Below are 230,686 nucleotides of genomic sequence, written 5' to 3' on the forward strand. Positions count from 1 at the left end.
AACAGTACTATTCTGTGCGCTTTATGTCGGACGAACAGAAATGTGGTTATATACGTGATTTTAGGGGTTCTTGTCGGACGAACACGTCGTGGGCGGTGGTTATTGCTGTTGTTTTGTCATAACGCATTTTCTGGTGGGGGTGTTCGTCGGAGATTCGGGTCAAATGCCAAATTAAGCGCAGAGAGGTAGGGAGCAAGTATTTATTAAGTAGTTATTAGGGGTGGCTAATGGGGTTAATGATTAGTTGTCCGGTCGGCCTTGACGCTGACCGTTTAAAACGAAAAAACCGCCACTTGAGCGGTTGGCCTAAGTGGCGGTCTGAGGGCTCCTAACCTGGAGCCGTATGTCTTCTTGGAGCTGGGACTGGCCCGGCCTGTTTACTCGAGGTAGAGAGAGCGGAGCTTGGCCAGTTTGTTTTGGTCGAGCTGCAGGGCTTCTTCGAAATAAGCGTCGTAAGAGCCGTACTTTGACTTGATGGCGTTGAAGGCGGACTGCATCCAGCTGATGCGGGTGCCCATGAATTGTTTCATGACGATGGGGTCGACGCCGTAGTGAGCCGCGTATTGTTCCACCACGGAGTCTGGCATGGTCCAAACTTTCCCGGAGATCATGTAGTCCTCGAGGATGGTTGCCTCATCTACTCCCAGGGCGAGCAGGATCAGGGCGGAACCGACTCCCGCTCTATCTTTGCCGGCTTGGCAATGGAAGACGAGGGCGTGCTCGTCGTCTAGGAGCTGGGCGAAGATTTTGGCGTAGAGGGGAGCTGCATAGAGGGCAAAGCCAGCATAGGCATTCTCCATGAGCTCGTTGCCGAGGACTTCAATCTCTTCGTTGGATTTGCCTTGGAGGGCGAGCATGGCGCTCTCGTCGATTTTCTTGCCGGTTGCTTTTGCGAGGGCTTCCTGGATGTTGAGGTTTATGTAATCGATGTCGGAATCCTCAGGGAGGCGGTCTGGACTCTTGGCGAGCTCCTTCTCGTCGCGGAGGTCGCAAACGGTACCGATGTTCAATTCCTTGAGAAGCTCTTGATCGGAATCGGTGAGCTTATCCAAGGCGTTGGAGCGATAGATTTTTCCCCATTTAACGGTCTTGCCTTCTTGAGTGGTGTAACCACCCAGGTCGCGGAAGTTTTGGGCTCCCTCCATGCCTGGGAAACGGTCGTGTTCGCTGGAGGCGAAAACCGTGGCGCTTGCTATTGTAAGGCTGGCGATGGTGGCTGCGGTGCGTATCCAATTTTTCATAGTCTTACTTGTTTAAGGATTAGAATTGTGTGCGAAGGCCGAGAAGGTATCTGCGTCCGAAGCCTTCGACTTCGATTGGCTGGTCGGATGTGGCTTGGTAGCGTACTCCGCGTTCGTCAGTGAGGTTGTTTGCGTCTAGGAACAGTGAGAGATTTTCGGTCAGCTGGTAGCGTCCGGAAAAATCGACGCGCTCGGTCGCGGCCCAGTAGATGTCGCCGCTGTCTTCGAAGCCGACGTCGTCGAGCCAGTCGTCGCGCCACTGGTAGCTTAGGCGCAGCGAGAGGCCGTGCTTTTCGTAGAAGAGCGAGGAATTGACGATGGTGTCGGAGGTGCCTGGGAAATTGGCCGTGCGTCCGTCTGGCGTGTCGAACGAGCCGTCCAGGAAGGAGAGGTTAAACTGTACGCCAAGACCGTCGAGAGCCGCGGGCATGTTGTCGGGGCGGTGCAGGAGGTTGAACTCCAGTCCCGATAGGGAGCCGCTTCCGCCGTTGAGGGTGGTGGTGTATTCGTAGCCGGAGCGGTCGATATCGTCGGAGTTGTAGCGGTCGTCCCCCACGGTGGTGGTGAAGTCGAAAATCACGTCTTCAACTTCGCGGTGAAAGACGCCTGCAGAGAGAAGTGAGGAGGTGGAGAAATACCACTCCACGCTCGCGTCTAGGCCGTAGGTCTGTTCCGGATCGAGGTAAGGGTTTCCGCCGCTAACGCTTTCATCGGTATCGCTAATGCTGGCACTGTAGCGAAGCTCGCCGAAGTCAGGTCTGCCGATACCGGTAACCGCTGCAAGGCGGAGTTTGGTATTGTCGTTCAGGTCGAGGTTGTAGTGAACGCTTGGGAAAATGTCCGAGTAGTCGTTTGAGATTTCCTGATGGATCGGAGTCTCGTCTACGATGAGATAGCCGCCGCTGTTGATATCCACAGATTCGATACGGAAGCCGGCGATGAGCTCGCTATCCTGATGCTTCCAGGTGAGCATTCCGTAAGCGGAAAGGATGTTTTCCTCGATTTCGAAAATCCCGTCGGCTGCGATGTTGGCGGTCGGGTCGTAAAGTCCCGCAGCCTGCAAAGTAGCAAGAGCTCCGTCGAGCGACTCGCGTAGGCCGATGTTGTCAACGTAGTCCACTTGGAAGCCGAGCGGGAAGTCGGAGTCCCAGTTTTGCGAGGTGATGTATGGGCTCGTGTCCCAGTCGGCTCCAATCGCAGCGAGGTAAGGCGAGAGGTAAACGGTGTTGTAGCTGGTGAGGGTGTTTCCGTCAGCCGAGCGGTCGTCGTATTGAAGTCCGAACTTCGCGATCAAATCGTGCTCGCCGTGGACGAACTCCCTTTGGGCATCGACGCCGAAGGTATTGGAGTCCGAAACGGTGGACGATTCGATCGGCAGGAGCAGGTCCATGCCGAAAGCAGTCTGGTCGAGGCTAGCGAGTGAGTCGCCCCTCGCAATGACTCCTTCCTCCGGACGGTAGTCGGTAGAATAAAGGTCGATGATAGGAGTCCCGGAGGTGAGGCCCGAGTAGGACAAGCTGTAGAAGAGAGAAGGATCCGTCTGCAGCTGCATGAGGATCGGGAGGTCGGTGGAGAAGTCGGTCTCGGTGTAGTTGAGTTTCCAATTCAGATTCCACTCGCCGAGCTTGTGCTCGTAGCCGAGGTTGTTGGTCCAAGTGGAGTTCTTGTAGTTTCCGTACTCCAACATGCCGCGAACGGGGACGCCAACCAAGTCGCATGAGTCCGCCAAGGCAGTGCCGGAAATGGCGTCGTCGAGGAGGAATATATATTGGTTGCGTTGCTCGTCGTCATTGAATTCCGAGTACACGGTAGAGATCGTGATCTTCGAATCTTCGGTCGGCGTGAAATCGAACTTAAGGCTGCCAGCATTGTTTTGGCGGCTGAGCTTGTAGCTGCGGAAGTCGATGTCTTCCGGGACGCCGTCCGACCAGCCGAATTCGCGGTTGTCGGTCGTCTGGTCCATGCGGAAATGGGAGGCCGAGGCGGCGATACCCCAATTGCTGCCACCCGCCAGGTATTTGACGGAAGCGCGTCGTTGCATGCCGTCTCCGAGCTCAAGGGTTCCGTATCCAAATTCTGCGGATGCTTTAGGAGAGATCAAACCGAGTCCGGAGCTGGTTTTGATATTTACGCGCCCAGCGATCGACTCGGCTGGCATGTCCGGAGTCATGGTCTTGTGAACTTCGAGCGTATCGATGATGGAAGAGGGGACGGAGTCGAAACGGAAAACTCGCTCCTCCGCTCCGATAACATTTACGCCATCGAAAGCGACGGTCGTCCAGCGGGCAGGAGCTCCGCGAACTTGGATGAAACGTTCCTGTCCTTGGTCGCGTTGGACCGCTACGGCAGGAAGGCGCGCGAGGGCGGCGGCCGCATTTTGGTCGGGGAAATTTCCGATCGCGTCGGAGGCGACCACGTTGACCACTGTGTCGGATCGCCTTTGCAGGCTGATCGATTCCTGCTGGCTATGGTAGATCGGAGCTGACTTGACGAAGATCTCATCGAGCTCGGTTACGTTGGTGTCGCTGAATTGGGTATCCGCGATTTCCGCGGCGTAGAGAACGCCGGACAATGCCGAGAGGAAAAGGACGGCACCGGTTTTTGCTAGTTTGGCCTGTTGTTTCATTTCTGTAGGAAGTTTAAGCGCTAGGATGAATAACGTACGTTATCGCTTACACTAGGAGAAATGAGGAATGGCAGGTGAAGATTGGGATTCAGGAGGGTAACAGGGGTGTTACATGAAAAGATAAGGTAACAAGCGTTACGCTTTGACATGGAAAAGCTGCTAAATCACTTACTGGTTCATGGTATCGGATACAGTAAATGTGGAGGGCGAGGCTTTGGATCTCGGCTGCCTCGGTTTGGAAGAGTTGGGGCTCGGTCAGCCTGCGGACCTTATGCAGCGCGAAAGCGAAGTTCGCCGACGGATTCTGGGAGCCGCTCTGCCCTTGTTCGCCAATCAAGGCTTCGATTCGACACCGGTGGACCAAATCATTTCCGATTCCGAAGCCTCACCCAGTACCTTGTATCGCCAGTTCGAGAACAAGGAAGGATTGCTCAACTGCCTCTACTCCATCGCTCACGCGGAGTTCGCCGAATATGTCTCAGTGGAAGCGGGAGAAATCTGGAGAGATATCAGTTTCTACGAAGTATTGAGGCGCGGCGTTGCTTATGGGATGTATCGGCCAAATCGCTACAAGATACTTTTTGTGAGGAATTTCACCGGTATCCTGCGGGAAGAGAATTTGAAGGTGAGCGAACTCTTCCGGCAAGGGAGCTTGGAAATCCTGAAACTCGGACAAGAGAAGCGATTCATTCGGGAGGGGGATGTGCAGATGCTCGATTCGGTGATCCGCGGTGGCATCAATAACACCCTTCAGCAGTTCGCCGAAAATCGGATCGAGCTGACTCGCACGAACTTCGATTTCCTAGTCCGCATGATTTGGGACGCGATCCGGTTTTAAGAGACCGCGTTCCTGAAAACCTGTAGTGAGTTTACCGCTACAGGGCTTGGTAAGTGAAGTCGCTAAGCGTGACGCTTCCTTCGCCGAGGCTGCAGATGCCGACTTTTAGGCTTAGGAATCCACCGAAGACATTGTGGTTTAAGCCGGATACTTCCATACGGGTGGGGTGGAGGCGCCACGTTTGGCCGCCGTCTACGGAGTAGTGGTAGGTGATGACATTGCGATCGTTGGTGATGCGTCCACGGACCTTTTTGCCCTCGAGAGGAACGCTGGCCCACTCTTCGGTCGTGGCGTACTGGTAGGTCTTCGCTTTCTCTCCGGTGAAGCCGATGCCTACGAGAGCTTTCGGGTTGTAATAGAGCAAGAATGCACCTTCCGCATCGCCCTCGATTTCGAAGTTCATTTCCACCTGGTAAGCTTGATCCATGGCGATGCAGGTGAGGGGCGAGCTATTGGCAGGCGAGTCGCCCGAGGCGGCAAGGGTGAGGGAATTCTCGCCGTAGGAGACACGATCCATCTCGTCCGGTCTTGGGTCGTGGAAGGCCCATTGCACGCCGAATTTGTTACTGGTGGGATCTCGACCTTTTTTCTAGATCGGGCAGGCAGCAAAGATCGAATCCCGCGGCAGCCGGGGAGGAGTCTGCTGCGTTTTTGCTACTCCTTCATTTTAGGCCCAGCGATGAGGCTGAGAGATGCCCACGCTAGGCCGACTATCATCAATCCGCTTCCGGCCAGCAGGGAGGCATTCACTTGGCCAGGCGTTTGCATGTCGAAGGTGAAGACCGTCTTTCCGAAAGCGTCGGTACCCACTTCGATATCGGAAGCTTCCTCCGGGAAACTAATGGTAAAGACTTGTTGGATACTGCCTCCAAATTCCTGGGGGTTGTCCACGTACATAAACTTAGCGTCTCCCAATTCGGTGATGTCTGCGTTTCTGACTCCTGTCTCGAAAATCCAATTACCGCGCTTGTCTACTTTGCACATGCCTAGGGCGGTGAACTTCAGTTCGAAACTCCGCTCCATGTCGTTTCGCTTGAGATCGAAGTCTCTCAAGACGTAGGCCGGCATGCTCCTTTGGGTTTCGCGTTTGAGGGCGGCCGGGTTGTTCCCCACGGTTTCCTGCCAAAGATCCCATTGCGAGGCGGGCATGGTCATGGAGGTGACGACTTCGACGTTGCCCACCTTGTCCATGTTCATGGCGATCTTCTGCTTGCTTTGAGCGAAGGCAGCGGTGGCGAGTATCAGGCTGGCAAGAGCTAGGATGGGAGTTCTCATTGGATGGTATTGAAAAGTTGGAGGATGGTCTGGGAATTTGCTTGGTAGTACTGGATGGGCGATCCGATCGAGACGATGCGAATGCCGTTGTTGTAGGGAAGGGCTTTGCCGATCCAATTGAGAGTCATTCCGTAGCCGTGGGTTTGGCCCATGATCTGGTTCCCTTGTTCGAATTGGTACACAATGTTCATCCCCTGATAAGCCAGCTGTTGCTGGATCTGGCCCATGGCCATGGCTGGATCGTTGGTGGGTACATCGAAAACAGAGGCGGCGATAGTCATGTCTGGCGAAGAGATTTGGGCCGTCAATATGGGTAGGTTCGCTTCCGGGTGCTGGGCGGTTATCCAGCCGTTGGGTATTGCGATCGACAATGGGGGGCCGGTGACGGCGGGCGTGAAGTTGGGCTGCGGTGGATTTGGACCATTGACGACTGGCCAAGTTTCGCTGGGCCCCGGTTGCGGAGCTGGAGTCAACGGTTTGTTGTCGAAGTTCTTGGCCAGTTCGTCGATCTTTCCGCGAAGATAGGAGTCGTCCTTCAAGCTCATGGGGATAGCGCCTTCCCCGTTCAGTTGATGTACGTCGATGATCGTATATCTGGGGTCGCCTTGCTGAGCGGCGGTTATGAACTTATCGAGAGACTTCATTCCAGTCTCGTAGGCCTCGTCCGCGGTAGCGCTGCCGCCAATGCCTTCCCCGCCAATCCCTGTGGCTTCGATGGCGAAGTATTGGTCGTTGATTTTGACTCCCGGATACATGTGCCCAGGTACGATATACAGCACGGGATCGAGGCCCGCCGCAGAGCAGACGCTAGCGTAAAGCATGCTGAGCTCGGCGCATTGGCCCGTGTTTCCAGTGATCACTTCTCGCGGCAGGCGGAACTCTTGGGAGTTGCTCGATACATCGTCGTACTCCTTGGGTATGCCGCCCGAGCCGCCGTAGACCATGCTCGTCATCAAGGTCGCTTCATAGAGTTTCTTCAGGAAGCGAACGGCTTCTTTGGGACGGTCTACTACTCCCGCGTCGTCTCCCTTCATAACCTTTTGCTGAACCACCTGAGTGTAGTAGCGGATGAGCGGATCGTTGGGGGTGACGAAGCAGGGAAAGAGGACCGCATTTGAGCGGATGTCTGCCCAGCCGCTGATTTCGTCCGGAGTAATGTTCGTGTAAACGAAGTTGTTCCGGCCGGCGATGCGGAAGCCAAACTCGGACTCTATTACGTCTTTTTCGGCAACGTCTTCCCAGGTAATCTCGATTTCGGCTTTCTCTTGGGATTCGGTCATCTTGTCGGTGATCGAATCCGCAAACTTCGGGTAGCAGGTCGCTACGGTGGTTTGTCCCGGATGTAGCTCGCCCGTAAGCGATAGCTCAGTCCATTCCGATATGTATCCAGGTATCCGGTACTTTATGGAAACGTCCTTGTAGACTTTCGGGGAGTCGTTTCGAAGGATGGCCTTGAACAAATAGAACCGGCCGTCAAGGGCTTCCGGGTTGGCATAGACCTTGTGGGCCGCCGGCATGACGTAGGCTATCTTTTCGATTTCAAGGTCTAGGTTGCCGGAGTCGTCTGATCCGAGAAAACCAAATAATATTAGCGCTAAACCGACGACCGCTGTGCAAAGCGGTAAGAGGAGACGTTTCATAGCTGAGTAAGCAAATGGTGTTGGACCGAAACCGTTGTGAGCTGCGGTTTCATTCAGGTAGGCGAACGTCCGGATTCTAGTCTTAGAGTGGGTAGTTTCGCCATACGCTAAAGCGCGTACGCGGCCAAAAGTTTCTTTCGGCCCAAACGGAGATGGGTAGAGTCGCCACGTTCCTTAGCTCTAATCTCAAAACCAAATAGTGATATTATGAATACGTTCCTGGCTTTGTTTTGTACTTTGATGATGGTCCTCCCCGGGGAAGCGAAAAGCGACGGTGAATTCGGCTCCTTGACGAATGTAATCTCGGTGGGAGAATCGGGGGCCTGGTCAGGAACTTGGGACGCGGGGTCCTACTGGATGCGGAATGCTTCAGATGCGGGGGCGATCCGTTATTTCTTCTCCAATGAGTCCAATGACTTCGGAGCTCGTCGCATCAGTGTCGAAGTCAACGTGGACGATGCTCCGGCTGATGGGCGAGCTGGTTTGCTCTACGCTTACCACGATTCGCCCAAGGTCTACTACATGCTCTTGGTCGGAAACGACGGCATGTTTGAGATCTATAAACGGGACGAGGGCGGGGTGCGAATGATGACTGGTAGCTCCTTTGATTTTTCGGAAAGTGGTTACCAGCGGATAGAGATTCGCGAGAAGGGCAAGGAGGTCAGCTTCTACGTCAATGGTCGAAACCTAGGCTCTATCGAGTCGGATGCGACGGGCAGCGGAGCTGTGGGAATTGTGGCTATGAACCTCGGCAATTTCGGATTTCGCGGCTACGAAGATTGAGTCGGGCAAAAGGGGGCCCTGAGTCGCAATGCTCTCGATGTGCGGCCCTTTAGGCCACGATTTCGCGGCAGGTATTTATGGCGGCGAGTCGCGTTTCCACGCCCAGCTGTTTGTAGATGTTTTCGACGTGCTTCTGCACCGTTCGGTAGCTGATACTCAAGATGACTGCGATTTCCGGATTGGTCTTGCCCTGGGCCATCCACTGGATGACCTCGATTTGCCGACCGGTGAAGCCGTAGCGAGACAAGGCTTCGGAGGAAAGAAATTCGTTTTCGTCCCAGATGAGGAGGGACCAGCTGTCGTTTTCCCGTTTGCTTCGGGAAAGGAGCCGAGCGCCTTTCTCCAAGGCTTTTGGCACTTCGCGAGTGGTCCCGATCGGTGCCTCTAAGCTGTATGAGAACTGGTCTGGTATTTGGTGCAGCGAGTCCGGTTGAAGGTACTTTTTTATCAAAGCGTTGGCACGTTGGTCCATGGTATGGATGAACCGCCCGGTACCGTGGATGACGCCGGCGTGTTTCGAGCTGCTGACACTGCCGGCCAGACTTTCCTGCAATAAGCGCTGCTGGATGATGCTGGAAACGAGAGGCTGAAGGATCTCCAAGCGCTCTACGTCGCGCTCCGAGAAGTCGCCCGAGCCCCGGGAGAGCACAAAACTGGTGCTGAGTCCGGAAGGGGCCTGAATCCCGAAGGTCAGCATGCTGTGAGTATACCCGCGGTAGCATTCGCGGTAGATGGGGCTTTCCTCGAATTGCCGGCGCGAGGAGAAATCCGTAAAGCGCAAGGGCGGGCTGGTGCCGTGCTTGCGAGTGTACTCGATCATGGGGTTCTGATGCTTAAAGAGCGGAAGCAAATTGCGTCGCTCCTCCGGCATGAGAAATCCGTCCAAGGAAAAGTGAAAAGCGTTTTCCGTATCGAGGTCTACGGTCCCAAAATTGATGGTATCGTAATCAACCGCCTCCTTCAGATAGAGCATGATTCGGCGAATCATATCCGCAAAGGAGAGTTGCTCGAGGGGTAGGGCGGATATGGATCGGCTGACCCTGGCGAGGTTGGCTGAGTTCATCTTGGGTTGGAAAGGCGTAGGTAACGTTAAACCGCATCGAAAATTAGGGGCCGATCTTGCTTTGGTAAAGTTCCGATTGCAGAACGATGCAGATATTTGAGGGAGAGCGTTGGTGGCTGTTGGTAGCGTTTCTCTCGAGGGAGGACGGGTGCAACTCAACGCTTCAGTAGTTTAATCGTAGGTTAGAGGGCTGGTTGAGGTTGAGTTTTGTGCGGAGTCGTTGTGGACTTTTGCCGCATGTTCGAAACGCGTATGCGTTTCGCAGATACGTGCCATGGTTATGGATCACGCCCCCACGCCGGTCCTGGCCTGCCATACCTCGCTAACCAGTAACTCCCATACTATGAAATTGATTAACGCGCTCGCTCCGGCAATCGCACTCGCAGCTACCCTTTCAGCTGAGCCGGTTCACCAGATGACAGTGAATCCGGAGGAATCAAATGGCACGATCAGCAGCCATCTCTACGGCCATTTCGCCGAACACCTTGGCCGCGGCATCTACGACGGCTTTTGGAAGAAGGATGCCGCCGGTGACTACATCATTCGCGACGACGTGGTCGCAGCCATGAAGGAGCTCGGAGTTCCCAATCTACGTTGGCCAGGCGGATGTTTCGCCGACTATTATTTCTGGGAACATGGCATCGGTCCCAAGGAAGATCGCCCCTCGGTGGTAAACAATCTTTGGGGTGGCGTGACAGAGGATAACTCTGTTGGCACGCACGAGTTTATGGATTTGGTAGCTGAGTTGGAAACGGAGCCCATCGTGGTGGGTAACGTGGGCAGCGGCACCGTCGAAGACATGGCTAACTGGTGGCAGTATCTCAACCACCCCGGTGAGAGCCCGATGTCCAAGTTGCGTGCCGAGAACGGCCGCGAAGAGCCTTGGAACGTACATTTCTTCGGTGTGGGCAACGAGAGCTGGGGCTGCGGAGGAAGCATGCGTCCAGAATATTACGCCGACCTCTACCGTCGCTTTTCGACCTTTTTGCACGCTTACGGCGATGTGAAGCCCTTCCGTATCGCTACGGGACCGGCGGAAGATGATTACAATTGGACCGAAGTCGTGATGGAGCGTGCCGGCGATATGATCGACGGTATCGATCTGCACTACTACACGCTGGATGGCTCTTGGTCGACCCACAAGGGGCAGGCTGTGAACTTCGATGAAGGCGGCTGGTTCCGCCTCATGAAGCGTGCCATGTTTATGGACGAGCTTCTCACCAACCACTCTGCCATCATGGACGAGTACGATCCGGAGAAACGCGTTTGGTTGATCGTCGGTGAATGGGGTACTTGGCATGAGCAGGAAGAAGGGTCGCACCCAGGTTTCCTCTACCAGCAAAACACGCTGCGCGACGCACTGACTGCATCCGTTACGCTCGATATCTTCCATCAGCACTTGGATCGCGTGAAGATGGCCAATATCGCCCAGACCATCAACGTGCTGCAGGCCATGATCCTGACCGATGGCGAGCGCATGCTTCGCACGCCGACCTATCACACTTTCGACCTCTACAAGCCGCACCGCGAAGCGACTGCTTTGGCATTTGAGCTAGAAGCAGGCGAGTATGCAGGAGAAGGCGAAACCCTACCAGCGGTGAGCGCTACGGTTTCCAAGAATGAGGAAGGACGTATCCACGTGAGCCTGACGAATATTGATCCAAACGAAGCTCGCACCGTCGAAGTTTCGTTCGATGGAATCAAGAAGCTCAAGATCAAGTCCGCTCGAATCCTCACAGCAGAGGAGATGAATGCTCGCAATACTTTCGATGCTCCGGACGCTCTCGTTCCTACCGAGTTCGAAGGGGCTAAGTTTGCCAAGGGCAAGCTCGTCGTTTCGCTCCCTGCCAAATCGCTTGTAACGATCGGCTTGGAGTAGCGTATCCGGTTTCTAATACCTTTATTTTTAAGGCCTCGGTTTTGTGCCGAGGCCTTTTTTTGTGTTCGTAGCCGAGTAGGGGCGGCGCTCCTGTCTGGGCCTTAGTCTGCGGGAGCGAGCTCTACGATCACAAGGGAGTAGGGCGGGAGCTCAAGTGGTAGCGACGCCTTTTTCAGCTTTTGCGTCTGGGTAGACGGGAGAACGGTTCCAGGCTTCTCCGCTGTGTTGGTATCGTCGAGTTCGCCTGCGAGGGTGGTGACCTTTACCTGTTTCGCCAGTTTCGAATCGGATGCGAAGTTTAGTGTCACCGGAATGGGATTGTCCGCTCCATTGACCAGTTTGACGAAGGCGTTTCCAGATTCGCTATTGCGAACGGCGGAGGCGGCAAAGCGTTGTTCGAGCGTAGGGATTTCCGCCTGGAGGTATTCGTCGCCACGCGTTTCGCCGAAGAGTTTTTGCACTTCGTAGCTAATGGTTGGATACACGGTCTGATTGTCGAAGTAGATCAAGTCAGGGTTCCACTGGGTACGACCGATCTTGGCGAGCAGTGGGGCGTAGGATGCCATGATGACCACGTCGCCATTTCGTTCCAAGGACGTCATGAAAGCGGCTTCGGCGAGAGCAGAGCGAAGGGTGAGCCGTCGTCCTTCATCATGGGCGGCGTATTCGCCAAGGTATACTTTTGACTCGGAGCGATCGTAGGAGTCGTAGCGATCTAGGTTGTCCCAAAACCAATCAGGGTCGCGGTAGTAGTGCTCGTCGACGACTTCGAGCTGCAGTTCGTTGGCTATGCTCCAGCCTATTTCGAAGTCCTCTCCATCGGGGAAGGGGCCGACGGTACCGATGACGGTGATTTCCGGATGCGCATTCTGGATGGCATCGTTGATCAGCTTGAAGCGCTCCTCGAACTCGGGGGTCATTTTATCCTCGTTTCCGACTCCGACGTATTTAAGTCCAAACGGTTCTGGGTGGCCGGCGGCCGCTCGAAGGGATCCCCATTTGCTGTCGGCCGGTCCGTTGGCCCACTCGATCAGGTCGAGTGTGTCTTGGATGTAGCGTTCCATTTCTTCGATGGGCAGGCAGCTTTGGCCGATGTCGAAGGTTTGACCAGTGTGCTGGCAACTTACCGCAGCAGCAACTACCGGAACTGGGATTGCTCCGATGTCCTCGCAAAACTGGAAGTACTCGAAGTAGCCAAGTCCGACGCTTTGGTGGTAGCCCCAGAGGTTGGGCTGGCCCTTGCGCGTTTCCAGGGGACCGACGGAATCTTTCCAATCATAGAAGTTCTCCACGCCATTTCCATGCACGAGACAGCCGCCTGGGAAACGGATGAAGCGAGGGTGCAGGTCCGCAATGGTTTGGGCGATGTCTTTGCGCAGCCCATTTTCGCGGCCGCGGAAGGTATCGGCTGGAAAAAGAGAGACGATGTCTAAGGCGATTCCGCCCGCTTCGGTGGCCACTAGCTCGAAGCTCGCATGTGTATCCGTTTTCTGGGCAACAAGGCTCGTTTTGAGTTTTGACCAATCCGTGGTGAGCGGAGGGAGTTTACTCTCGGCGATGATGTCTCCGTTTTGAGCTACGATGCGGGCAATCAACTCGGGCGCCTTTTCCTCGGGCTTGGCGGGCGTCCAGCGAGGTCCAATATGCAGAAGTCGGGCGAAGGCGGAGACGTTGTAGGATTTGCCTTCCTCGACGGATATTCCGTCGAAACCAGGATTGCGGATGGCGGCTTTGCCCGAGGCGTTGTCGACCTTGAAGACGCCGTAGGTTGGGTTGTTTCTATGTAGCGGCCGGCCGGCATCGACGATCAAGCGAGCGGAGGCGTCGCCTTCGAGTGAAACTTCCCAGAAGGAAAGGGCGTTCCAGTCCGGTTGCTCCAAAGCTGAAAAGTCGAAGGAGCGGTTCTGGATCATCTCGGCGTAAAGTCCGCCGTCGGCGGCGTAGTTTAGGTCCTCGTAGAAGATGCCCCACAAGTTAGAGCTGATCGGCTTGGCCGGCTGGTCGAGGTGGACGGTGAGGTCGTTGGTTTCAGGAGAGCTGGCGGAGAAGCCGTTGTTTAAAGCCATGGATGCCATAAGGAGAGTAGATGAGAGTTTCATGGGGTAGTATGGGTGCTGCTAGAGGTGGTTGTTTTTTAGACCCTGTGAAGGTCTATCTCTGGAATGGGTCAGGTCGGGGAAACGCTTTCCCGCCAGTTTTTCGGCGCGGCCCCGGTACGCTTCTTGAACCAATTGGAAAAATGGAAGGGGCTGTCGAAGTTTAGGTGGGATGCGATTTCGCCCACGGTTTGGTCGCTCTCCCGCAAGAGTCGCTTGGCTCGCTCCAATCGTAGCTGGGTATGATAGAGTTTGGGGCTCAAGCCGGTGTATCGCTTGAACATACGTCGGAAGTAGGTGTAGCCGACATTTAGCTCTGCGGCCAACTCCTCTGCAGATATTGCTTCGTTGGTGCGTTCTCGGATAAGAAAGCAGGCCTTTCGGATGGAGGCACGGACCGCTTGCTGTTCTTCTTTTTGGCGACTTGGTAGGCTCGTGGATAGTGCCAGTATCTGAATGATCGCGGAAGCCACGATGCGGCGAAAGCCCAGAGATTCCGCTTTTGCTTCGTCGTGGACGATTTGGAATTGGGTCAAAATCATGTCGGCGTGGCCCACCTCAAAAATCGGCTGTTGGCGGTTTACAATTCCCTGTTCGTGCAAGGATCGAATGTAAGATCCATCGAAGGCGATCCAGTGCTCTTCCCATCCTCTGACCGGATCGGGACGATAGCGATGCCACACTCCCGGAAAAAGAAGGAAAACAAAGGGTGCTTCCAGACTGACGGGCCCTGTTTCCTCCGTTTCCAGGATACCGCTACCACGAGATACGAAGAGGATTTGATATTCATCCAAAACTCTGCCACGTTCCCACTCGAAAAGATGATCTTCGGGGTGGTTACTGGGAGGGTAGCTTTCGCCCGGCTCGGTTTTAGAGTAACCGGCTCCCAAGGTGTCGACCTGCCAAGGCGACTTGGTTTCGGAGGCAGGCAGGTAGGTGGCATGAAATTCTGGCATGTGTCAGAAGTTGTATGCAAAAGATCATTCTGTCTATGGAGAAACGTCTTCGAATGAGCTAATATTCGCCCCTGCCTCACGAACCCCGATTAAATATTTCAATGAGTAATTCCGTACTATCTTCTCTCGACGCTCTCAAAATTGAACTGCCTTCATGGGGCTTTGCGGACACTGGCACTCGCTTCGGAAAGTTCTTCCAAGCCGCCTCTGCTATCGACACGGCCGACAAGTTTGCCGATGCGGGGATGGTAAACAAGATCACAGGCTGTTGCCCAACAGTAGCGGTACACGTGCTGTGGGATTTCCAGAAAGGGCAGGACCCGAAGGAAGTCGCTGCTGCAGCGGAAAAGCACGGGCTGAAAATCGGCTCAATCAACCCGAATCTCTTCCAAGACCAGCTTTACAAAACTGGCTCTTTTGGAAGTGCCGACCCAGCGGCTCGCTCCGCAGCAGTTCAGCATGGCGTTGAGTGCACTGAGCTCGGTAAGGTCGTTGAGAGCAACACTATCACCTACTGGTTTGCCGATGGTACCAACTACCCAGGCCAAGATGATATCCGTGCTCGCAAGCGCCGTTTCGAAGCATGCTTGAAAAGTTGCTACGAAGCTCTCTCCCCCAGCCAGAAAATGCTGGTGGAGTACAAGCCTTTTGAACCGGCCTTCTATCAGACCGACATCGCAGATTGGGGTATGTCTTACGTGATGTGCAAGAAGCTTGGTCCACAGGCCAAGGTTCTGGTCGATACAGGGCATCACTACCAGTCCCAGAACATCGAGCAGATCGTCGCTTGGTTGTTGGACGAAGAGATGCTTGGCGGGTTCCACTTTAATGATCGTCGTTACGCCGATGATGATTTGACCCTCGGTTCTATCGATCCGTACCAGATCTTCCGTATCTTCTCCGAGATTCACGGCTATGCTGCAGAGACCGGAGAGTACCCAGAGATCGACTACATGATCGACCAGTCTCACAACCTGAAGCCAAAGATCGAAGCGATGATTCAGACTGTGACTACCGCTCAAGAACTTTGGCTTAAGGCGGCTTTGGTTGACCGTGAGGCACTTCATAAGGCTCAGATCTCTGGCAACATCGTAGACGCCGAAGCCGTTTTGAAGAAGGCTTTCAATACAGACGTGACTGCGATGCTTGCTGAATGGCGTGAGTCCAAGGGCGTCGCAGCTGATCCATTGGCTGCGTATCGTGAGTCCGGATACGCTGAAGAGATCGAAGCTGACCGTACTCGCCGCCGCAAGGAAGCAGGCATCACGCAAGAAAGCAGCTACGCTTAATCAACTTTTGTTTAGATATTGTATATTGTCGTAGTGTGATTTGGTCACCGCCTTTGGGGGGCGGTGACCTTTCTTTTGCATACTTTTAACTCAGAGAGGTTGAATGTAGCGAAATTTACATTACGGATAAATCTAGTTCAGAAAAGACGGGGCAACCTTCGGGAACTGACCTTGGTAGCCTTGTTTTTTCGGAGAGTATATTCGAAAAATGGATGCTTCAAAAATAGCTGAAATCGTTAGGGAAACCCTAAGAAACCAGAAGTTGCTGGAAGAAGAGTCGGAGGCTGCGAGTTCTCCCTCCACCAGCGTTTCCTCGCCCGTGTCTAGCGGTGCCAAGTCCGGCAGGGCGGCAGTGCTCGTGGAGCCGCGTCGCTTGGAAATCCGGGAGTTTCCGCTGAGGGCAATCGGGCCTGATGAGATCTTGGTCAAGGTGGAGGCTTGTGGCGTTTGCGGCACGGATGTCCACTGCTATAAGTCGGATCCTTTTGGACTCGCTCCTAACGTGCTCGGTCACGAAGGCACAGGCGAAGTGATTGAAATCGGAGCGGATGTAGCGATGGATAGCGTCGGAAAACCGGTTAAGGTGGGCGATAAAATCGTTACCAGTCTGCTTGAAGTTTCGCCAGATTGCTTGATTGCCAAGTACAACCCGGCCAAGTCGAACTTGAGCGACGATCTCAAGGTTTATGGACTGCTGCCCGACGAGCCGAACAACCATTTCAACGGTTACTTCGCCGAGTATCTAATCATTCGTCCCGGCTCCTCGTTTTTCGTGGTTAACGATATGAGCGTGGATCTGCGTTGCTTGATCGAGCCGGCAGCGGTGGTTTGTCACGCTTTGGAACGAGCTAAGAGCTGCGGTGGAAACCGTCTTAACTTCAGATCTCGTATCGTGGTGCAAGGCTGTGGGCCTATCGGATTACTGATGATCGCGGTACTGCGCACTCATGGTGTTAACAACATCATCGCTTTGGACGGAAATCCTAATCGCCTCGAGATGGCTCGTTCGTTGGGTGCCGATGAGACGATCAACTACAAGGAGTACGCTGGGGTCGACGAGATCGCGGAAAAGGTGAAGTCGCTCACCAAGGGGCTGGGCGCTCATTGGGGGTTCCAGGTGACAGGCGTTCCCGTGGCTCACGCCAATCTGTATAAGATGATTCGCCGCGGCGGAGGTATTTGTGAAGTCGGCCACTTCGTAGATGGAGGGGAGTGCGCGATCAATCCTCACCGTGATATTTGCTCCAAGGAAATTACCTTGGTTGGCAGCTGGGTGTATAATAGTTTTGAATACCCGAACGCTTACCACTTCTTGCAGCGTGCGGAGCGGATCGGTCTGCCTGTATCCTCAATCATTACCCACAAGTTTCCGCTCGATCAGATCGACGAAGCTTTCCAGGTGAATTTGCGCCAAGAGGGTGTGAAGGTCGTGGTGGAAGCGTAGGCTTGCCGCTGATTCGATTCCCGCTCTCTTCGTTTTCTGGTGCGTTTGCTGCGTTTTCGCGGCGGACGCATTTTTTGTATCAGGACCAAGAATCGCAAAAAAAGACGACGGCCGGAATGGCTCGTCGTCTTTGCGAACTGGTTTGGAAGCTGCGTGCTTACGCTTTCGCTTCTTTGGCGATGGCCACCGCTTTGGCGGCTGCCGCTTCGATGCCGTCCCAATCCTTGGCGGCGATCTTGTCTGTCTTGGCGAGCCAGGATCCGCCAATTGCGGATACGAGCGGGGAAGTGAGGTAGGAGGCCATGTTTCCTTCGTTGAGTCCTCCTAGTGGGATGAAGCTGATGCCGAGGTGCTTGTAGGGAGCGGCCATGGTGGAGAGCGTTTTCATTCCGCCAACCGATTCGGATGGGAAGAATTTCATGGTCTTGCAACCCAGCTCCAAGGCTCTCTCGATATCGCTGGGAGTCATGACGCCCGGAGCGAAGGGGAGGCCAACCTTGTCAGCGTATTCGATGATACGGCTGTTCAAGCCAGGAGCTACACCGAATGAGGCGCCCGCTTCCTTAGCGGCATCGACCTGCTCGGTGGTGAGGATGGTTCCGGCTCCCAAGAGGATTTCGGGGACTTCTTTGCTGATGGCGCGGATAGAGTCGAGGGCAGCTGGGGTGCGGAGGGTTAGTTCGATCGCGGTGATGCCTCCCTTTTGCAGGGCCTTGGCCATGGGTACGGCGTCGGCGGCATCTTCGATGGCGATTACTGCTATGATGCCGCTCGCGCGGATCTGATCTTCAATTTCTTTTGACAGCATAGTGGACAATATTGTTTGAAATGCGGTCAAATATGGTCTTTGGCAGGGGGCGTGTCAAAAGAAACTCGCCAACTTGCCACCTCTCTTTTCAAGGCTCTTGACTTGCTGACGGCAATTGCCTCGCGCGGCAATGGAATCAGTATTCAAGAACTGGTTTCCATCATGTCTTTGCCCCGGACGAGCCTGCTGAGATTGCTCGACAGTCTTGCCCACTATGGCTTGGTGGAGCGAGACGATCAGCGGCAGTACTACGTGACGGATGCGTTCCACGAATGGCGCCGTCGCGATCCCGACCAGCATTTGCGGGACCGTTTTGCTCCCATGATGAGGCGGGTGACGGATGAGCTTGGCGAGATGACAACGCTCGGACGCTTGGCTGGAAGGGTCATCAAGCATGTTCACTGCGAGGAGCCGGATCGGCGGGTTCGGGTTACCAATCCGATGGGGCGCCGATTTCGTATCGAAACCTTGGCAATGGGTAAACTCGTCTTGACGGTGCGTCCTGATCTGATTCCGGGGGATGCCAGCCAAAAGTTTCTGGGTGAGTTGGAGGAGATCCGGGAGCGAGGTTTTGCCATGAACTTTGCGGAGTCCGAAGAGGCGATCGTGGCCTGGGGGATCTGGCTTGGCGAGCCGTCGCCCTTGACTCCCTTGATGGCGATCACCTGGCCGGACTTTCGTTTTTCTCAGGAGTCCTTGGATCAGGCAAGGGAGCTCTTGCGGAAGGAGAGCTCGGATCTAGGGCCTTTTCCTCTGTTCGCTTAGACTTATTGCAAGCCACTTGCTGTACGGGTTTGCAAGTTGTTGGCGTTAAGCGAAATAAATGGCTTTTATTGCGAAAAAACTTGAGTCTGACTCAATCTTTGACTCCACATCGTCGTTCTTGGAGCGACCGATGAAATCCCTTGCTAGCATACTTTGTCTCTTTGCGACTGTCCTGAACGTGGCGGTTGCGTACTCGGGCGGTATGTTGTTTTGCGAGCATGATGAGGGATCTTCGCATTTGGTAAGCGCCGCGGTTCATGCCAGTAATCATCACGTAGATGACTGCCATCAAGTTGCTGAATTAGCGGATTGCGTGGGGCATGAATTGGGAGACTGTGATTCCTGTACGGATACAAATTTCGCTCAGGATGGTGCCCGAGAGTTGCTGCGAAACGCTGATCAAGCGAGGTTGGCACCTCCTCTGTTTGTCTATCTCGAAGCGTTTTGGATTGTAGATGACCATGCGTTCGAATTGGTCACTGAGAACGGGTTTTCTTCCCGGTCCCATCGTGTGCCCCCGGCTCGCTACAATTGTCTGCTAGCGAGAGAGACTGTATTGAGAATCTGATACAGACCTTCGTTTAGTCGGGCCACTTGCTTGATGTCAGGTGGCTAGTTGTCGCTTTGTGGCGGCTTCTCTTCGTCTTAGCCAAGGGATATCCATGTTCAGATTTTCATACCTTACTCAACTTACTGCGTTTACGCTTTTTGCTTTTTCAGTCCGTACCTACTCACAACCGCTCTCAAAGATTCAGGTTTTCGAGCTCGCCCTCGCTCACAATCCCGAGTTGCAGGCAGCTCGAAGTCTCGTCGAGGAGGCTATCGCTAGGAGCTCATATGCAGGACGACTCTCCAATCCTGAATTGAGCATCGAATACGCTGCGGACTGGGTTTTTAACAATGAAGGGGAGGCAACTTTCGGAGTCGGGATTTCCCAATCGTTTCCGCTGACCAAGCGACTTTCCGTACTCAAAAACATATCTGCTCAGGAGATAGAGCTCGCTAAGGCCGAACTGGAAAATCGAGAGCGTCTGCTGATGCTCGACGTCGCTTTAGCGTGCAATGAATTGTCGTACATAGAAGCGGAGTTGGCTTTGAGGCATTCTTTGGTCGAGATCGATGAGAAATTCGCTGAGTTTGTGGATGATCGAATCGCCGCAGCCGAAGCCTCTAGTCTCGACGCGAACCAAATCCGTATAGAGCTTCTTGCTCTGAAGCAGGAGATAAGTCGCTTAGAGGTAAATCGCCTCAGACTCCTGGGAGAACTTAGCGGCTTACTTGGCTCGGATCAATTAGTGGAGGTAGAGCTTCTGGAGCAAAGCGTTGTGCTTTCTTCAGGTTTAGATTTGCCGGAGTACAGTCGCGACGATCTGGATACGCATCCGGAATATCAATTGAGACGTAGGTTGTTTGAAATCGCGGATTCTAGAAAATCGCTCGTTTTGGCCGAGAGGTGGGAAGATATCACGGTGGGGCTCATGCTGGAAGACGAGAGGTCTGTCGATGAGCCTTTGGGAATAGGAAACGATCGGTTTCTAGGCGTCTCGGTATCGATACCATTGCCCATTCGTAAGGGTAACAAGGCTCTCTATTCGGAGGCTTTTGCAGCGAGTCGCAGACAGGAGCAGGCCCTTGAAAATATAGAGGATGAGCTTTTGAAGAACGCGGAAGTTCTGAGGCGAGAAGTCCTTAGCCTGTATGAACAAACACGATACTTTAACGAAAACGTAAGTGCACTTTTGGAAAGTAACATTGCTGAAATGAGCGAAGCTTACGGTTCCGGTCTCGTAAGTTTGGGAGAGCTGTTTCGCTCCCAGAGTCAGGCCCTTAATTTGAGATCTCGCCAACTTGAAATGGTGCGAGATTACGAGAGGGCTCTTATCCAGTGGCGTAGCGCTACAGCCAAAACACTTTAATTCCTTTTAGAAATGAAAATGAAACAAGTAGCCGTACCTTTTTTGGTCGCCGGACTTTGTATTTCCCTAAACGTTCGAGGAGCCGATAGGGTGATTCTTGACGAGATCGGGGTTAGAAATTTGAGAATCGAGACCGTGGAGGCTGATCTCAGAGATTTTGAGGAAACTGTCTTTGCGATTGGTAGAATTGAAGAGATTCCATCTAGCCGTTCCGTTCTCTCCTCCCGGATTGCAGGTCGTGTGATAAGCTTGGAGGCATTCGAAGGGGACACTGTATCCGAAGGGCAATTACTCGCTCGGGTAGAAAGCCGACAGCCCGGGAATCCTCCTCCGACGATCGATCTTTTAGCTCCGCAGCAGGGCTTGATAGTGGATTCGCATATCCGTCTCGGTCAACCGGTCGAACCTGACAATGAGTTGCTGGATATATCCGATCGCACTAAGGTCTGGGCGGTTGCGAAGATTCCTGAACAAGATGCTGCTGAGGTGCGGATCGGTACTCGCGCCCACATCCGAATTCCGGCTCTGGGAGAATCGTCCGTTGATGCGACCCTTTTTCGGTTTAGTGTGGAAGCTGACCGGACATCGGGAGCGGTCGAAGGGATCTTCCTCTTAGACAATCCAGACGGACGCCTGAGTCCTGGTATGAGGGCGGAATTTTCCATTGTTCTGGGGCAGCGATCGGACGTGCTCGCCATACCGAGAGAAGCTGTTCAAGGCGATCCCGCTCAGCGGGTAGTATTCGCAAGGGACTTTGATTTGCCCAACGCGTTCGTTAAATTGCCGGTCGTTCTCGGCGAGAAGAACAACGAATATGTCGAGGTTGTGGCGGGTTTATTTCCTGGTGATGAGGTGGTGACCCGTGGTTCCTACTCGCTTTCGTTCACGGGTTCTGGCGGAGGCCTTTCTTTAAAGGAAGCCTTGGATGCGGCGCATGGACACGCCCACAATGAAGATGGATCTGAAATCACCGACGACCATGATCACGAGTCGGAGCATGATGACGAATCGGAGCATGATCACGAAGATGAGGGTGTTCATGAGGAAACGCACGATCACACTTCAAGCAAGGCTCTCTGGGTGTATTCAGTTCTGGTGACAGTTCTTTGTCTGTGGATGGCCCAAAGGGTCTTTTTTGGAAAGAAGGCGAGGGAGGAATAGATACTATGCTCAATGCATTGATACGTTTTTCGCTCTCTCAAAGAGCCTTGGTTATAGTTTTTTCCGCGGTGGTTTTGGTGTGGGGGGTAAAGACAGCTCTAGAGTTGCCGGTGGAGGTTCTACCGGATTTAACCAAACCCACCGTCACGCTGCTAACCGAAGCAGGTGGTTTCGCTCCAGAGGAAGTGGAGACTTTGGTAACCATCCCGCTCGAGAACGCCTTGATGGGGGCCTCGGGTGTGACACGATTGCGTTCCGTTAACGACGTGGGCTTGTCGCTTATCTTTGTAGAATTCGAATGGGGGACGGATATCTATCGGGCTCGGCAGTTCGTGCAGGAACGAATTGGCGGGGTAGCGGAACAGTTGCCTGAAGGCGTTTCGCCTTATATGACTCCGGTCGCTTCATTGATGGGAAATATTTTGCTGGTAGGGCTTTTTGATCCCACCGGAGATATGGAACCTAGGGAGTTGAGGGCCCTTGCTGATTGGACGGTTGCAAGGCGTCTGCAGTCTATTCCCGGGGTTGCTGAGGTTTTGGCTATGGGAGGTGGCGTGAAGCAGGTGCAGGTCCAGCCTTTGCCTGATCGCATGTTGGCGCTCGGTGTGAGTTACGAGGAAATTCATCGGGCGGCGGCGAATGCGGTTCGCAATACGACGGGAGGTTTTTTGACCGAGTCCGCCCAAGAGATTATGGTTCGAAATTTGGCTATGACCACGGATCTGAATGAGATTTCGGATACGGTGGTAAGCTACGACCAAGATCGTCCCATCCGGATCAGGGATGTGGCGAATGTGGTGTGGGGGGTAGAGCCGATGCGAGGCGACGCGGGACTCGGAACCAAGCTATCTGGTATGGGCGACTTCGACGCGGCCGAGGCCAAGGGATACCCGGGGGTGATTTTGAGCATTACCAAATCTCCCGGTTTCGACACCTTGGATCTTACGGGAAAAGTGGAAGCTGTTTTAGAAGAACTCAGGCCAAGCCTTCCGGAGGGGGTACGTTTAGTCACTGTGTATCGTCAGTCTGACTTTATTGATTTATCAATCGGTAATCTAAAGGAGGCTTTGCTCGACGGCTCTATTATGGTCGCGATCGTGCTATTTCTTTTTCTGCTAAATTTCAGAATTACGCTTATCACGCTTACCGCTATTCCACTTTCATTGGGGATAACTGTAATCGTATTCGATTTTTGGGGGCTAAGCGTAAACTCGATGACGCTGGGAGGCTTGGCGGTGGCGATCGGTATGGTGGTGGACGATGCGATCGTCGATGTGGAAAACGTGTTCCGGCGGCTTCGTGAGAATGTCGCTCAAAAACACCCTAAGCCGAATCTTGAGGTGATCGCGTCAGCATCCCGCGAGGTACGCTCCTCAATTCTTTATGCCACGGTGCTAATTATTTTAGTCTTTCTGCCTCTGATGGCCCTGAGCGGTGTCGAAGGAAGGCTCTTTTCGCCCATTGCAGTGGCAACCATAGTTAGCATGGCTGCGTCTTTTGTTGTATCCTTAACGGTGATACCTGTGCTCAGTAGTTACTTGCTGAAGCCAAAGGCTGGTGTGGAGCATAAGGACGGTTTTGTTGTGCGAGCCTTGAAGTGGTTCTTCGAGAAGACGTGGTTGCGACTTTCGCTCGCGCAGCCTTTGCTGGTGCTGGGGATTACTGGAGTCCTTCTCTTTTTTGCCTACTCCTCCTACGTGCGAATGGGAGGTAACTTTCTGCCAGCTTTTCGTGAGCCCACGCTGCTTGTTGCGATGACCTCTGCTCCCGGAACTTCGCTCAAGCAAACTACCGAGTTGGCTATGGTTGCTCAAGATTTGCTACTGGAAGTCCCAGAGGTCGAGACCCTCGGCTTCAGGGCGGGGCGTGCGGAGAGAGGCGACCATGTGGTCCCGGTTTCCACAGTAGAGTTTGATGTCGAATTCAAGAAAGATTTCGAGCGCTCGCCGAAAGAGGTGGTTGAGGATATCCGTAATCGCATGAGGAGTATACCTGGAACCTTTAGCGCAATGAGTGGGCCTTTGGCTGATCGCGTGGGACATATGTTGAGCGGCGTATCGGCCAAGGTAGCAGTAAAAGTATTTGGTCCTGACCTAGAAGAATTGAGGACGATCGGTAGTCAAATTGTGGATATCGCTCGCTCGATACCAGGATTGGAGGAGGCTCGCATGGAGCAACAGGCTCCGATTCCCCAACTGCGAATCGAAGTGGATCGAAAGCGAGCCTTGGCTTACGGGGTGACTCCCGGGGAGCTTAACGATCAACTCGCTGCACTCATGGGAGGAGATGCGGTGGCTGAAGTTTACGAGGGACAGAGGGTTTATGATCTGGTGGTTCGGCTGCCCTTGGAGTGGCGGGAGTCGCCAGATCGATTGGCGGAGATGTACATTGATACCATGAGTGGGCAGCGTATCCCGCTGAGCTATGTCGCCGATATCAGACAGGCGAACGGACCGAACACGATTCTGCGAGAAAACACTCTTAGGCGTTTCGTCGTATCCATAAACCCGACGGTGGATGACTTGAATACAGTAGTAGAAACGCTGCAAAGGGAAGTGACAGAGCAGATTAAATTGCCGGTCGGTTATTCGATATCCTACGAAGGGGAATATCAGGCTCAGATGGAGGCACGAAGGATGATCGCAATTGTATCCACAATTGTGTTGCTTGTGATCGTTTTTCTTCTGTTCAGCTACTTTAAGGGGTTCGGCTTTGTGCTGCTGGTTTTGACGATCGTGCCAATCTCCTTGATCGGGAGCGTATTTTACACGCGTATCACTTTGGATACTGTGAGTATCGCGACTTTGGTTGGCTTCATAGCGGTGGCAGGTATCGCGGCTCGCAACAATATCATGCTCATCTCCCACTATCTACGCTTGATGCGGTTCGAAGGAGAACCGTTTGGTCGGGCCATGGTGGTGCGCGGGACACTGGAACGCCTGGTGCCGATATTGATGACGGCGATCTCCGCCGGACTTGCTTTGATCCCGCTGGTCATCGCAGCGGAAGAACCAGGGAAAGAAATCCTAAGCCCTGTGGCAGTCGTCATCATCGGAGGCCTTGTTAGCTCCACCTTGCTTGGACTTGGAGTGACGCCGGCCCTATTTCTCAGTTTCTGCCGAAAGTCGGCTCTCAAATCGATACGCCTCAAGTCTGCCGCTTCCGAATGATGCTGGAGCCATGCATTTAACACCCAACCCGAATACCAGTTATGATTAACAGAATGAATACTCTCACCTTGCAGAGCGCGTTGCTCGCGATTGCACTCGCCTTTTCAGGCTTTGCCAGTGCCGAACCGCATCATGAGATTGAAACTCCAAATGGCGGCAGGCTTGTGACTAGCGTAGAGCCGCACTGCGAGGTCTTGGTCGCTGAGGATGGCCAAGTGAAGATCACCTTCCTTGATGATTCTGGGGCGATGGTGCCGCACTCTAGTCAGGAAGTTTCGCTGACGGCTGGAGATCGCATGAATCCAGTTAAGCTAAGTTTCGAAGAGCGCGATGGGGTTTTAGTCTCGGATGGAAAACTGGCGATGGGAAAAACAATTCCGGTTATCCTGCAAATCAAGTCTGCCGAGCTCTCCAACAGCGCTAGGGAGCGATTCAATCTGAACATGAGCGAGTGTCCGACTTGCGATAACAAGGAGTACGCTTGCTCCTGCCATGACTGAATCACCCGTCGCCAACGAGCTTGCCTGGTCGGCTCACCGTTTCTGTCCGTTCTGGATTCGTCGCCAAATCCAGTAGAGGGCGAGCCCCAGCCAGATCCACCATGCTCGTAAGGCATTTTGCAAAAGGGCTCGAAAGATCGGAAATACGATGACGAGAGTGATCCCGGTCGCGATGCCGATCCAGAGAGTCTTGTTACGAAATATGGAAATCGCCTTTCCGCTTTTCGCTTTTGGTCTCTTTTCGCCGGGGAGTTCGTCGACCACTTCCCACTCTGGATCATTACGCCTAGACATTGGTCTGGATTTGCGGGCAAAGGCGGGGCTTCGTCAACGTTTAGCTGCTGGCTGTTCAATGTGTCTCTTATAGAAGACGCTTGGCTTAGGAGGACGAGACTCTAGGTTTGATGCTCCAACCCTCTTGTTACCCCATGCTGAAAAATCCCCGAACCCAATCCGTGGAGGAATTCCACGGGCCATATGGACCCTACCAAGTCAGCGAGCTCGTACTGCAAAAGATCTGGCTCGAGCAGGCTTTCGACACGGAGCGTTTGACCGACGATCGCGGTCGTTCAATTCGCGTTGTCCATCCGGGAACTTGGAATCGCCTTGAGGGGCCTGACTTCAAAGGGGCGATTCTGGAAGTGGAAGGCGAGGAGCAGCGGGGCGACGTGGAAGTTCATTTTTCCCAATCCGATTGGAAAGCCCACGGACATCACGAGGATGGCGCGTACGAAGACGTGATTCTGCATATCTTGTATCATAATCCTCCTAATTCGAGTTCGGTAGCTGAGGACCGCCTCGGGCGTCGGCTACCTTTTGTCTGTTTGCTGCCTCTGCTCTGGTACTCGCTCGAAGAGTACGCCGGGGAAGATTCCTTGATCGCCTCAACGGGCGTGGATTTGCGACCCGAGGTTGAGAGCCTTTTGCGTTTTGATTTGGAGATTCGAAAACAAAGGCTGGTCGAGTTCGCTCGCAGGCGGTGGGAGATGAAATGCCATTACGCGGCGCTTCGCATTGAACAGCTCGGCTGGGTATCAGCCTGCCATCAAACTGCCTTGGAGGTAATGGGCTACGCTCGAAATCGCGCTCCGATGCTGCGGATCGCCGAGCGGTACCCCTTGCGGCGTTTCATAGGCGAATCGCCCTCGGTGGAGGATCTGCTATTGGCCGGAGGGGAGGGGTGGCGTTTGGGAGGTTGTCGCCCGGCGAACCAGCCGCGTCTCCGCCTCAAGCAATATTCGGACATGGTGACTGCGAGGGGATGTTGGCCGGCCTTGCTGCGAGAAGAATTCGATTTCGGTGAACTCAGCACAGCATCGCCTTTGAAAGAGGATTGGGGCACTGCAGTCGCTAGGTCTGACTTGGGTGTGGCTGAGATGCGGAATCGTTTCAAAGGGGACGTTTTTGGTAAGCGTCTAGTGGGGGCCAAGGCTGACACCTTGGTTTGCGATGGGCTTTTGCCGCTTCTTTCAGCTGGCAGGGGGCTTAAGCTATTTCCGCTCTGGTTTCATTGGAACGCCGGAAATGGTCCGGCTTCGACCTCGGAAGCCCTGCGTGTCCTGCAAGTGCTAGAGCCGCGCCGCGTTCCCATGAGCAATGGATGGCTGCAAGGGATATTAGGGATGAAAAACGAGGAATTCAGGGGAGCTTCAGGCTCCGGCCGCTTCCAAGCACACGCTTGACTTTCTGCAGGACGGGAAATTTAGTTCCCGCTTCACAATTTCAATTATCTTTTGAAAGTGGGTCGTCGACCCGCTTTTTTTTTCAAATACGCACCAACTTCTAAGATGAGCAGCGAAATTCTTTCAGTCCTTGAGTACATGGAAAAGGAGAAGGGGATCGGTCGTGAAGACATGATCTCCGCCATTATTACGGCCATTAAAAATGCCGCAGCCAAGGGCGTGAACGCTGGTCAAGAGCTCAAGATCACCATCGACCCAAGACACGGTCGCATGAATGCGTGGGCTCTCTTGGATGTCGTTGACTCCGTGAGTGATCCGAAGACTGAGATCTCCCTCGAAAAGGCCCGCCAGATCGACGACGAGCTCAACATCGGTGACGTGTACGAAAAGGAAATCGATCCTGCCTATCTGGGTCGTATCGCAGCCCAGACCGCCCGTCAGGCGATCATGCAGCGCCTTCGCCAGTTCGAGAAGGAGCGTATCTACGACGACTTCAAGGATCAGGTTGGCGACATTGTAAGTGGTATCGTGCGCCGCCGCGAACGTGGCGACCTGGTGGTCGACCTCGGCAAGGCGGAAGCCATCATGCCATCCCGCGATCAGGTTCCTGGCGAGGACTATTCTCCGGGAGAGCGTATCCGCTGCTTCTTGCTCAAGATCGAAGCCACCAACCGTGGCCCAGAGCTCATCTTAACCCGCTCCAACCCGAAATTCGTTCTTCGTCTCTTCGACTTGGAAGTGACGGAAATCGCCGACGGTACTGTTAAGATCGAAGCCTTTTCTCGCGAGCCAGGCTACCGCACCAAGATCGCAGTGAGCTCGACCGACCCGAAGGTCGATCCAGTGGGCGCTTGCGTGGGAGCTCGTGGAGCTCGAGTCAAGAGCATCGTTCGCGAGCTTGGCGGCGAGAAGATCGATATCATTCGCTACTTCGAAGATCCCAAGGAAATGGCTCTTGAAGCTCTCAAGCCAGCGGTTCCTCGCAACGTCTACATGGACGAGCGTAACCGCCGTATTTCTATCGAGGTATCAGAAGACGACCTAGCGATCGCTATCGGACGCAAGGGCCAGAACGCCCGCCTCACCTCAAAACTTGTCGGTTGGAAGATCGACATCATGAAACAAGAGATCAAGGAAGTGAGCATGGAGACCAAGCAAGCGGAAGCTGCCCAAGGTCTCAACCAGATCGAAGGTATCGATGCTGCTACTGCCGAACGTCTCGTAAACAACGGTTTGATCAGTCCGGAGCTCTTCCTAGATGTCGAGGAAGAAGACTTGGCGGAAATGGGATTCAGCTCTGAAGAAGCTGCGGACATTCTCGCTAAAGTTAAACAGTTCCTCCAGTCGCAGGGCATTTCCTCTTAATCAGCGTCTAACCGATCAATACCCATTTTTCCCACAGCTAAAAGCGACACAAACTTTCCTGCATGAGCGTTAGAATCTACCAGTTGTCCAAAGAAATCGGTCTGGAAAACGGCGAACTAATCGAGTTGCTGCGCGAGCGCGGCTTCGAGGTTAAGAGCGCGTCCAGCACGGTCGACAACATATCGGCCGAATCCCTACGAGAGGAGTTCGCCAACAATTCCTCTGCAAGCGAGAGCGAATCGACTGAGTCAGCCGCCTCCGACGAGGCGAAAGAAGAGGCAGCCCCACCGCCACCTCCATCCGCGCCGGACGTAGCTTCTTTTGTCCGTAGCCCAGACGACATCGCGAAAGAGAAGGAAGAGGCCCGCAAAGCCGCAGCCGCAGCTGCTGCCGCTCCAAAACCTGTAGCACCTCCTCCTCCGCCAGTGGCAGCTCCAAAGCCTGCCGCTCCGGCCCCCGCAGCACCTCCTCCTATGGCTCCACCGAGCGGCCCGGGTCGTATAGGTCCGCCTCCAGTGCGACCTGCTCCGGCTTCGGCGCCGAAGCCAATGGCTCCGCCGCCAGTTAATCCAGGTGTGCGTCCACCTCCGGGCATTCCACCCGTCAAGCCGGCCGCGTCTGCGCCAGCACCGAAGCCAGCTTCTCCTGCTCCCGCAGCCCCATCTCCTGCAGGACCGCCACCACCTCCGGCTCCAAGGCCAATGGGGGCTCCCAAGGCGCCTGCTGGACCAGGAACCGTTGCTCCACCTTCCGCCGGCAAGGCAGCCGGCGCTCCTGCCGATTCGGACGAGATCAAGCAGATCACTCTCAAGCCTCCAATCGTTGTTCGCGATTTCGCCATCGAGCTCGGCGTAAAGCCTTTCAAGCTGATTTCCGAGCTGATGGAGATGGGCATTTTCGCTTCCATCAACCAAAGCCTGGAAGAGGAAGTAGCTAGCAACCTAGCGGCCAAGCACGGCTTCCTTCTCGAGATCCGTCACCGCGGCGAGGGGAACAAGGCTAAGAAAAAGAAAAAGGCCGAACCCGTCGACGAAGAGGCCCTCATGGAACACCGTCCGCCGGTGGTCTGTATCATGGGACACGTTGACCACGGAAAGACTTCCTTGCTGGACTACATCCGCAAAGCGAATGTCACCAAGGGCGAAGCGGGTGGTATCACTCAGCACATCGGCGCTTACCAGATCACCCACAACGACGAGAAAATCACCTTCCTCGACACGCCGGGTCACGAAGCTTTCAACTCCATGCGCGCTCGCGGAGCGGACGTCACTGATATCGCTATCCTAGTGGTTGCGGCTGACGACGGTTTCAAACCGCAGACGGATGAAGCTTTGAAGTTTATCCAGAAGTCTGGCGTGCAGCCGATTGTGGCGATCAATAAGATCGACACCAAGGGTGCCAACGTGGATCGCGTGAAGCAGCAAATGCAAGAACGCGGAATCGCCTCCGAAGATTGGGGCGGTCAGACGATTTGCGTGGAAGTTTCCGCTTTGCAAGGGACTGGCGTCGAAGATCTGTTGGACATGGTTCTGCTCCAAGCGGAAGTCCTCGAGCTCAAGGCCAACCCAAAGAAGCAATCTTCCGGTGTTGTCATCGAAGCCTCGGTGGAAATCGGCCGTGGCCCAACCGCGACCGTTATCGTACAATCCGGTACTCTCAAGGTAGGCGACGCTCTCGTGTGCGGCGCTAGCTCCACCAAGGTGAAGGCCATGCTAAACGAGGATGGAAAGCAAGTGAAGGTGGCTCCTCCTGCCACTCCAGTGCGTGTCATTGGCTGGTCTAGCACTCCGGATTGCGGTAGCATTTACGAAACCGTCAAGAACGAGAAAGTTGCCAAGTCCAAGGCGGCTGAGAATGAGATCGAAATCAAAGCCGAGCTTGCTGCTTTGGAAGAAGAGGCGACTGCTGGCATGACTCCTCAGGAGAAACTGTTCGCAGCGATTGCCAAGACTCAGAAGAAAACACTTCGACTCATCGTCAAGGCAGACGCATTCGGTTCTCTGGAAGCTATTTGCCAAGCCCTTACTTCTATTACCAGCGAGAAGGTTGCCCTCGAAATCATCGGCAAAGGCGTCGGTGTCATCAACAAGAGCGACGTCGAAAAGGCAGCTGCCGGCGATGCGGAAATCATTGGTTTCAACGTTCGCTCGGACAATGGAGTTGCTGCGGTTGCGAAGCACAAGACCGTTAAGATCTCGACCTTCCAAATCATTTACGAGCTAGTCGATCGAGTTCGCGAGGACATGATCGAGATGCTCGACCCAGAGTTCCGCGAGAACAAGATCGGTGCCGCGGAAGTTCGTGCGGTTTTCCCAATCGCCAAGGGATTCGTGGCCGGCTGTTTGGTTACCGAAGGTCGTGTGTCGCATGGAGCGAACGCTCGCGTTCTTCGTCGCAACGCTGTCAAGCACGACAGCAAGGTTCTCACGCTTCGCCGCGTAAAGGACGATGTGAAGGAAGTGCGTGCCGGTACGGAGTGTGGTATTCAGATCGAGAAGTTCAACGACTACAAGCCGGGCGACGTTATCGAAATCTACGAAGTTCACGAAGTACGAGCAGCTCTCTAGCTTTAACCCTCTCCCAATCTTAACGGAGCGATCTCGGTCGCGAAGACTCTTTATCTTAAAAGCTGATTCGCGACCGAGGTCGCTCCTACTTTTTTAGTCCCATGAGCAAGCGAAAAGTCAGAGTCGGAGAATTGGTAAAACGCGAGATCAGCGATATCCTTCATACCCGTTTCAAAAACGAAGCGGTCACGATTACGATTACTGAAGTAGACGTGTCTCCTGACAATAAGAACGCTTTGGTTTTGTATTCAGTATTTGAAACCAAGACTTACGACCGCCGCAAGGCGCAGCAGTTCTTTCGGAAAAATGGATACATGTTTGGACGCGAATTGAGCAAGCGGATCATCCTCAAGAATTTGCCGGTGCTGACGTTCGCCTTCGATGAGAAGAATCAGGCTGCGACCAAGGTGAACGAGTTGATCGACGAATTGCAGATCCCTGAAGGAGGGGCTGCCGATTCCACGAGTCCGGAAGGGAAGTAAGGATGAGTTACTATCCGAAGTTGGCTGAAAGCTTTAGCGAATTGTTCGCGAGCGTGGCCAATGATCGCGTTCTTGTCCTTGGCCATGCACGCCCCGATGGGGACTGTATTGGCTCACAACTAGCCCTTACCCGTTTGCTCAGAGCGGAAGGCGTTGATGCGGTAGCTTACAATGCCGATCCGGTGCCAGAGGCTCTCTCGTTTCTTCTGGGCGACGTTGGTATCGAAAAATTCTCTCGCGAAGCTTTGGATGGGAGTTCGCTAATCTTTGTCGACTGTGCGGATGAAGCTCGGATAGGGCCGAAGTCGAGTAAGCTCATTTGCGGAGAGAATTTTTTGGGCAATATTGATCACCATATTTCGAATACGAATTACGCGCACTTCAACTTGGTTGAATCTGATAGCGCAGCGACCTGCGAAATTTTGGCTGGGCTCGCCTTTGATTTTGGTTGGGAAGTCGACCCTGTCACCGCCCAATGCCTTTTGACAGGTATCATGACGGATACGGGCCGCTACTCTTATGCGGCCACATCGAGTCGCGTTTTTGATCTTAGCGCGCGGCTTGTGGAATGTGGCGCGAGGCCGGTAAATACCGCCCAAGCCCTATACGAAAATGAACCGCTTTGTCGGCTCGAACTCCTGCAACGGTTTTTGGCTACCCTGCGTACAGAGAGTGATGGAAAGGTTGGTACTGGGAAATTGTTGCACAAGGACTTTCTGGATACGGGTGCCAAGTACGAGCACACGGAAGGTTTTGTCGACTACACTCGTTCGCTTCGCGGTGTGAAGGTAGGAGTCTATTTCGAAGAGCGAGAATCAACCGTGAAAGGTAGTTTTCGGGCTGAAACCGCGGACTATCGGGTCGATACCTTGGCCCGCGAATTTGGAGGCGGTGGGCATGCTTGCGCGGCAGCCTTTAGCACTGACGAATCGATAGAAGACATAGAGCCGCGAGTATTGGCTGCAGTGGCAGAACGTATCGGAAAAGTGGAGTCCGATCCAGGCGAATAATTTTAGAACGATGGAACAGAAAAGAGATCTTGAAGGCGTATTGCTAATCGACAAGCCGAAGGGGATGACTTCCCACGACGTAGTGGACCAAGTGCGTCGGAAACTTCGTATGAAGCGTATCGGGCATGCCGGTACACTTGATCCCATGGCGACAGGCTTGCTTATCATTCTAGTCGGAAAAGCTACCAAGTTGTCCCAGTTTCTAACCAGCTTGGATAAGACCTATTCTGGCACGATCAAGTTGGGGGAATCCACCAACACGCAAGATGCGGATGGTGAGATCACCACGACTAAGCCTGTTCCGGAGCTAACGCAATTGCAGGCCCAGTTTGCGATGAGTGATTTCGTGGGCGATCAGTATCAGACGCCACCTATGTTTTCTGCAGTTAAGATAAAGGGTCAACGCCTCTACAAGCTAGCCCGCAAGGGGCAGGAAGTTGAGCGTGAACCCCGTTTTATCCGTGTATCCAAATTCGAGATCACGCGCTTCGATTTGCCGGAAATCGATTTCACACTGGACTGCTCGAAGGGAACCTATGTTCGGACGCTAGCCAACGACTTCGGTGAGAAGCTCGGGTGCGGAGCCCACCTCACGGCGTTACGACGCGATGCCTCTAACGAGTTTGATACTTCTCGCGCCATCCCTCTCGACGAGTTTAAGGAAATCGAGATTTCCGAAATCGAGAAGCGACTGATTCCTGCCCACGAGGCGATGCCAAACAACCAGCTGTAGAGCGTACTGTCGAGATGAGCGAAACGCGCCAGTTCGAGAGTCTTGCTTCGGTCGATTTTGAAAAAGATCGGCCAATACATATTGCAGTTGGTATGTTTGATGGCCTGCACTTAGGTCATCAGAAGGTTATACAATCTGCTTTGGAAGCGGCTCGGGCAAGCGGCGGTGTTTGTGGAGCTCTCACTTTTTGGCCGCATCCAAGCCGATTGTTTCGGCCTTCCGATCCGGCCCGCATGATTCTCAGCCCAGAACTGAAGCGGATCGAACTCGCTAAGCTCGGACTTGATTTCATCGTTGAGGAGCCATTTACGCGAGAATTTGCCGGCATTGAGGCAGAGCGTTTTCTCGCGCATTTGAAGAGTGAGGTGCCCAACCTCGCGTCCGTGCACGCTGGTGAGAACTGGCGATTTGGAAAAGGACGAAAAGGAGATATGGATGAGCTGGTTCGGCAGGGGATCGAATTAGGCGTATCTGTCGATTCGGTGGATTGTCTCGAGTCTGGATCGGAGCGGGTGAGCAGTACACGTATCCGAAATCTGCTCACGGAGGGAGCGTTTGAGCACGCAAGTGAACTCTTGGGTTACGACTACTACAGTATCGGAACGGTGACCCAGGGAAAGCGTATGGGGCGAACCATAGACGCCCCGACTTTGAACCTCCCATTCGAGGGGGACCTGAAGCCGGCATACGGAGTTTATGCCGTTAGCGTATCGGATGTGGCTTTGGGCAAGCAGTATCCAGCGGTGGCAAACTTTGGACTGCGCCCAACAGTTGAAATGACCAAGAAGCCTTTGTTGGAGGCGTTTTTGCTAGCTGAGTGTCCCTTCGATTACGGTCATCGACTCAAGGTTGTCTGGCACAAGTTTCTCCGGCAGGAGCAAAAGTTCAACGGTGTGGCGGAGCTTAAAGAGCAGATCGCCAAAGACGTGAAAGCGGCAAAAGAGTTTTTTCAGCTAAGAGAAAGCAAGTAGCGCCCGGATCCCTCAAATTTCGAACCGATATGGCCAAGAAAAAGAGACTCGACGAGATTGTTTTGGAGCGCGGCTTTGCCAGCTCGCGAAGCGAGGCGAAGGCTTTGATCATGACTGGAAAGGTTCGACTGGGAACGGAGCGATTGACCAAGGCTGGGACCAAGTACGAGGAGGACCTTGCTATCGAAGTCGAGGCGGGCCAGCGATTTGTGGGTCGTGGCGGTGAAAAGCTTCTGGGTTGGATTGAGCAATTCGGGCTCGCGTTTGAAGGGAGCCACGTGCTTGACGTGGGCGCTTGCACTGGAGGCTTTACAGACTGCGCTCTGCAGCACGGAGCGGAGAGCGCTACCTGTGTGGATGTAGGCTACGGCCAACTACACATGAAGCTGCGCAATGATGAGCGGGTAACGAATCTCGAAAAAACGAACGCCCGCTACCTAACGGCCGAGCTTTTGCCACGTCCCGACTATGACCGTATGGTTATGGATCTCTCCTTTATTTCGCTCAAAACGGTATTGCCCTGCGTTTGGCCTTTTCTGAGTTCGGGTGGGACTTTGGTGGCTCTCGTCAAACCTCAGTTTGAAGTTGGTAAGGAGATCGCGGACAAGTTTAGAGGCGTGATTCGCGACGAAAAGGCCCGTGAGAAGGCCATGGAGGATGTGAAGTCCTTCGCTTTAGAAAACCTTGAGGGGGCGGAGTACGTGGGAGAAATGGTATCGCCAATCAAGGGTGGTGACGGAAACGTGGAGTTCCTTCTGGGGCTGCGAAAGGCCGATTAGGCTTTCGCAATTGAAAAACAGCGGCTTGTCCCTTTGACTCTTCAAAATTCTCTGATGGCGGAAATCAAGCAGCTAGCGTTTGTCATAAATGGATCCAAAAACGGATCCCGTGAGTTGGTTGAGGTATTGGCCGAAATCGCGGAGGTAAACGGCGTCAAAACGAAGTCGATCACTGGTTTTCCCGTACCCCATGGAGCGTTTTCCGATATGGATGCCTGCTGTGTGGTGGGCGGGGATGGAACGTTTCTGAGTGCGGCGGCGGAGGCTACTCGCTGCCAGATTCCGGTGATTGGGGTAAATCGAGGAACCTTAGGTTTCCTGACCACCTATACTTCGGAAGAGGTAGCAGGCCTTTTCCCTTCGGTTTTGAAGGGGGAGTTCAAGGCTCAGGAGAGAACTTTGCTCGAGTGCTCCGCTCAAGACAGCCATACCGACCTCGCCCTCAACGACGTGGTGATCAAAGCGGCCGACTCTAGCCAGATCATCCACATCAACGTATTCGCGGATGACGAATTCGTGACGACGTATGTGTGCGATGGGCTCATCTTCGCGACTCCTACCGGATCAACCGCTTATACACTCTCTGCAGGTGGGCCACTGATGCATCCTGCGGCGGAAGCCATTTCACTGACGCCGATTTGTCCGCATACTCTGAGCAATCGATCCATCATTTTCCCGAGTGACAAGAAGCTGCGTATTGAAAACGCCAAGCCGGGTCAGCGATTGTTGGTCGCGCTGGATGGACAAAGAAATCTGAATATCTTGGAAGGAAGCTCGCTGTGCGTTTCCGTGTCCGAACATCGGCTCAAGATCGCTCAGAAACTTGACTACTCCCACTTCAATGTTGTGCGCCATAAGTTGAAGTGGAGCGGCGGATACGCGGGAGAGATTTAGGCTAAAGATTAAGGTCGTTATGTCCAAGTTGTCTGATGCCCGTTTGGCCGATTGGTTGGATCAAGTTGGTCAAGGCTTGGAATCGGGCTTGGACGCGAGCGCGTCAGTTTCATTCGCAAACGACTTGCCGAAAGGCGGAAGCTCGAAACTGCAAAACCTTCTCGAAAGCGGGGAAGGTTGGGTAGACTCCTTAGAAAAAGCGGGCGTTCCCCTTCGCTTCTCGGAGTTCGCTATCCTGGAAGCTTCGGCTCAAGCGGGCCGCTTGCCCTCAGCGATGAAGAAGATTGCGGACGGGCGAAGAGAGCTGAGGAAGGTGAAGATCAGAATTCGGCTCGCGCTCGCTTATCCCATTTTTCTCGTTCATTTCGCAGCTCTTGTTTTTTCCCTTTCGTATCTGCTCGATGGCGACACGAGGGGGTTCGTCTTTTCGGTGGGAGTGGTGGTCGTGCCGGTTTGGTTTCTGTTTTCTTTAGGATGGACGGTAGCGACTTATTGGCCTCAGAAATTGAAAGCTCTGGGACGCAAGCTACCTTTATTTTCCTCCTATCGGGTGAATTGGGATGCCGGCACGCTTTGCGATGTTTTGAGCTCCTGTTTGGCCGCAGGTATGGAGATCAGTAAAGCGTGGGAGATAGCGCTTGTTGCCGCCGATAGCCCCAAGCTGCATCGCATGGGTGATGCGGTTCTTCGCTCGATTGCTTCAGGGCAAAAGGCCAGCCTTGGTATCAAGGAAACCTCGCAATGCGCTCCCAAGGGCTTCCCTCAACTCTACATAGGAGGAGAAGAGACAGGCCAACTTGAACAGAATCTCAAAAAGGCGGCGGAGCGTTATTTTTCCGCTGCCAAAGGAAAACTGCTGTTGGCCAGTATCTTTTATCCGAAAATTCTTTTGTTAGGAATTTTCGGATACGTCGCCTACAAGATCATTCTGTTCTTTAGCGACTATTTTCAGCAGTTGATGGATATCAACGCTTAGGGTTAAAAGAAAGCGGACTCCCAACTCTAGCAGACATCAACTTGCTCTTCTCAGTGTTTATTCCGAGTGGTGTTCGTATAGTTTGAGTTTCGCGACCTCTGTTTGAAACAAGGTGGCCTCGTGCTGGTAGAAATCTTTGAAGGCGGCTTGAGAAGCCTCTGGGGAGCCGAGGTAAGGGGTGTGAGGGCCTTCCCAATCAGCGTTTATCCAAGTCAGCACCCACGCTATTCGGCTGGCCTTTTCACTTGCAAGGATTGGCTCTAAAACGGATTCCATCCACCAATTGGGTTGCTCCGAATGGTAGTCGACAAAACCGGTGGTACTGTAACCAGTTTCTGTAAAAGCTGCGACCTTTCCGTGTTGTTCTGCGAAGTCTACAACCTCTTCGAGTGTAGAAACCATTTGCTCCACCGAAAACCAACCCACAGTTGGGTTGCCTTGTCCGTAACCGTCGAAACCGATCACGTCCACGTATTCATCCCCTGGATAATAGTCGAGAGCCAGCGACTTGTCTGGAGACCAGCAAAAGAGCATGTAATCCGTACGCTCGGAGAGGTATTCGACGAGGATCCGGTAGGCCGCGCGATAGGTCTCCGGTCCGCCTTTTAGCTTACTGCCCCACCAGAACCAGTTCCCGTTCATTTCATGGAAAGGGCGGAATACGATGGGGAACTTGAGCTCCTCGTTCACCACTCGTAGCACTTCATCGAGGCTTTCGTAGAACCAAGTGACATCTCCGTCGGAATCGTCGTTGTGGACAACGTTGTAGAGAATTTCCGCGTCCTTTTCGTGCCAGTTGTGGGAAATGCCATACTTGCCTCGCCAATGGTAATCGAAGGTAACCATCGCTCCTGATTCATAGGCTGTTCTGGCAGCAATCTTGTGGGCCACGCGTTCGTGCGGATCCTTGTCTATCAGGAAGTGAAAATCGCTCCCATGTACGCCTGGATGATCTCCGACTACGTCTTTAACATCGGAAGTAGTGGAATCATTGATACCCTTCATCGCCCGCATGTAGCTCAATGGGAATTCCTGACCGAACATGATTTTATCCGTTTCCCAACCGAGATGATGAAGGTTTGCCAGAAGGTTTTTTGTTTCAGGAGTCACGGTAGAGTCGACTGGCTCGGGCTGGTTTTTGCCTTGGCAGGCTGTGAGCAGCGGTAAGCTTAGTATGGACAGTGATAGAAGTTTTTTGAACGTCATGAATCTTTCGGTCAGTCTTCGGGCGGTGATGAATATACGTTTAGATTGGATACATCGGCTTGAAAGAGAGTCTCTTCAGCCTCGTAGAATTTGATGAAGTCGTCTTTGGCAGCTTGCGGTGAATCGGAGTTTGGGATGTAGGGGCCTGACCATTGGGCGTTAATCCAAGTCAGAACCCAGGCAATTTTCCCAGCTTCCGGATCCTCTGCGATTGGATCGAGGATATGGGTTGTCCACCAGTCTGGATCTGCTGTTTCAAATGAGCCTCCCAAGGTGTAGCCGGTTTCGGTGAGGGCAGCCACCTTGCCTCGCTCTTCGGCGAAAGCGATGATCTCGGTCAATTTGCTAATCGGGCGACCAGATTCCGTCATATTGTAGATATCGCGGCCGATCATGTCGACGTAGTCGTCACCTGGATAAAATTGTTCGAAATCTTGCAAAGCAACGTCGGGGCTCCAGCAAAACAAGACATAGTCGGTCCGCTCCCGCATGTATTCGACCAAGAGGCGGTAAGCGGCTCGGTAAGTTTCGGCGCCCCCTTGCATCTGGCTACCCCACCAGAACCAAGCCCCATCCATTTCGTGAAAAGGGCGAAACACGATCGGGAAGCGTAAGTCCTCGTTTATTATGGCGAGAATCCGGTCCAGACTTTCATAAAACCAAGTCACGTCGCCCCGCGAATCATCGCCTCGCACCACGTAGTCTAAAAGCGTGTCGTCCTCTTCGTGGGCTTGATAGCTGCCTCCGTATTTGCCGGGCCAGTGATAGTCAAAGGTAACGATTGCTCCCGATTCATAAGCTCGCACCGCGGCGGCTTTGTGCAGATCTTCGTGCCAGGGTTGATCGATCATGTAGAGAAAGTCGCTGCCATGAACTCCCGGGTGGTCGCCCACCACATCCTTGCTTTCTGATTGGTCGATGTCGTCGCTGCCAATGTTGTCGGTGGAATTGAAGGAAAGGGGAAACTCTTGACCGAAGGCGTATCGGTTCGGATCCCACCCGATGCGATGCAGGTTTTTGAGTAGGTTGGCAGTTTCCTCGGTGACCGAAGGATCAGCAGAGAAAGGACCCTCCAGTCGAACAAGGCGAAGGAAGTTCGATCCGGACAAGATCAGCTCGCAGACGAATTCCCAGTTACCGTTGCTAAGGGCATTTTCCTCAACGACGGAGAGGGGGGCGTCCGTCGCGAAGAACCAATTTTGGCCGTCGCTATCAAAATCGAGAATGTAGTCCTGCCATGACTCTAGGTCAGTGGAGAGTTGCAGGCCGAATTTCGAATTGGCGGTGTTGCTGCCAACTTCGAACTGGGTCCGAAGGGCAGTCGCTTCGAGGGTGTTTTCTAGTTCAGTTGATTGGGTAGAAGCGGCGACAGCGATTCCCGCCGCGATCGTAAAAGAGAGAGTGCGGAGCATATGGGGTTTTGAGATTAGGTACCCCAGAAAATAGCCTGTTCCTCCGCTAAATAACAGGCGAAGGAGCGTACGGAAATGGAGTCTGATTTATACCGTCTCCGTGACCCAACTCCGGCTCGTGACACCACTAAAATAGTCCCAACTGATTGTCGTCGGTTTCCACCTTGATCTTCTTACGAGGCTTGGCGACTGGGGTAGGGCTCGAAACGGTTACGCTCGCGTCGTCGGATTCGAGCCGCTCCAAGATCTCCTTCGCCCGATCGATCACGGGTGTTGGCAAGCCTGCGAGGCGGGCGACCTGGATTCCGTAGCTGCGGTCGGCAGCTCCCTTAACGACTTGGCGTACGAAGACGATATCGTCGTTCCATTCCTTTACAGCGACGCTGTAGTTTTCGAGGCGGTTTAGGTGCTTGTCGAGCTGAGTAAGCTCTTGGTAGTGGGTAGCAAAAAGTGTCTTGGGTCCCGCGTTCGAATCGCGATGCAAGTGCTCGATAACGGACCAGGCGATGGAAAGTCCGTCGTAGGTCGAAGTGCCACGGCCGATCTCGTCGAGGATAATGAGCGAACGTTCGGTGGCGTTGTTGAGGATGTTGGCCGTTTCGTTCATCTCCACCATAAAGGTCGAGTTACCTCGGGCTAAATCGTCGCTTGCTCCCACGCGAGAGAAGATACGGTCGACCACTCCGATTTTGGCCGAGGCGGCAGGTACCCAGCACCCTACTTGAGCCATTAATGTGATCAAGGCGACCTGACGAATGAAGGTCGATTTACCTGCCATATTCGGCCCAGTGATGAGGTGTATTTGATTTTCGGAGGCGCTGATATCTATACCGTTTGGCACGAAGGCGTGAGTCCCAGCCAGACCCTGATTATCTTTGCGCAGCATCTGCTCCACAACCGGGTGGCGACCTTGGTCGATCTCAATTTTATCTGAGTCGTCGAGCTCGGGCTTGGCGTAATCCCAGCGGCGAGCGATTTCCGACCAACCGCAAAATACGTCTAGCTCCGCGAGGGCGGAAGCGGTTTCCTTCAGAGCGACCGATTCCTCGAGAACCGCTTCTATGAGGCCTTGGAATAGCTCCTCTTCGCGACGCTTGGAATTTTCTTCCGCGTGGAAGATCTCCTTCTCTTTGATTTTCAGATCATCGGTGATGAAGCGTTCCGCGTTTACGGTCGTTTGCTTGCGTATGTAGTTTTCCGGTACGTTGGCTAGATTTGATTTGGTAACCTCGATGAAATAACCGAAGGCTCCGTTATATTTGACCTTCAGGTTTTTGATACCGGTGCGTTCACGTTCCGTTGATTCAAGATCGGCTAGCCAAACCTTGTTGTCTGTAGTGAGGGAGAGCATACGATCCAGCTCCGGATCGTAGCCGGTGGCGATGTAGCCTCCGTCGTCTAGCTTGCTTGGAAGCTCCTCCTTCAAGGCCCTGTCGAGAAGTTCCGTCAGAGCGGGTAAAGTGTGAAGCCTTTGGCTGAGTTCTTCCAAGGCGTTGCCCTCGACTTCTTGCAGGGTCGCTCGAATCTCGGGAATCTGGGCCAACGTATCGCGGACACCACCCAATTCGCGCGGATTGCGAAGGCGGTTCTGCATGCGGGAGAGAATACGCTGAATATCCCGAACCGACTTTAGCGTGCTTTGCAGTTCGGTGGCCGCCATCGGGTTCTTGTAAAATTGCTCAACGGAGTCGAGTCGCCGGTTGAGCTCGGGGATGTTTCGTTCCGGGGCGATGAGCCACTGTTCCAGCAGTCGAGCCCCAGCCGCGGTTTTGCAGCCGTTGATCGCTTCGATTAGGGAGCCTTCGCGTAGTCCGCGAGTTGACTTAAATATCTCAAGGTTTCTGAGCGTAGCTGGATCTATCAGCAAGGATGCCTTGGAACTGTATTCGCGGATAGACGACAGGTTTTCCGGCTTAGAGCATAAGGTTTCGTTGGCGTAGTGGAGTAGGGCGCCTGCGCAACCTAAGGCATCGTGTGTCTTGTCCAGACCGAAGCCTTCAAGGTTGATGACGCCCAGCGTTTCCATCACCGCTTGGGCGCCCGCGTCGCAGTCAAACTGGAATCCCGGCAGCTCCGAGGTGGAGCGAGAATTCGCGAAATGTATCAGCTCCTCGTATACGGTGTTATGATGGGAGTTGTTTCTCCAAGATTCTTGTGTTCCCTCGATGAGTAGCAGTTCGGCAGGGTCGATGGAAACGAGGGCAGGTAGCAGGTCATCTGGATTCGGATCATGGGCGATACGGAATTCTCCAGTTGAAAGGTCAATCCAGGCCAAGGAGAAGCCGGATTTGTCAAATTCGATGGCTGCCAAGTAGTGGTTGCGCTGGGAGTCGAGTTGATTGTCCTCGATGGTTGTCCCCGGAGTCAGAATTCGGGTCAATGCGCGTTTGACCAATTTGCCCGCTTGAGGCGTTTCTACCTGTTCGCAGATGGCGACCTTCATTCCGACCTTGAGGACCTTGCCGATATACTGTTCTGCCGCGTGGAAGGGGATGCCCGCCATTTGGTAGTCGCTTCGCTTGGTAAGCGTGATCCCGAGCACCTGTGCTCCTACGACCGCGTCCTCGTGAAACATTTCGTAGAAGTCACCCAATCTAAAAAGCAGCAATGTATTGGCAGGGAGGGTCTTACGAACCTCGAAGTATTGCTGCATCATGGGGGTGAGTTTCTTCTCGCGGGCCATTGGGTACGGGTTTTGTCGAATCAGTAGCGTGGATCTTGTCTAGGCGAAGGCAGGAAATTTGGGAATAGGCGGCAGGAGGTAAAGGGAGAAGTTTTTGGATCCACAGAATTGCTAGGCGGGGCAGGGCATATTCGCCCAACTTAGGTGGCAGCGGCTTCCACGGCATGGCAAATGCATGGCGGCTGGCTTTTCAAAAATGAGCAAAGGCATCCTATACGCGTCCGGCACCTATTTCTTCTTCGGGATTCTTCCCTTGTACTGGAAGATGCTTGGCTCTGTGCCGGCAGGTGAGATTCTGGCCCATCGCATTTCTTGGTCCTTCCTCTGCCTTGCACTCTATTTTGCAGTGAAGCGGAATTTCGGCTGGCTGAAAGTTTTTGCGGGGAATGGGCGCCTGCTTTTGTTCGCTTTTGCGACAACGCTCCTCGTGACGGCGAACTGGGGGATTTATATCTGGGCGGTGAATGCGGGGCGCGTCATCGAGTCGAGCCTAGGCTATTTCATGAATCCGTTGGTAAGCGTCTTGATCGGTGTGGTCGTATTGGGTGAGCGACTACGAGCCTGGCAATGGCTCTCGGTGGCCATCGCCTTTGCGGGCGTGCTTTATCTTTCTGTAAACCTCGGGACCGTCCCTTGGGTCGCCCTCGGTCTGGCTGGATCATTTTCACTCTATGGAATGCTCAAAAAGAAGAGCAGCCTAACCACGATGCAGGGCATGTTTGCTGAGACAGCCGGGGCGTTTTTACCTGCAGCAGGCTATATCGTCTGGCAAGAATTTCAGGGACAGGGGGCTCTTGGAAATGGGGATCCGAAGATCGTTAGCCTCTTGGCCGTAAGCGGCATCCTCACCGCAATCCCTCTTATTCTTTTCGCCAAGGCGGCGAAACTGATTCCGCTGTCACTGTTAGGGATTCTTCAATACATGACGCCGACTCTTCAGTTTTTGCTCGGGGTGTTCGTATTCAAGGAAGCGATGAGCAGCGATCGTTTGATCGGGTTCGCGTTCATTTGGTTCGCTCTCCTAATCTACACTTCCGAAGGATTGCTCAAACGGCGATCGGCGACCCGAGCTCTAGCGGCACGGGCCGGAACGGCGTAAACCAAAGATCGGCTTAAGAATTCATGGCCGCGAAGGCTTGGGAGAGATCGGCAATCAAATCCTGCGGGTTTTCCAGTCCGACTGAGAGGCGAATGGTACCGAGCTCGATACCAAGATCGCAGAATCGTTCTGGTGGAATCTCTTTGGCCAAGCTGATGGCGGGGGCGTAAATCAAGCTTTCGTGGCCTCCCCAGCTTACGCCGATCTGGAATAGCGAGCAGGCGTTGACGAAGGCTTTGATTTTAGGGAGTTCGGTTTCCTTCAGGTTAAAGGCGAACAGGCCGGAACCGCCGGTCATCTGCTTTTTGTAGAGCTCATGCTGACTGCTCGAGGGTAGAGCTGGGTGCATGACCAGACCAACCTGCGGGTGAGCTTCCAGCCACTCGGCGACTGCCATGGCATTGGACTGATGTTTCTCCATGCGGAGGGTCAGTGTGCGTAGACTGCGGATAAGCAACCAAGCCTCGTAAGGGGCCATCTTTGCCCCGAGCAGAGCATGCTCGGTGAGGATGATGGAGCGGATGTCTTCTGCCTTGCCAATAATGACGCCCGATACGATGTCACTGTGGCCTCCCAAGTATTTGGATACGGAGTGGACTTCCAGATCGATGCCCAGTTCGAGGGGACGCTGAAATATCGGCGTGGCCCAGGTATTGTCGATCACGGTGTGGATGCCTTTGCTTTTTGCTAGGCTCGTAACCGCTTGGATGTCTTGCAAACTGAATACGACGGAGGACGGACTTTCTAAATAGATAAGCTTGGTCTTCTCCGTGATGGCCTGCTCGAAGTCTTCGATTGAATTTCCCTCCACAAAGGTGGTCGTAATGCCGCATTTTTCCGGAAGGTACTTGCCCAGAAAATTGCTCGTGGGGCCGTAGACATTTTTAACGGTTACGATGTGGTCGCCCTGTTTCACATAGTGCAGGATGGCGCTGCTGATGGCCCCCATTCCCGAAGCGAAAAGGCGTGCCCGTTCGCCTCCTGCGAGTTGGGCGATCTTGCGCTCCGCTATCTCGACCGTCGGATTGATGCCCCGAGAATAGATGTAGCTGTCGGCGGGCTTTTGGAAGGCCTCGTCGATCGCATCCCAGGACTCGAAGGTGAAGAGGCTGTTTTGTGAAATGGGAGGGACCACGGCGCCTTTTTGGCCCGCTGGATCCTCCGCGAAGTGCATCAGGTCAGTATCGTAGTTCATGTGGAAAGGGGCTTCGAGCTAGCGGTTTTCTTGTAGAAGCAAGCGAAGCCGGTGAAAGCGAAAATAAAGGCGAGGGCGTAGTTGAACCAGGCGAGCAGTTGCCATGGGGCGTAGTCGAGTGGCGAGACGCCGAGCGCGGTGGTCATATAAACTCCGGTCGCAGTCCAGGGCAGCAAGTTCTCCATCATGGTTCCGCCGTCTTCCAGGCAACGGGAGAGCACTCGCCGAGGAATTCCCAGTTCGTCGAAGCGTTTGCCGAAGGCGGTGCCGACCAGGAAGCTGGTTGCGAATTGGTTGGAGGTTAGTGCGTTGGTCGCAGTGGAGGAAAGAAGGGCGGTCACGATGGTGATGGGACGTTTTACTGCGAAAACCAGTACCCGCTGCGTCACTGCTTCGAGGGCGTGAACGACTTCCAATGTGCCCACGAAGGCGAAGACGAGAATCGCGACTACGATGCCAGAAATGAGATTGTAGAGCCCGCCGCGATCCAGAAGCGTCACCACGCTGGGCGGAAGAGGTTCGCTGCGACCGCCGATCATATCGGGATCGAATCCGGAGATTAGGGATTCCAGAATAGCTCCGCTCGGAAAAGGCTGGTAAATCAAAGCGATGCCGACGGCGAGGATCGCCGAAACGATCAAGGTGGGAGCAGTTGGTTTCCGTTTGATCGAACCCCAGAGCACAACCCCGATGGGTAGGAGAAGCACGGGCGAAAACGTGAAGGAGTCAGCGAGAGCGGTTAAGGTCGCATCGACGGATTCGGAATTGATTTCGTTGGCACTTGGGTCACTGGCGAAGCCGATGATCGTGTAGGCGATGCAGGCGAGAGCCGAGGCCGGCAGGGTGGTCCACATCTGAGAGCGAACGTGGTCGAAGAGATCCACCTCGGTGGCGAGAGCGGCGATATTGGTCGTGTCGGATAGAGGTGAAAGCTTGTCGCCGAAATAGGAACCACCGACCACGGCTCCGGCGGTCAAGGCGAGGTCCGCTCCGAGAACTTGGGCAATACCCAGAATGACCACCCCGATGGTGCCAGCGGAACCCCAAGAAGTGCCGGTCAAAGTCGAGAATATGGCCGGAATGATAAAGGCACACAGGTAGAGGTACTGCGGATCGATCATGTTCACGCCGTGATAGACCAGCATCGGTATGATGCCTGCGGTGACCCAACTGCCGATCAGCACCCCGATGGCGAAAAGGATGAAGATCGCGGGGAGGGCTTGGGTGACGCGGGTGACCATGGCGTTCTGGATGGTTTCCCATTCGTATCCCAGAAAAGATAGGTTCGCGATGGAAACCGCGAGAGCCAAAAGGAAAACGAGCTCCAGAGTCGAAGAGGGCTGTCCGAGGACCAAGGGCTGTACTATGAGACCGAATACGAGGATTCCCAGCAGGGCGAGAATGGGCAGAATCTGACGAGCGAAAGGCACAGGCGGACCGTCGCTCACTTTTGGAGTGGCGTTACTAGACATCGGCCTCGCCGCTAGCAAGTGATGCGCCACGGAATCAGGCGTTTAGGGGTAGGCTCGAATTGTCCGAATGAGGCAGGTTGGGCCGTTTTTGCATTGTGAAATGAGTCTGCCGGACCGTGAATGAACGGGTCGTATGGATTTGCACTTTAGAGAATTCGGAGAAGAAGGCAGTCCAGTGGTCGTGGTTTTGCACGGATTGCTGGGGTCTTCGCGAAATTGGCAGGCGGCCGCTCAAATGATGGCCAGTAAGTACCATGTTTATTGCTTGGATTTGAGGAATCATGGGTCTTCACCGTGGGAAAGTCCGCACACTTACGAGGCCATGGTTGAGGACGTGTTGCAGTGGATGGATGAATATTTGGACGCGGCCCCTGTTTTGGTCGGACACTCCATGGGAGGGAAGCTGGCGATGCGGCTTTCTTGTCAATTTCCGAAAGCCATACGAAAGCTGGTGGTCGTAGATATTTTTCCTCACCTGTATCCGAAGCATCACGACAATGATTTTGCCGGAATGAAGGCGGTTGATCTCGATAGCCTCAAGTCCCGCACGGACGCGGAGGCACAGCTGGAGCCGCATGTGGCTAGCTGGTCGATGAGGAAATTTCTTCTTACCAACTTAATTAAGGACGAGGAAACGGGAGCCTTTCGTTGGCAGGTGAATATCGACGCTATCATCGAGGATCGTCGCATTATTGAGGATACACCGCTGGAGGAGGGTGATCGCTACGATGGTGACGCTTTGTTTATCATGGGTGGAAAAAGCCGCTACTTCGTGCGGGATGAGATTCCCAACCTTAGAAACTACTTTCCCGCCAGCGCCATCGAGGTGCTGCCCAACAGCGGGCACAATCCGCATTTCGAGTGCCGAGAGGAATTTGTGGCGTTGCTGACTGAGTTTGTAGGGGATTAAATTCCGAAATGATCCCCTTGGCCGCCAAATTTCTATTTCTGATCCTGTGCTACGCCCTGGGAATCGTAGGAGGCGTTTTTTTGCACGAGCTGGGCCACGCCCTTGTCGCTCTGTGCGTTACGCGTCAGCCCATCGAAATGGAGATCGGAAAAGGGCCTAAGTGCGTTTCATTCGGTGTGGGGCGTTTGCGGATACGGCTCTCGCTGAGGGGACTTCGCTACGGCCTCACGCGGTACGATCGCGGGCGGGAAACGCGTGGGCGGCAGGCTCTGGTTGCTTTGGGTGGGCCAATGGCGAGCCTGGCGGCGTTAATCGGATTCGGGGCGCTGACCGTTAATTCCCAGGTTGGGGAATGGGTATGGATCTTTGGCCTCGCGGCTACGATCGCCAATTTCCGGATATTTATCGTAGCAATTTGGCCGATCGAATACCGGCCAGAGGGCGAAGGAGGACAGGTCTGGCTCAGCGATGGCTTGGATCTGTGGCACTTGCTAAGGTCCAAGCAGTGAGAATACGGGAATGAAATTTGCTAACTAGGGATCTAATGGGTTGCGCTCCTTAGGGAGTTTCCCAGAGAAACATCCTTGAATGTCCGCTGAAGCAACGATGAGCACCATTTTGATAGTCGATGACGACGAAGAGATCCGCTACTCGCTAAGCCGTGTGCTTGGCAGTCGCGGCTACCAAATCGAGACCGCTGCGAGCGGCGAGGAGGGGATCGAGAAGATCAAGTCGGGTTTGAAGCCGGACCTCATCATGTGCGACGTGCGAATGGGCGGCATTTCCGGGATCGAGACTTTGCAGCACATGCGGTCCGCGAGTTCCAGTTTGCAAATCGTGCTCATGACCGCGTTTGGCACCGCTCAGACGGCGATCGAAGCGATGAAGTTTGGCGCTTACGACTACATCATGAAGCCCTTCGATGTAGACAGGGTTATCGAGATCGCGGAAAAGGCCATCAGCTCTTCGCAAGACATGAAGTCCGCGAAGCAGTACGAGAAGAAGGTCAATTACGAAGACTACAAGGAAGGTATCGTTGGCAGCTCGCCCGCGATGCAGGAAGTTTTCAAGGTTATCGGACAAGTGGCCGCCAGCGACGCAACCGTTTTGGTAACCGGCGAAAGCGGTACCGGTAAGGAGCTAATCGCCAAAAGCATTTATCAGCACAGTCTCCGCTCTGGAGGTCCCTTCGTGGCCGTAAATTGCGCTGCGATTCCGGATAACCTGATCGAAAGCGAGCTTTTCGGTCATGAGAAAGGATCATTCACGGGGGCGACGAACCAGCGAATCGGACGTTTCGAGCAATGCGATCGTGGTACGATCTTTTTGGACGAAATCGGGGATATGGCTTTGGCGACCCAGACCAAGATTCTTCGCGTGCTGCAAGAAGGGGAAATCCAGAGAGTCGGAAGCACCGAAACGATCAAGGTCGACGTCCGCGTGATCGCTGCGACCAACAAGGATCTGGAAACCATGGTTGAAGAGAAAGAGTTTCGCGAGGACCTCTACTATCGACTCAACGTATTCCGGATTCGTGTTCCCTCGCTCAAGGAACGCAAAGGCGATATCCCGGACATCGTGGATTTCATGCTGCAAAACTTGGTCAAAGAGCGGAAGGCCCGCGTGACTCGCGTTTCGGCGGACGCTCTCAATGCCCTTACCGCCTACAATTGGCCTGGCAATGTTCGCGAGCTCGGAAACGTGGTCTACCGCAGCGCCGTGGTTGCCCAAGGGGACGCGATTTTGCTGAAAGACTTGCCAGACACGATTCGCGGCTCGCGAGTCGCTTCGCCTGCGCCGGCGGCGAGCCAAGCCGTGGCGGATCCTGCCACACAGGCTGCGCCCGCTCCTGCAGCAGCGTCCTCGGTAGCTCCGACTGAATCGGCTCCTATGCCGCAGGAGGCTCCACCAGCTCCGGCACCCGTTTTGCCAGTTCCCGAGGCGATGCCGATCTCGCTGCCAGCGATTTACGACAAGCTATACCACGAATTGCGGGAACGGCAGGAGCTTCGTATCTTGTCCCTGATCGAGCGACAAATGATCGAGCGAGCAATCGATGAAACGGGTGGAAACCAAGCCCGAGCGGCGGAGATTCTGGGTATCACCCGCAATACGCTGAAGAAGCGCTTGGACGAGTACTCCTCGCGATAGGAACGCAAGTTTGCCCTAAGCCGTTCCTGCCAAAGGGATTGGTCGCGGTTTTTCGCTAAATTTCAATCCGAGCCCGGATTCGGACGGTGGCTCGGTTTTTTTGGTTGTCAGTGGGAGGGAAATAGATTGGCAAGTTTGCCCTTATGACTACCGCGTTAATGTTTTCCGGACAAGGAGCCCAGAAGGTGGGCATGGGAAAAGATCTCTATGAGAACAGCGAAATCGCTCGCTCTCTCTATGACAAGGCCGACGAGATTCTCGGCTGGAAGCTGACCGAAGTTTCCTTTGAAGGTCCGCAGGAGGCATTGACGGAAACGAAGGTCTGCCAAGTCGCTCTCTTCGTGCACGGCTATGCCGTCTACGAAATCATGAAGTCTCAAGGCAAATTGGACGACGTGAAGATCGCCATGGGGCTGAGCTTGGGTGAAGTCACTGCCATGACTGCAGCGGGCGTCTTCGATTTCGAAACTGGGCTTAAGGTCGTGGCCGAACGCGGTCGCCTCATGCAAGAAGCCTGTGAAGCGACAGATGGGTCGATGGCGGCGGTCATCGGTGTAGAACGCGACGCGGTAGCGGCATTTTGCGAGGAAATGGACGTGGAGATGGCCAACCTCAATTGTCCCGGACAGATCGTAATCTCTGGCGAAAGTGGAAAAATCGCGGCCGCGGTCGAAGCCGGCAAAGAGCGCGGTTTCCGCCGAATCATGGAGCTAGACGTGGCCGGCGCGTACCACAGCCGCCTGATGGAGCCAGCTCGAGCTGATTTTGCAGCCTTCCTAGCTGGGATTGAATTCAAAGCTCCTCAGCTGACCGTTTTGACCAATACCACGGGCAAGGTAATCTCCGAGCCGGATGCCATTCGCGAAGCCCTCGTGAAGCAAGTCGTCTCCTCTGTACTATGGGAGGACTGCATCGTTAGCGCTGCTGGCGAGGGAGCGGATTTGTTCTGGGAACTAGGAGTTGGCGGCGTATTGAAGGGTCAGGTCAAGCGGACTAATCGCGCTTGGGCGAATGCCTCCTTCGAGACTTGGGCGGATTTGCGGGCCTAAGCGAAGCTGCTCGTTTCGAGTAATCTGGGCGGGTCGATTTCCCGCTCATCCAATCCAGCAGGGTCTTGTTGCCCTGCTTTTTTGTGCTCGAGTGGATTGGCGTTTCGTGGACTTTGTATTCCTTGGGAAGCGAGACGTTTGCCGAAACCGCTAGAACTCTGAGAAGGTGAAGTCATGATTATTCTCCTCATTCCCCCTCGAATTGGCAAACTCCCGACTTGTCAGTCAATCGGGTAGCTATCAACTTCTACCGTTTTTTGGTATGGAGACGGTCAACAAGCGCAACTTTAGTATCATCGCCCACGTGGATCATGGGAAGACGACCTTGTCGGATCGTCTGCTCGAATACACGAACACGGTCGCTCAGCGCGTCTTGGAGGCTCAGCACCTGGATTCCATGGACCTCGAGAGGGAACGGGGTATCACCATCAAGAGCCACCCAGTCACCTTAACCTATCCTGCCAAGGATGGAACGACCTATCAGCTCAATTTGGCGGACACGCCGGGTCACGTGGACTTTTCCTATGAGGTATCTCGTAGCTTGGCAGCGTGTGAAGGCGCCTTGCTTTTGATCGATGCGGCTCAAGGGGTGGAAGCCCAAACGGTCGCCAATGCCCACCTAGCGGAGGAGCAGGGGCTGACTATTATTCCAGTCATCAACAAGATCGATTTGCCCAGCGCGGACTTGGATCTTTGCTTGCAGCAGCTCGAGGACTTGTTGGCGATTCCTGCGGAGGATGCCATTTTGGCTAGCGGCAAGACTGGTATCGGCATCGAGGATATTCTGGAAGCAGTGGTGACCCGCATCCCGCCGCCTCGTTGGACCGACTACGAAGCGACGCGTTGCCTCGTTTTCGACTCCCTCTACGACGCTTACCGAGGCGCGATCGCATTTGTGCGCGTCTTTTCGGGATCGATCAAACCGCGGGATCAGGTCCTGATGATGAGCGACCATACCCGCGCGGAAGTGAAGGAAGTCGGCGTTTTTACTCCGGCCCAGAAGAAGGTGGATTCTTTGGAAGCGGGTGATGTTGGCTACATGGTTTGTAACATCAAGAATCCGGCAGATATCAAAGTTGGCGATACCATCACGCAAAATGCGAATCCTGCCGCGGAGATGCTTCCGGGCTATAAAGAAGTTCGCCCCATGGTCTTTAGCGGAATCTATCCGGTGGAAACCAACGATTTCGAGAAATTGAAAGCCAGTATGGCGAAGCTTCAGCTCAATGATGCCGCTTTCAGTTTCCAGGCGGAGAGCTCCGTGGCTCTTGGTTTTGGTTTCCGCTGCGGTTTCCTCGGCCTGCTGCACATGGAGATCATTCAGGAGCGAATCCGTCGTGAATACGGAGTCGATATCATCTCCACCTACCCAAGCGTGGTGTACAAGGTGCAGAAGCAAAATGGGGAAGAGATCGAAGTGGATAACCCGATCAATCTCCCCGATCCCTCGCACATCGAAACGATCTTCGAACCAACCATCGTAGCTCACATTCACGTGCCCAACGACAGCGTGGGCGATATTTTGGCCTTGGTGATGGAAAAACGTGGTTCCTGCGAACGTACCGATACGCTCGATGGCACGCGACTGATTTTGGAGTGTATTCTCCCGCTCAACGAGATCTTGGTGGATTTCAACGACCGTCTGAAGAGCATCACTCGCGGCTACGGATCCATGGAATACGAGCTCGGCGACTACCGTCCGGCGAAACTTGTGAAGATGGATATTTTGGTCAATGGGGAGCCGGTAGACGCGTTTTCCTCCATCGTCCACACGGACAAGGCCCACACCAAGGGAGGAGAGCTTTGCACGAAATTGGCAGACATCATTCCACCGCACCTTTTCAAGATCGCGGTTCAAGCCGCGATTGGCGGAAAGATCGTAGCTCGCGACAATGTTCGCACCATGCGAAAAGACGTCACTGCGAAGTGTTACGGCGGCGATATATCCCGTAAGCGCAAGCTCCTCGACAAGCAGAAGGAAGGTAAGCGCAAGATGAAGAATATCGGCAACGTATCGATCCCTCCCGACGCCTTCATCAAGGTGCTTAAGAATGATTAGTCAGGCCGCATAAGCCTCCAACCGCGATCCTGCATGAGCGTCCTATTTTTCTCTCGCGGGATCTTCGGCCCACGCCCACTGTCTGGCACCTTCAAAGCCTTTTCTTATGTTCTCCGTTTTCAAATCTGAATCTTCCAAGTTGAGGGAAGCCGCCAAAAACTGGCTCTACCATGCAGGTAAGGTTTACCATTTCCGCAAGGATCGGCTGAGCGAATCGGAATTGGCCACACTGCTGAGCCTGAGTGAAGAGGTTAAGGCGGGGATTAAAAACAAGTCGGCCGATAGCCGCCTCCGCAATTCGATCGAGTCTCTCAAGGCTCATATGGAACTCGTGGGCGGAAACTACTATCCTCGCGGGTCGCTGGCGGAAAACGTAGAGTTCTTCTTCGCCGCTTTGATCATCTACGTCGGGTTCACGACCTTTTTCATCAAGCCATTTAAGATTCCGACCAATTCGATGTGGCCGACTTACTACGGCATGACGGGCGAGGTCTACAAGGACGAGGCGGAAAAGCCGTCCGCGCTTACGAGAGCGTTCCGGTTTGTGACATTCGGGGCGAGCCATTACGAGGTGAAAGCTCCGGCGTCCGGAGAATTGCTCGTGCCCATGCTCCAGGTTGGCAACGGAATTTATGAGCTCTTCCAAAAGCCTGCCAATGTGAAGCGCTACTTCGTCATCAATTCGCCTGGGATCGAGAGGTCGTTTTACGTCAATGGCGAACGGGTTTCGTTTAAGTACCCTGCAGATTTCGTATTCGATCGCGAGGTCGTGCAACGTTTGCAGGAAAAGGGTGGCGAAACTCCTTACGATCGCGTTCCAAGCCGTATCCGAGCAAACTCCAATTCGTTTGCGGGCACCGCTACGGAAACAGTCTATGATTCGCGTTCAGGGAAAAACGTGCAGGTGACCCTGCATCTGTTGCGCACAGGCCGGCAAGTTGAGGAAGGGGAGAGTCTACTGAGTTTCGATCTGATGACGGGTGACCAGCTTTTTGTGGATCGGATGTCCTACCACTTTGTGTCACCGAAAGTTGGAGACGGATTCGTTTTCAAGACTGATTTGATTCCAGCTGTTGCGGAAGATAAGTTCTATATCAAACGCTTGGTTGGCACCGAGGGAGACAAGGTGCGAATCGATGGCAGCACTTTGATGGTGAACGGCGAACCTGCGGAAGGTTCGGTCGCCTTTGAGAAGAACGCCAAGCAGGAAGGGCTTTACCGCGGCTACACCACGATGGAGGGGAATCGGATCTCTGTAGACTTATCCACCGACCAGACTGTTCCTGAAGGACACTTTTTTGCGATAGGTGACAACAGCTACAACAGCTCGGACGGACGCGTTTGGGGCTATGTACCTCAGGACGCAGTGGTTGGCCGACCTGTTATGATTTATTACCCGATTACCAAGCGATTTGGCTTGGCCAAGTAGTAAGCGATCGGCTACTGAAGGATTTTGCTGCTACCGGCTTGGGTCGAGTATCCATTTTTTGAGCACTTCGCTCAAAACGTTTACTCGAAGGGGTTTCGTAATGAAGTCCTGCATGCCGACCGAATGGCATTGGTGCCTTACCTCCTTAAACGCATTGGCGGTCAAGGCGATGATGGTCACATCCTTATGGGGGCTTTTGCTGGCTCGGATTTTCTGGGTAGCCTCGAAGCCATCTAGCTCTGGCATTTGAAGATCCATGAGCACTAGATCGTATTCGTTTTCGACTACCTTTTCGTAAGCCTCCAGACCATTGGTGGCCAGTTCGACTTCGATATTCATCTGCTTGAGAAACTTGGAACCGAGTTTTCGGTTGATCGCATTGTCGTCAACGAGGAGCACCTTCTTGCTTTCGAAGTCCATATGGACTGCCTTGCGCACGCTCTCTGTTTCTTGCTCCGGGCTATTCGATTTCTCGATCTCGACCGGTTTTGTGGATTCCTCGGGAATCATGAGGTCGAGCGTGAAGGCGAAATTCGTGCCTGCTCCTAGTTTGCTATCGACCTCGATAGTGGCGTTCATCGCGTCGGCAAGAAGTTTACAAATCGCTAAGCCCAGCCCAGTGCCTCCGTATTCGCGGGTGGTCGAGGAGTCCGCTTGCATAAATGCGGAGAACAGTCGGTCCACCGTGCTTTGAGACATGCCGATTCCTCTGTCCTTAATGCTTATGCGGAGCTTCAGTTTGCCTGTGCTCCGCTCTTCAACTGCAAGCGCCATGGTCACGATGCCGTCTCGGCCGAACTTGATGGCGTTGTTCAGTAAATTGAGAACAACCTGCCTTATGCGTGCCGGGTCTCCCTCTACCAACTCTGGCAGGTTTGGATCGTAGTCCAGTTCCAGTGAAATGTTGTGCTTGGTGATGGAGCTATCCATCAGGTTAACGCATTCGCGAGCGAGATCGCGCAGGGAGAACGGGATTTTCTCGAGTTCAAGTTGCCCGCTCTCGTATTTGGAGTAGTCCAAAATGTCGTTGATGATGACCATTAAGGCATCGCCGCTGGTCTGTATAATGGAGGCGAATTCCCGATCCTCGCCGGCGAGGTTCTCGCTGTGGTTGAGCATATGCGAAGCCCCGATAATGCCATTCAATGTAGTGCGTATTTCATGGCTCATGGTAGCGAGAAATCTACCCTTGGCTCGCTCCGCTGCGCGGGCTTCGTCCGCGGCGATTTGAAGTTCGGAATTCAGGCGATTGAGCTTCTCGTTCGCTTCGGTGAGCTGCTCGGTGCGGCGTTCGACCTGGGCTTCGAGTTTGTTGAGCAACAGTCGATTGGCGCTCTCTGCCTGCCATTTTTCGCTTAAGGCTACTGCTAGCTGATATACCTCTGCCTGATCGAAAGGCTTTTTCAGAATGAGCAAACGATCGGTTTGACCAACTTTTTCGGTGATGCTTCGCCAGGAGTAGTCGCTGTAGGCGCTGCAAATTACCAATTGGATGTTCGGGTCTTTGGCGGAAATTTCTTCAACGGTTTTCAGCCCATCCCAGCCGGGAGGCATGCGCATGTCCACAAAGGCCACGGCGTAGGGCGATCCTTCTTCCATAGCCTTGCCAACCATCTCGAAACCATCTTGACCTTGCAGGGCGTGATCTACTTGGAAGTCGAATCGTGGCTCTTTTGAACTCTCGGCCTCCTTCTCCTCTGCAAAGATCATTCGGTCCAGAGCTTCCAAGGCTAGTTCGTTTTCGCTAGCCGGAGTTCTTGAAAGGACCTTCTCGAAATCGGTGTGAATTAGCTCGGTATCGTCGATTACCAATATGCGCCGAGGCATGTTCTCTGGGCTCGGCTTGTTCATGGTATTTTCGACTCTATTGGATAGCTTTGGCATAGGTAGCTTGCCTTAGGGTGTGCCCTCGCTGCTTGAACGCAATTATCTCTTCGGGTTTAGAGAAACGGTACCAAGGTATCGTAAGTGAGGATTTCGCGAGGTTCTGGACAGGTTTTGAAACATGTTTTACTACGCAAATTTACGAGTGTTGCAAATGATTCACACAATGGACTCTTGAGGCTCTCTAATTTTGCTTTGGAGCAGTTCACAAAGGATCTAATTTGATGGCCTATCCCTTTAGATCTCAAGGCCTTTTGCCTTGACATCAACCATGAGTGAAAGGGTATTAGCCGAGTTCTGCCAGCGGTTTCTTGAGCTTCGTAACGCCTAGCTGTGTCGAGACGAGGGCAGGGCACTTCAACCTCTAACTGCAGTACTGACGCGCATCCGAAGGCCGTCACCCATGTTTCATGAAATTTGATCTATCGCACCTCCCCAAGTCAGTTCTCCGTATTGGCCTAGCTGGCGCCATTGCAAGTTTGTTCGTCGCGACCTCGAGCGCTCAGGACGAGCGTGGTAAGCAGTTGTACGCAAATTGCGTCGCTTGTCATCAGGCGGACGGTTCCGGTATGAAGCTTCTCAACGCGCCAGCGATTTCGGGTCTGTCGGAGAAGTACATCGCGGCTCAGATAAACAAGTTTAAGGCGGGACATCGCGGCGGCGATCCAGCCGACGCAACCGGTATGCAGATGCGTCCTATGTCGATGCTCCTCACCTCTGAAGAAGACATCGCAGCGGTCGCAAAGTATGTTGCTTCCCTCCCTAGCAAACCCGTTGAAGCCACACTAACGGGTGGCAACGCCGAAACGGGTAAAGCTTTGTACGCCACTTGCCAAGCATGTCACGGTGTCGATGGAGCGGGTAACGATTTGCTGAACGCACCTTCTTTGCTGAACCAGTACGACTGGTACCTCGAAGCGCAGATCCACAAGTTTAAGGATGGCGTTCGCGGAGGTAATCCCGAAGACATCACTGGTTCGCAAATGCGACCAATGGCGATGGTTTTGGCCAACGACCAAGCGATCAAAGATGTTATTGCCTACATCGAAACGCTTGGGAAGTAAGCCAAATCCAACGCCTGCCTAATTCAACAACAGCTTACTTTTCCACAGACCTGACAGAATGAGCGAAGAGATAATCCCTCCGGATCCAGAACAAGAGCAGTATGCGTACGCTTTGACGCGTAGGCTCTTCAAGTATACCCTAGTGGGAACAATTTTGTTCTCCGCTACCATTATTTCGTTCTGGTACTTCTTTGTGTAGGCGCCTGACAGCTTAAGCCTACTTTCTCAAAACCTAATCCATCCATGCTAGAGTATTTTCTTCCTAGAGCGTCATCGTTCGCCGGAAGCATCGACCAGCTATTTGATATCATCACGTATCTGGTCATGTTTTGGTTTACGCTGACACTTGCCTTCTTCCTGTACGTGGTTTTCCGCTTCCGACACAAGCCGGGGCAAAAAGCGCAATACATCACGGGCGAGACGCATCGCCAAAAAATGGCGGTCGAAGTGCCTCACTACCTTATCCTTTTGTGTGACCTCGTCATTTTAGGTTACACCTTCGTCGTTTGGCATGAGGTGAAGATTGATATGCCCGAGCCGGACGCTGAAGTCAGAGTGGTGTCACAGCAATGGGCTTGGACTTTCTATCATGCAGGGATGGATGGAGAGCTCGGTACCGAGGATGATATCGCCACGATCAATGAGTTACACCTCAAGAAGGACGCCCAGTACACTTACCACCTGGAATCGCTCGATGTGATGCATAGCTTTTCGATTCCGGTGTTCCGTCTCAAGCAGGATGCGGTACCGGGTCGAATCATCCGCGGCCACTTCCAGCCGATTCTCGAAGGAGAGTGGGATATCCAGTGTGCTGAAATGTGCGGATATGGCCATGGGTTCATGCCTGCGCGTGTCATCATTTCTTCGGCTGAGGAATACGATGCTTGGGTAGCCGAAAACACTCCCGACCATTTGAAGCCCGACACTGCTTACGCTCAAAACGAATCCGAAAAGAAGGAGGCCTCCAACAATGGCTAATACCGCATCCGCAACGGCTTCCGTGGGCCACGATGAAGAACACGGGCATTCTGAATCATTCTGGAGCAAGTACTGCTTCTCCACCGACCATAAGATCATTGGCTTCCAGTACTTGTTTACTGGTATGGCTATGGGAGTCATCGGAGGCTTTTTCTCCTACGTATTCCGCATGCACCTCGCATTCCCGGGATCCTCAGTTCCATTTTTTGGAGTCGTTTCTCCTGCGGCTTACAACTCCTTGGTTACAAATCACGGAACGATCATGATCTTCTGGGTAGCGATGCCTGTATTGGTCGCTGCCCTTGGCAACTTTCTCATCCCGCTGATGATCGGTTGCGACGATATGGTCTTTCCGAAAATCAATCGATTATCCTACCAGGTTTTCCTAATCAGTGCGATCGTTCTCATTTGCTCATTTTTCGTGCCGCAAGGTGGTTTCGGAGGGGCATGGACCTCGTATCCGCCACTCTCATCAAACCCTCAGTACAACGGTACTCCGTTCGGAGCTCCAATGTGGCTAATTGCGGTGACCTTGGAGATTATCGCGTTCCTCCTCGGAGGTATTAATTTTATCACTACGCTGATGAATGCGAGAGCCAAGGGGATGCGTCTCTATGACATCCCTATGGTGGTTTGGATGATTGTCATCGCCTCGATTCTTTTCATGGCGTCGGTTGGACCGCTCGTAGCAGGCTCGGTGATGTTGCTTTTCGACCAGACTTTGGGGACTACCTTTTTTGATCCGGCAGCGGGAGGCGACCCAGTTCTCTGGCAGCACTTGTTCTGGTTCTTCGGACACCCGGAAGTTTACGTTGTTCTTCTTCCGGCCATGGGGGTTGTTGCTGAGATTATCTGTACCTTCTCTCGCAAGAAGCTCTTCGGTTATAAGATGATTCTCTACAGCTCTATCGGATTGGGCATCTTGAGTTTCTTCGTTTGGGCTCACCACCAATTCATTTCTGGCGTGGACCCAAGAGCCACTTATCTCTTTACCACCACCACGCTCCTGATTTCCATCCCGGTAGCGATCATGCTTTTTGCCTTCATTGGCACACTGTGGGGTGGTTCGATCCGCTTCACGACGCCCATGCTGTTCGCTCTCGCGTTCATCGCCGAATTCTTGATCGGCGGCGTGACAGGTATTTGGCTCGGCTCAAGTGGTACTGACATCTACTTGCACGATACTTATTTCGTACTGGCTCACTTCCACTACACCTTCGTACCGATCGCGATCATCGGAACCTTTGCGGCGATCTATTACTGGTTTCCGAAGATGTTTGGAAAGATGCTCAGCGAACGTTGGGGCAAGATCCATTTCTGGGGTACTGTAATCCCGTTTAATGGCATCTTCCTTCCATTGTTCATTTTGGGAGCAGCCGGCCAGCACCGCCGTATTGCTGGATATACAGCGTATCCAGACCTCTACACCGAGAACTTCCAGGACTTGCGCGTTTTTGCCACCAGTTCTCTGATTGTCCTGATTCTCTTCCAGATTCCGTTCTTCGTGAATTTCATCGTTAGCCTCAAGCGCGGTAAAAAAGCCGGAAACAATCCTTGGAAGGCGAACACCTTGGAGTGGGTGGCAACTTCACCAGCTCCGCACGGAAACTTTGGCGGCAACCTTCCTGAGGTTTATCGCGGACCCTACGAGTACTCTGTCGAAGGCAGGGAAGAGGATTACTGGCCTCAAAACGAACCTTCTAAGTAAGAACCAAATTTTACACTAAGCACAATGGGTCACAAAATTGTCGCAACAGGCAGAAGCGCAACAGGTATCCCCACAGGACGTCTTGCCGTCTGGTGGATCATCGCTTCCGAAATCGTTATCTTTGGCGGTCTCATCGCTGCCTACCTCATCAACCGCTTCCTACACGGGTCGTGGGCGCAGTCCGCTGCTCACACCAACACCTTCATTGGGGGCGCAAACACGTTCTGGCTGCTGACGTCGAGTTACTTCGTCGTTTTGGCTCACGCTGCTTCCGAGAGGCGTGATGCCAAAGAGACTCGTAAATACATCTGGCTGACGATTGCCTTGGGTGGATGTTTCATGGCATTCAAATCTTACGAGTACGCCACTGAGATCTCACACGGATACACGATCCTAACCAGCAACTTTTGGAGTTTCTACTACACAGCCACGGCGCTTCATGGATTTCACGTCGTTTGCGGTATGGTCATCATGGCCATTATCGCCGAGAAAGATATCAAGAATGAACAGAATTGGCACCGCGTGGAAAACATCGGCCTTTACTGGCACTTTGTGGATATCGTTTGGATCTTCCTGTTCCCGCTTCTCTACATCGCGAAGTAATTCGGAAAGCCTCAACCTAGGAAATATTTATTATGTCAGCACATAATCATCCAAGTTACTTTAAGATCTACATCATGCTGCTAGTGCTCTTCGTGATTTCTGTCGCGGGACCGGAGGTAGCTGAATTGATGGGGCTTGAAGGCGTTACGCGACTGATTGTTATCCTCGTAACTGCATTCGGTATTGCTCTCGTTAAAGCTTATTACGTTCTCGCTTACTTCATGCACCTGAAGTTCGAGAAGATCTATGCTCCCTACATTTTGCTATCAATGGTGGCGCTTCTGTTTGTCTTCTTCTTTGGCTCTGCCACGGACTCTATGATGTCCGAAGGGCACAATTGGGAGAAGACCTACGTCGAGCCAGAAGTGGCTGCGGGTGAAGGCGGCCATGGTGAGCACGATTCCGAAGGCCACTCCGAAGAGAGCCACGAAGAACACGCGGATTCTCCAGAACACTAGTTTCGATTCCACTAACCAAGAAGCTCTGAATCATGAGATACGCAGCAGGATTACCTGACGAAGGAGGGGCAGTACGAGCTCCTGCCATCCCTAATAGCGTGCTAGGCGTCATTGTCTTCATCATGGCGGAGATGATGTTTTTCCTAGGATTGATTAGCGCTTTCATGATCTCCAAGGCGAATGCGATCGAGTGGCCTCCTATCGATCAACCTCGCTTGCCGATTGGAGCGACTGCCTTCAATTCCTTAGTATTGTTGGCCAGTGGCGTTACCATGTATCTCGCTGGTCGGGCCTTCAGCAGGGAGGGCTTTGGAGACAAGAGCAGAAGCCTGTTTTTGCTCACCGTAGGACTAGGGACGTTTTTTGTACTTTTCCAAGGCTTCGAGTGGATACGAATTCTTGGCCAGGGACTGACAGTGCAGTCAGGAAACTACGGAGCCTTTTTCTATCTCATCATAGGGGCTCACGCAGCGCACGCGGTGGGAGCGATTATTGCTCAAATTCGATTATTCCTGAAATTTAGAAAAGGGACTCTTCGCCTCGAAAGCTTCCGTGCTGGGCAGACCTTCTGGTACTTCGTTGTCGGTGTATGGCCGGTGCTCTATTATCTCGTTTACCTTGATTAATATGAAAACGAATTCGTTCACACGCCTTCTTCAGAAGTTCGTATTTTCTGCGACCTTGTTCTCGCTGTGGACTGCTACAGCTCAAGCTTGCTCGGTTTGCGTTGTGAGCAACGATGAGTCGCGAGCAGCCTACTACGCGACTACTGCTTTTTTGAGTTTCTTGCCTCTCATGATGATAGGCGGTGTGGTTTACTACATCTTCAAAAAGTATCGCTAGGGACTTCGTTCCGCTTTGGGTGGGTACAGCGAACGGGTTCAATTTCTTTTTTGCCGTGTTGTAACAAAAGACCAAACTGTCTTTTGTTCGGCCCCAGTTATGGGGATTAGGCAAACTAAGGCGTCAACTGGCTTCAGGCTGTTTGAAAGAAATCGGAAGGCTCTCGTTCTCGGGGTGGTTTCGTTAATGGGCCACTTCGGCGGTTCGATCGCCTCGTCGCAGGAGGTGAACTCGGGAGCTAGCGATTTTTTCAGCGAAAACCTTTCACTCAGCGGTAGGTTTCATCCGCAGTTCGACCATCTCGATTCGAATCTAACGGTTGATGGGGAAGAATCTGAGCTTTCGGCGGACAGGCTGTTTTTTCGCCGTTTCATGGCTGGAGTTAAGCTCGATCTGAATAAGCAGTTGAGAATCAACTATCTCGCCGATGTTTCCGATAGGGTGGTGAAAAACCAAGTTGCTCGCTTAGAGATTCAGTTAGGCAAGCGTGATAAACTCTTCGTTGGTTATCAGAAGTCTCCATTTGGATACGAAGATACGACCTCCAGCGCTAACGTTAAGCCCATCGAGCGATCGGCAAATACACGTTTTTGGAATGAAGTGGTTGGGATCGGCAGTTACCACGCGGGAGTCTACCAGTATCACGATTTTGGGGATGGCTGGAACTCGGTGTTTGGCGTGACGCACAATGTCAAAGCGGACTCGGACTGGCCCGACCTATTTGGCGGGGATTTTGCCTCCTACCTGAGACTTTCGAAAAAGGGGACCTTCTCACCCGAAGTTGAACACGAGACCGGCGTAGATCTCGCTTACAAGCCGTTAGAGGGAGCGGGTGACATCTTTGCGGCCTCCGTATTCAGCAATCTATCGTTTTCCGAAATCGAAGTGAAATTCGAGGCAACTGCAGGTGAGATCGATCAGGGGCAGGGCGAAACCAATTCAGCCATCGGGTGGCATCTACAAGGTTCCCGAATGTTTGGAGATACGGTCGAGTTGCTCGTTCGGTATTCGCAAGTGGATACCGATGGCTACAAGCTCAAATTGTCCTCAGCTATTCGGAAGGCACCGTCATCTGGATACACTTATGAAAACGTCGATTCTCTCTACTTAGGATCAAATTTCTATCTCAAGGGTAACAATTTAAAGCTTTCTCTTGGATATGAGTGGGGTGAGGGAAGCAATGCTTTGAGCGGACCAGGACCTTTGAATGCGGTCGAAGAGATCGTATCCGGTTTTCGGGCTCGGACTCAGATAAAATTCTAGAATAGCAAAAGCTCGTCCTTCGAATGAATGAAAAAGCCATGGATACTTACTATCCATGGCTTTCAAAATTCGTGTATCGGAGATGAACTATCTCTCGGTGAGAGCGTTCATTTTGGCGCGCATGAGCGGTTTGAAGATATAATCCAAAATCGTTTTCTCACCGGTCAAGATGTCGACCTCGGCTTGCATGCCAGGTATGACCTTAAACTTTTCCTTGCCGGTTTTTAGGGTTCGCTCGCCGGTGCGAACTCGGATCGTGTAGTAGCTATCTCCTTGTTCGTCCATCATCGTGTCGGCGCTGATGTGCTCAACGACTCCTTTGAGTCCTCCGTAGATCGAGAAGTCGTAGGCCGTTAGTTTCACCGTAGCTTCTTGGCCCGGGTGGATGAACGCGATGTCAGAAGGAAGAACCTTCGCTTCCACGATGAGTTCGTTTTCGAGCGGCACGATTTCGATGATAGGCTCGCCCGAGCGAATGACGCCACCAATGGTATTGAAATGAACTTTGTTTATGATGCCGCTTACTGGAGCAAGCACGCTGGCGCGACGAATTTTGTCCTTGAATGCGACGATGCTTTGCTCAATGCGGGCAAGTTGAACTTCCGCTTCGCTCTTTTGAGCGAGGGCGTCCTTTGTATACTCAGAGCGGATACGTGCAAGTTCCGCTTCTGTGTCGTTCATAGCCGACTCGAGTCGAAGTAATTCCACTTGAGATACGATACCCTTTTCCGCGAGAGGTCGTGTCATTTCGAGCTCTTCCGTTTTAAGGGACAAACTTTTGGTGAGGTGTTGGATGCTCTCCTCTAGGTTGACTCGTTTGCTATCAAAGAGACGGGTCTCACTCTCCACCAGATCAGGACGCTTCTCCAAGATTTGTTCAGGAAATTCGATTTTTGATCTATCGGAGGCTTCCGCCTCGAGCCGGGAGATCGTGGCTAGCAGGCTGTCTCTTTGGGTGGTGCTGTCATTGAGATTAGCTGTGAAAGCGGTGGTATCGAGTTCGAGGAGCGGATCCTTTTCTAGCACGACATCGCCCTCGGAAACGTTGAGTTTGGCGAGCATGCCGCCCTCAAGGTTTTGTACTACCTGAAGGAATTTTCCGGGAACGATTTTACCTTGGCCCTTGGTAATTTCGTCGACGGAAGACGTACCGGCCCAGAAGGTAAACGCGGCTGCGAGGCCTACGATTACGAGGAGAAGCATACTTGCGTAAGGACTCCGGTTTTCCAGAAAAGCAGCTTTGGAATCTGCTACGAAGTCGAGATCGCTCTTTGTTGGTTTCATTTGGGAAATTGTTGGAGCTGTTGCTTGAGTCGTGGCCTAGTTTCTGCCGGCTCCTCCTGAGAGTTGACGCATAACCTCGGCTTTTGGTCCGTTTGCGGCGATGCGGCCTTGGTCCATTACGATGATTCGATCTGCAAGTTTCAGCATCGATGGCTTGTGGGTAGAGAGTACGAGAGTACGGCCTGCTTCGTTAGCGTACTTGTCCATGCTCGCGATGAACTCACGCTCCGCGTTGGCGTCCATGGCGCTTGTTGGCTCGTCCATGACGAGGGCAGGTGGCTTGGAGATAAGAGCTCTGGCAATGTTTATCGCTTGGCGTTGTCCACCGGAAAGTCGCTCTCCACGTTCGCCGATTGGAAGGTCGTAACCCATTGGGTGACGCGAGGCGTAGCGTTCCACTCCTGAGATGGTGGATGCTTCCAGCAGATCTTCTTCGTCCGCCCAAGGAGCTCCCATCAATATGTTTTCCTTTAGCGAGCCAAAGAACAAGTTGTTGTCCTGAGCGATGTAACCGATGCGTCGGCGAAGTTCAGCAGGATCGAGTTGGCGAATGTCGGTACCGTTTACCAGAATCATGCCAGAAGTCGGTTGATAGAAACCGAGGATCAGGCGAAGCAAGGTACTTTTTCCGGATCCCACTCGACCGAGAATAGCTACTTTTTCGCCCGGCTCGATTGTGAAATTTGCATTTCTGACTGCTGGCTCGGTGTCTTCCGAATAGGAGAATGAAACGTCCTTGAATTCGATGCTCGGACGGAAGTTCTCCTTGCGAATATAGTTGCGGTCGCTTTCACGCTCCTGAGGGAGATCCACGATCTCGTTTAATCCTTTCAAGGACACGAGGGACTGCTGCAGACGGGAAAGTAGAGATGCTACTTGGCCGATGGGAGCCATGGCTCTTCCGGAAAGGATGGTACAACCAATTAAGGCCCCCATGCTCATTTCTCCGTCACGAATTCTGAATACGGAAGCGACCACTATGATGACTGATACCATTTGGGTAACGAACACCGTGAAGTTCATGGCGGCTGCTGAAATGCGGCGAGAAGCGACTTCACTCTTGGCGGAAGTACCCAGGAAGTTTTCCATCTTTCGTTGGAAGATCCCAGATGCCGAGAGTCCGCGAATCGCTTCGAATCCACCAATGGCCTCCACTAAGAGCGCGTGTTTCTGGGCCGAAGAACCGTGCGAAGCGAGGGCTGCCTTTTTCAGTGGGAAGTGCAGAATAGCTCCCAGTGTAAGGATAATGATGATACCAGCTGCAGGGATCGCTGCCACCCATCCGGCGATGAAGTACATGAATCCAATAAAGAGGAGTACAAAGGGTAGGTCCACCATGGTGGCGAGAGTTGCCGATGTGAAAAATTCACGGAGGCTCTCGTAGCCCTTTACCTGATTCGCAAAGCTACCAGCAGATGCAGGTTTGTGCTCCATTTTGATGCCGAGCACTCGCTGGAAGATGAAGCTGGAGAGGAGGATATCTGCGTTTTTCCCTGCCTTATCTATCAGAGCGCTGCGCAAGGTCTTTAGGAGGAAGTCGAAACCATATACCAGGGTGACTCCGCTTGCCAGAACCCAGAGCGTGTCAATGGCATTGTTAGGAATCACGCGGTCGTACACGTTCATGACGAACATGGAACCGGCTACGGCGAAGAGATTTATGAATACCGCTGCAATTAGGACGTTGCGATAGACTTTGCGGTATTTCCAAAGGGTTCCCCAGAACCAGTTCTTTGATTTTATGGAGCTCTCGTCTTCGCCCGCTCGGGAGTCGAAGGCGAATTGCGGCTTCAGGAAAATGGAAGTGCCGATGTATTCAGATTCCAATTTTTCTGCGTCCAAAGTGATTTGGCCAGATCCTGTTTCCGGTAGGATGACTGTATAGCCTTCCGAGTTCTTTCCGGTTAGAACCGCAGCACGGTTGTCTTTAAGCAACAATACGCACGGAAAGACCAGTTCGGGAATCGCTCCGAGTTTTCGTTTTACGAGTCGTGCTGAGAAATTAGCGCTATTGGCCGCTCGCACGAAGAGGCGAGGGGTCAAACGGTTATCTACGAGAGGTAGCCCAGCTGTGAGTACGTCTCCAGATAGCTGACGGTCGTGCAGCTTGCCGATTAGAATGAGGCAATCCAGCAATTGATCGTCGAATACGCGAGTGTCCGTGTCGGAATTGGCGTTAGACTCCACCGTATCCTTAGCAGGAATACGAGGTTTGGGCGCTGTCGTCCGTACCGTAGGAGCTAGCCTTTGGTTTTTCTTGTCGGAGATCATTATAGGTTGCTGGTCAGATCTATGAGGGATTCGTGGAGTTGCTCCATTTCGCGCAACTTACGCTCCAACTCGCGTTGTTCGGTGATGTCCTCGATGGTGCCTTCCAGGACAATTTTGCCGTTGGTAGCGTCCTGGATGGACCAGACATTCACGACCGACTCCATGATGGAGTCGTCTTGGCGGTGGAAAATCGCTTCGAAGCGTCCGCCCTTCTGGGCTTGGTCGGAGAGGGCCACTGTTGAGGCGACGTGGCTTTGGTAATCGTAGAGTTCGGGGACGAGTTTTTCCGAGGCTTTGAGGCATTGCTCTCTCGATTCGAAACCGAGCGAGGTGGCTAGGTATTCGTTTACGTCGAGTATATTGCTCTGCTCATCGCAGCGGAAGATTCCGATGGCCGCATTTTCGAAGAAGCCTCGATATTGAGCTTCGCTCTCCCGTAGCTTGCTTTCGAGTCGTACTTTTTCGCGCCGGTTGGCGGCATCTTTCAAGTGACTCTCGATCGCAGGAATGAGTCGGGCGGTATTGCCCTTCATTATGTAGTCTTGAGCGCCCATCTTCATGAGGTCGACGGCGGTCTCTTCTCCGATCTTGCCGGAAACTAGGATGAAGGGGATGTCGAGATTGTAGGAAAGGAAGAGCTGCAGGGCCTTCATACCGTCGAAGGCGGGCATCTGGTAGTCGGAGATGACGATGTCCCAGCTTGCGGTATCCAACTGCTCCTTCATGTCGTCGTGTGTTTCCACGCGAGCGCTGGCAACTTCGTACCCGTTTTTCTTCAGCAGGTTGACGGTGAATTTGGCCTCTATCTTGGAGTCTTCAACGATGAGGACTCTGAGCGAGCCTTTGCCGGTCCTTGTCTCTTGCTCGGAACTCATTGGATTTTAAGGGATGTTGGTGGGCTATTGGTTGATGGATTCGCTAAGGATGCCCATCGCTGCTAGAAGGCGATAAGCGGCTTGCAGGCGGTTTAAGCGTTCTTCCTCGACTGAGGCTCGAGCTGAAGAAAGTTCGTTTTCTACGTCCAAAAGGTTGATGAGGGGTCGTTTGCCCAACTCGAACTGGTCGTGGTAGGCGTCTACAACGCTTTCCATCGAATCGCGGTGGCTTCGGAGGAGGAAGATTCTCTCGTCGATGGAGAGTAGGTCGTTCCATGCATTGGCGAATTCGGTTTCTGCTTGGATTTGTTCACCTTGGAGTTTCCAGTCTGCTTCGCTGATCTGGGAATTAGCCTTGTTGATTTCGGCTCTCCGCTTTCCGCCGTCGAAAATATTGTAGGAAAGGGTAATAAGGGCCATCGCGTCTTCCTGGACCTTTTCGTAGCGATTGGATTCTTCCACATCGCCCTCGACTACGAAGTTCAACTTGGGACGAAATGAGCTTTCAGCGACTTTGCGGCGTGAGTAGCTCGCTTGCAGTTCTGAGTGGGCAGCTCGAATGCTAGGGTTCTTGTCGAGGTTTACCTCGTCGATAGATTCGGGCACGGCCCAAGTTGGAAATTCTGGTTCGATCAGATGAGTCGGATAGTTACCCGTCAGTTTCACGAATTTGGCGCTCGCTGTATTAAGCTGTCGCTTACGGGTCTCCAGGCTAGCTTTCGCCATCGCCAAGCGAGCTTCGACGAGCATGACATCCGCCTTAGGGCCCGCTCCGGCACGATATTTCTCCCTGATCTTCTCCAAGGCATCCTGGTGGAGGTATACGCTCTGTTCTGCGAGATGGATGAGACGGGTATACTTGAGAACGTTGGTGTAAGTCGTGACGAGCTCGAGAGCGATTTCCTCTTTGGTCTTACGCAGAGTTTGCTCGCTAGTGGCGAGGTTTGCTTGCGCTTCGGAAATTCGGTGGCGGGTGTTGCCTCCATCATAGAGTAGCTGGCGGCCGCTCAAGGCTGCGTTTCCTGTTTCGCCGAAGACTTGGATTCCATCTTCGTTTCCGAAACGTTCTTCACCTCCGCGGAGGTTGAGCGAGAGTTGGGGGCGAAGGTTGGATCGCTCGGAATTCAGAGTTTCGGATTCGATCTGAACTCTCGATTCGAGAGCCTTCACTTGCGGGTAGCGCTCAAGGGTGGCGCTGAGGGCTTCGCTCAGTGACTGAGCTGAAATCGGAGCGGAACAGCACAGACCTGCGAGAGTCGCGGTTATAAACAAGCGAGACCAGAGGCTTCGAGGTGATCCGCTGTCTTGCGTGGATAGACTGTGATTTTGAGTTTTCAGAGTGCTAACTGTTTAGGTTCGGCACTCTAATATCGTTTTCCAGAATCCAAACTTTAGCTCCCGACCGCCTAGAGTAAAAAAACCTAGGAACTAGGGAGAAGTAGTAGTTGAACTGGTACGAAAACTCAGATCAGAGCCTCCAACGCGGCTCTGATCCCTCAAAATACGCGCCCTTTGCAGAAAATACTTTCCCAGGGCACGATTCGGGAAGGCGGTAGCCTTGTTCTACTGACCCGATGCGACGACTGCTTTTACCACTGGTTCATAAACTCTAGGAGATGTTGCTACGATTCCTTTGTTCTCCTTTAGAGTCCGACCAATCGAAAAGTCGAGTGGGCTACCCAGTGTATCGCAAATTTTGCCACCTGCTTCCAGGAGCACGATGTAACCTGCCGCGTGGTCCCAAATCTTTTCCTCGTAGCCTGGACGAGTCGGCAGACGCAAGTAGACCGATGCTTGTCCTCGTGAAACGGCAGCATATTTGCATTGGCTATCCATGCGAAACGGTTCCACGGCGGTTCCAAGAGCTTCGGTGATTTGGGCCGAGCGGCCGTGGGCGGTGTGCCCGGACTCTACGGACTCGCAGAATACCGCCTTGGCCGGGTCACTCACGGAGTCGGTGGATATGGATTTGCCCGTTCCGATGTCGCTCAAAGGCGCTTGAAAGGCTCCTTCTCCCTTAACTGCATATAGAATACATCCCTTTTCGGAATTTGGGTTTGCGGGGTCGACGGGCAGGTTTGGACAACCCAAGACACCGAGAACCACCTCTCCGTTTTCGATCAGAGCCAGAGCCACGGCGTATTGTTCGCCTCTCAGGAATCCTTTTGTACCGTCGATGGGGTCGAGGGTCCAGAAACGCCCAGTGGAGCCGCCTTCGTGGTTGCCTCGATCGATTGCCGCTAGCACGGAATCGGCATCGAGCTCGGAATCGATCTTTTGGGCGTATTCGACGACTTTCGAAAAGAGTTCCGCGTTCTCAGGCTTGCGAAGATCGGAGGAGTCTTCCTCGCCAACGGCTGGGTCCTCTGGAAAGGCGGTCGCCAAGGAAGACAACACGAGAGCTTGAGCTCCGTAGTCGGCTACTGTAACTGGCGATTTGTCGGCTTTATCATGCTTCTCGGAGTCGATAAGTCCGTGTTGGGCGGCGGCGCACAAAAGGGATGCTTTGCGTACTGCTTCTTTGGCGATGTTGAGTTCCTGTTCGAAAGACATACCGCGACAATGGAAAGCGTGCCGACTGGAGCAAGAAAGTCTTAACAGGGGCGATCGAAATGCTCTATAAATAGCCTCGTGTTAAAGACTATTGAACCCTGCCTCTTCTCCTTCGACCTAGAATGGATCCCCGACCCGCTGAGCGCGGAAATGCTGTACGGAGTAGATCCCACTGGAGTTCCGGGGCCGGAGGAAGCGATGAAGCGGCTTTGGAAAGAAGGCGGGGCTACGGAGGAGATGCCGCAGCCTTATCTAAAGACAGTACTTTGTCGCATCGTATCGGTGTCTGGAGTTCTGCGTGAAGTCGCCGGCGGCGAGGTGAAGCTCAAGCTCGTAACTTTGCCCGCTAAGGCTGGCGATGACGAGAAAGCCAAGGAACGGACGATCTTGAAGCAGTTGCTAAAGGCGATCGGCTCCCGTAAGCCGCAGCTCGTAGGGTACAACTCTCACAATGCGGATGTGCCAATAATCGTGCAGCGGGCGATTGTGCACGGACTCTTTGGACAAAGAATGGGCGAGCGTCCGAACAAGCCATGGGAAGGGGTCGACTATTTCGCTACCAGCGGAGATCACAACGTGGATTTAGCTCCGATGGTGGGACGCTGGGGACAGACTCCCAAACTTCATGAAATTGCTACCCTTTCAGGCATTCCCGGAAAAGTAGACACGGAGGGCGGGTTTGTATCCGATCTCTGGTTGCAGGGGAAACTGCAGGATATTTTGGACTACAATGAGTTCGACGCCATCACGACTCACCTGTTGTGGGCTCGAATTGCTCATTTCTCAGGATTGCTAAGTTCAGAAAGCTACGAGCAAGAGCAAAGGCTCGTGCGAGAGTTGCTAGAGGACGAAATCGACAAGGGGAAAAAGCACTTCATCCGATATATCGAAGAATGGGAGCGACTGGAGAAAATGGCGAATAAACGCCTCTAAGGGGATGAGGAAGGTCGCTAGTTACAATAGTTTGGATGAAGCCTATATTGTGGCTTCCTTCTTGGAAGGAAGTGGCTTGTCTCCAAATGTTCGCGACGCGTACACCGCCTCTGTTTACACGCCTCAAATTATTGGAGGCGTCTCTTTAGAGGTTCCCGATTACGAATATGAGAAGGCGAGAGTGCTGCTTGAGCTGCCCAGTGAAAAAGCGGAAATCAGTAAGACCTGCCCTTATTGCGGCTCGTCTAACTTGAAGATCAACGGACTTGGGCTCTTCCCCGTTTTAATGTGTTTGCTTACATTCGCTCCCCGCAAACACCGCTCCTCGCAAGGTTACCTGCTTGGATTGCAAGCAGGTTTCCAAACGTTGAAAGCGTGGCGGAGGGCTAGATTAGCTCCTTCAGGTCTTGCAGCGTGACTCTTGCATTGGCCGCTTCGCTTGCTTCGAAAACGTCTTCCAGAAGCTTCCGCTTCTTATTTTGAAGCTGCAGCACCTTTTCTTCTACTGAGTCGCTCACAATCAGCTTGTAGCTCGTGACGACTCGAGTTTGGCCAATACGGTGGGCACGGTCCGTGGCCTGAGCCTCGGCCGCAGGATTCCACCAGGGGTCGAAATGTACGACCGTGTCGGCGGCAGTGAGGTTGAGTCCAGTGCCACCTGCCTTGAGCGAGATGAGGAACACGGGGATGTCGTCTGACTCGTTGAAACGGTCCACTTCGGCCATACGGTTCCGAGTCGATCCGTCGATGTAGCAGTAAGGGATCGATTGTGATTCCAGTTCCTCTTTGAGTATCGAGAGCAAGGATACGAACTGCGAGAATACGAGAATACGATGCCCACCATCGGTCGACTCCTCAAGCAGCTCTAGGAAGGAGCCCAATTTCGAAGAAGCGGATGCTTCGAGTGAATTGTCGAGGAGTCGCGGATCGCAACAGGTTTGGCGAAGGCGGAGAAGTTGCGTCAGGGTTTTCATTCGCATAGCTCCCTCGCTCGCTCCACTTTTTTCCAACTGTGAGATTTCCGCTTCTGCCAGCTTTCGTGCTGTGTCGTAGGTCTTCTTTTGGGCGGGGGTCATCTCCATGAAAAGAACTTGTTCGATCTTTTCCGGGAGTTCCGTGGCGACCTTGTCCTTGGTTCGACGGAGGATGTAAGGGGCGGCTTGATCTAGTATGCGTCGCTCGTGCCATCGTCTTTCGTCGCCGCGGGCTCCGCTCGGGATTGGCTTCCAACCGCCGGGCATGATAAAGTCCAACAACGACATGAGATCTTGGATACTGTTTTCGATAGGAGTACCGGTAAGCAGGATTCGTCCCTCTGTTTGTAGAGCGACCAAGGCTTTTGCGTTTTGGGTACGCCGATTTTTAATGTGTTGAGCCTCATCCGCGATGACACAGCGGAAGTTGAGTTCTCGCATCAGCTTTTTGTCCCGTATCAAGGTGCCGTAAGAGGTGACTATAAGATCGTAGCCCTTAGCCTGCTCGAGTGTCTTTAACCGATTGGAGCCATGGTTTAGAAAAGTCTTCAACTCTGGCGTGAATTTGGAGGCCTCGCGCCTCCAGTTCTCAACCAAGGAGGCGGGACAAACGATCAGGGTGGGCGATTTCTTCGATGGATCCTTGATCGCGCTCGCGAGGGCGAGGGCTTGAAGCGTTTTTCCGAGACCCATTTCGTCCGCTAGAATTCCCCCTAGCTTGTGCCGGAATAGATGATACAACCAAGCGACGCCTGTTTTCTGATAGGGTCGCAGAGTCGATTCCAAGGATGCGGAAAGACTTGGCACCTCGAGCTTATCGAGGCTCTTAAGCGCTTCGCTCCGCTCCCGCCAAGTAGAAGGAGGTTTGAAATTTGGGTTTAACTCCGAGAGTGGCTCTTCGATTTCCAAGCTACGCGAATAGGGGATCTTGTAGCTGCCGTTGTGAAGGAGCGGGGCGTTGAAGTCTCCAGTAAGCTGTTTTTGGATCGTGTTGAGCGAGTCGAGTCTGGAACGTTTAATCAGGAAGACCTTTTCGCCCGTTTCGATGTAGTGTTTTCCAGTGTTTAGACTTTGGCTGATCTCCTGTTGAGAGGCCTGTCCCGCATTTATGGATACTGTGAGATTGTAGCCATTTCGCTCTTCGACCACTTCAGTTTTGATCTTTGCCTCTGGGATGGATCCTACTCGATTTTCGAAGTTGGGAGTAAACTCTGCCTGATATTTGTCTTCGAGATCGCCCCAGTATTCACCCAAAAAATTCAGGGTCAGATGGCGATCGCGAAGCCACCATTTGCGATTTCCGGGCTCCAGTTTGAAGCGATGGCTCTGCACGAGCTCGCGGATTTCATCATAATAGGGATGTTCGCGGGAAGGTAGTGAGATGGCGAGGTAGTGGGACGAGCCATCTACCTGGAGTGGCTTCCCATCGAAATGAAAGGGCCGCCGTTCTTCTCTAGCTTCCTCTACGAAGCTGCTTTCGCGAGATGCGTAGATCGGTTGTTCCTCCGCTTCCTCTGGCTCGGAAAGATGTTCTGTGACGCCGACAAGTTCGGATCCAATCCATGGAATCGGCTCCTTCGGTTTATTGGCCCAATAAAAGTCGGATTGCCCGTTCAGTGTTTTGACGAGGGCAGCTAGCTTTTCGCGGTCCAGCTGAAGAAAGGAGGATAGCTGTCCTCCACACCATTGGAAAAGCGAGAAAGCCGCTACGCGGGCGGCTTCATCCAGTTCGCCCAGTTGCTGAGGACCGAGCTTGTCCGGCTGGACTATCGATCCGTTCGTGAGAGCGATTTCGATTTTGGTTGGAATTGCGTCGCGAGGGGCGCTCGATTCGAGATTGGGCGGAAGAATGATGCGAAGTCGCATTCTTGATCAGTTGAGAGAGTTTTTGCGAAATGGAGTAGGGATCGCGACCGAGGTCGCTCCTACCTTTTCACTGGGACATGGATCACGTACTTCTGATCGAACTCGTCGTAGTCGAAGTAGTCGCGGATCGGGTAGGGCTGCGGCTTTTCTTTAACGGATGAAAGCTCCTCTTTCAGATCGCCCCCTTTGAGGTAGAGCACCCCGTTGGGCAGGTCGTTGAAGCAGGATCGCTTAATCTTCTTGCGAATCCAGCCCATGAATTTGGGCAATTGGGTAACGGCTCGAGCGACTACGAAGTCCACCTGGCGGTCGACTTCCTCGACTCGACATTGGATGGCGACTGCGTTTTCGAGGCCGAGACGCTCGAGACAATCTTGTACGACCTTGATCTTCTTGCCGATAGAGTCGACTAGGAGGAAGCGAGTTTCCGGAAAGGCGATGGCAAGTGGAACTCCTGGAAAACCGCCACCGGTGCCGACGTCGATGACGGTCGTATCCGGTTTAAAGGGCATGGTTTTGGCGATGGCGAGGGAGTGCAGGATGTGCCGCTTGGGCAGGTTTTCCACGTCGCTGCGGGAGATTAGGTTGATCTTCTCGTTCCATTCCGCGATGGCGGAGGCATAGGTTTCGAACTGGGAGATCTGTTCGGCTGAGAATTCTGGAAAATGCTTGGAGACGATGGAAAGGTCGAATTTCATAGGAGTTGGCCAAGGAAAATTGGTTTAGGCGTGGTGGCGAAACAAAAGATGCTCCACCTTAGCTGAAGATTGGATAAAAGGGTTACCAATGGGTAACACGCCGGTAATATTTCTCCGCTAATCTGAGGGCACTATGAAACCAATAACTCTTACCAAAACCATCATCGGCAGTGCTGCTCTCGCCGGTTTTTTGACATTCGCTTCAGCTCAGGACGGTTCCTCTTCGCTTAAGCTCTCCGATGCCCTCGAAAATGCGGTTTACCTCCAAGAAGGAGAAGCTGATCTCGATGCGGCTGCTAAGGCTTACGAAAACATTCTAGCCGAGACGGATTTGATCGACTCGCTTGCGGCGGAGACGCGTTTCCGTTTGGCGTCGGTTTATCTCGAACAGGAGAAGGATGCCCTTGCGTTTAAAATTCTGGGAGACCTGGTTGCCAATTATCCGGACCAAGCTCCATGGGTCGCCGAGGCACAAGCGCTCTTGCCGAAGGAATTCGTCCCGGAAATCACTCCCTGGAAGGACGGCGAGCGGACTTGGTACGACTGGGTTTTGCCCACTGGAAATGTCATCGGCTACAGCTTTTCCACGATTTTCAACTACGAGTGGGAGGGGGAGATGCTCTGGCGGAAAGAAGCCCGCTATTTGATGAACGGACACCGAGCCTGCGTAATCGAATTCGACAAGGACACTTTTGAGACAAAGTACAGCCTGATGAGCCTGCAAGGGATGGGGCAAGTCCGAGCTTGGTATGAGGACGATGCTCACGCCGCCACGGTCGCCTATTCGAAGTCCAATAGCGAAAAGAACTTCAACTTCCAGCATCGGGCTTACGACAATGAGCAGGCGTATGAATTGATGAGGCAGCTACCTGTCGAAGTTGGTTACAGCACTAAAATTTTGATCTTCGTCACATTCTCGGGGATGCCGGTTGAAGTTAACTTCACAGTGACTGGACTCGAAACTTTGGATACAATTTTGGGCGAAGTGGAGTGCTACAAGGTTCGCATCGATATACACGGGCAGGAGCAGTTCTGCTATCTGACTAACGACGAGGATCGCATGATGGTCAAAATGGTCGCCGGCGGACTTGAAGGTATTTTGAAGAAAGTCGAAACCATCGACTATGATTCGACGGCGAGCTACGAAAACGAGTTGCACGGCTACTCGATTCAACTGCCGGCATCTTGGGGAGTGGTCCCTCAGGGGGAGGAACTCAAGGCGGACAAGAAAATCCGTGTTTGGCTAGCGGAGCCGACTGTACGGGGAATCTATGCGCTTAGTTCGATCCCGAATGCGGATTGGTCGGATGGAAGTGGGATCGAATTGGAGGATTTTATCGCGATGGCTAAGAAGAAGCTTTCCGACGCGGAAGGGGAGTTGGACGCCGAATGGGAGCGCGAACTGCAAATCGGGAATTTGCGTGGTGCCGCGTTTCGGGCCTCGCTCGATTCCGGAAAGGAAGATGTTCCGTACGTTTACGCTCTGCTCGGCCCAGACTATCATTACCTTCTCGAAGCTAAGATTCCAAGCGACGACATCGAAGAAATGGAGTCTCAACTTGAACGAATCGTAACCAGTATTTCGGTACAGTAGTAGATGTTCTCGTTCTTAAAAAGAACTCAAACAAATGTCACCCGGACTTCGGTTTGGGTGACTTACCTGCTTTTGATCGTTGGTATTTGCAGTCCCGCGATCTGTGTGGTTTGGCTAGTGAGGTCAGCGGTTGAGAGCGAGGAGTCATCACTGCAACGCTACGTGGACGAGTCCAATGAGGCCCGCTTGGCTGATGCTGAAGAGTTGGTTAGGAGCCGATTCAATGAACTTTCGGTTGGTGACTCCCCAGAGCGATTCGTGTATCCACTTTCCAATGAACGAAGCTATGTGGTTTCCGAGGAGGCGACCGCGGCGCGTTCTGCTTTGAGTTCGATCCGATCGGAAATCGCGGACCTTCCGACAGAAGAGGCAATTCGAACGCTCGCGATGAAAATCGAAGCACCGGAAGTTGCGGAGCTTCGAATGTTGGGAGGCCGCCTGGTTGGCCCGATCCTTGTTGGACTTGCCGTTTCCCGAGCGGAGGAGAGTGGGAGTTTGCCCGCTGAGTTGGTCGGGCGGTTTGACGCCTATGTCGCTGATCTTTTGGAGAGCGAAGTGTATTCGTCGCAGATTCGCTTTTTGGTAGAGCGTTATGCCCCTTTTTCGAATTCGGCAGCCGTCAAGCTCGCTGCCGAAAGAGAAGCTCTTAAGGACAAATGGTTGGGCGAGCTCGATCCGCGCACAGATTTGAAGGACGAGTTTTCGACCACTCTACGAACGAATTCTTTTCTCGCAAGGAGACATGCGAATGGCTCAGGTCTCGAGGTTTTTACCTTGGAATCGGTATTCGATAGTTTGGCTGAAATTCCACGGTTGAGCGACTGGGGAATCCGTATCGAATTCGGGAATACTGCTGCGGAAACTGTTCTAGTCCGGAAGTTGTCGGGTGCTCTCGGTTTTCTTCAACTAAAAATGGTAGATCCAGTGACTGTTGAGGACATTTCCCAAGAGAAGTCGCACTTGTATGTCATTGTCGGAGTGATCGTTTTGGCCCTATCGATCGTGTCCGGTATGGCGGTCGTCGTTTCGTTCAGGAGGCAAGAAAGTGTTAGCCGGTTAAAAGATGACTTGGTGGCGACCGTGACTCACGAGCTTAAAACTCCGGTTTCTTCGATCCGGTTGCTGGTCGACACTCTCCTCGATGAAGAACGTAGAAAGAAAGTTGATACTAGTAAATACATCGAGTTGATCTCACGTGAGAACCAACGTCTGGGCGCTCTGATCGACAATTTCTTATCCTTTTCTCGGATGGAGCGAGCCAAAGGGAGTTTTACCTTAGCTCCTGTTAACCCGGCTGAGGTGGTACAACGAGCGGAGGAGGCATTTCGTGAGCGTTTTGTGGGGCAGTCCTATGACCTGAAATCGATCGTGCCTGAAGACTTGCCGTTCGTTTTAGCAGATACTGATGCGATGGTCTCGGCTTTGGGGAATTTGTTGGAAAACGCTTTCAAGTACGGCGGCTCTGACAAGAGGATATTGTTAAGTGTAAAGGGTTCTGGAGCGATGGTTTCATTTGAGGTCCAGGATTTCGGGAGAGGAATATCTGCACGGGAGCAGAAGAAGATCTTCCGTAAGTTTTATCAAGTCGGTGAGGCGAGAGGTGAACACGCGGGAAGCGTCGGCCTCGGACTGAGCATCGTCGATTTTATTGTATCTAAACATTCCGGACGCATCGAATTGGAAAGCGAACCTGAAAAAGGATCTGTATTCAAACTCTTGATTCCCTATGCCCAAAATACTGATCGTTGAAGATGATGAGGCCCTCGCCAGAGGCCTTTGCGATAATTTCACCTTCGAAGGCTATGAGGTTCTCTATGCTTCCGATGGCGATACTGGCTTGGATTTGCTCTTGGACAAAGGTCCGGACCTGGTGCTGCTCGATGTCATGCTTCCAGGTATCGACGGATTCTCCATCTGTGCCGCTGCTCGAAGGGAAGGGTGCACGATGCCGATCGTCATGCTCACGGCGAAAGGGCAGGAGCGCGATGTGGTTCGAGGTCTAGAGCTTGGGGCCGACGATTACGTCCTGAAACCATTTTCGATCAAAGAGCTGATCGCTCGTGTGCGTGCGTTCTTGAGACGACACCGCAGCGAGGATGAAAGGGTTTTCACGTTTGGGGATTTTCGTCTCGATCGAGATTCGTTGCGACTGACTCATTCGGGAACCGAGGTGAAACTGACCCGAAAAGAGTACCAGCTACTCGAATACTTGGTGATTAATAGTGGCAAGGCTTTGTCTCGACAAGGGATAATGTCTGCGGTCTGGGGAAGTAGTGTAATTGTTACTCAACGCAGCGTCGATCGCTGTGTGACGACCTTAAGAGCCAAGATTGAAGCTGAACCGGCCAAGCCGAAGCATCTCCTAACGATCCGAGATGTCGGTTATCGATTCGAGATCTGATTCTAGGTGGCGATGGTTGAATCCTCAATCCATGTTCTTCTCTAGGAAAGCGAGGATTCTTTGGTATAGATCCAGTCGCTTTTTCAGACTGAAAACATTGTGGCCCTCTCCGCCCACAAACAGCGTCTCATGCTCAATTCCATATTTTTCCAATTCGGACTTTAGCCGTTTGGATTGTTTTATGGATACGTTGGAGTCGTTCTTTCCGTGAACTACGAAGATGGGGATCTTTATATTTTCAATGTGGTAGATTGGGGATATTTCCTCGAAGCGATTCGTGTCTGACTCCGGATCACCCAATTGCTCTTTCAATTTAAAATGAGAGTATTGGTGGTCCTGCCACTTTCTGGCTTTGATCATTTCCTCCCAATCGAAGACGCCCATATTTGTAATTGCGCAACGATAGAGTTCTGGTTCGAAGACGGCTCCGCACAAGGCGGAGTATCCACCAAAGCTTGCTCCCATGATCGCGAGGCGGCTTTTGTCGGCGATGCCTTGATCAACCAAGAGCTTTACAGCCTGAGTGATATCGTCCTGCATAGCGCGAAACTCATAGGCAGCCTCGTCCGATATTTTTCTGCCGTATCCAGTCGAACCGCGGTAGTTGAGGCGAAGTACAGCGTAGCCTTTATTGGCGAAAAATTGGGTTTCGTCGTGGTAACCGGGATGGTCTCGAGTCCACGGTCCACCGTGTACGAGGACGATGGTTGGGTAGGGGGCTTGGGTGTTGGGCGGTCTAGTTAGGTATCCCTCTAGTCTTAACTCATCGGGCGTCTGGAAATGAAAAATATCGGTGGATGCTAGCTTGTCTTCCTCTAGCCACGGGGCGGATTTCGTGATGAGTTTTAAGGTCTTGTTTTTTATGTCTAAGACAGAGTACTCGGGAGGCAGCTTGTCCGAATACGAATACACGAGGAAGCGGGTGAAATCATCGCTGGCTTGGTAGATGATGTTAATCCTGTTTTTTATGGTGCCATCCACCATGTTTTGGATGGGCTGTAGCTCGGGAGCGAACCAAATGGATTTCGGTTTGTCAGCGTGGTACCACATGCCAACGACCTGATCCTTGAAAAAGAGATAGCGGGCTGTGTCTGAGAAGTCGTAGTAGTCATCTCGGTACAGGAGTGGTCCGAGCTCCGCTTTTTCTATGTCGTAAGAATAGAGCCCTTTGGTCTCCTCCCCATTGTACCCCGATATATAAATGACGCTCTTTTCGGCTCCGAATAACTCGATGCTCCATAGTTCAGGGTCGAGATTGAGAGGGATCCAGTCCTCATCCTTTGAATAGCGGTGTAAGAATTCGAGTTTTCCATTGTAGAAGCGGGTGACGATGCGGGGCTCGTGCCTTTGATCGATATTCCAGCCAAAGATCTCCCCGGGCGGTTCTATGATGCGGGAGGAAACCAAGCGATTCGCGTTTGTCTTGGGAACTATCCATTTCCCGTCATCTTGCCTAACTTTCGAATCGCTGTTGGTACGAAGCTTAGCCAGTCCGGTTTTTACCTCGTATCCGTCTTGAATCCAAATCCAGGAGGAGGATTCATCGTAAATCGGATCAATCAAATCGACTGCAACGTCATTGCTAAGAAGTGAGCGAGTCTCGTTCTTTTTTACGCTGAAGCTGTAGACGCCGTCGGCGTACTGATCCCATTTGACAAGTTTGAATGTGACGTCCTCGTTACTCGTCCAGTGAACGCTCGCGATATCTCGACCCGGCCAATTGGTTGACCGCAATACTTTCAGGGAATCGAGGTCGAAGATCACGATACCGCGTTCACCTTTGTCATCGATAGGAGCAACGCTTACCGCGTATTTGCCGTCTGGAGACATCTTCATGTCGAAGACGGCGGGAGGTCGGAGAAAGTTTTCCGGCGTATTTCCCGGCTTTATCTTTTTGCTCTTAGCGTGAGCGAAAGGAAGAAGCGCTAGCGCTAGAATGATGAGGGAGAGGAGGTTCGTCTTCATGAGGGGATGGCACGATCCATCGAGGATGGGTGTGCGGGGTTGAAGACGGGAGTTTGAGAATCAATTACCTAAGTGCAAGCAGCTAAGCGTTTGCCGCTAAGAATGGAAGCCCCCATGGCGATCCCATCCACGCAATTACCTCCGAAATGCAGCCCATCGAATTCTGCTTCGAGTGACTTCAGGGCGTTTTTCCACGGGCCGAATTCTGCTGTGTATTGAGGAATCGCTTGCGGCCATGAGCTGCGATGGATGTAGCAAGGATCTCCTTTCAAGCCGACTAGTTTTTCCAAGTCTCGCAGCGCGATCCCCAGAAGCTGTTCGTGTTTAGCTTCTCCGAGCTCCGGGTGCTGGATGCCACCTAGCATGACGGTTATCAGGCAGTGGTCCTCTGGAGCTCTACCTTCGTAAAGTGAAGAGCTGAATAGGGCTCCGAGAATATCAGGAGATTCTTTAGAAGGCACGAGCATACCAAAGCCGTCCAGAGCATGCTCGATCTGATCTCTCTTGAAACCGAGGGCCAAGCTGTGGACCGCAGGATAAATCAGGTCGGGAGCGGTGTGTAGCCTTTCCGCTATCGGCTGACTCCAGTCAATTTGCTTGATGGCATAGGAAGGGAGGCAGACGAAGATTCTCTTGGCGTTTGCTTCGAAGGTTTCGCCTTCTTTGATCCAAGAAACTCGCCACGCATCGTTTTCCCGTCGTACGGAGGTGACCTGAGAGCCTAGCCAAAGGCGATTTCCCAGTTTGCGAGCCAATGTTTTTGGAAGGATGCCTAGACCGGTTTTGAAGCTGACGGAGCGTTTTTTGTAGGCGGTGCCTTCTCTTTTTTGCCTTCGTTTATGTTTGATAGCCCCTTTGATAATAGAGCCGCCGTCTTTCTCAAATCCCCTCATAAGCGGAAAGGCGTGCTGGAGAATGAGCTTATGTGGGTCGCCTGCGTAGATTCCGCTGACAAATGGGTCTATCGCATAGTCGAGAAAGTCGGGTCCCATCCTGCGGCTAACAAAATCCGCAACGGTTTCGTTTTCGGCCTCTTCCTCGCTTATTTGTTTGCGAAAAGGTTCGAGCAAGAATCCCAGTTTACCACCCAGAGAGAAAAGAGGGTTGGTAATCGCTTGTAATGGGGATGCAGGTACAGGAATCGGGCGCCCATTTTTGACGATGTATCGTTTGCTCGCGATCGCTCTCGTTTCTTGAAGCTCGTCCTCCAAGCCTAGCACTTGGATCAGCGATTCAACCCATCTGTCGGGGAGGAGCAGGGAGTTTGGCCCAGTTTCTACTAGATAGCCCTGCTCTCTTATAGATGAAATGGGGCCTCCGGGGGTCGTTTTCTTTTCGATGACGGTGACATCGTAGCCTTTTTCCTGGGCTAGATAGCCTGCGGTTAATCCGGAGATTCCACCTCCGAGTACAATTGCGTCCTGCATGCAGTGTTTCCCAGTTTACGGGATGCTTAGTGCTCTGGTGAGCCTAGATAATGGTGTGGTGCTGAAATCCGTAAAGCTTCACGTTTCTTATCCACTCGCTGGCTTCGTGAATGCTATCGAATATTTCGTAGCGAATTTTGATATTGGACCCGAAGGCCGCATTGAAAAGACAAGCCGATTCGTAGTTTTGTCCTCGGGAGAAAACCCAAGCGGAGCAGCTCCGCCCCCTGATCGCCTCGGACTTCTTAACGCAGTCGAAGACCCTCTTCACGTCCTTCATGGTAATGCCCTGCAGGCTTGCCGATGAGGCATTCCAGATCAGGTGCATGTCTTTCCGAAACTTCTCATGTTTCAAGACCCCGTTGTATACATCTATAAATCCGGCTGGGGTCAGAGGACCGTCCAGACGGATAAGCAAGCAGTTGAGCTCGGGAAGATGTTCGACCGGGGGAATCTTCATAGGCGTTTGTTTTAACCGGGTCGCTTCCAGTTCGTAACTGTTTCGACAAGCGTCTCCATGTTTTCGATACTTGCTGTCGGGTGTATGCCATGTCCGAGGTTGAAAATATGGCCTGGTCTCTCACTCATCGCCGTAAGAATTCTCTGAGCACTCGAACGCACGATGCTAGGGTTAGTATCTAGGAGGACGGGGTCAAGATTTCCTTGTATCGCGATGTCGTTTGGAACGAGCTGCGCCGCTTCCTCGATGGGGATCGTCCAATCGACGGCGATGGCCTTGGGGCGGCACGCTGCTTGACGCGCGATTTGTGGCGTAGTGCCTTTGGCATAAATGATGATGGGTACTTGGCTACCGACTTTCTCGATGATCCTACGTATCCATTTTAAAGATGCTTCTTCGTAGTTTTCTCCTGCGATGATTCCTCCCCAAGAATCGAATATTTGAATAGCTTCCGCTCCTGCTGCGTGCTGCATGCGGAAATAGGATACCAGGGCGTCGGAAATCTTCTCCATCAACAATTCGAAGGTGTCTCTGTCTTGGTAAAATAGAGCCTTCACTTTCGAGAAGTCCTTGGAGCTTCCGCCTTCCAGCATGTAGGTGGCTAGCGTCCAGGGAGAACCGCCGAAGCCGAGCAGCATTTTGGAGCCATCCAATTCGGCTTTGATAAGCTTCAACGCCTCCGCTACGTAGTTGAGTTTCTCCTCTATTGCCGTGGTAGAAAGCTTCTCGATCTGGTCCTTGTTTTCCAAGGTATAATCCATGCCTATTCCGCCTTTTTCTCTGAAGTGGTAGCCTTGTCCCATTGCCTCGGGGATGACGAGGATGTCGGAAAATAGGATGGCGGCGTCTAGGGGGAAACGGCGTAGTGGTTGCATGGTGACCTCGAGGGCGAGCTCGGGAGTCTGAGCCAGCTGCAGGAAACTGTATTTCTCTTTTAAGGCTCGATACTCGGGCAGGTATCGCCCGGCTTGGCGCATTACCCAGATCGGCGGGCGGTCCAGGGGCTTGCAATCGAGAGCTGCTAGGAATCTTTGGCGTGAATTCATTTGTCGGCCCAATCTTGGGGTTTGAGAAAAGTTTCGTAAAGCTCGGCTTCAGGGCTGCCGGCTTCTGGTTGATAATCGTATCGCCATTCCACGACAGGAGGAAGTGACATAAGGATGGATTCTGTTCGGCCGTTGCTTTGTAAGCCAAAGTGAGTTCCGCGATCCCATACTAAGTTGAATTCTACGTATCGACCTCGCCGATACAGTTGGAATTTCCTCTCTCGTTCAGAGTAGGGAGTACTTGATCGTTGCTCAACGATACCCGCATAGGCTTCCTTGAAATGCTCTGCTACGCTTTGGATTAACCCGAAGGCGTTGTCGAAACCGCCCTCGTCGAAATCGTCGAAGAAAAGTCCGCCAATCCCGCGCGGTTCATTGCGATGTTTTAGGAAGAAATACTCGTCACACCACGCTTTGAATTTGGGATATAGGTGCTCGCCAAAGGGGGAGCAGGCGTCTCGGGCATGCTTGTGCCAGGCGATACAGTCTTCTGTGAAGCCGTAGTAGGGGGTAAGGTCAAATCCTCCGCCAACCCACCAGATGTCTCCTTCACCTTCCTCTCGGGCTGGGGCTACAAAGAATCGTACGTTGGCATGAGAGGTGGGAACGTACGGATTTCGGGGATGGATTACGATCGAAACTCCTGTCGCATGAAAAGGGCGTCCTGCTAATTGGGGGCGGCTCGCGGTTGCGGAAGGGGGAAGTTTATCTCCCATCACGTGCGAGAAGTTGACCCCTGCTTTTTCGAAGGTATCGCCGCCCTCGAGGACCGCTGAGATTCCACCGCCGCCTTCCTCTCGATTCCATTTGTCGAGGATGAAGGAGGTTTCGGACTTTTCTAATTCCTCGAGTTTCGCGCAGAGACGGCTTTGGTAGTCGAGGAGGTACTTCTTTGCTTTTTCTAGAGAATCAGGCACTTCGGGGCTAATGTGTACGAGGAAAACCCTTCAGGGCTAGATATTTGTTTCCGAATTTCGGGAAGTGGCGTCTCCCGGTGTAGAGGATATTCGGTCTCCCCATAGGTAGATGACTCCATTCAGCTGGCTATCGCTGAGGCCGTTACAAAGCCATGCTCGAAACATTTCTCTTCGTATACGGTATCCTGATCGTAGCAGGCTCTTGGCTAATGCTCAATGGTGTGGCGGAAGCTCCCATTGGTTATGAAGACGAGGATGGTTTTCACTATGCGACCGCGCCTGTTCGTGCAGATAGAGATGCTCGACAGGCGGACGAGGTCTAGGCTAGCCTGGACCTTCAATGAAAAGAGCCCTGCAGAAGTGTCTGCAGGGCTCTTTCGTTTTTTAATTTTCTCGTTCAGCCTAGTTCGTATTTTGCGAACGTACGAGTGGCTCGTATTGGTAACCGATCCCGTGGATGGTCTTCAAGTTGTCGAGAGGGGCTTCCTTGCGTTTGAAAAGGTCCCTGATTTTGACGATGTATTGGTCGAGCGAACGGCTTCGGATGTCGGCGTGGATACCCCAAACCGAGTGGATCAAGTTCTTGCGGGTGATGATCGTATCCGGGTTTTCGTGAAGGTAGGAAAGGATTCCGATTTCTTTGCGTCCGATGTTTACGATTTCGCCGTCCGGGAAAGTAATTTCCATGCTGGTAGGGTTAACCGAGGCGGTATTGAACTCGAAGGGCGCATCGGTAAGCTTAACGTTTTTCGTGACGTTGAAGTCGTGCGCCACTTCGGCTCGGCGGAGTACTGCGTGGATTCTGGCTACCAGCTCTGGGGATGAGAAGGGCTTGGTCACGTAGTCGTCTGCTCCTAGTTCTAGCCCTTTGACTTTGGAGATTTCCGAATCGTTTCCGGTGAGGAAAATGGTTGGGATATTGATGTCTTCGCGCTTCAGGTCCTCTAGGAAGGAGAATCCGTTCTGGTCGGGTAGGGTGAGATCGAGTAGGAGGATATTCGCGAAATTGTGCTTCAAAAACCGCATCGCCAGCGCGCAGCGGTTGCATACTTGAGTCTGCATGCCTGCCGCTTCGAGGTGTTCAGAGATTACGTTGGCAAGTTCGTTTTCGTCTTCAACGATTAGTACAAGCGGTTTGGGTTTTGTAGGCATGTTGTTGTGAGGATTGTTTAGGCTGGAATGTTGAGAAACGGTAGAATTCTCGAAAAGCTTCGGCTTCAGGGATTACTTTGAGTCCGGCGTAATCGATCAGACCGTTACTTTCTAATGAATAATACCCATATTTAACAGATGTAAAATCACAAAATGTAAAAAACGGAATTTTGTTAAGTTAGATTTGGCTTGTGACTGGGGCCGTCTCGGTTTTTTGAGTTTCTCGTGTCACAAGAACAGTCACTCATCATGTTTGGTCTGCCAAAAGGCAGCCTAGAAGAACCCACCATCCGTCTATTCAAAAAAGCCGGTTGGAATATCCGCAAAAGCTCTCGGTCATACAAGCCGAGCATAGATGACCCCGAGTTGGATGGACGTTTCGTCCGCAGCCAGGAGATCAGCCGTTATGTGGATCATGGATTTTTCGACTGTGGCTTGTGTGGATACGACTGGGTTGTGGAAAACGAGTCCGATGTGGTAGAAGTTTGTGATCTCGTATACAGCCGAGCCTCGAATCGTCCCTCCTACTGGGTGCTTGCGGTGCCGGAAGCTTCGCCCATCAAGACGATCAAGGATTTGCAGGGTAAGCGCATCGCCACGGAAGTGGTCGGATTAACCCGTAAGTTCCTGGCCGAACACGGAGTGACCGCCGACATCGAATTTTCTTGGGGAGCCACGGAAGTGAAGGTCCCCGACATGGTTGACGCGATTGTCGACCTGACTGAAACAGGTAATTCTCTCCGCGCCAATAAGCTGCGCATCGTCGAAACTTTGCTCAAGACCAACACCAAGTTGATCGCCAACAAAAAGAGTTGGGAGGACCCCGCTAAGAGAGCAAAGATCGAGAACATGGCGATGATGTTGCAGGCGGCACTCTCCGCGGCGGATAAGGTCGGCATCAAACTCAATGCGAAGCAGGAGAATCTGTCTGAAATCCTTAAGATTTTGCCCGCTTTGCGTGACCCAACGGTCAACGCTTTGTCAGACAAAGATTGGGCCGCAGTTGAAGTTGTGATGGAGGAAAAGCTCGTTCGCGACATCATCCCACGCGTCAAGGAGTTGGGTGCTGTGGATATTATCGAGTATCCGCTCAACAAGGTCGTTCGCTAGATAATAGCTAAAATCTAGCATCTTTCGCCATTTTCAGGGTGTTTTATGGCGTTTTCTCTTGCTCAGAGCGGGGGAGAGTGCGATCTCTGCCCGCTTGCGACACATAACAAGCTCAACCCAGTCGCGCAGCTTCCGGTTGAGCTATTCTAAATCAAACCCGAGTCAGCTCGCTGGCTCACCTTTTGGCAGCTTGTTTCGGACACTGGAAGCCCCGTCGTCAATCTGTCACGTTTATCATGAGTTCAATAATGTCTGAACTTCTTGCCCAGACCTCCTTCGATCAGCTCAAGGAAGGTTCTATCGTAAAGGGCACTATCACTGAAATCCGCCAAAATGAAGTTGTCGTTGATATCGGCGGTAAGTCCGAAGGTCTCGTTCCAGGTCAAGAATTCGTCGACCTGGGCGAACTGCAGATCGGTGAAGAAATCGAAGTCTTCCTCGAAAAGCTCGAAAACAAGGAAGGCAACCCGCTTCTCTCCTTCGACAAGGCGGAGCAAAAGAAGAACTGGGAGAACATCATCACCAAGTGTGAAGAAGGTTCAATCGTTCAGGGCCGCGTCAAGGGCAAGGTCAAGGGCGGTCTTATCGTGGCAATGGGTGTGGACGCGTTCCTCCCTGCTTCCCACATCGATATCCAGCCTCCTAAGAACCTCGACCAGTACATCGGTCAGACCTACGACTACAAGGTTCTCAAAATCAATTTGGAGCGTAAGAACATCGTTCTTTCCCGCCGCGAGCTGATCGAAGAGCAACGCGCTTCCAAGCGTCGCGACCTCCTCGAGCGCGTCAACCCAGGCGATGTCGTCAAGGGTGTCGTCAAGAACATCACCGATTTCGGTGCGTTCATCGATCTCGACGGTATGGACGGTCTTCTTCACATCACCGACATGAGCTGGGGTCGTATCTCTCACCCGAGCGAAATGCTTAAGCAGGGTGAAGAAATCGATGTTATGATCATCGAGATCAACCGTGAGAAGGAGCGTGTCTCCCTCGGTCTCAAGCAGACCAAGTCAAACCCATGGCAGGACATCGAAGCGAAGTACCCAATCGGCGCTAAGGTTGCCGGTAAGGTGGTTAACCTCGTTCCTTACGGCGCGTTCATCGAAATCGAAGAAGGTGTCGAAGGTCTCGTTCACGTTACCGAAATGTCTTGGACCAAGCGTATCACCAAGCCGAGCGAACTGCTCAAGGTTGGTGACGAAGTCGAAGCAGTTGTTCTCGGAATCCAGAAGGACGAAGAGAAGATTTCTCTCGGTATCCGTCAGCTCGATCCAAACCCATGGGATATGGTCGTACACAACTACCCAGTTGGCGCCCACGTACACGGCAAGGTTCGCAACATCACCACTTACGGCGCGTTCGTTGAGCTCGAAGAAGGCATCGACGGTATGGTCCACGTTTCCGACATGTCTTGGACTCGTAAGATCAACCACCCATCCGAAGTCCTCAAGAAAGCTGACGAAATCGACGCGATCGTACTCGACGTAGATACCAACAACCAGCGTATCTCACTCGGAATGAAGCAGCTTGCTGACGATCCATGGGAAGATATCGACGGTCGTTTCCGTATCGGCGACGTGGTTTCCGGAACCGTTTCCAAGATCACTTCTTTCGGCGCATTCGTCGAATTGCAGGATCACATCGACGGTCTCGTACACATCAGCCAGATCAGCGAAGAGCGCGTAGAGAAGATCAAGGATGTCGTAGACATCGGAGCGGAAGTTACTGCTCGCGTTATCAAGATCGACCGCGAAGAGCGTCGTCTTGGTCTCTCGATCAAGGCTGCAAACTACGACGACAGCCAGCTCGCTCAGGAAACTGCGACTTACGACAACATGAGCGACGGTGGAGACTTGATGAACTTGGGCGATATCCTCGACCAAGCCTCCAACAAGTAACCCTGTATCTCAATTCTCGATACTTTCGAAGCGGGCCCCGAGCGGGGTCCGCTTTTTTTGTCAGGCCAGGTGTCTAGGTCGATTCGCTTGCCTTACATTTTTTTGAAAGCTCGACTACTTTTGTGGGAAGTTCCTGCGCTCTTTTCACCATTTGCCTTGAAATCAGGGATTTATTAGGAAACTTTCGAGCTGTCATGACCGTTTCTGACTTTGTACCCGTTCTGATTCAAATCGCCCTCGCTGCAGGGCTCGCAGGCGCAATCCTGACTGGCAGTGTCCTTCTTGGACAGCGTGGCTCCAAGAATAAGATAAAGAACTACGCCTACGAGTGCGGGATTAAAACAGATGGCAAGACGAGCACGCGTTTCTCGGTTAAGTTTTACGTGACGGCGATGCTCTTTATTCTCTTCGATATCGAAGTCCTTTTTCTGATCCCCTGGGTGCTGGTTTACCGCGAGTTCGTGGCTAACAGTCTTCCGATTCTTGGCCCAATCCTCTTTTTCCTCGGAGTCCTGGTGGCAGGGCTTGTCTACGAGTTGAAGAAGGGCGCTTTGGAGTGGGAAAAGTAAGGCGGTTCTAACCAGGTCGCTGGGGGGCGTTGCCCCGTCATGAGACTCGACCGATATTTTTCGCGGAGGCGTACACTCGACCTCGAAAGCGACAACCTTGAAGGTGCTCTAAAGGAGTTGCTCAAGGCCTCCACGTCCCGATTTAAGGACCTTGAGCGCAAGAAGCTGCTCCCAGGTCTTATGCAGCGCGAAAACACCATGACCACCTACCTGGGCAATGGGGTCGCTTTGCCGCACCTCAGGGTCAAGATGCGGCGTAAGTACGTTTTTGCCATAGGCCGCTCGCGAGAGGGCATTTCCTACGAGGGATTAAAAAACCAAGAGAAAGTGCATCTCGTGGTGCTACTCTTGGCAGGTGAAGGCGCTCGAGATTATTTGAATGTATTGGCAGCAGTTGCCCGTTTGGTGAAGGATGCTGCCTTTGTCGACATGCTGCTGAAGTCAGAGTCGGTGGACGATTTGCACGAGCAGCTTACTTCCGCGTTTGGAGGTATTTTTGCTTCTCCTCGCAAGACCCGGCAGAGTTCGATCAACCGCCTGATGCTCAGGCAGGCCATGCGTGTTGCCAAGGGGGCTCACTGCGACTCCATCGTTGTATTCGGAGATACATTACTCTCCAGTCCCGTTGAGCCTCCGGCCGGTTTTAAGGAATTCAAAAGCGTTTTGATTTCTCGTCGGGCGAAGGAGGGGGATGTAGAGGATGCCACCTTTGGTGATGTAATACAGGTTCGGTCTTTCTCGCATGGAAGACTGGCGCAGATGCGGTCCGCCTTTCTGGTGGGATTGACTCGCGGTGTTTTCAAAACCAGCGACAAGATTTGTTGCGTGGGCGGAATTCCGGGCAGCGATCAATTTGATACGCTCGTTGTCATAGATCTCAAAGACGAGTTTCAGGCCTTGTTGGCTGAGCGGGATAACTTCATGCCTAGCGATGTATCGGCAGAAGTTTTGGAGCGAGTCATTGGAGTCGCGATGGAGCTCTCCATTGAGGGGCGCGAAGGCAAGCCGGTCGGGACGCTATTCGTGCTCGGAGACACGAAGAAGGTGGAAAGTATGACCAAGCCTTTGGTTCTAAACCCCTTTTATGGCTACAAGGAGGAAGACAGGAATATCCTCAGCCCCTTCATGGACGAAACCGTAAAGGAATTTTCCAGTTTAGACGGCGCTTTTATTATTCGAGGAGACGGTGTCCTGATTTCGGCTGGTAGCTTGATTCACACGCCTGAGTTTGACCAATCGTTGCCAAGTGGACTTGGGGCTCGGCATGCCGCCGGGGCCGCCATCTCGCTTGCTACGGGGTGCCTTGCGGTGGTCGTTTCTTCGAGTTCGGGACAGGTTACGGTTTTCAGAAATGGTATCGCTTTGCCTCTAGTGGAGCGTTCCTTGGGCGGAAAGTCTTTGTAAATCATTTTCCCCTTGCGTTCTGTTCGCGAGTTGCGATTGTCCGGAGCTCTTTAATTTTTACACACCATGCCACGCGAAGTAATCACTCTCGAATGTACCGAAGCCAAGGCTGAGGGTAAGCCAGCCTCACGCTATCTCTCTTCTCGCAACAAGAAGACCGTCACCGAACGTGTTGAAAAGAAGAAGTACAATCCAAACCTGAAGCGCCACACGATCCACAAGGAAATCAAGTAAGGCGTTTCCGTTTAACTCTTTAAGAAAAAAGCGACACTCTTCCGAGTGTCGCTTTTTTTGTGAAATGTTTAGGAGCTCTCCGGTCTTCTCCGGGATGCCCGCCAGCTGTCGCGGTGTTTGCGAATCCAGTCGAGGAGGGCCCTTTCAAATCCGATGTCGTATCCGAGGCGTTCGGATTCCAGCCATTTGTGACGCAAGATCTCTTCGCGCTCTGCAAGAAATTCTTGGTAGAGGCTCGATTGCTTGACGAACTCGTGTTGGCCGCTCGACTGCTTTTTGTTTGCTGACATAAGTTGCATATCAAACTCGATCTAGGCTTAACGCTTCTTTCATGCCGCTCATCTAATCCTAGCTTTTCAGCTCAGTCCTAATTAGCAACACGATTTAAGGGTACACCGAGTGCGGGGAGCATTTGTAGTGCTTAACCCCACACGAGTATGAGGACTAGGAGCATTAGGTGGATTTCCTCCAAGGCCAATCCTTTTTTTACAGTTGAGAGGGCCTAAGAACCACTTTTCAAGGAGCTCGCAGGTGATTGAGTGTTAGTCTTATATACGAATTTTGGACAGTAGCGACTGCGCAATGGCGTGGAAGGACTGGGCTGCGGTAGAGTCTGGATCGCTTAGTACGATTGGCTTGCCGGCATCTCCACCTTCCCGAATCGACTGGTCGAGGGGGATTTGTCCCAAGAGTTCGGTACCGAGGTCGTCGGCGGTTTTCTGCCCTCCGCCTTCTCCAAAGATGTTTTGCCGACTGCCATCAGGGCCTTCGAGGTAGCTCATGTTTTCGGCGACCCCCAAAATTCTAACATTAGTCTTCTCGAGCATGCGCGCTCCTCGCTTGGCCACTGTTGTGGAAACGGCTTGAGGCGTCGTTACAATAACCGCTCCACTCAAGGGAATGGTTTGAACGAGTGAAAGCTGCGCGTCGCCTGTTCCCGGGGGAAGGTCTACGACGAGGAGCTCTAGCTCGCCCCATTTTACGTTTTGGGAGAATTGCTGAATGGTCTTCATCACCATTGGCCCTCTCCAGACTACGGGAGTATCTTCGTCCACCAGGAAGCCCATGGACATTACGCTGAGATTGTGACCTTCCATCGGGATGAGCGAGTCTCCCTCTACGTATGGTCGACCGGATATCCCGAGCATGAGAGGAACGGAGGGACCGTAGATGTCGCAGTCCATTATTCCGGTCTTTTTGCCCTCTTTCTCCAGAATTTGAGAAAAGGCACAGGCCAAGTTTACCGCGAAAGTCGATTTGCCGACGCCGCCCTTGCCGCTGGAGACGGCAACAATGTACTTAACGCCGGGAATGCCATCGTTTGCAGTGCTAGCCTCAGCTTTTTTGTTGCCTGTCAGCACGATAGATACGTCGAGGTCCTTTATTTCGGCGATGGGTTTTAGTGCCTGTTCGACCGAGTCCCTGATGGCGGTGGGGATGCTCGCATCCGAGGAGGAGATGGCGATGGAGACGCTTGCCTTGCCATTTTCAAAGTTAACCGACCGGACGATCCCGAAAGAAACGATGTCTCGGCTGAAGCCGGGATATTTAACGGTTGTAAGGGCTTGCTTGATTTTTTCGATGCTCACTCGTGTACGTGATTTTATAATTTGTGCTTTGAAGGGTGGCTCGCGCTTGCTCTTGTCGCGAGCGGTACCATAAAAGGCGGTTTCTCAGAAACCTGAAACATTCGCGCCTCTGTCAAGTCTGCGCTTGTTGCCGCATGAATCTCCTTAATCCAAGATCTATCCAAACTGCCCTGTTAATTATGGTGGCGACTCTATTCGCCAGCACCGCATATTCCCAGATTTCTGGTGGCTCTGTGCAAGTGGGAAGTATTCCTGCCTCAACTCCAGTCATGGTTCGCTCCGGTAATTCGAATACCGCAGCACTACTTCAAACTGCTTTCACTATTCATGGTGGCTTTTCGGTGGTTCCCACCGCGGGAGAAGCTGACTTTGTGGTTTCGGTTGATCCGATTGGACCTCGTGCGGCACGATTGGCGATCTCTTCTGGGGTACCTGAAAAGGTGCTTTTCACGGAAACTCTTCAAGGAAGTTCGTCCATCAATGCAATTTACCAGGCGGTGGACCGGGCGATTTACAAGACTAGGAGAACCGATGGGTTTTTCTCGGGAAAGATCGCTTTTATTAGTGAAGAGACCGGATCTACTGAGGTCTGTGTTTCTGATGTTTTATTCCAGGAGATCGCGATGCTGACGCAGGACCGAGTAAGCGCGGTGCGTCCACGTTGGTCGCCAGATGGAAATTCGATTGTCTACACGAGCTACAAGTCCGGATTTCCGGATATCTATCGTTTGGATCTGCTCAACAAGCGTCGGGAGGTCATCGCTGACTTCAAGGGACTGAATATGGGCGCCCGCTACAGTCCTGATGGATCGAAGATCGCAATGATTGTTTCTGGTAATTCGAACGCTGACGTTTGGGTACGTTCAGCAAGTGGCCAAATGAAGAATTTGACTAAGTCCCGGGGGTTGGAGGCGGCGCCTGCCTGGTCTCCGGACGGTACTCGCATCGTGTTTTCTTCAGACGAGCGTGGTGGCCCTCAGCTCTATGTCATGCCAGCCCATGGGGGGAGTTATCGTCGTTTGAGAACTGACATCAGTGGCGACTGTGCTGAGCCCGATTGGAACCCGGAATTCGACAACTTGATCGCTTTTACAGCTGCCCAGGGCAGTGGAACTCAAATCGCCATTTTCGACTCCGAGCTGGGGCAAAGTCGTTTCATCACGTCTGAGAATGGGGATGCCATTGAGCCTCAGTGGCTGCCAGATGGACGACACTTGCTCTACACTTACCGACGTGCGAATCGTAGTGTTATCAAGATCATGGATACGCTCTCTGGCAAAAGTTACGTCGTATCCGGAAGCCGTACCAAGGTATCTCAGGCAAGCTATGTTAAGTAGGCTTGCGACCAATTGATCGATTTCAAAAAAACGACCGAGCCGTGCGGCTCGGTCGTTTTATTTTCGAAACTGTAATTCGCTCTTCTAGAGTGCTGCTTCGTAGTTGGCGTTTGCTGCCTCCCAGTTAACAACATTCCAGAAAGCCGCGATATAGTCAGGGCGGCGGTTTTGGTAGTTTAGGTAATACGCATGTTCCCAAACGTCCAAACCGATGACAGGGGTCGCTCCGTCAGTCAAAGGGCTGTCCTGGTTTGCTGTAGAAGTAACGGCGAGCTTGCCATCCTTTACTACGAGCCATGCCCATCCGCTTCCGAACTGGTTTGCTCCTGCTGCTGCAAAGGCTTCCTTCAGCTTTTCGAAGCCTCCGAGCTCAGACTCGATAGCTTCCGCGAGCTTACCTGTGGGTGCTCCTCCGCCATTTGGGCCGATGACTTTCCAGAAGAAGCTGTGGTTGGCGTGTCCTCCACCGTTGTTGCGAACAGCGCCTTTGATGCTGTCTGGCACGCTAGCCAGATCGGCGACAAGTTCTTCTACGCTCTTGGACTCGAGGTCGGTTCCTTCGATCGCAGCATTAACCTTTGTGATGTAGGTTTGGTGGTGCTTGGTATGGTGGATCTCCATGGTGCGCGCATCGAAGTGTGGTTCGAGGGCGTCGTAGGCGTAATCGAGTGGTGGTAGTTGGTATGCCATAATCTTATTTGTCTTTGCTTATTGTATAGCGGGTTAAATCTTCCTCTTGTTTTAAAGAAAGAATAATCTTTGTCAAATAGAACCTTTGTTATGAGCCCGTTTAAGTTGAAAGAAGGCTTGGATAAGTTGGAGGCATTCTTCTTTTAGCACGCCGATCTCTACTTCCAGGCTATGGTTTATGGATGGGTAGCTGTTCACGTCATAAAGCCCTCCCAGCCCCCCCATCTTCGGGTCGGGAATCGCGTATACGACGCGTTTTAGCCGAGACATCATGGTGGCTCCAGAGCACATCGGACAGGGCTCTTTGGTTACGTAGAGCGTAGCCTCGTTGAGGCGCCAATTTTTGATTGCCGAACTTGCTTGAGTGATGGCTAGCATTTCGGCGTGGGCGGTGGGATCGTTGTTGGATTCCACTTGGTTGTGGGCTGCTCCGACGATCTCTCCTTGAAACTCCACTACGGCTCCGATCGGGACCTCGTTTTGTTTCCACGCTTCGATCGCTTGGTTGTAAGCCAATTCCATAAAGTACTTGTCGTCTTTATTCAGAGCGGAAGGAAACCGTTTGGTGAAAGGGCACTCGGGCGCAGTTTTCGGACTGTGATGCATAGGCTTAGCTGGACTTAGGGGCTTATGAATATCCTTGACTAATGGCAAGGATATGAAAAACACGACGCTTCCACTTTTCTATGCCTAGGTCCAATTCGCTAGGCGCCCTTATTGATTTATGGCTGACGAAACAATCCAAGTAGAAGGCAAGATAGTCCAAGTGCTACCCGGAACCATGTTCCGAGTGGAGCTCGAAAATGGACACCAGGTGCTTGCTCATATTTCAGGAAAGCTTCGTAAGCACTTTATCAAGATCACTGCGGGGGATTTGGTGAAAATGGAAATGAGCCCTTACGACCTCAACAAAGCGAGAATCGTTTATCGCTTGAGGAATGCCGCTCAAAATAGGAACGCTCCCATTCGTTCGTTTGGACCGCGCCGCCGCCGATAGTTGCGGCTTGCATACTGCCTAAGGCAACGGATGCTCCTTTCGTTGTGGCAGATCTATTCTCGGAGGGGGTCGATGGCTTCCTTTCTTACCTAGACCTTGAAAAGGGGCTTTCCGAAAACACGCTAGCGGGCTACCGCAGCGACTTGTTGCAGTTCACGGATTTTCTGCGGGCGAAGAGATCGTTGGGGAGTTGGAAGCAAGTTACGGGTAGCGATGCTTCGGATTGGATCTATTCTCTAAGCGAGCAGGATTATTCGAATGCTAGCCTTTGCAGGAAACTGAGCTCGGTGCGGGCTCTGGATCGCTACTTGCTGTCCGAACGTCTAATAAATAGATCTTTCACGGAGATCGTTTCAGGGCCGGCTTTGAGAAGAAAAGCACCCAGTGCTCTGAGTATTCAAGAAGTGGAGCGTTTGCTCTTGGCTCCCGAGGAGACATCGCCGGTTGGTTTGCGTGATCGAGCGATGCTTGAGCTTTTTTATTCATCGGGGCTACGGGTATCCGAGTTGGCCAATCTAAAGCTTCAGCAAGTCGATTTGGAATTGGGAGCTCTTAAGGTTTTTGGCAAAGGCTCTAAGGAGCGAGTTTGCCCGATCGGCCGAAAAGCGATTGCGGCTATCGACCGCTACTTGGCAAGGGGAAGACCAAGTTTGGTTAAGTCCAAAACGGGGAGTTCTGTGTTTCTCAGTTCGAGAGGAACGGAGATATCGCGTAAAACGATTTGGTATTTGGTTAAGAAATATACGAAAGAGGCGGGGATTGATAGGCCGGTGAAGCCACATACTCTCAGACATTCTTTCGCTACCCATTTATTGACTGGAGGGGCTGATTTGCGGGTTATTCAGGAGCTTCTTGGACACGCTGACATTGCGACTACACAAATCTACACTTCGGTTGAGTCTGAACGGACTCGGAGTGCCCACGACGAGTTTCATCCGAGAAGTAAAGACTCCATGTGACTGCTGTAGTGGTATTGTAGATACGATAATAAAAACGGCGATGCCTTACCTTGCATCGCCGTTTGGAAAATGGTTTTTTGTTTTGCTTAAAACGATGGAGTGATAGTTGTCTCGGTTCCTGGTTCGGCGATATCGTTGTATCCGGCACTCCAATACTCATCGTTGATGAGTACTTTGAACTCGAAAGGAGAGACGACTCCTGCGATGTCGATGCTCCACGAGGTGTCAGAAGTACAGTCCATGGGGACGCCTTCCGACCAAGACAGACCTGGGGCCGCTCCGCGAAGGTAGAGGACATTTCCGAATCCGACGTCAACATTTGCGACGATCGTAGTTTTCGGAAGAGCTTTAGCTGCCTTCTTCTTTGCGGGTGCTGCCTTTTTGGCTACTGCTTTTTTGGCAGCCACCTTTTTGACGGCGGTTTTCTTGGTTGCTACCTTTTTGGCAGCCACTTTTTTGACTGGAGCCTTAACGGCGGCCTTTTTGGCGGGCGTTTTCTTTACGGCGGCCGTTTTCTTAACAGCAGCTTTTTTGACGGCTTTCTTAGCTGCTTTTTTCGCCGCAGCTATGTTGGTCTTTTTCATCAGTTCGTTTTCTAGTTGGTACCGGTTTGTTGGGTAGCTCCTTAAGAACCTAGGGGGTCTTTGCGAAGCTTGGATGGGAAGAGTTAAATCAGATTTCGGTCCGTTAGCAATAGCTAGGTCTTAATTGTAATCTCGACTTCGCTTTCCTGTGGACCTCATTCGCCGAATTAAAGCAATGGACGTGCCAAATTTTGAACGCATCTTTTTGATGTTGTTGTCCTTAAGGCGGCTAATGTGGGGCATGAAAAAGCCTCGCTCATTGCGAGCGAGGCCGAAATCTTTCTGAGGTGTTTCCCGTGCTAGTTCCGAATGACAAGGATCTCTACCTTTCGGTCTTGTGTCATTTGGGCGGAGCTCGCTCCCTCGATGGCTTGCAGGTCGCCTTGGGACAGCGTTTGCAGGCGGCTTTGGCTTACCCCAAGGGTGACCAAGTAGTCGAGGGCGCTTTTGGCACGTCGTTCACCAAGAGCGAGGTTGTACTCCTGAGTGCCTCTCCAGTCGCAATGACCTTCGAGTACGAGAAATGCGCTGGGGTTTGCGGATAGGTATTGAGCGGCTGCGTCGAGCTTTGCTCTCTCTGCGGGAGCAATACTGCTGGAATCGAATTGGAAGTATACCGTCTCCAATACACCGCGTTCAGCACTGGCGAGTATGTCCTCTGAGCTCATCCCGTCGAATCCTTGGAAACGAGATTCGAGCATCGCACCGTCACCTTCCAAACTGATTGGGTTGAAGTCATCTTGAGACCCTTGATTCGCTGGTCCGGAGCCGTAACCTTGGCCCATGACGGTGTCGAGTGGGTTTGGGCGGCGTGGCTTTTTCGAGCACCCGGAGAATGCGAGCGCGACCAAAGATGCGGTGGCAATTAGGACGATTTTCTTGAACATGATGGAGGGCTTAGTCTTCGTATCATTGGACTATCGGTATTCGCGAAAGTTCGGCAAGAATTTACTGTCAAGAGTTTGCGTGGTTTATGGCTATCAACGAAGAAAAAGAGGGGGAATGTGTTGTTTTATTGGATAACGGCTCTTTGAGGAGGGACGCGGTTTTAAGTCTGCGTCGGATTGCTGCGGGGCTATGTTCTCGGATTGGACGGGAGGTCGTGCCCGTATCCTTATTGCACTCGAGTAAAATTCCTGCGGACGAGTTGGGAGGTGTGCCCGCAGCGACTTGGCGTCAGTTTCTGTTGAGGAAAATGGCAGAGGGCGTAAGGCGTTTCAGGGTAATCCCACTATTCTTCGGGCCAAGCTCGGCAATTGTGGACTACTTGCCAAAAGTGACCGAGCAGGTGTCTATGGACATCGAAGGCGTTGACTGTTTTATAGCTGATACCCTCGTGCCTTACGGAAACCCCGAAGACGATGTGGTGGCCAGATTGTTAAGGGATTTGATTATCCGAGATTTGAATACGAGTCTAGGAAAGCTTGGAGAGGGAGTTATACTAGTGGACCATGGTAGTCCTGTTCGTGAAGTCGCAGAATGTCGGGACCGCGTGGCGGGCCAGTTGCGGCGGCTTCTGGGATTGAGCGAATCGCAAATCATCGCCTCTTCGATGGAAAGGCGGGAAGGGGAACTCTACTCATTTAACGAGCCTTTGCTCGAAGGAGCATTGGAAATGGCAAAATCTCGCAACTGGAAGCGAGTGGTGCTTAGCCAAATGTTTTTCTCCCCTGGACGCCATGCTGGTCCGGGTGGAGATATTCAAGATATCGTAGAGGCTTCCCAGTATGTGAAGGAAGGTGGAAGGGTGGACTTCGCTCCACTAGTGGGACGTAATCCAGCGCTAGTGGATTTGTTAGCGATTCGCTATGAGCAATCGCTCGAGCGAGGCTGAGATTTAGACTCTAAAGCTAGTTTCCTACGGTCTAGATGGCTGGCTCCAAATCGATCAAACCGTTTTGCATGGCGTAGCGAGTGATGCTTGCTACGTTGTGCAAGTCTAGTTTTCGCATCATGTTGGTGCGATGATTGTCTATGGTCTTTATGCTGAGACCAAGTTTGCCAGCGATCTCTTTGGTACTATGGCCTTCCGCTATCATTTGCAGGACCTCGCGTTCGCGTTCTGTAAGCGTATCTTTGGATCGTTGAACATTGCCAGGGTTGGCTACCACACTGCGGATCAGCTCTGCTACGTTGGGTCCGAAGAAGGTGCCTCCTTCTGCTACGATGCCTAGACCGCTGATAAATTCTCTTAGGTTCGCTGTCTTCTCAACGAAACCATGGGCCCCGGCCTCTAGCATGTCTTTGACGATGGTCGGATTTTGGTATGCCGAGAACACTAGGAATCGAGTGTTGGGCAATTGGCGATTCAGGCGTCTAACAATTTCGAGTCCGTTTAGGCCGGGTAGGCGAGCGTCTACGATTACGATGTCTGGCTTGAGGTCTTGAATCTCTTTCAGCGCGTCCTGTCCATTGCCGTTGTCCCCGACGATCTCGTAGTTGTGGCGTTCGAGAACATCTGCTAACATTTGTCGTATAGCGGTAAGGTCGTCTACTATGTAAATTGTCTTCATGATTAAGTCTGTTTCTGTTCGAGAAATGGGGGGGGGGTGTTTGGTTGGATTGCTTATCGTTCTCAAACTTATAAGGATAAGTCCTTATATCAAGTCTCAGGGTAAGTATTCACAAACCTTTGAAGTGACTATTTAAGATTTGGCTTAGATTTTACCCTCAATTGTAAGAGTTCTACTCGAATTCAGGGAATTCGATCCATTTTGGATATTCATGAACCTCGTCTATCGCGTATCGCCGATTTGCCGGTATCAGGGAATACACGGATAAACTAGCTTATATTGCCAAATTGCGGAAGGCCCTTTCGGAAATCGTTTTCCCGGAAAAGCTTTCACTAGAGACTTGACTTAGAACTGATCGGAAACAGTTTCTCGGTCTCTTTTACGAGAGATGTCAGGGTAGCTCAGTGGTAGAGCAGGAGACTCATAAGCTCTTGGTCGGCGGTTCAAGTCCGCCCCTTGACACCATCTCTCTCACTTTTGCCGACCCTTATGCAGGGTCGGCTTTTTTTGTGCCGGTTGTTCGCCAGGCTTTCGTTTTCCTTGCGAATCAGAGCCTCCTCAAAGTGGAGTTTGGGAGGCCAGGGGCTTGGGGAGGTCTAAGCTTTTCTAGAAAGCTCGATAGAGCGATCGACCGCATCCTTGGTTGCCGTCCTCATGAGTGCGGGCATTCCATTTGTGTTCAAACTGGTTAGGAGGGCATGGGTCACTCCGTTTGGAGAAACCACTTCGTCAATTAACTCCTGAGGGTCCGATTCGCTTTGATTGAGCAATTCCAAAGAGCCGATACCGGTCTCACAGGCGAGTTTTGCAGCCAAATCTTTATTGAGACCATGTTCGTCCGCAATTTCAGCGATCAACTGGACGATGCGGAAATAAAAGGCAGGTCCGCATCCGTTAATCACGGTAGCAATGTGCAACTGGCTTTCCTCGACCGCGTAAGCGGTGCCAAGAGAGCCTAGGACGGTTTCTGTGGTTGAAGTTTCGTCGTCGGAAGGCTCTTTCAGAAAACAGAAAGTGGATACACCTTTTCCAATCTGTGAAGGCGTGTTCGGCATCACGCGAACAAGATTTGAAGGACCGTCGCCAAATACGGATTTCATGGAGTCTAAGGTCCGACCCGCCAGAACAGATATGACGATTTTGCCCTTAGCGGCATTCGCTTCCTCTTCGGAAATGCTTTCCAGGTGTTGAGGCTTGAATGCGAGGATGATCACGTCGCTTTGCTCGATGAGTTCCTTTTTCGACTCGCTTACAGTCGCGCCGGTTGCTGCTGCCATCCTTGCGGCACCTGAGCCAGAGGCGCTGATGCAGAACAATTCTTCTGATTTGCAGACCCCGCTTTTTTTAAGGCCGTTAGCAATGGCGCGTCCCATGTTGCCCGCTCCTATAAATCCTACTTTCATATGGTTCGATGAGTCTCTCTGGTCTTAATTCTGAGTTTCGAAGGATCGGCTGGGTCGATTCGTGCGTTCAACCATCCGAGTCGGCGCTAAGTGGGCGCGACCTCGTTCGCGAACGCAAGGGGAATGTGTCGCCTCAGTTTTTGGAATCCTCTTGTAGGTGGCGGGCAAATACAGCGGCGTGTGTTCTTGATCGGTGAGATGCTTTAGGCGACTTCTAGGCTACCTGGGAACTCGACTACAAAACGTGATCCACCTCCTTCAGCCGGTGATACCCAAACTTTTCCGTCGTAGGCTTCGGCTGTTTTTTTAACTATGGTGAGTCCCAGGCCTGAACCGCCCCCAGAATCGCTGAATCGCTTGAATGGCTCGAATATCTCCAAGCATTTGTCCCGAGGAATGCCGTTTCCAAAGTCCCTCACTGTTATTTGAAGCCGTTCCTTATTCTTCAAAAATCCGATTTCGATCCGGTTGGAAGGGTGGGGACAGCCATATTTCATGGCGTTGGATAGGAGGTTTTGCATGAGCTGCGTTAGCATATGCTTGTTTATTTTTAGTTTGTGCGGCTCTCCATCCACTACCCATGAACTGTCAGTTGATTCAGTCTGGGCTTTGAGGGATTCCTTTAGCTCCTCAAGTACCGTTTTTGTATCCACCAAATCTACCTTTTTGCATTGTTCGTCGACTGATTCGAGGCTCAACATGTCGTTGATGAAGTCGTTCATGCGATGCCCCGATTTTAGAAGTAAGGTAAGTAACTCCTGCTTTTCCTCGGAAGGAGTGTTGGGGTCTGCTTCCATCCGTAAGGCATCCTGGGCTATTGTGAGGATGGTTGCCAGGGGGGATCTCAGGTCATGACTAACCAGATACACCATCTGCTCGATCTCCTCTGTCTTCGCTTTGAGCTTCTTATTCGCTAGGACCAGCTGCTCCTCGGCTTCTCGTTTTCGGTGTATGTCTTGAAGGATGCCTGTGTAGCGGCTTACTCCATTATCTAGGTTTGAGGTAACAACACCCTTCGTCCTAAACCACCGGTATGCGCCACCTTTGGTTTTCACCAAATACTCGAAGGGAGTCGGCTTTGCTCCCTCTAGAATCTTTTGGATGTGGGATTTTAGCGGTTCTCTGTGTCCCTCATGCACGCGGCTCATGTAGAATTCGAGGGTCGGTTTGATCTCACCTTTTTCGTATCCAAGGAGACGGTACATTGTTTCACCCCACCAAACGTCCTCTTTTTTCACATCGGGCCAATCCCAGATTCCTACATTTCCAGCTCTCACGGCGAGCAGCAGTCGTTGTTGATAGATCTCGAGCTTCTTGTTTCGCCGAGTGAATTTTCTGTTGAGGCCGAGTGCTCCCGCTAAAATTAGAGTTGTGGGAACGGCGGCCAGGAGGCTGACGGACAGAAATGAAAGGTCCTCCGGGTACACATAATAGCCCGATATTGTCGCTCCGAAGAATATGGCGGCCATCCAAATGGGCCAATTCAGACAAACAGGCTTGGATTCAGCTGTGGGTAATACGTTCTGTATCCAGTCAGTCGACTGGCGATCATCAGAGGGCATGAAGAAGAAACTACTCCTCCTGCTTGTTTTCTCAACAACTCTTGAGCATAGACTCCGTGTTTTTAGGAAAAATTGTCACGGCCGTTTTATCGGGAGCTATCCATTCCTAGAATTCTTCGTCAGGATTTAGAAAATCTCCGATGAGATGGCTACGGTGTTCGAGAAATGCCTCTATTTGATGGACGGCTTCGAGGGGGCCGTTTTCGCCGAGCAGAATTTTTTGAGCCTCTAGTGCGGATTTCTGATAGGAAGGCTCTTTTTCGATTTGGCAGACTTTTGAGTAGAGCTTTTCTGGCCACGTTTTCTTGCGCGCCTTGATTCCGCAGCCGAGCCTCTTTACCTCGGCGCTGAAGAAATCCTGATCTCCGATATGCGGCACCACGATGTGAGGCTTGCCGGCATGGAGCACGGAGGCGGTGGTTCCCGCGCCGCCGTGGTGGATCACGACTGATGCATGGCTTAGAAGCTGGTCGTGGGACATGGGGCCGACCTCCAGTATGTTGACCGCTTTAGCGGGTACCTTGAACCCCGACCAGCCAGGCTGGATGATCAGCTTTTTGTCGCTAGGCCAAGCTTGGATCAAACGCTCCATGATCTTTTCTGGCTCGTCGTAAACCATACTTCCAAAGGTGATGATCGGGACTTCCTGCTCGCCTCGGAACGCTAGTATTTCGGCCTCCGCTTCCTCGCTTTTTGGATACTGCCAGCGACAGTATCCCGTGAATTGGAATCTCGGATGGAGCTTGATGCGGGGCCTCATCAAGCCGGGGGAAACGGCGACGAGAACCAGCTCTGCGGATTTTGAAAAAAAGTCTTTTACCCCCGGCAGCCCCTTGCGTTTAAAGGCTCGTGAAATCGTGGTGTTGATCGCGGTGTCGACCACTACGTTTCCGAGTTTCCAACAAAAGCGATTCCATCTCAGTTGCAGCCAATCAGGCAGGCCGCGAAGACGGGGGAATTCGTGAGGAGGGTAGAACCTAGATGGAACTGTATTGTGAGCGAACGCGTAGGAAACGAACGGAATATTGTGCTTTTCCGCGATGGCCTTGTTTATGGGAAATAGATAAGAGGACACCAGGCAATCCGCCCCGTCGATGACTTGCTCCATCGCGTCAATGATCGCTTCTAGGTGCGGAGTCGCAGCACGGTACATTTCTTTAAGTTGGGACACGGGGGATTTCAATTTCTGCAGGCGTCCCATCCAATATTGGAGCTCTGACTTTTCCCACTCGGGCGGAATTTGGCAAAACGGCACACCTGCTGCCTCTACGTCGGGGCGGAAAGGTTTGCTCGTCGCAAATCGTACCGTGTGACCGGAGTTCTGCAGGGCGATCGCTAGCCGGATCAAGGGGAATATGTCTCCAGTGGAGCCGTGAGTCGTGATGACGATGGTCATTTACGACGGCTTGATAGAGAAACAAACGGTGGTTTGTCGATTTCCGGAAAGTAACGTTTCCGTGTCGCGATCGGCCTTGTTTGGTGTATTGCAAAGTGCATGAATTAATATTTGGTCCGATCATACTGTTTGTTTGTTGATTTTTTAGGCGGCTGATAAACAAGGAGTTAGGGGCGAGCTGTCTTGCTTCATTTTTAGGTTGGCACGCTTCCCGCAACTAGTTCAGGCATGATCCAAAGAACGCAACTACAGGAAATCGACGAAATGGAACGCAACGCGATCGGGCTCCCTAGTTTCACTGCCAAACAAGTGTCAGGTCGTTTGGATGCCTTGCTGTCGAGTTTTTCGACCCAGTATCATCAATATATGAAGCACCACTGGGTGGTCGCGGGGCCTGACAAAGGAGCCCTCTACACATTTTTTGAGGAGTCGTTCCGCAAAACAGAAGAGCACGTCGACGCGATTGCCGAGCGAATGACGACCCTCGGAGCGGTGCCCACTTCATCGATGCAATCCCAATCTGACAAGAGCCTGCTCGAAGCCGAGAGCGAAGGGATTTACCCAGTTAGGGATATGCTCAAGAGCGATCTCGAGAATGAGCAAGCACTGATTTCTTACATCGGCGAAGCAGTCTCTGAGGCCTGCGAGCTCAAAGATTATGGCACAGAGACCTTGCTCAAACGCGTACTTATGGAGCGCGAAATTCTAGCTAGCGAGATGATGCACTTTTTAGGAAATGACTCGCTCGCTCGCCGTCCGGAACCCGTTGGCCTCTGAAGGTATCAACCACATCGTTTTTAGAAGTCCTAGCCTTATACATTATTTTTATGAAAATCCTTATCGTTGACGACGAGAGCAACATTCAGAAAACCACAGCCTTAAGTCTCAAGACGATGGGGCACCAGTCGGTTTCAGCATTCAGTGGCAGTCAAGCGCTACGCAAGTTGGGGGAAGATCGTTTCGATGCGGTGTTCCTCGATTTGCGTTTGGGCGAGGAGGACGGTCTCGAAGTTTACGAGAAGATGAGAGAAGAGGGACACGATATGCCGGTGATCATGTTCACCGCTTACTCTTCTATCGAAACCGCTATCGAAGCTACGCGTAAAGGTGTCTTCGACTACGTCGCGAAACCGTTCGTCCCCGAACAGATTCGGCAGGCACTTAAGAAACTCGAAACGAGTCGTACGCTTACAAATAAGGTCACGGAGCTGGAGTCGAGATTGGCGGAGAAAAGCCCTGGAATTCGCTTTGAGTCCTTAGATTCTCAAATGCAGCAAGTATACGACGTTGCGGAGAAAGCGGCTCAATCTGATGCCAATATGTTGCTACTTGGGCCAAGTGGTACTGGCAAAACGGTACTTTCTAGGCGGATACACGAGATGAGTGCCCGTGCTGGAAATCCGTTTGTGGTCGTTCATTGCCCGAGTTTATCGAAAGAGCTCCTGGAAAGTGAGCTCTTTGGTCACCTGAAGGGCAGCTTTACTGGAGCTGTCAAAGACACTTGGGGTAAGGTCGATGCGGCTGAGGGCGGAACTTTATTTTTGGACGAAATCGGAGATTTGCCCTTCGAAGTGCAGGCTAAGTTGCTTCGGTTGTTGCAGGAGCGACTGTATGAACGTATCGGAGAAACCAAGACGCGATCCGCGGATGTACGAATACTCGCCGCTACCAATAAGGATCTCCAAGAGGAGGTGCGGGAAGGAAACTTTCGAGAGGATTTGTATTACCGTCTCAACGTGATTTCCCTTCAGCTTCCCGGCTTGTGCGAGCGGAAGAGAGATTTGGAAAACCTCGTTTCTGACTATGTTTCGTTTTATGCCCGCAAAATGGGTAGGGAAACGGCCACTGTGGAAGCGAACGCCATGGAAGCGATGTTGGCTTACAATTGGCCTGGTAATCTTCGCGAACTCAACAACGTGGTCGAGCGTTGTTTAATTCTGTGTAATGGAAACACGGTTACGCTTTCTGATTTGCCGATCGAGATTCGAGCAGGAGGAGGTGAGGGGACTCCATTTGGCTTTGGATCCGGATTGGGAGTCGGTAGTGATGTCACGCTTCAAGAGTTGGAGGATGAGCACATCAAAAGGATTCTCGATCGGAGCGACAGTCTGGAGCAGGCCGCCAGGACCTTGGGAATCGATTCTGCCACCTTGTACCGCAAGCGAAAGAAGCTTGGACTACTTGCCAGTTGATGGCCACTAACTGATTTCTCTCTCTCTGAAACATGCTTCGCTCAAAACTTTATATCGGGATGTTCCCGGTGGCAGGCTTGTTGATTTTGGTCTGTTTGTATTCAGTCTATAATCACGCAAACTTAAGCCGAGAGCTGGATCGGCTTCAGGTCGAACGTTATGGCTCCATTTCTCAGGTTGAACGCCTCCTGCTTGCCGCGTCCCAGTTGGAACGTGCGGTAGTGCTTAAGTCGGAAGGCGAGGACGAGTTGGCTGAAGTGGCTTACGAAAGGAGCATGCCAGTTTTCGTACGTTGGTTTGAAACAAGGCCAGACGATGCTATGACCCCAACTGTTCGTAACCTCGTGACTCTCGCGAACGCGATTTTTCAAAATTCGAACAAGGTGGAGCTGGAACACCTTTACCCACTCGTCGAGCAGATAGACGATGCTGGATACAGTAGCATTTCGGCGAACAACCTCATAATCAAGTCCACTAACGAGGTGCTTCGCCAGGACAATAGGGTGCACTTCTACATAGTCGTAACCGCTATTGTGGTAAGTGTGATCTTGATGGGAATCGTCGCCTACCGCCTAAGCCAGCGTATCCTTTCTCCGATAGATGCCCTGACTGAATTCGCGGTTCGTATCGGAAATGGGCAATGGGACATTTCCGACTACAAGCCAAGTAGCCAAGACGAAACTGCTCGTTTAGAAAATGCTTTTGTCGATATGGCTGCGCGTATCAAGGAGTACCAGCGCCTTAGCGACAAGCAAGTGGCTCGCACACAGCGGCGGATGGAAGAGTGCTTCAACAATTTGCCCAACCCGGTGGTGTTTCTAAACTCTGCAAGAGACTTGGCCTACAGAAATCCGGCTGCGACTGAATTGCTGGGCATGGTCAGCTGGGAGACCTCTCTTTTGCCGCAACTGAGTGAGCGTATTGAAAAGATCTTCGACACTGGCGAAGAGATCGTTGAGACGGATTTTCAGGAAACTGTATCAGTTAAGCAGAAAAATGAATTGCGCCACTTTCTGCCTATTTTCGTGCGAGTAGACAGTGAATTCGTGGATGAAATCGAGTGTGGCCTCGTTTTGCAGGACATAACCCAGCTTCGCCTCTCGGACGAGTTGAAGAGCGACATGGTAGCCACTGTAAGCCACGAGATTCGTACCCCGGTTACGAGTGCGACCATGGCGCTTCATATGGTTTTGGAAAAAAGTTTGGGCGAGCTAACTGAGGATCAGGAAGACATGTTGCAAACTGCTGCGGATGACCTCGCCAGACTACGGAGATTATTGGATCACTTCCTCGAAATCGCTCGTTTGGAGGGTCAGTCACCTCGCTTGGAGTCGGTAGAAGAGAGTCCTCTACGGATTGTTTCCGCGGTGGTGGATGCCTATTCGATGTCGGCTCAAAACAAGGACATCCAACTTGTTTCGCATGTTGAGGAGGAGCTGCCCAAGGTACAGGTCGATCTCAAAGCCATCGAGGTGGGGCTCTCGAATTATCTCTCTAATGCCATTAAATATAGCCCGGTCGGTTCGCGCATCGAAGTCTATGCCAAGAAAGCGGACGAACTGATTCGTTTTGGCGTTTGCGATGAAGGTCCAGGGCTAAGTGTTGAGGAGTCGCAAAGTGTCTTCGAAAAATTCTACCGCTCGAGGAGGCACCGCAAGATGGATGGTGTCGGGCTTGGTCTTTCGATTGTGAAGGACATTGCCTTGGCTCACGATGGAGGAGTGGGCTGCATTCCGCTTAATCCGAAAGGATGTGACTTTTTCATCGAGTTGAAGCCATGCGAGGTAGCGTAGTCTGAGCCATTCCTGACGAGTACAGTACCTCTAGCCTAATTAGTGCAAAAGGCATTGGAGATCTTGCAGTCTGCAAGAAGGTGGAGTGATTAATCGTCTTCAGTACTCTTATTCTCCTTTGAGAGATGTCTTTGATCTATTGGCATCGCATTTGCGGCTACTAACCACGTAAGGCTGTCTGCAACGGCCTTCCTATTTGGATTTATCCGAACACTCCGCAAATGTTGAACCTATCCATAATCTTTTTAGCGCTAGCCATCCTTGCTGCCATTCTAGGCTTTGGTGGCCTTTCGGGCGTTGCAGCGTCGATCGCGCAGATCCTGTTCTTCTTTTTTGTTACTGTCTGGCTCGTATACCAAATTCTTGGCCGAGGCGGTTCCGACGACAGGATTTAGTCCACATGTAAACGGACAAGCGGATTCCCAATAGAATTTGGGGAGCGGACCTCGACGTGTCTCCAGCACCCTTTGTGCGGAGGCTGCTCTTTAGCTGTGCCCACCCAGCTTCAAGACAAGTCTGGCGCGACACTGGACTCGGGTGACAGTTCCGCGGCGGATCAACGAATTTTCAGCCTTGGCATGGAATTAGCGATTTAGGGGTAACCGCTTCAAGATCGCGTGTTTCGCCGGCGTTCCGGCGAGTCAAATTGCAGAATGCAGTTTGGGCAGTGAACTTTGACCGATGCGCAAGGAGGAGCGGCCATAGAAAGAAAGAAAAATGGAAATAACGCCAGAATCGTTCGTCGAGAAATTTGAAATCGAGCCACAGGCCGCCGATGCCGAGAAGCGCATCGCGATGGTTTCAACCCATGGGTACGTGGCCGCTGAGCCGCCCCTCGGAATGCCAGACACGGGAGGACAGGTGGTTTTCGTTATCGAGTTGTCCCGCAAACTAGCCCAGCTGGGCTACCAGGTCGATGTTTGGACACGTCAATTTGAGGGCCAGCCTGCCGAGGAGGTGGTGGACGAGGGGGTTCGTTTGCTGCGTGTCCCTTGTGGAGGAGATGAGTTTATCGCCAAAGAATTCCTCTACAAGGACATTCCAGAATGGTGTCGCAATGCCCTCGCGAAAATCCGTTCAGAAGGGCTACAATACGAGTTCGTTAACTCGCACTATTGGGACGCGGGAATTGCAGGAGAGGCTTTGTCTAAGAGCCTAGGCTGCCCGCACGTTCACACCCCGCACTCCCTGGGTACATGGAAGCGCCGCAAAATGGAGACTGACTTTCCAGACGACAGGGAAAGCTTCGACGAGGTCTACAATTTCACGGACCGCATTAAGCATGAGCAAAAGGTCTACGACTCATGCTCGATGGTTGTAGCGACTTCTCCAATACAGATGGATATGTTCTTCGACGACTATGGTCTTCCGGAAGAGAAGGTAGCCATGATCCCACCGGGTTACGACGACACACGTTTTTATCCGGTTAGCGAAGCGTCTCGCGATTCGTTGCGGGAAAAATTCGGTTTCGAAGGACGCGTCATTACCAGTATTGGCCGCCTGAGTCGTAACAAGGGATTTGATCTATTGATCGACGCATTCGCTGTAGTAGCCAAGCGCTTTGACGACGTCCGGCTCTTTATGCCGCTTGGTTCCGAATCGGAGGAGCAAGCTGAAGATCCGATGCTTGCTGATATCGTCGACCAGATACACCGCCTTGGGCTGCAGGATCGAGTTACCCTTACGCAATCGCTTGATGATGAACTTATGCCTGATTTCTACCGGGCTAGCGACCTCTTTTGTCTCCCAAGCCGCTATGAGCCCTTTGGAATGACAGCTGTAGAAGCTATGGCGAGCGGCGCTCCGACTATCGTTACAACGAATGGTGGATTGTATCGAACCTTAGAATACGGAAAGGACGCTCTCTACGCCGACTCGTTTGATGCCCAAGACTTCGGTATCACGATGTGCAAGGTTCTGGAATTCCCGCAGATCAGCCGTCGCCTTTCGGAGAACGGATCAAACAAAGCCCGGAGCCTCTTTACTTGGTCGGGAATTGCCCAGCAACTGATCGCAGTGGTCGAAGGAGTCGAAAGCGGATCTGGAAAGCCAGAGAAGCTTATGCCTGTCGCTTAAAACGTTCGTCAGAAAAAGAATGGTTAAATTATTTTCGACCGATATCGACGGAACACTCATCGGCAAGCCTGACGCATTGGAGCGATTTAACGCTTCATGGAAAGCTTGCCCCGAAGACCATCGACCGCTCCTCTGCTATAACACAGGTCGTCTTCTGGACGACATGCTTGACCTCATCGAGCGCAAGGACCTCATGGCTCCGGACTACCTGATCTGCGGGGTAGGTACTTTGATTTATGACTACCGGAAGAAGGAAAAGGTCAAAGACTTCACCGAAATTCTAGAGGAAGGCTGGGACCGGGAAAAAGCTGCTGAAGTGGTGGCTAAATTTAGTGGTGTCAGTATTCAGCCCAAGCATTTCCAAGGTCCCTACAAGAGCAGTTGGTTTCTACGGGATGCCACCGAGGAACAACTTCGCGAGGTCGACGCAGCCCTCGATTTGGCAGGTTTGGATGTTAACATCATCTATTCCTCCAACCGGGATCTAGACGTGGTGCCGAAGTATGCCAATAAAGGGAACGCCCTTACTTGGCTTATCAAGAGACTTAAGATCTTCCCTAAGGAAGTAGTGGTAGCCGGCGACACCGGTAACGATAGCGCCATGTTTCTTAAGAAGGAGATCCGCGGAATCGTGGTCGGCAACGCTCAGCCAGAATTACACGAGCGCACAGTTGGCCGAGACGTGTATCGGGCTGATGGAGTGTGTGCCGATGGTGTATTGGAAGGTTTGATGCACTTCGGCGCTATCGATTGCGTACAGGAACCGATTCACGACAACTTGGATCTGCCGCGGGACCCGTCGATGCACAGGGACACCTTGAGGTTAATTAGCGAGGAACAAGTTTCAGACATCAGTGATCGCGACTTAGAGTATCTGCGGCTAGCCTACAAAAAGGCAGTCGAAGGCCTTCGCAAAAACATCACGCCGATGGGCTTTTCGGCCTGTTCTCTTGACGACAACGTGACCGAGGGAACCGACGAGAACTACCGGAGCGTATGGGGCCGCGACGGTTCGATCACGGTGATCGGTTCGCTCAAACTGGATGATGAAGACATCCGGCAATGCCAACGAGCAACCCTGCAGACATTGCTTGATCACATTTCTCTCACTGGCCAGGTGCCGAGTAATGTTTCGATCGATACGGAGGTGCCCGACTATTCTGGGGTGGGTGGAATTTGTTCTATCGACAGCGGGATCTGGCTGATTATCGCCATTTTCGAATACGTGCGAGCCACTGGTGATTTGGACTTTCTGCGCAAAAATGTGGAGGGTCTCCAGCGTTCGATGGACTGGCTTAGCGCGCAGGATTCTAACAACGACGGTTTGATTGAAGTACCGGAAGCGGGGGACTGGACCGACCTTTTTGGCCGCAGCTACAATCCTTTGTACGACGAGGTGCTTTGGTACCGTGCTAATATTTGCTACGGACGCTTGATGGAGATGTTGGGCAAGTGGGAGATGGCCGGTGACTACCTTCGATGGGCTAGCCATATAAAACGGACCGTCCTACGTAAGTTTTGGCCAACTACAAACGTGAGTAAGCAAAGCGAATATACCTTCGCGGATCAGCAGATGACAATGGGCGATACCCAGTATTTGTTGGCTCAGACGACTCCGTTTTCCTTCGATTGGCGTTGCGATGTTTATGGTAATGTATTAGCTTTCCTATTTGATATACTCGGCACGGACCAGGCTCAAAAAGCCTTCAGGTTCATGTGGGGAGTAGGCGTTAACGATCCGTTCCCAGTGCGAAATCTTTACCCGGTGGTACAGGCCGGAGATCCGGATTGGAAATCCTATTACACAGTCAATCTCCTCAACCTCCCGAATCACTACCACAATGGTGGTATATGGCCGTTTGTAGGGGCTATGTGGGTACAGTTTATTCACAAGCTCGGTTTTCGCGATCTAGCAGTTGCTGAGCTCCTAAAGCTGGCCAAGGTCAACGAAAGCGGAATTTCCGACTCTTGGGAATTCAATGAATGGACTCACGGAGAAACGGGGCGGCCTATGGGCAAAATGTATCAGGCCTGGTCCTGTTCGGAGTTCATCAAAGCCTGTCACCAGCTGAAGGTCGTATGAGCGAGTCCAAGCCAAAACGTTTGGTCGCTTTCGGAGAGGTGCTTTGGGATTGTTTGCCAAGGGGGATCTTTCTAGGAGGAGCCCCATTGAACCTCGCCTACCATGCCGCTCGCTTGGGTGCTGAGAGCTTTGTCGCCAGCTCGGTTGGGCGCGATTTTCTGGGAGACGAAACAGTGAAACGCGTCCAAGCAGCGGGTATCGATGCTCGCTTGCTCAAACGTCACCCACGGCTCCAAACAGGAGCTGCGGTGGCGAAATTGAGCGGAAGCGGTGATGCGAGCTACGACATTCTACGCCCAGTTGCGTGGGACGAGATTTCCTTGGATCCAGAGGATTTTCAGATCGCCGAAGAAGCGGATGCCTTCGTCTTCGGCAGTTTGTCAGCTCGTTCGGCTTCGAATCGCGATTTGCTTAATGAGCTGCTTGCGAAAACCGAGGCGGTCAAGATTTGCGATGTCAACTTGCGGTCGCCCTACGACGATAAGGCATTGGCTCTGGAACTGGCTAAGCGGGCGGACGTCATAAAGGTCAATGACGAAGAGCTCGGAACGCTTAGTGGCGTCAGTGGTGAGCTCCTTCCAGGCATCGAGGCTTTGCATGAGGCTACTGGTTGCGGACTGATTTGCGTAACGCGAGGGGCTGAAGGAGCCGCAGTTTGGCGTGATGGAGAATTCATCAGTCGCCCGACTGAAAAGGTCGAAGTTGCGGACACGATAGGGGCGGGGGATTCGTTTACCGCTGCTCTCGGTTTAGGTTTGCTTGAGGACTTGGCTCTAGAGGATTCATTGAATCGTGCCCTCAAACTGAGCGCCTTCGTTGCCACCAAGGACGGTGCTCAGCCCGATTACAACCCAGCCGAACTTTTCGCCTAGTTCTGCTCTAAATTCATCGTGCGGATCCCGCCTAAAATGGGAGGGGGTCCGCTTTTTTTACGCTTAGAGCCAGGTCAGCTTGTGCCATACTCCCTCCAGCGGACCGTGGCGATGTCGCTTCATCCACCATCGGGAAAAAAGAGCGAGCATGATTCCCAGACTTAGGCCAATTAGCAGACTTGTCGTTGCTCCTGTCTTGTCATAGAGACCTAAACCAAAATCGTAGTACAAAGTCGTGCCCAGGATAGATTGGAAAATATAGTTGCTGAGGCTCATTTTCCCCATCGGTTCAAGCAGCTTCATCAGCTTCCGGAAAAAGTCCGTTCGGTAAAGTAGGGTGATCGTGGATACGATGGTGGCCATGAAGAACAGGTTCCCCCATGAACTAATTGCGACTGAAAGGGGACGCTTTATGGGCTCTGCTTCAATCCATGTAGCCAGTTTTGAATTGATAAGGAGAAGTATCACGGTTCCGCAGCAGGCGATTGTTAGGGAGGCTAGCCAGAAACGCTGTCCATTCTGTTTCCAGTTAAACAGTTGCCGTCTACTGGCTAGCATCCCGAAAAGGAAGAGAGCCAGCATGTGAAAGAAGCGGCCATTTTCCCAGCTCCACAGGGTTACTGCCAGCTTCCCATTCAACAGGTTGCCTTTCATCGTTTCCAGAAGGTTGCCGTTTTCGATGTAACTGCCCATGTTTCCGAAGTATTCCCACGACGCGGGGTTCTGAAGTTGTGTATTTGGATGCAGAATACCAATCACAGTTCCGTAGAGAGCTAAGGGCTGGAGAAAGAGAAAAAGGCTAATCGCCAGAACTGTTCGGTCGCTTAGGTTTGCGAATGGGATGATGAGAATGCCTACGAGGGCGTAGAATGATAGGATGTCGCCTTGATAGAATGCGGTGTTTACAAGTCCGAATCCCAGTAACAACAGCATTCTCCAGGCAAACCGGACTCTAAACCCCGCTCCCTTCCTTCGTTGATTGGAAAACTGGATATGAAATGTTACTCCGAAAAGGAGGGCAAAGATGGCGTATGATTTGCCGCCAAAAAAGAAAAAGAGGCTATCCCATATCGTTTTGTTCAGAGTGGCTAGCCAAGCGGGAAGTTCGCTCGGAAAGTAGTACATATCAAAGTGCTCGATGTTGTGGAGCAGCATGATTGACAGGAGGGCGTAGCCTCTAAGTCCATCTAGTATGGGTAGACGGTTGGGAGCTTGGGGAGGGGTGGAGTTCATTGTATTTGCGGAGAGGAGACAGGAAACTCGGGGACAAATTTAGGGGAATTGATTTTTACGCTTTCACTGGCTTGGCGTAGGGGAGTCTCTACTGAAGAGGTTTGGGATACGACTCCTTTTAGAGCCTCATTTGGGGGTATTTTCGTTCGGCTCCGCCCTTTGGTCCTGAGCGATACTTTGACAATTGGTCCAAATTCAGCGTTGCTGGATAGCAATTGACGCCCGCTTCTCTTTTTAGGGCCGCGGGATCTTTTAATCGAAAACTATAAACTGATTGTTTTGTACAAGTTCGTTCACCGAAATCCATTTCCTCTTATTACTGAAAAACGCTCTCTTCAGAGCATTCTCTTCCCTGTATCCAGCGGCGAGTAGGTCAGGAGGCTGTTATGGACACTAGCAAGAAGCGCACTGTCGTAGTTAAAATTGGTTCCAGTCTCTTGGTTAACGATGAGACGGGTAAGCTAAGGATGGATTTTCTCTACCATCTCATGAACGACGTGGTGACAATGAAGTCCCGTGGGTTCAACGTGGTTTTAGTTTCCTCCGGCTCGGTCGCGCTCGGGCGTCGATTCGGTAAAGTGCCTCCTGATGCGAATCTAACTTTGCCCCAGAAACAGGCGGCTGCAGCCCTTGGCCAACCGGTTTTGATGGCGGCTTATCAGAATTTTGCCAACGAGCACGATTTTCGTACCGCTCAGATCTTGATCACTCGACACGACTTCGAGGACAGGAAGCGTTTTGTAAACGCAGAAGATACCTTCGAAGAGCTCATTGGCCAAGGGATCGTGCCAATCGTTAATGAAAACGACACTCTGGCTACCAAGCATCTGAGGGTGGGGGACAACGACCGTTTGGCCGCCAAGGTATGTCACATGGTGGAGGCTGACGACCTCGTCATTCTAACGAACGTAGGAGGAATGCTCGACGAAAATAAGAAGATCATCCCTGTGATCGAGACCTTGGATGAGAGCATCTATGCTATGGCTGGAGGGTCTTCAGGTGTGGGAACAGGTGGCATGGTCACCAAACTGCAGGCTGGTGAAATCGCTCAGGCTTCCGGTTGCCGCACACACATCACCAGCGGGGATTGCATCAATCCTGTCGTCGATGCTTTGGATGGAGAGCGGGAGCATACTGTGATCGAGTCGAACATCACGCCTGAGAGCGCAAGGCACCTTTGGATTGCTACCAGCTTGGATGTACGGGGATTCCTAGAAATTAAGGAAACTTCGTTGGACTCTCTTAAGCTCGGCCGAAGCCTTTTCTCTGAGGACCTGCAGAGTGTATCCGGTCAGTTCGGACGTGGCGATGTGGTCAGCATCAATTCCGGTGATCAGGAAGTCGCTAGGGGAATCGTGGCTTTCAACCACTTCGAGGCCCAAGCCCTTTTGGAGCGAAGGAGCCCCGATATCTTTTCAGTTCTCGGCTACAACACTCGCCCAGACATCGTTCATAAGAACGATTTGGCGTTTTTGACCGCGCCAACCGAATTGATCTAAAAAAGGCGCCTCAGCAGGAGGCGCCTTTTTTTGGGTGAGTGTTCTGGGAGCTCTTAGCTTGTTGCCTTGATTTCCGATTCCTTGATGGCGGGATAGCCATCTGCGATCTCTTCGTCCTCTTTTTTCCAGCGAGTCATCTCGGCTTTGGTAGCCTTGGGCGAGAAGCGTCCAGTAGCCGCATAGAGGATCCCGATACACGGAGCGATCCAACATGCGAATGCAAGGGGGATATAGAGGAGGTTCTCCATATTCCCTTTGCCGATTTCTAAGCCGAGCGCCGAGATTACAAAAGCGCCTCCGGCGTTCCAAGGGATTAAGGGTGACATCAGGGTACCTCCTTCTTCCACGGCTCGAGAGAGGTTCAAGGTCGAATAGCGGAGTCCGCGGTAGACGGGTGCGAACATTCTGCCTGGAAGGGCGATGGATAGGTAGGGGTCGCCTGCTACCAGATTAGTGGCGAATGAAGTTCCGATGGCTGCTGCTTGGATTCCTCCAAACGATTCTACCTTGCTTTGGATCGCTCCAATTATGGTCCGAAGACAACCGGTTCGTTCTAGGACGCCGCCAAATCCGAGTGCGATCAAGATGAGGGAGATTGTCCACATCATGGACTGGATACCGCCACGGTTCAGAAGTCCGTCGATTTCGGAGATTCCCGTTTCGATCGAGTAGCCATTGTTCGCATACTGGAATATGTCCTGGAGGGACTCGCCCTGAGCCACCATGGCTAGTATCGAGCCCAGCACGACGCCCGCGAACAGGGAAGGGATGGGAGGAAATTTTTTCAGAGCCAAGACCATTACGAGCAGAGCTGGCAAGAGCAGCCAAACAGAGATTGAAAAGCTTGAATCTAAAGCGGTCGTGATCGCTTCAATTTTCCCGAAGGACACTTCCTCATCTCCCATCAACTTGAAGCCAGCTATGAAGTAGATTGTGAGAGCGATGAGCATGGCAGGAATCGTTGTCGGTACCATGTTCTTGATGTGGGAGAATACATTGGTGCCAGTTACCGCGGGAGCGAGATTGGTCGTATCCGATAGAGGCGAAACCTTGTCGCCGAAAAATGAACCCGATACCACGGCTCCAGCTGTCCAATAGACGGGGATTTCAAACCCCGCTCCGATCCCCATCAAAGCGAGGCCGACGGTGGCTACCGTGCCCCACGACGTACCCAATGAAACGGAAACGAATGAGCAGATAAGCATGCTCGCTACTAAGAAATACTCTGGCGACAGAAGCTTAAGCCCGAAGTAGATAATGCTGGGCACAGTACCGCTAGCGATCCAGACACCGATTATCATTCCTACTGCGATGAGCACTGAAACAGAGGGAAGGGCAATCTGGATAACTCTGAAGAGCCCGCTTTCTATCTCATCCCATTTCATGCCAAGTCGAACACCGAGCAAGCTCGTTATGGCGATTCCGATCACGAGCGGAATATGCGGTTCAAACACGCCGAAGTAGAATATCTGAAGTCCGATGACTAAAAGAGTCAGAACGACGGGTGTTATTGCCTGTAATAGACTGGGCTGAATGGATCTGTTTTTTGAAGACATGATATGTGTATTCTCGATGAGAATACATTCTGGATTATTTGTTTTCCTTTCTGAGACAGCTCGAAGCGAGCTGCCGTAAAAGGTCCAGCGTAACAAATCATGGCTCCATGTGCGGGTTCAAGGGTATTCCTGAAATGGTCAATTTGATGGGTGACGTATACCAACCTTATGCTGTATCCAAATTTAGGTGTCAGACGCATGTGTGACTCCTTCTTTCTAGCCGTGGATTAAGTGCGATTTGCACTTATCCGCTTACAAATTACGTGCAGAATGCACCTTTGATATGCACCTGAAAATTGGATACGGGGGATTTTCGCCGTGGCGCGGGAATTGCGAATGGTTTGGCCATGACTAAACCACTCAAGTATATCCTTCTCGCTGCTGTATCTAGCCTAACCGTTATTTTCGCCACCGGTTGCTCCACTGTTGATGGAATCGGTAAAGACGTGGAGAAGCTTGGCGAGGAGGTTCAGGATGCTGCCGACTAGGGCAGCGATTGTATCTCAGCTCTACAAGTAAAACAACCAGCTCCGAGGAGCTATCAGGTGCTACGCACTTCGATAGCTCTTTGTTTTGGTTCTAGTGAGTGGGGCATTCTAACGCTAGCTGACAGTATTTCAGTCTTGTGCGTTACGGCGGCGGAAAAGTTGTTTTGCCAACAGTTGGGACGCCGAAGCTACCGCTCCACATAGCGCGGTAATTCCCGCGATGATGGGGAGAAATATGTGTACAGCTGCGAGTAGGATGAGCTCTTCCATAGGGGTGTTGGTTGAGTTTGTTATTGGACTTCAAATGAAAGAGCAAGTTAAAATAGTTGTAAATACCTATATGTAATACAGTTATCCTGTAGTGTTTATACGGAGGATTGCGTGGTCTTGTCGTTCCGGCGTTCTCTAGCTTGCCGATTAGGCTGTTTTGAAGTCGGATGCTTGGATGAGTCGGAACATGTGTTACAGGTGTAATAGGCCTAGGGCGGTGTGCTGGTGTGGCCAGATCAAGCCTATGCCGTCTCGCACGAAGTTCGTGATTTTGATGCATCCGTACGAGCACCGCCGAGTGAAGCTGAATACTGGCCGACTTACCCATTTTTGCCTTGCTGACAGCGAACTGATCGTTGGCGATCGCTTCGACAATCATGACCGCGTGCAGTCCCTCATACACGACCCGGCAAACTTTCCCGTACTTCTTTACCCAGGGAGTGATGCAAGGGACCTATCGAAAGGGGAGCTCGCCGAAGATGACTTTGTCGGGCGTCGTTTGGTGGTTTTCTTGTTAGATGGTACTTGGAGAAAGGTACGTCCCATGTTGCGGGAGAGCTTAAGCCTTCAGGCTTTGCCCAAGATCATGTTCTCGGAGGCAGCCCCCAGCCGTTATCTTTTTAAGAAACAACCGGAGCCTGGCTGTCTCTCTACCTTGGAGGCAGCTCATGAGCTCCTTTTGGTTTTGGACCGATACGGACTTGATGACTATTCGCAGCCGGACCAAATGCTCGACCTCTTCATGAGCATGCAGGTGTATCAGGTGAACCGTGAACGCGAGAATCGAAAGACCGGATCCGTTCCAAAAAAAGACCGGTCTGGTGCAAATACTCGTTTCAACCCCTCTAAACGAAGGAAGGTTTTCACCAGCCAGAAACGGGACCAAGCGTAGACGGGAGTTGGTTTAACAGCATCATCCCTTATCCTTTGTCCAGAATGGATCGTTCGAGAAACAGTAAACTCCCCGGAAAATCCGGCAGCCTTCATCCCAGGAATCCGCACGCAGGGCGGTATGACTTCGATGCGTTAAGCCAAGCGTTGCCTAGCCTTGCGCCTTTTCTTCGGAGCAATCCGAAGGGAGATCAGACGATTGACTTCAGTGACGAGCAGGCAATACGCGCCTTGAATTCAGCCCTTTTAGCGCACCACTATGGTATCAGCCATTGGATGATCCCTGCGGGTTATCTCTGTCCAGCCATACCGGGAAGAGCCGATATGATCCACTATCTTGCGGATCTACTGGCCAGTTCAAATGGCGGAGAGGTTCCTCGAGGAAAGCAGGTTCGCGTTTTGGATATCGGTACGGGGGCGAATTGCATTTATCCAATCCTCGGTTGTCGGAGCTACGGATGGCAATTTGTGGGAACAGATATCGACCCTGTTTCGATTAAAACAGCACGCTTGATCGTCGAAGCGAACGCATGCCTGAAAAACCAAATTAAGCTGGTTCGACAAAAAGAGCCCTCGATGATTTTCAAGGGGATAATCCGCCCCGGCGACTGGTATGAACTAAGCTTGTGCAATCCTCCTTTTCATTCCTCGGAGGGAGAGGCCAAGGCTAGTAATCTTCAGAAGCGTAAGAACCTGTCCAAAGGAAAAGGTGTCAAGAAAACGGATACGCTTAATTTTGGCGGTCAGCAGGCCGAGCTTTGGTGCGAAGGCGGTGAATTGCGCTTTCTCACGCAGATGATCCGAGAAAGTCGCGATTTTGCTCAACAGGTGGGTTGGTTCTCTAGCTTGGTCTCCAAAAGCGAAAACTTGCCTATCCTTAAGCAGGAACTGAATCGTTGGGGAGCGGCCCGAGTGGAAGTGCTTCCTATGAGCCAAGGTCAAAAGGTCAGCAGGGTGCTCGCTTGGAAGTGGGAAACGGCTGGCGGCGGCCAGAAAGGTGGCCGACCCGAGAAACGTTTTTAGAGTCCCAGTCGAAACTCGCTACAATTCGTCGTATTTAGCGTGGGTGCCTTTGGCTTTTTCCACGGGATACTTGGCGGCGTTTTTCTCAATCTTAGAAGATACTGCTTTGTTTAAATCGATACCCATTTCATGGCAAAGCAGGAGAAGATATGATGCGATATCAGCTACCTCTTCTTCGATCTGAACTCGTTTCTTGGATACGGTACCCGATACTTCTTCGGGTTTTTTCCATAGGAAAATCTCTTGAAGCTCGGCGGCCTCGATCGAAAGCGCTATGGCGAGATCCTTAGGGTTGTGGAACTGCTTCCAGTCGCGATCGTCACGAAAGGCAGTGAGCTTTTCAGTTAGTTGAGAAAGAGGATCTAGTGGCATGCTGGGCTTTGGCGAATGTTGAGGTTGAGGGCACTAGAGCGATTCGAGAAGCTTGCGGAGTTCCGCTTCTGGACCTTCGTGGTTTTGGTCCACCGCGAGTTTTAGAGCCCGCTCCAAACTAGGTTTCGCATCTTCGTTCCGCTGCAGGGCTAATAGGCTCTTCCCCTTCAGGATTTCGGCCATCATCCAGTCGTCCTTTTTGTTGATGCAAAAGTCTAGATGCTCGATCGCCTCCTCGTGATGCTCCTCTTCGATCAAAGCTTGAGCCAAAGAGAAGCGGAAGAGTTCGTTGTTCGGATTTTTGGATACGAGGGTTTGGAAGCGTTCTGTTTTCATAGGAAATATTGCTGGCTATCTTATTGGTGGTTCGCGACCAAGGTCGCTCCTACCGGGGAGTTCGCTGTGGATTTCGTGGAAACGGGCGTCGCGGTCGCCTTTGTTCATGCGGATGAATTTTGGTTTGGGCAGGCTTTGCAGAAATTGGCGGCCGTAGCTCTTGTGCAGGATGCGAGAGTCCAGAATGGTGACTACTCCCTTGTCGTCGCGGGTCCGAATGAGCCGGCCAACACCTTGGCGAAACTTGACCAAGGCCTCCGGCAAATTGAGCTCGGCAAAAGGGTTGCCACCTCGTTCTTTGATGTGCTCTGACTTCGCCTCCGCGATCGGATGAGTCGGCACGTCGAAGGGAAGGCGGGTAATGATCACTTGCTCCAGAGCCGAGCCGGGGACGTCGACCCCGGTCCAGAAACTATCGGTGCCGAAGAGGACTCCATTCCCCGCTTCGTGGAAGGCGGCGGTCATTTCGCTGCGACCCATCCCTTGTCCTTGAGCGAAGAAGGGGCGTCCTGCGTCGAGGAATTCGTTTTGCAAGACATCAGAAACCTTTCGCAGGTCCGAGTAGCTGGTGAAGAGCACTAGGGTGCCTCCTGAAACTTTGGATACGCAGTAGCGGATGTAGTCGGTCAATACCTCGATGGCCAGCTTTTGGTCTTGCGGGGAGGGGGCTGGCACGTCGGTGGCGACGTAGATGCGAGTATTGTTTTCGTAGTCGAAGGGCGAATCGACCAGCACCGCCTTTTCATGCTCCGCCCCGATCTTCACTTGGAAGGGGTGCATGTCGCGGGCTATCGACAGCGTCGCGCTGGTCAAGGTCACCGAAATATCCTTGTTGAAAAGTTCTTCTCGCAGATAGGGAGCGATATCGATCGGCGCGGTGCGCAAGGTGCAGATGTTTCCGGTTCGTCCGCTTTTTTCGATCCAATGCACGTGGTCTTCTTCTGCCAGATCGATGAAGCGACGAATGCCGGTATAATAACTATGGATACGGCCGCGATGGTCCTTGATCTCGTCGTGCATTGGGCCGTCCTCGATTTTCGAAAGAATGCCGTCCATTGTCTGCACGCAGGCGCGAAGCGGACCGACCAAGGTAGGCTCGCACCAGCCGAGTTCGGATATGCGTACGATCTTATGTTTGGCCAGGTGAGTCGCGATCAGATAGCCGAAAAATTCTTGGCAAGCCTCTTGTGCGTCGATGATGCACTGCAGCTGCTTCGGGTGAGCGAATTTTCTAACGATGCCCGATTTGCGTTTCGGATTGAAGAGCATCTTCAGTTGCCGGTCCACACCGTAGCTCGAGATACGGGCTCCGAAGTGCTCGGTGGCGACTTCCGCAGTGGTATGGGCTTCGTCGATGACGAGAAAATCGTCCGGCAAGAGGATCCCTTTTGCTCCCGGTGCGAGGCCTCCTGCATTGAGAAGGGCGAAGAGCAAAGAGTGGTTAACGATGACGACTTGAGCTTTGCGCATTTCTGCGCGGGCCCTCTGGTAGTGGCAGCTGTTGTGGTCGCAATTCTTGCGGTTGCAGGCAGAGCCCTCGGCATTGACCTGTTCCCAAACGTCGAAGTTGGGCAGCGGGTTCATCTCCTGGCGGAGACCAGTCTTGGTCGTTTCAGCCCAGACGGCGATTCGCTGCAGCTCCTCGAATTCGTCGGTCGGGAAGAGTTCGGTCTTGTTGCGAATAGCGTTGGCCAGCCGAGTAGGGCAGAGGTAGTTGCCTTTGCCAACCAGGACCGCCGACTTGAAATCCGCGTACTTCTCCAGCTCCGGAATGGCCCGAAACAGGTTGCGGCAAATCTCCAGATCCTTCCGCTGCAACTGCTCCTGAAGGGAGATGGTGTGAGAGGAAACGACGCAGGGGCGCTGGCTCTCGGTGGCGTGCACGATTCCCGGAAGCAGGTAGGCAAGGGATTTACCCACACCGGTACCCGCCTCGAAAATGAGCGGTTTGTCGAGATTCATGCCCGCTGCCACCGCCCGAGCCATTTGCTCCTGCTGAGGCCGATGCTCCAGCTTCAAGGCGTTTTGCAAGTATCCACCTTCCTCGAAGACGCGTCCTATCAGCCCCGGCAAATGGACGGAGGAAGGAGCGCTTTCTTGGTCGTTGGGAGAGATCATTAGCGGCGGCTGGCGTGGCTTGTTGTTAGAATTCCAAGGAATGGGGTCGAGCAAAATAGACTCTAAGCCCGACTGGAAGGAGGGCTTCCGCTGGATCTGGTGAACTTAACTGAAGGGTAGGCTGCTTGGGTGGCGTTGAATCTTGCAGCGGGTTTTTCCTCTTTCGTCTTCGAATTTGTATTCGAGAAACGCTAACGGATGTGAAAACTCACCGCTCGTCCCTCGCCATTTTTCACTCTCCTGATGTCTCAAGTTTCCACCGAAAGCCCTTCCTCGAAATCCGGCCCTAAGCCACGTCACCCGCTCTACTGGGTGCCGTCTCTGTACCTCGCAATGGGCTTGCCGAATGTGACCGTAGGCGTGGTGGCGGCGATCCTCTATAAAAACATGGGGATCTCGAATCAGGACATCGCCCTGTACACGTCCCAAATGTATCTGCCTTGGGTGCTCAAGCCGCTCTGGGCCCCGTTTCTAGAGCCCTTCAAGACCAAGCGTTGGTGGGTGATCAGCATGGAATTCGCCATGATGGCCTCGCTCGGCATGGTGGCTTTCTCTTTGCCTCTAGATGGCTTCTTCCGGCTGTCCTTGGCTTTCTTTTGGATAACAGGCTTTGCGTCCGCCACCCAAGACATCGTGGCTGACGGTGTCTACATGACGACCATGAAGCGCAAGGACCAAGCACGCTACGCCGGGGTGCAGGGAATGTGTTGGAATCTTGGAGCGGTCATCGCGTCCGGTTTGTTGGTGACCTTGACCGGCTGGCTTCGCAACGGGCTGGAGCTGAGCTGGGCCCACTGCTGGATGATCGTGATGGGCGGTACTGCCTTGGCCATGGGAGGCTTTGGGCTTTGGCACCTGAAGACCTTGCCGGTGGGCGAGGTTTCACCCTTGGCGGGGCAGAAGGCCAGCGCGGCTTGGCCTGCCCTGAAGAAATCTTGGGTCAGCTTTTTCCAAAAGCCGCAGATCTGGATGATGTTGACCGTGGTCTTCTTCTATCGCTTCGGCGAGGGATTCATCGAAAAATTCGGCCCCTTGTTCATGCTCGACCCCAGAGAGGTCGGAGGCTTGGGGCTGGATAACGAAGCTCTCGGCTACATTAGCGGCACGGTCGGAACCATCGCTTTCATCGCAGGCGCCTTCCTTGGCGGATTTCTGGTAGCCCGCCTATCGCTGAAACGATCCTTCTTCCTTTTGGCCCTGATTCTAAACGTACCCAACGCGACCTATTTCATTCTCAGCCAGACCCTGCCGGACAATCTTTACGTGATCGGAGGCATTGTAGCCTTGGAGAAGTTTGGCTTCGGAATGGGCTCGGTGGGCCACATGCTCTACATGATGCAGCAGCTTGCTCCGGGGCCCTTTAAGATGACTCACTACGCCTTCGCGACTGGCGTAATGGCCATGACGCGATGGTCGACCGGTTCGCTCAGCGGCTGGGTGTATTCGCTTTGCGGGGAGAACTATTCCACCTTTTTCGTCTTTGTGCTGCTGGCTTCGGTGCCGCCAATCGTCCTAGCGTGGATGGCTCCGTTCCCCTTGGATCATGAAGAGGAATAGGCCGAAGAGAATCCCGCTTAGCGGCGAGTTAAAGCTCGATTAGCACCAGATCGCCGATTTCCGCGAAGTCGAATAGCTCGATCATCTCCCGGTTGCGTAGCAAGACGCAGCCTCCGCTCGCTGGCTCGCCGATGCGGTCCTCGTGGTTGGTTCCATGGATGTAGACGTAGCGATTGTAGGTATCGCGATCGCCGCCTTGGTTGTGCCCCGGCTCCAAGCCCTCCAGCCAGAGGATGCGGGTGGTGACTAGGTTTTTCTCCTGCTCCTCCTCGGGGAGCTCCCAATAGAGCTCGCCGCTGTCGATTCTGGAACGCAGCACAGCTCCCAGTTTCGAAGAGCCGCCGTGCTTCTCTGCGATGCGATGTAGACCGGTCGGAGTGCCAAAAGAATTCTCCACGCAGCTGGGTGGTTTTTTTCCCGTGGAGACTACGAATTCCCGCCAGAGCCGCCCGTTCTGGAAACCCCGCATCCGCTGCTTGGCGATTGAGACGTGCAGTATTCGCGCTGTTTGCTTGATCTCGAGGGAGTCGAGCTTATGGGTGATCGGCTGCAATAAGTCCGAGGACATAAATAAAATGGGTTACAAAGTAGGCATCGTTGGAGCGACCGGAGCGGTCGGCCAAGAATTTATCAAGCTTCTAGGCGAAAGGGAATTTCCCCTTTCGGAACTGAAGCTGTTTGCTTCCGCTCGATCTGCAGGAAAACAGGTCGAGGCGTTGGGGCAAACCATTACCATCGAAGAAGCCACCGAAACCTGTTTTGAAGGACTCGATTTCGTGCTTTTCAGCGCCAATGGCGATCTCTCCAAAAAGCTTTGTCCCGCCGCCGCCAAGGCTGGCGCCGTAGCGATCGACAACAGTTCCGCCTTCCGCATGGATCCCGAAGTGCCGCTCGTAGTGCCGGAGATCAATGGTGAAGCGGCTCGGGCGCACAAGGGCATCATCGCTAATCCGAACTGCTCGACTGCGATCTCTCTGATGGGGGCCTACCCGCTGCACAAGAAGTTTGGCCTCAAGCGTATGATCGCTTCCACCTACCAAGCCGTGAGCGGTTCCGGGGCGGAGGCCATGCAAGAGCTCGAAGACCAGGTTAAGGCTTGGTCTGCGGGTGAACCGATCGAAAAGAACGTCTATCCACACCAGATCGCATTCAATGCCCTTCCACACGTCGATGTGTTCTTGGAAAACGGATACACCAAGGAAGAGATGAAGCTGGTCAACGAAAGCCGCAAGATCATGGCACTGCCAGATCTGGTTGCTTCTTGCACCTGTGTCCGCGTTCCCGTGATGCGTTCGCACTCCATCTCCATCAACGCCGAGTTCGAGCGTCCCGTATCTGTAGAAGAAGCGCGTGCCGCGATCGCGGAAGCTCAGGGCGTGGACCTAGTCGACGATCCGGAGAATAAGGTTTACCCCATGCCGCTCGACTTCGCGGGCAAGGTGAACTGTGGCGTCGGCCGTATCCGCAAAGACCTAGGCTACGAAAACGGCCTAGCGTTCTGGGTAGTCGGCGACCAGCTCTGGAAGGGTGCTGCTCTCAATGCCATCCAGATTGCGGAATACCTGATCAAGTAAAGCCGCGGTTCGTAGCTAACGAATTTCAGCCAAACGGCGACCCATTCCCGGGTCGCCGTTTTTCTTTGGAAAAGGTAGGAGCGACCTTGGTCGCGATATTTAAACAGGCGAGATCTCCGGTCTCCATGGTGCGTGACTATCTACACGCTTGACCCTCATCGACTGAAATATGAATAAATAATTATAATTAATTATATGTACGGAAAAAGCCCCCTGTGTTTCCTCCTCTTGATTACAGCTAGCTTGCTCTCAGCTGAGCCTCTAGAGATCTATTATTTTGCTAACCAGCAGGCTTACCGGCTGGATGGCTTTGACAGAGAGACTCCTCAGCTTACTGAGGTTTCGGCCGAAGTTGTGTCCGACTTCGAGGGCCACCGACACGAAGCTTGGTGGGTAAAAGGCGAATTGCCTCTGAAATCTGAATACGCTGCCACCTTGTCGAATTACACGACTAAGCGTATCGCCAACAGCTACAAGGAGAGGTACAGGTCGAAAAGGTATAAGGTTTTTATGCGGCTAGACGAGGCCTTTGAGAGCTTGGCGGAACCGGAAGATCCATACAGTCTGCTTCGCATCGTGGGCTGGATCAAAGATGGAGAGTTTACTCGGTTTACCTGTTCGGCGATGGACTTAGCTGAACTCGAAATCACGGAATCCGAATTTGGCGGATTTCCCGTTTGTTACTATGTTCAAGATGGAGAGTTGGTTCGAAGAAAGACTGTCTACAGGTGGGATCGGTATTTGCTGGGTGAAGAAACCAACGATCGCTCCGCAAACTTGAAAGAAAAGAACAACGAGGGCCGCGGCTCTCTTCATTTTGCTGCAGCCAATGGGAACGTGGACCTAGCTCGGCAGATTTTGGAGGAGAACAAGAAGTTCGTGAAATCCTCGGATCGTTATCAAGGCAGTGCCCTTTTCTTTGCCGCTGCTAACGGTAGGGAAGAAGTGGTCGAGCTTTTGCTATCGTACGAGGCTCCCATAGCGGATGGTAACCAGGGGCGTCGATCCATCCTTAGTGAGGCCAGTCGCAACGGGCATTTACCAGTGGTAAAGCTAATGGCTCCTGGCAAGCCCAAGGGGAGTGAGATGAAATGGCATTATTCGTGGGCGGCGTCGGATGCTCTGAATGAAAACTACGATGATGTAGCCATGTACCTGATCGAAAATGGGGCTAATTTTACCGTAAAGGAAACTGAATACGATCAATACGTTTTGGCGAAGTTTGCAGCAGGCTATCCTGAGTTGGGATTTAAGCTGATCGATAAGTTCAAGCTGGAGCCAAATGTAAGTAGAAATGGATACAACCTACTGCATTCTGTAGCTTCATATGCGGATGTGTCTCTACTCGAACGAGTCCATTCTATGGGGGTCGACTTGAAGGAAAAGTCTAGGGCAGGTATGTTTCCGGTCGATCATGCCATTGGTTTGGGCAATGTGGAATCGATCTGCTGGTTTCTCGATAATGGCGGCCGTTATGAAATCGAGGGTAAGCATGTGGATCCCTTCAAGTATGCCATATCCAACGACCAAATTTCATCAGTAGAGTGTCTGATTGGATACGGTTATGATGTAAACCGAGAGATCCTCCCTAGAATGACGCCCTTGATGTTTGCCTGCTATTTTCGCCGTTTTGAAATAGCGAAGGCTTTGGCGGATGCGGGTGGCGTTTATTTGTTGGATAGTCCGCATGCCGAATTGACAGCGATCCGACTGATCGAAGGAGATCAGGCTGATTTAGTGGCTCGATTGATCGAACAGGGCTGGGAGCAGGATCGCTTGGTATTGGGAGAGTTATCCCTGCAAGCTTGCTCAGAGTTTTTTGAATCCGATACCGTCAAAGAAATGCTAGAGACTCGAGGATGGATACAGGAAGAAGCCGATCTGGTTACACTCGCGAGTCTCGATGAAAGGCCAAATGTGCTGAAGACCTTCGAAGCGGATTATCCAGCGAAACTTCAAGAGAAGTTTGGAGACTTGGATATCGTGGTACGCTTAGCTCTTAGCGGGAAAGGGACCCCGGTCTTAGTCGATATGCAGCTTTCTGAAGAGCAAGAGGAATTACGAGAGTTGGTGGAGCAGGGACTTTACGCTATGCGGCTCACACCCTCTACGCAGGGGGGAGAATCAGTTTGCTTCACTTTAAAAACGAAGATCCAGCTCAAGTCGGATTTTGATTTGAGTGAGTTGTTCGAGCTCTCCGACGTAGATATGAAGCCTCAGGCTCTTGTTATGGCCACGCCTTTATATCCCTTCTCGATGCAGTCGAAAAAGGCGAGAGGACGGGTTGTCGTGCAGTTTATCCTCGGTCCAAACGGGAAAGTCTACCGAGCTCATGCGATATCCTCGACTCATTATGAATTTGAGGAACCTGCCATATTGTGTGTGGAGGAAAGTGTTTGGCAACCGGCTCGGAAGAACGGCACGCCCGTTGCCTGCAAAATTCGAATCCCCATCCAATTTGCTCCCTAGAAAAAAACGTCTGGTCCTTCGACCAGACGCTGTTGCATCAAAACGTAATTCTTGGGGCTAGCCGTAGACGGGGCCGTAGTTTTGGCAGGCTCGGAAATCCGCTCCTTCCAGGTCGGCAGTTCCGAAGGCTCGCCATGAGCTGGGACGAAAGACGCGCTCTTCGCTTACATTGTGCATGTAGACTGGTATCCGTAGCATGGATGCGAGTGTGATGAAGAGATGGCCGACGTGACCGTAGGTCATGACGCAGTGGTTTGCTCCCCAATTGTTCATGACTTCGTAAGTAGATACGAAGGGTCCCTTGCCATTGAGAATGGGTGAGAACCAGGTGGTTGGCCAAGTCGGGTTGGTGCGTTGGTCGAGCGTGTCGTGGACATCGTCCGGTAGCTCCACGGTCCAACCTTCAGCCAACTGCAGGGCAGGGCCGAGTCCGTCGACTAGATTGATTCGCGTCATGGTTACGGGCATTCCGCCACGTGTCTTGAAGCGAGTGCTCCAGCCACCACCCGGGAAATACTCGGACATGGATGGGTGCCAAGTCGTGGCGTCGAGACAGGACTTAACCTCCTCGTCAGTGATATCCCAATACGGCTTCATGGCCGGTTGGCCGTCTATCGATTGCTGGCCGGTTCCGTCTAGAGCTGCAGGGCCGGAATTGATCAGGTGCAGCAGTCCTCCGCTGGCGTTTCCTTCGAGAGTGTGTCCGCTGGCCTTCTTGATCGCGGCAGGGCTCCAGTAGGTGCGAAGGTCGGCAAAGACTTGGGCGGTATTGGTCAGCAAATTGCCAAACAGCATGGTCGCTCCGTTTAGGGCGTCGTTTTCAGTCGCTACGATGTACGGGGCTCGTTTACCGTTCCAGTCGAATGAAGAATTAAGGATCGCTTCTAGGAAATCGCCATTCGGGAAATGGTCAGTCCATTGGCGTTGTCCTTGAAATCCGGATGCAAGGGCGAAGTGTCCCTGGGATTGTTCGCCGTAACCCATCTCCTTGAGCTTCGGATTGCCGATCATCAGGTCGCGAGCGATCAGCGTCATCTTGATGCTGTCCTCTAACTCCTTTTCGTGGTCCTCCTTGCTGCGGGTGTGGGCTTCGTCGTTGTAGTCCTCGCCGAACTTGAGGTTGGCTTTGGACCAGGCGAGGGCCTTTTTGTATTCATCTTGGTCATACTGGCCTTTCTGCATACGGCCAACGAACTCGGTCATGTCGATGTCCTCGACACGCATACCCAGCCACTTCTCCCAGAACTTGGGATCCACCATGGAGCCAGCGATTCCCATGCAGGTTCCACCCATGGAGAGGTAGCTTTTTCCACGCATGATAGCGACCGCTAGACCGCAGCGCACAAAGTTGAGGATCTTGCTTTCGACGTCCTCTGGAATGAAGTCGTCACCCGCGTCCTGCACGTCTTGCCCGTAGATTCCAAAAGCAGGGATGCCCTTTTGGGTGTGTCCTGCCAATACAGCTGCGAGGTAGACGGCTCCGGGACGTTCGGTTCCATTGAAGCCCCATACAGCCTTCGGTCGGATGGGATCCATGTCCATAGTTTCCGAGCCGTAGCACCAGCAAGGAGTTACGGTTAGAGTCAGGCCGATGTTTTGCGACTGGAATAGCTGCTCGCAAGCTGCCGCTTCCGCCGCGCCTCCGATGCAAACTTCTGGAATGACGCACTCTACTGGATCACCAGTCGGGTACTTCAAGGTTTCCGATATCAGGGCGGCCATTTTCTTGGCCTGAGCGAGGGTTTGTTCCTCGAGCGATTCTCTTACGCCACCGAGTCTTCCGTCGATGGTGGGGCGAATGCCCACTTTGGGCATCGTTTCTTTGGTAAGCGGGGTCATGCTCACAAACTACCTCAATTTCTCGGATTTAAGAATGGGAATCCTTGGAATGCTATGGATATTATCGAGATCCAGTTTATGAACCCTTTGCCCCTCTCCAGTCAGGTTTCCCAGCGGAAACTCTCTTCTTTTGTGCAGCCATCTGAATCTGGAGAGGAATTGATGGGACTGCTGGGCATGGAGGTGTGCGAGCCCGAGTATCGCATAGAACGAAACGGCTTTCCCTTCGTGCTGATGGAGTTCATCGAAAAGGGGAGTATGGATATTGTTTTGGACGGGGAGGAGCGTCGTCTGAAGCGAGGAGGATTGCTGTGCTATGGGCCGGGCTCTCGTGTGTCCATGCGGGTGACTAGCGAAGGCGGCTGCACGAAGCATTTCATCGCCCTTTGCCCGAGCTCGATTCCCACGCTATCGAGCTTTCGTGGTCTGCTTTCGGAAGGCGGAAGCGTACTTTCAGACAAGGCACCGGTTATCCCGATGATGAAGTTTATAAGCCTGATCGGTGATTTGGCGGACGAGGCAGCCCTTTGGGATTCGCTAAGCCGAGCCATCGACTCGCTTGGACATTTTGTTCGATCAATCCCGCAGGAGGGAAAAGTGGACTCCACTCCGTCGGATGAGGTCTATCGTCGAATCGCTCTTTTCGTAGGGGAGAATTTCATGACACTGAGAAATCTCGAGGAGATCGCTCGCAAATGCGGCTACGACAAATCCTACCTTTGCCAACTCTATCGCCGCTACTCCGATGTTTCCCCTTATCAGCAACTGGTGCGGATGAAGGTCGAGTACGCCTGTATCCTGCTAGAGACTACAAATTGGACGGTTAAGGCTATCGCTCAGAATTTGGGCTACGAAGATTCTCTACACTTTTCCCGACTCTTTCGGTCGAAGGTCGGAGTTAGCCCCAATGCGTTTCGTTCTAAGCGGGCCTGAATCGGATTTTGTTTTGTCACAGGATTTCAACGATTTGGAGGAGTCCTATTGGTTTACCATTTTTGTGTTGGTAAGCCCTGCGCTGAGGGCTTAGTTCAATTGCATCATTCTGCGCTATGAAGTTTAATCGTCCGTTTTTAGCCCGCCTCCTAGGCTCGCTCCTTTTGGCTGCAAGCTCGCTATGGGCTGAAGAGTACAATCTCTACCAATTCGATGAAAGCATGACCATCGAGGATGTGGAACAGCTCGAAAAGGGAAATGGGGGAGAGAATGCTGAAGAGACCCTCGCTAAGCCATACGTTATCATGGTGTCACTGGATGGTTTTCGCCATGATTACGTGGAACTGCATGGAGCAAAGAATCTGCAGGAGATGAAGGAAAGTGGCAGTTTCGTAAGCCGGCTAATTCCATCCTTTCCCTCCAAGACCTTCCCGAATCACTACACTATCGCGACTGGCATGTACCCCGCCCACCACGGCCTGGTGGGGAACTCATTTTATTCTCGGACTAGAAAGGCAGAGTATCGGCTTGGTAACCGTGATGCGGTAGAGGATGGAGACTGGTATGGAGGCACGCCGCTTTGGGTCCTTGCGGAAAAGCAAGGCATGCGCTCGGCTTCCTTCTTTTGGGTTGGCTCCGAAGCCGATGTGCAAGGCATCCATCCGTCATCGCATTTTCAATACCAGAAAACGCTCCCTTATCCGCTTCGAATCGAGAAGGTGAAGCGTTGGCTTGAGGAACCTGCTTCAACGAGGCCGCACCTGATAATGCTATACTTTTCCCTGACCGATACGGCTGGTCATGTGTACGGACCGGAAGCCCCGGAAACGGGCAAGGCCGTCCGCCATGTCGACGAACTTATCGGCCAGCTGCGTGATTATGTTCGAGCGAGCGAATTACCGGTTAATCTCATTGTAACGGCGGATCATGGAATGTCATTAGTCGACGGATACGTGAATGTCCGAGACTTTGTCGATCTGAAGGGGGCTCGATTCGTATCGGGACCGATGGCTATGATCTATACCGATTCTGAGAGTGAAACGGACCGGATTTTCGCTGAGCTACAGGGGCAGGAGAAGTTCGAGTGCTATCGGGAGGGGACTCTCCCGAGCTATCTCAACTTCTCCAATTCGGATCGGATTGGGGATATCGTTTTGGTTGCCCAAGCTCCGGACCAGCTCGGCTACTTCGATGTCGAAATGGCTTGGTCGAGCGGAACCAAGGCCACGCATGGCTTTGACCCGTACCGTAACGATGAGATGGGAGCCATCTTCATTGCCGAGGGACCATCCATCCAATCCGGTCTGGAGCTCTCGCCTGTGGAGAATATCCACATCTACCCATTGGTTGCCTCCATCCTCGGGCTTGAGGTTCCCGACAATATCGACGGCCGCAGCGAAGTCTTAGCTCCGCTGTTAAAGAAGTAGGAGCGACCTTGGTCGCGATCAGCAGGTGTCAGCCTGCTGCGGAACTCGGCTTTAAACGACGAAGGCTACCTGGATGCCGGGGCCGTGAACGCCTTCGATGAGGATGCCTTCCACGTCCGCCGTTTTGGACGGCCCGGTCGCGAAGATGATAGACGGATCGTCGCCGAACTTGGAAATGGCTTCGCCGACAGTGGCCACGATGTCTTGCTTTTTAACTACGGCAACGTGGATCCAAGGGGCGAGGGCTCCCAGTCGAGCGGAAGTATCGCGATCGGTGAACATCAAGGTTCCGCTTTCCGCGACCGCAGCGGTCGCTTTGGTGATGCCAAATCTGTATTCGTCGATCTTGGACTCATCGTATTCGGTCTCGAAGGTGATGCCTTCAAGCTTATCAAAGAGCGGAGCTAACTCCGGGTCGCAGTAGCCGAAGGCACTGTCCTCGCTGAGCAGCAGTTCTGCTAGTTTCTGGCTGTCGTTGTAATAGCGAGAAGAGGCGAAGGCCAGCTTGTCAGCCAGTTGGGCTTCGAGGGTATCGAAGTCGCCTGCAGGACGGCTCACGGGAAGTTTGTTATCCCAGTCCGGCTTGGCAGCTCTCTCTGGAAGGGGAGCCAGAGCGGAGCGGATAGCGGAGAATATTTTTTCGCGGTCTGATGACATGACGGGAGATCGGTTTCTTGATTTTTCAGTTTGGTTCGCGAGTTCGCTTCTACTTTTTCTTCCGGTTCTTGAACCACTTGCGGAAGTCGCCCCCTTGGAATTTCGGTAGCTTACGGGTGCCTTGCCAGCTTTGGGCAGAAGGGTGGGGAACCAGCTGAGTCGGGATGTAGTTCATGGTATGGCCCATGGTCAGAGCTGTCTTCCACATGCTCGGTTGGGAGCAAAGGGTCGCCCACATGCCGAGCTTTGGCGTGCCCTTCATGGCTTCGCTCGCTCCTTCGCGCTTGGCTTTATCGCGCAAACGGAGAAGCAAATCCGGTATCGGGATGTTGACAGGGCAGACTTCATTGCACGCTCCGCAGAGGCTGGATGCCTTTGGCAAATCCGCTAATTGCGGGAAGCGATTGCCGGCCAAGAGCGGGCTAAGAACCGCTCCAACTGGACCTGGGTAAACGCTGCGGTAGGCGTGTCCTCCTGACTGGCGGTAAATCGGGCAAACGTTGAGACAGGCTCCGCAACGGATACAGCGAAGGATTTCGCGGCAGTCGGAGGCCAGCACCTCTGTTCGGCGATTGTCCACGAAGATGATGTGCATCTCCTCTGGGCCGTGCGGTTGCTCGGGGCGCTTGGGTCCGCCGATAAACTGGTTGTAGACGGTGAGCTGCTGGCCGGTGCCGGAGCGTCCGATCAAGTTTAGAAACAAGGCTAGGTCCCGATCGGTAGGCACGATCTTTTCGATGCCAACCATGGCGATGTGCACCTTGTTGGCCGCCATGCAGAAACGAGCGTTTCCTTCGTTGGTAACGATAGCGATGCGTCCTGATTCTGCGGATACGAAATTGGCGCCCGTTAGTCCGACGTCCGCATCGAGATACTTTTGACGCAAGTGAGCACGGGCTCGGCGAGTGATGGTTTCCGGATCGTCGTTGTATTCACCCAATCCCTCGCGTTCGAAACTCTTGGCGATGCCACGGCGATTTTTGTGAACGATCGGTGTGACGATGTGGGAAGGGTGGTCTCCGTCGATCTGAAGAATGAATTCTCCCAAGTCGGTTTCCACGACTTCCTTCCCGCTTTTTTCCAGGAAGTCCAAGAGGTGGATTTCTTCGGTCAGCATGGACTTGGATTTGACCATGCTTTTGCAACCCTTCTCGTTCATGATGTCCAAGACCTTTTGGCGGGCCGCGGTCTCGTCGAAGGCGAAGTGGACCTTCGCTCCGTTGCGCGTGAAGCTTGCTTCGGCTTGCTCGAGGTATTGGTCCAAGTGTTCGAGGGTGTGCTGCTTGATCTTGCCGGCGGTTTCGCGGAGCTTGTCGGGGTCGGCGTAGTCGCGGCCGAGGGCGGCGTAGCGACGTTCGGACTTCATCTTGGCCCCGATGAAGTTTGCCTCGTGAACTTCGTCGCTTAGGTCGCGGGCGACGGTATCGATTTTTTGCTTGGTCTTCATGGCAGACGTTTGGGGAGGAGGGTCTTAGATTTTGCCCGCGTTCTTTAGCGAGTCGCGCAGTATTTGGGCGAGGTGGAGGCGTTTGGTCTTCAGGCCTCGCTTGTCCATCATGCCGCCGAAGTGCATCATGCAGCCCATGTCCGCGGCTCCAACTATGTCCGGCTTACAGGCTACGAGATTCTCGATTTTCAGCTCGCCCATCTTTTCCGAAATATTGGGGAAACTCACCGAGAAGGTTCCGCCGAAACCACAGCATTGCTCGACTTCGTCGATCGGTTGAACGGTGAGGTCTTCGATTGAATTGAACAAAGTAGCAACAGCCTCCGGCGAACGCGAACCGCGAAGGTGGCAGCTCCGGTGGAAGGTCATGTTGGCCTTCAGCTTACCCGGCCATTCAGTGATGCCGAGGCCATGTACGATGAAGTCGGCGAGTTCCCAGGTCCGGTTGGCCAGGGCTTGAATTTCCGGCAGGTCGGCTTCCTTTTCGAAAGCGAGCGGAGCTCCGTGGAAAACCATCGCCGCGCAGGAGCCGGAAGGAACGATGACTGGTTTGTCGCCGGTAAAGGTCTTCACCATGTGGCGTACGACTTTGCGTGAGCTTTCCCAGTCGCCCGCGTTAAAGGCAGGCTGTCCGCAGCAGGTCTGTCCTTCGGGGAGCTCGATATCGCAACCGAGGAACTCGAGTACCTCGACGGTGGCCTGGGCGACGTCTGCGTAAAAGGCATCGCATAGGCAAGTGGTCATCAACTGAACCGAGGTGGAAGTCGGTCGGTTTGGAGGTGTGTGAAGCAAACTCATGTCGTTAAATGGTAGAGATTTTCCGGATACGTATAGCTAGGACGAATTTTTTGATTTTCGGCTCGCGAGCACGGCTTTGTATTTTTGGTAGGCTGCTTTCCAGCTTTCTGGATCTTGGGGCTCGAAGGTTTTGACTTGTGCAGAGTTGGCCACGACCTGGCGTCCCTCCTTTAGGCTTCCGATGGCGCCAGATGCCAACATTTGTGTAATTATGTTACCAAGACCTGTGGCTTCGACCGGGCCAGCCTTTACGGTGATGCCGATGGCGTTGGCGGCGAATTGGTTGAGAAGGTTGTCCTGGCAGCCACCTCCGACAATGTGTAGGGAGGTCGGTTCTTTGACTACGTAAGAAATCAGGCGTTGCCAAACCTCGGAGTAGCGAAGGGCCAGGCTTTCGTAAATACAGCGAATGATTTGACCCGGCGTCTCGGGAATGGGTTGCCCGGTGTGGCGGCAGTAGGCTTGTACCTTTTCCGGCATGCGGCCGGCTTCTTCGAAGAGCGGGTCATCCGGGTAGATGAGGGAACGAAACGGTTCGGCTTCGCTAGCCAGGTCCGCCATACGCGAGTAGGGAATGTCCTCTCCGTTGGCTAGCCAGTGGCGACGAGATTCTTGTATTAGCCAAAGGCCGCAAATGTTTTTGAGGAAACGAACACCGTGGCCGACTCCGATTTCGTTGGTGAATGCGTCGATGAAGGATTCGTCAGAGATGTTTGGGCGGGGCAGGTCCAGCCCCATTAGGGACCAGGTGCCGCTACTTAGGAAAGCTGGGTTTTCCTCTTGGCTGGGGATGGCTGCTACGGCGCTGGCCGTGTCGTGTCCGGCGATAGTGACGACTTTGGTTTTGGTCAGTCCGGTCTTTTGGGCGACGTTTTCCAAAAGTGGTCCAAGCTCTTCTCCTGGATCGCTTATCTTTTTAAATAGCTTTTCGGGCATGCCGAGCCGCTCGATAAGGTCACGATCCCAATCTCGAATAATCGGATTGTAAAGCTGACTAGTGCTCACGACGCTGCGCTCTTGGGAGCGAACGCCAGAGAGCCAGTACGATATGAGGTCTGGGAGAAAAAGAAGGTCTGCCGCGATATCGAGAGCTGGGTTCTTGCGTTCCACTTCAGACAGAAGCTGGAAGATGGTATTGAAGAACATCAGCTGAATGCCGGTCGCTCGGTAGATCTCTTGCTTTCCGATTATTTGGTCGGCCAGATCCATCATCCCGTCGGTCCGCTTGTCGCGGTACTGATAGGGGAGGCCTAGAAGATTTCCTTGTTCGTCGAGCAGGCCGTAGTCTACTCCCCAGGTGTCGACTCCCACGCTTATGGGGCGGTCGGAATAGAGTTCTCCCGCTTTTTTAAGTCCGTCGACAATATTTCGATACAGATCGGTTATGTTCCAGTGCCAACCACTGGGAAGCTCTACGGGCGTGTTGTCGAAGCGGTTCAGCTCGCGGAGTTCGATGCGCTCGCCGTCGAATTCTCCGGCGATGACGCGTCCGCTGCCAGCTCCTAGGTCGACTGCAAGGTAGACTTGGTTGAGGCTCATGTCAGGTCTTTGGATTGGTAGCGGGTGTGGATTGGGCAATAGTGACCTTTGATCCCAGCGAGCGGATTTCGTTCACGAGTTCTGGGTCGGCCCCGCTATCGGTAATGATTTCGGAAATGTCGGAGGTGGAGGCAAAAAAGTACTCGGAGCGCTTATTGAACTTGCTGGAGTCCACCAGCAGGACGACACGTTCCGCGTGTTCAACTAGACGAGTCTTGAAGGTCGCTTGCTGTTCGAAGCCTTCGCTTGCTCCGCGCTTCAGGTCGTAGCCGATGCAGGATAGGAAGGCGGTATGCACATTGTGGCGACGGAGCGTATCAATCGTCTCTCCTCCCACGAAGGTATGAGTCTTTCGGTGATAGCGGCCTCCAGTGGATACAAGTTCTACTTCCTGCAGTCGCGACACGTGCTCAATGACTGCGAAGGAGTTCGTGACCACGCGGAACGGCTGATCGGGCAGGGCACTGACCAGAGCGAATGCAGTGGTGCTGCTGTCGAAGGCGTATGTTTGGCCCGGCTGGATAAGATCGCTGGCCGCTTGGGCGATGGCGATCTTGTCGTCCACGCGCAGATTTTGCCGCTCGTTGAAGGACTGAAGACGAGGGCGCCCCGTCATGCTGGCCGCTCCCCCGTGGATACGTTTCAGCTGATGCGTTTCTGACAGGGCCTGCAAATCGCGACGAATAGTTTCGTCGGTCACCTCGAATTCGGCCGCTAGATCGACGGTGCGGACCGTGCCCCGATCTTCGATCAGAGAGAGGATAATTTGCTGTCTTTCGGGCGCTAACATGGGTGTGTGACAAATTTGGGTATATCTGTGTTTATGCAAGAAATATGTTGACTTGGTGTGGGAAAATGTGGGTTTTACTGTTCAAGCCAACAAAACCCAACACTTTCTCCATGAATAATACCCTCACTCGCGCCCAAGTAGAGCAGTTGGTTAGAGCTAGCTTAAGCCGTCAGGCTGGAGCTTCGGTTTCTTCCGCTCCTAGCCCATTGGTGGTAAATTCCAGCGCCCGCCACTGTCATTTGTCGCCAGCGGCGGTAGAGACCTTGTTTGGCAAGGGGCACACGCTGACTCCTATGAAGTCTCTTTACATGGATGGCCAATACGCCGCCAAGGAGACCGTTACGCTGATCGGCCCACGCAGTCGCGTCATTTCCAACCTCCGTATCCTCGGTCCTTGTCGTGACCTAAACCAAGTCGAGCTCGCATACACGGACTCGATTTCTCTTGGCTTCGATATTCCGGTTCGGAATTCCGGAGACATCGCTGGCACACCTGGCTGCATGTTGATGGGGCCGGCTGGCTTCTTGGAAATGGAAGAGGGTGTTATCCGCGCTGCTCCACACGTGCACATGCACCCCAAGGATGCCGAATACTACGGTGTGGAAAACAAGAGCTACATGAAGCTCCGCGTAGGAGGTGAGCTCGGTGTGACATTCGACCGTATTTTCGTTCGCGTAGATCCAGCCTTCAAGCTCGAGGTGCATATCGATACTGATGAAGCGAATGCCTGTGGCCTTGGCAAAGGCGTGCAGTGTGAACTCATAAAGTAGTCACGCAGCGGATACAAAAAATCTAGAATTCTGAAACGTTTACAAAGACAAACCCAAAACCAATAAAGCAATGAGTGAATCCATCGGATTGATCGAAACCAAGGGCCTGACCGGCTCAATCGAGGCGAGCGACGCAATGGCCAAGGCTGCGGCAGTAACTCTCGTCAAGCAAATCTCCATCGGCGGCGGCTTCTTGACCGTAGTCGTTAAGGGAGACGTAGGAAGCGTCAAGGCGGCTGTGGAAGCAGGCGCAGAAGCGGCCAATCGCGTAGGAGAGCTCGTTTCTTCAAACGTAATCGCCCGTCCACACGAAGAGCTTCTCAAGTATTTCGGAGCATAACCCCCAGCTGGAGACCTAGATAAAATGGCTAAGCAAGCAATTGGAATGATCGAATGTAAGGGGCTCATCAGCCTCATGGAAGCCGCTGACGCAGCTCTTAAGTCCGCCGACGTCACTATGACAGGTTGGGAAAAGATCGGCTCTGGGCTGGTAACTGGTTTCTTCACCGGCGACGTAGCAGCTGTTAAGGCTGCGGTAGAAGCTGGATCCGAAGCCGCTTCCCAAGTTGGTGAAGTTGTATCCGTACAAGTTATCCCACGCCCTCACGACGACCTGAGCAAGCTCGGTACTTGGATTGGCTAATTAAGCCGTATCCAGACTCTGTAGACATCGTTAATCAAACTGACCCTGTTTCATGAAAATCCTAATCGCTAACCTCGGATCGACATCCTTCAAATATCGTCTCTTCGATATGGACGGATCCTCCTCCTCGATGATCGCCAGTGGCGGTTTCGAGCGTGTGTCCGAGTACACGCCATGCATCGAAAAGATGCTGGAGGATCTCGTGGCGGAGGGTCACCTTGCTTCTGGATCCGAAATCGACGCGGTCGGCTTTAAGACCGTGTTGGGCAAGGATCTAAGTGGCTGCGTAGACGCCGACGAAAAGGTGCTCGCTGCGTTGGAGGGCTTCAAGGAAGTCGCTCCTGCTCACAACCCCGCCTATGCGGAAGGCATCCGTTGCTTCGAGCGACTTTTGCCGGAAGTTCGTCGCGTCGCCTTGTTCGAAACCGCTTTCTATCAGTGGATGACTCCTGCGGCCTTTAGTTACGCCATCCCGCAAGCTTGGCGTGATTTGGGGATTCGCCGTTACGGTTTCCACGGGGCGAGCCACAAGTTCATCGCGGAACGTACCGCCAAGCTCTTCGGTCGCTACGATGTAGCGGATCGAGTGCGTAGCTTGTATGTCGATGGTCCAGGCGAGTTCTCCGCAGAGCCATTCCGTGTGCTGTCCTGTCACCTAGGTGGTAGCAGTTCGGTCACCGGTATCAAAAATGGTTTGGCGATCGGTACGAGCATGGGCTTCAGCCCGCAGAGCGGACTTCCTCAAAACAACCGAGTAGGCGATCTAGATTCGATGGCGGTTCCTTACGCTTGCAAGATGCTTGGCATCGAAGTGGGCGAAGCGGAACGCCAATTGAACAAGGAGAGCGGATTGCTTGGATTGTCCGGAGTCAGCAATGACGTGCGCGATGTGCGTGAAGCGGCTGCCGGCGGAAGCGAAGAGGCCAAGTTGGCGATCGATACGCTAGTGGATAGCATCCGTCATTGGATGGGATCCTTTTATTTCAAGATGGGCGGAGCGGAGGTTATCTCCTTCACGGCCGGAATCGGAGAAAACGATGTGGAGCTACGCTCCGCGGTGTGCGCTGGATTGGAAGATCTCGGAGTGCATATCGACCAAGCTGCGAACGAGGCGACTATTCGTGGCAAGGAAGGCGTCATCAGCACCGATGATTCGGCAGTTAAGGTGGTGGTTATCCCAGCGAATGAAGAGCTGGTTATAGCCCGCGAAGTCTACCGTCAAGTATCCAAAGACTAATTACTTTTATAAAATCAAAAAAATGGCTCTAAGGAGCCGAAAAACCCAAAGAATCAAAATGGCAACACAAGCAATCGGAATCCTCGAAACTAAGGGGCTTATCGCTCTCGTGCAAGGCACGGACGCGATGCTCAAATCCGCCAACGTCGAAGTCGCTGGTCCAATGACTGGCGTAGGCAGCGCTCTCGTTAGCGTAACAATCCGCGGCGACGTAGCGGCTGTGAAGTCTGCTATCGAAACCGGTGCGGACTCCGCTAGCCAGTTCGGCGAAGTTGTCAGCGCTCACGTGATCGCTCGTCCACACGAAGACACAGAAACGGTTATTCCTCACTCTAAGCCAGCAGCCAAACGCGCCGCAGCCAAGTAAGGCAATGTACCTGGCGAAAGTAATAGGTTCGGTCGTTTCGACCAAGAAGGACGAGAGCATGCGCGGCCGCAAGCTGCTCATGGTCCGCCCGATGCTGATCGATCCTGAAAATCCGAGCCAGTTAAAGGAAGGGGCCAATACGATCATCGCGATCGATACGCTCGGAGCGGGAGAGGGCGAGCTAGTCATGCTCGCCCAGGGAAGTTCCGCCCGGCAAGCCGAAGGCCTCAAGCAATTGCCCGTCGACGCCGCAATCGTCGGCCTAGTCGATACGGTCAATGTGCTCGGCAAGAAAACCTACGCAGCAAAAGACAGCTGAAGGCTGTCAGAGGAATTAGATAGATGAGCCAAATAAGCGAAGCAGCGATTCGAAGTGTAGTCGCAGAAGTGATCGCCCAGATGGGAGGCCAAGCGGCCGCCCCTGCAGTTGTCTCTCGCCCAGGACGCCACGGCGTTTTCGACGATGCGGCTTCCGCAGCCAAGGCGGCCCGAGGTGGATTCGAGCAGCTCTCCCAGAAAGGGTGGGCGGCGCGAGCCAAGATTATTGATATCGTCAAGACGATGTGCGAAAAGAACGCAGACCGTTGGGGTACGATCGAATTTGAGGAGACCAAGATCGGTCGACTCGACCACAAGATCGCCAAGTTGCACGGTGTGCGTGGAGTGCTCGGAACCGAGTATCTCAACCCAGCCGGGATGAGCGGTGACGCAGGTATCACCATGGACGAAGCCGCTCCGTTCGGCGTTGTCGGTGGCATCCTGCCAGTGACCCACTCGGTACCAACCATGGCGGGTAATATCGTCAACATGGTGGCTGCCGGAAACGCAGTTGTCTTCAACCCGCACCCAGGTGGCGCGGCGGTAGCGGCTCTCGCCGTTAACGAATTCAACGAAGCGATCAAGGCCGAGCTCGGCATCACAAACTTGATCTGCACCATCGAGAAGCCATCCCTCGATTCCTTCAATGAGCTGTGCGCATCGCCAGATGTGAACCTGCTCTGCATCACAGGTGGCCCAGCGGTTGTGAACGCTGCCATGAAGACCGGCAAGCGCGCCATTTGCGCCGGTCCAGGCAATCCACCTGCAGTGGTCGACGACTGCAGCGCCCTCGATTACGACAAGGTTGCTCGAGACATCATCTTTGGGGGTGGTTTCGACAACAACTTGCTCTGTATCGGTGAGAAGCAGGTCTTCGCAGTAGGCGACGCTTACGCAAAGACTTTGGCCGCTTTCCAACGCCAGGGAGCTCTCTTGCTCAACAAGAGCCAGACTGAAGCGATCAAAAAGGAAGTCTTCACATTCCGTCCAGGCGACGGTGGTTGCTCGCATCCCGTTTTGAATCGCGAATTCGTAGGAGCGTCTCCTGCCAAGCTCGCAGCCATCGCCGGTTTGAGCATCGATCCTAAGGTCGAGATGCTGATCGCGGAAACGGCTGCGGACGACCTCTTCGTAATCGAAGAGCAGATGATGCCGCTCCTTCCGATCGTTCGTACTTCCAGCTTCGATGAAGCGGTAGTCGAGGCTAAGAAGTCGGAACATGGATACACTCACTCTGCCATGGTTCACACCATGAATGTCCAGCACATGACTCAGATGGCTCGCACCATGAACACTACGATCTTCGTCAAGAACGGTCCAAGTGTGGCAGGTCTCGGCATGGGTGGTGAAGGCTACATCAGCTACTCCATCGCGACCACAACCGGTGAAGGCATCACCACGCCACGTACCTTCACACGCTTCCGTCGCTGCACGCTAGTCGATCAGCTAAACATCGTTTAACCCGTACGCTTACCCTGTTTTAATCGCTATGATTCTCGCCCGGATAGACGGACACGTGACCTCTAGCTTTTGCGACGCAAGTCTCAAGGGCCAGACCATCGTGCTCTGTACTCCGCTAGACGAAAAAGGCGAAAAGGCAGGGGAGCCGTTTGCCGCTCTCGATCCGTTAGGAGCAGGGCGGCATGCCACGGTTTTCATCACGACCGACGGTTCTTGGACTCAAAAGCTGACTGGGTGCGACAACTCGCCCATTCGCAATCAGGTTATGGGGCTGGTAGACGTATCATGAAAATGGGCACGGTTATTGGCACAGTCACTTTCGGCGATCTCGCATCCGAGTTTCGGGGCGGGCGTTGGCTGATGGTGAGCCCTATGGGTACCGAGGAGCTGTCAGGCCGCCGCGAATACGGCAAGGCATCGACTCCGGTTGTTTACGACAGGCTAGGCGCTGGAGTAGGGGATCAGATTCTCTACGTCGAAGGGGCCGAGGCTACGCAGCCATTTCCGCATCCTGTGCCATTGGATGCGATCACCGTCGCGTTAGTCGACACCTTCCAGTTCTCGCCGCCGGCCTAGTCGGCACACTCCCTCCTTTTAAATTTAATAAAAATCAAACTCTAGACAAATGAGTAAGCTCTATACCGCAAAGGATCTCGAACAATTGATAAAGCAAGGCCAGTCGCTTGACAGCGTACCAGCCAACGCGAAGCTCACTCCGATGGCTCGCGACATCATGCGCAAGCACAAGCGCAGCGCTCCAGCCGCTGCTCCTGCGGCCGCCGCTCCCGCTGGTGGACAGGTAAAGATCCACAACCCAGTTCTGCCAAACGCTGAATACAACTGGACACCAGGTGGTGATCCGAAGACAGCTGCCGAGCTCGAAAAGTTTTTCTACTCCAAGGAAATCCAAGCCCTCAAGGAGCGTATCTGCCATATCGGTGAACGCATCTGGAACAAGGGCTACGTCGACGGAAACGGCGGTAACATCACTGTCCGCGTGGGCGACAACCTCGTGCTTTGTACGCCGACCCTGATTTCCAAGGGATTCATGACTCCGGACGATATCTGTATGGTAGACCTCGATGGCAACCAGGTCGCAGGTACTCGCCCACGTACTTCCGAAGTGAATACGCACCTCGGTATCATGAAGGCCGAGCCTAAGGCGAAGTCTTGTGTACACGCTCACCCAGTTTACGCCACGGCCTTCGCGGTCGCAGGAGTTGTTCCACCAGCTTGTTTGATCCCTGAGCCAGAAGTATTCCTCGGCGAAATCGGTTTCGCCAGCTACCAGACTCCAGGTACTCCCGAAAACGCCAAGGAAGTCGGAGCATTGGCCAAGCGCCACCAGTCTATCCTTATGCAGAACCACGGTGTGATCTGTTGGGGTAACGATGTGGAAGACGCTTACTGGAAGATGGAGAACACGGATGCGTTCTGTCAGACCGTTTCTATCTCCATGCAGATCGGCGGTCCGAAGTCTTACAGCCCGGACAAGCTCAAGGATCTTATCATTCTTCGCAAAAAGCTCGGCATGCCAGATCATCGCTTGGATGAGCTGAAGGAGTGCGAGCTCTGCGACGCAGGAGAATTTACCGTCAACACGCAGCCAGCGGGCGCCTCTTGTGGTTGTTCCGTACCTACCGGAGAAGTAGACGAAGCTTTGGTCCAGAAGATCACGGACCAGATCATGTCTAAACTCGGCTAGTCGCTGTAGGATGTAGGAGCCAGCTTGCTCGCGATCAGCCATTTGTGTCTCCCGACCGCTGACTGATCCAGAGCGAGCTCGCTCCTCTTTTTTTAATCTCAAACAAACCCGCCCAAAAATCATGAACACCTTTTCCAAGAAAGCCCCCATTCGTGTAGCCGTAACCGGAGCAGCCGGAAACATCGGGTATGCGCTCCTGTTTAGAATCGCTTCTGGCCAGATGTTTGGCCCGGATCAGCCGGTAGCCCTGAACCTGATCGAGATCGAGCCCGGCATGGCGGCTCTTCGCGGGGTGGCGATGGAGCTCGACGATTGCGCGTTTCCCCTAGTGGCGGAGATCGTGCAGACTTCGGACCTGAGCGTGGGCTTCAAGGATGTGGATTGGGCATTGCTGGTGGGTTCTGTTCCTCGCAAGCAGGGCATGGAGCGTGCGGATTTGCTAGGCATCAACGGCAAGGTGTTCGTAGGACAGGGTAAAGCCATCAATGATTACGCGAAATCCAGCGTTCGTGTTCTAGTGGTGGGCAACCCATGTAATACCAACTGCCTGATCGCCATGAAGAGCGCGCCGAATATCCCAGACGAGCAGTTCTTCGCTATGACCCGTTTGGACGAGAACCGCGCTAAGACTCAGCTCGCTCATAAGGCTGGCGTCGCGGTGAAGGAAGTTTCGGAGCTTTGCGTTTGGGGGAACCACAGCCCGAGCATGTATCCAGATTTCGAAAACGCGAAGATCGGACGCAGCAAGGTGACCGACGTGATTTTGGACCAGGCTTGGCTGCGTGATACCTTTGTGCCGACCGTTGGCCAACGCGGTAAGGCGATCATCGATGCCCGAGGAGCATCTTCCGCCGCTTCCGCTGCCAACGCGGTGGTCGACACCGTTCGTGATCTCAGCAACCCGACTCGCGGGGACTTGCATAGCGTATGTGTTATTTCCAATGGCGAGTACGGCTCACCTGCAGGAATCATCACTTCGCTCCCGATTCGTGTCGATGGAGCAGGGAAGTGGCGTGTGGTCGAAGGCGTCAAGCTGTCCGACTACGCCAAGGAAAAGATCGCCGCTTCCAATCAGGAGCTCCTTGAGGAGCGCGAGGTGGCTTTTGGCCAGCTCGGATTAAGCATTTAGTTAGATATCAGTATGGGTAGGGCCGTTTGGTAGCGACCCTGCAATTTGGCCGACGCGCTTTCGAGCTCGTCGGCCAATTTATTTTTGGGACTCTGTCTGTCAGCCTTGGGGGTGGGTTGTGGCGACGAAGGAAAGCTTTAGTCACTTCTTCCCTACCGATTCTCCGACCCTCGGTTCCGCCAGCCCCTACCATGTCCCCAAAATGGCAAAACCTCTTAAGGCTATGCTTGTTAGCTAGTTACGCCGAAGGTTTCTGCAGAAACAACGCCCGTCACGGAGAAGCATATTGTTGATATTAAATGAAATAGAATGAAACAAATACGTTTTTGAGTGGGTTTGTACGATTAGATGCGACAGAATCACAGGGACTTAAGTCACTGGGTTTACCCTGAATTAGGGTAAAAACCGCATGGAATTGGGACGTATTAGACGGAATCGAAAGAACCTACTGGTGTTGGTGCGGCGAGCTTTCGGATTGTTTGCATAAATTTTATATTGACAGATAATTTCATAAACACCTACTATTTCACTCCTTATTTCAAATGAAATAAACCCCCAATTGTTCGACGCTGCCCCTACTACCCTTGTTTAAGCGCTTCGTCGGGCTTAAAATCTAGTAACCTCAAAAGCCTACAAACTTCATGTTTCTATCTAGAGCTTCGGCTGCGGATAGGTCCTCCCAAGGGAGCGGTCTGCACGCATCCAACGAAACTTCTGATCCAGCGAGCGGATCTATGTCCAAGACATCAAGTGGACCCCGCGAAGGTCGACTTTCCAACTATCGCAGCTCCACCCGTTTGGCTGCTTTCCTTCTAACCTTTGCGGCTTCGGTTGCGGTACTGCCTGATTCCTATGCCGCGGATGGCCGTGGTACGATTACGGGTAAGGTTATTAGTCAGTCTTCCGGCCTGTACCTCAGCAGCGCTCGTATCCGCGTGGAGGGAACTAGCTTGGCGGCAGTTTCTGAGACTGATGGCTCCTATAAACTACGTGGTGTACCAGAAGGTGATGTTGTCCTCGTCGTTGAATACGGCGGCACTTCTATACAGAAACTCAACGTCAACGTTTCCGATGGAGAAACGGTTAACCAGAATGTCGGTATCACTCTCCGCGGTACAAACCTTCCCGGGAGCGAAGATGGCGTGTTTGAGCTCGAGCCTTTTGAGGTTAAGACGCAAGCGGAGTTCAACGCTGCGGCTCTCGCCATCAACGAGGAACGTTTCTCGACGGAGCTTAAAGACGTCGTAGCTGCCGACCAGTTTGGCGACAACACGGACGGAAACTTGGGTGAATTCATCAAGTTCCTTCCAGGTGTAAACGTCAGCTATGGCAGTACGTACGGAAGTGGCGCGGACGCGACCTCAGTAGGTATCCGCGGCTTTGGAGCTGAGCACACCGCTATCATGGTGGACGGTGTGGAAATCTCCGGCTCGGATCCAGGAAGCCTGACCCGTGCGGTCGCTCTGGATATGATCTCAGTCAACAATGCTTCTCGCATTGAGGTAACCAAGCTTCCTACAGCCGACATGCCAGATGGCGCGACCGGTGGTTCGATCAATCTCGTTAGCCGCACCGCTTTCGAGTATCCAAAGGCTCAATTCAACTGGCGTACCTACCTCAGCTTGAATTCGGACAACTTGGGTAACTTCTTCTCCAAGACTCCTGGTCCAACCAACGAGTCGACTTACAAGACTATCCCTGGTTTCGACTTCCAGTACGTTAAGCCAATCAACGAAAAGTTCGGTATCACCGTAACGGGCCAGTACTCGCAGCAGTACAATGAAAACCACACTACCAAATCGCAGTGGGGTATGGATCGTCGCGGCACTGATGAGGATGGTCACTACGACAACGTTGGAAATCCTTACCTCAAGAACATTCAGATCACCGATGCTCCACGTATCGCTGAGCGTACTGGATTCGGCATCAAGGCGGACTGGCGTCCAACGGAAGGGCAGAGCCTCTCCTTCCGCTACGATCGCTCAGACTATAACGGTACCGACTCCTACCGTCGTATCCAAGTCAAGCCGGGTGACACTCCACTCGACTGGGGCAGCAATGGCGATGGAACTGGCTATGTGATCAGCAAGACTGGCAAGGCCAAGGCGGATATGGATATCAGCTTCCTCGATCGTAGTGGTGATACCAACAATTACTATCTCGACTATAAGTTGGACCGTGGTCCGTGGCGTATTAACGCGACTGCTTCCAGCTCTCGTTCGAACTCTGCTCTAGATAGTACAAACAATGGCCACTTTTCCGTCATTGAGCTGCAGTCCTCCGGTATCGCCGAGATGTATATGGGTAATATCACCAACGGTATCCCCGGAATTCTGGAGATAACCGACTCCGATGGGAATCCATATAATCTGTATGATATCAGCAACTACAAGGTAAGTAACCTCAATGAAGCTTCGGACGGTGGGTCCACCCTTTTTGTGCGCGGTGGCCAAAGTCAATCCGAGTCCATCAAGGATACCTTCAAGTTAGATATCACTCGCGATCTCGATTTCCTCAGCACTGACAATTTTCGTCTTACAGCCAAGACCGGTGTCTTTCGTCGTGTAATAGAGGATACGAAATCTGGTCTCGGTGTTAACTATACCTATCGCTATACAGGTCCAGTTTCAGCGTTCGATCCATCGGTCTATGCAGACGAAGTCTATGTCGAACAGGATCCAGGTTTTGGCTTTAGCCCCATGACTTGGGTGGACCCTTACAAAATCTATGATTTCTACGAGGCTAACCCGGATTACTTCTCGGATACGGAGGATCTCTTGATTAGCGGTGATTCCGTTGCGGCCCGCAACTACAACCAGTCTGTTCAGAATAGTAAGCACATTAAGGAAACCAGTGATGCCTACTACGTGCAGTTCGAAGGTAAAGCTCTCAATAACAAACTGAGTTTTGTAACCGGTATGCGTTGGTCGGAAGCTGAGCGTTCTGGATACGGCCCCTACCAAAATAAGGACCGTGATTATCTTCTCTATGATGATGGGACCCCATTTTATTATGAGACCGTTGACGCTGAGACAGGAGAGATCGCTTTGAGCCCAGTTAGCGTTCGTGACGACTGGCAGGAAAAGTACGGAGAAGATCGCCCGGACGTCTTGCAGCAACTCGTGGATGCGGGCTTCCTGAGCTCGGTTGACGACAACAACACGCCAATTGAGAGTGGGACCCTAGCGTACAAAATGCGTGAGTGGACTAAGGACTATGCGATCGACGAAAGCTCCAAGACGGACCCGACCTTTAGCTTCCAGACTGCTTACGAAATTACGAATCGACTCACTGCTCGTGTCGGTTATGCAAAAGCGAATGGTGCTCCTGACTTCGAAGGTTCTTATGGTGTTTTGCAGAGAGTTACGTTCAACTACACCAGTGACGGTACCCCAGGTACTGTAACGATCGGTAACCCTGCAATTGAGCCTTGGCGTTCTGACAAGTTCGACTACCAGCTCGCCTACTACACCGACCTCGGTGGCAAGATCAAGCTTAGTTACTTCGTGGACGAAACCGAGAACTACATCGTTTACGATAACTACATAATGGAGAATCTGGACGATCTCAGAGCGTTTGGACTGCCAGTAACAGACGAGTACATCGGTTGGACAGTGACCACCCAGCGAAATGGTGAAGGCACTTCTCGCACCACCGGCTATGAGGTGGAAATCAATCAATCACTCGGATTCCTCGGTGACTTTGGCGATAAGTTCCAAGTCTACGGTAGCTACTCAACCAAGGACACTGTTAAGACCGACGGCGCTTCCCTCGCGGATTCTCCGAAGGACGGTGCTGGTTTCGGGGTGTACTTCAACTCGGGTCGCTTCAGCGCTCGTGTTAGCGCTACCTACACTGGCGAGCTCATCCAGAAGTACACTCGCAAGAACTACCTTCCTGACCCAACAAGCCGTAGCGGCGAAAGCGTGCAGCTCTACTATCGCTATCCAGAAGTCACTAAGGTGGATGTGAACTTCAACTACCAGCTCAACGACCGTTATGGCATTTTCTATAGCGCTCGTAATGTGACCAACACACAGACGAAGAAGGAAATCTTCGACGAAGACGGACTTCTCCCTGACTGGGTCAACATGGAATCTATTAACGACTACGGTTTCAACATGCAGCTCGGCCTTCGTGGCTCCTTCTAAGAAACCGTCTGAGGTTTAGTTTATATCTGTATTTTTTCGAGAGGCTCGGTATTCGAAATGCCGAGCCTCTTTTGGTCTCATCATTTTCTTGGATACAGAAACGAAAGCCAGCGAAGCGTGTCTTTCCTTTTTGTCGCCGGAAGTTATTTTACCCGATCTCAACGATTCTGATTCTGCCAACTACGCGGTGTGGTGGAAGAGGGCGGCATCGATTTGCATTCAACCCCCCATTTTTTGAATATCATGAAGAAACGTTCCCTTGTAGCATTTTTGTGTCTTGGAGCGCTCGTTTCACTCGAGGCGCGCGCTAGCTCTGATTCGAGCGAGGAAGCCGCCTATTGGCAGACTGTAATGAAGCGGGGCGACAAGATCGTTGCCAAGATGGATCTCAAGGATCGTGGTGTAGAAGACCGCGTATCAGAAATCATCGCTGCCCAGTACCGAGATCTTCGCGACATCCATGACGGGAGGGACGCGAAGGTAGCGGAGCTTAAGGAAAGCGGGGCGGCAGCAGAAGAAATCGAAACCCTTAAACGAGAGGCGGATCTGGATGTGTACGAGCTTCACTACGCGTTTTTGGCTAAACTCTCCACTGAGTTGAACGAGGAACAAGTCGAGCAGGTGAAGGACGGCATGACCTATGGCGTGGTACCTAACACCTACTACCGCTACATGCAGCTATTGGGAGATTTGGATGATGTGCACAAACGCTACATCTATGCCGCTTTGGTGGAGGCTCGAGAGCATGCTATGGATGAAGGCTCTTCAGATGAGAAGCACAAGCGTTTCGGAAAATATAAAGGTCGCATCAACAACTACCTCTCCAAGCTGGGAGTGAATATGAAGGAACGTGAGCGTATTTTGGCCGAAAAGGAAAAGGCGGCTAGAGCGGAGTAGTAACTTCTCAGAGCTTAGAGCGTTGTGAAAAGGTTCTGTCTAAAAACACTGTTTTACACTTCGGTTTTTTCTGGGGTGCTTATCTCACCAACTTACGCTGGGTATCCAACAATCTCTGACGATGTGCAGGCAGAGTCGGATCGTTTGAAGGCTATCATGCAGCAGAATTCCGATGCGGCATGGGAAAAGGCGTTGCCAGTTATCCAGGAATGGGAAGCGAAGGGTAAACCGTATATCCCGTCTGCCTCCCATCCGGATGATCTTCCGCAGGCTGATATTCCGGCGTTTCCAGGAGCTCAAGGTGGTGGCATGTACTCTTTTGGTGGACGCGGCGGAAAAGTCTTTGTCGTGACCAACTTGAACGATCGTGGTCCGGGTAGCTTCCGTGAAGCTTGCGAAGCGGGCGGTCCTAGAATCGTAGTCTTCAATGTGGCGGGAATTATCAAGCTGGAGGAGCGCCTTATCATCCGAGCTCCGTACATCACGATAGCGGGTGGCACGGCTCCAGGCGATGGCGTTTGCATCGCGGGAGATACGGTTGAGCTGGAAACGCACGATGTTGTCATACGCCAAATGCGTTTCCGTAGGGGCGAGACTTGGGTGGGAGATCGTAACGATTCCTTGGGTGGAAATCCCATCGGCAACATCATGATCGACCATGTGTCCGCCAGTTGGGGATTGGATGAGAACATGTCCATGTACCGTCACATGTACGATCCAGGGGACGGCTCTAAGAAGCAGAAGCTGCCTACGGTAAACATCACCATCCAGAATTCGATTTTCAGCGAGGCCTTGGATACCTATGACCATGCCTTTGGAAGCACCATTGGTGGGTACAATAGCACATTTCACCACAATCTTTGGGCAAGTAATACTGGCCGCAATGCAAGTGTTGGCATGATCTACGACTTCACTTTTGCCAACAACGTGATCTTTAATTGGCGGCATCGAACGACGGATGGCGGGGATCATCGGAGCTATTACTCGATGATCAACAATTACTACAAGCCCGGTCCTGTAACGCCGGAAGGAGCGATTTCTCACCGCATCATCAAGCCCGAGGCTCGTCGCAGCAAATTCCCGATCAATGACTTCGGCCGAGTGTACGCCTCTGGAAACGTGATCGAGGGGAATGAGAAAGTGACTGCTGACAATTGGGCGGGCGGTGTGCAGCTGGAAAAGGAAAATGGAGTCGTCCCGGAGAGAAAACTCCCTGAAATTCGTATCGATAAACCGTATCCACATTCTTATCTCGAAATCACTTCTGCCGAGCAGGCTTACGAGGACGTGCTTGAAAATGCGGGGGCAACTTTGCCGAAACGGGATCCTGTCGACGAACGTATCGTGAAGATGGTGCGAACGGGCGAGGTCCTTTACAAGGAGGGAAAGGGGATCATCACCGATATCAAGCAAGTGGGAGGCTATCCGGAGTATCATGGGAAGCCCTACAAGGATAGCGACGGCGACGGCATGCCTGATAAGTGGGAGAAGATGCATGGTCTTAACCCCAAGGATGCTTCCGACGCTTCTGCCGACTTGAATGGCGACGGCTACACCAATATCGAAGACTTTATCAACGGTATGGATCCGTCGGCTCCAGCCCAGAAGTGGGAAACGCCTCGGACCTATAAGGACCTTTTCTGGAATCCTTTCAACTAGTTAGGGTAGTAGCGACCTAGAGTCGCGATTTCATACGAATAATCGCGACGCGAGATCGCTCCTACCTTTTGCTGTTTTTGTTTATGAAGTCATTAGCCTTCGCTCTCATCTGCTTGACTATCTCTTGTTCCTCTTTTGCCCAAAGTGGCGAATGGTACAGCAACGCGCTTGGTCATGCCATCGATTGGAAAGTTATCCAGCAGCCATCTGAAGGGGAGTCGATAACCATTCTGAAACTGGGTGGATTGCCCGAGTTTCAAGCAAAGCAGGACGGGGTGGGGCTAGATGGCTCCCGAGTAATTGAATTCGACTATCGAGACGCTCCCGAGGCGATATTTCCTTACCTGAGCCGAGACATCCAAAAGCTTCGTAATGATTTGTTTCGAAACGAACTCTTTAAGGAGTTAGATTTGGATTACGCTCGGATATTCATTCTGCCTGAAGGCTATGGCTTGAAGCCTGATGTACTTTATTTCGTTAATGAGCAGCGACCTCTTTTAATGGATATCGCGTATCCGCTAGATGCGGACGGATCTGTTCCGTGTGTTTTAGAATTTTCGTGTGACAATACAGATCGCATGGGGAATTTCTCGCTCGCGGTTTGTCGGGACACTTTGTTGGAAGGCTTTGCTACGGCTGGCTACGCCTTCGCCATGGCGGATCACCCCGTTCCTCCGCCCTACAAAGGCTTAGATCCGATGGTTGACTGCATTCCCAAGATCAAGGCAGCGACGCGAACCCTGCGTGGTGCGGGGCGTGAATTAGGTTTATCGGATGATATCGCGGTGGCAGGGTTCTCTCGCGGAAGCGGTATGGCATTAGCCCTAGTGACAACTGAAGGAAACGGCAGCTTTGAGGTGAAAGGCGAGTATCCGGAAGAAGATGACACTGTTCAGGCGGCGATAGTTCTTTCCGGGCGTTTTACTTATCTTAATCTTTTGAAGAATGATAAGATGTGGCCGCGATATTTGAAGGCTTGGGGAGAATCAGATGAGAATCCTGTTCTCTGGAAAGAGCAGGGGGCGTTGGATTATCTCGAGGGAGCTACCAAGCCGCTCTTTCTCAGTATCAACAGTGGGGAGGGGCCGGACGCTCAGCACCAGATGTCTTTGTTGCGTCAGCGTCTAACGCTTTGGGGAAGTCCCTACAGGTATGCGACAGATTCCGACGGTCTAGGACACAAAGTTCCTCTCGATCCGGTCTTGTTGGAGAGCATGCGTGACTATTTGCGAGATAACTTGAACTGAAAATTCTCTCTTACCAATCGGGTGTCTCGCCAAAATGGACTCCACCATCGTGTACCCGAGCTTTTGAGCCTAGACCTTGGCGTAGTCTTATCATTTCTGCTCCTGCTAGGAGGACGGGTCCGTATCCATGGGCTGCGTACATGCTGGTGGCCCGGTAGGCGTAGAACGCTTTGTCCCAGCCCATTCCGGTACCGACGCAGGTGCCTTCCACTTGGCCTTCTTCGTTGATTTTTTCCGCTACCGCGTTCCAGCCGAGGGATGCGATGGGGCCGTAGGTCAATGGATCTAGCCAGCCTTCATTAATACCTTTTGCCAATCCGAAAACAAACATGGCGCTGGCTGAGGTTTCCTCATAGGTGCCGGGCTCGTTGAGCAGTTGGTGCCAAAGTCCGTTGATGCCTTGAGTTGTGGATAGCCCAGCCGCATGCGCTTGAAAAAGCTCGAGCATTTTCTCGTAACCCGGGTGGTCTTTCGGAAGTTCTGACAACAGTTCCGCGTTTGCCATGAAAGCCCAGCCGTTGGCTCTGGCCCACGGGAAATAGGGATGGGGATCCATTTCTTGTACCCAGCCATGTCGGTACAAGCCTTCTTCCTCAATGAACATGCGTTCGGAGAACTGGGTCATTTGTCTGACCGCATCATCGAAGTAGTTTGAATCACCTGTGTAGGCTGCCATCTGCGTCAAGGCGGGCACGCTCATGTAGAGATCGTCCAGCCATAGGCTGTCTTTCATAGGCCGGTTGCGTGCTAAGGTGCCGTCTTCGAGGCGGTATTGTTCGGTGCCGACGTGATGTAAGCCGCTTTGCCAAAGTGTATCCAAATTTTCCACGACACCAGCTGCTTGTGCCTTGATCATGGCAGCTGACATAGCCCCGCAATGGTCAAGAGAATGGGGTTCAAGTAGCCGTTTGGTTGGATAGCGTTCGGGACGATCATCTTCAGCCATTTCACCATAGACCTCGCTCAATTCTCTTATAGTCGTCAGACGCTCTGAAACGAATCGATTGAAATCCTCATTTCCTGTTGCTTCCGCCGCTGATAGCATGCCCGCATAGGTGACACCCCATTCGTAGCTTACCAAGGCAAAAGGACCGCGTACTAGACCAGGGAGTCGAGGCCATTTCTCTCCCTCCTCTAGGGCTTTTTCCGTCTCCAAGTCGCCGATACGGATTGGACTAGCTGTTTCCAGATAGCGAAGCACCGATTCCAGTTTGGCCAGGATTTCTTCAGTCTCAGCAACCTCATAGGATACGGGCATTGCGGATGGCTTCTTCCACAAACCAAGTGCAGGTTCTGCATCTGGCCCTATCAACTGGGCATCGAGCGGTGAGGGTGGGATTAGCAAGACTGCAATGAGTGAGAGTGAGAGGTAGGGGAGTCCTTTCATGGGGGGAATTCTCAATGTAGGGTTGTGCGAGCGGGGTAGTGTAGCGAAGTCGACAGAGTACTCTGCAATTGCCGTTTAATTAAAGTGGTCCTTGCGCTTACAGTAAGTATCTCTGTGGTCCTTATTGTTCGAAGGAGGATGCTCGAGCACGAAAATGGCGTACCCGATTCAGGTACGCCACAGGGATACGATGAAGTCGTTTTGCTGCTACTTTTTACTCGCTAATTTCTCGTAGCGACTGAGGAAGGCTGTCACCAAGCTCGCGTGGATGGGAACTTCGGTTTCTCCAAAGGTGTTTTTTACCCAAAGGTCTATCCCTGTGTCTGCATGGCTCTTCAGGATTTCCGGAGTGATGGTGATAGACGAAATCTGAGTTAGCTGATCGTATGCTGGGTTTCTTTGCGGATCGCCCGCTTCGGTAGGGAGTACTCTGTCCCCGATTCGAGCGCTGGTGTAGTCCATTGATTTTCGATCGTATTCGGTCATGCCTTGATGCAACTTGGCGACGATTAGCTGATGAGCTACAGGCTTCCCGTCCCGGAATGCCACTCTAAAATAGTGAGCCATGGCAGGAGTCGAAGGATGGGCGACTTGAGGCGACTCTAGCCAGGTTATGCCGGTTGATCGGTCCTTATTTATCTGTGTTTCGAAAGCGTACTTTTTGTAATCGCGTTTGTGGATTTTGAGCTCCTTTTTGTCCATGTCAGCTATCGCTTTGGGTGGAGCTGCTTCAAGTAAAAGGGCGTTTCCAGTTGCGACGCATAGGGCAATCGCGGTGCATAGTAGTTTGCGTGTTTTCATTAGGGTATAAGGTTGGGTTTTCTTGTTTTCGAAAGGGGATGAACGAAGCTGATTAATTTGAGTGTTTGAAGGTCCAGACGTCTCCGCGTGTGAGTTCGCCGGCTTTGCTGATACTATCGACTCTCCACGTGTAGTATCCGGTTTTTGGATCGGTAACTTCAAAGGAGTTTTGATTCAAGAGACCTTGCCAAGTGCTAGAGCTGCGGCCGGCTTTGAGGACCTTTTCTTGTGTCGAACTGAGTTCGTCACCGAAATTGAGATACAGAATGTAGGTGTCGCCCTTTTGTCCTGGCTGCCAGCTGAGCGTGAGTCCTCCATCCTCTGTGGTCTGAGTCGTTGCTCCGGTTTGGGGGAGTGGAGAGTTCGCTTGTTTGCTTGGATCGGGTGCGTCGATTACGATCTCGACCAAATCGGCTATCGAACCCTCGATTACCTTTTGAAGAGTAAAACCCTTTTGTGTGAAAAATTGCTGGAAGGAGATGTCTTTGCCTCGTTGCTGGACTGCAATGGTATGCGGATTTTCCGAGAGGCCGCTTATCGTCAGGGTGAAGGAGTCTTCACTCAGTTTTGATAGAGTTATGACGCAGCCTTCGAGCTCGAATGATTGGTCCTCGTTGCCCTTTAACTCTCGGTAGTCGTCTGCCCCCGGATCCGTGAATTGAATTCGTTCCGCCTTATGAAATTGAGGCAGGAGCGTTTCGATCTTCTTCTTGTCGGTGCGGAATGGGTACAAGGGCAGCTTGTCGCTTCCGGTGTAAGGGGCTTGGGCCTTTTCATCCCAAGCGTAACGGGTGTAGATCGGCTTCTCGACAAACTCGCTTGATAGAATAGCGTTCGCTCCTCTCCACTTGACCTCGGCGGGATAATAGACCGCGTCTTTTCCGGCGATCTCGAAGGCTCCTAGCTCTCCGGCGGCAATGTTCTGACTCTCTTTGAGTTTTTGGGTGAAGCTCGCTTTAAGGCGCTTCTTACCTTGGATTATGGTAGAAATTAGTTGCGGGATTTCGCTTTTGTCTCCGGGACGAGAATAGGTCGACTCCAAGGCAAGGTTGGCAAAACGATAGCCTACATCTCTCTTGTTGACGGGGTGAATATCGCGAACGTTTTTGACCAGGTCGAAAGTCGGGATCATTTCGATCCCGTTTTCTGCGTCGACCACTGAGGCTTGAGTTTCCCAAAAATAGGGAAGGGCATCGAGGCTCGGTGTCTTGTCGCCGATCCATTCCGAGTATGTGAAAGGCGCTATTTGGGCGAAGTAGAAGGGAGCCTCGCTGTCGCTCCAGGCGTCCCTCCAAGATTTGATCAAGGCTCTCATCTTATCGGCGTAGATGGAGCCGTCGCCATGCATCAAGTTAGCTTCGCCTTGGTACCATAGAAATCCTCGCAAGGAGAAAGGGGCAAGCGGCTCGACCATGCTCTCGTAGAGTTCGGTGGCTTGTACGCCTTTGACCCAGGCGAAATAAGGTTGGTCGAGAAGGGGCGCCAGCTCTTCGTCGTGCTGGAAAGCTTGGTCTGGCATCCACGCTTCGATCATGGTGCCTCCGTAGGCACAGTGTATCAAGCCGATGGGCACATCTAGCTCGGCGTGCAGCTTTTCGCCGAAATGGAAACCGGCTGCGGAGAAACGCATCGATTCCACGGTCTCAGGACTGCAGCGTTTCCACAGCATCTGGTTTTCTTCGTTCTTCACCACCCCATGCCGAGGCATGACGAAGAGGCGAAGATGGGGCAGGTCCGCATCCTTCAGGACTTCTGGGTAACCGAGGGTAGGCTTTTGGCCCTTTTGTTCGCCCAGCGGCTTGTCCATGTTGGATTGGCCGGAGCAGAACCACACTTCGCCAACGAGAACGTCGTCGAAGATAAGCTCGTTGTTGCCCGTTAGGCTTAGGCTGCGGGGGCTCGCCGAAGCTTTAAGCGGGGCGAGGGCGAGGGACCAATTCCCGGATTCGTCTGCGGTGGTCGATACCACTTGCTCAGAGAACTGGGCGGTTACGTTTTCACCAGGATCGGCGGTTCCCCAGAGCTTAACTGGCATCTCCCGCTGCAAAACCATGTGGTCGGTGAAGATCGGCGGGCAAGTGATGTCGGCTTGCGTGAGCGGGGCGAGTGAAAGGAGTAGGGTTGGCAGGATTGCTCTCGCTAGGCGGCGAGTGTGTGGCGATTTATCGCGACCAAGGTCGCTCCTACTTGTCTTTTGGCTGTTGCGGATTCTCATAGCTCGATTTTGGTGGAGCCCAGTCCTTCGCTCTCCGCGGTGAGAGTGATTGAGCCGTCTCCTGTCCTTTCAATCACCACGAGGGCTTGTCCTTGCCAAGTCTTTCTAGGATTGGCTCCGTAGTTTTCTTCACTGGCGAGATCGGCGCTTCCGATAGCGGCGATGCGAGCGGGGCCGTCTAAGGAGTAGCTCACCGACGCATCTTGAGCCATGTTCCAAATCCCGTTTTTGTCGGCAAGGCGGACTCGGACGAAGCGAAGCGTGTTCTTCTCTCCATGCTCGATGGGCGTTTCCGCCTCGAGTGCGATTTGGGAGGCCGGTTCTGCGGATTGGATAACAAACCGTTCGACGACGTTGCCATTGGAATCAATACCTTGCGCTTCGATCTTTCCCGCTTTGTAGGGGATTTCGAATACGGCTTTAAATTCTTGTGTCTCGCCAGTGGGCTTCTCGCCGTATATCTTGCTATTCAGAAGGAGGCGGGCCTTTGGGTAGCGGGAAAACACTTCTACGGTTACCGGTGTACCTTCAGCTAGTTCAGGCCAAGTCCAGCTTTCGATCAAAGGGCGAGTGGCCCATTGGGAAACGTTCCAATCCTCGCCTGTCTCGGTCGGCTCCAAGACTGCGGCAAAGAGCTTCTCGCCCTGATCCCAGACGATGTTGCGATAGTGGGAAATCGGTTTGCGGAAGCCTGTCAGGTCGATGTCGCCGCAGTAGGCCCCGTGCCATGGATAGTGCACGCCTTCCCAGTGTGGGTACGCTTCGATTTCAGGAGGGAAAACGCGCCCGATGCCTGCTTCTCCCAAGTAGTCGATTCCGGTCCAAACGAAGTCGCCGATTACGTATTCGAAATCGGAGGACGCCTTCCAGCTAGCGAATGCGTCGTCGAGGTAGCTCTCGGAAGAATAGATAATCCGGTTGGGAAGACGCTCATGGTCTTCCGCGTGCCGGTGTAGTTCGTAGTTGTAACCCACTACGTCCAAGTTGGCAAAGAGGTGGTCGAGCTGGGGCCATTCTTCTTTTTTGCCCAATCCGTTTATTCCGGCCGTCACGGGGCGAGTTGTATCGATGCTGCGAACGGTTTCTCGCATTTTGGCGGCGATTTCGATCCCGCTTTCCTTGCCTCGCTCGTAGACCTCGTTGCCAATACTCCACATGACGACCGATGGATGGTTGCGGTCCCGATAGACCATGGCCCGAAGGTCAGACTCCCAGTTTTCGTCGAAAAGAGTGCCGTAGTCCTGCTTGTTTTTTTTGGATTTCCAGCCGTCGAAGGACTCGTCGGATACTAGAAGCCCCAGCTGGTCGCAGGCGTCTAGGAAGTCGCTAGAGGGAGGATTATGAGCAGTGCGAACCGCGTTGAAGCCGGCGTCTTTAAGTACCTTCGCTTTGCGGAAGGCGGCGTCGCGGTATTCCGCCGCGCCAAGCGGGCCATTGTCGTGGTGGACGTTGGCTCCGATCAGCTCGACTGATCGACCATTGAGCAGGAAGCCCTCTTTCGCCGAAAATTCAACAGTACGGATTCCGAAGCTTGTTTCCTCTCGGTCCGTTTGCCGATCTCCCACGAAGCTTCGCACAACTAGGCGATATAGCGTGGGCGAATCCAGATCCCAAACCTGTGGATGCGGTACGCCGAGCTTGGCTTCGAAGGTGAAACGTTCGCCTGGGGCGGCGTTCCCGCTTTGTTCGAAGTTTGCGACCGGAAGCCCATCCGGATCGATGATGGAGGCTTTCAGGGTGATTTCTTCAGTCGCTTCCGAACCGTTGCGGGCTTGTGCGGAAACGGCTATGGTGCCCAGCTTGCCATCTTCGGAGATGAACCAAGTAGATGCGGAGATATCCCTTTTGTCTATGTGGATCGGATCGAAGATTCTTAGGGTAACCGGACGATAGATGCCGGAGCCGCTGTACCAGCGCGAGTTCGGCTGGTCGGAATTATCCACTTTCACCAGAATCTCGTTCGTTTCGCCAAGGACGAGGCTGTCGGTGAGGTCGACCTGAAAAGGGGTGTAGCCGTAGGCGTGCTCGGCGAGTAGTTCGCCGTTTAGCCAGACGCTCGCCTTTTGATAGACGCCTTCGAAGTGCAGCAAGGCCTTCTGGTCCATCCAACGTTTGGGAGCTAGCAGCTCCCGCTTGTACCAGCCGATACCGGTCTGGAAGAATCCGTTCCCGCCGAGACTCGGCTGATCCTCGTCGCGAGGCAATTCGATGCTCCAGTCGTGAGGAAGGGAAACCTCGGTCCATTGATCCGATTCAGCGGGTTGTTCGGGCCCGTGGCTGAAATTCCAACTATCGGCGAGCGTTTCAGATTCGCGTGCGAAGCCAGTCATGGGGCTTAGGCTAAGGGCAGCTGCGATGCTGCCAATGACGCAAAGCGAGCGGGGGGCAATTCGAGGGGACATGGGTTTTGCAAAAGGGGCTTAGGATATCTCGATTTTGGATGAAAAACGAATGAAACAAAATATATTTCACTGAGTTTTTCTTCTCGGGGCAATAAGCTTATAATCTGGGTATGACGCTTGGTTTGAAAGGGCTTTATAAGGTGTCTAGGAGCGAAACGCGTTGACACAAGGTTTTTGTGAAACATAAGGTTTTGCTAATTATTTCATTTGAAATAATTCCCCCTAATAACCCAGTTGCCTGTGCGTGTTCCCAACTTTCGTCTGCGTTTGCCTTTGTTGGCTGCCTTGTCTTTTGCTATCCTTCCCACGTCGTCGAAGGCGGTGGAGGTTTCTAGCGTCCGGCCTGAAACGTATGCAGACCTGGAGGCGGCTTTCCAGTCGCCAAATGAGGATGCGCGACCTTGGGTATTTTGGTATTGGATGCGTGGAGCGATCTCGCTCGAAGGTATTACTGCCGACTTAGAGGCCATGGCGGAAGCGGGTATCGGCGGAGCCTACCTGATGCCGATCTTTGGCGTAGACGAGGAACCTCTTTACGAGCCCGCATCGCCACAACTGTCACCTGAGTTCTGGGAGCGGGTGGATCACTCCTTTGCCGAAGCCGAACGTTTGGGCTTACGCATCGCTATGCACGCCAGCGACGGGTTTGCGGTCGCGGGCGGTCCATGGATCAAGCCCGAAGAATCGATGCAAAAGGTGGTCTGGTCCAAGACCTTCACCCGAGGAGATGCGGCTTCGATCGTTTTGCCGCAACCCGAGTCGCTGGAAGGGTACTATCAGGACATCGCCACCTTCGCCTATCCGAGGCGAGCGGGCGAAGGCGAGTCGAGCAATCTTATAAAACCGCAGGTCACCAGCAGTGTGGAGGGTGACTCTGCTCAGAGACTGGCTGATCCACTCAACTCCGAACCGCTGCGAAGCGAGGAGCCGTGCTGGATTCAGTACGAATTCGAGACTCCTTTCACGTGCCGCAGCCTCGTGATTCGGCCGCACAGCAACAACTACCAGTCCAATCGCATTAAAGTCCTCGCCAGTGAGGATGGGGAAACCTTCCGCTTAGTCCGGCAATTGGAGTCGCCGCGGCACGGTTGGCAGGATGGAGACGCCCAGTTCACGCACTCCATAGAAGAAACGACAGCTCGGTATTTTCGTTTTGAGTATGATCCGACTGGATCATCGCCAGGATCGGAGGACTTGGATCGTGCCAAGTGGCGGACCGTGTTTAAGATCCGCGGGATCGAACTTTACGGAGACGCCCGTATCCATGCAGTGGAAGGAAAAAGCGGTCTGGTCTGGCGTATTGACCGAGAGACTACCGTCGACGAAGCTCCGTTGGCTGCTTGCATTGATCCATCAGAAATAATCGAACTGTCGGATCGTTTGAGCCCGGATGGCGCACTGGATTGGGATCCTCCTGTCGGGGAGTGGACGATCCTGCGTATGGGCCATACCACTACTGGACATACCAATGCCACTGGGGGAGCGGGCAAAGGACTCGAAGTTGATAAGTTCAACCCGGTGGCGATTGAAAAGCAGTTTGACCATTGGTTCGGCGAAGCCCTTCGGGTCGCCGGACCAGATCGAGCCGGCTCCGTGCTCAGCGGTTTCCACGTCGATAGCTGGGAGTGTGGCAGCCAAAATTGGTCGCCCTTCTTTCGTGATGAATTCGAAAAGCGACGCGGCTACGACATTGTACCTTACTTGCCACTCTTTGCCGGAGTGCCGATAGAATCCGCGGAGCGATCCGAGGAGGTTTTGCGAGATGTGCGTGAAACGATTGGCGAACTGGTCGTGGATAAATTTTACGGTACCATGGCGAAGTTGGCCAAAGATGCCGGTTGTGACTTTTCTTGCGAGAGCGTGGCTCCAACTATGATGAGCGATGGCATTGCCCACTTCCAGAATGTCGATTTTCCGATGGGCGAGTTTTGGCTGCAGAGCCCGACTCACGACAAACCCAACGACATGCTGGACGCCATTTCTGGCGCTCATGTCTACGGAAAGCGGATCGTTCAGGCGGAGGCTTTTACCCAGCTTCGAATGGCTTGGGATGAACATCCCGGCATGCTGAAAACGCTGGGAGATCAGAACTTTGCTCGTGGAATCAATCGTTTCTCTATTCACGTGTTTACGCATAATCCTTTTATGGATCGCGTTCCCGGTGTGACGCTCAATGGCGTGGGCCTTTACTTTCAACGCGATCAGATTTGGTGGAAGATGGGGCGTGCTTGGGTTGATTATCTGACGCGTTGCCAGGCTCTTTTGCAGCTCGGTGAACCGGTGGTGGACGTAGCGGTTTTTATGGGTGAGGAGATGCCACGACGCTCGGTTTTGCCGGATCGACTTGTATCCAGTTTGCCGGGAATCTTCGGCGAAGATCGGGTCAAAAGTGAAGAGACCCGTTTGGCGTTCGAAGGACAGCCTCTGAGGGAAATGCCTGCCGGAGTGACGCATTCCGGGAATATGGCTGATCCAGAGGATTGGATCGATCCGCTTCGTGGATACGCTTATGACTCCATCAACCGCGACGCATTGCTTCGGTTGGCAACAGTGGAAGACGGACGAATCGTGCTTCCTGGCGGAGGAAGCTACGCGGTTTTAGTGGTTCCTCAAGAAAGACCCATGGCCTCGCAAGGCAGCGTCTTGAGCGACGAGCTGCGGGATAAACTTGCGGAGCTGAAAAAGCAGGGAGCAGTCGTACTGGAAAATGTGTATGAGGAATCTGATTTTTCCCGATTCGGAGTCGCACCTGATTTTCTCGCTATGGATGAGAACGGTGAGCGCTTGCATGGATTGCCTTGGTCTCACCGCCGTCTCGAGGATGCTGAGCTCTACTTCGTTTCTAACCCGAACGATAGTGAAAAACTAAAATCGACTATTTCTGTTCGAGCCGAATCAGGTGTGCCCGAACTTTGGAATCCTCAAACGGGTGAACTTTGTGCGGCAGAAGCTTATTCGATAGTCGATGACCGTATCGAGATGCCACTTACGCTCGAGGAGGCAGAGTCTTGCTTTATTTTGATTCGGCCCGAGGGGCTGGCTGAGAGAGAGGCAGCCAAAAAGTGGGAAGTCGCAGCTTCCTTAGGCGATGCGGTCTGGGCGATCACCTTGCCCGGATTGGGACAGTATTGCTTGGAATCATTGCAGAGCTGGTCGGAGTTCGAAGAGGCGGAAGTACGAGCCTTTTCGGGAGTGGGCGTTTACGAGACAAGTTTTGTTTGGGATAAGAGCAGTGGCGAATTGGCGATTGACCTTGGTGATGTAGCCGAACTAGCGGAGGTTTATGTTAACGGAAAATCCTGTGGGTTGGCGTGGACGGAGCCGTTTCGAGTTTTTGTGCCCAGCGAGTTTTTGCGTGAAGGCGACGAGAACGAGTTACGTATCGAAGTCGCCAATACTTGGAGGAATCGACTGATCTCCGAATTCGCTCTACCTGAGGAAGAACGATCCGTTTGGACGACGGCCCCTCTGGATCTGGATGGGGCAAAGCCTATCAAATCCGGGCTTCTCGGTCCGGTGCAGCTGATGACTACCAAGCACCGCTTAGAACCCAGGGGAACCACATTTTTCTATGCTAAAGAAACTTACTAGCCTGACACTTTTAAGCTCTGCCATTTTGGTCAGCGGCTGTTTTGCTCAAAGCCCTGAATCCTCGAGCCGTCCTGAGGTTCTGCCTTTCCCGGAAGGAAAGCCTCGCATGGTTTCAGGGAAAAAGATGCGTGCCATTTACGAGGAAGTTAAGACTCCCTACAAATACGGAGTGGTGCTTCAGCCTGAGGAAGGTGAAATGGTCGACTGTCCCAACGTTTTCCGCCACGATGGACGTTGGTACATGATGTTCGTCTCGAATGTCGATTCGGTCGGCTACCAAACGCATCTAGCAGTCAGTGACGATTTGTTGCAGTGGGAGCGGCTTGGTGTCATCATGCCGTTTGCGGAGGAAGGATGGGATGCTTGGCAGGCAGACGGCGGTATTGCCCTCTATGATACACGTTGGGATGATGCTGACCACGAGCTCGGCACCTACGAGGGCAAGTATTGGATGTCTTATATTGGCGGCGCGGAACAAGGGTATGAGACCGATCCGCTTTCTATTGGCTTGGCGTCTACGGAAAACCCGACCGCCATTCAAGCGTGGGACCGGCTCGAATCGAATCCGGTGCTTTCGCCCATGCAGAGCGACGTGCGTGACTTCGAGCACGTGACGCTCTACAAAAGCGCTATCGTGCGGGACGAAGATGAGCAGCTCGGAGCTCCCTTCGTCATGTTCTACAACGGCAAGGCTCCGCCTTATGGACAGGAGACGATCGGAATCGCTGTGTCTCACGACATGAAGAATTGGCAACGCTATGGTCCTGGACCTGTGGTTAATAATGTCGGCCCTTCGCCTTGGGCAATCAGTGGCGACCCGCAGATGGTGAAAATCGGCGATATCTGGGTGATGTTCTATTTCGGAGCGTTTTATCAAAAGGGAGCCTTCGATACCTTCGCCTGTTCTTACGACCTGGTGCATTGGTCAAAGTGGGAAGGGGAGCACCTCGTGGAGTCGAGCGAGGCCTACGACAAAACCTTCGCCCACAAGCCTTGGGTTCTAAAACACGATGGGGTGGTTTATCACTTCTACTGTGGAGTCGGTGAAAACGGCCGGGTAATCGCTCTGGCAACTTCGGAGGATTTGAAATGAAGCGTTTCCCAGGTAGGAGCGACCTTGGTCGCGATTGTATGGTAGGGCTCGCAAGCAAAGTCGTCCCTGCATTCTTCCTCGTATTCACAACTCTGATAAGTGCGGAAGTGCCCGCTCGCAAAGTCACCTTCGACTCGCCTTCCGAAGCCTTCACTGGCTCTGTGCCGCTTGGGAACGGTCGACTGGGAGCTTCGCTGTACGGCGGGGTCTTGGATGAGACTATCGTCTTGAATGAAAATGGGATGTGGTCCGGTTCCCCTCAAGAGGCGGATCGTCCCGAGGCAAACCAAGCCTTACCTGAGATTCGCAAGCTTTTGCTCGAGGGCAAAAACCATGAGGCGGAAGCCTTAGTAGATGCGAACTTCACCTGCGCCGGAGCGGGATCTGGGATGGGAACAGGTAAAGACGATCCCTATGGTTGTTATCAAACCCTCGGCAAATTGGGCCTCAGAATGCTTTCCGATGGCGACGGCGAGGTCTCCGATTATGTGCGGGAGCTTCGTCTGGAAGATGCGACGTTTTATCAAAGCTACAAACTTGACGGCGTGCTCTTTGAACGGGAGGGCTTTGTTTCCGCACCGGATGAGGTTTTCGTATTGAAGCTCACTGCTAATCAGCCGGGAGCTGTCAGTTGCGATCTTCAACTTGACCGGCAGGAACGTTTCAGCGTGGAGCGGGCAGGACCCGATGGGCTCCGCATGGTGGGGCAGTTAAATAATGGATACGAGGGGACTTCTGAAGCGAAGACCACTCAGCCGGGTGTTCGTTATGCGGCTCTCTTGAAAGCCGAGGCTGAAGGGGGTGAGGTTTCCTCCGAAAATGGAATTCTCAAAGTTCGCAACGCCGACTCGTTGGTCGTTTACCTAACGGCAGCCACCGATATCAAAACCTTTGCTGGTCGCGATGTTCGTGATGCCAGAAAGGCGGCGGATCGCGATATGGCTGGAGCTCGTTCCTTTCAGTATTCGGATTTGAAGGACAGGCACGTTCAGGACTACCAGTCCTTCTTCGACCGGGTAAGCTTACGATTGAGAGGTGGCAATGCCAGCGAGGAAGCGAGCCAACTGCCCACGCCAGAACGGCTGGTCGCCAACGAAAAAGGAGTGCGGGATCCCGATTTGGCAGCCCTCTATTTCGATTTCGGGCGCTATCTTTTGATCTCCTCTTCTCGCCCCGGAGGTTTGCCTGCGAACCTGCAAGGGATTTGGGCTGAGAAGACGCAAACCGCATGGAATGGCGACTGGCATACCAATATCAATGCCCAGATGAATTATTGGCCTGCTGAGGTGTGCAACCTGTCGGAGCTGCATCAGCCGCTGTTTTCCTTGATTGAATCACTGGTGGAACCGGGCGCGAAGACTGCCAAGGCCTACTACGATGCGGATGGTTGGGTTTCGTTTCTGTTGTCCAACCCGTGGGGCTTCACTTCACCAGGGGAGGCGGCCAGTTGGGGTTCTACCGTTTCCTGTTCCGCGTGGCTGTGCCAGCACCTCTGGGATCACTACCTCTACACTGAAGATGAGGCTTTTCTGGAATGGGCTTATCCGATCCTGAAGGGCTCCGCCGAGTTCTACCTCGATATGTTGATCGAAGATCCGGAAACCGGCTGGCTGGTCACCAGTCCATCTAATTCACCGGAGAACGCTTTCATCGATGAGAATGGAAATAAGGTGCATGTTTGCAATGGTCCGACGGCTGATCAGCAACTGTTGCGTTACTTATTTGATGCCTGTATCAAGGCAGCGGATATAGTAGGGGACGAGTCCGCGTTCCAATCGCAGTTGGATGAAGCTTTGCCTCGTCTCGCTCCAACGAAGATTGGTTCCGATGGCCGGGTTATGGAGTGGCTGGAAGAATACGAGGAGGCGGATCCTCAGCATCGACACATCGCACATCTGTGGGGCCTCTATCCCGGAAATGAGATTACACCTTCAGCAACGTCAGAGCTTGCGAAGGCGGCCCGCAAAACCTTGGACGTTCGAGGCGATGGAAGCACCGGTTGGAGTCTTGCATTCAAAATGGGTATGTGGGCCCGACTGGGTGATGGCGATCGCGCTTACAAACTAATGAGTCAGCTCTTCAACCCCGCAAAACCCCGCACTAAGGAATCCCCTTGGGAAGGCGGTACGTATCCGAATTTGTTCGACGCTCATCCTCCCTTTCAAATCGACGGGAATTTCGGCGGAGCCGCTGCAATCGCAGAAATGTTGATGCAAAGCGAGCTTGGCAAAATCACCCTTTTGCCCGCTCTGCCGGAGGAATGGAGCGAGGGCGAGGTGAAAGGCTTAAGAGCTCGAGGCGGATTTGAGGTCGATATCGCCTGGTCCGAAGGGAAGCTTACCTCCGCCAAGATCAGAAGTATACACGGGACGAATACGGTTTTGGTCTACGATGAAGAGAGTGAGTCGATCGAGCTAGAGATCGGAGAAGAGCGGGAGGTTACGCTATGAGCTTTGAGAAACTGTCTTGGGTTTGGCGACTATTGGCGAGCTCGCTGCTACCGTTTGCTGGATTGTCTTTCGCGGCTGGGTCGCAGCCCGATTGGGAGAATCAGCACGTTATCCAAATCAATCGAGAGCCCGCTCGAGCTCACTTTTTCAACTACGAATCAGCGGAGGCTGCCCTTGCCGGCGACCGTGAATCATCCCACCGCTTCCAAAGCCTGAATGGGACTTGGAAATTCAATTGGGTCAAGCGTCCCGAGTTGAGGCCGGTGGATTTTTATCAAACCGATTTCGATGATTCTGCGTGGGGCGATTTAGAAGTTCCCGCGGTGTGGGAGGTAAACGGATACGGCACTCCGATCTATGTAAGCGCCGGCTATCCGCACCGCATCGATCCACCCCGTGTGACGAGCGAGCCGAAGGAAGATTGGACCGCCTACGATGAGCGGAATCCTGTCGGCAGCTACAGACGGAGTTTTGAAGTTCCGAAGGGCTGGAAGAATCAACGCGTCTTTCTGCATTTCGCCGGAGTTCAGAGCGCTTTCTATGTTTGGATAAATGGAGAGAAGGTTGGCTACAGCCAAGGTAGCATGACCCCTGCGGAATTTGATGTGACCGATTACGTTCGCAGCGGTAACAACCAAATCGCGGTGGAGGTCTACAAATGGAGTGATGCCAGCTATCTCGAAGATCAGGACATGTGGCGATTTGGTGGAATCCAGAGAGAGGTTTATCTTTATGCGACCCCGCAGGCCCGTATTTCCGATTTTGGAATCCGCACGGAACTGGACGAAAATTACCAAGACGCCCTGCTGGCTATAGAGCCTGAATTGGCGGCTCCGCAGAGTGAATCCTTGGAAGGCTGGACCGTAGAAGCGGAATTGTTCGATGAGGAAGGACAACGTGTTTTTGAGTCACCGCTTTCCCATGACGCGAAAGAGATTTTGAATCGTGGATACAAAGCAGGAGTGTTGGTGGAACGTAATCCGCAGCGAGGACGGCGTTTGTTTGGATGGTTAAAGGCTACAATTAAGAACCCGAAAAAGTGGACCGCGGAAACTCCGAATCTCTATCGATTGACCCTTTCGCTCAAGGATCCTAGCGGGCAGGTGATTGACGCGACTTCGAGCGATATTGGCTTTCGCGAGGTGGAAATCCGAGAGGGACAGTTCTGGGTCAATGGCCAAGCGGTTCGCCTGCGAGGAGTTAATCGGCATGAGCACGATCCTGAGTTGGGCCGAGAGATGACTATGGAGCTCATGGTGCAAGACCTCGAGCTCATGAAGCGGGCCAATGTGAATGCGGTGCGTACAGCGCACTATCCGAATGACCCGCGATGGTACGAACTCTGCGACCGCTACGGCATGTACGTCATGGACGAGGCAAATATTGAGACGCACGGCCTGCGTGGATACTTAGCGAGTCAACCGGATTGGCAGGCTGCGTTTTTGGATCGAGCCGTTCGAATGGCCGAGCGGGACAAGAATTTCCCTAGCATCGTTTTCTGGTCCATGGGCAACGAATCCGGCTATGGTCCCAACTTCGCCGCGGTATCGGCGTGGCTCAGGGAATTCGATCCTACGCGTCCGATCCATTACGAAGGCGCGCAACGCGACCTAGCCACTTGGGATACGAGCTACTCGATGGAAGATCGTGCTCATGATCCGAATACGGTGGATGTGATTAGCCGTTTCTATCCGCGCGTCGAAGAGGCTTATCTGAATCCCGGACTTCCGGAAGACTCTAAGGATGAACGAGCGGAAAATGCTCGCTGGGAACGGCTATTAGAAATAGCACGAGACGATTCCGATGATCGCCCCGTACTGACCAGTGAATACGCTCACTCAATGGGCAACGCACTGGGTAACCTCAAAGAATATTGGGACGAGATCTACTCGCATCCGCGAATGCTCGGCGGATTCATTTGGGATTGGGTCGATCAGGGACTCTATAAAATCGATGAAAGTGGAGTCCGCTATATCGCTTACGGAGGTGATTTTGGCGACAAGCCAAACCTGAAAGCCTTTTGCTTAAATGGGATCATTTTTGCCGATCGTTCTCTGAATCCCAAGTATTGGCAGCTAAAGAAAATCTATCAACCCGTGGCAATCGAAGCTGTGGAGCTTAACCCCTCAGGTCCAAGGTTGAAGGTCACGAACCGCCATCATCACGTAAACCTCGATACTTTGGAACTAAGCTGGCAAATGATTCACGATGGAATCGTGGAAGCGGAGGGAGTTTTGCCTGCACTCGATTTGCCAGCCGGAGACGCGACCGAAATTCAGCTACCGATTGGGGATCAGTTAAGTGTTTCGAGCGTTGGCGATTATTGGTTGAAAGTGTCCTTCAAAACCAAGGAGTCCACTCTCTGGGCCGAGGCAGGGCATGAAGTGGCTTGGGAGCAATTCGCTCTTGAGACGAATAAAGAAGCAATCCCTGCGATCCGCACAGAAAAATTGGATACGCTAGAGGTTATTGAAGATTCTGGTTTCTGGCTTATCAACGGAAAGGCTTTCCAGGCAAAGCTCTCGAAGCAGACGGGGAGCTTGTCCAGCCTCCGCTACGCGGGCGAGGAGATGCTGGCGGAAAATGAGCAGCCAAATTTGCAGGCGTATCGAGCTTACACGGACAACGATAAAGGATTCGGAAAATGGTTGGCGAAAGACTGGAGCAATGCCGGTTTAGACCAAATTGAAAGAGAGCTTGTTTCGATTGCCTTAGAGCGAAAGTCGAAGCGTGAGGCTGTATTCATGGCCCATACACGGGGAGTTGCTGAAGCGGGAACGATTGAACACGTCTCGGAGTGGACGTTCCGTGGCGATGGATCAATCGACGTAAAGAGTCGGTTCGAGTGCGATGAGAGTTTACCTTATTTGCCACGCATCGGGGTTCGCCTCTTTTTTGATCGTAGACTAGAGAGTTTCAGCTGGTATGGTCACGGGCCTTTCGAGAACTACGTGGACCGCAAGGACAGTACACCGGTGAAAGTGTGGGAGAGTACGGTGAGCGATCAATACGTGCCGTATCCACGCCCGCAAGAGACTGGAAACAAGGAAGGGGTTCGTTGGCTTGCCTTGCGAGAGGGTAGCGAAGGGGCAGGGGTTCTTGTGGTTGCCAAGGGTGAGACCTTGTCGGCTTCAGCCCTGCACTACGCGGAGGAAGATCTGTCCGCTGCCAAACACACCAACGAGCTGGTCGAACGAGACGACATCGTTCTGTCGCTTGATGTGGCTCAATGTGGCTTAGGCAACAGCAGCTGCGGACCAAGCGTCCTGGAAAAGTATGCCCTGCCAAGTGGGAACTACGAAATGGAATTTAGTATCCGACCCTTGGATGCAGAAGAAAACGCAGCTGAGCTCTCACGCGTTCGCTACGAGTGATGCGGTGGATCCAAGATTATTTGAGATGAGAAATACAATTTGTCTGATAGCGGCGACCTTGGTCGCGAATGGAATTGGGATCGCGAGCAAGCTCGCTCCTACATCTAGGAAATCGGTGATTCGAGTTGGATTTTGCTCTCTCGCCCTTGCGAGCGTGATACCCTCGGTTCCAGCGAAGTCTGAAGGGTGCGGAGATGGAGAGCGCTACAAGGTGGCCGTATGCGATTGGATGATACTGAAGCGTCAGAAGCTGGGAGCTTTTCAGCGAACTCACGAGATCGGAGCGGATGGGCTTGAGCTCGACATGGGAGGCTTGGGGAACCGTCCGACCTTCGATAGTAAGCTGATGAATCCGATCGAGCGTCGAAAGATGCGGGACGAAATCGAGAAGTATGAACTCGAAGTGTGCGCTATCGCGATGTCTGGATTCTACGCGCAAAGTTTCGCGGAGCGAGACGGGGTCGAGCAGTTGGTAACGGATACGATCAACTCCATGGAGATCATGGAAGTGAAGACCGCTTTTCTTCCGCTTGGAGTGAAGTCCAACCTCGTGGAGTTCCCGGAGTTGCGGCCCAAGGTTGTGGAGCGGCTTAAGATGGCTGCAAAGTTGGCGGAGGCGGCGGGTGTAGTAATCGGTATCGAGACCGCATACGATGCTGCCGGGGATGTGCAGCTACTCGAAGACGTCGGTTCGCCCAATATTAAAGTGTTCTTCAATTTCGCCAACGCCTTGCAGAACGGTAGGGATTTGATCGAAGAGCTTAAGATCCTAGGTAAGGACCGGATCTGTATGATCCATGCGACCGATGAGGATGGTGTTTGGCTGGAGAACAACAAACGGCTGGATATGGAAGCCGTTAAGCAAACTTTGGACGAAATGGGTTGGAGCGGTTGGCTTGTCATCGAACGCTCGCGAGACGCCAACAATCCGCGAGATGTAATCGGTAATTTCGGAGCGAATACACGGTACCTGAAGAAGGTGTTCCAAGGAGCTAAGTAGGAACGAATAATTTTGAGTGAGATAGGTCTATGTTTAAGAAAGCTGTTTTAGTACTTTGTGGGTTAGGTGCGGTATCGGTTGCGGCCGCTGCCCCGCGTCAGATTTGGGTTTCACCCGAAGGGACTGAGGCGGGCGATGGGAGCATGGAAGCTCCGTATCTCAGAATCGCCGCGGCACAGCGGCAGGCCCGCGAGTTGCGTCGGCTCAATGATGAGTCGATCGCAGAAGGGATCGAAATCCTGCTCACCGATGGCAAGTACGAGCTGATAGAGCCTTTGCTGATACGTACTGAAGATTCGGGTACGGCCGTTAGTCCCACAACGTTTAAGGCGGCACCTGATGCGACTCCTGTGTTGAGCGGTGGCGTTGCAGTCGAGGGTTGGAGTCCTGCGGAAGGATCAATCGAAGGCTTGAATCCCGCTGCCAAAGGAAAGCTCTGGGTGGCTAAGACTCCTCGCAAAAACGCAAACCGGTTTTCTTTTCGTCAACTTTGGGTCGAAGGAGAGCGGGCCGTGCGGGCTAAGGAGGTTGATGATAATGACCTGCCCAGAATTCTAGATTGGGACAAAGAGAACCGGGTTGGTTGGATAGAGCTACCGGAATTCGGCGATTTTTCCGATCCGCTTGGCATGGAGTTCGTTATCCATCAAATGTGGGCGATCGCGATTCTTCGGGTTAAAACCTTTGAAGCTTTCCCGGAGGAAGGCCGGGCGCGCATTTCATTTTACGAGCCCGAAAGCCGCGTGCAGTTCGAGCACCCGTGGCCTCCCGTTGTTTTAGCCAATAAGGGCAAGCCAGGATTTTACAGCGCCGACAATGGCAGTTCCGCTTATTATCTAGCCAACCGCATGGAGTTCCTCGATGAGCCAGGTGAGTGGTACCTCGACGAAGAGAAGGGACTGGTCTACTACTGGCCGAAAGAAGGTCAGGATATGGCCACGGTGGAGGTGATCGCTCCTGCCATGGAAACTCTGGTTGAGGTGCAAGGATCTCTAGACGCGCCAGTTGAACACGTGCAGTTCTATGGTATCCACTTTGAGCATACTACTTGGATGCGTCCCTCAATTGCAGGGCATGTGCCGCTGCAGGCCGGGTTTTACATGTACGATGCCTATAAGTTAAAGGTCCCCGGTACTCCCGATAAGGCAGGCCTTGAAAATCAGGCTTGGATTGGGAGGCAGTCCGCAGCCGTAACTGTCTACGGCGGTAACGACATCGCTTTTCGAAACTGCATTTTTCAGCGCATAGCGGCTAGCGGTCTCGACTATACTTTTGGTTCTCAGCGAGCGGTGGTGGAAGGGAATGTCTTCCGCGATATTGGTGGTAACGGAATAGTGATCGGCGGCTTTCAAGACGGCGGTATCGAAACGCACGTCCCTTACGATCCAAGCGACGAGCGAGAAATATGCTCCGATGCCCGCATCGTTAACAATCTCGTGACCGACGTAGCCAACGAGGATTGGGGATGCGTGGGAATCGCGGCTGGTTACGTGCGGGGAATTGAAATCGCCCACAACGAAATCAGCGAAGTCGCTTACACCGGAATTAGCATGGGCTGGGGTTGGACCAAGTCCGTCAACTGCATGCGGGACAACCTGATTCACGCTAACCACATACACCATTACGCAAAGCACATGTATGACGTGGGTGGAATCTACACGCTATCGCCTCAGCCAAAATCGGTGATCAGCGAGAACAGCGTGCACACCCTCTACAAGCCAGCTTACGTACACGACCCGAACCACTGGAACTATCTCTACCTAGATGAAGGTTCGTCCTACATCTACGTTCGAGACAACTGGTGTCCGGAGCAAAAGTTCTCCACCAACGCCAACGGCCCCGGAAACACGTGGGAGAACAATGGCCCTCAAGTGTCCCAAGAGATCAAAGACGCGGCGGGGCTGGAACTGGAGTTCCAGCATTTGTTGAACTGATTTGGCCGAAGCTTTTTTTCAGCCTATCGCTGATTTTTGCCTACTCGTATTCGTAGACCGTGAAACGCTGAATGGTGACGGAGTCGACAAAGGAACGAATGTGGCGGCCTTGGTGGGTTTGGTCGCCGTTGAGATGCTGGAAGACCTTCCATTTTCCGTCTTCGAAACTGCCGCTCTCCGCTTTGAGGATGCCGACGCGGGGAGCGTTCTCTTTGAGGCTTTTGATCTTAACGGAAACGCCGAAGCCTGCGTAGTAGAACTCGTTGTCAGCGGTTTGCACGATGATGGCTCCCGCCGGTTCCCACTCTTCCGCATTGGAGTTCGGTTCCCAACCAAGGTTGAAGGTATGGCCTGCGATGAACTCGTAGTCGCCCAACTGAAAGGTCACCTCTCGAACGTCCTTGTCCAGTAGCACTGCTTCTACGCGTCCTTGCCCGCGTTGTTGGTCGAGCAACGGTTTGATCTGTGCAACGATGTCGTAGATCTCTCCGAGTTTGGCTTGGCCGGGAGTGAGCGGTTTGCCGGGAATCTGGTCGATGGCGAAAGGGGCGAAACCGAGTGCTTCGTAGTGACCAAATGCATACAGCGATTTAGCTGAAACGGTGTCGTCGTAGCGGTGTTCTGGAATGAAGAGCGGATTACCTTGGCGGACGTAGAGATCGTTCCAGTGCTTGAAGCGAGGATTGTAGTAGTCGGGAGAGTAGAAATCGATATTCGAAGAGGCGGCTCGCCAGAGGTCCATGACATGCGGCAAGGGTCCGGCACTCGGGTACTCGCCCGGTTTTCTCCCTGGACGATTGAGGGCCGCGTTGACGTAGGCGGGTAGGGCGTATTCTTCTTTGCCCGCTTTAGCGACTGCGTCGGCGTATTTGGCGAAGTAGTACGCCATGAAAATTTCGTCTGTGTGGAGGCCAACTCCGAAGATTTCCTCCCAGTTGCCTTCTGTTTTGGATCCCGCGTTTTCCCAGACTTCGAGGAACTCCGGATTTAGCGTGTCCTTGTTTTGGACCAGATATTCGATAAGCTCGGCAGGTACCTCGGCTTCGAACTGCTCATTGGCAAGCGGGTGATAGTCGCGAGCGGAAGGCAGCATGCCGATTTCGTTCTCCGGTTGCATGAGGATCACGGTCTGATGGTCCGCGTCCACCTTTTTGATATGCCGGAGGAGTTGGCGGTAGGCATTCAGGTCCGCCTGAAGATTGTTATCCGAAAATGGAGTTAGGATCTCCTGGCTGATTCCCTCGGCGCTCTTGGCTCTGGGAAAACGTTTCTGATCCAGCTTGACCCATGCTGGGACGTGACTGGACATGCTGTTTTTCCAAGAGCCGAACCAGAGGGGCACCAGCTTGAATCCTTCTTTGCGGGCTCGAAGAATCAGGTCGTCGACCAGCTCGAAATCGAATTCTCCCTCCTCTGGTTCCAGAAGTTCCCAGTAGATGGGGATCAGAATGGTGTTAACGTTGAGCTCCTTGAGGCGCGGCCAAATAGGCTCCATCGACTCCATGGTGCTGCCGGCGGAATTCGAAAGCTCGCCCGCCAGCATGAGGAAGGGCTCTCCTTCAACGACTAGCTGTTGGCGGTTGCCGACTATTTCCATATGGGGAATAGCAGGCTTGGCGATGAGTGAAATGGGAAGGGCCAGCAAAGCGGCCGTCGAAAGGATTAGTTTTCTTAGCATGATTTGGAGCGGGGTTCTTGTCTCGAAAACAGGGAAACGCGCCGCCATTTCTCGGTCAATCCAAGCAGGAAACGCTGCTAGTCTATTTATAGCAAAGAATGAGGCGACGCGAACAGACCATCGAAGTTTCAACTTATTCGCCTTTCCGATAGGAACTTCGATAGGCGGTGGGGAAGTCTTCGGGGACTGCTTGAGTGACGTCACCAGTGGCTGCCCATTCCGTACCTCGCTGGAGGCTTACGATATATGCGACATTGTTGATCGCTGGAGCGTTGGAATCGTCCCCAGCTCCTACGTGGCCGAGCGTCGAATGGAAGACGCGACCTTCTCCGTAAGATATGGCCATGAAGACCGGTTCGTTGTGAGGGGAAGCACCTCGCTGGTCGGGATCGGCAAAGCCGGTGGCTAGCAGATCCAGATTTTCAGCGGGTCCGCGCAGACCGGAGTAAAGCTCGTCCCGTCCGTTTAGCCAGACCTCTGGCAGTCCTTCGGTGACGGGGTGCTCCGAGTTTCTCACGGTTAGAAGCCATTCGTGAGGCGGAGGGTGCCCGGCAGCTCCGGGAGACTGGTCGTGCACGACTTCGCAAGAACGCCAGTAAATGCGGGGGCCCCAACGCTCGTTGCGACTGGCTTGGAATTTCGGCTTGTCCGAGAGAGGGGGCTCGTGCAATCCGGAGCCTCCCCATCCACCTACGCCAATCATTTTATTAAACTCCGCCCAGAGAGGAAAGGAATTGTCCGCCGCGTGAATGGTCACGAGTCCGCCGCCGTTTTTCATGTATTCAACAAATGAATGCTTTGTCTCCTCTGGCCATTCCGCTCCTTCGTAATCCATAACCACTACTTGATATTTCGACCAGTCGGGCGAAAAGCCCTGCATGCTCTCGCCGCCCGGCGGGGTCAGGATGACGTCCACCTCAAAAAGGCCTGTCTCCTGCAAATAGCGTTCGATGGCAGCAGACGAGACTTTCCAGTTGTGGTACTTGTTGGATTGGCCCGTCAGCAGCATTGTCTTGATGGGCTTGATCGCTTCTTCGGCGAGAGCGATTCGAAAGAATGCGCTGCAGGCTAAGGTAGCTAAAAGGAGAGCTTTGAATGCTGTATTCATAATCTAGTATCGTTTGAATAATTGTATTTCACCGTTCGCGCTATGGCAGCGGAGCGAATCCTTCGGTTTTAATTTGCCAGCTGCCATCGTCCGGGAATCCTGGGAATTCGTTTTCGGAACCATCCCAACCTGCGAGCATGAGGGCGAGGGCGGAGAGAAATGAACCGTTGGCGGGCAGGTAGACAGCGATTTCGGGGTGACCTTTGCTCTGGCTGGCTCGAACCTCGTCGCTGCCTTGCGGGCAATGTCCGTTGGGTGTGTAGCGATTGTTAGGACCGTCGCGGAGAAGGATTTCTACTGCCTCCGCGGGGCGGCCCAATCGAGCGGCGGTCATGGCGACTATCGGGTAATCCCAACCCCAGATCTTGGCTTCCCAGTCCCACTCCGCCAAAACTCCGTCCAAGGTTGCGTTCATGATGGAGCGATCGACGTAGTCGGTCTCCGGGAGAAAGCCCAGCGGCATCAGCATCTGGGGATGATCGTGCCGGCTATCAATATTGTCCCACGTGTCTGGATACGATTCGAGGGCGACGTATTTGCCCTGGGATTGAGGAAGTTCAGGAAGGTGCGCTAGAATGTGGTCCCATTTCTCCACGCGTTCCATTCCAAGCTTTCCCCTCCACGTTTGGGCAATGCCAAGGGCCCAGTTCCAGTAGGCTAGCTCGAAGGACGGGTTTTGACTGGTCGATTGATCGTGGATCTCTTGGGCGATCCAGAGCGGTGGACCCAGAACGTACTCGGAGCGATTCTCGTCGAAGTGGAGCATGGAAGCCATGCAGGCGGCAGACTGCAGAACCAAATCGCCATAGGTTTCCAATATCTCGGGTTCTTCGCCCGAGCGGCGAAGTAGCTCCGCGAGATAGATGGGGTGGGGTTGGTTCCAGACGATTAGCGGGTTTCCGCCCGGACTCTCCCTTCCGTCAGGTCCTACCATTTTGGACCAACGCGCTCCGTCGAGGCCCCGCTCGCTGGCAAGTTTTTGGGCGACCGGGAGTCGGTCGAGGAACCAGGAGAGATTTTCTTCTGCGTAATTTGATTTTCCCCATGCGATAAAATGAGCGACGTGCCACCATACCATTTCGGTGTGATGTTTGCCGTACCAAGTGTTGCAGGTTAGCCCACTCTCTTGAGGTGGAAACGTGGATACGCATTGGGCGGCGGTCAGGTAGCGAGATAGGACCATGCGGTTTTCCAGCTTTTCCGCGATGGGATTGGTACTTCCCGAAAAGTCGGCTGCGGCGCCTGTTTGCCAGAAGTCGATCCAGTGCTCCTGGCCACGTTTCTTCGCCGCTTCGTAAGTCGGGGCCAGCACGTTGTCTGGGGAGAAGCGAAACGTGAAGCTTAAGGTTTGTTCCTCCGATCCCTCTATCATAAAAGAATGAGTATCCACCTTTTGGAGTGGATTGCTCGAGATCGCGTAGTAGCTCGCATCCAGAACATTGCGTTTCACGGTTCGCTCATCGAGCTGTAGGGACTGATGATGTTCGCTATTTGTCCAATCGAGGGCAGGGGTGTTCTTAGTGGCGATGTCGTGGCCTCGCGGAAAATCGATCCGTACGCGGATTTTTCCCGATTCGATCAAGGGGGATTTGATCTGCAGGGCGACGCTGTCGGAGTCGGAATCGCAGGAGGTGACAACTTCGACTGGCTCTCCTCCCAATTGATAGGTGCTAGTGATGGTTCCCCGCCAAAGGTCGAGTGTCTGGCTGGGTGATTCGATCATGGCCTCCGTTAATTTTCCGCCCGGAGCGTCCAGCCACTCCAAGGAAAGCTGACCCAGTGGGTGCAAACGAGGGTTGCGACGCAACCAACGACCCGCCGCCACGCTCGTTCCTCGGGCAGGTAGGGAAATGATGCTGCCGTCTGCTTGGGTGAAGTCTCTACTCGCGTTTTGAAGGGTGTAGCCTTCGGGGTTCTTTTCGCTCGTCCAACACCAGCGAGCAAGCGTTTCGAGCGGGATCCCGGTGGCGTGGTAGTTCTGGCCGAAAGTCTGTAGGCCGGTGATATCAACGGTGAAGGCGAAGGATCCGTTTCCCACGGTTAGAGGTGCGCTGGTATCGATGGCCTCAAGGTGCGGGTTGTGGCGCGAGACGACTTCGAGGCGGTTGATAGGAGTGTCGACCGTTTGACCGAGGGACAGGCATGTAAATAGGCTAGCGAGCGCGGCAGCTAGGGGTAGCTTTATAATCATTTGGGTGGGGGGGCGGCTTTTTTCCAATCCAACAGGCTCTGAGAAAAAGTCAAAGATGCTCGGTTCAGGGATGCCGATTTGGGTTGCTGAAAAATGAAGCCAAGGTCAGGTTCTCGTACGCTATTCCTTTGGTAAAAGCCCCCTAATTCCACCCCATGAAAAAGAGAAAGCTCTCCATTCTCCTTGGCAGCGCTTTGTTTGCCGCTGCACTCTGCCACGCTTCCAATCCTCTCGATTTGGGTGAGGTCAGAACAGCCGATCCTTCCGGTCATGTATGGGCCGATGGACGCATGTATCTCTACGTGTCGCACGACGAGGAGTGCCAAGAGGATTTCTGGATGAAGGATTGGTTGATCTACTCGTCGGAGGATTTGGTTAACTGGACCTCCCATGGAGCGGCCTTGTCGGTGGACGATTTGTCATGGGCGGATAACTACGCTTGGGCACCCGACGCTGCTTACAAGGACGGGAAATACTATTTTTGCTTTCCAGCTGGAACCGGGCACAAGGATCGGGTCAATCCCGAGAATAGCACCAAGTGGATGGGAATCGGGATCGCCGAGAGCGATTCTCCGACGGGACCCTTTAAAGATATGATCGGTGCGCCGCTTTGGACAGAGCCTTACGCCAATGATCCTTGCCTATTCGTAGACGACGATGGGGAAGCTTACCTCTATTTCCACGGAGGGAATGGCCATGACTGGCTTGTTGCCAAGATGGCCGACGACATGCGGAGTGTCGAAGGCGACTTCGTGAAAATGGATATGGGCGGGCACGAGCCCAAGATGGAGGGACCATGGGTTTTCAAGCGGGGCGATCTCTATTATTTCACCATGCCGGAAAACAATCGTGAGCTCTCGCACTATGTTAGCCATTCGCCCTTGGGCCCTTGGGAGTACCGCGGGGTCTTCATGGAGCAAGAGTCCGAAAGCAATAATCACCACTCCATCGTCGAGTTCAAGGGGCAGTGGATTCTGTTTTACCACCGCTGGCTTGATATCGACTCCGATTGCGGACCTCAGAGACATGTGTGCGCCGAGTACCTCAGCTTCGATGAAAATGGAACCATTCTTGAGGTCGAGCGGAGCTCGGAAGGTGTGGGTCGGTCGAATAAGAGCTAACAATGACGCGGGTTGGCAGCTCGCTTTCGCAAAGCTAACCCCCGTTTTGTCCCAGATTAAGTAGGGATCGTCACATAAATGACACAATTTGAATCGCGGCACAGTCCAGTCGCGTATCGAAAAAGGAAGTGTTCGATCTGTTCGACGTCTTCCAATCTCGCACATTGTTATGTCTCCGAAATCACTCCTAAAAACCCTTTTCTCAACAGCCTCCGTTTTTCTAGCTTTGGTGGTTCAACTTCGAGCCGAGGTCGACCGGGACCGTCTGGAAGAATCTGATTTCGCCAAGACGGTTGAAATCGTTTTTAATGGCAGCAGTTCGACCGTTTCGAGCGCTGCTGATGTATCGATCAGTTATGGTAGCCAGAGCTCGCAAGTGATCGTAACCGCTAACGAACCTGGCGTTCGTTTCACTCTGTCCGGAAGTTCAAGCAACGGGTACCTGCAAGTAACAAGTGCGTACCGCTGTTTAGTGGACCTTGAAGGAGTGGAGCTGGCGAGCGGAGATGGACCGGCATTAGCTCTACTCACCGAGGAGCGGAGTTTTTTAACCTTAGGCGAAGGCTCGGTCAATGTCCTCTCGGATTCCGCGACTTACACAAGAGATGGAAATGGTACGATTGATGCCTCTGGCGGATTAATGGTTTCCGGCGATGGAAGCCTGCAGGTGTCAAGCTTGGCTGCCCATGCAATTTACGCGGCTGACGATATTCGTGTGTTTGGCGGCAAGATCGAAGTAACTGCGGCAGCGAAAGATGCGTTGCATCCTAAAGACTTGTTCCGACTCGATCACGGCTCGCTCACGCTTGATGCCTCCGGCGACGGAATTGATGCAGGAGATGGGATCGAAATTTACGGCGGATCAGTACAGGTAGTCTGCCCAGAAGATGACTCCAAAGGCTTGGCGACCGATGGGAACTTCACGATGGCGGGGGGAACTGTGGTCGTATCCATGGAAGGGGCACAGTCTAAGGCAATCTCGGCCGATGGTGATTTTTCCATGACGGGAGGCTCCGCGTTTCTGAAACTATCCGGAGATGTGGTTCTCGAAACAGTGGAAGGCGACGCCTCGACTTATATGGATCCTTCTTATTCCAGCGCTTTGAAGTGTAAGGGGGCGGTTTCCGTAAGCGACGGCTCTTTGCTCGTCACGCATACAGGCCTAGCAGGCAAGGGGATATCCGCGGATGGCGAGATCTCCGTAAGCGGAGGTGGAATTGATATCAGCCTAATGGGTGGAGCCTCCGATTCATTCACGGACGAGGATGGCGAGACGGACACAGCGACTGCGGACGCGATTAAGTCGGATACCAATATTCTAATTACCGATGGGCAAATTCGGATACGATTGGCAGGTGCTTCCAGCGATGGACTTTCCGCGTCTGAGGCTTTGACTATCGAAGGGGGAGAGTTCGTTTTGGATCTGGAAGGGGATGCTTCTAAGGGCTTGAAAAGCAAGGGGACGATGACCTTGGCCGGTGGGGAATTCGACTTTTACCTAACCGGTGATGTATTGCTCGAATCCGTATCCACTTCTTATTACGATCCCTCTTATTGCACGGCGATCAAGTGTGATGACTCGCTGACAGTTTCGGGTGGCACCTTTGTGGTAAAACACGCAGGAACTGCTGGAAAAGGCGTATCGGTTGATGGAGATATCGTGATGAGTGGAGGCTCGTTTGATATTTATACGACCGGAGGACCATCTTCTACGTTTACCAACGAGAGCGGCTCCACAGATATCGCAGCCTCAGATTGTTTTAAGGCAGATGGAAATCTTACGATCACGGGAGGCACTCTACTCACAGAAGCAACGGGGAATGCCGGAGATGCCATCTCATGTGTAGGAGATGCGACTCTTGGAGTTTTGGGAGATGATACGTATCCGATTATTACTGCCAATGTGAGTGGTTCGCGTGTCTCTGTTAGCAATCGTAACTATTCAAATCCCAAAGGCTTCAAGTCTGAGGGGGATCTTGTAATGAACGGAGGGCATTTCTCGTCGACAACTACCAGTTCGGGAGCGGAGGGAATGGAGAGTAAAGCAAGCCTTACGATCGCCGGAGGAATAATCGAAATCGAAGCGGCCGATGACGGCATCAACGCTTCTCGCAGTTTAACTATTTCTGGAGGACAGGTCTACAGCTACAGTAGTAGTAACGATGGTATCGATTCAAATGGTACCATTACAATTAGTGGAGGCACTGTTTTGGCGTCTGGATCTACATCTCCTGAAGAAGGCTTTGATTGCGACAACAATACTTTCACGATTACAGGTGGTATTGTCGTAGGAACAGGAGGATCCACTAGTACTCCGAGTTCATCGACGAGTACTCAACGATCCGTGATTTATTCCGGAACGGGAACCAAGGATGTCGTGTTGCAGGTGAAGTCGTCTAGCGGTGATAATCTGGTATACCGAATCCCGAGAAGTTATGCCGGCGGTGGAGGTGGTAGAGGCGGAAGCTCCGGCGGGTCTATGACCTTGCTCTTCAGCAATCCGAATTTGGCGTCTTCGACCAAGTACACCATTCTTACCGGGGTCACTGCAACGGGTGGAACTGAATTTCACGGCCTGATCACGGGCGCAACGGTTTCGGGTGGCACACAAGTGACCACTTTCACGCCTAGCTCAATGGTGACTTCCGTAAACTAATAGATTCGATTTAGTTATGAATAAGCAGACTTTTTTTGTATCGGCTATTTGCCTACTGGCGACTGTTAGTGGCTTCGCGGACTCGACCTATACCTATTCCTTGAGGGATTCAGAGGCCACTATTTCTGGCTTTGTTGAAGGTGTGGAACCCTCGGGTTCTCTGAGCATACCAAGCAGTGTAGATGGCTACACAGTCGTGGCGATCGCTGGAGCGGCTCTTTACGATCAGGATGGCCTGACGAGTGTTACGTTCGCGTCAGGTAGCAGCGTCTCTCGGATCGGCGATCATGCGTTTGCAGGGTGCGATGAACTCGTATCGGTGACTTTGCCAGATGGTGTGACGGAAATCCCATCCGGCGCGTTCTTCGATTGTCCAAAATTGAGCTCTATCGAGTTGTCGGACAGTTTGACGAAGATAGGAGATTCGTCATTCGCCGGATGCGTTTCACTTGTTAGTATTGAAATACCTAGTACATTAGCTGAAATTGGATCTTCCGCTTTTTCTTATTGCGAAAGCCTAGCGTCTATCGAGTTGCCAAGTGGAGTGGCGGAAATACCGGATGCCGCTTTTCTAGGCTGCTCAGCTCTGTCCAGTATTGATTTAGCAAGTACAGTTTCTTCGATCGGAAGTTCAAGTTTTGCCCAATGTGATAGTTTGGTTCAATTCGATTTACCAAGCGGTTTAACGAGTGTCGGGGAGGACGCCTTCAGAGGCTGTGACGAGCTGGTTCAGTTCGGCTTAAATGCGAGCATCACCAGCTTAGCCGACAGTGTTTTGGCGGATTGCCCGAAGCTCGAGGCATTTACGGTGGCTGGGGCGAATACGAGCTTCAGCGCTGTCGATGGTGTTCTATACGACAGCAGTCAGACTACGCTTGTGCGTGTTCCCGCGGGCAAGGATGGTAGCTATGAATTGCCATCTACGGTGGGCGAGATTTCAACGGGTGCGTTTGCCCATTGTGCCCATTTGGAATCCGTTGGTTTGACTAGTCAAATCAAGGTGATTCCAGCGGAAGCTTTTTATTATGCCACAGGTCTGGAATCAATCACGTTTCCCGAAACGATTACCAGTATTGGCGAGTGGGCTTTTGGCGGATGCAGTGGTATGGACGAAATCGAGCTACCGGCTAATTTACTGGAACTCGGAGCGGATGCGTTCCATTACGCGAGCAGTCTTTCTTCGGCCCTCTTCCTAGGCGATAGCCCAGGCATGGGTGAGGCCGTTTTTGATAATACCGCCTCGGATTTCACTATCTATTATCTGGAAGGAGCAAGCGGTTTTACCACTCCGACTTGGATGCTCTACGCAGCCTACATTTTGGGTGACACGACAACGTTTGTAGAATGGTTGGTGGAGAACGGTTTTTCAGAGGACACGGATATCAGTGATGACGTCAATGGGGACGGAGTGAGCCTTGGCCTTGCTTACGCATTTGGTTTGGACCCGGCGGAGGATTTGAGCGAATCTCTCCCGAAGGCTACTCTGGAGGAAGATGGCGTGAGTCTCAGCTATTACGGCGCTCGTTCGGAGGTAACGTATGAAGTGGAGGCGAGTACGGATTTGGTCAACTGGAGCGATTCTGAGGTAGAACTTGTGCGCGAGGGAACAGATGGGGTTGTTAAAGCATCGGCTCTCGCCTACGGGGAATCCATTTTTCTCCGCTTAAGAATTTTGTTCGAATAGGCGGAGTGGTTCACCCGATTAGGGGATAGACGGCGGGGGCTACTCGCTCTAGAATAGGGGTTTGCTCATTGAAGGCAGCGGCGCTTAGCCTGACGTTCCGGGAAAGGATTCGTTTTGGTCAAAGCGTATCCATTGTTTCCTGCTTTCGCTAACAGTTAGCCCCCCTGTTCATGTTTAGAATTATAGCCCTGCTGTGTATGGCCATCTGTCTCTCCTCGAATTTGATTGGCCAAGGTTTTGGTGAGTCCAAGGCGATTCACGATTGGAAATTCCACCTCGGAGACCTCCAGTACGGGGGGCGAGCGATGGTGGACGAGAGTAAATGGGAAGACGTAAGAGTGCCGCACGATTGGACAGTGCGGCAGGTTCCAAGCCCAAGTAAGGCCAGCGCAACCGGTTACTTAGCGGGCGGAATCGGCTGGTATCGTACGCATTTGGAGATTCCCGAGTCTGCCGAGGGAAGACGTCACTATCTCTACTTCGAGGGGGTGTACAACAAAAGCGAAGTGTTCATCAACGGAACTTGGCTGGGCAAACGGCCAAATGGCTACGTCTCCTTCATGTACGATATCAGTGAATACGTGAAGCCGGGAGAAGAAAATGTAGTGGCAGTGAGAGTTGATCACAGCGACGATGCGGATTCACGTTGGTACACAGGGTCGGGGATCTATCGGGACGTTTTTCTAGTCAGTTCCGATCCCGTGCATTTTGAGCAATGGGGTATTACCTATGGAGCGGAATTCGATTCGGAAGGTGCAGCGGCTTTGACGCTGGGAGCCGAAGTTCGGAACGATTCAGAGTCAGATTCCGAACTGGAGGTCACGTTTGAACTATTCGATGCGGAAGGTGCCTTGGTTGGCAAAACTTCGGGAAATCTTGCCCTAGCCAGCCTGGAGTCGGGCAAATCCAAACAAACGATCCATGTCGATTCACCAAGCCGTTGGGGAGTTGATTCTCCATACCTTTATACCCTCGTTTCGAAGATTACCGAGGATGGGCAAGTTCGAGATAGGGCAGAGACTCCTGTCGGTATCCGAAGTTTGGATTTCGACCCAAACAAGGGATTCGCGCTTAACGGGAAATGGATGAAAATCAAAGGGGTGTGCCTGCACCATGATGCCGGTACGCTTGGTGCAGCGGTCCCCAAGGAAGTGTGGCGAGAACGCGTTCTGCAATTGAAGGAGATTGGCGTGAACGCGATTCGTATGAGCCACAATCCGCATGCTCCAGACCTTTACGAGGTTTGCGATGAAGAGGGGGTGCTGGTGATGGACGAAGGATTCGATGAATGGGAGTATCCGAAAAAGAAGTGGCTGGAAGGTTGGAATGTAGGTGAACCTGGATTTCAAGGGCCCGCGGAGTTTTTCCGCGAGTGGGCAGAGCGCGACATGGAGTCTTTGGTCAAACGTGATCGCAATCATCCCTCCATCATCATGTGGAGCATCGGAAACGAGGTTGATTATCCAAACGATCCATACAGCCACGAAGTTTTGGATGAGGCAGGTATTGGCCAAATCCACCGTTCTGGTTTTCACGAAGAACAACCTCACGCGGATCGCCTGGGAGGAATCGCTAAGCGTCTCGCAGCTGTTGTTCGAGCCAACGACATGACTCGCCCTGTGACAGCGGCTCTTGCCGGAGTCGTGATGTCGAACGAAACCGAGTATCCATTTGCCTTGGACGTGGCCGGATACAATTATACCGAGAGTCGTTACGAAATGGATCATAAGAAATATCCTGATCGAGTGATCTATGGCAGCGAGAACCGCCACGATCTTGCCGCTTGGAAAGCGGTACGGGACAACGATTACATTTTTGGACAATTCCTTTGGACCGGTTTCGATTATCTAGGGGAGGCAGGGCGTTGGCCATCTCGAGGCTTTGGGACTGGATTGATCGACCAAGCGAACACCATCAAGGGGCTTGGCTACTTCCGTAAGGCTTTGTGGACGGAGGAGCCGATGGTCTACGTGGGCAGTTATCCAGCGGGCGATTCGTCTCGTCCTCCGTATATTGGGGCGCCTCAGCTTTGGAATTGGGAGGAAGGGCAAGAAACTCGAGTGGTTGCCTACACCAATTGTGATGCGGCTGAGCTTTACCTGAATGGAGAGCTGGTGGGAAAGCGGAAGGACTACGACGATGATACAGCGATCATCTATTGGGATATTCCATTTCAAGCGGGCTCGCTGGAAGTTCGTGCTTTTAGGGATGGAGAATTAGTCGCTTCCAATAAAGTGGCAACAGGCGGTGCTCCAGTTGAGATCGTAGGGCGAGTCAGCAGCGAAACGCTGTCGGCGAATGGAGGCGTTGCCTTGGTGTATTTGGAAGCCCATGACGAAGATGGGCTTTTGGCGAGGCTTGCAGATAACATGGTACGCTGCCAAGTGACTGGAGCGGGCAAGTTGCTTGGCTTGGAAAACGGTTCAGGAGACGTGACGGTGGATTTCACCAAAAACCAACTACGTTTCAAAAACGGGAGGCTGCTGGCCTACATCCAGACTACGGAAGAGGAGGGGCCGATTGAAGTGGAATTTACTTCGCCCTATCTGAGTGCGCTCTCTGTTTCGCTGAAGAGCGTTCGGTAGGTGTGGCACCGGTTTGGGGTTGAATGATCGCGACCAAGGTCGCTCCTACATGGTGAATTAAGTTAACAAAAAGCCTCACGCTGGAAAGCGTGAGGCTTGTTTTTGAAAAGCTTAGAAACTCGTTCTTAGATGAGCGAGAGGGCTGGGTTTTCGAGCAGGATTTTTAGGTGCTGCAAGTATTCCGCTCCTACGGCTCCATCTACGGCACGGTGGTCGCAGCTGACTCCGATGGTCATGATCTGGCCAGGAACGATCTCGCCAGCCTCGTTGACGATCGGCTTGTTCTCAGTGGCTCCCACGGAAAGGATACCCGCGTTTGGTGTGTTGATGATGCCGTAGAAGCTGCTAATACCGAACATGCCGAGGTTGGTGACCGTGAAGGTGCTGTCGGACATTTCTGCAGGGCTGAGCTTCTTGTTGCGAGCCTTACCGATGAGTTCCTTGGCCTCGATGGCGATCTGCTTGAGCGTCTTGCTTTCCGCGTTGCGGATAACAGGAGTGAGCAGTCCGTCTTCGATCGCCACGCCAAATGCCAAGTTGACCGCGCCGTTTTGGCGGATGGTCGTACCTTGCCAAGCTCGGTTCATGGTTGGCACGCGGCGTAGGGCTTCGGCAGACGCCTTCAGGATGAAGTCGTTTACGGTGAGCTTAATGCTGCCGCCGTGCTCTGCAGGGACCTTAGCCAGCTCGGCGTTGATCTTGGCGCGAGTGGCGAGCAAGTTCGCCGCGTTGACTTCGATCTGCAGGTAGAAGTGAGGAGCGGTGACCTTGGATTCTACCAGACGCTTTGCGATTACGCCACGCATGGAAGAAACCGGAAGGTCTTGAGTCTCGGCGATAGCAAGGCCGGGTAAAGTGACGGGAGCGGCCGGAGCTGGAGCAGAAGCTGGAGCGCTGGAAGAGCCTCCCTTTTCCTTAGCGTCCAAAACGTCCTGCTTAACGATGCGTCCGTTGGGGCCGGTTCCTTTCACTGAAGAGAGGTCGACTCCTTCAGATTTCGCCAACTTCTTAGCTAGAGGGGAGGCCTTGATGCGGTCGCTGGAGTCAGCGGAGCTAGAAGAGGCTGCTGGAGCTGAAGAGCTGGACTTTTCTTCCGCTGGCTCCTCCTCCTTTTCTTCCGATGCAGCTGGTGCGGAAGGAGCGTCTGGTACTTCTACCTCTTCTCCCTCTTCACCGATGGCTGCGATCGGTGCGCCGATCGCTACCTGCTCTCCAACCTTTGCGATTTGCTTGAGCAGGATACCATCGTCGAAGGCTTCCAGTTCCATGGTTGCCTTATCGGTTTCGATCTCCGCGATGACATCGCCAGATTCGATAGCGTCGCCCTCGTTTTTGAGCCAGTTAGCGACGGTTCCGACAGTCATGGTGTCGGAGAGCTTCGGCATTTCTATGAATGTTGCCATATTTCTAAATTTGAAGGTGTGAGATGAAAGGCGAGGACGGTTACATGATGGACAGAACCTTGTCGACCACGGTGGCGGCCTTAGGCAACTGCTCCGGCTCGATGGCAGGACTGTACATGGCTGGGGCGTCGATGGTCGAGACGCGCAGAATCGGAGCGTCAAGGTAGTCGAAGGCCTTGTTCTGGATGGTGTAGGCGATTTGGGCGTCTACGCCGCAGAAGGGGCGATTTTCTTCCACCAGCACGGCGCGAGAAGTCTTCTTGACCGAGTTGATGATGGTCTCCTCGTCCAAAGGACGGATGGAGCGGAGGTCGACTACTTCAGCGCTGATGTTGTGCTCCTCTTCGAGGACTTGAGCCGCGGTGAGGGCGACTGGAACGGATGGGCCGTGGCAAACGATGGTGACGTCTGTGCCTTCCTTCTTGATGTCAGCCTTGCCGAGAGGGATGACGTACTCTTCCTCGGGGACTTCGCCGGTGGTTCCGTAGAGGAGGGTGGACTCCATAACGTAAACGGGGTCGTTGTCGCGTATAGCGGCTTTCATAAGACCCTTGGCATCGTAAGGCGTGGCTGGGCAGACAACCTTCAAACCAGGCATGTTGGCGATAAGGTTTTCCGGTGTGTGGGAGTGGGTAGCTCCAACGTTTGTGCCGCCATTGGCTGGTCCGCGGATCACGATTGGCACATTGATCAGGCCGCCCGACATGTAGCGCACGCAGCCGGCGTTGTTGATCATCTGGTCCCAAGCGACGTAGGCGAAGCTCCAGAACATGAGCTCCATAACGGGGCGAACGCCCAACATGGAGGCTCCGATGCCCATGCCGATGAAGCCGGCTTCGGAGATTGGGGCGTCGACGATGCGCTTCGGTCCGTAGCGCTCGAGGAGGCCTTCGGTTACCTTGTAGGCGCCGTTATACTGGGCTACTTCTTCGCCGATGACGACGACGTTCTCGTCTCGCTCGATTTCTTCGGCGAGCGCGTCCTTGATTGCCTGTCTGTAAGAGATCTCTGGCATTTTAGTGTCCGTTTCTTTTGAAAATTAGTCGTTGAAGAAGAGGCGTCCTTCGGAGGTACGCTGATCTGGATTGTCCGCTTCCCAGTAGACGTCCTCGGTGATGGACTCCACGCTTGGGAATGGGCTTTCGTCGGCGAACTTGGCGGCATCGTCCGCTTCCTTCTTCGCTGCCGCGTCGATCTCTTTCATTTCCTCTTCGCTCATGACTTTCTGGTCGAGCAAGTAGAGGCGGTAGACGTTGAGCGGATCGTGGTTCTTACGGTAGTCGTCGATCTCTTCCTTGGTGCGGTACTTCTTGGCATTGGCGTCTGCCACGGAGTGGCCTTGGTAACGGTAGGTGTGGATCTCGAGAATGGTTGGCTTCGATTCCTCGTGAGCCCGCTTGATGGCACGTCCAACTCCGTCGCGGATAGCGAAGAGCGATTCGCCGTTGATGTTTTCCCAAGCCATGTTGTAGCCCTCGGCGCGAGCGGCGAGACCTTCCTTCGGGTGCGAGGAGGAGCGCTCCTGGGAGGTACCCATAGAGTAGCCGTTGTTTTCGATGATGAAAATCGCTGGCAGATCCCAGAGGGCTGCGAGGTTGTAGGCTTCGTGCACGGCTCCTTGGTTGATAGCTCCATCACCCATGAAGGCCATGGCGGAACCAGTGTTGCCCTTGTACTTGACTCCATAGGCGAGACCTACGCCGAGTGGGATTTGACCTCCCACGATTCCGTGTCCGCCCCAGTAGTTTTTGTCCGGAGCGAAAAAGTGCATGGAGCCGCCCTTGCCCTTGGAGCAGCCAGTTGCCTTGCCAAGAAGCTCGGCCATACATTCGTTCATGCCCATTCCGACGGCGAGCGCGTGGCCGTGGTTGCGGTAAGCAGTGATCATGTGGTCGTGATCGCCCATCAAAGAAGCGCAGGCTACTGCGATGGATTCCTGACCGATGTAGAGGTGGAGGAATCCGCCGATCTTACCTTGCTGGTAAACTCGGAGAGAACGCTCCTCGAAGCGGCGAATTCTAACCATGTCCCGGTAGAATCCGATTTGCTCCTCTTTGGAGAGGTCTTTGTTGATAGGCAATTTCGCTTCGTCGGCCAGGATGGATGCTGCTGGCTTTACGCGTTTCTTAGGCGTTGTTTTTGCGCTCACTTTTCTGTCTCGTTTTCTCGGTTTTTGAGAAGGAAATACTTTGGAAAATCTGGATTCAAGGTGTTGGCGGCTTTGAGACAACAACAAAGCGGCCTACGTAGGTCTGATAATTTCCGGTAGACGAAGGAATTAGCCTTTCGCATTCGCAGCCGGAGTGATTTTGTCGGCAGGGATGAGCTCCTCGAGCTGGAAGTCGAGCGGCTGGCCAGGCTGACAGTCGACTTTTAGAGCTACGAAGCGGTCGTGGTACTTGTCATAGATGTCCCAAAGTCCGTCACGATCCGTTTCTGGAATAGCAAGTTGGTCGATCTCTTCCCGGCTAAAGAAGGAGAAATTTCCCTCGTCGAAATCGGCAGGCAGAGATTCTAGAGCCTTGCTGCAGTCGAACAGAAACATGAGCCAATGCGTTTTCCCCTCGTAGGCCTTTTCAGCGGCCATGCAGAAGAGATGCAGGTCCTTCTCCGTGAGATCGATACCGGTTTCTTCTTTCGCTTCACGAATGGCGCACTCGAAGGGCGACTCGCCTTTTGGCATTTCCAGTTTTCCGCCGATAGGGCTCCAGAGCCCTTTGTTGGGTGATTTGGCCCGCTGTAGCATCAGGAATCGGCCAGATGGATCTTTCAGAAATATGAGTACGCTAATCTTATACTGCATGACTAAGGTCGAGGCTGGCAGTAGGTTCTAGCCTGGTCCACGGGGCAAGCGTTTTGACGGGCGAAGCTGGGCTTTCTCTTGCCCGAGTGGCGATGATACGCGAGTTTGTGAGTATGTTCGCTCGCTTGACTGTATTGACTGTAATTCTCCTGGGCGCCGGCTCGCTCGTGGCGACGGAAGCTCAGGTGCAAAAGGTGCAATTCGATTTGGTGGAGGAGCGGGGCGCTCCGGACCCGTGGTTTGAAGTGGCGGCCACTTTCAACATCAAGGAAGGCGAGGAGGGGAATCCCCGTTTCGCCAACGAGGTGGTGGTGTCCTTCTCATTCGCAGTGCGTGAAAAGGGCAGGGAGCGGGATTTTCGGTTCTATTCAGCGGAAGCGATTTACCCGACGCTTGAAGTGGGGCGTCATGTGGCTCGCTTCTATTTGATTCCGGAGTTGACTAATCGAGACGAAGTCAAAGGAGAACCGTTCGCCTTCGAAATAGTTCTTTCTGCCAAGGGCCACGTTTTGGAACGCTTTGTATCGCCCAACTTGGAAACTGTAGAAGCCTTGCGTTCTTTTCGCTCCCGATTGGAGGCGGAGCGTTCGTCCGGATTTAGGCTACAGATCGATACCCCGTTCGCGTGGTATTATCCCCGCGATACGCCGCATCCGGAGTTGCCGCGAAATTCGATGAAATGATTTTCAGGGTTGGAGCGTTCGGCTAGGGGTGCTCCTGAAAAACGGCTCATCCAAAGCCTCACGGTAGCACTGGTTTTAGCTTGTAATGACTAGGTGTTAAAAAAGAATGAATGGCTTCCTACTCCTTGTCCCTCTCGTATGCCTAGTACAAACTTCCTCGCGATAAGCCTTGGAGCAAACCACATTTGCTCGGTTCATCTGAAGATGAACCCAAGTGGACGCTGCGAGTTGGTGGATTATCAAGTCGATCAGGTCGAGCTATCTTCCAGCGATCCGTTCCTTTGGCTCAAAGCGACGTCCTCGCACCTGGACGCAGTAGCCCTTCGGTTCCGAGGCCAACATCCAGCAGGTTTTTCTATCCCAGGACATGTCGCCCTCTGCAAGTACCTCAAGGTCGCACAAGTTTCAGCTTCCAAGCGAAGCAAGATCGTCGCCTTCGAAGCGAAGCAGAACATTCCGTATCCGATTGAGGAAGTCACCTGGGAACACTCCGTCATCGAGGAGGATGATCTCGATTTCGACGTTGTGATCGGGGCCTCTCGCACGGAAATCGTAGAGTCGATAGCCCGCTACAGCAAGGATGCTGAGATTGAACTTAGGGGGATAGAGCCGTCTGCCACCACCCTTGCTAATGCCTTCCGCTACAACTACGGCGACGAAGCTAAAAACGCTTTGATCCTCTCCATCGGGGCGAAGTCGACGGATCTGGTTTTTGTAGATCGGAGCCGATTCCATAGCCGTAATATTCCGTTTGGCGGCCAATCGGTGACCAACGAAATGGCGGAGTTGCTTGGCATCAGCGTTTCCGAGGCGGAGCGGGTAAAGCTCGTTTCCGGCGAAGAGGAAATTCTGAGCGAGGGGGAAATGGCTGCTTACAAACGCTCTGCCAACAATTTCCAAGCCCGTTTGGCCAGCGAGATTCTCAGAACCAACACGGTCCTCAAACGGCAAGGCTTCAATTTCGACGTCGACAAAGTTTACCTCACTGGAGGCGGCTCGCTTTTGTCCAAGCTGGACGAGAAACTAGCTGAGAAGCTTCGGCTAGAAGTTGCCCGTTTGGATCCTTTGAAAAATATCAGTGTATCCGACGAATCCTTACAGACGGATTTGCAAGGCGACTTAGCTTTTTTGGCGGATGCGATCGGGATGGGCGTAGGCCGGTTCATGCCTGATGGTGCATCGCTGGACTTAACGCCAAGGAGCATTGTTTGGCAGAGGAAATTTAGACGTCAGCAACCGTTCTACATTCTAGCAGGATTGGTTGCCTGCGGGGCTGTGGCTCTGCCAATTCTGAATACGACTTTGAAGATCAATGCCTATGAGCAGGAGCTGCAGAATTTGAACGTGCAAATCCAGCCGTTGCGAAAGCTCAATCAGGAAATCCATAGCCAGACCGAGCAGATCCGGAAGATCCGTTCCGTCATGGACGACGCGGCGGTAGTGGCCGAGGCCCGACCCGCTTGGCAGACGATCTTAAACGATATGCAATCGCGCTTGGCGGAGGTCGAAGACGTGTGGTTGGACAATCTACGGCTTGATCGCCCAGACCAGGCAGCTCCCAGCGGGAGGGGCGTAGCCCGAGTGAGAGACCGGGATACTCGGACCAAGATCCAGCTGGTGGGGAGATTGATGGATGCCGACAACCCTGTATCCAATGTCAGCCCTGACTCCTACGAACGGGTTAAAACGCTCCTAGAGAGCTTTCGCGAAGCAGATTTCGTAGCGGCTTTGGAAAACGAGCGGTTTGACTACTCCGTGCCTGGAATCCTGCGTTTCGATTTCACCTTAATCGTCAAGGAGGACGTGCCGCTCTAGGGGTAAAACCGAATGAGGTTCCTAAAGAATAATCCCGTTTTCTATACGTTGGTGTTGATCATGGCCGGCGCGTTCTTGTGGGGGCTTTGGTATCTGTTTAAATTGGATCGCGAATTAAGCTTAATCGAAGACTCGTACGTCACGAAGTCGTCGCAATACGACCGTTACCTCGCATCCCGACCGTTACCCACTCGCTCCAACTTAGAAGCGATCCAAGAAAATTACCGCGATCTCTACGAATCCTACGAGAAAGCGATGGGTAACCTAAACTTGAATACATTCGATCAGGAGGTGTTCTACGGTAGGACGCCTGTTTCGAGAGCGGATTGGTCGTTCGCTTTCCATCGCTTCAAGGAAAACGCTCGCTATTCTGCTTTGAGCAATGGAATCGAACTCGCACCGAATGCGGAGTTCGGCTTCGAAAGCTTCGGCAACGGAACTCCTCCGGAAGACCAGATGGAGTCGATTCACCAGCAAACGGTTGTCGTGTCTGCCTTGCTCGAAACGCTATTCGAATCAGGCGTACAGTCTTTCGTCAAAGTGCAGCGCGGACAGCTTCCGGAAAAGGGCAGGACGGCGGCCATCAATAGAAGGCAGGAAGACTTACTCTACAACGAAGGCTCTCAATTCGCAGTGCTGCCCGGTCAGAGTCTCTCGATCCCTGGAACCTTCGACAGCTACGTTTACCGACTCGTATTTCGAGGACAGTCCTTCGCCCTGCGGAGTTTTCTCAATCGTATTTCAAACTCGTCTCTACCCTTCGTGGTCAGAGGAGTGGAAGCGGGGCTTTCGAGCGAGGGCGGTGAGAAGACAGGCTTGGAGTCGATTGCCGAAAACCCGTTTGTGAACAGTGCTAAGGCATTTGAATCCCAGACAGGAGCGGTGCCGATCATATCCGACAACACCTCGCTATTCGTAGTGACGGTTGAGTTCCTGAAGTTGTCGGTCGAGATCCCTGAACCCATCTCCAAGGAGGGAGAGGACCGTGCATAGGTTCAAGCTCAGCGAGATCCTCGATAAGATCTTCCTCCTCGTGGCGATGATCGTCTTCGCGTGGGTCGGCATGCGAGCTGTGATCGGGGTACGTCAACTCGATTCGATCGCGGGGCAGGGGCGCCCGCTTTTGTCAGAGTTGAAGGTGAATGCTCCGATCTATGAATCGGAGGTATCCGAGGTTAAGGAAATCGTCTGGAGCTCGCCTGAAAGCCAAAGTCGTGGAGAAGACTGGGTGTTCGACGTTTTTACGCCGCCCGTTATCTACTACGATCCGAATACACGAGAGTTTGCGGTGATCCCGCCGACGGGGGCTCAAGAAACTTTTGTCGATGGCATGTGGGCCGCTTTTGACGTAGAGCTTTTGGAAGTTCGCCAGAAGCCCTACAAGCTGCAGCTAGTGGGCTACGCTGGCAACGAAGGCAGCTACATTGCCTATTTTGAGAAATCCTCGGACAACACACTCGTTTATTTGTCGGTAGGTCAGGAAGAAGGTGATCTAGGAGTCAGACTAGTTGGGTTTAGCGAGCAGCAGATTGAGATTCGCAACGAAGACGATACGCCTGTGATCCAAAGCGTGGGAGTCGCAAGACTGGAAGATTTCGAAAGCGGGCAGGAGATTAGCCTCACAAATACCGAGACTAAGATGTTCTCCGCCTTGGAAGCCAAAGTACGTCTTTTGCCTGCTCGTTTGGAGCGGTTTGTGCAGGAAGGGAGCCGTTTAGAGCTCAGATCGGGAGATTATCTCATCGAAGACTTGTCTGCGCAGCCGGAAGCGGCAATTGTTACGAAGATCTCCAAAGATGGGGACCAGAGAATTTCCCGCACCCTTACCCCAACTATCTCAAACGAAACGATGCCTCGAGGCAGTCGCCAAGAGGAAACTCCTTCCAGCCCTTTTGCTATCAGGCCGCGTCTTCCCAGCTCTCAGCCGGAAGGTTAGGTCCGCAAACCTCCTCTCGTTAACTCCCACCAGCCCATGACTAAGATGATGCCCTCCCTAAGATCCTCAGCCAGACTGCTTGGAATCGCAGTCGCGTTCGCCTGTTCTATCGGAGCGTCGGCTCAAGACGATACCGAAACCAAGATCAGGCTCATGACGGAAGCTTTACAGGCTCGGGACTCTGGAAACTTAACCCTTTCAAAAGCCAAGCTCGAAGAGCTCATGGAGATCGCCCCTGACGACGTATCCGTGAAGCGGATATTGGGAAGTGTGGATAGACTTATCGCCAACGCCGACTCTCCCAGCTCATCAAGCATCCCCACGACAGAAGACGACCGCATGGCCGCACTTCAAAGGGAAGCAGAGTACCTGGCAGGTTTGGAGACCGAGAGAATCGAGAAGTCGATGCAAAGCTCTCGCGAGATGAGAGAAGTGGCTCGTCGCCAAGCGAATCGGGGCGAGTACGATTCAGCATTGCGCACGATTAATCGCGCGATTTCCGGCTTGGAGCCGAATCCGATGACCCAGGTTTTGATCGAAGAGCTGAAGCGGGACGAACGAGAGTTTTTGCGCCAGCGTTCTCAATACAGCGCCACTACCGCGAATGGCTCGCCAAGCTCCATTTCGGTGTATGAGGCCAGTCCGGACTTCGTTAAGCTTCAGCAGCAAATCGAAGTTTTGCGTTTGAGAGGACGCAGCCAGTTCTTTGCCGGAGATATCGAAGGCGCGGAGGCTACGTTTAAACAAATCGAGGCTTTGGATCCTAACAACTCGATGGCCAAGGATTTCCTAATTCGCATCGCTCGCGAACGCCAGCAGATGGGGCATCTCAATAAGCTCAAGACCCGCGAGCAACTGCTGCAGGAAGTATCCAACGCTTGGCAACGTCCTAGTATTTACGAGGAGCGTCCAGGAGTTGAGGTAGAGGATACGGTGACTTTGCCTCTTACCGAAAAATTAAACCGCATCATTATCCCGAGCGTGAACTTCACGGAGGTCGAGCTTGGCAAAGTGGTCAACACGCTCAGCGCCATCTCGGAGCAATTCGATACCACCGGACTTGGCGTGAAAGGGGTTAACCTCGTTTTGATCGACCCCGAGCGTTCGAACCCCGCAGTTAACATCACGCTGCGTAATTTATCCCTGAAGAGAATCCTCGACTTCATCGTCGATTCGGTGGGTTTCCAATACGAAGTGGAGGCTGACGCAGTGGTTGTTCGTCCGGGCGGGGAGCGTACAAATTTGGATACGGAGTTCTTCCCGATTTCTCGTTCCACTGTGATTCGCATGACAGGTGGAAATTCTGGTGCTGGAGCAGGCGGAGTATTTGATGATCCGTTTTATACCGATGAAGGAGACCGGGTGCGCGACCGAGGCGTAGCCAGCGATGCGCAGACGATTCGCAATTTCTTGCAGCAGGCCGGAGTCGATTTCCGCGGAGTAGAGGGTAGCACCTTGGCCTACGACGGTTCGGCGATGTTCGTTACCCAAACCCGCCGAAATCTCGAGCGTATCCGCAATTTGCTTAACCGCTACACGGACGTTAAGCAGGTCGAGATCGAAGCCAAGTTCCTGGAAGTCCAAGAAGGATCCCTAGAAGAGCTGGGCTTCGACTGGATTATCGACGAACGTGGATCGGTAGGAACCGATGGCTACGAAACCGGTGAGATTTATCAGACTTCTCTCCGTCAACTGGCTCAAGCTGCGGCGCCGGCGACTGCCAGCAGCGCTATTATCGTCAATGATGAAGTGATCGACAATATCTCTGCTCCCGAGTTGCCTGGATCCAAGCTTCTTGGGGCAGACGCGGTACCTTTCACAAATGTAATCGGAAACATCGATGGGGTGAACGTGAACGTTGCGATCCGAGCTTTGTCTCAAAAGTCCGGCTCCGATTTGCTCAGCGCGCCGAAAGTCACGGTGCTCTCTGGCAACGAGGCGAAGATCAATGTTAGCCAAGAATTTCGTTACCCAACCCGCTATTCCGATACGGAGAGCGATGTCGGTAGCACGCGGGGCGACTCCGGTAGCGCGGGTGTGACGATCACTCCTGGTACGCCAGAAGAATTCGAGACCCGCAACGTGGGTGTGGAATTGGCCGTGACCCCGATTGTTGAAGAGGATGACTACAGCATCACCCTTGATTTGAATCCGCGTGTAACCGAGTTTGAAGGCTTTGTAGAGTACGGCGGACCAAGTATCGCCATGACTCAAGATCGCGTGGTGAAGACGCCATCAGGATTCTATCAGCCCGTTTTTGCAGTGCGTGAGGTAGAGACCCGCGTCACCATTTGGGACGGAGCAACCGTGGTTATGGGTGGGATGACTCGCGAGGATGTAGTCACCGTCAGCGACAAGGTTCCTTTCCTCGGTGACATACCTTTGTTTGGTCGTCTGTTCCGCTCCGAAGGCGAAAGCTCTGCCAAACGTAATCTGCTGATTTTCGTGACAGCTAATATGGTAAGTCCAGGTGGCTCTCCCAAGCGTCAGACCTTGCGTGGTGTGCAACCAGGCTCGCTTTTCCAAAATCCAACTATCGTCACCCCGAGCGGTAGCGAGTCACGCAGCCAATAGGACTGAGTGCTCGAATTTTATTTTCAAAGCCCGGCCGATTAGAGGTCGGGCTTTTTTGTTTCGTCTTTGGGTTTGAAAAGGGGCGAAGGCCAGCTTGTCTAGGTCGATGGCGAAATACCTTTTGGTTGATGGTTTCAATATGGCGTTCCGCGCTTTTTACGCGGTCAAGGAACTCAGTCGTTCGGACGGTTTTCCGACTAATGCTCTCTATGGCTGGGTTCGCTCCATGTGGAAGCTCATGGACGACCAAAAGCCGGATTATGTGACCGTGTTTTTCGACCTTGGCGGAGCTCAAGAAAAGTTGGAGTTGTTGCCTGAATACAAAGCGAATAGGGCTGAAGCTCCGGAAGGCTTCGAGCAACAGGTGCCGATCATCAAGGACTTGACCCGAGCGATGGGATTCGGGCTTGTGGAGCTAAACGGCGTTGAATCCGATGATTTGCTTGCCGCTTACGCCACTCGCTTAGTGGCCGCAGATTCGACTGCGGAAGTTAAAATCGTAAGCGCGGACAAGGACTTCGCCCAAACGGTTACGGATCGAATCCATCTGCTTTTGCCGCCTCCAACCGCGAACCCACGTTTGGGCTGGAGGAATCTCGATCCCGAGGGAGTGGAGGCCAAGTGGGGAGTGCCGCCTTCCAAGATGATCGATTACCTTTCCCTCATTGGAGATGTCTCGGATAATATCCCAGGAGTTCCCGGCTGCGGTCCCAAGACTGCGGTGAAGTGGCTGCTCGAATACGGAGACGTGGACGGAATTTTGGCTAACTCAGAGCAGATCAAGCCGCCACGTTTCAGAGAATTGCTACCGACTCTGGAAGATCGCTTGTCGATCAATCGCCGGATTATCGGTTTCAATCTCAGCCATCACGAGGGAATTGAGTTGGACACCGGCAAGCTCGATCTCGATGGGCTGTGCAAGATACTGGAAGAGATGGAAATGAAAAGCCACCATGCGGAGGCGTTGAAGCGCTATTCGCAGGGCGAACTTTTCTAGTCGTCTCCGGCCGGCGTAGTTAAAGTTGGCCGGAAAGTGAACTCGGCGAGTAGTCCGCGAGATAGGCGGACATCTGGTCGACCGTGGTCTTAGCGGTCAGCACAAACAAGTGGTCATCTTGCTTCCATTTGCTGATAGCCCAGTCCTCATTGGCCTGCTCGTATCCGATTATTTCCGACGCCTCGAAATTGGGGAAATCTTCCTCCGAACCGATAAAGAGGTGATAGACGGTATCGGCATTAAAGCACATGATGGCGACCTTGTTCTCTGCCCACTCCAGAGGACGGCAGCCCACTCCTTCTAGCTCCAGAAGTTTTGGAGGCAGCTGTTGGGGGAGGGAAAATCCGCTCGCGGCGAGCCAGTTCTTAAGGTTGCCCGTATCCCGATCCATGTAGGAGAGGCGAGGGCCATCGACCGAATAGTTGAAGGCACGCTGAGCTAGCGGACCCTGATAGTCGTCGCTTCGGTCTATCCCGTATTTGAAGAAAAGGGTGAATGCCATGGCAACTGCGGCCGCCATGGAGAGCCATTTGCTGGTCTGGATGAACCGAAGCCGCTTCCTCTGGCGGTCGGCCATGCTGAGCTTGAGCGCGGATTGCAGGTCGGCAGGCACGGGGACGCTCTTCAAGGAGGCGCTCAATTTTTGGTCCGAAGATTTCTGCTCTTCCCACCAGGCGGATAGCTCCGAATCATTTTCGGTCAGCTTTTTGGCAGCTTCGAATTTTTCGTCATCGTCCGGCTCGTGGCCGAGCGTGTAGCTGCTCAGGATCAATTTCGCTTCCTGCTTATCCATTTGAAGTGTTCCGGTTGGTTTTGGAGAATTGGACGAGGTTCTCTTTCTCTTTAGGCTGGGAAAGGTGGCTTCTTAGCATGTCTTTACCTCTTGCCAGACGCGACATGACAGTCCCGATTGGTATTTGGAGTATGGATGCGATTTCCTTGTAGGAGTAGGATTCTAGATAATAGAGGGAAACGACTTGTCGGTATCCGTCTTTCAAGGCGAGGAGCCCTTCCATGACATCTTGAGCCTCGCTGGCACGGATTTGCGGGCTTTCCTCTTCCATTTCAATCTCTACCGGGGCGCTTTCCTCCCAGGAGTCGAAACGCGAGCCGCGTTTGGCGATACGTAGAAATTCGCGGTAAAGGGTCGTGTACAGCCAGGATTTAATGGCCGCTGCGGAGCGGATCGAGGAACGCTTCTTGGCGAGCCGCAGGAAGGCCTCTTGAGTTAGGTCCCAGGCATCGTCGGCCGACCGGGTCAAACTCATGGCGAACCGGTAGAGATTTTGGTAATGATCGTCTACGATCGTTTGAAGTTCAGACGACATCTTGGTTAGGTTTGGCGATAAGGTTAGGTAGGACCATCGCTTTGTAAGAGCGTGCGAGCTTTAATTTATTCCCGTTTTTTAGCGAGGTCGAAAATTTGGCTTAGTTGGGGGACTGTTTTTATTCGATTGCTTAGGCAGGCTCTGGCGTTATCAGGCTTTGAAAATGAGCAAGGCCCCGATTCAGATCGTAGACATTGTACTTCCACTCGAGCAGTCGGAGGACGTGGAAACGTGGAAGAAAAAGGCGGCCCGAAAGCTCAAGATCCACCCTAAGTCGATACAGGACATTCGCTTGCGGAAGCACTCCATCGATGCCCGCAAGTCTCCGGTCAAAATCCAATTGCGATTGGAGCTCTCCACGCACGGGCCTTTGCCTTCGGATCCGGTGTTGAAGCCGGACTACAAGCCGGTCGCCCTTGGAGCGCGAAAGCTTGTCATTGTGGGAAGCGGCCCTGCAGGATTGTTTGCCGCATTGCGTTCCATCGAGCTTGGATGGAAGCCGATTGTTCTGGAGCGCGGAAAAGACGCGATTTCGAGGCGCTTTGACTTGGCTCCCATTTTGAGAGAGGGGCGCGTTATCGAGGATTCCAACTATTGCTTTGGTGAAGGAGGTGCTGGGACGTTTTCTGACGGCAAGTTGTACACGCGAGCCACCAAAAGAGGACCTGTTCGCTTTGTTTACGAAACACTTGTTTCGCATGGAGCTCCGCCGCGAATTTTGACCGATGCCCATCCACATATCGGATCAAACCTGTTGCCCAACGTGGTGCGAGCGATGCGGGAGTCCATCTTGGGAGCTGGCGGCGAGGTGCATTTCGAAACTAGGGTAGAGGGGCTAATCCGGTCAGGCGATGGGAAGCGTCTTGTCGGAGCGGTTTCGCACGACGGACGGGAGTTCGTGGGCGAGTCATTGATATTGGCCACGGGACATAGCGCTCGGGATATTTACCGCTTGCTGCACGCCGAAAAGGTTCGCTTGGAGCAAAAGCCGTTTGCGGTAGGAGTGAGAATTGAGCACCCGCAGCCGCTGATCGACAGTATCCAATACCATTACGAGCGAGGAACGGAGCGTCCCAGGATTTTGCCTGCTGCCAAATACCGTCTAGCTACCAAGATTGAAGATCGGGGCGTACACTCGTTTTGCATGTGTCCGGGTGGCTTTATCGTTCCGGCCGCGACTGAAAACGATGAGGTAGTCGTGAACGGGATGTCTCTCGCTCGTCGCGATTCTCCTTTTGCGAACTCTGGATTGGTGGTTACGGTTGAACCGGAAGATACCAAGGAGTTTGAAGCAGAGCATGGCATATTGGCAGGCCTCGCATTTCAGAAGAACCTAGAGCGAGTCGCCTCTGTATCGGGTGGGGGAATACAGAAAGCTCCCGCCCAGCGAGTTACGGATTTCCTTAAAGGCAAGCTATCTAGCGACCTGCCGAAAAGCAGCTATTTCCCGGGCTTAACCAGTTGCAGACTCGACGAGCTGATGCCGGAGTTCATCACCTGGCGCATGCGGGAAGGGCTCGAGCAGTTTGGTAAGTCTATGAAAGGTTACATAACCGACGAATGCAGTTTGATCGGTTTTGAAACGCGTACTAGTTCACCGGTGCGTATCCCGAGAGACGAGGACTCCTTGCAGCATCCTGATCTGCCCGGTTTGTATCCGTGCGGTGAGGGTGCTGGCTATGCTGGCGGTATTGTATCCGCCGCTCTGGATGGCGTGCGTTGTGCGGAGGCAGCCTGTTCCGTACCCGCCTAATCCGTATTCGCTCATGTCCTACGCCCAACAAGTCAAAAGCCTGCCTTGGACCCGTGGAGTCAAGGTGCTGGAGTGCGACTTGAATGGAGTTGTGGCGGTCGAAAAGCCGGCTGGTACCTTGTCTCACCCAAATCGAAAAGGGGATAAGGGACGGGCATTGCTTGACGCCGGCTATGACGAAAAACAACAAGCGTACTTGATCGGTGGAGACGAAGAAAACGCATTGGTTTATCTTCTGAATCGATTGGATTCTGCCACTTCGGGAGTCGTGTTGCTATCGCTGAACAAACCTGCAGCAGACTCGGTTTTGGACGCATTCAAGCAAAAGAAGGTGAAGAAAATCTACCAAGCTTTGGTCTTTGGGTTCCGTCCGGGTGGCTCACCTGTCTGGAGAGATAAACTTAGCGTGCGCAAGGCAGAGGGAGGAGTGAGAGCTGGGGTCGGCGGAGGTCTCCATGCTGAGACAAAACTCGTTAAAGCGGAGGGCTTCCCTGGCCCGCTGGCTGTGAGCCGATTAACTCTCATGCCTGTCACGGGACGGACTCACCAGCTTCGCATCCAGACTTCCAAGCGAAATATGCCAATTGTCGGGGACCGTACCTATGGTGACTTCTCTAGGAATAAGGTCGCGGCTAAGAATGGCCTGAAAAGGCTTTGTCTCCATTGCGTAAAGACTGAGTTTGAGTACAAGTTAGCCCACCGCTTTTTTCGATTTTCAGCCCAGTCTAAATGCCCGTTCTAAGAGTATTAGCTCTCGTTTTAGGTTGTGCTAAAATCGGTGTATCCCTTGTTTTTATAACCCCTGATCACTCAGTCATTTCCGAAAGAATATAGCTTCGTTTTGGTCTTATAGCATTCTCTGTGGACCCGAAACAAACACGAGAAGGCATTCGAAAACCTGCTCCTTTTCTCGGGATTAATCCTATTGACAAGGCATCGTTTCGCTCCCAATACGTTAAATCTACCTCACTGACTACCCCTGCCTGATTGTGTTTTGGTTTCTGCTATACCCCAAAAACAAACACGTGTGTGGTTTTCAGTTTTCCGAACAAACCCATACTCAATAATGTCATTCTACCAAGAATCTACCCTATGCGTGGCCTTAGGTCGCGCCTCGCGGGCGGCGCTTCGCTATATCCCGCTTTTTATGCTCTCGTTGGCTATGCTGGCGACGGGCTATGCCCAAACTGAAGGCTCTATTAACGGTAAGGTACGGAACGCTTCTACGGGGCGTCTTGTATCCAATGCCAAAGTTACTATCGAAGAAAGCGGTCGCAGCACAACTACCGACGAATACGGTGTCTATCGTTTCTCTGGAGTAGCCTCTGGAGAATACACCCTGAAGGCAACGTTCCAAGGCATGCACTCTCGAACTGTATCCGTGACGGTGGATACTGGTATTAGCAGTGCAGGTGAGATCAGCCTCGTGCCAAACATCATCGACGAGGACCTTAGCGATGAAGAGATCTTCGAGCTGGATGCCTTCGAGGTCGATGGTAGTCAGAACTACGATGCCAATGCCATGGCTCTCAATGAGCAGCGAAATTCCGAAAACCTCATATCGGTTCAGCATGCGGAAGCATTCGGTGAAATAGCGGAAGGCAATATCGGTGAGTACTTGAAGAACTTGCCAGGTGTTTCCGTGAACTATGTCGCTGCCGACGTGCGTGCTATCAAGATGCGTGGCATGAGCCCTGCCTTCACGCAAGTGACAGTAGACGGTTCTCAGATGGCGAGTGCGGGATCGGGTAATGCGATCCGTTCCTTCGAACTTGAACAGGTGTCTTTGGCTAACGTTGAGCACTTGGAAGTATCCAAGCTACCACGACCAGACATGTCCGCAAACTCGATCGGTGGTTCCGTGAACTTGGTCAGTAAGAACGCTTTCGCTCTTGGTAAGCAGTTCAACTACAAGGTATCGCTCAATATGAACAGCGAGTACTCCAGCCTCAGTAAGTCACCAGGCTGGCCTAGCGATGTTGAACGTTCTAAGGTGCTGCCTAACTACGAGTTGAATTACTCCGACGTGTTCATGGATGACCGTCTCGGTATCGCTTTGACCTACAAGCAGTCAAACATGGCAAACCCGCAGCAACGCTTCCGCTGGAGAGATTGGCAGGAAAAGCCAAACGATGGAAACGGCGATGTCGACGATATCTACTACACTCGTTTGCAGTTGCAGGACGGGCCTAAGAAAACGACTCGTGAGTCCTTTTCCGCCAACATAGACTATAAGGTAAACGAGAACTCCATGTTCAGCCTCAAGGGCCAATTGAACTTCTACGATTCCACATTTATAAACCGTAATACTGACTGGGGTATCGGAGATTTGGATGCGGATGAGATGCCAGATGGTTACGTCGGTTCCACCGATGACTTGAGCGATCTGACCTATACCTTTGGTGAATCGAATCGCATTTCTCACGGTGCGTCTTATCGCGGAAAGTACGGTAACACCTATCATATCGATGCGAACATGAAGCAGCATCTGGGTGATTGGACCATCGACTATGGATACAGCGTATCCGAAGCAACCAATCACTACCGCACTAATGCACGCGGTTTCATGCTCTACGAATTGGCGGAGCGCATTGATAATGAGTATGCTGAGTTTGTGATGGAAAACGGAGGCATCGCAGCTTGGAACAACTTCACTATCTATGATTCAGATATGAATGTTATCGCCAACCGTGGTCGTGACTATGCCAATACCGAGTTGCGTCGTGTCGAGGACCGACCAAAGGACTCCGTGGATATCATTTCTGGACTTCGTGCAAACGCTCGCAAGGATTTCACCTTGGGTGATACTCAAGGTTACTTCCAGTTTGGCGTACGCACCTCTCGCCAGCACCGTGAAGCGGCCGAGTTCAGACTTCGCTACAGCTACAATGGTTACAACGTCGATGGTGAGCAGCTCTGGATGGACCAATTTGTGGATAATGTATTCACAAACCAATCGCTTGGTTTCGGCTACGAAGGCTTTGATTGGCCAAGCGGTAGCCAGATTCATGACTACTTCCATGCAAATTCAGACCAGTTTACTTTCGAAGAAAGCACTGCGGTAAACCACACGATTACCCGTTGGTACGAGTTCGACGAAGATATCGATGCCGCCTACGCGATGGTAAGCTTCAAGTTGTTTGACGACAGAATGTCTATTCTCACTGGTGCACGTTACGAAGATACCAGCGTGAACGGTCTGTTGCCTGTCCGTGGAAGTGCCAACAACTACGTTAATTCGTCAATCGATTACTACTACGAGACGACAGAGGCGACTGATGGTTACGATGGTTTCCATCCTAGTTTGCACATCAAATACGATGTGAACGATAAGCTTCTACTCCGTTTCAGCTATGCGAACACCATTGGCCGCCCAGAGTTCAGCTCCATGTTTGGCGCGACTAGTTTCAACGCGCCGTCATACCTAAATTCCGATACTTTCGAGCCAAACGATCCGGATAGCGTAATGGGATCCGTTTCCGTTAAGAACCCTGGTTTGCTGCCTCGTGAATCAGATAACATAGATATCACTGCTGAGTATTACTACGACGATACCGGTCTCTTCTCCGTGTCACTTTTTCAAAACGACATGAAGAACTTCATCCAGACCGTTTCGCGTGAAATGACAGCTGAGGACGTTACGAAGTGGGGCTTGCCGGACTTTGTTTATGGACGCAACGCGGTCACGCAATCCGATGTCGATACATACGGGTTGGATGAGGAAGATCTCAACGGCACATTCGATTATATGATCTCGGTGGCCACTAACGTAGCGGAGGCGAAAATCCAAGGGGTGGAAATTAATTGGAAGCAAGACCTCGATATCTTCGGAGATTTCTTCAAGGGCTCTAGCATCTACGCCAATGGAACCTTCCTCTCCACCAACGCGGAAGTAGGTGAGGCAGACGACACTCCATATGCCAACGACTTCAATGACTTCGCTAAGAAGACGGTTAACTATGGCTACCTCTTCGAAAAGGGGCCATGGGACTTCAAGCTACGTTGGAATATCCGCGGTGACGAAATCATGGGATCGCGCAACTTCACTGTTAATGGAGTACAGCAGTCTGCGGGTCGCTTCCGTTGGGAGCGTACTTCGATCGACGCCGACTTCGGCTACAAGTTCAGCGAACGTCTGTCGTTCTTTGCCAATGCTCGTGGTATCAACAACGCGCCATTCCGCGAAGGGTTCTACATAAAGAATGCGGCGGGAGAACGTCAGAAGGTACTCGAGAAGGAAGAACGTTTCGGTATCCAGTACCTCTTTGGTGTAAAGGGAAGCTTCTAGACTGCTTGATTGTTCGTATCCAAGATTCTATACGAGCTTGAGGACGAATTGAAAAATTACCGCGGGTGAGGCTGTCCTCACCCGCTTTTTTATCTGACTAATTCTCAGGGGACGGAAGTGTCTTCCTCTGGCTGGAGTCGATTCGAATTCGAAAATGAGATCAATTCATTCGGATTTCAGCCAAACGAAGAAACCCCAACTCTCTGCCTTGTTATGAGTAATTCAAAACGCATCACGACTTTCTTTATAACTTCTGGATTGCTGACTTCCACTATTGCCTTGGCCGCCGAGCCTTTGGCCGAGGTCGTTATTGATAATCCAACGAACTTTCAACGTATCGATGAAGTAGTGACGCTACGATTGGTCGATCTCGGAATCGAGGTCGGAGATCCTGCAGTCGACGAAATCGTAGCGAAAATGGATGGCGATCCCATCCGAGTTCAAGCTTGGGATGCGAACGGAGATGGCGCCGAAGAATCGCTTAGCCTACTACTTGATCTAGAAAAGAGTGGGACAAAAACGGTCGAACTTGAGGTTGAGACGGATTCCCTTCCCAAGTTCGCCCCAAGGACCCAAGCGGAAATTTCTCACAAGGTGGATGGCGAATGGCAGGGTCGAGAGTATATCGGAGGTCATTTCGAAAATGTACAGAAGATGGATACACCGCCGGAGCACACCGACCACTCTTGGTATATTAGATATGAGGGACCTGGCTGGGAAAGTGACAAGGTCGGCTACCGCTTCTATCTAGATTGGAGAAACGGGTTCGATATCTTTGGCAAGCTCACTGATGAAATGGTCCTACAGGGGGTCGGGCAGGATGGATTCGATTCTTATCACGAGGAAAGCGATTGGGGGATGGATATCCTAAAGGTCGGTTCTGCTTTGGGGTCTGGTGGCTACGGGCTTTGGGTCGACGGAGCAGCAGAGCGAATCTCAGATACCGAAGGCCTTAGTTACGAGATTTTGGAGAACGGGCCGGTTTTGAGTCAATTTCGGGCCACTTATCGTGGCTGGCAGGGATCGGATCAGCCTAAGATGGACTTGGTAGCGGATCTTTCGATACAGGCAGGCAGTCGCGTGACCTGGGTTAGGTTAGAGACATCAGAGCCCGCGGGCCCGCTTTGTGCCGGGCTGGTGAAACATGAAGGCGTGGAGGTCATTACTGGCGATACAGACATAACTGGAGAGGCCTTCACTTACCTCGCTACTTGGGGGCCTCAGTCGCTCGATGGAAGCGATCTCGGGATGGCTATTCTGGTTCGCAAAAAGGATTTAGCCAAATTCGCCGAAGATGAGCTAAACGAACTGGCTGTCTTCAAAAAACGAGTACGCGGAGTCGATTATGGTTTTCTTGCGGCTTGGGCGAAAGAGCCCAATGGCATCACAAGTCGGGATGAATTCGTGCGGTATTTGGATCAGTTGGTGGAACGGCTAACGATCGCTCAGAGAGTCGATATCTATTCGGAGCTCGGTCGGGCAGAGAAAGCTGGTGAACTCGTCGCGGAAAAAGCGCTTTATTGGACCAAGCGAATGGGTGACTCCATCCTGGCTCGGCGTGGAGATACTTTGGCTCACGAACAGTATGACCCGGAAGCGAATCGATTTGCCAAGTGGAGTTACACCACCGGCTTGATTTCAAAGGCGGTACACGATCTCGGTGTCGCAACTGGAGAAGAGAGTTATCTCGAATGGGCTGAAAACGTTATTTCGTCTTATGTCAGTCCCTATGGCGAAGTCGCCACTTATTCCTACGAGAGTTTCAACATCGACCAGATCAATTCTGGAAAGATGCTATTGGAGCTTTTCGAGATGACGGGAGAGGATCGTTACCGTGTCGCGGCGGATCATCTGAGAAAGCAACTCGAGGAACATCCACGCACCAAGAATGGAGCCTTCTGGCACAAGAAGCGTTACCCCTGGCAAGTGTGGTTGGATGGCGTCTACATGGGGATCCCGTTTATGGTGGCCTACGAGCAGGCGTTTAATGATTCAAAGAAAGTCGCTGAAGCGGTGCATGAGTTTGTTGTATGCGAGGAGGAACTACGCGATCCAGAGACGGGATTGTATTGGCATGCCTGGGATGAATCCCGTCAGCAAATTTGGGCTGATCCAGAGACTGGCCGTTCTCAATATTTCTGGGGTAGGGGGCTTGGCTGGTTCGCTATGGCTTTGGTGGATACCTTAGAAATGCTGCCGGTAAATTCTGAAGAGTCCGAACTTTTGAAACCCATCTTGCAGGATTTGGCGGCGGCTCTTGTAGCGGTTCAAGATGAGGAGAAGGGAGTTTGGTATCAGATCCTCGACCGTCCCGATGCGGTGGGAAATTATACAGAATCTTCAGCCAGCAGCATGTTTACCTACATGTTGGCCAAGGGTGTTAATCATGGATGGCTAGACGAGCGTTATGGCGACGCTGCCAAGAAAGCATTTTCCGGTATGATAAAAGAGTTCGTGCGTCCGCATCCGGACGGGACTGCGAGTTTGAGCCATATCTGTCTCGTTGCCGGGTTGGGATTTGGCCGCGATGGCAGCTACGAGTACTACATGAGTGAACCGGTTGTAGAAAACGATCCGAAGGGCATAGGCCCGTTTCTGATGGCTGGTTTGGAAGTTACTGCTTTGTTAGAGGAGAAATAGATTATGTTTAAGGCAATGAAAACCCCTTGGTTTGGAATTACGGCGCTTTCGCTCGCCGGATTTGCGCTGTCCGTTCAGGTTCAGGGCGAAACGAAAGAGAGAGTTGTTTCGCAGGAAGAGGCCTACGAATGGCTGGTTGCGGACGAGATCATGGAACGGATCGCCGCACCCGAATTTCGTGATGCCGTGTACGATATACGTGAATACGGAGCGAAAGAGGGCGAAGAGAACGTCGACGCGGGAGACGCGATAGCCGAAGCTATCGAGGCATGTCACTCTGCAGGGGGCGGCAAGGTGCTTGTGCCAGCTGGAACGTACTACACCGGGCCTATTCATCTTTTGAGCAATGTGAACTTGCACTTGGAGGAGGGGGCTACTCTGAAGTTTAGTACGGATCCGAAGGATTACCTTCCTGCGGTGTTTACACGTTGGGAAGGTGTGGAGCTGTATAATTACTCCGCCCTCATTTATGCCTACGACCAGCAGAACATTGGTATCACCGGCAAAGGCGTTCTGGATGGGCAAGCGGGTGACGATGCTTGGTGGTCCTGGAAGGGCCGTTCCGAGTGGGGATGGGAGGAAGGCATGCCGCATCAAGGTCCTGCCCGAGCTCGCTTAATGGAACAGGCCGAAGCAGGAGTTCCCGTGGAAGAGCGAGTTTACGGGGAGGGCGATTACCTGCGTCCCAATTTGATTCAGCCCTACAAATGCGAAAACGTTTTGATCGAAGGGGTGACGGTTAAGAATTCACCGATGTGGAATCTCAACCCCGTGCTTTGTCGCAATGTAATCGTGCGAGGAGTGAACATTTCGAGCCACGGGCCCAACAACGATGGCTGTAACCCGGAGAGCTCCAAGGACGTGCTGATCGAGGACTGCATGTTTGATACTGGCGACGATTGTATCGCCATCAAATCGGGCCGCAATAACGACGGACGAAGAGTCAACGTACCATCTGAAAACATCATTGTCCGTAATTCGAACATGGCTGAAGGTCATGGAGGGGTCGTAATCGGCAGCGAAATTTCTGGCGGCGTGCGGAACGTGTTTGTCGAAAATTGCGAAATGAACAGCCCGCATCTGGAGCGAGCGCTTCGTATCAAGACGAACTCGATACGTGGAGGTTTGATCGAGAACATTTTCGTACGCGACGTGCAGGTGGGAAGCGTGGCTGATTCGGTTATTAAGGTAAATTTCCTCTACGAGGAAGGAGACGCGGGCGATTTTGCTCCAGTTGTTCGAAACATCGTAGTTCGCCGCCTCGTCAGCGCCAAAAGCAAGTATGCCCTTTTCGTGAAAGGCTACGAGCACACGCCGATCACTGGTTTGCATCTCATAGATTGCCAGTTCGAAGGCGTGGAGAAGCCCAGCGTCTTGCTCAATATTCAAGAACTACAGCTAGATGGCGTGCTAATGAATACCGGCGCCAAAACTGATAGTTGGGGCAACCCCCTCTAGGCTTTGGGGGCGATTATGATGCCAGACTCCTTTTTCAATTGATTCCTTACTCCTGTGTGATTTTCTGCAGGATACCCTGAGGCTCTAGCGAGCCTCGCCCCCGGTAACTAAAGACTATGGATAGAAAATCCCTTTCATTTCTCGCTGTTGGATTCTTTGTTGGAATTCTTGTCAGCAGCGTCTCTTTCTCGTTCATCACGGCCAACCGTGGCGACTCCGTATCCAGCGCCCGAGTACTCAAGCTCGCCCATGGATTAGACACGGCCCATCCGGTGCACCTCGGAATGGTGCGCATGAAGGAACGCTTGGAGGAGCTATCTGGCGGGACGATGACCATCGATATCTATCCCAGTGGGGTTTTGGGCTCGGAGGTCCAGTGTATCGAGCAGCTGCAGGGCGGTGTGTTGGCCATGACCAAGACTTCCACGGCGGCTATGGAGAACTTCATTCCCGAGTTCGGCGTTTTTGGTGTGCCTTACCTTTTCAAGGATGAAGAGACTTATTGGAATATCCTCGATGGCGAGATAGGCACCGAATTGCTTTCGGTTGGCGATAAGGCCGGACTGCACGGCCTTTGTTATTACGACTCTGGTAGCCGCAATTTCTACAGCACGAAGAAGCCGATTCGCAGTCCGAAGGATTTAGTGGGCATGAAGATCCGCGTGCAAAATAGCCGCATGGCTATGGCGATGATCGAAGCGATGGGAGGATCGCCCACTCCGATCGCTTGGGGTGAGCTTTATTCTTCCCTCGCGCAGGGAGTCGTTGATGGAGCTGAAAACAACCCGCCGAGTTTCGAATCCAGCCGACACTTCGAGGTGAGCAAGTTCTTTACCCCTGATGCCCATACCCGCGTTCCGGATCTGCTTATGATTAGCAACCCGGTCTGGGATTCTCTGACTTCCCAGCAGCAACAATGGCTGCATGACGCTGCAGTGGAATCTTCCGCCTATCAGCGTGAACTTTGGGCAGAGAAGACCAAGGAGTCTTTGGCTGCGGTAGTGGCAGCGGGAGTGGAAATCGTGGATTGCGATCCGGCCGAGTTCCAAGCCGCCTGCGCTTCAATCGCTGATACGTTGGTCGGCACCCCGATGGAGCCATGGCTCAATAAAATCCAAGCGGCCCAGTAAGATGAGCGACTCTGAGAATAAGTTATTGAGCGCCGCGGTATCCTTGCGGAAGAAGCTCACCTTCGTCCTCCAGTGGATTGTCATCATCCTGATGGCGGCTCTGGTGTTGGATGTTTTGTGGGGAGTGATCTCCCGCTATGCCCTTGGGCAGCAAGCAAAGTGGAGCGAGGAGCTAGCACGCTTGCTTTTGATTTGGGTAGCCCTGTTTGGAGCAAGCGTAGCCTTCAGCATGAAGGCTCACCTTGGACTGGATTACTTTGCCGAAAAACTACACCCGGCGGCCGGCAAGCTCAATTCGGTCATCGGTGCAGCGATATCTCTAGCTTTCGCGATAATCGTTTTTCTTTTTGGAGGCTGGGTCCTGATGAAACAGGCCATTGACTCCGGACAAACGATGGTAGCCCTGCCGCTAGGCATGTGGTGGAAGTATGCGGCTCTACCCATCAGCGGTATTTTCATGGTCGTCTTCCTCGCTGAGCAGCTTCTGGAGCGTTGCCTCGCGCCGAGCGAATCCGAGTTGGAAGAGGAGGCAGCCCAATGATCGAAGTTATCCTTATCTTGGTGGTCGTTTTTGCGGTCCTGCTTTTCATGAATGTCCCGATCGCGGTGGCGATCGCAGTCGCCTCGATGCTGGCGATGCTCATCGACGGGCATGATCCGAGCCTGATGGTCGCTTCCAAAATGGCCAACGGCATCGATAGTTTCGCTCTCTTGGCGATCCCGTTCTTTATATTTTCTGGTTTGTTAATGGGGAAGGGCGGTATGGCCCGGCGTCTCATGGACTTCGCTGCTTCTTTGATGGGGCGCTTCCCGGGCGGACTCGGTTACGTCAACACCGTGACCTGCATGCTTTTTGGTTCCATTTCTGGATCTGCCGCTGCAGCGGTTACCTCCATCGGCGGCTTCATGCTACCGGAGATGAAGAAAAAGGGCTACAATAACGAGTTCAGCGTAGCGATCACCACCACCGCGGCCACTACTGGACTGCTCATTCCGCCCAGCAATATCATGATCGTGTATGCGGTCGCTTCAGGTACCGTTTCGATCGCAGCCATGTTTATGGCCGGTTTTCTGCCGGGCTTGTTGATTGGCATTTTGATTATGGCCGTTTGCCTCATCGTGGCCATGCGGACAGCTAAGGCATCTTGGCCCAAGATCCTAACCGCGATGCTTGTAGCGAGTGTTGCCCTAGCTGCCATTGGCGGAGTTATGGTCGGGATTGCATGGTTGTTCCAGCTCACTAAAGGGACCCTTGGCTTTTATCCTTCGCTTGGGATTTGGGGAGTGATTGGGGGCATTTGCATGTTTTTGGTGGCTAAGTTTGCTCCCGAAATCTGGCGATCCTTCCTGTCTGCTCTGCCGAGCATGTTGCTGCTTTTCATCGTTATCGGAGGTATTTTGCGTGGAATCTTTACCGCTACGGAAGCATCAGCGATCGCGGTGGCTTATTCCTTCCTCATCGCGGTGGTGGCTTACCGTGAGGTAAAACTACGGGAATTGCCGGAAATTCTGCTGCAAGCAGGGGTCACTACAGCTGTGATCATGCTCTTGATTGGAGCTAGCGCCGGGATGTCATGGATCATGACCATCGCCAATATTCCGCAAACGGTATCGGCTGCGCTGCTCACGGTATCTGACAATCCTCTGGTGATCATGCTTCTGATCAACCTACTGCTCCTGTTCGTCGGAACCTTTATGGATATGACTCCAGCGGTCCTGATTTTCACGCCGATCTTTCTCCCCGTGGCCAACGAGTTGGGAATCAGCGATGTGCATTTCGGCATCATACTCATCGCCAACCTCTGCATTGGCTTGTGTACCCCGCCGGTGGGAACCTGCCTTTTCCTCGGTTGCGGAGTGGGCAAAACCACCATTGCTCGAGTTACCCCCTTCATGATCCCATTCTTTTTGGCCATGTTTATCGGACTATTGCTTATCACCTACCTGCCGAGCATTTCGATGTGGCTGCCGTCTGCCTTGGGCCTCTAGATGTGACTTCGAATTTTGACCATGCCTTCCGGAAGCAATGAAGATATAAACATCCGCTCAGTCGGAGATTTCGCTAAGCACCTCGGCCTGTCTCGATGGACCGTTTCGAGAATCCTTAATGGCCACACGGGTGTTCACGAAGACACGCGTAAACGGGTGATGGATGAAATGCATCGCCTCGGTTTTCAGCCCAACATGATGGCCCGGAGCTTGAAGGGGGCGAAAACTGGGTTGATTGGAGTTTGCTTTCAGGAAATTGAGTCACCGATTTTGGCTCGTAAAATCTCCAGTTTGCAGGAAAGCCTGCGAACTCGTGGCTTGCGGGCGGTGATGGAAGTTACCTCGGGAGTAGCTGAGGCGGAGCGCGACATCATTCACCACTTCTTTTCTCTGCGAGTTGATGGGATAATTCTCATCGGATCCGAGCTTTCTTCTAAGGATCCGATCTTTAGTCGTTTGGCCCGCGAGAATATGCCGGTCGTGACCGTCGATGCCGCCCAGGATATTCCGCTTCCTAGGGTGGAGCTCGATCGCCACTCAGCTATGCTGCTTTCATTGAGGCACCTACAGCAGCGGGGACACAAGAGTCTCGCGCTTCTGGGCTTGGAGAGCGATCCGGTCTATGGAGCTCGGAGGATCGAAGGGCTCAAGGAGGCCGCCGCCAAGCTTGGAATGGAGTGGGATACTTCATTCCTATCGATGAAGAGCGACAAGAAGACGTCCTGGTCCTACCAGTACGGTTTTGACATGGCTCAGGAGCTACTGCAGCTGGAAAATCCACCTCGCGGTATCATCGCCTTGAACGATCGGGTCGCCATCGGAGCCATGAAAGCGATTCGCGAGTGGGGCTATCGAATCCCTGAAGACTTCGCCGTGGTGGGCTTCGACAATTTGGAAATTGGTCAATGGACTGATCCGGCCCTAACAACCGTTGGGCAAAACGTCGCCGACCTCATCGAACAAGCGGTTATTCTTATCCAAAAGCTTATCGATGGAGAGCTTAGCAGTAAGGAAGCTCCTGTCGTCCAAGTGCACCCCAAACTCATAGTCCGGTCATCCAGCTAGAATTTTATCCGCCGAATCCAATCTCGGCCCAAAACTCCACACCCCGAACCCAACACGAGTAAGAATTATGTTGAAGTAGCTGGTAATTCTTATTCTTTAGTAAGCTCTTTCGATTCCGGCCGATCCGGTTCCGAGTCGAGGGGCACCCGTACCAATGAAGCCAATCAATGATTTCCTAACCCGCAACGATCTCCGTTTGCTGGACAATCCATGTGTGAGCCCGGACTTCTGTCTGGACTGGGAGGCCCTGAGCTCCGCCATTAAATCTGGCGAGAGTCTTACGATCCACGATCGAAGCGCATTTTCAACGGCGGCGGGAAATTGGGTCTTGGTGGAAGCGTCCAACGGTGACCACGCTTGGAAGCTTAGCTCTGATTCCGTCAGCAAGGATTCAGCTCCGCTAGAGCCCTGTTTGGAATTTGAAGGCGACTTTTATTTCCCAGCTAGCTTCGAGAACCTGATTCGCATCAAGAATCTCGCTCAGGAGTTTGATGAGAATTGCTCGATATTCCCGACCGCTCGAGGCCAGATCGCACGCAGCACTCTTGGCATCGGAGCTCGCTTCACCACCTTGCATTGGCCCGGCGTGGATTGGGCTATGGCGAATTTGGGAATCGGTGTAACCGCCAACCAAAACAGTATCCCACGCGAACTGGTTTACGATGTGGACGCGATGCTATCTGATTCGCTGGACACGGTGCCATTTCCGTTCATCGGGGCAAACGTTCCCGAAGGGCACCAGGGCCAATCCGTGGAAGGCATGAGCCATGGCTGTGTGATGGCCAAACTCAAGACCGGCTTCCATGCCCACGGCATCAACTGGAGTTTTAATGCGGACCACCAACCGATCGGCGGCAAGTTCGACGTGCGCGAAGACCGACTTGTAGAGGGGTGCTTGTTCGCGTCCTACATTACTTTCGATCTATCCCCAGAGCTGGCCATCACTAAGGTGCCGGAATCTGCTGAAGAGAAGAAGGCCTACGTGAATTCGAACATCGAGAGCTCCTTGGTCGAAAAGGTCGCCCAACGTGTAGCCGATTCCGGTCTGACCGTAGACGAAGACGAACTCAATTCTCTGCTCTGCTACGTCTGGCCCTCCATGGTCAAGATGAAGCAACGCGATGAAAAGTACGCCGCCGCCCGTGAGAAGGCATTTACTACCGCAGTGGGCCGCGAATATCTGCGCGAGCTTTCCATCGACGAGTTGCCAGGCCTGACCACTCCGGAGACTACCGCTGTGATGCTCTCGCTCTGCGAAGCGATGGGTATGCCGGTTAATTTCGTGGCGCCTGCGTTCGGTTTCCAAAAGAACATGCCTTATCCAGACAACGCTAAGCTCAAGACTTTGATCGAGAGCCAGTGGCAGGTCTGCAAAGTGTTCGGCGTTAGCATCGGATTCCACTCTGGATCCGGTAAGTCCTCCGAAAATTACGGTGTGATGGGCGAGGTGACCGGAGGAAATCTAGAGATCAAAACCAGTGGCCGCTATACCTACGAGATGGGTGTGGCTCTTTCCGGTTCCAGTAACGAAGGCGACCAAGCTCTTTGGAAAGATTGGTACCAGTTCACCGTGGATCTCGCCGTGAGTGGAGCTTTCAGTGATTCCGATTCCGAGAAGGCTATGGCTCGTGAGTTCATCGAAACCAGCTTGAAATACGAGAAGCTCTCGACCGATGTTTTCGAGTCGCCTGAAACCGTGCGGGCAGCCTTGGAAGGGCTGACTCCAAGCTCGGAGCACATGCACTGGTTCGAATACAATTTCCTCTACGTTCTTGCCGGCGAAGGAAAGGCCGAAAAATCCGCCCTAGGAGATCACTCGCCAGCTGGTTATCGCCAACGAGCTCGTTTCTACTCGATCAGTGAAGAAGGCCGTTTGGCATTCGCCCGTCGCGTAGCCCTCTACATCGTCGGGCTTGCGAAAGACACCGGTATCGTCGATTCGGATACCTGCGGTTCCGCTGTCGATAAACTGGATAGCTACGATAGCTTCGACGCTTTCTTGTCGGACATCGCCCCCGTCGCGGTTGGCAGCTAAAGCCCGTTTGTAGAGCACGCTGCGCCCCCCCCATTTTGCCGTTCGTTAATAAGATTAATTTAGTTTAGTATGACACGTATTTTGCTAACCACTACATCGTATCAGGATATCCCTGGCGATCATCACAAGATGCTCGAGGAATCGGGTTTTGAAATCATCCGTGAGCGCGGACCTCTAACAGAGGCCCGAATGCTCGAACTGGTTGGCGATATCGATGGAATGATCTGTGGCGACGACGCGATCACTGCTGCGGTCGTTGATAAGGCATTGCCTCGTTTGAAGGTGATTTCCAAATACGGTATCGGTCTCGATAAAATCGATACGGACTACGTGGAAAAGGTCGGCGTGCCGCTCACTTTCTGCCCAGGCGTAAATCACACTACCGTCGCGGAGCACACCTTTGCTCTCATGCTCGCACTCTTCCGTCACTTGGTAGAGGAGGCGAACTATACTCGTGACGGCAAGTGGACACGCCTTTCTGGTCACGAAATCATGGGTAAAACCATTGGTATCGTCGGTTTGGGAAGAATTGGCCGCGAGGTCGCTATTCGCGCTAAAGCCTTTGGCCTGAGGGTAGTTGGTTACGATATTTATTGGCCGGAAGCCTTTGCCGAAGAGATGGGTGTCGAGCGTTTCGACAGCATTGCCGAAGTTTTCAAGGAAGCGGAAATTCTCAGTCTGCACACGAACCTGACGGCCGAAACGGAAAACATGGTTTGTGCGGAGAGCATCGAAACCATGAAGGATGGAGTCGTTATCCTGAACTGCGCTCGTGGCGAGTTGGTTAATCCCAAGGACATGGCTGCGGCTCTCGAATCTGGTAAAGTCGGCGGCTACGGTACGGATGTTTTGGATGTGGAGCCTCCTCCAGCCGATCACGTTTTGCTTAAGGCCAAGAACTGCATAGTCACGCCGCATATCGGATCTCGCACTCACGAGTCCGTGCAACGCCAAGCCGGCATGGCAACTCGCAACTTGCTAAACTATTTCAACGGAAAACCAGCCGAAGCCCAAGCGAACAAAGCTCCCTGGCCCTCCGCTTAAACCCTATTGATCTCAATCATGTCCGAAGTTTTTAAAGTAGTCCAAGAGGAAACTCATAATGCTCTGGTGGAAGCCGCATACAAGCACCGTGGATACTCGGCAGAAGAGTCCGCCTACGCGGCCAAGTTCTCCGCTTACGCCTCCACGCATGGCATTCGCACCCACAACGCCCTCAAGGCCCTGCACCTGGATCACCTATTCGGTTCCGGTTCTCAAGGTTGCGTGCCCGATGCCAAGATCGAAAAATTGGAGTCCCGCTTCGAGGCGAGCCAGACTTGGAATGCCAACAAGAAGCTCGGCCAAGCCACCGCTTACGAGGCTCTCGAAACCTGTATCGAACTGGCTGACAAATACGGTGTGGGCCAAGTGTCGGTAGACAACGCATTCCACTACCTTTGGGGAGGTGGATACGTCATGGAAGCGGCCAAGCGCGGCTACATCGCCTATACTAATTGTACGGCAGCCTTGGCGGAAGTCGTTCCGTTTGGTGGCAAGTATCCGACTTTGGGCACCAATCCGCATAGCTGGGGATTCCCAACCGTGGACGCGGTCGGTTTCCCGATTGTAATTGACTGGGCCACCTCGGTTATCGCCATGGGCCGCGTACAGCAGCTCGCTCGCGAAGGGGCAAGCCTCCCGCCAAACGCAGCAGTGGATAAGGATGGAAATCCCACTACAGACCCGAAGCAGGCAGCCGCGTTGATCCCATTTGGAGCTCACAAGGGCTACGGCTTGAGCCTGATCAATGAAATCGTGGGCGGCTTCATCGGCGGGTCTTTGCCAACTATTCGTAACCGTTCATGGGAGCAGGCGGACGAAAAGCACACCGCCTGTTTCTACTTCCAGGTCATCCATCCGGATGCGGTAAGTTCGGGGGCTTTTGCCAAGAGTCGTAACCAGTCCCAGAACGTGAAGGCCGTGATCGAGGATATTCTCGGACATGGAAATGAAAGTTGCCTGCTTCCTGGCCAGATCGAAGCCGGCGCGGCTAAGAAAACCGCTGCCAACGGAGGTTTACTGTTCACAGACGCTGAGATTGCCGCGTTTAACGAGTTGGCTGAGGAATGTGGCTCACCTGTCTGGGATGCCGATAGCTTCGCCATCGCCAAATCCTAACACAACCTTGCACACAGAATCAAAATGAGCATCGAAATCAAATCTGCTGAATCCTGTAAATACGACATCGTTTCCCTCGGCGAAGTCATGCTTCGTCTCGATCCGGGCGAAGGTCGTGTCCGTACGGCCCGTAGCTTCCGAGCATGGGAAGGCGGCGGCGAATACAATGTAGCTCGCGGGATGCGCAAGTGCTTCGGCCTGCGTGCTGGAGTTGTTACCGCCTTTGCCGACAACGAAGTCGGTCATCTCGTAGAGGACTTCATCATGCAAGGTGGCGTCGATACGTCTTGGATCCAATGGAAGCCTTACGATGGCCTCGGACGCGAAGTGCGCAATGGTCTCAACTTCACCGAGCGTGGATTTGGTATCCGCGGAGCGGTAGGCGTACCTGACCGTGGTTTGACAGCGGCCAGTCAGATGAAGGTGGGCGATGTTGATTGGGAAAAGCTTTTTGGCGAAGAGGGCGTGCGTTGGTTCCACACTGGTGGCATTTTCGCTGCGCTTTCCGAAACTACTCCGGAGTTCGTGATCGAAGCGGTTAAGGCTGCCAAGAAGCACGGAACCATCGTTTCCTACGACTTGAACTACCGTCCTTCTCTTTGGAAGAGCATCGGCGGCCACGCTAAGTGTCAGGAAGTAAATCGTGAGATCGCCAAGTACGTCGACGTCATGATCGGCAACGAGGAAGACTTCACCGCTTGTCTTGGCTTCGAAGTTGAAGGGGTTGACGAAAACATCTCCAAGATCGAAATCGACGCTTTCAAGAAGATGATCGAATCGGCGGTTGCCGCATTCCCGAACTTCCAGGCCACCGCGACTACGCTACGCGCCGTTAAGACCGCTACTGTCAATGACTGGGGAGCGATCGCATGGCACGCGGGCGAATTCCACGAATCCAAGCAATACCCAGAGTTGGAAATCATGGACCGCGTCGGCGGCGGAGACAGTTTCGCATCCGGTTTGATTTACGGATTCCTCACCACTGGCGATCCAGCCAAGGCCGTCAATTACGGAGCAGCTCACGGAGCACTCGCAATGACCACTCCAGGCGACACCTCGATGGTAACCGTCAAGGAAGTCGAAAAGGTCATGGGCGGCGGCGGAGCCCGCGTCGTACGATAAACAATTAACCAAACCAAAGACGCGGGGCATAGCACAGCCCCGCGTCCCTTTTTATTTATGAGCGATTTTCTAGATTCTCTTTTCAACCTTAAAGGAAAAGTCGCCGTCGTGTTCGGCGGTACGGGCGAGCTCTGCGGCGCAATGGCGGAAGGCTTGGCCCAAGCGGGTGTGACGACAGTACTCGTCGGACGTAGCCTGGAAAAGGCGGAGGCGCGCATTGCCAAGATCGAAGCATCTGGCGGCAGCGCTTATTTCGAAACCGCAGACCTTGGTTGTAAGGAATCTATCGGGGAATTGCTGCAGCGTGTAATCGAGAAATCAGGCTCGGTTGATATCGTGATCAATGGGGCAGGGGCCAATTCGCCGACTCCATTCCTCGAGATCTCCTCGGAAGAGTACGACCGGCTCTTCGAGATCAATACCAAGGCGGTCTTCCTTGCTTGCCAAGTGTTCGGCAAGTACTTCCTCGACCGCGGGGAAGGAGGGTCGATTATCAACGTCGGCTCTATGTCGGGAGTTACACCGCTTTCGCGCGTCTTCACCTATTCCGCCACCAAGGCAGCGGTGCACAACCTTTCCAAGAACTTGGCCAGAGAATGGGCTCCCCAGAAAATTCGGGTGAACACCATCGTACCTGGCTTCTTCCCAGCTGAGCAAAACAAGAAGGTCCTCACCGAAGAGCGAGTCGCTCAAATCATGGGCCACACGCCAATGAAGCGTTTTGGCGAAGCCAAGGAATTGGTCGGAGCAACCCTGCTGCTCGCATCCGATACCGCTGGTTCTTTCGTCACCGGGACCGAATTGCTGGTCGATGGCGGCTATGCGGCCATGACCATTTAATAACCCCCTCTTTGTCACTCTCTATGTCATTCATCCACGACGACTTCCTTCTCCAATCGGATGCCGCTCGCGAGTTATTCCATAACTACGCCAAGGACGAGCCGATCCACGACTACCACTGCCACTTGCCTCCGCAGGACGTGGCCAACAATCGCCGCTTTAAGGACCTGGCCGAGATCTGGCTGGAAGGCGACCACTACAAGTGGCGAGCCATGCGTAGCAACGGGGTCTCGGAAACGTACTGCACCGGTGAGGCGGATCCTTACGACAAGTTCCTTGCCTGGTGTCGCACCGTCCCGCACACGCTTCGCAATCCGCTCTACCACTGGAGTCATATCGAGCTGAAGCGTTACTTCGATATCGATGTTATCATCAACGAGGAATCCGCTAAGGACATCTGGGAAGCAGCCAACGAAAAGCTGAAGACAGACGAGTTGAGCGCTCACGGAATCCTCAAAAAGTTTAAGGTCAAGGTCGTGGGTACGACCGACGATCCAGTTGACGATCTTGCCAACCACAAGATAATCGCTGGTCAAGGCCTCGATACTAAAGTGGTTCCTACATTCCGTCCCGACAAGGCTTTGAATGTCGATCAAGCGGAAGCCTTCAACGCTTGGGTCGATAAGCTCGCCTCTGTAGTTGGCAAGGAGATCACTAGCTTGCAGGCCCTTCTGGATGCGCTGAAGGAGCGGCATGATTTCTTCCACGAAATGGGCGGCCGCCTATCGGACCACGGTTTGGAACGGTGTTTCTTCGCCGAAACGTCCGAGCAGGAAGTCGCATCCATTTTTGATAAGGCTCGCGGTGGATCCAACGCGACTCCAGCGGAAAAGGAAGCCTTCGCCTTCTACCTGATGCGCGAGTTCGGCCGCTGGAATGCGGAGAAGAGCTGGACCATGCAGTTGCACGTGGGAGCGATCCGTAACAACAATTCCCGTATGATGCGTAAGCTCGGTCCAGATACCGGCTTCGATTCCATTGGAGATTTCCCGCAGGTCCAAACCATGAGCCGCTTTCTCGACAGTTTGGACTCCACAGCCCAACTGCCGAAGACGGTGCTCTACAACCTTAACTGGGCTGACAATTACGCCATGGCTACGATGTTGGGTAACTTCCAGGATGGCACCGTACCGGGCAAGATCCAGCTCGGCAGCGGCTGGTGGTTCCTCGATCAGAAGGAAGGCATGGAGGCTCAGATGAATGCCTTGTCCAGTCTCGGGCTATTGTCGCGCTTCGTCGGCATGCTTACCGATTCGCGCTCCTTCCTATCGTATCCGCGTCACGAGTACTTCCGCCGCATTCTTTGTAACCTGCTGGGCACCGACATCGAAAACGGGGAGTTGCCTCGTGACTTCGCCCACGTCGGTGGCATGGTGAAGGATATTTGCTTCACAAACGCCTACAACTACTTCGGCGTTAAGTAGATCGCTAGCGGTTCACTTTATACAGGCTCAACCCTTTCGAAGGTTGGGCCTTTTTTCGACGTGTTGAAACGCTTCAGAGACTGGTTTCTGGAAAATTGACAGCTCGCTTGCGAAGGCTACCTTCGCCCCTTCACTGACTATTTCCCTACTTCTTCCAGCCGCCTTTGATGCCTTACAGGCTTAAAAAGGACTTCTCGTCCATCCGATTGCTTTTCCTAAGCCTATCCCTCGCGCTAGGGGTGGCATCTCTTTTAGCGGCCCACTTCATGAGGTCGGCAGAGTCGGACCAGGAGGTGAAGGCCGAGCTTCTGATGTCGCTCAGCATCGATGCGTTTCGCACTATGGAAGAGGAAGAGGCTGTCGATTTTCTGGAGCGAATCTGGCCGGCGGGCGATGTGGATACGGGCTTGGTCGTTTTCATAGCTCAGTCAGGAAAGGCTTTCTCGGAGAGCAGGTTGATTTGGCCTACGGATGGCTTGCAGAGATCTAATCCAGAGTCTTTTCCCGAGTCCATTAGCTCCATGGAGGTCGCAGACGAGAGCTCCTATTATTTTCGTGAAAAGGGTAGTCACTTCCACTGCCAGATATCCTCACTGAGTAAAACGGATGAGCTACTGATTGCACTCGTGCACAGTCCGGGAAATTGGTTTCTGGGGTTGGTTGCTCCGGTCGGGCTCGGAGTCTTTGGTGCTGTTTTCCTCGTATTTTCTTTGTACCAGATAGTCGGGAAGCGTTCTGGGCCGGATCCGTTGGCTTCGAGACTTTTTGGCCAATATAGCGAGTTTACTCAGCTCGTGGATTCCCGCCCGGCCCAGATTTGGATACTCGATCTGGATAAACGAATTTTGGTCGTAAATCAGGCAGGGGCTCAGGCAACGGGGTGCTCCAGAGATGAATTGCTTGGCAAGAGCCTTGAATCGGTGTTGCCCGATGAAATGCTGACCGGATTCGATCCTGAAAAGTCGGTAGTCGAGATTCGAAAACCCATTTTCACGCGTGAGCGAGAATCGCCTTCCGAGGATGAGACAGATCAAACGATCCGAATCGAAAAAATACCTTTGTCCAACGAAGAGGGACGATTGAGCGGGCATGCTGTTATCATATATGATGTGTCCGAACTTGTAGGGCTGCAGGACGTTAAGAGTTCTAACGAGCGTTTAATGCGGCGACTACTGGAAATCGGGAACTGGCAGGCTAGCGATTTCGAGGAACGCATTTTGGCGGGACTCGAGGAGACCTGTGAGATTTTGGGTCTGGAAACGGGAATTCTTTCTGATTTGGACGAAGGGCGATATTGGGTGAGGCAATCCTACACTGCCAATCGAGCGTTTTGCCCAGGGGCGAGCTGGGACATCGAGGACGTTTATTGCCAAATCGTTATCGATTCCCAGAAGCCATACGCCACCAACAACATGAGCCATTCAGAGTGGAGAACTCTGAGGTGCCATGAACGTCTTGCGTGGGAAAGTTACATCGGTGCACCCATTCACCGAGATGGGTGTACGGTGGGTACTATCAATTTCAGTTCACCGAATGCGAGGGGCGCACCTTTCACACAATTCGAGATAGACTGTGTGCTAATGATGGCCAGATGGGTGGAAGGTCTGCTTTCAAGAGAAGCGATCTTGTCTCAATTGCATAGGCGCTCTGAAGAGTTACGTGTAATTTTGGATACCGTTCCTAACTACATTTGGTACAAGGATGACGGCAACTACGTCATCACTGCAAATAAAGCGGCTGCCGAATCAGTGGGGATGACGGTTCAGGAAGTCGAAGGTCTGCATACCAAAGAGATTTTTCCGAATCAGTCCGAACGCTACTTCGCTCAAGATAAGGAAGTAATGGAAAGTGGAGAATCGATTCTGGGCCTGATAGAGCCGTATCAGCCTATACGCGGAAAGTCTCGCTGGATACAGACCGATAAAGTCCCTTATCGTTTTAATGAGAACAAAAAAGGGGTTTTGGCGGTTGCCACTGACATTACGGATTTGCTCGGGAGTCAAGAGGCTCTAGGGGCTGCAGAGCGCCGGTTTCGCATGGCGGTAGAGGGGTCACCGACTGGGATCTTGCTGGTGGAAGATAACCTGCGTATTCAACTTGTGAATAACGAAGTTGAGAGAATGCTTGGCTATGAGCGAAGCGAGTTGGTGGGGTCGCTCGTTTCTGATGTTCTTGGAGACCAAATGGCTGTGGCTTTAGGGGATCTCTTTTCTGGTGAAGCTCCGGAGGAGGGAAAGGTGGTTTACGGGTCCGATGGCGGTCTGGTGGTCGCGACAAAAAGTGGCGGTTCCTTGCCTATTGAGATCTTTCTGAGCGCATTCAACCTTTCGGACGGAATTACGGTGATGATTTCCGCGATCGATATATCTTCGCGTATCGCAGCGCAGGAAGCTCTTCATGAGAGCCAAGAGCTATTTCGTTTGGCAGCGGACGGTGCGAGTGTCGGGATATGGGACTGGTTCGATGTCAATCGTGATGAAGGCTGGTGGTCTCCGAAGTTGTATGAGCTTATCGGGTACACACCAGAGGAGATTCCCGCAAGCCTGTCGGGTATCCAAAAGATCATGCATCCGGACGATGTGGAAAAGACTTTTTCTGCGGTGCAAGATAGCTTGTTGAATGACGGTTTCTATAGCGCTGACTATCGACTGCTTTGCGGGGATGGGGAGTACAGGTGGTTTCTTGGAAGCGGCAAGGTTACCAGGGATAAGTCTGGTGATATCCGAAGGATGACGGGCACAATGCAAGATATCCACGACCGTAAACAGGCGGAGGATTCCCTGATGAGGGCGAACCAGGAACTTCAAAGAGCTAATGAGGAGTTGTCCAATTTTGCTCATTTGAGCTCTCACGACCTTCAAGAGCCGCTTAGGACTATTTCTAGTTTCGTAGGCTTACTCAAAGACGATTATAGCTCTCTGTTTGATGAGGTTGCCGCTGGTTACATGGGCTACATCTCCCAAGGTGTGACCCGTTTGCAGAATATGATCAGGAGTCTACTCAGGTATAATGAATTGGACTTCAAGAAAGGGGCGGCATCAAAGTTTCCGATTATAGAGGCGATTGACATGGCTATGTTAGACCTCAAGGCCAGCATGGAAGGTGTGAAGGTCGAGAGCTTCCTTGACGAGGATTTACCACTTGTTACAGGAAACGTGACGCAAATATCCCTCGTTTTTCAGAATTTGTTCAATAACGCCATCAAGTTCAACAAGTCGCCAGAGCCTTGTATCACTGTATCCGCTAAAGTCGTTCCTTATACTGAACTAGGTGAAAGGTCTAATAGGGAGGTAGACCACCTAGTAGTTGAAGTCCAAGACAACGGTATCGGAATAAGGGAAAGGTACCAAGACCGTATTTTTTCGATTTTTCAAAAGCTGCATCCAAGTGATGAATACGAGGGGAGCGGCATTGGTTTATCCATGGTACAGAAGATTATGGAGGGCCACAAGGGGGCCGTTTGGTTAAAATCGCGTGAAGGAGAGGGGAGTTCGTTCTATCTGGCCTTCCCATTTGACGCTTAGGGTTGTCTATTACTTTAATTTGAGTAATGTACGCTCCTGTGAATCCGATAAATACTAACGACGACTACCAATTCTAAGGTGTGTGTTATGACTGATACAATAAGAGCAATCGAGATACTGCTTGTAGAAGACAACGAAGCGGACATCCGCCTTACGCAAATTGCGTTAGATCGTTCGAATCTTGAGCACAATCTTAATGTCGTAAAGGATGGCGAGCAGGCAATAGCCTATCTCAAGGGTGAAGAAGGGTATGACGAGCGGGTGGAGCCTGATCTTGTTCTGCTCGATTTGAACCTCCCCAAAGTGAACGGATCCGAGGTCTTGAAGGATATTCGGGCTACCGAGGCCCTCAAAGATTTGCCCGTTATCGTTCTAACGACCTCGGACGCGGACAAGGACATATTCGAGAGCTACGAGCTGCATGCTAATTGCTATTTAACCAAGCCAGATAGCTTAAACCGGTTCATGGATGTAGTTGAAATGATCAAGGACTTTTGGACCAAAGCGAATACTCCCCAGACCGACGAGGTTAAGTTGGCTGATTAGATTCCGACCATTGCCGACCGGTTGCCGTACCGGCGGTTCAGAAGTTGAATCTTACGATTCGAAAAAATCAGAGGTTGATCGGTCGGAACTTGGCGGTGCATATTTGCAATGTATGGAATATGTCCCCGAGCAAAATCGATATCAAACCCTTGAATACAACCGTTGTGGCAAGAGTGGTCTCAAGCTTCCACCCTTGTCACTGGGCTTGTGGCACAATTTTGGGAGCGAGGACGATTTCTCCAACGCCAGAGAACTAGCCCTCTACGCTTTCGACAATGGCATAACCCATTTCGATCTAGCCAACAACTACGGTCCCGTTCCGGGAGCAGCTGAGACTAATTTTGGCCGTATCCTTGCTGACGATCTCGCTAGTTACCGTGACGAGCTGATCATTTCGTCGAAAGCAGGTTACCTGATGTGGGATGGCCCCTACGGGGATTGGGGGTCCAAGAAATACCTGGTAGCCAGCTTAGATCAGAGTTTGAAGCGTGTCGGAGTCGATTACTTCGACATCTTTTACTCGCACCGACCTGACCCTGAAACGCCTATTGAAGAAACTGTGGACGCCCTGGAATATGCGGTGAACTCAGGTAAAGCTCTCTATGTCGGCATTTCCAACTACGATGCAGATCAGACCGCTGCTGCCTACGCTGAACTGAAAAGCAGAGGTATCCGCTGTCTCATACATCAACCACGCTACAATATGATCGACCGCCGGCCTGAGGCTGGCTTGTTCGACCAGCTCGATTCTTTGGGGATGGGGGCTATTGTTTTTAGTCCTTTGGAGCAGGGAATTCTCGCGGGGCGCTATCTTGATGGGATACCCGACTCCTCTCGCGCAACCAAAGGCGTATTTCTCAACGAGGAGAAAGCTCTGTCGTATCAAAAGCTTTCGAGGAGTCTAAACGAGATTGCGCAAAGTAGGGGGCAAAGCCTTGCCCAAATGGCCATTGCTTGGGTCTTGAAGCGGCGAACGGTGTGTTCAGCTCTCATCGGAGCTAGCTCGACCCGCCAAATCCAGGAAAATTTAGCCGCTTTAGAGCGGCTCGACTTCAGCGTAGAGGAACTGGCGGCGATCGATAAGGTGATCAAAGATCACCAAAGCTAACCCTTAGGACATGATACGAGGAGTTTTACTCCTCGTCATTCTCCTCTTCGTCTGCCTCGGCGTCGCCGAGTTGGACAAGCAGGTGTTTTGTCAGCTTGATGTAGTCCTCTGCCAAGTTGATTGAGGCGTCCTGTTTTGACATCAAAACAGTTGGTATCCCAAGCATGACTGCTCGACCTACGGTAACGGAGTGGCGTACCAAGTCCGGGTAGATGTGGGTCTTTTCGGATACTTTTCCTTGGGTTTTGAAGCGGTCGATCTGCGAGTTAAATCGCTCCAGCGGCACGTGGATTTTGGTCCCGGGCTTCACGGCGTTAAGAGCGATACCGATGATTTCGGGGATGGGAGCGTCGAGCTCTTTGCGTTCCGTGGCGGTATCCGATTTAAAACGGGCCAACTTGTCTACTAGCAGATGGAATCCGATGATGCTGAGCGCGTCCGGATTCGATGGAACCAAGACGTGGTCAGATGAGAATAAGGCACACTGGGTGGTGTAGAAGAAATTAGGCGGGCAGTCGAATAGGATGAAGTCGTAATCGTCTTCGATCTCTTTGAGAGCTTCGTGGAAGCGCACGTAGAAAGGCTTTCCCGGAATTTGGGGTACTTCGTGCTCCAAATCCATCAGCGAGAAGGAGGCTGGGCAAAGATCTAAGCGAGTGAGCATCTCGTCGCCTTCCGAGTCGCGAATGGGGCTCTTCTGAATGCAATCAGAAATTTTCGATTGTGGGTCCTTGAAGAGGTTAAGCAGGAATTTCTCCGGACTCTTGTTTAAGCTGTTCCATCGATCTAGTCGCATTAGCCAGATGCTGGCGTTGCTTTGGGCGTCGAAATCGACCACTAGGACGCGTCGACCCATGTAGGCGAGGCAGGCGCCCATGTTTACCAGGAGCGAGGTTTTTCCCACTCCGCCTTTGATGTTAAGAAAGCTAATCTTTTGAGCCATGCGATTTAGTGGATCGTCGGATAGCATCCCAGAATTCACCGGCTCGCAAAAGAAAATGCCTAAGCCGATTTCTTTAACATTTCTTTAATTCAGAGTGTGTCGATCAGTTGTTTACAGTTTTATTCGGTGTAAGTTAGATAGTTTTTAAGATGTCAGATACGGAGCGACAGGGATCGATATACGGCGAAATGGCCGAAAGGCGTAGCCGCAGCGAAGAACTACAGTCCAAGGCGGAGGAGATGGGCGTGCCCGTTTTCGTTCCTGATTCCGTTTCGGAAAGCGCTTCGGAAGTGGAAGAAAACTACGAGATAGTCTCTGAGGTCGAGATCTCCGAAGTGAATGACAGCGTTTCCGATCCTGAGCTCGAAGAAGTTGCAGTTGATGCTTTGCAGGATGAGCAGGAGTTGCCCGAACCCCAGACAATTGAAAACGAGATGGTTCCGGAAACGGATCTTGTTGTTCCCGCGGATCCAGATCCAGTCATCGAAGACATCGTGGAACCAGCTTCCGATGCAGAGCTGGAACTCGAAGTAAACTCGATTGGCGAAGAAACGAGCTATTTCAGTGATCTAGATGAGGAACTTCCTAAAGAGCAGAGTTCGGAGCTTCTAGAAGCAACCGAAGAGGTAGAACAAGTTTCAGCTATTTCCGAAGAGCTCGGAGTGAGCGAAGAGATAGCAACAGCGGAGGTTGCTGACGATTCAGTTGAAGAGCTAGATCTCCCTGCCGCCGAAGAGCCTGAAAGCGTGGCCGACGAGGAGGTCGCATCTTTTGAAGTTGATGCCGAACCGCTGGAAGTTGAATCAAAAGCACCAGAAGCTATCGATTCAGATCCGGTAGAAGAGGAGACCGTTTCGGCAAATGATGACATCCAAGAGGAGGCTGAAGCTCCTGCGGTAGATGAAATCGAGGCCATCGGAGATCCTGAACCAGTTTCCGAAGAGGCAATCTCGGAAGACATTCCAGATGAGATATCCGATGAGGAGCCAAAGACTCCTGAGCAATTAATTGGAGAGAGCGTCGACTTGCTAGGAGACGCTCCTGAAATGATCGAGGATAGCGATGTTCGCCGTGTTGCAGAAGACATCGTAGACAAGATTGGCTCTGTGGTGGACATCCATAATTTGCCGAAGACGCAACCCTCTCGAGTGCTATCCAAGGTAGCCAAGGCTCAAGAAGCGGAAAAAGGCGGATCTGAGGAGAAGGTTGAACTGCCGGTTGTTGAGAAAAAGACCGAGGCGAAAGCGGAAACCTCTTCTGTTCCACCGAAGAAGAAGCGAAAGAAAGTCTCGCTGTTGGATAGTTATTTCAAGGGGCTTTAGGGAACCGCTAGTACTTTAACTCTCGTTCCAGAAACCGCTTCAGCTCTGGTGAGCGAGGATCATCGAATATTTGGGAACTCGAGCCTATCTCGGCTACTTGGCCTTGAGCCAAAAAGGCTACATGTTCGCTGGCTCGTTTTGCGAAACCCATTTGGTGGGTGACGATTACGCACTCTTTTCCCAAGTCGATAAGCTCCTCGATCACGTCTAGGATTTCGGCGCTCATCTCTGGATCGAGGGCGGATGTCGGTTCGTCGAAAAGGATTAGTTTAGGATCGTGGGCCAAGGCTCTGGCGATGGCGACACGTTGGTTTTGTCCTCCCGACAGCTCGGAGGGCTGCTTTTTTCCGTGGTCCTCTAGCCGGAAGCGGGCGAGTAGGGTATTGGCCTGCTCGATAGCCTCATCTTTTGAGAATCCATGAACTTTCTCCAAGGGGAGCGTTATGTTCGTTATCGCATCGAGATGCGGGAAAAGATTATAGGACTGGAACACCACGCCTATGGTCTTTCGATAGGCACGCAGATCTCGCTCTTCCGATGGAATCGGATATCCGTCGATTGCGATTTGGCCAGAATCGAATGTCTCCAGCCCCGCGATCATTCGTAGAGTGGTAGACTTTCCACCTCCCGAAGGTCCGATCAAGGTGAGGCACTTGGTTTGGTCGAGGGAAAGGCTCACGCCCTTGAGAGCCAAGTGTTCCCCGTAGCTTTTCTTTACCGCCTTTAGCTCCAGTTTCATGAGTCGAAGGAAAGTCGTTTCTCTAATCGGCGAGATAGATGAAAAATGGGTAGAGTGAGGATCAGGTATCCGAGCGCTAGCGGGAAAAAGCTTTCGAACGCAGATAGGGTGGAGGTATTCACTTCTTGGGCATTTAAAGTAAATTCTCCAATGGCGATGATGGAGAGCAGCGAGGAATCCTTGATGAGGTTTGCGAATTGACCTGCTAGGGCGGGAAGACTCCGGTTTAGCGCCTGGGGAAATATGACATATCGAAAACTCTGGTAGGGAGTAAATCCGATCGATTTAGCGGACAGAAGCTGGGAGCTTCCGACTGACTCGATGCCCGCTCTAAAAATTTCGGATACGTAGGCTCCGCTGAAAAGAGAAAGTATTAGAATACCAACTACGTAACGGTTCTCGAGATGAACGGCGTCTGCGAAAACGTAGAAGATCAATAGAATTTGTACGAGGAGTGGCGTTCCACGGGTGATTTCAACGTAGAGCTTAAAGAAGTAGCGTAGGGGAAGTATCCTGCTTCGTGTTGCTAAGGCTGAGATCGCTCCTATCAAGCAACTCGCAAGGAGTGCAGCGGAAGAAACCCAAACCGTGATCAACCATCCCTCGAGGAACTTGGTTTTGTATTTGAAAACCGATGACCAATTCCAGTGGTACTCCAGCGAGGCAAAGGCGGCAAATGCTAAGGAGCAAAGGAGTGACAGTGCAATTAGGAAGCTAAACGCCTGAGCCAACGCATTTAGCTCTTTCCCTTTGCCTTGAACGAGAAGCGATTTCACCTCTTAGAAAAAGAAGGGGTAGCCCATTTCTTGGAATGCTTTCTTTTCCTCCGATAGGTAGCGGTCTCCCAGCTCGTCGAAGCCACCGGCTTGCTTGTACTCGGACAAGAATGCATTTACCGAATTCAGAAGCTCTTCATTTCCTTTGCGAATCCCGATGGCCCAATGCTCGGTTTTGAAGGGAGCAAGAATGGGTTTCGTCGTTTCGGGGTGGCGTTGCCAATTTCGGTAAGTCGACATTTGGTCGTAGATGAAAGCGTCTGCCTTGCCTTGAGTTACTTCGACTACGGCGGCTGTTTCTTTTTCCAGCGGCAGGATTTGGGCCTGTTTGATCGAGTCTATCGCAAAGAGATGGCCCGTCGTGCCTTGTTTGACGGCTACCGAATTTCCTGCTTTGTCCAGCTCTTCGATGCTTTTGATGTCAGAGTCTTTGGATACGAGGAGACAAAGTCCCGTTTCCAGGTATGGGTCGGAAAAGTCGATTGATTGAGCCCGTTCCTCCGTGGCGGTCATAGAGGAAATTATTAGATCTATTTTTCCTGTTTTGAGGGAAGAAATAAGTC

General features: G+C 52.7%; 187 protein-coding genes, 1 tRNA gene and 1 pseudogene (1 of these 189 cut by a window edge). 119 read left to right on the forward strand and 70 right to left on the reverse strand.

Annotation, left to right across the window (positions count from 1 at the left end):
* Nucleotides 1–377: 377 nt before the first annotated feature.
* Together H5P27_RS03470 and H5P27_RS03475 are read right to left on the reverse strand one after the other, a co-directional pair.
* On the reverse strand, nucleotides 378–1,241 hold the full coding sequence (locus H5P27_RS03470) for a tyrosine-protein phosphatase (protein ID WP_185658989.1): 864 nt from the start codon (nucleotides 1,239–1,241) through the stop codon (nucleotides 378–380).
* A gap of 19 nt (nucleotides 1,242–1,260) precedes the next feature.
* On the reverse strand, nucleotides 1,261–3,867 hold the full coding sequence (locus H5P27_RS03475) for a TonB-dependent receptor (protein WP_185658990.1): 2,607 nt from the start codon (nucleotides 3,865–3,867) through the stop codon (nucleotides 1,261–1,263).
* Between the two features lie 178 nt (nucleotides 3,868–4,045).
* Between H5P27_RS03475 and H5P27_RS03480 the strand changes: the two genes are divergently transcribed.
* Nucleotides 4,046–4,705 (forward strand): TetR/AcrR family transcriptional regulator, encoded by a 660-nt coding sequence (locus tag H5P27_RS03480; RefSeq protein ID WP_185658991.1) that lies wholly within the window; start codon nucleotides 4,046–4,048, stop codon nucleotides 4,703–4,705.
* 37 nt (nucleotides 4,706–4,742) lie between these two features.
* Here H5P27_RS03480 and H5P27_RS03485 read toward each other — a convergent pair.
* From H5P27_RS03485 to H5P27_RS03495, 3 genes and pseudogenes are all read right to left on the reverse strand, one after another.
* Nucleotides 4,743–5,261 (reverse strand): annotated as a pseudogene (locus tag H5P27_RS03485) (beta-xylosidase family glycoside hydrolase); the annotation flags it as partial.
* A 98-nt stretch (nucleotides 5,262–5,359) separates the two neighbouring features.
* Complete coding sequence (locus H5P27_RS03490; RefSeq protein WP_185658993.1) at nucleotides 5,360–5,980, reverse strand: hypothetical protein; 621 nt, start codon at nucleotides 5,978–5,980, stop codon at nucleotides 5,360–5,362.
* Complete coding sequence (locus H5P27_RS03495; RefSeq protein WP_185658994.1) at nucleotides 5,977–7,620, reverse strand: hypothetical protein; 1,644 nt, start codon at nucleotides 7,618–7,620, stop codon at nucleotides 5,977–5,979. Before H5P27_RS03495 ends, H5P27_RS03490 begins: the two co-directional genes overlap by 4 nt.
* Before the next feature lie 207 nt (nucleotides 7,621–7,827).
* On the opposite strand from H5P27_RS03495, the gene H5P27_RS03500 reads away from it, so the two are divergent.
* Nucleotides 7,828–8,403 (forward strand): hypothetical protein, encoded by a 576-nt coding sequence (locus tag H5P27_RS03500; protein WP_185658995.1) that lies wholly within the window; start codon nucleotides 7,828–7,830, stop codon nucleotides 8,401–8,403.
* 49 nt (nucleotides 8,404–8,452) lie between these two features.
* On the opposite strand, the gene H5P27_RS19620 is transcribed toward H5P27_RS03500, so the two are convergent.
* Nucleotides 8,453–9,466 carry a helix-turn-helix domain-containing protein gene (locus H5P27_RS19620; RefSeq protein ID WP_221774594.1) on the reverse strand — a complete coding sequence of 338 codons (1,014 nt, stop codon included), beginning with the start codon at nucleotides 9,464–9,466 and terminating at the stop codon, nucleotides 8,453–8,455.
* Between the two features lie 415 nt (nucleotides 9,467–9,881).
* Here H5P27_RS19620 and H5P27_RS03510 point away from each other — a divergent pair, with 415 nt between their 5' ends.
* Nucleotides 9,882–11,345, forward strand: a complete 1,464-nt coding sequence (locus tag H5P27_RS03510) for an alpha-L-arabinofuranosidase C-terminal domain-containing protein (protein WP_185659616.1) — start codon at nucleotides 9,882–9,884, stop codon at nucleotides 11,343–11,345.
* 101 nt (nucleotides 11,346–11,446) lie between these two features.
* On the opposite strand, the gene H5P27_RS03515 is transcribed toward H5P27_RS03510, so the two are convergent.
* Nucleotides 11,447–13,444: an alpha-L-arabinofuranosidase C-terminal domain-containing protein gene (locus tag H5P27_RS03515; protein ID WP_185658996.1), complete on the reverse strand. Its 1,998-nt coding sequence runs from the start codon at nucleotides 13,442–13,444 to the stop codon at nucleotides 11,447–11,449.
* A gap of 68 nt (nucleotides 13,445–13,512) precedes the next feature.
* The gene (locus tag H5P27_RS03520; RefSeq protein WP_185658997.1) at nucleotides 13,513–14,397 is read right to left on the reverse strand and encodes a helix-turn-helix domain-containing protein; all 885 of its coding nucleotides are present in this window, start codon (nucleotides 14,395–14,397) and stop codon (nucleotides 13,513–13,515) included.
* Nucleotides 14,398–14,498: 101 nt separating this feature from the next.
* On the opposite strand from H5P27_RS03520, the gene H5P27_RS03525 reads away from it, so the two are divergent.
* Together H5P27_RS03525 and H5P27_RS03530 are read left to right on the forward strand one after the other, a co-directional pair.
* A complete protein-coding gene (locus tag H5P27_RS03525; protein WP_185658998.1) occupies nucleotides 14,499–15,686 on the forward strand; it encodes a sugar isomerase in 1,188 nt (395 codons plus the stop codon).
* A 208-nt stretch (nucleotides 15,687–15,894) separates the two neighbouring features.
* A complete protein-coding gene (locus H5P27_RS03530; RefSeq protein WP_185658999.1) occupies nucleotides 15,895–17,130 on the forward strand; it encodes a zinc-dependent alcohol dehydrogenase in 1,236 nt (411 codons plus the stop codon).
* 157 nt (nucleotides 17,131–17,287) lie between these two features.
* Here H5P27_RS03530 and H5P27_RS03535 read toward each other — a convergent pair whose 3' ends face one another.
* On the reverse strand, nucleotides 17,288–17,938 hold the full coding sequence (locus tag H5P27_RS03535; protein ID WP_185659000.1) for a bifunctional 4-hydroxy-2-oxoglutarate aldolase/2-dehydro-3-deoxy-phosphogluconate aldolase: 651 nt from the start codon (nucleotides 17,936–17,938) through the stop codon (nucleotides 17,288–17,290).
* Nucleotides 17,939–17,989: 51 nt separating this feature from the next.
* Here H5P27_RS03535 and H5P27_RS03540 point away from each other — a divergent pair, with 51 nt between their 5' ends.
* From H5P27_RS03540 to H5P27_RS03565, 6 genes are all read left to right on the forward strand, one after another.
* Nucleotides 17,990–18,703, forward strand: a complete 714-nt coding sequence (locus tag H5P27_RS03540) for an IclR family transcriptional regulator domain-containing protein (protein ID WP_185659001.1) — start codon at nucleotides 17,990–17,992, stop codon at nucleotides 18,701–18,703.
* 130 nt (nucleotides 18,704–18,833) lie between these two features.
* The gene (locus H5P27_RS03545) at nucleotides 18,834–19,271 is read left to right on the forward strand and encodes a hypothetical protein (protein ID WP_185659002.1); all 438 of its coding nucleotides are present in this window, start codon (nucleotides 18,834–18,836) and stop codon (nucleotides 19,269–19,271) included.
* A 94-nt stretch (nucleotides 19,272–19,365) separates the two neighbouring features.
* On the forward strand, nucleotides 19,366–20,619 hold the full coding sequence (locus H5P27_RS03550; RefSeq protein ID WP_185659003.1) for a TolC family protein: 1,254 nt from the start codon (nucleotides 19,366–19,368) through the stop codon (nucleotides 20,617–20,619).
* A 12-nt stretch (nucleotides 20,620–20,631) separates the two neighbouring features.
* A complete protein-coding gene (locus tag H5P27_RS03555; protein ID WP_185659004.1) occupies nucleotides 20,632–21,780 on the forward strand; it encodes an efflux RND transporter periplasmic adaptor subunit in 1,149 nt (382 codons plus the stop codon).
* 5 nt (nucleotides 21,781–21,785) lie between these two features.
* Entirely contained in the window at nucleotides 21,786–24,950 is a 3,165-nt protein-coding gene (locus H5P27_RS03560) for an efflux RND transporter permease subunit (RefSeq protein WP_185659005.1), read from the forward strand.
* 41 nt (nucleotides 24,951–24,991) lie between these two features.
* Nucleotides 24,992–25,450 (forward strand): hypothetical protein, encoded by a 459-nt coding sequence (locus H5P27_RS03565; RefSeq protein WP_185659006.1) that lies wholly within the window; start codon nucleotides 24,992–24,994, stop codon nucleotides 25,448–25,450.
* A 33-nt stretch (nucleotides 25,451–25,483) separates the two neighbouring features.
* Here H5P27_RS03565 and H5P27_RS03570 read toward each other — a convergent pair whose 3' ends face one another.
* The gene (locus H5P27_RS03570; RefSeq protein ID WP_185659007.1) at nucleotides 25,484–25,744 is read right to left on the reverse strand and encodes a hypothetical protein; all 261 of its coding nucleotides are present in this window, start codon (nucleotides 25,742–25,744) and stop codon (nucleotides 25,484–25,486) included.
* Nucleotides 25,745–25,878: 134 nt separating this feature from the next.
* Here H5P27_RS03570 and H5P27_RS03575 point away from each other — a divergent pair, with 134 nt between their 5' ends.
* The 10 genes from H5P27_RS03575 (at nucleotide 25,879) to H5P27_RS03620 (ending at nucleotide 36,909) form a co-directional block, all read left to right on the forward strand.
* Entirely contained in the window at nucleotides 25,879–27,132 is a 1,254-nt protein-coding gene (locus H5P27_RS03575) for a DUF2851 family protein (protein ID WP_185659008.1), read from the forward strand.
* A gap of 105 nt (nucleotides 27,133–27,237) precedes the next feature.
* Complete coding sequence (nusA, locus tag H5P27_RS03580; protein WP_185659009.1) at nucleotides 27,238–28,497, forward strand: transcription termination factor NusA; 1,260 nt, start codon at nucleotides 27,238–27,240, stop codon at nucleotides 28,495–28,497.
* Nucleotides 28,498–28,559: 62 nt separating this feature from the next.
* Entirely contained in the window at nucleotides 28,560–31,064 is a 2,505-nt protein-coding gene (gene infB / locus H5P27_RS03585) for a translation initiation factor IF-2 (RefSeq protein WP_185659010.1), read from the forward strand.
* A 101-nt stretch (nucleotides 31,065–31,165) separates the two neighbouring features.
* On the forward strand, nucleotides 31,166–31,546 hold the full coding sequence (locus H5P27_RS03590) for a ribosome-binding factor A (RefSeq protein WP_185659011.1): 381 nt from the start codon (nucleotides 31,166–31,168) through the stop codon (nucleotides 31,544–31,546).
* 2 nt (nucleotides 31,547–31,548) lie between these two features.
* Nucleotides 31,549–32,556 (forward strand): DHH family phosphoesterase, encoded by a 1,008-nt coding sequence (locus H5P27_RS03595; protein WP_185659012.1) that lies wholly within the window; start codon nucleotides 31,549–31,551, stop codon nucleotides 32,554–32,556.
* A gap of 10 nt (nucleotides 32,557–32,566) precedes the next feature.
* Nucleotides 32,567–33,289: a tRNA pseudouridine(55) synthase TruB gene (truB, locus tag H5P27_RS03600; RefSeq protein ID WP_185659013.1), complete on the forward strand. Its 723-nt coding sequence runs from the start codon at nucleotides 32,567–32,569 to the stop codon at nucleotides 33,287–33,289.
* Between the two features lie 14 nt (nucleotides 33,290–33,303).
* Nucleotides 33,304–34,260 (forward strand): riboflavin biosynthesis protein RibF, encoded by a 957-nt coding sequence (ribF, locus tag H5P27_RS03605; RefSeq protein ID WP_185659014.1) that lies wholly within the window; start codon nucleotides 33,304–33,306, stop codon nucleotides 34,258–34,260.
* Between the two features lie 29 nt (nucleotides 34,261–34,289).
* Complete coding sequence (locus H5P27_RS03610) at nucleotides 34,290–35,039, forward strand: TlyA family RNA methyltransferase (protein WP_185659015.1); 750 nt, start codon at nucleotides 34,290–34,292, stop codon at nucleotides 35,037–35,039.
* Nucleotides 35,040–35,093: 54 nt separating this feature from the next.
* On the forward strand, nucleotides 35,094–35,933 hold the full coding sequence (locus H5P27_RS03615) for an NAD(+)/NADH kinase (RefSeq protein WP_185659016.1): 840 nt from the start codon (nucleotides 35,094–35,096) through the stop codon (nucleotides 35,931–35,933).
* Nucleotides 35,934–35,952: 19 nt separating this feature from the next.
* On the forward strand, nucleotides 35,953–36,909 hold the full coding sequence (locus H5P27_RS03620; protein WP_185659017.1) for a type II secretion system F family protein: 957 nt from the start codon (nucleotides 35,953–35,955) through the stop codon (nucleotides 36,907–36,909).
* 57 nt (nucleotides 36,910–36,966) lie between these two features.
* Here H5P27_RS03620 and H5P27_RS03625 read toward each other — a convergent pair whose 3' ends face one another.
* From H5P27_RS03625 to mutS, 3 genes are all read right to left on the reverse strand, one after another.
* The gene (locus H5P27_RS03625; RefSeq protein ID WP_185659018.1) at nucleotides 36,967–38,115 is read right to left on the reverse strand and encodes a glycoside hydrolase family 26 protein; all 1,149 of its coding nucleotides are present in this window, start codon (nucleotides 38,113–38,115) and stop codon (nucleotides 36,967–36,969) included.
* A gap of 11 nt (nucleotides 38,116–38,126) precedes the next feature.
* Nucleotides 38,127–39,527: a glycoside hydrolase family 26 protein gene (locus H5P27_RS03630; RefSeq protein WP_185659019.1), complete on the reverse strand. Its 1,401-nt coding sequence runs from the start codon at nucleotides 39,525–39,527 to the stop codon at nucleotides 38,127–38,129.
* Nucleotides 39,528–39,654: 127 nt separating this feature from the next.
* A complete protein-coding gene (mutS, locus tag H5P27_RS03635; protein ID WP_185659020.1) occupies nucleotides 39,655–42,210 on the reverse strand; it encodes a DNA mismatch repair protein MutS in 2,556 nt (851 codons plus the stop codon).
* A 196-nt stretch (nucleotides 42,211–42,406) separates the two neighbouring features.
* Here mutS and rarD point away from each other — a divergent pair, with 196 nt between their 5' ends.
* Nucleotides 42,407–43,309, forward strand: a complete 903-nt coding sequence (gene rarD, locus H5P27_RS03640; RefSeq protein ID WP_185659021.1) for an EamA family transporter RarD — start codon at nucleotides 42,407–42,409, stop codon at nucleotides 43,307–43,309.
* A gap of 13 nt (nucleotides 43,310–43,322) precedes the next feature.
* On the opposite strand, the gene H5P27_RS03645 is transcribed toward rarD, so the two are convergent.
* Nucleotides 43,323–44,504 (reverse strand): trans-sulfuration enzyme family protein, encoded by a 1,182-nt coding sequence (locus H5P27_RS03645; RefSeq protein ID WP_185659022.1) that lies wholly within the window; start codon nucleotides 44,502–44,504, stop codon nucleotides 43,323–43,325.
* Complete coding sequence (nhaC, locus tag H5P27_RS03650; protein WP_185659023.1) at nucleotides 44,501–45,976, reverse strand: Na+/H+ antiporter NhaC; 1,476 nt, start codon at nucleotides 45,974–45,976, stop codon at nucleotides 44,501–44,503. The genes H5P27_RS03645 and nhaC (H5P27_RS03650) overlap by 4 nt, the downstream gene beginning before the upstream one ends.
* A gap of 133 nt (nucleotides 45,977–46,109) precedes the next feature.
* Here nhaC (H5P27_RS03650) and H5P27_RS03655 point away from each other — a divergent pair, with 133 nt between their 5' ends.
* The 4 genes from H5P27_RS03655 to fabD all read left to right on the forward strand — a co-directional run bounded on the left by H5P27_RS03655 (nucleotide 46,110) and on the right by fabD (nucleotide 50,086).
* Entirely contained in the window at nucleotides 46,110–46,886 is a 777-nt protein-coding gene (locus H5P27_RS03655) for an alpha/beta fold hydrolase (RefSeq protein WP_185659024.1), read from the forward strand.
* Between the two features lie 8 nt (nucleotides 46,887–46,894).
* Nucleotides 46,895–47,395 carry a M50 family metallopeptidase gene (locus tag H5P27_RS03660; protein ID WP_185659025.1) on the forward strand — a complete coding sequence of 167 codons (501 nt, stop codon included), beginning with the start codon at nucleotides 46,895–46,897 and terminating at the stop codon, nucleotides 47,393–47,395.
* A gap of 79 nt (nucleotides 47,396–47,474) precedes the next feature.
* Nucleotides 47,475–49,037, forward strand: coding sequence for a sigma-54-dependent transcriptional regulator (locus H5P27_RS03665; RefSeq protein ID WP_185659026.1), 1,563 nt, complete (start codon nucleotides 47,475–47,477; stop codon nucleotides 49,035–49,037).
* Nucleotides 49,038–49,180: 143 nt separating this feature from the next.
* Nucleotides 49,181–50,086 carry an ACP S-malonyltransferase gene (gene fabD, locus H5P27_RS03670; protein ID WP_185659027.1) on the forward strand — a complete coding sequence of 302 codons (906 nt, stop codon included), beginning with the start codon at nucleotides 49,181–49,183 and terminating at the stop codon, nucleotides 50,084–50,086.
* Here the strand turns inward: fabD and H5P27_RS03675 are convergent.
* Entirely contained in the window at nucleotides 50,083–50,262 is a 180-nt protein-coding gene (locus H5P27_RS03675) for a hypothetical protein (RefSeq protein ID WP_185659028.1), read from the reverse strand. The two genes, fabD and H5P27_RS03675, sit on opposite strands and share 4 nt — an antisense overlap.
* An 86-nt stretch (nucleotides 50,263–50,348) precedes the next feature.
* Here H5P27_RS03675 and lepA point away from each other — a divergent pair, with 86 nt between their 5' ends.
* Nucleotides 50,349–52,145, forward strand: coding sequence for a translation elongation factor 4 (gene lepA, locus H5P27_RS03680; protein ID WP_185659029.1), 1,797 nt, complete (start codon nucleotides 50,349–50,351; stop codon nucleotides 52,143–52,145).
* A 106-nt stretch (nucleotides 52,146–52,251) separates the two neighbouring features.
* Complete coding sequence (gene lepB / locus H5P27_RS03685) at nucleotides 52,252–53,574, forward strand: signal peptidase I (protein ID WP_185659030.1); 1,323 nt, start codon at nucleotides 52,252–52,254, stop codon at nucleotides 53,572–53,574.
* A gap of 30 nt (nucleotides 53,575–53,604) precedes the next feature.
* Here lepB and H5P27_RS03690 read toward each other — a convergent pair whose 3' ends face one another.
* Nucleotides 53,605–55,458, reverse strand: coding sequence for a response regulator (locus H5P27_RS03690; protein WP_185659031.1), 1,854 nt, complete (start codon nucleotides 55,456–55,458; stop codon nucleotides 53,605–53,607).
* A gap of 410 nt (nucleotides 55,459–55,868) precedes the next feature.
* On the opposite strand from H5P27_RS03690, the gene H5P27_RS03695 reads away from it, so the two are divergent.
* The 9 genes from H5P27_RS03695 (at nucleotide 55,869) to H5P27_RS03735 (ending at nucleotide 62,375) form a co-directional block, all read left to right on the forward strand.
* Entirely contained in the window at nucleotides 55,869–56,522 is a 654-nt protein-coding gene (locus H5P27_RS03695; protein ID WP_185659032.1) for a c-type cytochrome, read from the forward strand.
* A 58-nt stretch (nucleotides 56,523–56,580) separates the two neighbouring features.
* Nucleotides 56,581–56,721: a hypothetical protein gene (locus H5P27_RS03700; RefSeq protein ID WP_185659033.1), complete on the forward strand. Its 141-nt coding sequence runs from the start codon at nucleotides 56,581–56,583 to the stop codon at nucleotides 56,719–56,721.
* A 44-nt stretch (nucleotides 56,722–56,765) separates the two neighbouring features.
* The gene (locus H5P27_RS03705) at nucleotides 56,766–57,500 is read left to right on the forward strand and encodes a cytochrome c oxidase subunit II (protein WP_185659034.1); all 735 of its coding nucleotides are present in this window, start codon (nucleotides 56,766–56,768) and stop codon (nucleotides 57,498–57,500) included.
* Nucleotides 57,493–59,208 (forward strand): cytochrome c oxidase subunit I, encoded by a 1,716-nt coding sequence (locus tag H5P27_RS03710; protein ID WP_185659035.1) that lies wholly within the window; start codon nucleotides 57,493–57,495, stop codon nucleotides 59,206–59,208. Before H5P27_RS03705 ends, H5P27_RS03710 begins: the two co-directional genes overlap by 8 nt.
* A 24-nt stretch (nucleotides 59,209–59,232) precedes the next feature.
* A complete protein-coding gene (locus H5P27_RS03715; RefSeq protein ID WP_185659036.1) occupies nucleotides 59,233–59,811 on the forward strand; it encodes a cytochrome c oxidase subunit 3 in 579 nt (192 codons plus the stop codon).
* A 32-nt stretch (nucleotides 59,812–59,843) separates the two neighbouring features.
* A complete protein-coding gene (locus H5P27_RS03720) occupies nucleotides 59,844–60,269 on the forward strand; it encodes a cytochrome C oxidase subunit IV family protein (protein WP_221774595.1) in 426 nt (141 codons plus the stop codon).
* A 32-nt stretch (nucleotides 60,270–60,301) separates the two neighbouring features.
* Nucleotides 60,302–60,895, forward strand: coding sequence for a cytochrome c oxidase subunit 3 (locus H5P27_RS03725; protein ID WP_185659037.1), 594 nt, complete (start codon nucleotides 60,302–60,304; stop codon nucleotides 60,893–60,895).
* A gap of 1 nt (nucleotide 60,896) precedes the next feature.
* A complete protein-coding gene (locus H5P27_RS03730) occupies nucleotides 60,897–61,112 on the forward strand; it encodes a hypothetical protein (protein ID WP_185659038.1) in 216 nt (71 codons plus the stop codon).
* Between the two features lie 99 nt (nucleotides 61,113–61,211).
* Entirely contained in the window at nucleotides 61,212–62,375 is a 1,164-nt protein-coding gene (locus H5P27_RS03735; protein WP_185659039.1) for a porin, read from the forward strand.
* An 87-nt stretch (nucleotides 62,376–62,462) separates the two neighbouring features.
* Here the strand turns inward: H5P27_RS03735 and H5P27_RS03740 are convergent, their stop codons facing one another.
* From H5P27_RS03740 to H5P27_RS03760, 5 genes are all read right to left on the reverse strand, one after another.
* On the reverse strand, nucleotides 62,463–63,659 hold the full coding sequence (locus H5P27_RS03740) for an HlyD family type I secretion periplasmic adaptor subunit (protein WP_185659040.1): 1,197 nt from the start codon (nucleotides 63,657–63,659) through the stop codon (nucleotides 62,463–62,465).
* A 36-nt stretch (nucleotides 63,660–63,695) separates the two neighbouring features.
* The gene (locus H5P27_RS03745; protein WP_185659041.1) at nucleotides 63,696–65,930 is read right to left on the reverse strand and encodes a type I secretion system permease/ATPase; all 2,235 of its coding nucleotides are present in this window, start codon (nucleotides 65,928–65,930) and stop codon (nucleotides 63,696–63,698) included.
* Nucleotides 65,930–66,805, reverse strand: coding sequence for a PAS domain-containing response regulator (locus tag H5P27_RS03750; protein WP_185659042.1), 876 nt, complete (start codon nucleotides 66,803–66,805; stop codon nucleotides 65,930–65,932). Before H5P27_RS03750 ends, H5P27_RS03745 begins: the two co-directional genes overlap by 1 nt.
* 24 nt (nucleotides 66,806–66,829) lie before the next feature.
* Nucleotides 66,830–68,077, reverse strand: a complete 1,248-nt coding sequence (locus tag H5P27_RS03755; protein WP_185659043.1) for a TolC family protein — start codon at nucleotides 68,075–68,077, stop codon at nucleotides 66,830–66,832.
* A gap of 291 nt (nucleotides 68,078–68,368) precedes the next feature.
* A complete protein-coding gene (locus H5P27_RS03760; RefSeq protein WP_185659044.1) occupies nucleotides 68,369–69,358 on the reverse strand; it encodes a 3'(2'),5'-bisphosphate nucleotidase in 990 nt (329 codons plus the stop codon).
* Nucleotides 69,359–69,436: 78 nt separating this feature from the next.
* On the opposite strand from H5P27_RS03760, the gene H5P27_RS03765 reads away from it, so the two are divergent.
* Both H5P27_RS03765 and H5P27_RS03770 read left to right on the forward strand, forming a co-directional pair.
* On the forward strand, nucleotides 69,437–70,291 hold the full coding sequence (locus H5P27_RS03765) for a 3'-5' exonuclease (RefSeq protein ID WP_221774596.1): 855 nt from the start codon (nucleotides 69,437–69,439) through the stop codon (nucleotides 70,289–70,291).
* A gap of 4 nt (nucleotides 70,292–70,295) precedes the next feature.
* Nucleotides 70,296–70,709: a putative signal transducing protein gene (locus H5P27_RS03770; RefSeq protein ID WP_185659045.1), complete on the forward strand. Its 414-nt coding sequence runs from the start codon at nucleotides 70,296–70,298 to the stop codon at nucleotides 70,707–70,709.
* On the opposite strand, the gene H5P27_RS03775 is transcribed toward H5P27_RS03770, so the two are convergent.
* Together H5P27_RS03775 and rsmG are read right to left on the reverse strand one after the other, a co-directional pair.
* Nucleotides 70,678–73,131, reverse strand: a complete 2,454-nt coding sequence (locus tag H5P27_RS03775; protein ID WP_185659046.1) for a DEAD/DEAH box helicase — start codon at nucleotides 73,129–73,131, stop codon at nucleotides 70,678–70,680. The two genes, H5P27_RS03770 and H5P27_RS03775, sit on opposite strands and share 32 nt — an antisense overlap.
* Nucleotides 73,132–73,190: 59 nt before the next feature.
* The gene (gene rsmG, locus H5P27_RS03780; protein WP_185659047.1) at nucleotides 73,191–73,829 is read right to left on the reverse strand and encodes a 16S rRNA (guanine(527)-N(7))-methyltransferase RsmG; all 639 of its coding nucleotides are present in this window, start codon (nucleotides 73,827–73,829) and stop codon (nucleotides 73,191–73,193) included.
* Between the two features lie 133 nt (nucleotides 73,830–73,962).
* Between rsmG and H5P27_RS03785 the strand changes: the two genes are divergently transcribed.
* Genes H5P27_RS03785 through H5P27_RS03795 form a run of 3 tightly spaced genes read left to right on the forward strand, consistent with a single transcriptional unit; the run spans nucleotide 73,963 to nucleotide 77,824 of the window.
* The gene (locus H5P27_RS03785) at nucleotides 73,963–75,423 is read left to right on the forward strand and encodes a DUF3108 domain-containing protein (protein WP_185659048.1); all 1,461 of its coding nucleotides are present in this window, start codon (nucleotides 73,963–73,965) and stop codon (nucleotides 75,421–75,423) included.
* 3 nt (nucleotides 75,424–75,426) lie between these two features.
* Complete coding sequence (locus tag H5P27_RS03790) at nucleotides 75,427–77,172, forward strand: sensor histidine kinase (protein ID WP_185659049.1); 1,746 nt, start codon at nucleotides 75,427–75,429, stop codon at nucleotides 77,170–77,172.
* Nucleotides 77,150–77,824: a response regulator transcription factor gene (locus tag H5P27_RS03795; RefSeq protein ID WP_185659050.1), complete on the forward strand. Its 675-nt coding sequence runs from the start codon at nucleotides 77,150–77,152 to the stop codon at nucleotides 77,822–77,824. Before H5P27_RS03790 ends, H5P27_RS03795 begins: the two co-directional genes overlap by 23 nt.
* Nucleotides 77,825–77,848: 24 nt before the next feature.
* Here H5P27_RS03795 and H5P27_RS03800 read toward each other — a convergent pair whose 3' ends face one another.
* The 5 genes from H5P27_RS03800 to hemF all read right to left on the reverse strand — a co-directional run bounded on the left by H5P27_RS03800 (nucleotide 77,849) and on the right by hemF (nucleotide 83,639).
* The gene (locus H5P27_RS03800) at nucleotides 77,849–79,789 is read right to left on the reverse strand and encodes an alpha/beta hydrolase family protein (protein WP_185659051.1); all 1,941 of its coding nucleotides are present in this window, start codon (nucleotides 79,787–79,789) and stop codon (nucleotides 77,849–77,851) included.
* Between the two features lie 68 nt (nucleotides 79,790–79,857).
* A complete protein-coding gene (gene hemG / locus H5P27_RS03805) occupies nucleotides 79,858–81,216 on the reverse strand; it encodes a protoporphyrinogen oxidase (RefSeq protein ID WP_185659052.1) in 1,359 nt (452 codons plus the stop codon).
* Between the two features lie 43 nt (nucleotides 81,217–81,259).
* Nucleotides 81,260–81,676 (reverse strand): hypothetical protein, encoded by a 417-nt coding sequence (locus tag H5P27_RS03810; protein WP_185659053.1) that lies wholly within the window; start codon nucleotides 81,674–81,676, stop codon nucleotides 81,260–81,262.
* A gap of 11 nt (nucleotides 81,677–81,687) precedes the next feature.
* Nucleotides 81,688–82,722, reverse strand: coding sequence for a uroporphyrinogen decarboxylase (gene hemE, locus H5P27_RS03815; protein ID WP_185659054.1), 1,035 nt, complete (start codon nucleotides 82,720–82,722; stop codon nucleotides 81,688–81,690).
* Nucleotides 82,719–83,639 (reverse strand): oxygen-dependent coproporphyrinogen oxidase, encoded by a 921-nt coding sequence (hemF, locus tag H5P27_RS03820; protein ID WP_185659055.1) that lies wholly within the window; start codon nucleotides 83,637–83,639, stop codon nucleotides 82,719–82,721. Before hemF ends, hemE begins: the two co-directional genes overlap by 4 nt.
* 152 nt (nucleotides 83,640–83,791) lie before the next feature.
* Here hemF and H5P27_RS03825 point away from each other — a divergent pair, with 152 nt between their 5' ends.
* Entirely contained in the window at nucleotides 83,792–83,962 is a 171-nt protein-coding gene (locus H5P27_RS03825; protein WP_185659056.1) for a hypothetical protein, read from the forward strand.
* Between the two features lie 79 nt (nucleotides 83,963–84,041).
* On the opposite strand, the gene H5P27_RS03830 is transcribed toward H5P27_RS03825, so the two are convergent.
* A complete protein-coding gene (locus tag H5P27_RS03830) occupies nucleotides 84,042–84,791 on the reverse strand; it encodes a response regulator transcription factor (RefSeq protein WP_185659057.1) in 750 nt (249 codons plus the stop codon).
* 249 nt (nucleotides 84,792–85,040) lie between these two features.
* Between H5P27_RS03830 and hisG the strand changes: the two genes are divergently transcribed.
* From hisG to rpmG, 5 genes are all read left to right on the forward strand, one after another.
* Nucleotides 85,041–85,901, forward strand: a complete 861-nt coding sequence (gene hisG, locus H5P27_RS03835; RefSeq protein ID WP_185659619.1) for an ATP phosphoribosyltransferase — start codon at nucleotides 85,041–85,043, stop codon at nucleotides 85,899–85,901.
* Between the two features lie 248 nt (nucleotides 85,902–86,149).
* Nucleotides 86,150–87,799, forward strand: a complete 1,650-nt coding sequence (rpsA, locus tag H5P27_RS03840; RefSeq protein ID WP_246462497.1) for a 30S ribosomal protein S1 — start codon at nucleotides 86,150–86,152, stop codon at nucleotides 87,797–87,799.
* 194 nt (nucleotides 87,800–87,993) lie between these two features.
* Nucleotides 87,994–88,368 (forward strand): NADH-quinone oxidoreductase subunit A, encoded by a 375-nt coding sequence (locus H5P27_RS03845; RefSeq protein WP_185659059.1) that lies wholly within the window; start codon nucleotides 87,994–87,996, stop codon nucleotides 88,366–88,368.
* A 39-nt stretch (nucleotides 88,369–88,407) separates the two neighbouring features.
* The gene (locus H5P27_RS03850) at nucleotides 88,408–89,772 is read left to right on the forward strand and encodes a PTS sugar transporter subunit IIA (RefSeq protein ID WP_185659060.1); all 1,365 of its coding nucleotides are present in this window, start codon (nucleotides 88,408–88,410) and stop codon (nucleotides 89,770–89,772) included.
* A gap of 66 nt (nucleotides 89,773–89,838) precedes the next feature.
* Nucleotides 89,839–90,006: a 50S ribosomal protein L33 gene (rpmG, locus tag H5P27_RS03855; RefSeq protein WP_185659061.1), complete on the forward strand. Its 168-nt coding sequence runs from the start codon at nucleotides 89,839–89,841 to the stop codon at nucleotides 90,004–90,006.
* A 68-nt stretch (nucleotides 90,007–90,074) separates the two neighbouring features.
* On the opposite strand, the gene H5P27_RS03860 is transcribed toward rpmG, so the two are convergent.
* Together H5P27_RS03860 and H5P27_RS03865 are read right to left on the reverse strand one after the other, a co-directional pair.
* The gene (locus H5P27_RS03860; RefSeq protein WP_221774597.1) at nucleotides 90,075–90,296 is read right to left on the reverse strand and encodes a DUF4032 domain-containing protein; all 222 of its coding nucleotides are present in this window, start codon (nucleotides 90,294–90,296) and stop codon (nucleotides 90,075–90,077) included.
* Nucleotides 90,297–90,554: 258 nt separating this feature from the next.
* Nucleotides 90,555–91,595, reverse strand: a complete 1,041-nt coding sequence (locus tag H5P27_RS03865) for a P-loop NTPase (RefSeq protein WP_185659063.1) — start codon at nucleotides 91,593–91,595, stop codon at nucleotides 90,555–90,557.
* Nucleotides 91,596–91,729: 134 nt separating this feature from the next.
* Between H5P27_RS03865 and H5P27_RS03870 the strand changes: the two genes are divergently transcribed.
* Entirely contained in the window at nucleotides 91,730–92,932 is a 1,203-nt protein-coding gene (locus H5P27_RS03870; RefSeq protein ID WP_185659064.1) for a PD40 domain-containing protein, read from the forward strand.
* 84 nt (nucleotides 92,933–93,016) lie between these two features.
* On the opposite strand, the gene H5P27_RS03875 is transcribed toward H5P27_RS03870, so the two are convergent.
* Together H5P27_RS03875 and tadA are read right to left on the reverse strand one after the other, a co-directional pair.
* Nucleotides 93,017–93,622, reverse strand: coding sequence for a superoxide dismutase (locus H5P27_RS03875; RefSeq protein WP_221774598.1), 606 nt, complete (start codon nucleotides 93,620–93,622; stop codon nucleotides 93,017–93,019).
* 72 nt (nucleotides 93,623–93,694) lie between these two features.
* Entirely contained in the window at nucleotides 93,695–94,228 is a 534-nt protein-coding gene (gene tadA, locus H5P27_RS03880; protein ID WP_185659065.1) for a tRNA adenosine(34) deaminase TadA, read from the reverse strand.
* Nucleotides 94,229–94,346: 118 nt separating this feature from the next.
* Between tadA and infA the strand changes: the two genes are divergently transcribed.
* Nucleotides 94,347–94,619: a translation initiation factor IF-1 gene (gene infA, locus H5P27_RS03885; RefSeq protein ID WP_185659066.1), complete on the forward strand. Its 273-nt coding sequence runs from the start codon at nucleotides 94,347–94,349 to the stop codon at nucleotides 94,617–94,619.
* 44 nt (nucleotides 94,620–94,663) lie between these two features.
* A complete protein-coding gene (xerD, locus tag H5P27_RS03890) occupies nucleotides 94,664–95,578 on the forward strand; it encodes a site-specific tyrosine recombinase XerD (protein WP_221774599.1) in 915 nt (304 codons plus the stop codon).
* An 86-nt stretch (nucleotides 95,579–95,664) separates the two neighbouring features.
* On the opposite strand, the gene H5P27_RS03895 is transcribed toward xerD, so the two are convergent.
* A complete protein-coding gene (locus H5P27_RS03895; RefSeq protein ID WP_185659067.1) occupies nucleotides 95,665–96,162 on the reverse strand; it encodes a hypothetical protein in 498 nt (165 codons plus the stop codon).
* Between the two features lie 299 nt (nucleotides 96,163–96,461).
* On the reverse strand, nucleotides 96,462–97,049 hold the full coding sequence (locus H5P27_RS03900; protein WP_185659068.1) for an OmpA family protein: 588 nt from the start codon (nucleotides 97,047–97,049) through the stop codon (nucleotides 96,462–96,464).
* A 215-nt stretch (nucleotides 97,050–97,264) separates the two neighbouring features.
* Between H5P27_RS03900 and H5P27_RS03905 the strand changes: the two genes are divergently transcribed.
* On the forward strand, nucleotides 97,265–97,996 hold the full coding sequence (locus H5P27_RS03905; RefSeq protein WP_185659069.1) for a sirohydrochlorin chelatase: 732 nt from the start codon (nucleotides 97,265–97,267) through the stop codon (nucleotides 97,994–97,996).
* A 31-nt stretch (nucleotides 97,997–98,027) separates the two neighbouring features.
* Here the strand turns inward: H5P27_RS03905 and H5P27_RS03910 are convergent, their stop codons facing one another.
* Nucleotides 98,028–98,675, reverse strand: coding sequence for a response regulator (locus tag H5P27_RS03910; RefSeq protein WP_185659070.1), 648 nt, complete (start codon nucleotides 98,673–98,675; stop codon nucleotides 98,028–98,030).
* A 390-nt stretch (nucleotides 98,676–99,065) separates the two neighbouring features.
* Between H5P27_RS03910 and H5P27_RS03915 the strand changes: the two genes are divergently transcribed.
* A tRNA-Met gene (locus H5P27_RS03915) sits at nucleotides 99,066–99,140 on the forward strand.
* A gap of 131 nt (nucleotides 99,141–99,271) precedes the next feature.
* On the opposite strand, the gene proC is transcribed toward H5P27_RS03915, so the two are convergent.
* The 3 genes from proC to H5P27_RS03930 form a co-directional block, all read right to left on the reverse strand.
* A complete protein-coding gene (gene proC / locus H5P27_RS03920) occupies nucleotides 99,272–100,078 on the reverse strand; it encodes a pyrroline-5-carboxylate reductase (RefSeq protein WP_185659071.1) in 807 nt (268 codons plus the stop codon).
* A 203-nt stretch (nucleotides 100,079–100,281) separates the two neighbouring features.
* Nucleotides 100,282–101,640 carry a sensor histidine kinase gene (locus H5P27_RS03925; RefSeq protein ID WP_185659072.1) on the reverse strand — a complete coding sequence of 453 codons (1,359 nt, stop codon included), beginning with the start codon at nucleotides 101,638–101,640 and terminating at the stop codon, nucleotides 100,282–100,284.
* Between the two features lie 106 nt (nucleotides 101,641–101,746).
* Entirely contained in the window at nucleotides 101,747–103,036 is a 1,290-nt protein-coding gene (locus H5P27_RS03930) for a glycosyltransferase (protein WP_185659073.1), read from the reverse strand.
* 228 nt (nucleotides 103,037–103,264) lie between these two features.
* Here H5P27_RS03930 and H5P27_RS03935 point away from each other — a divergent pair, with 228 nt between their 5' ends.
* The 7 genes from H5P27_RS03935 to H5P27_RS03965 all read left to right on the forward strand — a co-directional run bounded on the left by H5P27_RS03935 (nucleotide 103,265) and on the right by H5P27_RS03965 (nucleotide 112,052).
* Entirely contained in the window at nucleotides 103,265–103,813 is a 549-nt protein-coding gene (locus tag H5P27_RS03935; RefSeq protein WP_185659074.1) for a ferritin-like domain-containing protein, read from the forward strand.
* Nucleotides 103,814–103,863: 50 nt separating this feature from the next.
* Nucleotides 103,864–105,228: a sigma-54-dependent transcriptional regulator gene (locus H5P27_RS03940; protein WP_185659075.1), complete on the forward strand. Its 1,365-nt coding sequence runs from the start codon at nucleotides 103,864–103,866 to the stop codon at nucleotides 105,226–105,228.
* Nucleotides 105,229–105,260: 32 nt separating this feature from the next.
* Nucleotides 105,261–107,021: a sensor histidine kinase gene (locus H5P27_RS03945; protein ID WP_185659076.1), complete on the forward strand. Its 1,761-nt coding sequence runs from the start codon at nucleotides 105,261–105,263 to the stop codon at nucleotides 107,019–107,021.
* Nucleotides 107,022–107,242: 221 nt separating this feature from the next.
* The gene (locus tag H5P27_RS03950) at nucleotides 107,243–107,416 is read left to right on the forward strand and encodes a DUF1328 family protein (RefSeq protein WP_185659077.1); all 174 of its coding nucleotides are present in this window, start codon (nucleotides 107,243–107,245) and stop codon (nucleotides 107,414–107,416) included.
* 322 nt (nucleotides 107,417–107,738) lie between these two features.
* Nucleotides 107,739–109,097, forward strand: coding sequence for a glycosyltransferase (locus H5P27_RS03955; RefSeq protein ID WP_185659078.1), 1,359 nt, complete (start codon nucleotides 107,739–107,741; stop codon nucleotides 109,095–109,097).
* Nucleotides 109,098–109,116: 19 nt separating this feature from the next.
* Nucleotides 109,117–111,180: an HAD-IIB family hydrolase gene (locus tag H5P27_RS03960; RefSeq protein WP_185659079.1), complete on the forward strand. Its 2,064-nt coding sequence runs from the start codon at nucleotides 109,117–109,119 to the stop codon at nucleotides 111,178–111,180.
* On the forward strand, nucleotides 111,177–112,052 hold the full coding sequence (locus H5P27_RS03965; protein ID WP_185659080.1) for a carbohydrate kinase family protein: 876 nt from the start codon (nucleotides 111,177–111,179) through the stop codon (nucleotides 112,050–112,052). Before H5P27_RS03960 ends, H5P27_RS03965 begins: the two co-directional genes overlap by 4 nt.
* Nucleotides 112,053–112,115: 63 nt before the next feature.
* Here the strand turns inward: H5P27_RS03965 and H5P27_RS03970 are convergent, their stop codons facing one another.
* Nucleotides 112,116–113,285 carry a DUF418 domain-containing protein gene (locus H5P27_RS03970; protein ID WP_185659081.1) on the reverse strand — a complete coding sequence of 390 codons (1,170 nt, stop codon included), beginning with the start codon at nucleotides 113,283–113,285 and terminating at the stop codon, nucleotides 112,116–112,118.
* Nucleotides 113,286–113,671: 386 nt separating this feature from the next.
* Here H5P27_RS03970 and proB point away from each other — a divergent pair, with 386 nt between their 5' ends.
* The gene (gene proB, locus H5P27_RS03975; protein ID WP_185659082.1) at nucleotides 113,672–114,784 is read left to right on the forward strand and encodes a glutamate 5-kinase; all 1,113 of its coding nucleotides are present in this window, start codon (nucleotides 113,672–113,674) and stop codon (nucleotides 114,782–114,784) included.
* Between the two features lie 53 nt (nucleotides 114,785–114,837).
* On the opposite strand, the gene nhaC (H5P27_RS03980) is transcribed toward proB, so the two are convergent.
* Nucleotides 114,838–116,340, reverse strand: a complete 1,503-nt coding sequence (gene nhaC, locus H5P27_RS03980; protein ID WP_185659083.1) for a Na+/H+ antiporter NhaC — start codon at nucleotides 116,338–116,340, stop codon at nucleotides 114,838–114,840.
* A 347-nt stretch (nucleotides 116,341–116,687) separates the two neighbouring features.
* Between nhaC (H5P27_RS03980) and H5P27_RS03985 the strand changes: the two genes are divergently transcribed.
* Nucleotides 116,688–116,828, forward strand: a complete 141-nt coding sequence (locus H5P27_RS03985; protein WP_185659084.1) for an entericidin A/B family lipoprotein — start codon at nucleotides 116,688–116,690, stop codon at nucleotides 116,826–116,828.
* 129 nt (nucleotides 116,829–116,957) lie between these two features.
* Here the strand turns inward: H5P27_RS03985 and H5P27_RS03990 are convergent, their stop codons facing one another.
* Nucleotides 116,958–117,098: a hypothetical protein gene (locus tag H5P27_RS03990; protein ID WP_185659085.1), complete on the reverse strand. Its 141-nt coding sequence runs from the start codon at nucleotides 117,096–117,098 to the stop codon at nucleotides 116,958–116,960.
* A 187-nt stretch (nucleotides 117,099–117,285) separates the two neighbouring features.
* Here H5P27_RS03990 and H5P27_RS03995 point away from each other — a divergent pair, with 187 nt between their 5' ends.
* Together H5P27_RS03995 and rlmF are read left to right on the forward strand one after the other, a co-directional pair.
* Nucleotides 117,286–117,990, forward strand: a complete 705-nt coding sequence (locus tag H5P27_RS03995) for a tRNA-uridine aminocarboxypropyltransferase (protein WP_246462507.1) — start codon at nucleotides 117,286–117,288, stop codon at nucleotides 117,988–117,990.
* 44 nt (nucleotides 117,991–118,034) lie between these two features.
* Complete coding sequence (gene rlmF / locus H5P27_RS04000; protein WP_185659087.1) at nucleotides 118,035–119,012, forward strand: 23S rRNA (adenine(1618)-N(6))-methyltransferase RlmF; 978 nt, start codon at nucleotides 118,035–118,037, stop codon at nucleotides 119,010–119,012.
* Between the two features lie 18 nt (nucleotides 119,013–119,030).
* Here the strand turns inward: rlmF and H5P27_RS04005 are convergent, their stop codons facing one another.
* From H5P27_RS04005 to H5P27_RS04015, 3 genes are read right to left on the reverse strand one after another with little or no spacing between them, the layout of a single operon-like run.
* Nucleotides 119,031–119,384: a nucleotide pyrophosphohydrolase gene (locus H5P27_RS04005; protein WP_185659088.1), complete on the reverse strand. Its 354-nt coding sequence runs from the start codon at nucleotides 119,382–119,384 to the stop codon at nucleotides 119,031–119,033.
* Between the two features lie 33 nt (nucleotides 119,385–119,417).
* On the reverse strand, nucleotides 119,418–119,720 hold the full coding sequence (locus tag H5P27_RS04010) for a molecular chaperone DnaJ (RefSeq protein ID WP_185659089.1): 303 nt from the start codon (nucleotides 119,718–119,720) through the stop codon (nucleotides 119,418–119,420).
* Between the two features lie 15 nt (nucleotides 119,721–119,735).
* Entirely contained in the window at nucleotides 119,736–121,838 is a 2,103-nt protein-coding gene (locus H5P27_RS04015) for an ATP-dependent DNA helicase (RefSeq protein ID WP_185659090.1), read from the reverse strand.
* A 243-nt stretch (nucleotides 121,839–122,081) separates the two neighbouring features.
* On the opposite strand from H5P27_RS04015, the gene H5P27_RS04020 reads away from it, so the two are divergent.
* Nucleotides 122,082–123,395: an MFS transporter gene (locus H5P27_RS04020; RefSeq protein WP_185659091.1), complete on the forward strand. Its 1,314-nt coding sequence runs from the start codon at nucleotides 122,082–122,084 to the stop codon at nucleotides 123,393–123,395.
* Between the two features lie 28 nt (nucleotides 123,396–123,423).
* Here H5P27_RS04020 and H5P27_RS04025 read toward each other — a convergent pair whose 3' ends face one another.
* Nucleotides 123,424–123,963: a L,D-transpeptidase gene (locus H5P27_RS04025; protein ID WP_185659092.1), complete on the reverse strand. Its 540-nt coding sequence runs from the start codon at nucleotides 123,961–123,963 to the stop codon at nucleotides 123,424–123,426.
* A 7-nt stretch (nucleotides 123,964–123,970) separates the two neighbouring features.
* On the opposite strand from H5P27_RS04025, the gene H5P27_RS04030 reads away from it, so the two are divergent.
* Both H5P27_RS04030 and H5P27_RS04035 read left to right on the forward strand, forming a co-directional pair.
* Nucleotides 123,971–124,969 (forward strand): aspartate-semialdehyde dehydrogenase, encoded by a 999-nt coding sequence (locus H5P27_RS04030; protein ID WP_185659093.1) that lies wholly within the window; start codon nucleotides 123,971–123,973, stop codon nucleotides 124,967–124,969.
* Between the two features lie 195 nt (nucleotides 124,970–125,164).
* Nucleotides 125,165–127,438, forward strand: a complete 2,274-nt coding sequence (locus H5P27_RS04035; RefSeq protein WP_185659094.1) for a TonB family protein — start codon at nucleotides 125,165–125,167, stop codon at nucleotides 127,436–127,438.
* A 57-nt stretch (nucleotides 127,439–127,495) separates the two neighbouring features.
* Here H5P27_RS04035 and H5P27_RS04040 read toward each other — a convergent pair whose 3' ends face one another.
* Nucleotides 127,496–129,277, reverse strand: a complete 1,782-nt coding sequence (locus H5P27_RS04040) for an L-fucose isomerase (RefSeq protein WP_185659622.1) — start codon at nucleotides 129,275–129,277, stop codon at nucleotides 127,496–127,498.
* A 54-nt stretch (nucleotides 129,278–129,331) separates the two neighbouring features.
* Between H5P27_RS04040 and H5P27_RS04045 the strand changes: the two genes are divergently transcribed.
* Together H5P27_RS04045 and H5P27_RS04050 are read left to right on the forward strand one after the other, a co-directional pair.
* Nucleotides 129,332–130,210 carry an AraC family transcriptional regulator gene (locus H5P27_RS04045; RefSeq protein WP_185659095.1) on the forward strand — a complete coding sequence of 293 codons (879 nt, stop codon included), beginning with the start codon at nucleotides 129,332–129,334 and terminating at the stop codon, nucleotides 130,208–130,210.
* A 116-nt stretch (nucleotides 130,211–130,326) separates the two neighbouring features.
* Entirely contained in the window at nucleotides 130,327–131,637 is a 1,311-nt protein-coding gene (locus H5P27_RS04050; RefSeq protein ID WP_185659096.1) for an alkaline phosphatase family protein, read from the forward strand.
* Between the two features lie 51 nt (nucleotides 131,638–131,688).
* Here H5P27_RS04050 and H5P27_RS04055 read toward each other — a convergent pair whose 3' ends face one another.
* Genes H5P27_RS04055 through H5P27_RS04075 form a run of 5 tightly spaced genes read right to left on the reverse strand, consistent with a single transcriptional unit; the run spans nucleotide 131,689 to nucleotide 136,868 of the window.
* Nucleotides 131,689–132,294 (reverse strand): LutC/YkgG family protein, encoded by a 606-nt coding sequence (locus H5P27_RS04055; RefSeq protein ID WP_185659097.1) that lies wholly within the window; start codon nucleotides 132,292–132,294, stop codon nucleotides 131,689–131,691.
* Between the two features lie 49 nt (nucleotides 132,295–132,343).
* Nucleotides 132,344–133,741 carry a LutB/LldF family L-lactate oxidation iron-sulfur protein gene (locus tag H5P27_RS04060; protein WP_185659098.1) on the reverse strand — a complete coding sequence of 466 codons (1,398 nt, stop codon included), beginning with the start codon at nucleotides 133,739–133,741 and terminating at the stop codon, nucleotides 132,344–132,346.
* A gap of 24 nt (nucleotides 133,742–133,765) precedes the next feature.
* Nucleotides 133,766–134,539 (reverse strand): (Fe-S)-binding protein, encoded by a 774-nt coding sequence (locus H5P27_RS04065; RefSeq protein WP_185659099.1) that lies wholly within the window; start codon nucleotides 134,537–134,539, stop codon nucleotides 133,766–133,768.
* Between the two features lie 36 nt (nucleotides 134,540–134,575).
* Nucleotides 134,576–136,078, reverse strand: coding sequence for a rhamnulokinase (locus H5P27_RS04070; protein ID WP_185659100.1), 1,503 nt, complete (start codon nucleotides 136,076–136,078; stop codon nucleotides 134,576–134,578).
* 1 nt (nucleotide 136,079) lies between these two features.
* Nucleotides 136,080–136,868 carry a DeoR/GlpR family DNA-binding transcription regulator gene (locus H5P27_RS04075; RefSeq protein ID WP_185659101.1) on the reverse strand — a complete coding sequence of 263 codons (789 nt, stop codon included), beginning with the start codon at nucleotides 136,866–136,868 and terminating at the stop codon, nucleotides 136,080–136,082.
* Between the two features lie 110 nt (nucleotides 136,869–136,978).
* Between H5P27_RS04075 and H5P27_RS04080 the strand changes: the two genes are divergently transcribed.
* The 15 genes from H5P27_RS04080 (at nucleotide 136,979) to H5P27_RS04150 (ending at nucleotide 152,452) form a co-directional block, all read left to right on the forward strand.
* Nucleotides 136,979–137,638, forward strand: a complete 660-nt coding sequence (locus H5P27_RS04080; RefSeq protein WP_185659102.1) for a PduL/EutD family phosphate acyltransferase — start codon at nucleotides 136,979–136,981, stop codon at nucleotides 137,636–137,638.
* Nucleotides 137,639–137,708: 70 nt separating this feature from the next.
* Nucleotides 137,709–137,978: a BMC domain-containing protein gene (locus H5P27_RS04085; RefSeq protein ID WP_185659103.1), complete on the forward strand. Its 270-nt coding sequence runs from the start codon at nucleotides 137,709–137,711 to the stop codon at nucleotides 137,976–137,978.
* A gap of 24 nt (nucleotides 137,979–138,002) precedes the next feature.
* The gene (locus tag H5P27_RS04090) at nucleotides 138,003–138,281 is read left to right on the forward strand and encodes a BMC domain-containing protein (RefSeq protein ID WP_185659104.1); all 279 of its coding nucleotides are present in this window, start codon (nucleotides 138,003–138,005) and stop codon (nucleotides 138,279–138,281) included.
* A gap of 52 nt (nucleotides 138,282–138,333) precedes the next feature.
* Entirely contained in the window at nucleotides 138,334–139,518 is a 1,185-nt protein-coding gene (locus H5P27_RS04095) for an acetate/propionate family kinase (protein WP_185659105.1), read from the forward strand.
* 58 nt (nucleotides 139,519–139,576) lie between these two features.
* Complete coding sequence (locus H5P27_RS04100) at nucleotides 139,577–139,885, forward strand: BMC domain-containing protein (protein WP_185659106.1); 309 nt, start codon at nucleotides 139,577–139,579, stop codon at nucleotides 139,883–139,885.
* Between the two features lie 4 nt (nucleotides 139,886–139,889).
* Complete coding sequence (locus tag H5P27_RS04105) at nucleotides 139,890–140,204, forward strand: EutN/CcmL family microcompartment protein (RefSeq protein WP_185659107.1); 315 nt, start codon at nucleotides 139,890–139,892, stop codon at nucleotides 140,202–140,204.
* A 23-nt stretch (nucleotides 140,205–140,227) separates the two neighbouring features.
* Complete coding sequence (locus H5P27_RS04110; protein WP_185659108.1) at nucleotides 140,228–141,664, forward strand: aldehyde dehydrogenase; 1,437 nt, start codon at nucleotides 140,228–140,230, stop codon at nucleotides 141,662–141,664.
* 28 nt (nucleotides 141,665–141,692) lie between these two features.
* Nucleotides 141,693–141,953: a EutN/CcmL family microcompartment protein gene (locus tag H5P27_RS04115; RefSeq protein ID WP_185659109.1), complete on the forward strand. Its 261-nt coding sequence runs from the start codon at nucleotides 141,693–141,695 to the stop codon at nucleotides 141,951–141,953.
* Nucleotides 141,950–142,240 carry a EutN/CcmL family microcompartment protein gene (locus tag H5P27_RS04120; protein ID WP_185659110.1) on the forward strand — a complete coding sequence of 97 codons (291 nt, stop codon included), beginning with the start codon at nucleotides 141,950–141,952 and terminating at the stop codon, nucleotides 142,238–142,240. Before H5P27_RS04115 ends, H5P27_RS04120 begins: the two co-directional genes overlap by 4 nt.
* Nucleotides 142,241–142,289: 49 nt before the next feature.
* Complete coding sequence (locus tag H5P27_RS04125) at nucleotides 142,290–143,369, forward strand: class II aldolase/adducin family protein (RefSeq protein WP_185659111.1); 1,080 nt, start codon at nucleotides 142,290–142,292, stop codon at nucleotides 143,367–143,369.
* Nucleotides 143,370–143,490: 121 nt separating this feature from the next.
* Nucleotides 143,491–144,498, forward strand: a complete 1,008-nt coding sequence (locus tag H5P27_RS04130) for a malate dehydrogenase (protein ID WP_185659112.1) — start codon at nucleotides 143,491–143,493, stop codon at nucleotides 144,496–144,498.
* A 641-nt stretch (nucleotides 144,499–145,139) separates the two neighbouring features.
* On the forward strand, nucleotides 145,140–148,649 hold the full coding sequence (locus tag H5P27_RS04135; RefSeq protein WP_185659113.1) for a TonB-dependent receptor plug domain-containing protein: 3,510 nt from the start codon (nucleotides 145,140–145,142) through the stop codon (nucleotides 148,647–148,649).
* A gap of 243 nt (nucleotides 148,650–148,892) precedes the next feature.
* Nucleotides 148,893–149,546 (forward strand): DUF3826 domain-containing protein, encoded by a 654-nt coding sequence (locus tag H5P27_RS04140; RefSeq protein WP_185659114.1) that lies wholly within the window; start codon nucleotides 148,893–148,895, stop codon nucleotides 149,544–149,546.
* 75 nt (nucleotides 149,547–149,621) lie between these two features.
* A complete protein-coding gene (locus tag H5P27_RS04145) occupies nucleotides 149,622–151,205 on the forward strand; it encodes a polysaccharide lyase (protein WP_185659115.1) in 1,584 nt (527 codons plus the stop codon).
* A gap of 83 nt (nucleotides 151,206–151,288) precedes the next feature.
* Nucleotides 151,289–152,452 (forward strand): alpha/beta hydrolase family protein, encoded by a 1,164-nt coding sequence (locus tag H5P27_RS04150; protein ID WP_185659116.1) that lies wholly within the window; start codon nucleotides 151,289–151,291, stop codon nucleotides 152,450–152,452.
* Between the two features lie 10 nt (nucleotides 152,453–152,462).
* Here the strand turns inward: H5P27_RS04150 and H5P27_RS04155 are convergent, their stop codons facing one another.
* The 4 genes from H5P27_RS04155 to H5P27_RS04170 all read right to left on the reverse strand — a co-directional run bounded on the left by H5P27_RS04155 (nucleotide 152,463) and on the right by H5P27_RS04170 (nucleotide 159,257).
* Nucleotides 152,463–153,839 carry a glycoside hydrolase family 88/105 protein gene (locus H5P27_RS04155; RefSeq protein ID WP_185659117.1) on the reverse strand — a complete coding sequence of 459 codons (1,377 nt, stop codon included), beginning with the start codon at nucleotides 153,837–153,839 and terminating at the stop codon, nucleotides 152,463–152,465.
* A 207-nt stretch (nucleotides 153,840–154,046) separates the two neighbouring features.
* Nucleotides 154,047–154,640 carry a hypothetical protein gene (locus tag H5P27_RS04160; RefSeq protein ID WP_185659118.1) on the reverse strand — a complete coding sequence of 198 codons (594 nt, stop codon included), beginning with the start codon at nucleotides 154,638–154,640 and terminating at the stop codon, nucleotides 154,047–154,049.
* A 52-nt stretch (nucleotides 154,641–154,692) separates the two neighbouring features.
* Nucleotides 154,693–156,855 (reverse strand): sialate O-acetylesterase, encoded by a 2,163-nt coding sequence (locus H5P27_RS04165; RefSeq protein ID WP_185659119.1) that lies wholly within the window; start codon nucleotides 156,853–156,855, stop codon nucleotides 154,693–154,695.
* On the reverse strand, nucleotides 156,852–159,257 hold the full coding sequence (locus H5P27_RS04170) for a glycoside hydrolase family 2 TIM barrel-domain containing protein (RefSeq protein ID WP_185659120.1): 2,406 nt from the start codon (nucleotides 159,255–159,257) through the stop codon (nucleotides 156,852–156,854). The genes H5P27_RS04165 and H5P27_RS04170 overlap by 4 nt, the downstream gene beginning before the upstream one ends.
* 240 nt (nucleotides 159,258–159,497) lie before the next feature.
* On the opposite strand from H5P27_RS04170, the gene H5P27_RS04175 reads away from it, so the two are divergent.
* From H5P27_RS04175 to H5P27_RS04200, 6 genes are read left to right on the forward strand one after another with little or no spacing between them, the layout of a single operon-like run.
* The gene (locus tag H5P27_RS04175) at nucleotides 159,498–162,848 is read left to right on the forward strand and encodes a glycosyl hydrolase (RefSeq protein WP_221774600.1); all 3,351 of its coding nucleotides are present in this window, start codon (nucleotides 159,498–159,500) and stop codon (nucleotides 162,846–162,848) included.
* On the forward strand, nucleotides 162,829–163,941 hold the full coding sequence (locus H5P27_RS04180) for a glycoside hydrolase family protein (protein WP_185659121.1): 1,113 nt from the start codon (nucleotides 162,829–162,831) through the stop codon (nucleotides 163,939–163,941). Before H5P27_RS04175 ends, H5P27_RS04180 begins: the two co-directional genes overlap by 20 nt.
* The gene (locus H5P27_RS04185; RefSeq protein WP_185659122.1) at nucleotides 163,938–166,391 is read left to right on the forward strand and encodes a glycoside hydrolase family 95 protein; all 2,454 of its coding nucleotides are present in this window, start codon (nucleotides 163,938–163,940) and stop codon (nucleotides 166,389–166,391) included. The genes H5P27_RS04180 and H5P27_RS04185 overlap by 4 nt, the downstream gene beginning before the upstream one ends.
* Nucleotides 166,388–169,765 (forward strand): glycoside hydrolase family 2 TIM barrel-domain containing protein, encoded by a 3,378-nt coding sequence (locus H5P27_RS04190; protein WP_185659123.1) that lies wholly within the window; start codon nucleotides 166,388–166,390, stop codon nucleotides 169,763–169,765. Before H5P27_RS04185 ends, H5P27_RS04190 begins: the two co-directional genes overlap by 4 nt.
* 25 nt (nucleotides 169,766–169,790) lie before the next feature.
* Nucleotides 169,791–170,765 carry a sugar phosphate isomerase/epimerase family protein gene (locus H5P27_RS04195; protein ID WP_185659124.1) on the forward strand — a complete coding sequence of 325 codons (975 nt, stop codon included), beginning with the start codon at nucleotides 169,791–169,793 and terminating at the stop codon, nucleotides 170,763–170,765.
* 29 nt (nucleotides 170,766–170,794) lie between these two features.
* A complete protein-coding gene (locus H5P27_RS04200) occupies nucleotides 170,795–172,699 on the forward strand; it encodes a right-handed parallel beta-helix repeat-containing protein (protein WP_185659125.1) in 1,905 nt (634 codons plus the stop codon).
* 40 nt (nucleotides 172,700–172,739) lie between these two features.
* On the opposite strand, the gene H5P27_RS04205 is transcribed toward H5P27_RS04200, so the two are convergent.
* The 3 genes from H5P27_RS04205 to H5P27_RS04215 all read right to left on the reverse strand — a co-directional run bounded on the left by H5P27_RS04205 (nucleotide 172,740) and on the right by H5P27_RS04215 (nucleotide 177,676).
* Entirely contained in the window at nucleotides 172,740–174,377 is a 1,638-nt protein-coding gene (locus H5P27_RS04205; protein WP_221774601.1) for a GH35 family beta-galactosidase, read from the reverse strand.
* A gap of 133 nt (nucleotides 174,378–174,510) precedes the next feature.
* Nucleotides 174,511–175,485, reverse strand: a complete 975-nt coding sequence (locus tag H5P27_RS04210) for a ThuA domain-containing protein (protein WP_185659126.1) — start codon at nucleotides 175,483–175,485, stop codon at nucleotides 174,511–174,513.
* Nucleotides 175,486–175,525: 40 nt separating this feature from the next.
* Nucleotides 175,526–177,676, reverse strand: a complete 2,151-nt coding sequence (locus H5P27_RS04215) for a hypothetical protein (protein ID WP_185659127.1) — start codon at nucleotides 177,674–177,676, stop codon at nucleotides 175,526–175,528.
* Nucleotides 177,677–177,831: 155 nt separating this feature from the next.
* Between H5P27_RS04215 and H5P27_RS04220 the strand changes: the two genes are divergently transcribed.
* The 4 genes from H5P27_RS04220 (at nucleotide 177,832) to H5P27_RS04235 (ending at nucleotide 185,722) form a co-directional block, all read left to right on the forward strand.
* Nucleotides 177,832–178,797, forward strand: a complete 966-nt coding sequence (locus tag H5P27_RS04220; protein WP_185659128.1) for a family 43 glycosylhydrolase — start codon at nucleotides 177,832–177,834, stop codon at nucleotides 178,795–178,797.
* 169 nt (nucleotides 178,798–178,966) lie between these two features.
* On the forward strand, nucleotides 178,967–181,453 hold the full coding sequence (locus tag H5P27_RS04225) for a carbohydrate-binding domain-containing protein (protein WP_185659129.1): 2,487 nt from the start codon (nucleotides 178,967–178,969) through the stop codon (nucleotides 181,451–181,453).
* A 16-nt stretch (nucleotides 181,454–181,469) separates the two neighbouring features.
* The gene (locus H5P27_RS04230; RefSeq protein WP_185659130.1) at nucleotides 181,470–183,137 is read left to right on the forward strand and encodes a leucine-rich repeat domain-containing protein; all 1,668 of its coding nucleotides are present in this window, start codon (nucleotides 181,470–181,472) and stop codon (nucleotides 183,135–183,137) included.
* 170 nt (nucleotides 183,138–183,307) lie between these two features.
* Nucleotides 183,308–185,722, forward strand: coding sequence for a glycoside hydrolase family 2 TIM barrel-domain containing protein (locus H5P27_RS04235; protein ID WP_185659131.1), 2,415 nt, complete (start codon nucleotides 183,308–183,310; stop codon nucleotides 185,720–185,722).
* A gap of 125 nt (nucleotides 185,723–185,847) precedes the next feature.
* Here the strand turns inward: H5P27_RS04235 and H5P27_RS04240 are convergent, their stop codons facing one another.
* From H5P27_RS04240 to H5P27_RS04255, 4 genes are all read right to left on the reverse strand, one after another.
* Nucleotides 185,848–187,125: a dihydrolipoamide acetyltransferase family protein gene (locus H5P27_RS04240; RefSeq protein WP_185659132.1), complete on the reverse strand. Its 1,278-nt coding sequence runs from the start codon at nucleotides 187,123–187,125 to the stop codon at nucleotides 185,848–185,850.
* 40 nt (nucleotides 187,126–187,165) lie between these two features.
* Nucleotides 187,166–188,140, reverse strand: a complete 975-nt coding sequence (locus H5P27_RS04245) for an alpha-ketoacid dehydrogenase subunit beta (RefSeq protein ID WP_185659133.1) — start codon at nucleotides 188,138–188,140, stop codon at nucleotides 187,166–187,168.
* A 24-nt stretch (nucleotides 188,141–188,164) separates the two neighbouring features.
* Entirely contained in the window at nucleotides 188,165–189,274 is a 1,110-nt protein-coding gene (gene pdhA / locus H5P27_RS04250; RefSeq protein WP_185659134.1) for a pyruvate dehydrogenase (acetyl-transferring) E1 component subunit alpha, read from the reverse strand.
* Between the two features lie 129 nt (nucleotides 189,275–189,403).
* Nucleotides 189,404–189,928: an NUDIX hydrolase gene (locus H5P27_RS04255; RefSeq protein WP_185659135.1), complete on the reverse strand. Its 525-nt coding sequence runs from the start codon at nucleotides 189,926–189,928 to the stop codon at nucleotides 189,404–189,406.
* 92 nt (nucleotides 189,929–190,020) lie between these two features.
* On the opposite strand from H5P27_RS04255, the gene H5P27_RS04260 reads away from it, so the two are divergent.
* The 6 genes from H5P27_RS04260 (at nucleotide 190,021) to H5P27_RS04285 (ending at nucleotide 197,933) form a co-directional block, all read left to right on the forward strand.
* Complete coding sequence (locus H5P27_RS04260) at nucleotides 190,021–190,611, forward strand: hypothetical protein (RefSeq protein ID WP_185659136.1); 591 nt, start codon at nucleotides 190,021–190,023, stop codon at nucleotides 190,609–190,611.
* Between the two features lie 138 nt (nucleotides 190,612–190,749).
* Entirely contained in the window at nucleotides 190,750–192,426 is a 1,677-nt protein-coding gene (gene pilM, locus H5P27_RS04265) for a pilus assembly protein PilM (protein WP_185659137.1), read from the forward strand.
* 12 nt (nucleotides 192,427–192,438) lie between these two features.
* The gene (locus tag H5P27_RS04270; protein ID WP_185659138.1) at nucleotides 192,439–193,419 is read left to right on the forward strand and encodes an Amuc_1100 family pilus-like protein; all 981 of its coding nucleotides are present in this window, start codon (nucleotides 192,439–192,441) and stop codon (nucleotides 193,417–193,419) included.
* On the forward strand, nucleotides 193,412–194,362 hold the full coding sequence (locus H5P27_RS04275) for a hypothetical protein (RefSeq protein WP_185659139.1): 951 nt from the start codon (nucleotides 193,412–193,414) through the stop codon (nucleotides 194,360–194,362). Before H5P27_RS04270 ends, H5P27_RS04275 begins: the two co-directional genes overlap by 8 nt.
* 36 nt (nucleotides 194,363–194,398) lie before the next feature.
* The gene (locus tag H5P27_RS04280; RefSeq protein ID WP_185659140.1) at nucleotides 194,399–196,936 is read left to right on the forward strand and encodes a type II secretory pathway, component PulD; all 2,538 of its coding nucleotides are present in this window, start codon (nucleotides 194,399–194,401) and stop codon (nucleotides 196,934–196,936) included.
* 106 nt (nucleotides 196,937–197,042) lie between these two features.
* Nucleotides 197,043–197,933, forward strand: coding sequence for a 5'-3' exonuclease (locus tag H5P27_RS04285; RefSeq protein ID WP_185659141.1), 891 nt, complete (start codon nucleotides 197,043–197,045; stop codon nucleotides 197,931–197,933).
* Between the two features lie 19 nt (nucleotides 197,934–197,952).
* Here the strand turns inward: H5P27_RS04285 and H5P27_RS04290 are convergent, their stop codons facing one another.
* Nucleotides 197,953–198,726 carry a DUF3379 family protein gene (locus H5P27_RS04290; protein WP_185659142.1) on the reverse strand — a complete coding sequence of 258 codons (774 nt, stop codon included), beginning with the start codon at nucleotides 198,724–198,726 and terminating at the stop codon, nucleotides 197,953–197,955.
* Nucleotides 198,719–199,261 carry an RNA polymerase sigma factor gene (locus H5P27_RS04295; RefSeq protein ID WP_185659143.1) on the reverse strand — a complete coding sequence of 181 codons (543 nt, stop codon included), beginning with the start codon at nucleotides 199,259–199,261 and terminating at the stop codon, nucleotides 198,719–198,721. The genes H5P27_RS04290 and H5P27_RS04295 overlap by 8 nt, the downstream gene beginning before the upstream one ends.
* A gap of 163 nt (nucleotides 199,262–199,424) precedes the next feature.
* Here H5P27_RS04295 and H5P27_RS04300 point away from each other — a divergent pair, with 163 nt between their 5' ends.
* The 18 genes from H5P27_RS04300 to H5P27_RS04385 all read left to right on the forward strand — a co-directional run bounded on the left by H5P27_RS04300 (nucleotide 199,425) and on the right by H5P27_RS04385 (nucleotide 226,343).
* Nucleotides 199,425–201,014 carry an NAD(P)/FAD-dependent oxidoreductase gene (locus H5P27_RS04300; RefSeq protein ID WP_185659144.1) on the forward strand — a complete coding sequence of 530 codons (1,590 nt, stop codon included), beginning with the start codon at nucleotides 199,425–199,427 and terminating at the stop codon, nucleotides 201,012–201,014.
* A 13-nt stretch (nucleotides 201,015–201,027) separates the two neighbouring features.
* Nucleotides 201,028–201,756 carry a pseudouridine synthase family protein gene (locus H5P27_RS04305; RefSeq protein WP_185659145.1) on the forward strand — a complete coding sequence of 243 codons (729 nt, stop codon included), beginning with the start codon at nucleotides 201,028–201,030 and terminating at the stop codon, nucleotides 201,754–201,756.
* Nucleotides 201,757–202,080: 324 nt separating this feature from the next.
* Nucleotides 202,081–205,302, forward strand: a complete 3,222-nt coding sequence (locus H5P27_RS04310; protein ID WP_185659146.1) for a TonB-dependent receptor — start codon at nucleotides 202,081–202,083, stop codon at nucleotides 205,300–205,302.
* A gap of 213 nt (nucleotides 205,303–205,515) precedes the next feature.
* A complete protein-coding gene (locus tag H5P27_RS04315) occupies nucleotides 205,516–207,942 on the forward strand; it encodes a glycoside hydrolase family 88 protein (RefSeq protein WP_185659147.1) in 2,427 nt (808 codons plus the stop codon).
* 3 nt (nucleotides 207,943–207,945) lie between these two features.
* Nucleotides 207,946–209,400 carry a glycoside hydrolase family 28 protein gene (locus H5P27_RS04320; protein ID WP_221774602.1) on the forward strand — a complete coding sequence of 485 codons (1,455 nt, stop codon included), beginning with the start codon at nucleotides 207,946–207,948 and terminating at the stop codon, nucleotides 209,398–209,400.
* Nucleotides 209,401–209,516: 116 nt separating this feature from the next.
* Nucleotides 209,517–210,530: a TRAP transporter substrate-binding protein gene (locus H5P27_RS04325; protein WP_185659148.1), complete on the forward strand. Its 1,014-nt coding sequence runs from the start codon at nucleotides 209,517–209,519 to the stop codon at nucleotides 210,528–210,530.
* Nucleotide 210,531: 1 nt separating this feature from the next.
* Nucleotides 210,532–211,071, forward strand: coding sequence for a TRAP transporter small permease (locus tag H5P27_RS04330; RefSeq protein WP_185659149.1), 540 nt, complete (start codon nucleotides 210,532–210,534; stop codon nucleotides 211,069–211,071).
* The gene (locus tag H5P27_RS04335; RefSeq protein ID WP_185659150.1) at nucleotides 211,068–212,519 is read left to right on the forward strand and encodes a TRAP transporter large permease; all 1,452 of its coding nucleotides are present in this window, start codon (nucleotides 211,068–211,070) and stop codon (nucleotides 212,517–212,519) included. The genes H5P27_RS04330 and H5P27_RS04335 overlap by 4 nt, the downstream gene beginning before the upstream one ends.
* A 21-nt stretch (nucleotides 212,520–212,540) precedes the next feature.
* Entirely contained in the window at nucleotides 212,541–213,584 is a 1,044-nt protein-coding gene (locus H5P27_RS04340) for a LacI family DNA-binding transcriptional regulator (RefSeq protein WP_185659151.1), read from the forward strand.
* Nucleotides 213,585–213,738: 154 nt separating this feature from the next.
* Nucleotides 213,739–215,619, forward strand: coding sequence for a tagaturonate epimerase family protein (locus H5P27_RS04345; RefSeq protein ID WP_185659152.1), 1,881 nt, complete (start codon nucleotides 213,739–213,741; stop codon nucleotides 215,617–215,619).
* Between the two features lie 69 nt (nucleotides 215,620–215,688).
* Nucleotides 215,689–216,663, forward strand: coding sequence for a phosphoglycerate dehydrogenase (locus H5P27_RS04350; protein WP_185659153.1), 975 nt, complete (start codon nucleotides 215,689–215,691; stop codon nucleotides 216,661–216,663).
* Between the two features lie 18 nt (nucleotides 216,664–216,681).
* Nucleotides 216,682–217,779, forward strand: a complete 1,098-nt coding sequence (locus tag H5P27_RS04355; RefSeq protein ID WP_185659154.1) for an Ldh family oxidoreductase — start codon at nucleotides 216,682–216,684, stop codon at nucleotides 217,777–217,779.
* Nucleotides 217,780–217,803: 24 nt separating this feature from the next.
* Complete coding sequence (locus H5P27_RS04360; protein ID WP_185659155.1) at nucleotides 217,804–218,901, forward strand: sugar kinase; 1,098 nt, start codon at nucleotides 217,804–217,806, stop codon at nucleotides 218,899–218,901.
* Between the two features lie 57 nt (nucleotides 218,902–218,958).
* Nucleotides 218,959–219,741, forward strand: coding sequence for an SDR family oxidoreductase (locus tag H5P27_RS04365; RefSeq protein ID WP_185659156.1), 783 nt, complete (start codon nucleotides 218,959–218,961; stop codon nucleotides 219,739–219,741).
* A 23-nt stretch (nucleotides 219,742–219,764) separates the two neighbouring features.
* Nucleotides 219,765–221,165 carry a glucuronate isomerase gene (gene uxaC / locus H5P27_RS04370; RefSeq protein ID WP_185659157.1) on the forward strand — a complete coding sequence of 467 codons (1,401 nt, stop codon included), beginning with the start codon at nucleotides 219,765–219,767 and terminating at the stop codon, nucleotides 221,163–221,165.
* Between the two features lie 239 nt (nucleotides 221,166–221,404).
* Nucleotides 221,405–224,689: a PAS domain S-box protein gene (locus H5P27_RS04375; protein WP_185659158.1), complete on the forward strand. Its 3,285-nt coding sequence runs from the start codon at nucleotides 221,405–221,407 to the stop codon at nucleotides 224,687–224,689.
* An 87-nt stretch (nucleotides 224,690–224,776) separates the two neighbouring features.
* The gene (locus H5P27_RS04380) at nucleotides 224,777–225,235 is read left to right on the forward strand and encodes a response regulator (RefSeq protein WP_185659159.1); all 459 of its coding nucleotides are present in this window, start codon (nucleotides 224,777–224,779) and stop codon (nucleotides 225,233–225,235) included.
* Between the two features lie 112 nt (nucleotides 225,236–225,347).
* A complete protein-coding gene (locus H5P27_RS04385; protein ID WP_185659160.1) occupies nucleotides 225,348–226,343 on the forward strand; it encodes an aldo/keto reductase in 996 nt (331 codons plus the stop codon).
* Nucleotides 226,344–226,368: 25 nt separating this feature from the next.
* Here H5P27_RS04385 and H5P27_RS04390 read toward each other — a convergent pair whose 3' ends face one another.
* A complete protein-coding gene (locus H5P27_RS04390; protein ID WP_185659161.1) occupies nucleotides 226,369–227,286 on the reverse strand; it encodes a ParA family protein in 918 nt (305 codons plus the stop codon).
* A 149-nt stretch (nucleotides 227,287–227,435) separates the two neighbouring features.
* Here H5P27_RS04390 and H5P27_RS04395 point away from each other — a divergent pair, with 149 nt between their 5' ends.
* Entirely contained in the window at nucleotides 227,436–228,608 is a 1,173-nt protein-coding gene (locus H5P27_RS04395; protein ID WP_185659162.1) for a hypothetical protein, read from the forward strand.
* A gap of 7 nt (nucleotides 228,609–228,615) precedes the next feature.
* Here H5P27_RS04395 and H5P27_RS04400 read toward each other — a convergent pair whose 3' ends face one another.
* The 3 genes in view from H5P27_RS04400 to H5P27_RS04410 are tightly spaced (at most 3 nt apart) and all read right to left on the reverse strand, a layout consistent with a single transcriptional unit that may run on beyond the window.
* Nucleotides 228,616–229,347 carry an amino acid ABC transporter ATP-binding protein gene (locus H5P27_RS04400; RefSeq protein WP_185659163.1) on the reverse strand — a complete coding sequence of 244 codons (732 nt, stop codon included), beginning with the start codon at nucleotides 229,345–229,347 and terminating at the stop codon, nucleotides 228,616–228,618.
* The gene (locus tag H5P27_RS04405; protein ID WP_185659164.1) at nucleotides 229,344–230,123 is read right to left on the reverse strand and encodes an ABC transporter permease subunit; all 780 of its coding nucleotides are present in this window, start codon (nucleotides 230,121–230,123) and stop codon (nucleotides 229,344–229,346) included. Before H5P27_RS04405 ends, H5P27_RS04400 begins: the two co-directional genes overlap by 4 nt.
* A 3-nt stretch (nucleotides 230,124–230,126) precedes the next feature.
* On the reverse strand, nucleotides 230,127–230,686 hold the 3' portion of the coding sequence (locus tag H5P27_RS04410) for a transporter substrate-binding domain-containing protein (RefSeq protein WP_185659165.1). Its footprint extends 223 nt past the window's final position; the window shows 560 of its 783 coding nt (coding positions 224–783); its start codon lies beyond the right edge, outside the window — the gene reads right to left on this strand; its stop codon occupies nucleotides 230,127–230,129.

Origin of the sequence: Pelagicoccus albus, from assembly GCF_014230145.1 — a bacterium.
GTDB lineage: Bacteria > Verrucomicrobiota > Verrucomicrobiia > Opitutales > Opitutaceae > Pelagicoccus > Pelagicoccus albus.

Excerpts from the sequence above, each read along its gene's own strand:
- ribF (WP_185659014.1), top strand. The coding sequence starts at position 33,304 with ATGAGCGAAACGCGCCAGTTCGAGAGTCTTGCTTCGGTCGATTTTGAA.
- H5P27_RS04070 (WP_185659100.1), bottom strand. The coding sequence starts at position 136,078 with ATGAGCCTCAACCAAGTCTACCTTGCAGTCGACCTAGGAGCTGGCAGC.
- rarD (WP_185659021.1), top strand. The coding sequence starts at position 42,407 with ATGAGCAAAGGCATCCTATACGCGTCCGGCACCTATTTCTTCTTCGGG.
- H5P27_RS03715 (WP_185659036.1), top strand. The coding sequence starts at position 59,233 with ATGGGTCACAAAATTGTCGCAACAGGCAGAAGCGCAACAGGTATCCCC.
- H5P27_RS03510 (WP_185659616.1), top strand. The coding sequence starts at position 9,882 with ATGACAGTGAATCCGGAGGAATCAAATGGCACGATCAGCAGCCATCTC.
- H5P27_RS04255 (WP_185659135.1), bottom strand. The coding sequence starts at position 189,928 with ATGCAGTATAAGATTAGCGTACTCATATTTCTGAAAGATCCATCTGGC.
- H5P27_RS04140 (WP_185659114.1), top strand. The coding sequence starts at position 148,893 with ATGAAGAAACGTTCCCTTGTAGCATTTTTGTGTCTTGGAGCGCTCGTT.
- H5P27_RS03700 (WP_185659033.1), top strand. The coding sequence starts at position 56,581 with ATGAGCGAAGAGATAATCCCTCCGGATCCAGAACAAGAGCAGTATGCG.
- H5P27_RS04015 (WP_185659090.1), bottom strand. The coding sequence starts at position 121,838 with ATGATCTCTCCCAACGACCAAGAAAGCGCTCCTTCCTCCGTCCATTTG.
- H5P27_RS03570 (WP_185659007.1), bottom strand. The coding sequence starts at position 25,744 with ATGTCTAGGCGTAATGATCCAGAGTGGGAAGTGGTCGACGAACTCCCC.
- H5P27_RS03515 (WP_185658996.1), bottom strand. The coding sequence starts at position 13,444 with ATGAAACTCTCATCTACTCTCCTTATGGCATCCATGGCTTTAAACAAC.
- H5P27_RS04105 (WP_185659107.1), top strand. The coding sequence starts at position 139,890 with ATGTACCTGGCGAAAGTAATAGGTTCGGTCGTTTCGACCAAGAAGGAC.
- hisG (WP_185659619.1), top strand. The coding sequence starts at position 85,041 with ATGTTTGGTCTGCCAAAAGGCAGCCTAGAAGAACCCACCATCCGTCTA.
- H5P27_RS04210 (WP_185659126.1), bottom strand. The coding sequence starts at position 175,485 with ATGAATACAGCATTCAAAGCTCTCCTTTTAGCTACCTTAGCCTGCAGC.
- H5P27_RS03810 (WP_185659053.1), bottom strand. The coding sequence starts at position 81,676 with ATGAAGATTCCCCCGGTCGAACATCTTCCCGAGCTCAACTGCTTGCTT.
- H5P27_RS03555 (WP_185659004.1), top strand. The coding sequence starts at position 20,632 with ATGAAAATGAAACAAGTAGCCGTACCTTTTTTGGTCGCCGGACTTTGT.
- H5P27_RS04150 (WP_185659116.1), top strand. The coding sequence starts at position 151,289 with ATGAAGTCATTAGCCTTCGCTCTCATCTGCTTGACTATCTCTTGTTCC.
- H5P27_RS04050 (WP_185659096.1), top strand. The coding sequence starts at position 130,327 with ATGAAGTTTAATCGTCCGTTTTTAGCCCGCCTCCTAGGCTCGCTCCTT.
- H5P27_RS03690 (WP_185659031.1), bottom strand. The coding sequence starts at position 55,458 with ATGCCAAAGCTATCCAATAGAGTCGAAAATACCATGAACAAGCCGAGC.
- H5P27_RS04350 (WP_185659153.1), top strand. The coding sequence starts at position 215,689 with ATGACACGTATTTTGCTAACCACTACATCGTATCAGGATATCCCTGGC.
- H5P27_RS03645 (WP_185659022.1), bottom strand. The coding sequence starts at position 44,504 with ATGAACTACGATACTGACCTGATGCACTTCGCGGAGGATCCAGCGGGC.
- H5P27_RS03850 (WP_185659060.1), top strand. The coding sequence starts at position 88,408 with ATGAGACTCGACCGATATTTTTCGCGGAGGCGTACACTCGACCTCGAA.
- H5P27_RS04305 (WP_185659145.1), top strand. The coding sequence starts at position 201,028 with ATGTCCTACGCCCAACAAGTCAAAAGCCTGCCTTGGACCCGTGGAGTC.
- H5P27_RS04020 (WP_185659091.1), top strand. The coding sequence starts at position 122,082 with ATGTCTCAAGTTTCCACCGAAAGCCCTTCCTCGAAATCCGGCCCTAAG.
- H5P27_RS03615 (WP_185659016.1), top strand. The coding sequence starts at position 35,094 with ATGGCGGAAATCAAGCAGCTAGCGTTTGTCATAAATGGATCCAAAAAC.
- H5P27_RS03800 (WP_185659051.1), bottom strand. The coding sequence starts at position 79,789 with ATGAAGACGAACCTCCTCTCCCTCATCATTCTAGCGCTAGCGCTTCTT.
- H5P27_RS04035 (WP_185659094.1), top strand. The coding sequence starts at position 125,165 with ATGTACGGAAAAAGCCCCCTGTGTTTCCTCCTCTTGATTACAGCTAGC.
- H5P27_RS04270 (WP_185659138.1), top strand. The coding sequence starts at position 192,439 with ATGAGGTTCCTAAAGAATAATCCCGTTTTCTATACGTTGGTGTTGATC.
- H5P27_RS04090 (WP_185659104.1), top strand. The coding sequence starts at position 138,003 with ATGGCTAAGCAAGCAATTGGAATGATCGAATGTAAGGGGCTCATCAGC.
- H5P27_RS04075 (WP_185659101.1), bottom strand. The coding sequence starts at position 136,868 with ATGTTAGCGCCCGAAAGACAGCAAATTATCCTCTCTCTGATCGAAGAT.
- H5P27_RS03795 (WP_185659050.1), top strand. The coding sequence starts at position 77,150 with ATGCCCAAAATACTGATCGTTGAAGATGATGAGGCCCTCGCCAGAGGC.
- H5P27_RS03995 (WP_246462507.1), top strand. The coding sequence starts at position 117,286 with ATGTGTTACAGGTGTAATAGGCCTAGGGCGGTGTGCTGGTGTGGCCAG.
- H5P27_RS04055 (WP_185659097.1), bottom strand. The coding sequence starts at position 132,294 with ATGTCATCAGACCGCGAAAAAATATTCTCCGCTATCCGCTCCGCTCTG.
- H5P27_RS04005 (WP_185659088.1), bottom strand. The coding sequence starts at position 119,384 with ATGCCACTAGATCCTCTTTCTCAACTAACTGAAAAGCTCACTGCCTTT.
- H5P27_RS03735 (WP_185659039.1), top strand. The coding sequence starts at position 61,212 with ATGGGGATTAGGCAAACTAAGGCGTCAACTGGCTTCAGGCTGTTTGAA.
- H5P27_RS03545 (WP_185659002.1), top strand. The coding sequence starts at position 18,834 with ATGAAATCCCTTGCTAGCATACTTTGTCTCTTTGCGACTGTCCTGAAC.
- H5P27_RS03725 (WP_185659037.1), top strand. The coding sequence starts at position 60,302 with ATGAGATACGCAGCAGGATTACCTGACGAAGGAGGGGCAGTACGAGCT.
- H5P27_RS19620 (WP_221774594.1), bottom strand. The coding sequence starts at position 9,466 with ATGAACTCAGCCAACCTCGCCAGGGTCAGCCGATCCATATCCGCCCTA.
- H5P27_RS03925 (WP_185659072.1), bottom strand. The coding sequence starts at position 101,640 with ATGCCCTCTGATGATCGCCAGTCGACTGACTGGATACAGAACGTATTA.
- H5P27_RS03860 (WP_221774597.1), bottom strand. The coding sequence starts at position 90,296 with ATGTCAGCAAACAAAAAGCAGTCGAGCGGCCAACACGAGTTCGTCAAG.
- H5P27_RS04110 (WP_185659108.1), top strand. The coding sequence starts at position 140,228 with ATGAGCCAAATAAGCGAAGCAGCGATTCGAAGTGTAGTCGCAGAAGTG.
- H5P27_RS04395 (WP_185659162.1), top strand. The coding sequence starts at position 227,436 with ATGTCAGATACGGAGCGACAGGGATCGATATACGGCGAAATGGCCGAA.
- H5P27_RS03565 (WP_185659006.1), top strand. The coding sequence starts at position 24,992 with ATGATTAACAGAATGAATACTCTCACCTTGCAGAGCGCGTTGCTCGCG.
- H5P27_RS03935 (WP_185659074.1), top strand. The coding sequence starts at position 103,265 with ATGATCCAAAGAACGCAACTACAGGAAATCGACGAAATGGAACGCAAC.
- H5P27_RS04165 (WP_185659119.1), bottom strand. The coding sequence starts at position 156,855 with ATGAGAATCCGCAACAGCCAAAAGACAAGTAGGAGCGACCTTGGTCGC.
- H5P27_RS03675 (WP_185659028.1), bottom strand. The coding sequence starts at position 50,262 with ATGACTTCACCTTCTCAGAGTTCTAGCGGTTTCGGCAAACGTCTCGCT.
- H5P27_RS03790 (WP_185659049.1), top strand. The coding sequence starts at position 75,427 with ATGTTCTCGTTCTTAAAAAGAACTCAAACAAATGTCACCCGGACTTCG.
- H5P27_RS03720 (WP_221774595.1), top strand. The coding sequence starts at position 59,844 with ATGTCAGCACATAATCATCCAAGTTACTTTAAGATCTACATCATGCTG.
- H5P27_RS03950 (WP_185659077.1), top strand. The coding sequence starts at position 107,243 with ATGTTGAACCTATCCATAATCTTTTTAGCGCTAGCCATCCTTGCTGCC.
- H5P27_RS03870 (WP_185659064.1), top strand. The coding sequence starts at position 91,730 with ATGAATCTCCTTAATCCAAGATCTATCCAAACTGCCCTGTTAATTATG.
- H5P27_RS04390 (WP_185659161.1), bottom strand. The coding sequence starts at position 227,286 with ATGGCTCAAAAGATTAGCTTTCTTAACATCAAAGGCGGAGTGGGAAAA.
- H5P27_RS04380 (WP_185659159.1), top strand. The coding sequence starts at position 224,777 with ATGACTGATACAATAAGAGCAATCGAGATACTGCTTGTAGAAGACAAC.
- H5P27_RS03590 (WP_185659011.1), top strand. The coding sequence starts at position 31,166 with ATGAGCAAGCGAAAAGTCAGAGTCGGAGAATTGGTAAAACGCGAGATC.
- H5P27_RS04310 (WP_185659146.1), top strand. The coding sequence starts at position 202,081 with ATGTCATTCTACCAAGAATCTACCCTATGCGTGGCCTTAGGTCGCGCC.
- H5P27_RS04290 (WP_185659142.1), bottom strand. The coding sequence starts at position 198,726 with ATGGATAAGCAGGAAGCGAAATTGATCCTGAGCAGCTACACGCTCGGC.
- rsmG (WP_185659047.1), bottom strand. The coding sequence starts at position 73,829 with ATGAAATTCGACCTTTCCATCGTCTCCAAGCATTTTCCAGAATTCTCA.
- H5P27_RS03480 (WP_185658991.1), top strand. The coding sequence starts at position 4,046 with ATGGTATCGGATACAGTAAATGTGGAGGGCGAGGCTTTGGATCTCGGC.
- H5P27_RS03520 (WP_185658997.1), bottom strand. The coding sequence starts at position 14,397 with ATGCCAGAATTTCATGCCACCTACCTGCCTGCCTCCGAAACCAAGTCG.
- H5P27_RS04385 (WP_185659160.1), top strand. The coding sequence starts at position 225,348 with ATGGAATATGTCCCCGAGCAAAATCGATATCAAACCCTTGAATACAAC.
- H5P27_RS04235 (WP_185659131.1), top strand. The coding sequence starts at position 183,308 with ATGTTTAGAATTATAGCCCTGCTGTGTATGGCCATCTGTCTCTCCTCG.
- H5P27_RS04285 (WP_185659141.1), top strand. The coding sequence starts at position 197,043 with ATGGCGAAATACCTTTTGGTTGATGGTTTCAATATGGCGTTCCGCGCT.
- H5P27_RS04240 (WP_185659132.1), bottom strand. The coding sequence starts at position 187,125 with ATGGCAACATTCATAGAAATGCCGAAGCTCTCCGACACCATGACTGTC.
- H5P27_RS03965 (WP_185659080.1), top strand. The coding sequence starts at position 111,177 with ATGAGCGAGTCCAAGCCAAAACGTTTGGTCGCTTTCGGAGAGGTGCTT.
- H5P27_RS03550 (WP_185659003.1), top strand. The coding sequence starts at position 19,366 with ATGTTCAGATTTTCATACCTTACTCAACTTACTGCGTTTACGCTTTTT.
- rpsA (WP_246462497.1), top strand. The coding sequence starts at position 86,150 with ATGTCTGAACTTCTTGCCCAGACCTCCTTCGATCAGCTCAAGGAAGGT.
- H5P27_RS03960 (WP_185659079.1), top strand. The coding sequence starts at position 109,117 with ATGGTTAAATTATTTTCGACCGATATCGACGGAACACTCATCGGCAAG.
- H5P27_RS04010 (WP_185659089.1), bottom strand. The coding sequence starts at position 119,720 with ATGAAAACAGAACGCTTCCAAACCCTCGTATCCAAAAATCCGAACAAC.
- infA (WP_185659066.1), top strand. The coding sequence starts at position 94,347 with ATGGCTGACGAAACAATCCAAGTAGAAGGCAAGATAGTCCAAGTGCTA.
- rpmG (WP_185659061.1), top strand. The coding sequence starts at position 89,839 with ATGCCACGCGAAGTAATCACTCTCGAATGTACCGAAGCCAAGGCTGAG.
- H5P27_RS03985 (WP_185659084.1), top strand. The coding sequence starts at position 116,688 with ATGACTAAACCACTCAAGTATATCCTTCTCGCTGCTGTATCTAGCCTA.
- proB (WP_185659082.1), top strand. The coding sequence starts at position 113,672 with ATGGACACTAGCAAGAAGCGCACTGTCGTAGTTAAAATTGGTTCCAGT.
- H5P27_RS04120 (WP_185659110.1), top strand. The coding sequence starts at position 141,950 with ATGAAAATGGGCACGGTTATTGGCACAGTCACTTTCGGCGATCTCGCA.
- H5P27_RS03730 (WP_185659038.1), top strand. The coding sequence starts at position 60,897 with ATGAAAACGAATTCGTTCACACGCCTTCTTCAGAAGTTCGTATTTTCT.
- H5P27_RS03910 (WP_185659070.1), bottom strand. The coding sequence starts at position 98,675 with ATGAAGACAATTTACATAGTAGACGACCTTACCGCTATACGACAAATG.
- H5P27_RS03660 (WP_185659025.1), top strand. The coding sequence starts at position 46,895 with ATGATCCCCTTGGCCGCCAAATTTCTATTTCTGATCCTGTGCTACGCC.
- H5P27_RS04330 (WP_185659149.1), top strand. The coding sequence starts at position 210,532 with ATGAGCGACTCTGAGAATAAGTTATTGAGCGCCGCGGTATCCTTGCGG.
- H5P27_RS03655 (WP_185659024.1), top strand. The coding sequence starts at position 46,110 with ATGGATTTGCACTTTAGAGAATTCGGAGAAGAAGGCAGTCCAGTGGTC.
- nhaC (WP_185659023.1), bottom strand. The coding sequence starts at position 45,976 with ATGTCTAGTAACGCCACTCCAAAAGTGAGCGACGGTCCGCCTGTGCCT.
- H5P27_RS03495 (WP_185658994.1), bottom strand. The coding sequence starts at position 7,620 with ATGAAACGTCTCCTCTTACCGCTTTGCACAGCGGTCGTCGGTTTAGCG.
- H5P27_RS04260 (WP_185659136.1), top strand. The coding sequence starts at position 190,021 with ATGATACGCGAGTTTGTGAGTATGTTCGCTCGCTTGACTGTATTGACT.
- pilM (WP_185659137.1), top strand. The coding sequence starts at position 190,750 with ATGCCTAGTACAAACTTCCTCGCGATAAGCCTTGGAGCAAACCACATT.
- H5P27_RS03970 (WP_185659081.1), bottom strand. The coding sequence starts at position 113,285 with ATGAACTCCACCCCTCCCCAAGCTCCCAACCGTCTACCCATACTAGAT.
- H5P27_RS04100 (WP_185659106.1), top strand. The coding sequence starts at position 139,577 with ATGGCAACACAAGCAATCGGAATCCTCGAAACTAAGGGGCTTATCGCT.
- H5P27_RS04335 (WP_185659150.1), top strand. The coding sequence starts at position 211,068 with ATGATCGAAGTTATCCTTATCTTGGTGGTCGTTTTTGCGGTCCTGCTT.
- H5P27_RS04280 (WP_185659140.1), top strand. The coding sequence starts at position 194,399 with ATGACTAAGATGATGCCCTCCCTAAGATCCTCAGCCAGACTGCTTGGA.
- H5P27_RS03710 (WP_185659035.1), top strand. The coding sequence starts at position 57,493 with ATGGCTAATACCGCATCCGCAACGGCTTCCGTGGGCCACGATGAAGAA.
- H5P27_RS04130 (WP_185659112.1), top strand. The coding sequence starts at position 143,491 with ATGAACACCTTTTCCAAGAAAGCCCCCATTCGTGTAGCCGTAACCGGA.
- H5P27_RS03945 (WP_185659076.1), top strand. The coding sequence starts at position 105,261 with ATGCTTCGCTCAAAACTTTATATCGGGATGTTCCCGGTGGCAGGCTTG.
- H5P27_RS03940 (WP_185659075.1), top strand. The coding sequence starts at position 103,864 with ATGAAAATCCTTATCGTTGACGACGAGAGCAACATTCAGAAAACCACA.
- H5P27_RS04365 (WP_185659156.1), top strand. The coding sequence starts at position 218,959 with ATGAGCGATTTTCTAGATTCTCTTTTCAACCTTAAAGGAAAAGTCGCC.
- H5P27_RS04340 (WP_185659151.1), top strand. The coding sequence starts at position 212,541 with ATGCCTTCCGGAAGCAATGAAGATATAAACATCCGCTCAGTCGGAGAT.
- tadA (WP_185659065.1), bottom strand. The coding sequence starts at position 94,228 with ATGCATCACAGTCCGAAAACTGCGCCCGAGTGCCCTTTCACCAAACGG.
- H5P27_RS04060 (WP_185659098.1), bottom strand. The coding sequence starts at position 133,741 with ATGAAGACCAAGCAAAAAATCGATACCGTCGCCCGCGACCTAAGCGAC.
- nhaC (WP_185659083.1), bottom strand. The coding sequence starts at position 116,340 with ATGTCTTCAAAAAACAGATCCATTCAGCCCAGTCTATTACAGGCAATA.
- H5P27_RS03990 (WP_185659085.1), bottom strand. The coding sequence starts at position 117,098 with ATGGAAGAGCTCATCCTACTCGCAGCTGTACACATATTTCTCCCCATC.
- H5P27_RS03745 (WP_185659041.1), bottom strand. The coding sequence starts at position 65,930 with ATGATCTCCGACAAGAAAAACCAAAGGCTAGCTCCTACGGTACGGACG.
- H5P27_RS03760 (WP_185659044.1), bottom strand. The coding sequence starts at position 69,358 with ATGTCTTTCGAACAGGAACTCAACATCGCCAAAGAAGCAGTACGCAAA.
- H5P27_RS04170 (WP_185659120.1), bottom strand. The coding sequence starts at position 159,257 with ATGTCCCCTCGAATTGCCCCCCGCTCGCTTTGCGTCATTGGCAGCATC.
- H5P27_RS03740 (WP_185659040.1), bottom strand. The coding sequence starts at position 63,659 with ATGAAACCAACAAAGAGCGATCTCGACTTCGTAGCAGATTCCAAAGCT.
- H5P27_RS04355 (WP_185659154.1), top strand. The coding sequence starts at position 216,682 with ATGTCCGAAGTTTTTAAAGTAGTCCAAGAGGAAACTCATAATGCTCTG.
- H5P27_RS04040 (WP_185659622.1), bottom strand. The coding sequence starts at position 129,277 with ATGACCCCGCTTACCAAAGAAACGATGCCCAAAGTGGGCATTCGCCCC.
- H5P27_RS04080 (WP_185659102.1), top strand. The coding sequence starts at position 136,979 with ATGAATAATACCCTCACTCGCGCCCAAGTAGAGCAGTTGGTTAGAGCT.
- hemE (WP_185659054.1), bottom strand. The coding sequence starts at position 82,722 with ATGAATTCACGCCAAAGATTCCTAGCAGCTCTCGATTGCAAGCCCCTG.
- rlmF (WP_185659087.1), top strand. The coding sequence starts at position 118,035 with ATGGATCGTTCGAGAAACAGTAAACTCCCCGGAAAATCCGGCAGCCTT.
- H5P27_RS03490 (WP_185658993.1), bottom strand. The coding sequence starts at position 5,980 with ATGAGAACTCCCATCCTAGCTCTTGCCAGCCTGATACTCGCCACCGCT.
- H5P27_RS04115 (WP_185659109.1), top strand. The coding sequence starts at position 141,693 with ATGATTCTCGCCCGGATAGACGGACACGTGACCTCTAGCTTTTGCGAC.
- H5P27_RS03470 (WP_185658989.1), bottom strand. The coding sequence starts at position 1,241 with ATGAAAAATTGGATACGCACCGCAGCCACCATCGCCAGCCTTACAATA.
- H5P27_RS04190 (WP_185659123.1), top strand. The coding sequence starts at position 166,388 with ATGAGCTTTGAGAAACTGTCTTGGGTTTGGCGACTATTGGCGAGCTCG.
- H5P27_RS03955 (WP_185659078.1), top strand. The coding sequence starts at position 107,739 with ATGGAAATAACGCCAGAATCGTTCGTCGAGAAATTTGAAATCGAGCCA.
- H5P27_RS03560 (WP_185659005.1), top strand. The coding sequence starts at position 21,786 with ATGCTCAATGCATTGATACGTTTTTCGCTCTCTCAAAGAGCCTTGGTT.
- H5P27_RS04300 (WP_185659144.1), top strand. The coding sequence starts at position 199,425 with ATGAGCAAGGCCCCGATTCAGATCGTAGACATTGTACTTCCACTCGAG.
- H5P27_RS03610 (WP_185659015.1), top strand. The coding sequence starts at position 34,290 with ATGGCCAAGAAAAAGAGACTCGACGAGATTGTTTTGGAGCGCGGCTTT.
- H5P27_RS03535 (WP_185659000.1), bottom strand. The coding sequence starts at position 17,938 with ATGCTGTCAAAAGAAATTGAAGATCAGATCCGCGCGAGCGGCATCATA.
- H5P27_RS04095 (WP_185659105.1), top strand. The coding sequence starts at position 138,334 with ATGAAAATCCTAATCGCTAACCTCGGATCGACATCCTTCAAATATCGT.
- H5P27_RS03625 (WP_185659018.1), bottom strand. The coding sequence starts at position 38,115 with ATGACGTTCAAAAAACTTCTATCACTGTCCATACTAAGCTTACCGCTG.
- proC (WP_185659071.1), bottom strand. The coding sequence starts at position 100,078 with ATGAAAGTAGGATTTATAGGAGCGGGCAACATGGGACGCGCCATTGCT.
- H5P27_RS03930 (WP_185659073.1), bottom strand. The coding sequence starts at position 103,036 with ATGACCATCGTCATCACGACTCACGGCTCCACTGGAGACATATTCCCC.
- H5P27_RS03695 (WP_185659032.1), top strand. The coding sequence starts at position 55,869 with ATGAAATTTGATCTATCGCACCTCCCCAAGTCAGTTCTCCGTATTGGC.
- H5P27_RS04205 (WP_221774601.1), bottom strand. The coding sequence starts at position 174,377 with ATGCTAAGAAAACTAATCCTTTCGACGGCCGCTTTGCTGGCCCTTCCC.
- H5P27_RS03630 (WP_185659019.1), bottom strand. The coding sequence starts at position 39,527 with ATGCTCCGCACTCTCTCTTTTACGATCGCGGCGGGAATCGCTGTCGCC.
- H5P27_RS04245 (WP_185659133.1), bottom strand. The coding sequence starts at position 188,140 with ATGCCAGAGATCTCTTACAGACAGGCAATCAAGGACGCGCTCGCCGAA.
- infB (WP_185659010.1), top strand. The coding sequence starts at position 28,560 with ATGAGCGTTAGAATCTACCAGTTGTCCAAAGAAATCGGTCTGGAAAAC.
- H5P27_RS03575 (WP_185659008.1), top strand. The coding sequence starts at position 25,879 with ATGCTGAAAAATCCCCGAACCCAATCCGTGGAGGAATTCCACGGGCCA.
- H5P27_RS03830 (WP_185659057.1), bottom strand. The coding sequence starts at position 84,791 with ATGCCTACAAAACCCAAACCGCTTGTACTAATCGTTGAAGACGAAAAC.
- truB (WP_185659013.1), top strand. The coding sequence starts at position 32,567 with ATGGAACAGAAAAGAGATCTTGAAGGCGTATTGCTAATCGACAAGCCG.
- H5P27_RS04200 (WP_185659125.1), top strand. The coding sequence starts at position 170,795 with ATGTTTAAGAAAGCTGTTTTAGTACTTTGTGGGTTAGGTGCGGTATCG.
- H5P27_RS03895 (WP_185659067.1), bottom strand. The coding sequence starts at position 96,162 with ATGAAAAAGACCAACATAGCTGCGGCGAAAAAAGCAGCTAAGAAAGCC.
- H5P27_RS04295 (WP_185659143.1), bottom strand. The coding sequence starts at position 199,261 with ATGTCGTCTGAACTTCAAACGATCGTAGACGATCATTACCAAAATCTC.
- H5P27_RS03500 (WP_185658995.1), top strand. The coding sequence starts at position 7,828 with ATGAATACGTTCCTGGCTTTGTTTTGTACTTTGATGATGGTCCTCCCC.
- H5P27_RS03665 (WP_185659026.1), top strand. The coding sequence starts at position 47,475 with ATGTCCGCTGAAGCAACGATGAGCACCATTTTGATAGTCGATGACGAC.
- H5P27_RS04045 (WP_185659095.1), top strand. The coding sequence starts at position 129,332 with ATGGATATTATCGAGATCCAGTTTATGAACCCTTTGCCCCTCTCCAGT.
- H5P27_RS04215 (WP_185659127.1), bottom strand. The coding sequence starts at position 177,676 with ATGATTATAAAGCTACCCCTAGCTGCCGCGCTCGCTAGCCTATTTACA.
- H5P27_RS04345 (WP_185659152.1), top strand. The coding sequence starts at position 213,739 with ATGAAGCCAATCAATGATTTCCTAACCCGCAACGATCTCCGTTTGCTG.
- H5P27_RS03525 (WP_185658998.1), top strand. The coding sequence starts at position 14,499 with ATGAGTAATTCCGTACTATCTTCTCTCGACGCTCTCAAAATTGAACTG.
- H5P27_RS03825 (WP_185659056.1), top strand. The coding sequence starts at position 83,792 with ATGCTCGAAACATTTCTCTTCGTATACGGTATCCTGATCGTAGCAGGC.
- H5P27_RS03530 (WP_185658999.1), top strand. The coding sequence starts at position 15,895 with ATGGATGCTTCAAAAATAGCTGAAATCGTTAGGGAAACCCTAAGAAAC.
- H5P27_RS04360 (WP_185659155.1), top strand. The coding sequence starts at position 217,804 with ATGAGCATCGAAATCAAATCTGCTGAATCCTGTAAATACGACATCGTT.
- H5P27_RS04185 (WP_185659122.1), top strand. The coding sequence starts at position 163,938 with ATGAAGCGTTTCCCAGGTAGGAGCGACCTTGGTCGCGATTGTATGGTA.
- lepB (WP_185659030.1), top strand. The coding sequence starts at position 52,252 with ATGTTCTCCGTTTTCAAATCTGAATCTTCCAAGTTGAGGGAAGCCGCC.
- H5P27_RS04320 (WP_221774602.1), top strand. The coding sequence starts at position 207,946 with ATGTTTAAGGCAATGAAAACCCCTTGGTTTGGAATTACGGCGCTTTCG.
- H5P27_RS04325 (WP_185659148.1), top strand. The coding sequence starts at position 209,517 with ATGGATAGAAAATCCCTTTCATTTCTCGCTGTTGGATTCTTTGTTGGA.
- H5P27_RS04180 (WP_185659121.1), top strand. The coding sequence starts at position 162,829 with ATGCTAAAGAAACTTACTAGCCTGACACTTTTAAGCTCTGCCATTTTG.
- H5P27_RS04225 (WP_185659129.1), top strand. The coding sequence starts at position 178,967 with ATGTCTCCGAAATCACTCCTAAAAACCCTTTTCTCAACAGCCTCCGTT.
- H5P27_RS04160 (WP_185659118.1), bottom strand. The coding sequence starts at position 154,640 with ATGAAAACACGCAAACTACTATGCACCGCGATTGCCCTATGCGTCGCA.
- lepA (WP_185659029.1), top strand. The coding sequence starts at position 50,349 with ATGGAGACGGTCAACAAGCGCAACTTTAGTATCATCGCCCACGTGGAT.
- H5P27_RS04030 (WP_185659093.1), top strand. The coding sequence starts at position 123,971 with ATGGGTTACAAAGTAGGCATCGTTGGAGCGACCGGAGCGGTCGGCCAA.
- H5P27_RS03785 (WP_185659048.1), top strand. The coding sequence starts at position 73,963 with ATGAAACCAATAACTCTTACCAAAACCATCATCGGCAGTGCTGCTCTC.
- H5P27_RS04220 (WP_185659128.1), top strand. The coding sequence starts at position 177,832 with ATGAAAAAGAGAAAGCTCTCCATTCTCCTTGGCAGCGCTTTGTTTGCC.
- H5P27_RS03770 (WP_185659045.1), top strand. The coding sequence starts at position 70,296 with ATGAGGAAGGTCGCTAGTTACAATAGTTTGGATGAAGCCTATATTGTG.
- H5P27_RS04025 (WP_185659092.1), bottom strand. The coding sequence starts at position 123,963 with ATGTCCTCGGACTTATTGCAGCCGATCACCCATAAGCTCGACTCCCTC.
- H5P27_RS04155 (WP_185659117.1), bottom strand. The coding sequence starts at position 153,839 with ATGAAAGGACTCCCCTACCTCTCACTCTCACTCATTGCAGTCTTGCTA.
- H5P27_RS04085 (WP_185659103.1), top strand. The coding sequence starts at position 137,709 with ATGAGTGAATCCATCGGATTGATCGAAACCAAGGGCCTGACCGGCTCA.
- H5P27_RS04135 (WP_185659113.1), top strand. The coding sequence starts at position 145,140 with ATGTTTCTATCTAGAGCTTCGGCTGCGGATAGGTCCTCCCAAGGGAGC.
- H5P27_RS03775 (WP_185659046.1), bottom strand. The coding sequence starts at position 73,131 with ATGCGACTTCGCATCATTCTTCCGCCCAATCTCGAATCGAGCGCCCCT.
- mutS (WP_185659020.1), bottom strand. The coding sequence starts at position 42,210 with ATGGCCCGCGAGAAGAAACTCACCCCCATGATGCAGCAATACTTCGAG.
- H5P27_RS03900 (WP_185659068.1), bottom strand. The coding sequence starts at position 97,049 with ATGTTCAAGAAAATCGTCCTAATTGCCACCGCATCTTTGGTCGCGCTC.
- uxaC (WP_185659157.1), top strand. The coding sequence starts at position 219,765 with ATGTCATTCATCCACGACGACTTCCTTCTCCAATCGGATGCCGCTCGC.
- fabD (WP_185659027.1), top strand. The coding sequence starts at position 49,181 with ATGACTACCGCGTTAATGTTTTCCGGACAAGGAGCCCAGAAGGTGGGC.
- H5P27_RS04125 (WP_185659111.1), top strand. The coding sequence starts at position 142,290 with ATGAGTAAGCTCTATACCGCAAAGGATCTCGAACAATTGATAAAGCAA.
- H5P27_RS03875 (WP_221774598.1), bottom strand. The coding sequence starts at position 93,622 with ATGGCATACCAACTACCACCACTCGATTACGCCTACGACGCCCTCGAA.
- nusA (WP_185659009.1), top strand. The coding sequence starts at position 27,238 with ATGAGCAGCGAAATTCTTTCAGTCCTTGAGTACATGGAAAAGGAGAAG.
- H5P27_RS04230 (WP_185659130.1), top strand. The coding sequence starts at position 181,470 with ATGAATAAGCAGACTTTTTTTGTATCGGCTATTTGCCTACTGGCGACT.
- H5P27_RS03750 (WP_185659042.1), bottom strand. The coding sequence starts at position 66,805 with ATGAGTTCCGAGCAAGAGACAAGGACCGGCAAAGGCTCGCTCAGAGTC.
- H5P27_RS03845 (WP_185659059.1), top strand. The coding sequence starts at position 87,994 with ATGACCGTTTCTGACTTTGTACCCGTTCTGATTCAAATCGCCCTCGCT.
- hemG (WP_185659052.1), bottom strand. The coding sequence starts at position 81,216 with ATGCAGGACGCAATTGTACTCGGAGGTGGAATCTCCGGATTAACCGCA.
- H5P27_RS03620 (WP_185659017.1), top strand. The coding sequence starts at position 35,953 with ATGTCCAAGTTGTCTGATGCCCGTTTGGCCGATTGGTTGGATCAAGTT.
- H5P27_RS04315 (WP_185659147.1), top strand. The coding sequence starts at position 205,516 with ATGAGTAATTCAAAACGCATCACGACTTTCTTTATAACTTCTGGATTG.
- H5P27_RS04195 (WP_185659124.1), top strand. The coding sequence starts at position 169,791 with ATGAGAAATACAATTTGTCTGATAGCGGCGACCTTGGTCGCGAATGGA.
- H5P27_RS03705 (WP_185659034.1), top strand. The coding sequence starts at position 56,766 with ATGCTAGAGTATTTTCTTCCTAGAGCGTCATCGTTCGCCGGAAGCATC.
- H5P27_RS03595 (WP_185659012.1), top strand. The coding sequence starts at position 31,549 with ATGAGTTACTATCCGAAGTTGGCTGAAAGCTTTAGCGAATTGTTCGCG.
- H5P27_RS04065 (WP_185659099.1), bottom strand. The coding sequence starts at position 134,539 with ATGAGTTTGCTTCACACACCTCCAAACCGACCGACTTCCACCTCGGTT.
- H5P27_RS03475 (WP_185658990.1), bottom strand. The coding sequence starts at position 3,867 with ATGAAACAACAGGCCAAACTAGCAAAAACCGGTGCCGTCCTTTTCCTC.
- H5P27_RS04400 (WP_185659163.1), bottom strand. The coding sequence starts at position 229,347 with ATGAAACTGGAGCTAAAGGCGGTAAAGAAAAGCTACGGGGAACACTTG.